The 196,666-nt window shown below is 40.0% G+C and carries 178 protein-coding genes, 6 tRNA genes, 3 pseudogenes and 1 riboswitch (1 of these 188 cut by a window edge); of the genes and pseudogenes, 105 read left to right on the top strand and 82 right to left on the bottom strand.

The window, feature by feature from the left end; all coding sequences use genetic code 11:
• The 12 genes from ACLBWE_RS10500 to ACLBWE_RS10445 form a co-directional block, all read left to right on the top strand.
• Nucleotides 1-94 (top strand): EF-Tu C-terminal domain-related protein (locus ACLBWE_RS10500; RefSeq protein ID WP_005240168.1); only part of this gene is annotated, 94 nt, incomplete at its 5' end.
• A 60-nt stretch (nucleotides 95-154) separates the two neighbouring features.
• A tRNA-Trp gene (locus ACLBWE_RS10495) sits at nucleotides 155-230 on the top strand.
• Nucleotides 231-305: 75 nt separating this feature from the next.
• A complete protein-coding gene (gene secE, locus ACLBWE_RS10490) occupies nucleotides 306-746 on the top strand; it encodes a preprotein translocase subunit SecE (RefSeq protein ID WP_004640737.1) in 441 nt (146 codons plus the stop codon).
• 7 nt (nucleotides 747-753) lie between these two features.
• Nucleotides 754-1,287 (top strand): transcription termination/antitermination protein NusG, encoded by a 534-nt coding sequence (gene nusG, locus ACLBWE_RS10485; RefSeq protein WP_003654499.1) that lies wholly within the window; start codon nucleotides 754-756, stop codon nucleotides 1,285-1,287.
• Between the two features lie 109 nt (nucleotides 1,288-1,396).
• Complete coding sequence (gene rplK / locus ACLBWE_RS10480) at nucleotides 1,397-1,825, top strand: 50S ribosomal protein L11 (RefSeq protein WP_003654500.1); 429 nt, start codon at nucleotides 1,397-1,399, stop codon at nucleotides 1,823-1,825.
• A gap of 3 nt (nucleotides 1,826-1,828) precedes the next feature.
• Entirely contained in the window at nucleotides 1,829-2,524 is a 696-nt protein-coding gene (gene rplA, locus ACLBWE_RS10475; protein ID WP_003654501.1) for a 50S ribosomal protein L1, read from the top strand.
• Between the two features lie 315 nt (nucleotides 2,525-2,839).
• The gene (rplJ, locus tag ACLBWE_RS10470) at nucleotides 2,840-3,346 is read left to right on the top strand and encodes a 50S ribosomal protein L10 (protein ID WP_005037259.1); all 507 of its coding nucleotides are present in this window, start codon (nucleotides 2,840-2,842) and stop codon (nucleotides 3,344-3,346) included.
• Between the two features lie 48 nt (nucleotides 3,347-3,394).
• Complete coding sequence (rplL, locus tag ACLBWE_RS10465; protein ID WP_005037257.1) at nucleotides 3,395-3,760, top strand: 50S ribosomal protein L7/L12; 366 nt, start codon at nucleotides 3,395-3,397, stop codon at nucleotides 3,758-3,760.
• Between the two features lie 305 nt (nucleotides 3,761-4,065).
• Nucleotides 4,066-8,154 carry a DNA-directed RNA polymerase subunit beta gene (rpoB, locus tag ACLBWE_RS10460; RefSeq protein WP_005037255.1) on the top strand — a complete coding sequence of 1,363 codons (4,089 nt, stop codon included), beginning with the start codon at nucleotides 4,066-4,068 and terminating at the stop codon, nucleotides 8,152-8,154.
• Nucleotides 8,155-8,240: 86 nt separating this feature from the next.
• Nucleotides 8,241-12,434: a DNA-directed RNA polymerase subunit beta' gene (rpoC, locus tag ACLBWE_RS10455; RefSeq protein WP_003654505.1), complete on the top strand. Its 4,194-nt coding sequence runs from the start codon at nucleotides 8,241-8,243 to the stop codon at nucleotides 12,432-12,434.
• 170 nt (nucleotides 12,435-12,604) lie between these two features.
• Entirely contained in the window at nucleotides 12,605-12,970 is a 366-nt protein-coding gene (locus ACLBWE_RS10450) for a DNA transfer protein p32 (RefSeq protein ID WP_424612147.1), read from the top strand.
• Nucleotides 12,971-13,187: 217 nt separating this feature from the next.
• A complete protein-coding gene (locus tag ACLBWE_RS10445) occupies nucleotides 13,188-13,544 on the top strand; it encodes a DNA transfer protein p32 (RefSeq protein ID WP_447602706.1) in 357 nt (118 codons plus the stop codon).
• 44 nt (nucleotides 13,545-13,588) lie between these two features.
• On the opposite strand, the gene ACLBWE_RS10440 is transcribed toward ACLBWE_RS10445, so the two are convergent.
• Nucleotides 13,589-14,074, bottom strand: coding sequence for a DUF4442 domain-containing protein (locus ACLBWE_RS10440; RefSeq protein WP_005045166.1), 486 nt, complete (start codon nucleotides 14,072-14,074; stop codon nucleotides 13,589-13,591).
• Nucleotides 14,075-14,191: 117 nt separating this feature from the next.
• Between ACLBWE_RS10440 and ACLBWE_RS10435 the strand changes: the two genes are divergently transcribed.
• The 5 genes from ACLBWE_RS10435 (at nucleotide 14,192) to htpG (ending at nucleotide 20,073) form a co-directional block, all read left to right on the top strand.
• Entirely contained in the window at nucleotides 14,192-15,070 is an 879-nt protein-coding gene (locus tag ACLBWE_RS10435) for an alpha/beta fold hydrolase (protein WP_447602704.1), read from the top strand.
• 101 nt (nucleotides 15,071-15,171) lie between these two features.
• Nucleotides 15,172-16,596, top strand: a complete 1,425-nt coding sequence (locus ACLBWE_RS10430) for a Na+/H+ antiporter family protein (protein ID WP_080026186.1) — start codon at nucleotides 15,172-15,174, stop codon at nucleotides 16,594-16,596.
• Between the two features lie 329 nt (nucleotides 16,597-16,925).
• Nucleotides 16,926-17,510 carry an OmpW/AlkL family protein gene (locus tag ACLBWE_RS10425; RefSeq protein WP_026056156.1) on the top strand — a complete coding sequence of 195 codons (585 nt, stop codon included), beginning with the start codon at nucleotides 16,926-16,928 and terminating at the stop codon, nucleotides 17,508-17,510.
• Nucleotides 17,511-17,697: 187 nt separating this feature from the next.
• Nucleotides 17,698-18,051: a lysozyme inhibitor LprI family protein gene (locus tag ACLBWE_RS10420; RefSeq protein WP_003654518.1), complete on the top strand. Its 354-nt coding sequence runs from the start codon at nucleotides 17,698-17,700 to the stop codon at nucleotides 18,049-18,051.
• A 102-nt stretch (nucleotides 18,052-18,153) separates the two neighbouring features.
• Nucleotides 18,154-20,073 carry a molecular chaperone HtpG gene (gene htpG / locus ACLBWE_RS10415; RefSeq protein ID WP_447602700.1) on the top strand — a complete coding sequence of 640 codons (1,920 nt, stop codon included), beginning with the start codon at nucleotides 18,154-18,156 and terminating at the stop codon, nucleotides 20,071-20,073.
• Nucleotides 20,074-20,156: 83 nt separating this feature from the next.
• On the opposite strand, the gene ACLBWE_RS10410 is transcribed toward htpG, so the two are convergent.
• From ACLBWE_RS10410 to ACLBWE_RS10400, 3 genes are all read right to left on the bottom strand, one after another.
• Nucleotides 20,157-21,059 (bottom strand): selenocysteine synthase, encoded by a 903-nt coding sequence (locus tag ACLBWE_RS10410; RefSeq protein WP_447602698.1) that lies wholly within the window; start codon nucleotides 21,057-21,059, stop codon nucleotides 20,157-20,159.
• Nucleotides 21,060-21,183: 124 nt separating this feature from the next.
• Nucleotides 21,184-22,326, bottom strand: coding sequence for a hypothetical protein (locus ACLBWE_RS10405; RefSeq protein ID WP_424612151.1), 1,143 nt, complete (start codon nucleotides 22,324-22,326; stop codon nucleotides 21,184-21,186).
• Nucleotides 22,327-22,685: 359 nt separating this feature from the next.
• Nucleotides 22,686-23,387, bottom strand: a complete 702-nt coding sequence (locus ACLBWE_RS10400) for a DsbA family oxidoreductase (RefSeq protein WP_003654526.1) — start codon at nucleotides 23,385-23,387, stop codon at nucleotides 22,686-22,688.
• A gap of 178 nt (nucleotides 23,388-23,565) precedes the next feature.
• On the opposite strand from ACLBWE_RS10400, the gene ACLBWE_RS10395 reads away from it, so the two are divergent.
• On the top strand, nucleotides 23,566-24,324 hold the full coding sequence (locus tag ACLBWE_RS10395; RefSeq protein ID WP_016139466.1) for a hypothetical protein: 759 nt from the start codon (nucleotides 23,566-23,568) through the stop codon (nucleotides 24,322-24,324).
• Nucleotides 24,325-24,345: 21 nt separating this feature from the next.
• Here the strand turns inward: ACLBWE_RS10395 and ACLBWE_RS10390 are convergent, their stop codons facing one another.
• The gene (locus tag ACLBWE_RS10390; RefSeq protein WP_447602695.1) at nucleotides 24,346-24,711 is read right to left on the bottom strand and encodes a MerR family transcriptional regulator; all 366 of its coding nucleotides are present in this window, start codon (nucleotides 24,709-24,711) and stop codon (nucleotides 24,346-24,348) included.
• Nucleotides 24,712-24,782: 71 nt separating this feature from the next.
• On the opposite strand from ACLBWE_RS10390, the gene ACLBWE_RS10385 reads away from it, so the two are divergent.
• Together ACLBWE_RS10385 and ACLBWE_RS10380 are read left to right on the top strand one after the other, a co-directional pair.
• Nucleotides 24,783-25,430 carry an RBBP9/YdeN family alpha/beta hydrolase gene (locus tag ACLBWE_RS10385; protein ID WP_447602693.1) on the top strand — a complete coding sequence of 216 codons (648 nt, stop codon included), beginning with the start codon at nucleotides 24,783-24,785 and terminating at the stop codon, nucleotides 25,428-25,430.
• 248 nt (nucleotides 25,431-25,678) lie between these two features.
• Nucleotides 25,679-26,170 (top strand): hypothetical protein, encoded by a 492-nt coding sequence (locus tag ACLBWE_RS10380; protein WP_447602691.1) that lies wholly within the window; start codon nucleotides 25,679-25,681, stop codon nucleotides 26,168-26,170.
• 43 nt (nucleotides 26,171-26,213) lie between these two features.
• On the opposite strand, the gene fadA is transcribed toward ACLBWE_RS10380, so the two are convergent.
• The 3 genes from fadA to ACLBWE_RS10365 form a co-directional block, all read right to left on the bottom strand.
• Nucleotides 26,214-27,386, bottom strand: coding sequence for an acetyl-CoA C-acyltransferase FadA (gene fadA / locus ACLBWE_RS10375; protein ID WP_004640802.1), 1,173 nt, complete (start codon nucleotides 27,384-27,386; stop codon nucleotides 26,214-26,216).
• A 12-nt stretch (nucleotides 27,387-27,398) separates the two neighbouring features.
• Entirely contained in the window at nucleotides 27,399-29,552 is a 2,154-nt protein-coding gene (gene fadB / locus ACLBWE_RS10370; RefSeq protein WP_447602688.1) for a fatty acid oxidation complex subunit alpha FadB, read from the bottom strand.
• A gap of 150 nt (nucleotides 29,553-29,702) precedes the next feature.
• A complete protein-coding gene (locus ACLBWE_RS10365; RefSeq protein ID WP_100222434.1) occupies nucleotides 29,703-29,819 on the bottom strand; it encodes a hypothetical protein in 117 nt (38 codons plus the stop codon).
• Nucleotides 29,820-30,123: 304 nt separating this feature from the next.
• On the opposite strand from ACLBWE_RS10365, the gene lpxO reads away from it, so the two are divergent.
• The 8 genes from lpxO (at nucleotide 30,124) to ACLBWE_RS10325 (ending at nucleotide 38,332) form a co-directional block, all read left to right on the top strand.
• Nucleotides 30,124-31,038 carry a lipid A hydroxylase LpxO gene (gene lpxO / locus ACLBWE_RS10360; protein ID WP_447602686.1) on the top strand — a complete coding sequence of 305 codons (915 nt, stop codon included), beginning with the start codon at nucleotides 30,124-30,126 and terminating at the stop codon, nucleotides 31,036-31,038.
• A 591-nt stretch (nucleotides 31,039-31,629) separates the two neighbouring features.
• Entirely contained in the window at nucleotides 31,630-32,469 is an 840-nt protein-coding gene (locus ACLBWE_RS10355) for a hypothetical protein (protein ID WP_447602683.1), read from the top strand.
• Between the two features lie 189 nt (nucleotides 32,470-32,658).
• Nucleotides 32,659-33,189 carry a CHAP domain-containing protein gene (locus tag ACLBWE_RS10350; protein WP_198496562.1) on the top strand — a complete coding sequence of 177 codons (531 nt, stop codon included), beginning with the start codon at nucleotides 32,659-32,661 and terminating at the stop codon, nucleotides 33,187-33,189.
• A gap of 133 nt (nucleotides 33,190-33,322) precedes the next feature.
• Entirely contained in the window at nucleotides 33,323-35,122 is a 1,800-nt protein-coding gene (gene uvrC, locus ACLBWE_RS10345) for an excinuclease ABC subunit UvrC (RefSeq protein WP_427960983.1), read from the top strand.
• A gap of 120 nt (nucleotides 35,123-35,242) precedes the next feature.
• Nucleotides 35,243-36,037, top strand: coding sequence for a thioesterase family protein (locus ACLBWE_RS10340; RefSeq protein WP_447602681.1), 795 nt, complete (start codon nucleotides 35,243-35,245; stop codon nucleotides 36,035-36,037).
• A 118-nt stretch (nucleotides 36,038-36,155) separates the two neighbouring features.
• Nucleotides 36,156-36,743, top strand: coding sequence for a CDP-diacylglycerol--glycerol-3-phosphate 3-phosphatidyltransferase (pgsA, locus tag ACLBWE_RS10335; RefSeq protein ID WP_004640822.1), 588 nt, complete (start codon nucleotides 36,156-36,158; stop codon nucleotides 36,741-36,743).
• Between the two features lie 126 nt (nucleotides 36,744-36,869).
• Nucleotides 36,870-37,724: a methylated-DNA--[protein]-cysteine S-methyltransferase gene (locus tag ACLBWE_RS10330; RefSeq protein WP_447602679.1), complete on the top strand. Its 855-nt coding sequence runs from the start codon at nucleotides 36,870-36,872 to the stop codon at nucleotides 37,722-37,724.
• Nucleotides 37,721-38,332 (top strand): alpha-ketoglutarate-dependent dioxygenase AlkB family protein, encoded by a 612-nt coding sequence (locus ACLBWE_RS10325; protein ID WP_003654553.1) that lies wholly within the window; start codon nucleotides 37,721-37,723, stop codon nucleotides 38,330-38,332. Before ACLBWE_RS10330 ends, ACLBWE_RS10325 begins: the two co-directional genes overlap by 4 nt.
• A gap of 194 nt (nucleotides 38,333-38,526) precedes the next feature.
• On the opposite strand, the gene ACLBWE_RS10320 is transcribed toward ACLBWE_RS10325, so the two are convergent.
• Nucleotides 38,527-39,300 carry an IclR family transcriptional regulator gene (locus tag ACLBWE_RS10320; protein ID WP_003654555.1) on the bottom strand — a complete coding sequence of 258 codons (774 nt, stop codon included), beginning with the start codon at nucleotides 39,298-39,300 and terminating at the stop codon, nucleotides 38,527-38,529.
• A gap of 367 nt (nucleotides 39,301-39,667) precedes the next feature.
• On the opposite strand from ACLBWE_RS10320, the pseudogene ACLBWE_RS10315 reads away from it, so the two are divergent.
• From ACLBWE_RS10315 to ACLBWE_RS10300, 4 genes and pseudogenes are all read left to right on the top strand, one after another.
• Nucleotides 39,668-39,799: pseudogene (locus ACLBWE_RS10315) on the top strand (hypothetical protein).
• On the top strand, nucleotides 39,790-41,889 hold the full coding sequence (locus tag ACLBWE_RS10310) for an FUSC family protein (protein WP_447602676.1): 2,100 nt from the start codon (nucleotides 39,790-39,792) through the stop codon (nucleotides 41,887-41,889). Before ACLBWE_RS10315 ends, ACLBWE_RS10310 begins: the two are co-directional and overlap by 10 nt.
• Nucleotides 41,882-42,088 (top strand): DUF1656 domain-containing protein, encoded by a 207-nt coding sequence (locus ACLBWE_RS10305; RefSeq protein ID WP_004640831.1) that lies wholly within the window; start codon nucleotides 41,882-41,884, stop codon nucleotides 42,086-42,088. The genes ACLBWE_RS10310 and ACLBWE_RS10305 overlap by 8 nt, the downstream gene beginning before the upstream one ends.
• A 39-nt stretch (nucleotides 42,089-42,127) precedes the next feature.
• A complete protein-coding gene (locus ACLBWE_RS10300; RefSeq protein WP_003654559.1) occupies nucleotides 42,128-43,129 on the top strand; it encodes an HlyD family secretion protein in 1,002 nt (333 codons plus the stop codon).
• A 41-nt stretch (nucleotides 43,130-43,170) separates the two neighbouring features.
• On the opposite strand, the gene ruvX is transcribed toward ACLBWE_RS10300, so the two are convergent.
• The 3 genes from ruvX to recN all read right to left on the bottom strand — a co-directional run bounded on the left by ruvX (nucleotide 43,171) and on the right by recN (nucleotide 45,958).
• Nucleotides 43,171-43,611, bottom strand: coding sequence for a Holliday junction resolvase RuvX (gene ruvX / locus ACLBWE_RS10295; RefSeq protein ID WP_002115066.1), 441 nt, complete (start codon nucleotides 43,609-43,611; stop codon nucleotides 43,171-43,173).
• On the bottom strand, nucleotides 43,611-44,165 hold the full coding sequence (locus ACLBWE_RS10290; protein WP_003654562.1) for a YqgE/AlgH family protein: 555 nt from the start codon (nucleotides 44,163-44,165) through the stop codon (nucleotides 43,611-43,613). The genes ruvX and ACLBWE_RS10290 overlap by 1 nt, the downstream gene beginning before the upstream one ends.
• A gap of 125 nt (nucleotides 44,166-44,290) precedes the next feature.
• A complete protein-coding gene (recN, locus tag ACLBWE_RS10285) occupies nucleotides 44,291-45,958 on the bottom strand; it encodes a DNA repair protein RecN (protein WP_003654563.1) in 1,668 nt (555 codons plus the stop codon).
• A 114-nt stretch (nucleotides 45,959-46,072) separates the two neighbouring features.
• On the opposite strand from recN, the gene ACLBWE_RS10280 reads away from it, so the two are divergent.
• The 4 genes from ACLBWE_RS10280 (at nucleotide 46,073) to ACLBWE_RS10265 (ending at nucleotide 49,588) form a co-directional block, all read left to right on the top strand.
• Nucleotides 46,073-47,383, top strand: a complete 1,311-nt coding sequence (locus tag ACLBWE_RS10280) for a tetratricopeptide repeat protein (protein ID WP_447602672.1) — start codon at nucleotides 46,073-46,075, stop codon at nucleotides 47,381-47,383.
• Nucleotides 47,384-47,459: 76 nt separating this feature from the next.
• The gene (gene ppnP, locus ACLBWE_RS10275; protein ID WP_003654567.1) at nucleotides 47,460-47,786 is read left to right on the top strand and encodes a pyrimidine/purine nucleoside phosphorylase; all 327 of its coding nucleotides are present in this window, start codon (nucleotides 47,460-47,462) and stop codon (nucleotides 47,784-47,786) included.
• A 102-nt stretch (nucleotides 47,787-47,888) separates the two neighbouring features.
• A complete protein-coding gene (gene rlmB, locus ACLBWE_RS10270; RefSeq protein WP_005037200.1) occupies nucleotides 47,889-48,638 on the top strand; it encodes a 23S rRNA (guanosine(2251)-2'-O)-methyltransferase RlmB in 750 nt (249 codons plus the stop codon).
• Between the two features lie 35 nt (nucleotides 48,639-48,673).
• Nucleotides 48,674-49,588 (top strand): DMT family transporter, encoded by a 915-nt coding sequence (locus ACLBWE_RS10265; RefSeq protein WP_056483131.1) that lies wholly within the window; start codon nucleotides 48,674-48,676, stop codon nucleotides 49,586-49,588.
• On the opposite strand, the gene coaE is transcribed toward ACLBWE_RS10265, so the two are convergent.
• Genes coaE through pilB form a run of 4 tightly spaced genes read right to left on the bottom strand, consistent with a single transcriptional unit; the run spans nucleotide 49,585 to nucleotide 54,008 of the window.
• Nucleotides 49,585-50,181, bottom strand: coding sequence for a dephospho-CoA kinase (coaE, locus tag ACLBWE_RS10260; protein WP_198496438.1), 597 nt, complete (start codon nucleotides 50,179-50,181; stop codon nucleotides 49,585-49,587). The genes ACLBWE_RS10265 and coaE overlap by 4 nt on opposite strands.
• A gap of 1 nt (nucleotide 50,182) precedes the next feature.
• Complete coding sequence (locus ACLBWE_RS10255; RefSeq protein WP_447602668.1) at nucleotides 50,183-51,043, bottom strand: prepilin peptidase; 861 nt, start codon at nucleotides 51,041-51,043, stop codon at nucleotides 50,183-50,185.
• Entirely contained in the window at nucleotides 51,043-52,269 is a 1,227-nt protein-coding gene (locus tag ACLBWE_RS10250; RefSeq protein WP_447602666.1) for a type II secretion system F family protein, read from the bottom strand. Before ACLBWE_RS10250 ends, ACLBWE_RS10255 begins: the two co-directional genes overlap by 1 nt.
• A gap of 26 nt (nucleotides 52,270-52,295) precedes the next feature.
• Nucleotides 52,296-54,008, bottom strand: a complete 1,713-nt coding sequence (gene pilB, locus ACLBWE_RS10245) for a type IV-A pilus assembly ATPase PilB (protein WP_447602664.1) — start codon at nucleotides 54,006-54,008, stop codon at nucleotides 52,296-52,298.
• A gap of 291 nt (nucleotides 54,009-54,299) precedes the next feature.
• Here pilB and tpiA point away from each other — a divergent pair, with 291 nt between their 5' ends.
• The 9 genes from tpiA (at nucleotide 54,300) to ACLBWE_RS10200 (ending at nucleotide 61,233) form a co-directional block, all read left to right on the top strand.
• Complete coding sequence (gene tpiA, locus ACLBWE_RS10240) at nucleotides 54,300-55,094, top strand: triose-phosphate isomerase (protein ID WP_447602662.1); 795 nt, start codon at nucleotides 54,300-54,302, stop codon at nucleotides 55,092-55,094.
• Nucleotides 55,095-55,106: 12 nt separating this feature from the next.
• Nucleotides 55,107-55,436, top strand: a complete 330-nt coding sequence (gene secG, locus ACLBWE_RS10235; RefSeq protein ID WP_447602660.1) for a preprotein translocase subunit SecG — start codon at nucleotides 55,107-55,109, stop codon at nucleotides 55,434-55,436.
• A 56-nt stretch (nucleotides 55,437-55,492) separates the two neighbouring features.
• Nucleotides 55,493-55,577 (top strand) — tRNA-Leu (locus ACLBWE_RS10230).
• A 40-nt stretch (nucleotides 55,578-55,617) separates the two neighbouring features.
• Nucleotides 55,618-55,694: transfer RNA gene (locus tag ACLBWE_RS10225), tRNA-Met, on the top strand.
• 89 nt (nucleotides 55,695-55,783) lie between these two features.
• Nucleotides 55,784-55,860: transfer RNA gene (locus ACLBWE_RS10220), tRNA-Met, on the top strand.
• 215 nt (nucleotides 55,861-56,075) lie between these two features.
• Entirely contained in the window at nucleotides 56,076-56,600 is a 525-nt protein-coding gene (rimP, locus tag ACLBWE_RS10215) for a ribosome maturation factor RimP (RefSeq protein ID WP_003654583.1), read from the top strand.
• 37 nt (nucleotides 56,601-56,637) lie between these two features.
• Nucleotides 56,638-58,122 (top strand): transcription termination factor NusA, encoded by a 1,485-nt coding sequence (gene nusA, locus ACLBWE_RS10210; RefSeq protein ID WP_003654584.1) that lies wholly within the window; start codon nucleotides 56,638-56,640, stop codon nucleotides 58,120-58,122.
• 10 nt (nucleotides 58,123-58,132) lie between these two features.
• Nucleotides 58,133-60,832, top strand: coding sequence for a translation initiation factor IF-2 (infB, locus tag ACLBWE_RS10205; protein ID WP_424612278.1), 2,700 nt, complete (start codon nucleotides 58,133-58,135; stop codon nucleotides 60,830-60,832).
• Nucleotides 60,832-61,233, top strand: a complete 402-nt coding sequence (locus ACLBWE_RS10200; protein ID WP_003654587.1) for a ribosome-binding factor A — start codon at nucleotides 60,832-60,834, stop codon at nucleotides 61,231-61,233. Before infB ends, ACLBWE_RS10200 begins: the two co-directional genes overlap by 1 nt.
• Before the next feature lie 61 nt (nucleotides 61,234-61,294).
• On the opposite strand, the gene ACLBWE_RS10195 is transcribed toward ACLBWE_RS10200, so the two are convergent.
• The 15 genes from ACLBWE_RS10195 to ACLBWE_RS10125 form a co-directional block, all read right to left on the bottom strand.
• On the bottom strand, nucleotides 61,295-61,699 hold the full coding sequence (locus ACLBWE_RS10195; protein WP_017391372.1) for a Na+/H+ antiporter subunit G: 405 nt from the start codon (nucleotides 61,697-61,699) through the stop codon (nucleotides 61,295-61,297).
• A gap of 12 nt (nucleotides 61,700-61,711) precedes the next feature.
• Nucleotides 61,712-61,987 carry a monovalent cation/H+ antiporter subunit F gene (locus ACLBWE_RS10190; protein WP_005037177.1) on the bottom strand — a complete coding sequence of 92 codons (276 nt, stop codon included), beginning with the start codon at nucleotides 61,985-61,987 and terminating at the stop codon, nucleotides 61,712-61,714.
• Nucleotides 61,984-62,511 carry a Na+/H+ antiporter subunit E gene (locus ACLBWE_RS10185; RefSeq protein ID WP_307012019.1) on the bottom strand — a complete coding sequence of 176 codons (528 nt, stop codon included), beginning with the start codon at nucleotides 62,509-62,511 and terminating at the stop codon, nucleotides 61,984-61,986. Before ACLBWE_RS10185 ends, ACLBWE_RS10190 begins: the two co-directional genes overlap by 4 nt.
• A gap of 2 nt (nucleotides 62,512-62,513) precedes the next feature.
• The gene (locus ACLBWE_RS10180; protein WP_447602655.1) at nucleotides 62,514-64,325 is read right to left on the bottom strand and encodes a monovalent cation/H+ antiporter subunit D; all 1,812 of its coding nucleotides are present in this window, start codon (nucleotides 64,323-64,325) and stop codon (nucleotides 62,514-62,516) included.
• Nucleotides 64,325-64,693 (bottom strand): Na+/H+ antiporter subunit C, encoded by a 369-nt coding sequence (locus ACLBWE_RS10175; protein ID WP_005037171.1) that lies wholly within the window; start codon nucleotides 64,691-64,693, stop codon nucleotides 64,325-64,327. The genes ACLBWE_RS10180 and ACLBWE_RS10175 overlap by 1 nt, the downstream gene beginning before the upstream one ends.
• The gene (locus ACLBWE_RS10170; protein ID WP_447602652.1) at nucleotides 64,690-67,542 is read right to left on the bottom strand and encodes a monovalent cation/H+ antiporter subunit A; all 2,853 of its coding nucleotides are present in this window, start codon (nucleotides 67,540-67,542) and stop codon (nucleotides 64,690-64,692) included. The genes ACLBWE_RS10175 and ACLBWE_RS10170 overlap by 4 nt, the downstream gene beginning before the upstream one ends.
• Nucleotides 67,543-67,855: 313 nt before the next feature.
• The gene (locus ACLBWE_RS10165) at nucleotides 67,856-69,247 is read right to left on the bottom strand and encodes an AAA family ATPase (RefSeq protein WP_447602650.1); all 1,392 of its coding nucleotides are present in this window, start codon (nucleotides 69,245-69,247) and stop codon (nucleotides 67,856-67,858) included.
• 23 nt (nucleotides 69,248-69,270) lie between these two features.
• Nucleotides 69,271-70,773, bottom strand: coding sequence for a UvrD-helicase domain-containing protein (locus ACLBWE_RS10160; protein WP_004640865.1), 1,503 nt, complete (start codon nucleotides 70,771-70,773; stop codon nucleotides 69,271-69,273).
• Nucleotides 70,774-70,782: 9 nt separating this feature from the next.
• The gene (gene hisIE, locus ACLBWE_RS10155) at nucleotides 70,783-71,556 is read right to left on the bottom strand and encodes a bifunctional phosphoribosyl-AMP cyclohydrolase/phosphoribosyl-ATP diphosphatase HisIE (protein WP_005037164.1); all 774 of its coding nucleotides are present in this window, start codon (nucleotides 71,554-71,556) and stop codon (nucleotides 70,783-70,785) included.
• A 162-nt stretch (nucleotides 71,557-71,718) separates the two neighbouring features.
• The gene (locus ACLBWE_RS10150; RefSeq protein WP_005037163.1) at nucleotides 71,719-72,117 is read right to left on the bottom strand and encodes a VOC family protein; all 399 of its coding nucleotides are present in this window, start codon (nucleotides 72,115-72,117) and stop codon (nucleotides 71,719-71,721) included.
• 26 nt (nucleotides 72,118-72,143) lie between these two features.
• On the bottom strand, nucleotides 72,144-73,457 hold the full coding sequence (locus ACLBWE_RS10145) for an FAD-dependent oxidoreductase (protein WP_447602647.1): 1,314 nt from the start codon (nucleotides 73,455-73,457) through the stop codon (nucleotides 72,144-72,146).
• Nucleotides 73,458-73,582: 125 nt separating this feature from the next.
• Complete coding sequence (locus ACLBWE_RS10140; protein WP_447602645.1) at nucleotides 73,583-75,202, bottom strand: ABC1 kinase family protein; 1,620 nt, start codon at nucleotides 75,200-75,202, stop codon at nucleotides 73,583-73,585.
• 12 nt (nucleotides 75,203-75,214) lie between these two features.
• The gene (locus ACLBWE_RS10135) at nucleotides 75,215-75,883 is read right to left on the bottom strand and encodes a ubiquinone biosynthesis accessory factor UbiJ (protein ID WP_198496449.1); all 669 of its coding nucleotides are present in this window, start codon (nucleotides 75,881-75,883) and stop codon (nucleotides 75,215-75,217) included.
• An 11-nt stretch (nucleotides 75,884-75,894) separates the two neighbouring features.
• The gene (gene ubiE, locus ACLBWE_RS10130; RefSeq protein WP_004640878.1) at nucleotides 75,895-76,842 is read right to left on the bottom strand and encodes a bifunctional demethylmenaquinone methyltransferase/2-methoxy-6-polyprenyl-1,4-benzoquinol methylase UbiE; all 948 of its coding nucleotides are present in this window, start codon (nucleotides 76,840-76,842) and stop codon (nucleotides 75,895-75,897) included.
• 147 nt (nucleotides 76,843-76,989) lie between these two features.
• Entirely contained in the window at nucleotides 76,990-77,697 is a 708-nt protein-coding gene (locus tag ACLBWE_RS10125; protein ID WP_005045076.1) for an FFLEELY motif protein, read from the bottom strand.
• 209 nt (nucleotides 77,698-77,906) lie between these two features.
• Between ACLBWE_RS10125 and pap the strand changes: the two genes are divergently transcribed.
• Nucleotides 77,907-79,325 (top strand): polyphosphate:AMP phosphotransferase, encoded by a 1,419-nt coding sequence (gene pap, locus ACLBWE_RS10120; protein ID WP_347019000.1) that lies wholly within the window; start codon nucleotides 77,907-77,909, stop codon nucleotides 79,323-79,325.
• A 22-nt stretch (nucleotides 79,326-79,347) separates the two neighbouring features.
• On the opposite strand, the gene ACLBWE_RS10115 is transcribed toward pap, so the two are convergent.
• Nucleotides 79,348-79,854 (bottom strand): hypothetical protein, encoded by a 507-nt coding sequence (locus tag ACLBWE_RS10115; RefSeq protein WP_447602641.1) that lies wholly within the window; start codon nucleotides 79,852-79,854, stop codon nucleotides 79,348-79,350.
• A gap of 167 nt (nucleotides 79,855-80,021) precedes the next feature.
• Here ACLBWE_RS10115 and ACLBWE_RS10110 point away from each other — a divergent pair, with 167 nt between their 5' ends.
• The 3 genes from ACLBWE_RS10110 to recD all read left to right on the top strand — a co-directional run bounded on the left by ACLBWE_RS10110 (nucleotide 80,022) and on the right by recD (nucleotide 89,219).
• Nucleotides 80,022-83,657 carry an exodeoxyribonuclease V subunit gamma gene (locus ACLBWE_RS10110; protein WP_447602639.1) on the top strand — a complete coding sequence of 1,212 codons (3,636 nt, stop codon included), beginning with the start codon at nucleotides 80,022-80,024 and terminating at the stop codon, nucleotides 83,655-83,657.
• A 3-nt stretch (nucleotides 83,658-83,660) separates the two neighbouring features.
• The gene (locus ACLBWE_RS10105) at nucleotides 83,661-87,359 is read left to right on the top strand and encodes a UvrD-helicase domain-containing protein (RefSeq protein WP_447602637.1); all 3,699 of its coding nucleotides are present in this window, start codon (nucleotides 83,661-83,663) and stop codon (nucleotides 87,357-87,359) included.
• A 108-nt stretch (nucleotides 87,360-87,467) separates the two neighbouring features.
• A complete protein-coding gene (gene recD, locus ACLBWE_RS10100; RefSeq protein ID WP_447602635.1) occupies nucleotides 87,468-89,219 on the top strand; it encodes an exodeoxyribonuclease V subunit alpha in 1,752 nt (583 codons plus the stop codon).
• A 702-nt stretch (nucleotides 89,220-89,921) separates the two neighbouring features.
• On the opposite strand, the gene ACLBWE_RS10095 is transcribed toward recD, so the two are convergent.
• On the bottom strand, nucleotides 89,922-91,220 hold the full coding sequence (locus ACLBWE_RS10095) for a serine hydrolase domain-containing protein (RefSeq protein ID WP_447602633.1): 1,299 nt from the start codon (nucleotides 91,218-91,220) through the stop codon (nucleotides 89,922-89,924).
• 211 nt (nucleotides 91,221-91,431) lie between these two features.
• Here ACLBWE_RS10095 and rpsO point away from each other — a divergent pair, with 211 nt between their 5' ends.
• The 3 genes from rpsO to ACLBWE_RS10080 all read left to right on the top strand — a co-directional run bounded on the left by rpsO (nucleotide 91,432) and on the right by ACLBWE_RS10080 (nucleotide 95,350).
• Nucleotides 91,432-91,701, top strand: a complete 270-nt coding sequence (gene rpsO / locus ACLBWE_RS10090) for a 30S ribosomal protein S15 (RefSeq protein ID WP_002114951.1) — start codon at nucleotides 91,432-91,434, stop codon at nucleotides 91,699-91,701.
• A 265-nt stretch (nucleotides 91,702-91,966) separates the two neighbouring features.
• Nucleotides 91,967-94,054, top strand: a complete 2,088-nt coding sequence (gene pnp / locus ACLBWE_RS10085) for a polyribonucleotide nucleotidyltransferase (protein ID WP_336166121.1) — start codon at nucleotides 91,967-91,969, stop codon at nucleotides 94,052-94,054.
• 84 nt (nucleotides 94,055-94,138) lie between these two features.
• Complete coding sequence (locus ACLBWE_RS10080) at nucleotides 94,139-95,350, top strand: magnesium transporter CorA family protein (protein ID WP_198496454.1); 1,212 nt, start codon at nucleotides 94,139-94,141, stop codon at nucleotides 95,348-95,350.
• Between the two features lie 228 nt (nucleotides 95,351-95,578).
• Here the strand turns inward: ACLBWE_RS10080 and ACLBWE_RS10075 are convergent, their stop codons facing one another.
• From ACLBWE_RS10075 to ACLBWE_RS10050, 6 genes are all read right to left on the bottom strand, one after another.
• Nucleotides 95,579-95,908, bottom strand: coding sequence for a chaperone modulator CbpM (locus ACLBWE_RS10075; protein ID WP_045436891.1), 330 nt, complete (start codon nucleotides 95,906-95,908; stop codon nucleotides 95,579-95,581).
• 11 nt (nucleotides 95,909-95,919) lie between these two features.
• The gene (locus ACLBWE_RS10070; protein WP_348949752.1) at nucleotides 95,920-96,876 is read right to left on the bottom strand and encodes a DnaJ C-terminal domain-containing protein; all 957 of its coding nucleotides are present in this window, start codon (nucleotides 96,874-96,876) and stop codon (nucleotides 95,920-95,922) included.
• A gap of 146 nt (nucleotides 96,877-97,022) precedes the next feature.
• Entirely contained in the window at nucleotides 97,023-97,634 is a 612-nt protein-coding gene (locus tag ACLBWE_RS10065; protein WP_045436893.1) for a LysE family translocator, read from the bottom strand.
• A 138-nt stretch (nucleotides 97,635-97,772) separates the two neighbouring features.
• Entirely contained in the window at nucleotides 97,773-98,648 is an 876-nt protein-coding gene (gene hslO / locus ACLBWE_RS10060) for an Hsp33 family molecular chaperone HslO (RefSeq protein ID WP_004640903.1), read from the bottom strand.
• A 164-nt stretch (nucleotides 98,649-98,812) separates the two neighbouring features.
• On the bottom strand, nucleotides 98,813-100,657 hold the full coding sequence (locus ACLBWE_RS10055; RefSeq protein ID WP_447602629.1) for a monovalent cation:proton antiporter-2 (CPA2) family protein: 1,845 nt from the start codon (nucleotides 100,655-100,657) through the stop codon (nucleotides 98,813-98,815).
• A 76-nt stretch (nucleotides 100,658-100,733) separates the two neighbouring features.
• Nucleotides 100,734-102,962 (bottom strand): primosomal protein N', encoded by a 2,229-nt coding sequence (locus tag ACLBWE_RS10050; protein ID WP_017391354.1) that lies wholly within the window; start codon nucleotides 102,960-102,962, stop codon nucleotides 100,734-100,736.
• A 148-nt stretch (nucleotides 102,963-103,110) separates the two neighbouring features.
• Here ACLBWE_RS10050 and gspF point away from each other — a divergent pair, with 148 nt between their 5' ends.
• The 3 genes from gspF (at nucleotide 103,111) to ACLBWE_RS10035 (ending at nucleotide 105,537) form a co-directional block, all read left to right on the top strand.
• On the top strand, nucleotides 103,111-104,316 hold the full coding sequence (gspF, locus tag ACLBWE_RS10045; RefSeq protein WP_005045048.1) for a type II secretion system inner membrane protein GspF: 1,206 nt from the start codon (nucleotides 103,111-103,113) through the stop codon (nucleotides 104,314-104,316).
• A gap of 23 nt (nucleotides 104,317-104,339) precedes the next feature.
• Complete coding sequence (gene gspG / locus ACLBWE_RS10040) at nucleotides 104,340-104,924, top strand: type II secretion system major pseudopilin GspG (RefSeq protein ID WP_198496564.1); 585 nt, start codon at nucleotides 104,340-104,342, stop codon at nucleotides 104,922-104,924.
• 268 nt (nucleotides 104,925-105,192) lie between these two features.
• A complete protein-coding gene (locus ACLBWE_RS10035; RefSeq protein ID WP_003654643.1) occupies nucleotides 105,193-105,537 on the top strand; it encodes a hypothetical protein in 345 nt (114 codons plus the stop codon).
• Between the two features lie 66 nt (nucleotides 105,538-105,603).
• On the opposite strand, the gene ACLBWE_RS10030 is transcribed toward ACLBWE_RS10035, so the two are convergent.
• Nucleotides 105,604-105,867, bottom strand: a complete 264-nt coding sequence (locus ACLBWE_RS10030; RefSeq protein WP_198496457.1) for a DUF2798 domain-containing protein — start codon at nucleotides 105,865-105,867, stop codon at nucleotides 105,604-105,606.
• Between the two features lie 242 nt (nucleotides 105,868-106,109).
• Here ACLBWE_RS10030 and ACLBWE_RS10025 point away from each other — a divergent pair, with 242 nt between their 5' ends.
• Nucleotides 106,110-106,448, top strand: coding sequence for a tRNA-binding protein (locus ACLBWE_RS10025; protein ID WP_198496458.1), 339 nt, complete (start codon nucleotides 106,110-106,112; stop codon nucleotides 106,446-106,448).
• A gap of 1 nt (nucleotide 106,449) precedes the next feature.
• Here ACLBWE_RS10025 and lnt read toward each other — a convergent pair whose 3' ends face one another.
• Together lnt and ACLBWE_RS10015 are read right to left on the bottom strand one after the other, a co-directional pair.
• Entirely contained in the window at nucleotides 106,450-108,009 is a 1,560-nt protein-coding gene (lnt, locus tag ACLBWE_RS10020) for an apolipoprotein N-acyltransferase (protein ID WP_348949739.1), read from the bottom strand.
• Nucleotides 108,006-108,845 (bottom strand): HlyC/CorC family transporter, encoded by an 840-nt coding sequence (locus ACLBWE_RS10015; protein WP_004794939.1) that lies wholly within the window; start codon nucleotides 108,843-108,845, stop codon nucleotides 108,006-108,008. Before ACLBWE_RS10015 ends, lnt begins: the two co-directional genes overlap by 4 nt.
• Nucleotides 108,846-109,030: 185 nt before the next feature.
• On the opposite strand from ACLBWE_RS10015, the gene tusA reads away from it, so the two are divergent.
• Nucleotides 109,031-109,288 (top strand): sulfurtransferase TusA, encoded by a 258-nt coding sequence (gene tusA, locus ACLBWE_RS10010; protein WP_005037115.1) that lies wholly within the window; start codon nucleotides 109,031-109,033, stop codon nucleotides 109,286-109,288.
• A gap of 132 nt (nucleotides 109,289-109,420) precedes the next feature.
• On the top strand, nucleotides 109,421-109,801 hold the full coding sequence (locus ACLBWE_RS10005) for a hypothetical protein (RefSeq protein ID WP_005037112.1): 381 nt from the start codon (nucleotides 109,421-109,423) through the stop codon (nucleotides 109,799-109,801).
• A 157-nt stretch (nucleotides 109,802-109,958) separates the two neighbouring features.
• On the opposite strand, the gene ACLBWE_RS10000 is transcribed toward ACLBWE_RS10005, so the two are convergent.
• Nucleotides 109,959-111,671, bottom strand: a complete 1,713-nt coding sequence (locus tag ACLBWE_RS10000) for a 4Fe-4S dicluster domain-containing protein (RefSeq protein WP_447602624.1) — start codon at nucleotides 111,669-111,671, stop codon at nucleotides 109,959-109,961.
• 186 nt (nucleotides 111,672-111,857) lie between these two features.
• Here ACLBWE_RS10000 and ACLBWE_RS09995 point away from each other — a divergent pair, with 186 nt between their 5' ends.
• From ACLBWE_RS09995 to ACLBWE_RS09975, 5 genes are all read left to right on the top strand, one after another.
• The gene (locus tag ACLBWE_RS09995) at nucleotides 111,858-112,469 is read left to right on the top strand and encodes a DUF1285 domain-containing protein (RefSeq protein WP_132070979.1); all 612 of its coding nucleotides are present in this window, start codon (nucleotides 111,858-111,860) and stop codon (nucleotides 112,467-112,469) included.
• 46 nt (nucleotides 112,470-112,515) lie between these two features.
• Nucleotides 112,516-113,382 (top strand): glutamate racemase, encoded by an 867-nt coding sequence (gene murI / locus ACLBWE_RS09990; RefSeq protein WP_231762020.1) that lies wholly within the window; start codon nucleotides 112,516-112,518, stop codon nucleotides 113,380-113,382.
• Between the two features lie 116 nt (nucleotides 113,383-113,498).
• A complete protein-coding gene (locus tag ACLBWE_RS09985) occupies nucleotides 113,499-114,503 on the top strand; it encodes a DUF4062 domain-containing protein (protein ID WP_447602621.1) in 1,005 nt (334 codons plus the stop codon).
• A 73-nt stretch (nucleotides 114,504-114,576) separates the two neighbouring features.
• On the top strand, nucleotides 114,577-115,593 hold the full coding sequence (hemH, locus tag ACLBWE_RS09980) for a ferrochelatase (protein ID WP_447602619.1): 1,017 nt from the start codon (nucleotides 114,577-114,579) through the stop codon (nucleotides 115,591-115,593).
• A 23-nt stretch (nucleotides 115,594-115,616) separates the two neighbouring features.
• Nucleotides 115,617-116,261 carry an MBL fold metallo-hydrolase gene (locus ACLBWE_RS09975; RefSeq protein ID WP_005045031.1) on the top strand — a complete coding sequence of 215 codons (645 nt, stop codon included), beginning with the start codon at nucleotides 115,617-115,619 and terminating at the stop codon, nucleotides 116,259-116,261.
• Here ACLBWE_RS09975 and ACLBWE_RS09970 read toward each other — a convergent pair.
• Complete coding sequence (locus ACLBWE_RS09970; RefSeq protein WP_042894610.1) at nucleotides 116,258-116,452, bottom strand: DNA gyrase inhibitor YacG; 195 nt, start codon at nucleotides 116,450-116,452, stop codon at nucleotides 116,258-116,260. The two genes, ACLBWE_RS09975 and ACLBWE_RS09970, sit on opposite strands and share 4 nt — an antisense overlap.
• 87 nt (nucleotides 116,453-116,539) lie before the next feature.
• On the opposite strand from ACLBWE_RS09970, the gene ACLBWE_RS09965 reads away from it, so the two are divergent.
• From ACLBWE_RS09965 to ACLBWE_RS09945, 5 genes and pseudogenes are all read left to right on the top strand, one after another.
• Entirely contained in the window at nucleotides 116,540-117,178 is a 639-nt protein-coding gene (locus tag ACLBWE_RS09965) for an SAM-dependent methyltransferase (protein ID WP_080595440.1), read from the top strand.
• On the top strand, nucleotides 117,168-118,373 hold the full coding sequence (locus tag ACLBWE_RS09960) for a TIGR03862 family flavoprotein (RefSeq protein ID WP_447602616.1): 1,206 nt from the start codon (nucleotides 117,168-117,170) through the stop codon (nucleotides 118,371-118,373). The genes ACLBWE_RS09965 and ACLBWE_RS09960 overlap by 11 nt, the downstream gene beginning before the upstream one ends.
• A 78-nt stretch (nucleotides 118,374-118,451) precedes the next feature.
• On the top strand, nucleotides 118,452-118,862 hold the full coding sequence (locus ACLBWE_RS09955; protein WP_198496466.1) for a GFA family protein: 411 nt from the start codon (nucleotides 118,452-118,454) through the stop codon (nucleotides 118,860-118,862).
• A 45-nt stretch (nucleotides 118,863-118,907) separates the two neighbouring features.
• A riboswitch (Fluoride riboswitch) is annotated at nucleotides 118,908-118,974 on the top strand.
• A 123-nt stretch (nucleotides 118,975-119,097) separates the two neighbouring features.
• Nucleotides 119,098-119,478, top strand: a complete 381-nt coding sequence (gene crcB / locus ACLBWE_RS09950) for a fluoride efflux transporter CrcB (protein WP_003654670.1) — start codon at nucleotides 119,098-119,100, stop codon at nucleotides 119,476-119,478.
• A 217-nt stretch (nucleotides 119,479-119,695) separates the two neighbouring features.
• Nucleotides 119,696-119,791, top strand: a pseudogene (locus ACLBWE_RS09945) (hypothetical protein); the annotation flags it as partial.
• A gap of 158 nt (nucleotides 119,792-119,949) precedes the next feature.
• On the opposite strand, the gene ACLBWE_RS09940 reads toward ACLBWE_RS09945, so the two are convergent.
• The 3 genes from ACLBWE_RS09940 to ACLBWE_RS09930 all read right to left on the bottom strand — a co-directional run bounded on the left by ACLBWE_RS09940 (nucleotide 119,950) and on the right by ACLBWE_RS09930 (nucleotide 122,187).
• A complete protein-coding gene (locus ACLBWE_RS09940) occupies nucleotides 119,950-120,282 on the bottom strand; it encodes a HopJ type III effector protein (RefSeq protein ID WP_004640939.1) in 333 nt (110 codons plus the stop codon).
• Between the two features lie 252 nt (nucleotides 120,283-120,534).
• Nucleotides 120,535-120,789 carry a type B 50S ribosomal protein L31 gene (locus ACLBWE_RS09935; protein WP_447602613.1) on the bottom strand — a complete coding sequence of 85 codons (255 nt, stop codon included), beginning with the start codon at nucleotides 120,787-120,789 and terminating at the stop codon, nucleotides 120,535-120,537.
• A 99-nt stretch (nucleotides 120,790-120,888) separates the two neighbouring features.
• Entirely contained in the window at nucleotides 120,889-122,187 is a 1,299-nt protein-coding gene (locus ACLBWE_RS09930; RefSeq protein WP_199990011.1) for an ABC1 kinase family protein, read from the bottom strand.
• A gap of 256 nt (nucleotides 122,188-122,443) precedes the next feature.
• On the opposite strand from ACLBWE_RS09930, the gene ACLBWE_RS09925 reads away from it, so the two are divergent.
• A complete protein-coding gene (locus tag ACLBWE_RS09925; protein ID WP_447602611.1) occupies nucleotides 122,444-123,691 on the top strand; it encodes an SfnB family sulfur acquisition oxidoreductase in 1,248 nt (415 codons plus the stop codon).
• Between the two features lie 32 nt (nucleotides 123,692-123,723).
• A complete protein-coding gene (locus ACLBWE_RS09920; protein ID WP_447602609.1) occupies nucleotides 123,724-124,974 on the top strand; it encodes an acyl-CoA dehydrogenase family protein in 1,251 nt (416 codons plus the stop codon).
• Between the two features lie 34 nt (nucleotides 124,975-125,008).
• Here the strand turns inward: ACLBWE_RS09920 and abeM are convergent, their stop codons facing one another.
• The gene (gene abeM / locus ACLBWE_RS09915) at nucleotides 125,009-126,355 is read right to left on the bottom strand and encodes a multidrug efflux MATE transporter AbeM (RefSeq protein WP_003654676.1); all 1,347 of its coding nucleotides are present in this window, start codon (nucleotides 126,353-126,355) and stop codon (nucleotides 125,009-125,011) included.
• Nucleotides 126,356-126,387: 32 nt separating this feature from the next.
• Entirely contained in the window at nucleotides 126,388-126,849 is a 462-nt protein-coding gene (locus tag ACLBWE_RS09910; protein ID WP_198079080.1) for a DMT family transporter, read from the bottom strand.
• A gap of 116 nt (nucleotides 126,850-126,965) precedes the next feature.
• On the opposite strand from ACLBWE_RS09910, the gene hemW reads away from it, so the two are divergent.
• Entirely contained in the window at nucleotides 126,966-128,120 is a 1,155-nt protein-coding gene (gene hemW / locus ACLBWE_RS09905; protein WP_447602606.1) for a radical SAM family heme chaperone HemW, read from the top strand.
• Between the two features lie 45 nt (nucleotides 128,121-128,165).
• Here hemW and ACLBWE_RS09900 read toward each other — a convergent pair whose 3' ends face one another.
• On the bottom strand, nucleotides 128,166-128,921 hold the full coding sequence (locus tag ACLBWE_RS09900) for an SDR family oxidoreductase (RefSeq protein WP_447602604.1): 756 nt from the start codon (nucleotides 128,919-128,921) through the stop codon (nucleotides 128,166-128,168).
• A gap of 112 nt (nucleotides 128,922-129,033) precedes the next feature.
• Here ACLBWE_RS09900 and ACLBWE_RS09895 point away from each other — a divergent pair, with 112 nt between their 5' ends.
• Nucleotides 129,034-129,930: a LysR substrate-binding domain-containing protein gene (locus ACLBWE_RS09895; RefSeq protein WP_447602602.1), complete on the top strand. Its 897-nt coding sequence runs from the start codon at nucleotides 129,034-129,036 to the stop codon at nucleotides 129,928-129,930.
• A 63-nt stretch (nucleotides 129,931-129,993) separates the two neighbouring features.
• Here the strand turns inward: ACLBWE_RS09895 and ACLBWE_RS09890 are convergent.
• The 4 genes from ACLBWE_RS09890 to ACLBWE_RS09875 form a co-directional block, all read right to left on the bottom strand.
• Nucleotides 129,994-130,069: transfer RNA gene (locus tag ACLBWE_RS09890), tRNA-Lys, on the bottom strand.
• A gap of 22 nt (nucleotides 130,070-130,091) precedes the next feature.
• Nucleotides 130,092-130,167, bottom strand: a tRNA-Lys gene (locus ACLBWE_RS09885).
• Between the two features lie 184 nt (nucleotides 130,168-130,351).
• Complete coding sequence (locus ACLBWE_RS09880) at nucleotides 130,352-132,193, bottom strand: long-chain-acyl-CoA synthetase (protein ID WP_045126230.1); 1,842 nt, start codon at nucleotides 132,191-132,193, stop codon at nucleotides 130,352-130,354.
• 191 nt (nucleotides 132,194-132,384) lie between these two features.
• On the bottom strand, nucleotides 132,385-135,729 hold the full coding sequence (locus tag ACLBWE_RS09875; protein ID WP_447602600.1) for an Rne/Rng family ribonuclease: 3,345 nt from the start codon (nucleotides 135,727-135,729) through the stop codon (nucleotides 132,385-132,387).
• A 721-nt stretch (nucleotides 135,730-136,450) separates the two neighbouring features.
• Here ACLBWE_RS09875 and ACLBWE_RS09870 point away from each other — a divergent pair.
• From ACLBWE_RS09870 to ACLBWE_RS09855, 4 genes are all read left to right on the top strand, one after another.
• Nucleotides 136,451-137,383 (top strand): RluA family pseudouridine synthase, encoded by a 933-nt coding sequence (locus ACLBWE_RS09870; protein WP_003654686.1) that lies wholly within the window; start codon nucleotides 136,451-136,453, stop codon nucleotides 137,381-137,383.
• Nucleotides 137,380-138,054 (top strand): HAD-IA family hydrolase, encoded by a 675-nt coding sequence (locus ACLBWE_RS09865; RefSeq protein ID WP_017391338.1) that lies wholly within the window; start codon nucleotides 137,380-137,382, stop codon nucleotides 138,052-138,054. Before ACLBWE_RS09870 ends, ACLBWE_RS09865 begins: the two co-directional genes overlap by 4 nt.
• Nucleotides 138,055-138,126: 72 nt before the next feature.
• Nucleotides 138,127-138,819: a helix-turn-helix transcriptional regulator gene (locus ACLBWE_RS09860; protein WP_447602597.1), complete on the top strand. Its 693-nt coding sequence runs from the start codon at nucleotides 138,127-138,129 to the stop codon at nucleotides 138,817-138,819.
• A gap of 49 nt (nucleotides 138,820-138,868) precedes the next feature.
• Nucleotides 138,869-139,474, top strand: coding sequence for a glutathione S-transferase family protein (locus ACLBWE_RS09855; protein WP_447602595.1), 606 nt, complete (start codon nucleotides 138,869-138,871; stop codon nucleotides 139,472-139,474).
• 58 nt (nucleotides 139,475-139,532) lie between these two features.
• Here ACLBWE_RS09855 and ACLBWE_RS09850 read toward each other — a convergent pair whose 3' ends face one another.
• Together ACLBWE_RS09850 and hcaR are read right to left on the bottom strand one after the other, a co-directional pair.
• Nucleotides 139,533-140,210, bottom strand: a complete 678-nt coding sequence (locus tag ACLBWE_RS09850) for a DUF1345 domain-containing protein (protein WP_003654691.1) — start codon at nucleotides 140,208-140,210, stop codon at nucleotides 139,533-139,535.
• 267 nt (nucleotides 140,211-140,477) lie between these two features.
• Nucleotides 140,478-141,383, bottom strand: coding sequence for a DNA-binding transcriptional regulator HcaR (hcaR, locus tag ACLBWE_RS09845; protein ID WP_045434867.1), 906 nt, complete (start codon nucleotides 141,381-141,383; stop codon nucleotides 140,478-140,480).
• Between the two features lie 656 nt (nucleotides 141,384-142,039).
• Here hcaR and ACLBWE_RS09840 point away from each other — a divergent pair.
• On the top strand, nucleotides 142,040-143,092 hold the full coding sequence (locus tag ACLBWE_RS09840) for an MBL fold metallo-hydrolase (RefSeq protein WP_045434868.1): 1,053 nt from the start codon (nucleotides 142,040-142,042) through the stop codon (nucleotides 143,090-143,092).
• A gap of 73 nt (nucleotides 143,093-143,165) precedes the next feature.
• Here ACLBWE_RS09840 and katG read toward each other — a convergent pair whose 3' ends face one another.
• The 3 genes from katG to ACLBWE_RS09825 all read right to left on the bottom strand — a co-directional run bounded on the left by katG (nucleotide 143,166) and on the right by ACLBWE_RS09825 (nucleotide 148,716).
• Entirely contained in the window at nucleotides 143,166-145,322 is a 2,157-nt protein-coding gene (katG, locus tag ACLBWE_RS09835; RefSeq protein WP_447602592.1) for a catalase/peroxidase HPI, read from the bottom strand.
• Between the two features lie 529 nt (nucleotides 145,323-145,851).
• Entirely contained in the window at nucleotides 145,852-148,146 is a 2,295-nt protein-coding gene (gene ptsP, locus ACLBWE_RS09830; RefSeq protein WP_004640970.1) for a phosphoenolpyruvate--protein phosphotransferase, read from the bottom strand.
• Nucleotides 148,147-148,230: 84 nt separating this feature from the next.
• A complete protein-coding gene (locus tag ACLBWE_RS09825) occupies nucleotides 148,231-148,716 on the bottom strand; it encodes an RNA pyrophosphohydrolase (protein WP_003654696.1) in 486 nt (161 codons plus the stop codon).
• Nucleotides 148,717-148,898: 182 nt separating this feature from the next.
• Between ACLBWE_RS09825 and ACLBWE_RS09820 the strand changes: the two genes are divergently transcribed.
• The 4 genes from ACLBWE_RS09820 to ACLBWE_RS09805 all read left to right on the top strand — a co-directional run bounded on the left by ACLBWE_RS09820 (nucleotide 148,899) and on the right by ACLBWE_RS09805 (nucleotide 152,365).
• Complete coding sequence (locus ACLBWE_RS09820) at nucleotides 148,899-149,549, top strand: HAD family hydrolase (RefSeq protein WP_017391334.1); 651 nt, start codon at nucleotides 148,899-148,901, stop codon at nucleotides 149,547-149,549.
• A gap of 198 nt (nucleotides 149,550-149,747) precedes the next feature.
• The gene (locus ACLBWE_RS09815; protein ID WP_447602589.1) at nucleotides 149,748-151,187 is read left to right on the top strand and encodes a DUF2252 domain-containing protein; all 1,440 of its coding nucleotides are present in this window, start codon (nucleotides 149,748-149,750) and stop codon (nucleotides 151,185-151,187) included.
• A gap of 54 nt (nucleotides 151,188-151,241) precedes the next feature.
• Complete coding sequence (locus ACLBWE_RS09810) at nucleotides 151,242-151,985, top strand: sporulation protein (protein WP_447602587.1); 744 nt, start codon at nucleotides 151,242-151,244, stop codon at nucleotides 151,983-151,985.
• Nucleotides 151,986-152,113: 128 nt separating this feature from the next.
• On the top strand, nucleotides 152,114-152,365 hold the full coding sequence (locus tag ACLBWE_RS09805) for a hypothetical protein (protein ID WP_005037049.1): 252 nt from the start codon (nucleotides 152,114-152,116) through the stop codon (nucleotides 152,363-152,365).
• A gap of 8 nt (nucleotides 152,366-152,373) precedes the next feature.
• Here the strand turns inward: ACLBWE_RS09805 and ACLBWE_RS09800 are convergent, their stop codons facing one another.
• Both ACLBWE_RS09800 and ACLBWE_RS09795 read right to left on the bottom strand, forming a co-directional pair.
• On the bottom strand, nucleotides 152,374-153,234 hold the full coding sequence (locus ACLBWE_RS09800; RefSeq protein WP_004640979.1) for a LysR family transcriptional regulator: 861 nt from the start codon (nucleotides 153,232-153,234) through the stop codon (nucleotides 152,374-152,376).
• Nucleotides 153,235-153,349: 115 nt separating this feature from the next.
• Nucleotides 153,350-153,604, bottom strand: a complete 255-nt coding sequence (locus tag ACLBWE_RS09795) for a DUF2061 domain-containing protein (protein ID WP_003654707.1) — start codon at nucleotides 153,602-153,604, stop codon at nucleotides 153,350-153,352.
• Nucleotides 153,605-153,841: 237 nt separating this feature from the next.
• On the opposite strand from ACLBWE_RS09795, the gene leuC reads away from it, so the two are divergent.
• The 4 genes from leuC to leuB all read left to right on the top strand — a co-directional run bounded on the left by leuC (nucleotide 153,842) and on the right by leuB (nucleotide 157,742).
• Nucleotides 153,842-155,260, top strand: a complete 1,419-nt coding sequence (gene leuC, locus ACLBWE_RS09790; protein ID WP_447602584.1) for a 3-isopropylmalate dehydratase large subunit — start codon at nucleotides 153,842-153,844, stop codon at nucleotides 155,258-155,260.
• 18 nt (nucleotides 155,261-155,278) lie between these two features.
• A complete protein-coding gene (leuD, locus tag ACLBWE_RS09785; RefSeq protein ID WP_447602582.1) occupies nucleotides 155,279-155,926 on the top strand; it encodes a 3-isopropylmalate dehydratase small subunit in 648 nt (215 codons plus the stop codon).
• Nucleotides 155,927-156,038: 112 nt separating this feature from the next.
• Nucleotides 156,039-156,629, top strand: a complete 591-nt coding sequence (locus ACLBWE_RS09780) for a hypothetical protein (protein ID WP_003654712.1) — start codon at nucleotides 156,039-156,041, stop codon at nucleotides 156,627-156,629.
• Between the two features lie 33 nt (nucleotides 156,630-156,662).
• On the top strand, nucleotides 156,663-157,742 hold the full coding sequence (leuB, locus tag ACLBWE_RS09775) for a 3-isopropylmalate dehydrogenase (protein WP_447602579.1): 1,080 nt from the start codon (nucleotides 156,663-156,665) through the stop codon (nucleotides 157,740-157,742).
• 53 nt (nucleotides 157,743-157,795) lie between these two features.
• Here the strand turns inward: leuB and ACLBWE_RS09770 are convergent, their stop codons facing one another.
• Nucleotides 157,796-158,203 carry a hypothetical protein gene (locus ACLBWE_RS09770; protein WP_045434880.1) on the bottom strand — a complete coding sequence of 136 codons (408 nt, stop codon included), beginning with the start codon at nucleotides 158,201-158,203 and terminating at the stop codon, nucleotides 157,796-157,798.
• 173 nt (nucleotides 158,204-158,376) lie between these two features.
• Here ACLBWE_RS09770 and ACLBWE_RS09765 point away from each other — a divergent pair, with 173 nt between their 5' ends.
• The gene (locus ACLBWE_RS09765) at nucleotides 158,377-158,748 is read left to right on the top strand and encodes a lysozyme inhibitor LprI family protein (protein ID WP_447602577.1); all 372 of its coding nucleotides are present in this window, start codon (nucleotides 158,377-158,379) and stop codon (nucleotides 158,746-158,748) included.
• A gap of 51 nt (nucleotides 158,749-158,799) precedes the next feature.
• Here ACLBWE_RS09765 and infA read toward each other — a convergent pair whose 3' ends face one another.
• A complete protein-coding gene (gene infA, locus ACLBWE_RS09760; protein WP_001284370.1) occupies nucleotides 158,800-159,021 on the bottom strand; it encodes a translation initiation factor IF-1 in 222 nt (73 codons plus the stop codon).
• Nucleotides 159,022-159,283: 262 nt separating this feature from the next.
• On the opposite strand from infA, the gene ACLBWE_RS09755 reads away from it, so the two are divergent.
• Nucleotides 159,284-160,294: an AraC family transcriptional regulator gene (locus ACLBWE_RS09755; RefSeq protein WP_151743532.1), complete on the top strand. Its 1,011-nt coding sequence runs from the start codon at nucleotides 159,284-159,286 to the stop codon at nucleotides 160,292-160,294.
• Between the two features lie 293 nt (nucleotides 160,295-160,587).
• Here ACLBWE_RS09755 and truA read toward each other — a convergent pair whose 3' ends face one another.
• From truA to asd, 5 genes are all read right to left on the bottom strand, one after another.
• The gene (gene truA / locus ACLBWE_RS09750) at nucleotides 160,588-161,385 is read right to left on the bottom strand and encodes a tRNA pseudouridine(38-40) synthase TruA (protein ID WP_447602574.1); all 798 of its coding nucleotides are present in this window, start codon (nucleotides 161,383-161,385) and stop codon (nucleotides 160,588-160,590) included.
• A gap of 14 nt (nucleotides 161,386-161,399) precedes the next feature.
• Nucleotides 161,400-162,371: an asparaginase gene (locus tag ACLBWE_RS09745; RefSeq protein ID WP_447602572.1), complete on the bottom strand. Its 972-nt coding sequence runs from the start codon at nucleotides 162,369-162,371 to the stop codon at nucleotides 161,400-161,402.
• Between the two features lie 55 nt (nucleotides 162,372-162,426).
• Nucleotides 162,427-163,680: a hypothetical protein gene (locus ACLBWE_RS09740; RefSeq protein ID WP_447602570.1), complete on the bottom strand. Its 1,254-nt coding sequence runs from the start codon at nucleotides 163,678-163,680 to the stop codon at nucleotides 162,427-162,429.
• A 59-nt stretch (nucleotides 163,681-163,739) separates the two neighbouring features.
• The gene (locus ACLBWE_RS09735) at nucleotides 163,740-165,092 is read right to left on the bottom strand and encodes a type IV pilus assembly protein FimV (RefSeq protein WP_198496483.1); all 1,353 of its coding nucleotides are present in this window, start codon (nucleotides 165,090-165,092) and stop codon (nucleotides 163,740-163,742) included.
• A gap of 148 nt (nucleotides 165,093-165,240) precedes the next feature.
• The gene (asd, locus tag ACLBWE_RS09730) at nucleotides 165,241-166,359 is read right to left on the bottom strand and encodes an aspartate-semialdehyde dehydrogenase (RefSeq protein WP_003654731.1); all 1,119 of its coding nucleotides are present in this window, start codon (nucleotides 166,357-166,359) and stop codon (nucleotides 165,241-165,243) included.
• 187 nt (nucleotides 166,360-166,546) lie between these two features.
• On the opposite strand from asd, the gene ACLBWE_RS09725 reads away from it, so the two are divergent.
• The gene (locus tag ACLBWE_RS09725; RefSeq protein WP_447602567.1) at nucleotides 166,547-167,656 is read left to right on the top strand and encodes an endonuclease/exonuclease/phosphatase family protein; all 1,110 of its coding nucleotides are present in this window, start codon (nucleotides 166,547-166,549) and stop codon (nucleotides 167,654-167,656) included.
• Between the two features lie 698 nt (nucleotides 167,657-168,354).
• Nucleotides 168,355-169,641, top strand: a complete 1,287-nt coding sequence (gene gltP, locus ACLBWE_RS09720) for a glutamate/aspartate:proton symporter GltP (protein WP_132070931.1) — start codon at nucleotides 168,355-168,357, stop codon at nucleotides 169,639-169,641.
• A gap of 54 nt (nucleotides 169,642-169,695) precedes the next feature.
• Here gltP and ACLBWE_RS09715 read toward each other — a convergent pair whose 3' ends face one another.
• From ACLBWE_RS09715 to ACLBWE_RS09700, 4 genes are all read right to left on the bottom strand, one after another.
• Nucleotides 169,696-170,796 (bottom strand): glycosyltransferase family 4 protein, encoded by a 1,101-nt coding sequence (locus tag ACLBWE_RS09715; RefSeq protein WP_447602564.1) that lies wholly within the window; start codon nucleotides 170,794-170,796, stop codon nucleotides 169,696-169,698.
• Between the two features lie 270 nt (nucleotides 170,797-171,066).
• On the bottom strand, nucleotides 171,067-172,002 hold the full coding sequence (locus ACLBWE_RS09710) for an LpxL/LpxP family acyltransferase (protein ID WP_447602562.1): 936 nt from the start codon (nucleotides 172,000-172,002) through the stop codon (nucleotides 171,067-171,069).
• A 116-nt stretch (nucleotides 172,003-172,118) separates the two neighbouring features.
• A complete protein-coding gene (locus ACLBWE_RS09705; protein WP_003654740.1) occupies nucleotides 172,119-172,751 on the bottom strand; it encodes a LysE family translocator in 633 nt (210 codons plus the stop codon).
• A gap of 232 nt (nucleotides 172,752-172,983) precedes the next feature.
• Entirely contained in the window at nucleotides 172,984-174,894 is a 1,911-nt protein-coding gene (locus ACLBWE_RS09700; protein ID WP_127493218.1) for an ATP-binding cassette domain-containing protein, read from the bottom strand.
• A gap of 32 nt (nucleotides 174,895-174,926) precedes the next feature.
• Between ACLBWE_RS09700 and ACLBWE_RS09695 the strand changes: the two genes are divergently transcribed.
• Complete coding sequence (locus tag ACLBWE_RS09695) at nucleotides 174,927-175,172, top strand: SlyX family protein (protein WP_003654743.1); 246 nt, start codon at nucleotides 174,927-174,929, stop codon at nucleotides 175,170-175,172.
• Between the two features lie 55 nt (nucleotides 175,173-175,227).
• On the opposite strand, the gene ACLBWE_RS09690 is transcribed toward ACLBWE_RS09695, so the two are convergent.
• Nucleotides 175,228-176,238 carry a zinc-binding alcohol dehydrogenase family protein gene (locus ACLBWE_RS09690; protein WP_348949672.1) on the bottom strand — a complete coding sequence of 337 codons (1,011 nt, stop codon included), beginning with the start codon at nucleotides 176,236-176,238 and terminating at the stop codon, nucleotides 175,228-175,230.
• Nucleotides 176,239-176,337: 99 nt separating this feature from the next.
• Here ACLBWE_RS09690 and ACLBWE_RS09685 point away from each other — a divergent pair, with 99 nt between their 5' ends.
• The 10 genes from ACLBWE_RS09685 (at nucleotide 176,338) to ACLBWE_RS09640 (ending at nucleotide 185,294) form a co-directional block, all read left to right on the top strand.
• The gene (locus tag ACLBWE_RS09685; RefSeq protein ID WP_003654748.1) at nucleotides 176,338-176,715 is read left to right on the top strand and encodes a winged helix-turn-helix transcriptional regulator; all 378 of its coding nucleotides are present in this window, start codon (nucleotides 176,338-176,340) and stop codon (nucleotides 176,713-176,715) included.
• A 148-nt stretch (nucleotides 176,716-176,863) separates the two neighbouring features.
• Nucleotides 176,864-177,313 (top strand): hypothetical protein, encoded by a 450-nt coding sequence (locus tag ACLBWE_RS09680; RefSeq protein ID WP_003654749.1) that lies wholly within the window; start codon nucleotides 176,864-176,866, stop codon nucleotides 177,311-177,313.
• Between the two features lie 35 nt (nucleotides 177,314-177,348).
• Entirely contained in the window at nucleotides 177,349-179,985 is a 2,637-nt protein-coding gene (gene topA, locus ACLBWE_RS09675; RefSeq protein WP_447602557.1) for a type I DNA topoisomerase, read from the top strand.
• Between the two features lie 88 nt (nucleotides 179,986-180,073).
• Entirely contained in the window at nucleotides 180,074-180,832 is a 759-nt protein-coding gene (locus tag ACLBWE_RS09670) for a hypothetical protein (RefSeq protein WP_447602555.1), read from the top strand.
• Nucleotides 180,833-180,967: 135 nt separating this feature from the next.
• Entirely contained in the window at nucleotides 180,968-181,540 is a 573-nt protein-coding gene (locus ACLBWE_RS09665; RefSeq protein WP_447602725.1) for an HdeD family acid-resistance protein, read from the top strand.
• Between the two features lie 114 nt (nucleotides 181,541-181,654).
• Complete coding sequence (locus tag ACLBWE_RS09660) at nucleotides 181,655-183,634, top strand: ATP-dependent helicase (RefSeq protein ID WP_447602553.1); 1,980 nt, start codon at nucleotides 181,655-181,657, stop codon at nucleotides 183,632-183,634.
• A 72-nt stretch (nucleotides 183,635-183,706) separates the two neighbouring features.
• Entirely contained in the window at nucleotides 183,707-183,946 is a 240-nt protein-coding gene (locus tag ACLBWE_RS09655; protein WP_003654760.1) for an RNA recognition motif domain-containing protein, read from the top strand.
• Nucleotides 183,947-183,955: 9 nt separating this feature from the next.
• Entirely contained in the window at nucleotides 183,956-184,318 is a 363-nt protein-coding gene (locus tag ACLBWE_RS09650; RefSeq protein ID WP_447602551.1) for an ASCH domain-containing protein, read from the top strand.
• Nucleotides 184,319-184,399: 81 nt separating this feature from the next.
• Entirely contained in the window at nucleotides 184,400-184,903 is a 504-nt protein-coding gene (locus tag ACLBWE_RS09645) for a DUF6586 family protein (protein ID WP_003654765.1), read from the top strand.
• 112 nt (nucleotides 184,904-185,015) lie between these two features.
• Nucleotides 185,016-185,294: a hypothetical protein gene (locus tag ACLBWE_RS09640; RefSeq protein WP_003654767.1), complete on the top strand. Its 279-nt coding sequence runs from the start codon at nucleotides 185,016-185,018 to the stop codon at nucleotides 185,292-185,294.
• Nucleotides 185,295-185,330: 36 nt separating this feature from the next.
• Here the strand turns inward: ACLBWE_RS09640 and ACLBWE_RS09635 are convergent, their stop codons facing one another.
• From ACLBWE_RS09635 to ACLBWE_RS09620, 4 genes are all read right to left on the bottom strand, one after another.
• On the bottom strand, nucleotides 185,331-187,040 hold the full coding sequence (locus ACLBWE_RS09635) for a cation:proton antiporter (protein WP_017391315.1): 1,710 nt from the start codon (nucleotides 187,038-187,040) through the stop codon (nucleotides 185,331-185,333).
• 150 nt (nucleotides 187,041-187,190) lie between these two features.
• Complete coding sequence (rpmG, locus tag ACLBWE_RS09630) at nucleotides 187,191-187,346, bottom strand: 50S ribosomal protein L33 (protein ID WP_003654787.1); 156 nt, start codon at nucleotides 187,344-187,346, stop codon at nucleotides 187,191-187,193.
• A 12-nt stretch (nucleotides 187,347-187,358) separates the two neighbouring features.
• On the bottom strand, nucleotides 187,359-187,595 hold the full coding sequence (gene rpmB / locus ACLBWE_RS09625) for a 50S ribosomal protein L28 (RefSeq protein WP_000048256.1): 237 nt from the start codon (nucleotides 187,593-187,595) through the stop codon (nucleotides 187,359-187,361).
• Between the two features lie 167 nt (nucleotides 187,596-187,762).
• A complete protein-coding gene (locus tag ACLBWE_RS09620) occupies nucleotides 187,763-189,211 on the bottom strand; it encodes a coniferyl aldehyde dehydrogenase (protein ID WP_017391314.1) in 1,449 nt (482 codons plus the stop codon).
• Between the two features lie 112 nt (nucleotides 189,212-189,323).
• On the opposite strand from ACLBWE_RS09620, the gene ACLBWE_RS09615 reads away from it, so the two are divergent.
• The 5 genes from ACLBWE_RS09615 to ACLBWE_RS09595 all read left to right on the top strand — a co-directional run bounded on the left by ACLBWE_RS09615 (nucleotide 189,324) and on the right by ACLBWE_RS09595 (nucleotide 193,154).
• Nucleotides 189,324-190,016 carry a TetR/AcrR family transcriptional regulator gene (locus tag ACLBWE_RS09615; protein WP_003654791.1) on the top strand — a complete coding sequence of 231 codons (693 nt, stop codon included), beginning with the start codon at nucleotides 189,324-189,326 and terminating at the stop codon, nucleotides 190,014-190,016.
• A 75-nt stretch (nucleotides 190,017-190,091) separates the two neighbouring features.
• Nucleotides 190,092-190,955, top strand: a complete 864-nt coding sequence (gene purU, locus ACLBWE_RS09610) for a formyltetrahydrofolate deformylase (protein ID WP_016139339.1) — start codon at nucleotides 190,092-190,094, stop codon at nucleotides 190,953-190,955.
• Between the two features lie 381 nt (nucleotides 190,956-191,336).
• Nucleotides 191,337-192,086 carry an energy transducer TonB gene (locus tag ACLBWE_RS09605; protein ID WP_447602546.1) on the top strand — a complete coding sequence of 250 codons (750 nt, stop codon included), beginning with the start codon at nucleotides 191,337-191,339 and terminating at the stop codon, nucleotides 192,084-192,086.
• A 43-nt stretch (nucleotides 192,087-192,129) separates the two neighbouring features.
• Nucleotides 192,130-192,750: a MotA/TolQ/ExbB proton channel family protein gene (locus tag ACLBWE_RS09600; protein WP_003654797.1), complete on the top strand. Its 621-nt coding sequence runs from the start codon at nucleotides 192,130-192,132 to the stop codon at nucleotides 192,748-192,750.
• Nucleotides 192,750-193,154, top strand: a complete 405-nt coding sequence (locus ACLBWE_RS09595) for an ExbD/TolR family protein (protein WP_003654800.1) — start codon at nucleotides 192,750-192,752, stop codon at nucleotides 193,152-193,154. The genes ACLBWE_RS09600 and ACLBWE_RS09595 overlap by 1 nt, the downstream gene beginning before the upstream one ends.
• 57 nt (nucleotides 193,155-193,211) lie before the next feature.
• Here ACLBWE_RS09595 and msrA read toward each other — a convergent pair whose 3' ends face one another.
• The 5 genes and pseudogenes from msrA to ACLBWE_RS09570 all read right to left on the bottom strand — a co-directional run.
• Nucleotides 193,212-193,736: a peptide-methionine (S)-S-oxide reductase MsrA gene (msrA, locus tag ACLBWE_RS09590; RefSeq protein WP_003654802.1), complete on the bottom strand. Its 525-nt coding sequence runs from the start codon at nucleotides 193,734-193,736 to the stop codon at nucleotides 193,212-193,214.
• A 95-nt stretch (nucleotides 193,737-193,831) separates the two neighbouring features.
• Complete coding sequence (locus ACLBWE_RS09585; protein WP_199990043.1) at nucleotides 193,832-194,887, bottom strand: DUF4105 domain-containing protein; 1,056 nt, start codon at nucleotides 194,885-194,887, stop codon at nucleotides 193,832-193,834.
• Between the two features lie 14 nt (nucleotides 194,888-194,901).
• Nucleotides 194,902-195,411, bottom strand: a complete 510-nt coding sequence (locus ACLBWE_RS09580; RefSeq protein WP_003654807.1) for a dihydrofolate reductase — start codon at nucleotides 195,409-195,411, stop codon at nucleotides 194,902-194,904.
• Between the two features lie 44 nt (nucleotides 195,412-195,455).
• Entirely contained in the window at nucleotides 195,456-196,298 is an 843-nt protein-coding gene (gene thyA / locus ACLBWE_RS09575; RefSeq protein WP_348949654.1) for a thymidylate synthase, read from the bottom strand.
• A gap of 160 nt (nucleotides 196,299-196,458) precedes the next feature.
• Nucleotides 196,459-196,666: pseudogene (locus tag ACLBWE_RS09570) on the bottom strand (hypothetical protein); its annotated part runs 162 nt beyond the window's last position; the annotation flags it as partial.

Here is a 196,666-nt window from a genome sequence, read left to right as displayed (position 1 = left end):
CCACCCAATCGCAATGGACCCAGGTCTACGTTTTGCGATCCGTGAAGGTGGTCGTACTGTAGGTGCTGGTGTTGTTGCGAAAGTAACTGCATAAGCATAATATAGTGACGGATTACGTCTCAGGTTGAGGGCTTTGGCTCTCAACTTGCATTATAGGTCAGTAGTTCAATTGGTAGAGCGTCGGTCTCCAAAACCGAATGTTGGGGGTTCGAGTCCCTCCTGGCCTGCCATATTTTCAAATAAAAAGCTTGATGCTGGCTTAGTTGTTCATATAATAAGTCGCGAGTTCTACGACGAGTACAAAAATGTCGAATGATAAATCGCGTGACGCATTGAGCGACGCGCCAATTCCTCAAAGAAATAATTCTGCTGAAGTTGTTCGTTCTGGTTCGCCTCTAGATATTGTTCTATGGGTGATTGCGATTGCATTATTGGTTTTAGCTGTTATGGCGAATCAGTATTTACCAGCGCATTGGGCACCTGCAAACAATATTTGGGTGCGCGTTGGGGCAATTTTTGCTTGTATCGTTGTGGCTTTAGGTTTATTATACGCCACCCATCAAGGTAAAGGCTTCGTTCGTTTGCTAAAAGATGCACGAGTCGAATTGCGTCGAGTAACTTGGCCAACAAAACAAGAAACAGTCACTACATCGTGGCAGGTTCTATTGGTTGTAGTTGTTGCATCATTGGTTTTGTGGTGCTTTGACTATGGTTTGGGTTGGTTAATTAAGTTGATTATCGGGTAAAAGAGCTATGAAACGTTGGTACATTATTCATGCCTACTCTGGCTATGAAAAACAAGTGTTACGTTCACTTACAGAACGAATCCAGCGTAGCGCTGTTGCTGATAGCTTTGGTGATGTCCTTGTTCCTACCGAAGAAGTGGTAGAAATGAAGGATGGTAAGAAACGTAAATCTGAGCGCAAATTCTTTCCTGGCTATGTGTTAGTCGAAATGGAAATGAATGATGATACTTGGCATATCGTTAAAGAGTGTCCAAAGGTTCTAGGTTTTATCGGTGGTACACCTGAAAAACCAGCACCAATCACTCAGCGTGAAGCGGATGCGATTCTTGCGCGTGTACGTAATACAGGTGAAGCACCACGTCCTAAGACGATGTTTGAGCCAGGCGAAGAATTACTTGTTATTGACGGTCCATTCACAGACTTTAAAGGTGTTGTGGAAGAAGTTCAATACGAGAAGTCACGTTTAACGTTGACGATTAACGTATTTAATCGACCAACTCAGGTTGAACTCGAGTTTCGCCAAGTCGAAAAAACGATTTAATCTTAATTGGTTGAAAAACGCCCGATTTTATCGGGCATTGTTGTTGTAATAAAAGTGTAGCGTAAACATTGGGGAGCCTAGCGGCGTTTGTACCCAGAGGTATTTTAAAATGGCTAAGAAGATTGACGGCTATATCAAGCTGCAAGTTCCAGCTGGTAAAGCAAATCCATCTCCACCAATTGGTCCTGCATTAGGTCAACGTGGTGTAAACATCATGGCATTCTGTAAAGAATTCAATGCTGCTACACAAAAAGTTGAACAAGGTCTTCCAATTCCTGTAGTGATTACTGTGTACAACGACAAGTCGTTCACATTCATCATGAAAACTCCACCAGCTTCTATTCTTCTTAAGAAAGCTGCTGGTATCCAAAAAGGTTCACCTGTACCAAACAAAACTAAAGTTGGTAAGTTGACTCGTGCTCAGTTAGAAGAAATTGCGACTACTAAAGAACCAGATTTGACTGGTGCTGATTTAGACGCACGTGTACGTACCATTGCTGGTTCTGCACGTTCTATGGGCTTGGAAGTGGAGCTATAAGACATGGCAAAGTTAACTAAACGTCAAAAAGCCATTGCTGCTGCTGTTGAAGCAAACAAAGTTTACACTTTGGAAGAAGCGGTTCAAGTTCTTAACAGCTTACCTGCTGCGAAGTTCAAAGAATCTTTAGATGTAGCTGTAAACCTTGGTGTAGACCCGCGTAAATCTGATCAGGTTGTTCGTGGTGCGACTACATTACCTGCTGGTACTGGTAAAACTGTACGTGTAGCGGTATTTGCTCAAGGCGCGCAAGCAGAAGCTGCTAAAGAAGCTGGTGCAGACATCGTAGGTTTTGATGACCTTGCTGAAAGCATCCAAGGTGGAAACCTTAACTTTGATGTTGTAATCGCTGCTCCTGACGCTATGCGTGTTGTTGGTAAGCTCGGTACAATCCTTGGTCCACGTGGTTTAATGCCAAACCCTAAAGTTGGTACTGTAACTCCTGATGTAGCGAATGCTGTTAAAAACGCTAAATCTGGTCAGGCTCGTTACCGTGTAGACAAAGCGGGTATTATCCATGCTGCGATCGGTCAGTTAGGCTTTGATGCTGCTGCTATCCGTCAAAACGTTGAAACCTTAGTTGCTGACTTGAAAAAGTTAAAACCTGCAACTTCTAAAGGTGTATACATCAAAAAGATCACTTTGAGCTCAACTATGGGTCCTGGTCTTACTGTTGATGTAAGCAACGTTTCTAACTAAGTTTAAAACTTAGTCAAGAATTTTAAAGTCCTGATTGAGGGCAGAGTATAAAAAATCATAGATTTTTTATACTCATTCAAAGTAATGCTTTGTTTCCTCACTCATCAGGCGGACTTTGAATTGATAAATGTAAATTTATCAGCGTCAAAGACCACAGGCGAAGAGACTTCTTTTGAATATCTTCTTAATAGCCCAGCCTGCGTAGACGCGGTGGTGTGATTTATTCCTCCTCCGCGTGTAAGTCAAATCTTTGTTGACTTGCGAATTGGGAGTGTACTTTTTTGAGTACATAAATCACCGTTAGGAGGTTTTACAATGGCTCTTCTTATTGAAAGCAAAAAACAGATCGTTGCTGAAGTGGCTCAAACTGCTTCTACAGCGTTCGCTGCCGTTGTTGCTGACTATCAAGGTTTAACTGTTGAGCAATTAACTGCTCTTCGTGTTGAAGCTCGTAAACTAGGTGTTGCTACACGTGTTGTACGTAATACTTTGGCTAAACGTGCTCTTCAAGATACGCAATTTGCAATCTTGAATGACAACCTTGTTGGCCCAACAATCTTAGCATTCTCAACTTCTGAAGACGATATGGGTGCAGCTGCACGCTTGTTTGAAGAATTTGCTAAAACTAACAAAGCATTTGAATTAAAAGCTGCTGCATTTGACGGCAAACTTTATCAAGGTGCTGAAGTTAGCGTTATCGCAAACCTTCCAAACCAAGAAAAAGCGCTTACTATGCTCGCATCTGTTCTTCAAGCTCCTATTTCGAAATTGGGTCGCTTACTTACAGCGCTTCAAGAGAAAAACGAGTCAGAAGCTGCTTAAGCTTAAATCTACTTCCACACCATTCAATACCCATTTGGAGTTAATCTCATGGCTTTAACAAACGAAGAAATCCTAAACGCAGTTGCTGAAAAAACTGTTCTTGAACTTGTTGAACTTATTTCTGCTTTTGAAGAAAAATTCAACGTATCTGCTGCTGCTGTAGCTGTAGCTGCTGCTCCTGCTGCTGCTGCTGCTGAAGAACAATCTGAATTCAACGTTGAGTTGACTTCTTTTGGTGCTAACAAAGTAGCTGTAATTAAAGCAGTTCGTGAAGCAACTGGCCTTGGTCTTAAAGAAGCTAAAGACCTAGTTGAAGGTGCTCCTCAAGTTCTTAAAGAAGGCGTTTCTAAAGAAGAAGGCGAAGAACTTAAGAAGAAACTTGAAGAAGCTGGTGCTACAGTTACACTTAAGTAATTGTAAAAGGAGTCGGTTTTTAAATCGGCTCCATAAAATGGCTGATGGCTCTTGGGTCATCAGCCTTTTTGCGTTACAATAATCGGCTCGATTTTTGTTTGTTCTGTACAATAATTGTCGTGTTTTAGAATAATCAGAGTAATTTCAAATGTTTACCAATATTTTTCTTTTTAAAAAATATTGTTAAGCGTTTTAATACCACTAAAAATTGCAGCATTTGTAAACAGTGGTGGCCATATCGGCCTGTGTAATTCCTTCTGAGCCCGTTCTGCAGGCGGGCTTGGTTTACTTTCCGAGGACTCCAGATGGCATACTCATATACCGAAAAGAAACGGATCCGTAAGAATTTTGGTAAATTGCCCCAAGTAATGGAAGCACCGTACTTACTTTCGATCCAGGTCGATTCGTATAGAACGTTCTTGCAAGGTGGCAAATCTCCAAAAAACCGCGAAGATATCGGTCTCCAAGCCGCATTTCGTTCAGTTTTCCCTATAGAAAGTTATTCTGGCAATGCTGCTTTAGAATTTGTTGAGTATAGCCTTGGTAAGCCTGAGTTTGATGTGCGTGAATGTATTTTACGTGGTTCGACTTATGCGGCACCAATGCGCGTAAAAATTCGTTTGATTATTAAAGATCGCGAAACTAAATCTATTAAAGACGTACGTGAGCAAGAAGTCTACATGGGTGAAATGCCACTCATGACAGATAATGGTACCTTTGTGATCAATGGTACTGAGCGTGTAATCGTATCTCAATTACACCGTTCACCTGGTGTATTCTTTGATCATGATAAAGGCAAAACACATTCAAGTGGTAAAGTACTTTATTCTGCACGTATTATTCCTTACCGTGGTTCATGGTTAGATTTCGAATTTGATGCAAAAGATTTAGTTTATGTACGTATTGACCGTCGTCGTAAATTATTAGCAACTGTTGTGTTGCGTGCATTGGGTTATAACAATGAACAAATTTTGAATTTGTTCTATGAAAAAGTGCCTGTATATCTTGATATGGGTAGCTATCAAATTGACCTCGTTCCAGATCGTCTGCGTGGCGAAATGGCGCAATTTGATATTGCAGACAATGATGGCAAAATCATTGTTGAGCAAGGTAAACGTATTAATGCACGTCACGTACGTCAAATGGAAGCTTCTGGTTTAGCTAAGCTATCAGTTCCTGATGAGTACTTGTATGAGCGTATCACTGCCGAAGATATTACTTTACGTAATGGTGATGTGATTCCTGCAAACACATTGTTAAGCCATGAAGTTATGGTGAAACTGGCAGAAGGCGGTGTTAAACAGTTCAATATCTTGTTTACGAACGATATTGACCGTGGTTCATTTGTTGCTGACTCATTACGTGCTGACACAACTTCTGGTCGTGAAGAAGCATTAGTTGAAATCTATAAAGTAATGCGTCCAGGCGAGCCACCAACAAAAGAAGCTGCTGAAAACTTATTTAATAACTTATTCTTCTCTTCTGAACGTTATGACTTATCTCCAGTAGGTCGTATGAAATTCAACCGTCGTTTGGGTCGCCCATACGAAGTTGGTACTGACCAGAAGTCACGTGAAGTAGAAGGTATTTTATCGCACGAAGATATCATCGATGTATTACGTACATTAGTTGAGATCCGTAACGGTAAAGGTGAAGTCGATGATATCGATCACTTAGGTAACCGTCGTGTACGTTCTGTTGGTGAAATGACTGAAAACCAATTCCGTGTTGGTTTGGTTCGTGTTGAACGTGCTGTTAAAGAGCGTTTAAGCCAAGCAGAAACAGATAATTTATCTCCGCAAGATCTCATTAACGCAAAACCAGTTGCAGCTGCAATCAAAGAATTCTTTGGTTCAAGCCAATTGTCTCAGTTTATGGATCAAAACAACCCGTTATCTGAGATTACACATAAACGTCGTGTTTCAGCGCTTGGGCCTGGTGGTTTAACACGTGAACGTGCGGGCTTTGAAGTACGTGACGTACATCAAACTCACTATGGTCGTGTATGTCCAATTGAAACGCCGGAAGGTCCAAACATTGGTTTGATCAACTCGCTTTCTGTTTATGCAAAAGCGAATGATTTTGGTTTCTTGGAAACACCTTACCGTAAAGTGGTAGATGGCCGAGTAACTGATGCTGTTGAATACCTTTCTGCTATTGAAGAAGTAGGTACTGTTATTGCACAGGCCGATTCTGCTATAGATAAAGATGGTAACTTAACAGAAGATTTTGTTTCTGTTCGTCACCAAGGTGACTTTGTACGTATGCCACCTGAAAAAGTGACGCATATGGATGTATCTGCACAGCAGGTTGTATCTGTAGCTGCATCACTTATTCCATTCCTTGAACACGATGACGCGAACCGTGCATTGATGGGTTCAAACATGCAACGTCAGGCGGTTCCTACTCTACGTGCGGATAAACCGCTTGTAGGTACAGGTATGGAAGCGAACGTTGCACGTGACTCAGGCGTATGTGTGATCGCAAACCGTGGTGGTGCGATTGAATATGTAGATGCTTCTCGTATCGTTATTCGTGTAAACGAAGATGAAATGATTGCAGGTGAGGCTGGTGTAGATATTTACAACCTCATTAAATATACACGTTCTAACCAAAACACTTGTATCAACCAAAATATTATCGTGAATTTAGGCGACAAAGTTGCTCGCGGTGACATTCTGGCAGACGGTCCGTCAACAGATATGGGTGAGCTTGCGCTTGGTCAAAACATGCGTGTAGCGTTCATGACGTGGAATGGTTACAACTACGAAGACTCGATCTTATTATCTGAGCGTGTACTTCAAGAAGACCGTTTAACTTCTATTCATATTCAAGAATTATCATGTGTAGCGCGTGATACTAAGTTAGGTGCAGAAGAAATTACTGCCGATATTCCTAACGTAGGTGAAGCTGCACTTTCTAAACTTGATGAATCGGGTATCGTTTATATCGGTGCGGAAGTTACTGCTGGTGACATCCTTGTTGGTAAAGTAACGCCTAAAGGTGAAACTCAGTTAACTCCTGAAGAAAAATTGCTTCGTGCAATCTTTGGTGAGAAAGCAGCTGACGTTAAAGACTCATCTTTACGTGTTCCATCTGGTACTAAAGGTACAGTTATCGATGTTCAAGTCTTCACTCGTGATGGCTTAGAGAAAGATGACCGTGCGATGGCAATTGAAAAAGCACAGCTTGACGCTTACCGTAAAGACTTGAAAGAAGAATACAAGATCTTTGAAGAAGCAGCTCGTGAGCGTGTAATTCGTTTGCTTAATGGCCAAGAGTCTAACGGTGGTGGTTCGACTAAACGTGGCGACAAACTCGTTGAAGATATGTTGTCTGGTTTAGAGCTTGTTGACTTACTTGAAATCCAACCTACAGACGAAGCAATTGCTGAACGTTTATCTCAAATTCAAGTGTTCTTGAAAGAGAAGAGCGCAGAAATTGATGAGAAGTTTGCAGAGAAGAAACGTAAGCTTTCGACTGGTGATGAGTTAACAACTGGCGTTCTGAAAGTTGTTAAGGTTTACCTCGCAGTTAAACGTCGTATTCAGCCTGGTGATAAAATGGCTGGTCGTCACGGTAACAAAGGTGTTGTTTCTAACATTTTACCTGTTGAAGACATGCCACACGATGCTAACGGTGTGCCGGTAGATATCGTATTGAACCCATTGGGTGTACCATCTCGTATGAACGTGGGTCAGATTCTTGAGACTCACTTGGGTATGGCAGCTAAAGGACTTGGTGATAAAATCGAAAAAATGTTGAAAGAACAGCGCACAGTTTTAGAACTTCGCGAATTCTTAGACAAGATTTATAACAAAGTCGGTGGCGAGCAAGAAGATCTTGATAGCTTAACTGATGCTGAAGTCTTAGCACTTTCAGGCAACTTACGTGCTGGTGTGCCTTTAGCTACTCCTGTATTTGATGGTGCTGAAGAAAGTCAAATTAAAGACTTACTTGAATTAGCTGATATTTCGCGTACTGGTCAAACAGTATTGTTTGATGGTCGTACGGGTGAACAGTTTGATCGTCCTGTAACTGTAGGTTACATGTACATGCTCAAATTGAACCACTTGGTTGATGACAAAATGCATGCGCGTTCAACTGGTTCTTACTCACTTGTTACACAGCAACCGCTTGGTGGTAAAGCACAGTTCGGTGGTCAGCGTTTCGGTGAGATGGAGGTCTGGGCACTCGAAGCTTACGGCGCAGCATATACACTTCAAGAGATGTTAACTGTTAAGTCGGATGACGTTGAAGGTCGTACACGCATCTATAAGAATATTGTAGATGGTAACCATTATATGGATCCGGGTATGCCTGAATCGTTCAACGTATTGACCAAAGAGATCCGTTCTTTAGGTATCAACATTGAACTGAAAAATGGTGACTAAGTCGTAAGACTCACGATTTTTTAGGAAAAAACAATATTTGTGACCCAGTCGGGTAAGCGTTGCTTCCCGACACACGGAGAAAAAAATTGAAAGACTTGCTCGATATCATGCGTAAGAAAACGGACTCAGATGGTCATGCACCAATTGAGTTTGACCGTATCCGTATTGGTCTTGCGTCACCAGAAATGATTAAGTCATGGTCTCATGGTGAAGTTAAAAAACCTGAGACAATTAACTACCGTACTTTCAAACCAGAACGTGACGGTTTGTTCTGTGCCAAAATTTTTGGTCCAGTAAAAGATTACGAATGCTTGTGTGGTAAATACAAGCGTATGAAATACAAAGGCGTCATTTGTGAAAAATGTGGCGTTGAAGTAACTACAGCGAAAGTTCGTCGTGAACGTATGGGTCACATTGAACTTGCTTCTCCAGTTGCACATATCTGGTTCTTAAAATCGTTACCATCTCGTATCGGTTTATTACTTGATATGACGCTTCGTGATATCGAACGTGTATTGTATTTCGAATCATACGTTGTAACTGACCCAGGTATGACTCCGTTTGAAAAGTATCAACTTTTAACAGACGAAGAATACTTCAATGCACTTGAAGAGCACGGTGATGAATTCACTGCGAAAATGGGTGCAGAAGCGATTCAGGACTTATTAAAAGATATCGATCTTGAAGCTGAAATCGCACGTTTACGTGAAGAAATTCCTCAAACAACTTCTGAAACGAAGTTGAAAAAAGCGTCTAAACGCTTGAAATTGATGGAAGCATTCAACGATTCAAACAATAAGCCAGAATGGATGGTGATGAATGTACTTCCGGTACTTCCACCTGATTTACGTCCATTAGTTCCACTTGAAGGTGGTCGTTTCGCGACTTCTGACTTGAACGATTTATATCGTCGTGTCATTAACCGTAACAACCGTTTGAAGCGCCTTCTTGATCTTGCAGCACCAGACATTATCGTACGTAACGAAAAACGTATGTTACAAGAGTCTGTAGATGCATTGCTTGATAACGGTCGTCGTGGTCGTGCAATTACTGGTTCTAACAAACGTCCATTAAAATCTTTGGCTGATATGATCAAAGGTAAACAAGGTCGTTTCCGTCAGAACTTACTTGGTAAGCGTGTTGACTATTCTGGTCGTTCGGTAATTACTGTAGGTCCTACTTTACGCCTTCACCAATGTGGTCTTCCGAAGAAAATGGCACTTGAATTATTCAAGCCATTCATTTTCGCGAAACTACAAGCTTCAGGTCAGGCAACAACCATTAAAGCTGCGAAGAAAATGGTTGAGCGTGAGACCCCAGAAGTTTGGGACGTTCTTGCTTCTGTAATTCGTCAACATCCAGTAATGTTGAACCGTGCGCCAACACTTCACCGTTTAGGTCTTCAAGCATTTGAACCTATTCTTATTGAAGGTAAGGCAATCCGTCTTCACCCACTCGTTTGTGCTGCGTTTAACGCCGACTTCGACGGTGACCAAATGGCGGTACACGTTCCATTGACACTTGAAGCACAGTTAGAAGCTCGTGCATTGATGATGTCAACAAACAACATCTTGTCACCAGCAAATGGTGAGCCGATCATCGTCCCTTCTCAGGACGTTGTCTTGGGTCTTTATTACATCACACGTGATGCGATAAATGCTAAAGGCGAAGGCATGGTGTTTGCTGATACTCACGAAGTAAACCGTGCACTTGCAACTGGTCAGGTTGCGATTCATGCTCGTGTTAAAGTACGTGTGCATCAAACTGTTATCAATGAAGATGGTGAACGTGAACACGGAACTATTATTGTTGAGACAACACCAGGTCGCTGTTTGCTTTGGGAAGTTGTTCCACAAGGCTTAAGCTTTGACATGATCAATCTTGAGATGACTAAAAAGAATATCTCAAAGTTAATCAACTCTTGTTACCGTAAACTTGGTTTGAAAGATACAGTTATCTTTGCTGACCAATTAATGTACTTGGGCTTCCGTCAAGCGACTCGTTCAGGTGTATCTGTAGGTATGGAAGATATGTTAATTCCACCTACTAAGCACACAATTATTGATAAAGCAGAAACAGAAGTTCGTGAAATCGAACAACAGTTCGAACAAGGTTTCGTAACTGCTGGTGAGCGTTATAACAAAGTTGTCGATATCTGGGCGCGTACAAACGACCAAGTTGCTAAAGCAATGATGGATAACTTGTCTTATACCGTTGTGAAAAACAAACAAGGTGAAGACGAGAAGCAAAAATCATTCAACAGCATCTATATGATGTCTGACTCTGGTGCCCGTGGTAGTGCGGCACAGATTCGTCAGCTTGCTGGTATGCGTGGCTTGATGGCAAAACCAGACGGTTCGATTATCGAAACGCCGATTAAAGCGAACTTCCGTGAAGGTTTGACAGTACTTCAGTACTTCATTTCAACACACGGTGCGCGTAAAGGTTTGGCCGATACAGCATTAAAAACTGCGAACTCTGGTTACTTGACACGTCGTCTTGTAGACGTAGCACAAGATTTGGTAATTACTGAGCCTGACTGTGGTACAGCGGGTGGTTTAGTGATGACTCCATTCATTCAAGGTGGCGATGTTATCGAGCCATTACGTGACCGTGTATTAGGTCGTGTAACTGCTGAAGATGTACGTCGTGCGTCTGATGATGAAGTTGTATTACCTCGCGGTACGTTAATTGACGAAAAAATCGCAGCTCATCTTGAAGAAGCGGGTGTGGATGAAGTCAAAGTACGTTCAGTAATTGCTTGTGAATCTGCTTTTGGTGTATGTGCTAGATGTTATGGCCGTGACCTTGCACGTGGTCACTTGGTTAACCCAGGTGAATCAGTAGGTGTAATGGCAGCACAGTCTATTGGTGAACCAGGTACACAGTTAACGATGCGTACGTTCCACGTTGGTGGTGCTGCGAGCCGAACTTCTGCTGCAAACAGTGTTCAAGTACGTAACAAAGGTACTGTACGTTTCCATAACGTGAAAACTGTACAACATGCAAAAGGTCACTTGGTTTCAGTTTCTCGTTCAGGTGAAATTGGTATTGCCGATGATTTAGGTCGTGAACGCGAGCGCTATAAACTTCCTTACGGTGCAAGCATCTTGTTGAAAGATGGTGAATCTGTAGAAGCTGGCGGTATTGTGGCGACTTGGGATCCGCATACGCATCCACTTGTTACAGAAGTTGCTGGTAAAGCACGTTTCAGCCAAATCGCTGATGGTGTAACTGCAACATCAAAAACTGATGATGCAACTGGTATGACTACCGTTGAAATCTTGCCTGTAACAGCTCGTCCTGCTTCTGGTAAAGATTTACGTCCTGCAATCGTGTTGGATACAACAGATGGCGGCGAACAGTTCTACTTCTTGCCACAAAACACAATCGTAACTGTTCGCGATGGCGAAACGATTGGTGTGGGTGATGTTATTGGTCGTGTACCACAAGAAACATCACGTACTCGTGATATTACCGGTGGTCTTCCGCGTGTAGCTGACTTGTTCGAAGCACGTAAGCCGAAAGAACATGCAATTCTTGCTGAAGTTTCAGGTGTTGTAAGCTTCGGTAAAGAGACTAAGGGTAAAAACCGTCTGGTAATTAGCCCTGATGATGGTTCTGAGATCTACGAAGAGTTGATTCCAAAATGGCGTCAAATCAACGTGTTCGAAGGCGAGCATGTGAACCGTGGTGAAACTGTTTCTGATGGTCCACAAAACCCGCATGACATCTTACGTTTGAAAGGTGAAGTTGCTTTAACTAACTACATCGTGAACGAAGTTCAAGACGTATACCGTCTCCAAGGTGTAAAAATCAACGACAAACATATTGAAGTTATCGTACGTCAAATGTTGCGTAAAGTTGATATCACCGATGGTGGCGATACAAGCTTCATCAAAGGCGAGCAAGTGGATTACATCCGCATGGTACAAGAGAACCAAGCTGTCTTGGCTCAGAACAAGTTCCCTGCGAAGTTCGAACGTCTATTGATGGGTATCACTAAAGCATCGCTTTCTACTGACTCGTTCATCTCTGCTGCATCGTTCCAGGAAACAACTCGTGTGTTAACTGAAGCGGCTGTAACAGGTAAAGAAGATGATTTACGTGGCTTGAAAGAAAACGTTGTAGTAGGTCGCTTGATTCCAGCTGGTACTGGTCTTGCATACCACCTAGAACGTCGTCGTCAAGAAGCAGAAGCTGCTGAACATGAGCTTCACAATGACTTCAGCGAAGTAGACCAAGCATTCAGCCAAGCATTAAACTCAGAACAATTCTAAGTTTAGACTGGCATTAAAAAAGGCACCTAAGGGTGCCTTTTTTATTTATAACAATTAAAAGTGGTAATTACAAAAACATATTGAAGAGCCATTATTTCATTACTTAAGCGGGATAAACCCTCCACAAAAACATATTAGGCTACATGCTTATGAAGACTGGAGTAAATCTAATGAAAAAAATGATGATGATTGTTAGTGCTGGCCTGATGTCAACAACTTTGCTTGTTGGTTGTCAAAATGCAAGCCCAGAAAGTAAACGTATTGGTTCAGCTGCGATTGGTGGTGGTGCAGGCGGGGCTGTAGGAAAACATGTGGGCGGTAATATTGGTGCCGGTTTAGGAGCGGCACTTGGTGCAGGTGTTGCAGCTAATGCAAAAGGGTCCAACAGTAAAACAGTACGTAATAGTGCAATTGGTGCCGGTGTGGGTGCCGTGTTAGGTGGTGCAATCATTGGCGGTGACGCTGGTGCTGCTACAGGTGGAGCACTTGGTGGTAGTGCAGGTGCAGCTTATGAAGAGAAGAAAGGGAAGTACTAAAAGTACCCTTAATAATGTTTAAACCTTAGAAGTCTTTATCTTATTAGAGACTTCTTTTTTATGACTTTTTTATAATTAAAATTTCAATGAATAGGTGTAAAAGGAAGAGCTTTACAAAATATCAATCGATTAGGACAGACGAATAACACAATCTGATCAAATTCCTCATAAAAGAGGATTATGCTTTTTATTAGAACAGATAATAGTGAGTATGGTCATGAAAAAAACAATTGGATTACTTTCTGCTGTGATGCTGTCTACGCTTATGTTTACGGGTTGCCAAAATATGAGTCCATCTGACCAGCGTATTGGTGCAGCAGCAGCAGGTGGTGCATTAGGTGGTGGCTTAGGTAACCATGTAGGTGGTGGTGTTGGTGCAGGTTTGGGTGCAGCAGTAGGTGCTGGTGTTGGTTCAAATACCCAAGGCGGTAGTAAGCAAACCACGACTAAGAGCGCGATCGGAGCGGGTATTGGGTCTGTGGTAGGTAAAGCAATATTGGGTGGTGACTCTGGTGCTGCAATTGGCGGTGCGATTGGTGGTGGTGCTGGTGCAGCGATCGAAGAGAAAAAATAAAAATTTAGCAAATTAATAAAATAAGCGCTTTTTCAGCGCTTATTTTATTGTTGAAAGGGTTTTGCTTTTTTACGTCTGATATAAAGCGTTTTTTGAACTTCAGCAATTCTTACTCCAGTTTCATCAAAAATGTTTAAATGATAGGTTCTTAAAACAGGTTCGAAGTTGTCGGCAAGTTCACGAATTTGCTCAATTTCAGCCAAGTCGACTCGAATATCCGCATGCACAGTGCTTCGACCAGGGGAAAGAAAATTAATCTCAGCAGCTTTATCCCAAACAATATATTTTGATCCGAGATGATGCAGCAGAATCATCATATAAAATGGATCAACCATTGAATAAATACTGCCCCCGAAATGCGTTCCAACCAAATTTTGGTTTTTCCAAGTCAGAGGCATTTTTACTCGTACATGACAAAGTTCTAAATTCATGATTTCAATATAAATCCCTGCTCCCCGATAAGGAGGGTAGTGATTAAATAGAAATTTTGAAATCGTAGGATTGTTCTGAAGTCTTCTTAAAATAGCCATAATAGTCAATTTTTTTTATTGAAACAGTATTCATACTAGATAAGTATCATCTTTTTTATATTGATGGCAATGCTCTATCCGACTAACGACATGATCGATTGAAAAACAAGATAGGAAATGATTATGCAGCCAAAAGTTCATACAGTAACAACAAGTGACCAACAAACGCTTTGTGCCAAGACATGGGGCGACGAAAAAAATACACCGTTGGTTTTAGTACATGGTTATCCTGACAATCAAGAAGTATGGGAATCAATCATTGAACATTTAATCAATGACTTCTACATTGTCACCTATGATGTACGTGGGGCGGGTTTGTCATCTATACCAAAACGTATTCGTGATTACCGTTTAGAGCGTTTATCTCTAGACTTACAAGAAGTCGTTGATGAATTATTACCCAATCGTCAATTTCATATGGCTGCACACGATTGGGGTTCGATCCAATCTTGGGAGTCGGCAACAGAGCCTAAATTTAAAGGGCGTTTATTGTCATATACAACAATTTCTGGACCATGTCTTGACCATGCAGCCTTGTTCTTACGTGATAAATTTAAATCTTCACCAGGTCAAATCTTAAAAATATTAACCAAATCTTGGTATATCGGTGCATTCCATCTTCCGTTGCTAGCACCAACAGTGTGGTCTCTTTTTAGCCCTGAAAAATGGGGGAAAGTTCTGACTCAGTTGGAGAGGAAAAGTAATTTACCTTTAAATAATAATATTAATGCTGATGGTAAATATGGCATTAATTTATATCGTGCCAATTTTATTCCTCGTTTAACTGGCCCACGTCAACGTTATGCGCAATGTCCAGTTAAAGCAGTTATTTTAAAATATGATACTTTTGTGAGCCCTGAATATATCACTGAGGCTATGCCAAAGTGGGTAGAAAAATTTGAATATGTAGAGTTTGAAGCAAATCACTGGGCAATTCTGAGTGAGCCTGCAAAAATTGCAGATCATATTCGTCAGTTTATTAAGGCTCAAGCTTAATGATTGAGTGACTGCATAAAACAGTTAATTCGGCGATATTTTCGGCTTCATAGATCTGAATCTGATAGAATATCGCCTTTTGTTTTGCTCTGAATTTATTCATGAATGCTGTCGTTATTGCGATTGCAGTGATGTTTTTATTATCACTGGCGCGCGTTTCTGTCGTACTGACTTTAGTGGTTTCTGCCATTGTAGGCGGCCTCGTAGCAGGTTTAAGCCTTTCTCAAACCGTTGATGCCTTTAACGCTGGTCTTGGTGATGGTGCTGAAGTCGCACTTGCCTATGCAGTGCTAGGAGCATTCGCTCTAGCACTTTCAAAATCTGGTTTACCTGATTTACTTGCTCATAAACTTATTGGTTTGTTGGGAATGGAAGCGGGAAAAAGCCGTCAAACTAAAGTGAAATATCTACTATTAGGTATTTTACTTATTTCAGCTATTTTCTCTCAGAACCTTATCCCGGTTCATATTGCCTTTATTCCAGTACTCGTTCCGCCATTATTACGGGTAATGAACCATTTAAAGTTAGACCGTCGCGCAGCAGCCTGTGTGCTTACTTTAGGTTTAGTCGGAACTTATATTTTCCTTCCAGTTGGGTTTGGTGCAATTTTCCTTGAACAAATTTTGATGGGAAATATCAACAAGGTCGGTGCGGCGTACGGCTTACATGTAGAGCGTGGCATGATGTCAATTGGCATGGCTATTCCAGTTTTAGGAATGGTTTTAGGTACTTTGGTTGCTGTATTTATTAGCTACCGTAAACCAAGGATTTATGCCGATCGTGCTATTACGCCAACCGCAACGATTGATTTAGATAAGCCTCTTCGTGCAACTACTCAAGTCGAAACAGCTGACTTAAAAGCAGATGCTGAAGAGTTAAAGCATGAGGCAGAGCAAGCGCCAGTGATTGCAAAGAAAACCATTTTTATGGCATTGCTTGCAATCGGTCTGACACTCGCTGCACAGCTCTATTCCGGTTCAATGATTTTGGGTGGTTTAGTCGGTTTTGCTGTTTTATCTACTGCTGGAATTTTTAAGTGGCAAGATGCAGATGATGTCTTTGTACAAGGCATGCGGATGATGGCCCTAGTGGGTTTCATTATGATTTCCGCTGCGGGCTTTGCATCGGTAATGACCCATACGGGAGATATTAATCAGCTAGTGAACGGTGTAGTCGATATTATCGGAGATAATCGTGCACTCGCAGCTTTCTTAATGCTTTGTATTGGTTTATTTGTCACAATTGGTATTGGTTCATCTTTCTCAAGTGTACCTGTACTTGCTGTCATTTATGTACCTTTATGCGTACAGTTTGGATTTTCACCATTAGCGACTATTGCTCTTATTGGGACAGCCGCAGCATTAGGTGATGCAGGTTCACCAGCTTCTGATTCAACCTTAGGACCAACAGCTGGTTTAGGTGTAGATGGGCAACATGATCATATTTGGGATACGGTTGTACCTACATTTATTCATTTTAATATTCCGCTATTAATTTTTGGCTGGATTGCTGCAATGGTTTTATAAGTTTTTTATAAAATATTGAATGATTAACCTTCTTAATGATGATCTTTAGATTTAAATTAAGAAGGTTTTTTATTGAATAAATAAAAGATGTATTTAAAATAAATTATATTAAAATACTCAGAATTAAAAAGTATATTAAAATGGTTGGTAATATAAAATAATCTTGATTAATAAGGTTGGCTTTAAAACCAATTAAAATGGTTGGTTAATATATAATTTTATTTAAAACAGTTATTTAAAAATAAATAATAAAATAATTTTATAATGAGTATTGCATGATTTTAAAATAAATGTTTATTATAAATATAAATAAGTTTGGAGATATTAAAGTGTTCAAAAAAGCTTTGGTTGTTGTATTAATGGGGATGTCTTCTTTTACTTTTGCTGGTAACTGGCAAGTGAAATTTGGTGGTAGTGTTATTGCTCCTTCGGAAGATACGACACTTGCTGAAAACACTGTAGTTAAAGCAGATCATGAATATGCATTTACACCATCGGTAGAATACTTTTTTAGTCAATCTCCATTTTCGGCAGAGTTATTATTAGCAGCACCTGTTAACCATGATGTATTGTTAAATGGAAATAAGGTAGCGAGTCTTAAACAGTTACCACCAACGATTACTGCTAAATATCATTTTAAAAATTCGACTCGTTTTACGCCATATATTGGTGTTGGTGCAACAGCATTTATTGCTTGGGATGAAGATGGCATTGTAAAAGATGTGAAAGAAGATTTTGGTGTGGCAGGACAAGTTGGTTTTAACTTCCAACCTGCGGATGCTAAAAACTGGGGAGTATTTGTAGATGTTCGTTATGCTGATTTAAGCCCAGAAGTTACTTTAAATGATGGGACTAAGTTTGATCTAGATATTAATCCGTTTGTTTACACTTTAGGTTATAGCTATAAATTTTAAGCATAATAATAAATAGAATAATATAATAATAAACCTAGACTCAGGCACCTCACATATATTTTATGTGAGGTTTTTTTATGAGTTTTACTTGCACTAAAAAAAGCATAAAACAGACAGTTTTCTACACATCTTATGCATATTTTTTTCTAAACTAATTTTTATTCATTACAAATATGGAAATAAAATCATGAACAAAAAATTAGCGATGTGTTTGGCTCTTTTTAGTGGTATTGCTTTTACACAGAGTTTGCAAGCCGCAAGTTTCTCGTGTGATGCTGCAAAAACTAAAACGGAAAAGAGTATTTGTAAAAATCGTTCCTTAAATGATGCAGATGTAAAAATGGCAACAACTTATCAAATTGTTCTGCATGCTTTACCAATGGGCGGGCGGGACAACCAAAAAGATGCTCAGCAGCAATGGCTGAAAAAAAGAAATGCTTGTGCTGCTGGTGTAAGTTGTATTGCTAAAGCTTATCAACAACGTCAAAAGCAGTTAGACACAATATTGCAAGATAGAGTGCTAAGCCATGGTCCATTTTAATTAGAGTAAAAATTTTTAATATCCAGGATTGAAAAATTCTAGAAGTACTCCATTCATAAAGCATTCGAGAACAAACAGACTTCAAAATTTAAGGAGTGATTTATGAGTGAACAAGCATCACAAAATTATAGTTTCCAAGCGGAAGTTGCACAGCTTTTACATTTAGTGACGCATTCTCTCTATTCTAACCCTGAGATTTTCTTACGCGAGCTTATCTCTAATGCATCAGATGCATGTGATAAGTTGCGCTTTGAAGGAATTAATCATCCTGAATATTATGAAAATGATCCAGATTTACATGTACGAGTCATTTTAAATAAAGAAGATAAAACTTTAACGATTTCTGATAACGGTATTGGCCTAAACCAGCAAGAAGCGATTGATAACTTGGGTACCATTGCAAAATCGGGTACTAAAGATTTCATGTCAAAATTGACTGGTGATCAAAAAGCAGATGCTCAGTTGATTGGTCAATTTGGTGTTGGTTTTTACTCAGGTTTTATTGTTGCCGATAAAATTACAGTGGAATCACGCCGTGCAGGTCTAGATGCATCTGAAGGGGTGCGTTGGATTAGTGGTGGTACAGGTGAGTTTGAAGTTCAGCAAATTGATAAGGCTTCACGTGGTACAGACATTATTCTTCACTTACGTGATGACGCGCTTGATTATTTAGAATCTTATAAAGTTAAGCACATCGTTAATAAATACTCTGACCACATTAGCTTGCCAATCGAAATGCAAAAAGAAGTTTGGCAAGAGGAAGAGGCGGCTGAAGGCGAAGAGTCTAAAGGCGGTCAAATGGTCAAAACTGGCGAGTGGGAAGCAATTAACTCAGCCAGTGCTTTATGGACACGTAACAAGAGCGAAGTGACTGAAGAGCAATATGTTGAGTTCTATAAAAACTTAACACATGACTTTGAAGCACCACTGGCTTGGGCGCATAACCGTGTTGAAGGTAGTACCGAATATACACAGTTACTTTATATTCCAAGTAAAGCGCCACATGACATTTTTACTCGCGAAGCAAAAGCGGGCATTAAGCTCTATGTAAAACGCGTGTTCATTATGGATGATGCAGATAATTTAATTCCAAATTATCTACGTTTTGTTCAAGGTGTGGTGGATAGTGCCGACTTACCGCTTAATGTAAGCCGTGAGTTGTTACAAGAAAGTCGTGATGTAAAAACGATTCGTGAAGGTAATGCACGCCGCGTATTAACAGTACTTGATGGCTTGGCTAAATCGGAAGATGAAAAAGACCAAGAAAAATTCAAGACGTTCTACAGTGAGTTTGGCTCAGTCATTAAAGAAGGCTTGGGCGAAGACTTTGGTAACCGCGAACGTATTTTAAAATTATTACGTTATGCGACTTCAACAAATGATGAAGTGACGACTTCTTTTGCTGACTATAAGGCACGTATGAAAGAGGGCCAAAAAGCCATCTATTATGTGACTGCTGACAGTTTAGCGGCGGCGAAAAACTCGCCACAGCTTGAGTTATTCAAGAAAAAAGGCATTGAAGTCTTATTAATGGCAGAGCGTGTTGACGAATGGGCAATGAACTTTGTTCAAGAGTTTGAAGGTACGCCATTAAAGAATGTCTCTAAAGGTGCAGTTGATTTAGGTGATTTGCAAGATGCTGAAGAGAAAAAGGCACTTGAGCAAGCAGCTGAACAGTTCAAACCTGTTGTTGATAAGCTAAGTGATTCATTGAAAGCGAAAACCAAAGAAGTACGCGTAACTACGCGTCTGGTCGACTCTCCTGCGTGTTTAGTAACAAGCGAAGGTGAGTTATCACCTCAACTCATCCGTATGTTAAAACAAGCGGGGCAAGAGGTTCCTGAAATTAAGCCAATTTTAGAAATTAACCCTGAACATCCATTAGTGAAAAAACTTGAAGGTTCAGAACATTTTGATGATTTGGCAAATGTGATTTTCGATCAGGCTGTTATTGCTGAAGGTGGTTTACCAGAAGATCCGGCAGCTTATGTAAAACGTATTAATAGCTTATTGCTGAAATAATTCAGTATAAAAAAAAGCCTCTGAACCTTCAGGGGCTTTTTTGTGGATAAAGAAAGAGTTATCCACAATTTGGTAATTTTTGACTAAAAATTAGCTTCTAGATTCATTTGAACGCTGAGTTGATGTCTCGAATCATCATCAATATGGTTAAAAAAGTTAAGGTCATTTTGCATAAAAAGCCAATTTCGCCATACAGGCTGGCGCCACGAAATATAAGGTCCCCAGCTATTTAGTCGCATATCATTTTTGGTATATACGCCACCACTATAAACACCGTAAGTCAGACTATTATCTTTTACAAACTCAAATTGTTGAAAAGTCCAATTTCCCCAGTTGTAATCTTCATTTTCACTCTTGTTTACATTAAATTTATTAGAAAATAATGTGTTATCTTGCATTTTCTGCGTTAGGTTGAGAGTGGTTTCAGTGTAGTGCCGGCTGGTCGAACCGTAACGAAATACCTGCTCTGTATCCAAACTAATGTTATGTCTTAAGTTCCATTTTTTCTTTGCCAAAAATTGTACATAGACATCACTTTCTGAGTTTGAACCTAGATCAAGATTATTTTCAAAAGGCATCCAGGTTGAAATGGTGGCCCAGCTTGCACTGAGTGGATTAGTTAGTTCAGTTTGATTTGATGAAGCTTTCTTCTTTTTCTTACCCAAGGCCTTATAAGGCTGTTCAGGCTGGGTTGCGCGCTTCCATAACGTATCATTCCCAAATACAGCCATAAGTTCTTGAATTAAGGCTACATCGGGTAAAGCATTATTTGTCTCTATTTCACAAGGAGAGAGTGCAAATGGCAGAGACAGTCTGTTTGTTTTGCTGAGTTGGTTGGACGAGTAGGAATGTCGTCTTGAACGTTGGTGCTTTATAGAACTGTAAAAAAATTGAGTATGCGGAAGTAAAGCCAATACGCCCAGACTATAAATACAAACTAAGACAGTTGATCTGTAGTGAAATGAAAAAGAAGAGAATTGATTCATCGTTCAGAATAAAAAAGAATCAAAAATTAGAATAATATGTTAAGAGGCTAATCTTAAATTTTTATTTAAAAGTGTTTTATTATTCATCACCTTGAATGAAGTTTCCAAGGTGATGTTTACAGGCTTAAAAAAGTGCTTCTAGACGTAAGAATGTGCTGACGAAATGGTTGCGATCTTCACGATGGTCATTAAAGTAATTTACATCTCCTTGAACAAAGAACCATTCACGTAAAACGGGTTGGCGCCATGAAACAAAAGGCCCCCAACTATTTAAACGTAAGTCATTGTCGTTGTAATAACCACTGGTATAAATACCATAGTTAAAACGGTTGTTTGCAAAGAAACTATGCTCGCGGAAAGTCCGGTTTTCCCAAGCTAGATCATCATCTTGATCATCGGCATAGGTCAGGCTGAACTGATTCGATAAAATTGGCTGATTTGGTCTGGCATGTGTAAGTTCAAGATTGGTACGTAAGTAGTTTTCGCTGTCTATACCATAACGATAAATTTGCTCTGCATAAAATTTAAAATCATTACGTAATTGCCAATCTCTCGATGCTTTTAAACGAACGTAAATATCATCTCCAGAACGAATACCTAAGTCTGCATCTGTTTCAAAAGGCAATTTTTTCGAGAAATCTGACCAACGTAAAGCAATAGAACTGTTGTCATCTCGAGTTTGCTTACCGTCTAGTTTCTTATTTGAACCTTGATTTGGGTTCTGGTTAATATTGGCTGGACTGTTATTAAATTCGTTATCTAAAGAGTCATCACCAAACACGACGCTTAGACGTTTTTCTAGAGTAGGTAGCTTAATCCTACCTCTTATTCTGGGCTTAATTTCAAAGTTATCGTATTCATTCCAATAGTTATCGACCATTACGCGAATAGTTGCTGTCGCCGGTTTCTGTGGATCGACTTCACCAAACCAGTTATCAATTTTTTCAGAAGTACGATCGGCCCAATTACGAATGTTCTTTTGTTTACGGTCAACCCATGTTTGATCTTCTGTTTGTTCGGTAGGTGGAACAATAGGTTGATTAGACTGCTCTGGAAAAATGGTGGGGGTCGCATCTACCCAGCGCGGAATTTGATCTAGAAGATTTTCATCCGTTGTGGCTTCTGTTTGTACTCCAGAGCTTGAACCTTCGACCATTTGAGTTGAAGAAGTATGAGTTGCCTCTGCATGAGTTATGCACACCGAACCGAACCCAAGCGTTAAAAGTGCAAAAAGCTGCCGATAAGGAATTACGTGAAATGTTTTCATATCTATCTTTATGTTTTGTTGTTGTTTCCACTTTTGTTGATTTTTCTAATAAAATCAAGAGGGCGACACAAAAGTTAAGTAAATTTAACTTTTCTTACATATTTGAAATAAATTAAAAAGTTTAAGCTAGTAGCGATTATTTTTACATAAAAAAATCCCCCAGTTAAGGGGGATGATAGATCAAGGAAACTTCAAATTCCGATCATTAAACACATAAAAAACAGAACATTACAGCGCGAATATTCTAAGCGGCAATGATAAACTGATTTTAAACAATTGGATAGTTCTTTTTTTAGAACGCTCTATTGCTAAAATGGTGATAAAACATACGATTTAATCACACTTTTAATTGTGCTGATTTATTTCTGTGGAATATCACATGATTCATCATTACAAACAGCCGCATCATCCTGTTCAACTTCTTCAGCATTTGCTTTGAGCTGTGCTTGCTCTAAAACATTTAAAAAGACTTCACGTGGTTGAGCACCTGCGAGCGCAATTCTTTGGTCAAATACAAAAAATGGCACGCCAGTAACATTTAACTGTTCTTTCGCAATTTTTTCATCATGACGAACAAAGTCAGATAGTTCATTTGTATCTAATACAAATTCAACTTCGGCATTATCAAGGCCAATACGAGAAGCGATTTCTTCAACAACCTCACGCTCACCAATTGCTAAACCTTCGGTCATATAAGCATGGAAAAAAGCTTCTTTTGCTTGGTTGCCTAAGCCTTTGCTTTGCGCAAGGTGAATAATACGGTGTGCATTGAAACTATTGCCAGAGTTAGCCTTTTGCCATTGGAAATCAATACCTTCAGAGGCAGCCATGGCCGCAATATTGCGCTCCATTTCTTCCATCTCTTCATAGGTACGGCCATATTTCTTAGCCAAACGTTCTGTATTTGATGTGTCATGCTTTGCTGGCGCATCAGGATCTAATTCAAAACTATGCCAGTGAATTTCAAGCTCAATACCTGCCTCTGCAGCTACATGTTCAAGGCGTTTTTTGCCGATATAACAGAAAGGACAAACTACATCAGACCAGACATCAACACGCATGGGAGAATCTCATAAATTTTAATTACCCATCATAATAGGGATGATGCACAAGGATTTAAAGCTTTGAATAGCGAATAGAGTGTTGCGTATTGTGAAATAAATGGCATATAAAGAAGATATAAGCTCTATTTCATAACTATAAAGAGCAAAACTATAAGAAGGGAAATAGGAGGTGTGTATGCGCCGAGTTTTGATTGCAATTGCAAGTCTGGTTGTTATCACGAGTATTATTTTTTTCACCTATCAACATATCAAACAGCAACAGGCCAAAGACAGTAGCCAAATGTTTGATGTGGTCATGACTGAAAAAATGAACCAGCTTTATGACCAAGCACAAGACTGGTCTAAACCCATCCAACTCGATATTCACGATAAACGTTTAGCAGGTCACTATAAGCAAATTTCAGAATTTCTCTTAAGTTATTGGATTCAAAATATAAATGCACGTAATGAATATTTAAGAGAATTAAAAGCAGCCAAATGGGATACTTTTTTAAATGTTGATCGTTTAGATCTTGATAAAAAACAGAAGTATGTGGAAACAGAAAAAATGTTAGCCGATGTTCGTACGGCTTCAGATAAATATCAAACTCAATATGAAAAAATTCATAAAACTTTCTTAGCAAAAGTTCAGGAATTATCTGTGGATGCAGAGATGAGACAACTGCTGGAAATGAAATTGGGGTCTCAACAAAAGGCGGATCAAGATCACGCAATTTTTATGATTGAACTGCAAATTTTAGATAAAGCAGAAGAAATGTTTAAACTTCTAAAAAACTATCCATGGCAAAAGAAAGACCAGATGATTCTTTTTCATGAAAATGCTCAGGTCAAAAAATTTAACCAGCTTTACCAAGATGTTTTAAAGCTGAATGCAAAAGTTGAAAAAATTAAGAAAAGGAACGTAGCTGCATTAGAGGGAGATTTAAAAGAATAAATTGAACGTGAGCATCAAAATTTATGGATTGGTGCTCTCAGCTTTCCCTTTACTTAAAAAAGATTGTAATAAACTTTGAGAAGTTTGTAGTTTGATTAACTGCTGGGACACGTGCATGAGCTCAGTTTGCAGCTTTTCTTGAACTACTGAACATAGCGTAAATACGCGTTCATCTAAATCAAAACAAGGTAACAAAGCCTGAATGTCTTTTAGATTCATTCCCGCATCATTTAATATTTTAATTTTCTTAATATTTTCAATATCTTTTTGCGTATAATTTCGATAGTTATTACTCGCCCGATGAGGCTGTATAAGCCCTAAACTCTCATAATAACGCAGCATACGAGGGCTTACTTTTGTGAGTTCGGCAACTTTGGCAAGGTTCATAAAATAGGGTTGACCTTAACAGTGGTGTCATAGTTTAGCATGTTTATATCTTTCAAAATGGTACTTGTTCCATGATTAGAAAACTCATTTTATTGGTGTTATTCGGCTTCATGTCATTTGTTGCAAATGCCAAAATAATTGAACTTCGGGAGAACAACATGCGTCAAATATTTGTACTTCATGGTTATTCAGCCTCTATAGATGATCACTGGTTTTTAGATCTAAAACATCAAATAGAAGATGAACATACAACCGTTACTTTAATTCCATTTCCAGATTCTGAACATCCAGATGTGGAAGCATGGCAGAAGGTTTTAGACCAACATATCCCTGTTGTAAATGAAAATACCTATTTTGTTGCACACAGTTTAGGGGTTATTACGTTACTGCACTTTTTGCAAAGACATGATTACCAAAAGATTGGTGGAATGATTTTAGTATCTGGATTTTCTGGACCTATTTCAGATTTTTCTCCACTCGATGCTTATATAACAAAAAGCAAAGTCGATACGAGTTACTTTCATGACATAAAGAAAAAGCTTGTGTATTTGTCTGATAATGATGATTTGGTTCCACCAAAACTTACGATTCAATTGGCTAAAGAAATTGATGCGCCGTACATTACAGTACCAAATGGCGGTCATTTTTTAGGGCGGGAAGGTTATACAACATTTCCGCAAGTCGTGAATTCTTTAAAAGAGATGTTAGAGAGCAAATAAAATTTATAAGATAAATCGCACTCTATAATCTGAACACTTTTGTCTCAGTTATAGAGTGTATTTATATAATTGGACTCTTCTAATAAATAAAAGAACCTTACTATTACATTAAAAAATTTAATTATATTTACCGTTTATCTGAGCATTACTGAATCAAATTCGACTTTGTTGTAGCCTATTTATAGATACTTTTAATTTAATCATCATCTTTTTAATTTGAATAGGGTGACTGATTTTTGGAGCAAGTTATGAACTTTCTAAAACAATCAGCTTTGATCGCTGCATTTGCTTTTATGGGGTTGCCGACTGTTCAAGCTGAAGAGGTCGCTACGTTACCTACAATTCGCGTTATGGCTGAATCTGAGCTACGTGAAGAAGTGGGGTTTGTACCTTTTCAAGAAGATAAAAAAGTGCGTCAGGCTCTGCAACACCGTGAGTATAAAACTCATAATGATATACAGAATGCTTTGGTCCCTGAAGGCATGACTACGGTAGATTATCAGCCAGTTATGGCACAACCAGATTTATCTCAACTTTCTCCATTTTTACAACAATACATTTTAGCGGTAGCCGGTGGAATACAGTCTTCTGATCCAACCAACGGTATTTTTGAAATGTTAAGACCTTTGAACATTAATCGAAGTAATGTTGATGCTTATCGTGATGGAACGATGAAAGTGAATATTACTGACCTCATAAATTTACAACAGCAAATTCAAGATGGTTTAAAAGGCCGATAAAAAATCCCCGCATTGAGCGGGGATTTTTTTATCTTGGTGTTAATTAAACACGTTCGATAATCGTTGCAATACCCTGACCAAGGCCGATACACATGGTCGCAAGACCGATTTGAGTATCTTGTTGTTCCATTACGTTTAACAACGTAGTGGTGATACGTGCACCAGAACAGCCTAGTGGGTGACCCAAAGCAATCGCACCACCATTTAAGTTAATGATGTCTTGCTTGTCATAAACGCCTAGGCCTTTCATTACTGATAAGCCTTGAGCAGCAAATGCTTCGTTTAACTCGATAGTTTGAATATCAGCCATCGTTAAACCAGCACGTTTAAGCGCTTTTTGAGTTGCTGGAACTGGACCGTAACCCATGATTGCAGCGTCGCAACCTGCAACTGCCATAGAGCGAATTACAGCGCGTGGTTTTAAACCTAACGCTTGTGCGCGCTCAGCAGACATAAGTAACATTGCAGAAGCACCATCAGATAAAGCTGAAGATGTAGCTGCAGTTACCGTACCGCCTTTAGGATCGAATACAGGACGTAATGCTTTGAACGATTCAAGGTTTGCATCTGGACGAATCACTTCATCGATGTCACAAAGGATTTTAAAACCATTTGCGTCGTGACCTTCAACACCAACGATTTCGTTTTTGAAACGACCTTCTTGTGTTGCAGCCCAAGCACGGCGATGAGATTCAACACCAAATGCATCTTGCTCTTCACGGCTAATGCCATTCATACGACCTAACATTTCAGCTGTTAAGCCCATCATGTTAGATGCTTTAGCGTAGTGTTTAGATGCTTCTGGGTTAAGGTCGATGCCATGCATCATACCTACGTGACCCATGTGCTCTACACCACCAATAATGAAAATATCACCTTGGTTGGTTGCGATCTGTGCAGCAGCCGTATGAAGTGCTTGCATAGATGAACCACAAAGACGGTTAACAGTTTGACCTGCCACAGTTTTTGGTAGGTCAGCCAATAAGCCGATGTTACGTCCAATGTTCATACCTTGCTCTAGAGTCTGGTTTACACAGCCCCAGATCAGGTCTTCAACTTCATTGGTATCAAACTGGTTACGAGCAACGAGTGCACGAACTAATTCAGCAGATAAGCTGTCAGCACGTACATTGCGGAACATACCGTTTTTGGTTTTACCCATTGCAGAACGTACGCCATCAACGATGACAACGTCACGTGGATTCAAAGTAGCCATTCACGTTGCTCCTTAACCGTAGAATTTTTTGTTGTTAGCAGCCATGTCACGCAACATTTGTGGCGCTTCATAAGCCTTACCTAAGTGTGCATATTTGTTGCAAAGCGCAACGTATTCAGCAACACCTGTTTGGTCGATATAACGACATGGACCACCACGGAATGGAGGGAAACCTACACCCATAATCATTGCCATATCAGCTTCAGCTGCAGTTGCAACGATGTTGTCTTCTAAGCAACGAACTGTTTCGTTACAGAAAGCAAGCATCATGCGGTCAATGATTTCTTGGTTATCAAACTCGCGTTTTTCACCAGTGACGAAAGGAGCAATGATTTCATACGCTGTTGGATCAACAGTTTTTGCTTTCTTGCCTTTCTTGTCGAGTTCGTATTTGTAGAAACCAACGTCATTCTTTTGACCAAGACGTTTAGCTTCGTACATTGCTTGGATTGAACCTTTGTAGTCTGGCTTCATACGGTCTGGGAAACCTTCAGCCATGACTTCTGCACCATGAACACCCGTGTCGATACCTACAACGTCGATGAGGTAAGCAGGACCCATTGGCCAGCCAAACTTAGACATCACATTGTCAACTTGCTGGAAGTCTGCGCCGTCTTTTACAAGAAGGTCAAATGCACCAAAGTAAGGGAACAATACACGGTTAACCAAGAACCCAGGGCAGTCGTTTACAACGATTGGTGTTTTACCCATTTTTTGAGCAAGAACAACAGTAGTTGCAATCGCTTCTTCAGAAGTCTTTTCACCACGAATTACTTCTACAAGCGGCATCATGTGAACTGGGTTGAAGAAGTGCATACCTACAAAGTTTTCAGGACGTTGTAAAGCTTTCGCTAAACGCGTAATTGAAATTGTAGACGTGTTAGACGCAATAATCGTATTTTCACGAACATGCTTTTCAGTGTCAGCAAGAACGATTTCTTTAACTTTTGGATTTTCTGTAACCGCTTCGATCACGATGTCGACTTCTTTAAACTCATCGTAGCTTAAAGTAGGACGGATACGTGCAAGCGTTTCACCCATTTGCACAGGTTTCATTTTCTTACGTTCAACTTGTTTAGTTAACAAGCTGTTCGCTTCTGACATACCTAGTGCAAGTTGTGGGTTACCAATATCTTTCATGATAATTGGTGTGCCTTTGCTTGCCGCTTGGTAAGCAATACCACCACCCATGATACCAGCACCAAGTACAGCTGCTTGGTTTACAGGGTGAGCACCTTTTTCATGTTTCTTAGCAGTTTTCTTAACAACTTGGTCATTGAGGAATAAACCAATCAATGCACCAGCTTGTGGAGTAATCGCTGCTTTAGCAAAACCTTCAGCTTCAGCTTTTAATGCTTCGTCACGCGCAAGGCTTGCACCCGCTTGTAATGAATCAAGTAATAGTTTTGGAGCAGGGTATTGAGCCGGATTCGCTTTAGCAAGTACTGCACCTTTTGCTGTGTTGAACGCCATCATTTGCTCAAGTGGGTTCAATTTCACAGCATCAAGTTTTTCTTGACGTTTTGCTTTCCAGTTCAAACGACCAGAAATCGCTTGTTTAACTAAATCAGTTGCAGCTTCAAGTAATTTATCAGCAGCTACAACCGCATCTACAGCACCGTCTTTTAATGCAGCAGCTGGTTTTTTCGGAGCAGCCATCGCCATCCATTCAACAGCGTTGTCGATACCGATAACACGGCTTAAACGTACGCTACCGCCAAAACCTGGGTAAATACCAAGTTTAATTTCTGGTAAGCCCACTTGTGCAGCTTCTGACATCACTCGATAGTCACACACTAAACACATTTCAAAACCGCCACCTAACGCCATACCGTTAATAGCAACAACTTTTGGAATGTCTAAATCTTCAAAGCTATTGAAGATTTCGTGAACAGGCATAAGCCAGTCAACAATCGCTTTTTCACCTTGAGCGAAATTTTCACCAAACTCGGTAATGTCTGCCCCAACAATAAATGTTGATTTGCCAGAGGTAACAACTAAGCCTTTAATATCATTATTTGCTTTTACCGCAGCAATAGCAGCTTGGAAATCTTCAATTGTTGCACGGTTAAATTTATTGACCGACTCACCTTGTAAGTCAAAGCGGAATTCTGCAATTCCGTCCGAAAGCATTTGGACGGTAATGGCATTGCCAGCGTGGATCATGCCTGATCTCCTTGGTTTTGGAGGACTTCTAAATTGATGTTATGAAGCGTGTGCACAGCTTGGGTACACATTTATGCTTCGCTAATCTTACGATAACTATATCTAAAAAAAACCTGACAAGTTGTATCAAGCCGTGACGCAAGGGTCATCTTATTTTTTATTTAATTCATCTCTAGTAAATGCATAAAAGAAATCATAAAGATAGGTGTAAACCAAAGTCATTTGTTTTAATTTAATTTTTTCTTTATAACGCATTGGAATTATCAAATTTTTATATAAAAACGATTAAGTTTTAAAGCTTAACTTTTTGTCAAAAAAGTCAATTGTTCAAGTCATAGCCTATAAAAGAAAATAGGAATATGCATAAATTTTAAGTTCTTAAAGTTATGGAAAAATAACGTATATTTATTTTTTTTATTTAAAGTATGATCTCTATCATTTGGCTTAATTTTTTTACATTGGCTTTTTATAAGTCAATTTTGTTAAAATTTGCGCCAATTAAATAAACCTCCGGTTTCTATTGCCTTAAATATAAGGTGAAGTTGCCCCAATCTTTTAAAAGAGTAGCAATATGATTAAGTGGATCATATTAGCGATTTTTGTGATATCAGCATTCTATATCCAACATCGCGGCAAAGTGCGTCACTCGTTTTATCGTCAATTTTTTGACCATTCAACCTTGCTCGCACCGATTAACTTTTTAATGTATATCTTTTCAAAGGTGCCGAATCAGCCTTATATCGACACTCAGCATTTTAAAGATTTAAAAGTGTTGGATGAAAATTGGGAAATGATCCGTGATGAAGCGAAAGCTTTATATGATCAAGGTGGGATTAAAGCATCGAGTACTTATAACGACTTAGGTTTTAACTCGTTCTTTAAAACAGGCTGGAAACGTTTTTATTTAAAATGGTACGAATCAAGTCATCCATCTGCTGCTGAGCTCTGCCCAAAGACCACAGCTCTTCTTAAAACATTGCCGACGATTAAAGCCGCAATGTTTACTGAGCTTGCACCTGATAGCCGTTTGGTAAGACACCGTGACCCATATGCAGGTTCATTGCGTTATCACTTGGGTTTAATTACACCAAATGATGACCTTTGTTTTATTGATGTCGATGGCGAAAGATACTCTTGGCGTGATGGTCAAAGTGTCGTGTTTGATGAAACGTATATTCATTATGCTGAAAATAAGACCGATCAAAACCGTATCATTTTCTTTGCAGATGTTGAACGTCCAATGAAAGTGAAATGGATGGAACGTTTCAACCATTGGTTCGGTCGTAGTGTGATGACCGCGGCAAGCTCACCGAATGAAACAGGTGACCAAACAGGCGGTTTAAATAAAGCTTTTGGTTATGTTTACCAAATTCGTATTAAAGCTAAAGCTTTAAAAGCTAAAAATCGTAAGTTGTATTACTTCTTAAAATGGTTCTTGATGCTTGGGATTTTCTTCCTGATTTTTGTTCGACCATATGTATTTTAATTAAAGCGCCTGAAAGGGCGTTTTTTATTTAGGAAGATAAATTTTTTATGGGGGATTTTATTTTTTATCCAACCTCTCTCTTGTGTTAAATGGAATGCCTCCTTTGTATAGAAAGATACTGCTGAGTATGAATATGACTGGAGGCATAATCATAAGAATGTTTAAATTTTGATTTTGTCTGCTTGTGATATATTTAATATTTCCACGCTCGTTCAATGGGGGTGAGTGCGTCGAGGTTGGTTGATTCTTTCCCATGTTATGATAGGATATTTTTAATTTTGATGAGTAATGTGCGGATAGAATAAATATAATAAACAATATGATACCAATATTGTATGAGTTCTTCTTCATAATTTTATTATCCATCATAGTTTCATTTTCTGCTATTCAAAAGCATTGTTAATTAGTCGATAATAACAGTGAGTCATCTTCTCTAATTATATAGTTTTGGTTGGTTTCATATTAAGTTTTATAGAATTATTCTTAATAAAACTATAGTACCTCTCATCTGAATTATTTAATTTTTACATTGCCAAAAAGAGCAAATTATTGATAATAAAGATTAGATTATATTAATAATTTAGGAACATAATGAAAAAGTTAATACTTTCATGTTTATGTATATTAAGCCTTTCGGCATGTAATGATGAGACAGAGGAACAAGGTGAGAGACTTGTTAGTTTTTCTGCGAGTCAGATCGCTGGAAATCCAATGATTGAGAAGAAAAATTATAAGATTCAGGATAATAAGATTTATATAAGCTATCCTGATAATCATCCATTAGGTTATGAACTTAGTCGGCATTATTTTACTGATCAGGGAGTGACCTTAGATCCGATTAAAACAACTGATGGCACATGGTATTTGTTAGGTTCTCAAGTCCAGTTTTCTGATACAGCTTTAAACTATCAGCCAGCCAACTTAGTGAAAGGTGATAATTTATTTTTAAATCAAGATTTAGTTAAAATTGATATTTCAGGTCAACCAGTGACTAAATATTTAGGCCAGTGGATTTATGAATCATTGCCACTTAGTCAGCAGGGCTTTTTTGAAGCTTATTACAAGGCATTATTATTAGAAGAAGATTCAGTGAAATTTCCGAAAGGTTCCACCTGTTGGATGATTAATAAAACCTACAGCAATAAAGATTATATTGGGTTCTCTAGTGACGGTACTGCGCCTTTGTATGTAGATTCAAATCGTACTGCACCTGCAATGGGAACATGGCAAGGCATTAATTGGTCGCGCGATGAGTTATTATTAGCAATGAAATTTACAATAAACGATACCGAATATTCTGGGCAATACCATCATAAGTCTGGTGTTGACGAATATGTCCCACCTTATGCAGGTAAATATTGTGACTTTGTCACTGAAAATGCCGCGGATGCTATGCTTAAGGCTTGGAAAGGTGAATCTTTAACCCAATAATGATAGATAAATAAGTATTTTTATTACGCCCGGAAGGGCGTTTTTTTTATGCTGTACAGTACTTAATGGATTTTGTGACTCATTTCACAGTGCTGGCAATTTGTTACAACTATTAAAAACCAAAGAGCAATTTTGATTCTACAATGGCGCGGTTTTTTCGAAGACTGGTTAGCGGAAGTAGGTTTTAAAATGGCTCATGCTCATCACGCAGTTCATGCACATGTTCATCATATCGAAGAGAGAAAAGAAGAAAGCTCTCAAGATGATTTAAAAATGAAAGTGATGTTAAGACAAGCAGCTCCGACGTCTGAAAAACATAAAAAATCTGATGCTAAAAGACAGCCATCTGAAGATCAAAATATTAATTTGCACAAGTTCTCAAGTAAGCTTGAAAGTATATCTGCCAACCATAGCAAAGAAAAATGTGCCAAAAATATTCGTATTGCTTTACAAGCGGCAGGAGCAGATGTGTCTAAGCACCCAGTAGCTGCCTCTGATTGGGGGCATACGCTTGAGAAGAACGGCTATAAAAAAATTAAACCTGCTTTTAACCGTCCTCAAGAAGGTGATATCTATATTATTGAGCGGACAAGTGGCCACACATATGGTCATATTGCGGGTTATACGGGTAATGGCTGGTTCTCGGATTTTCGCCAAAAAACTTATGCTGTATATAAAGAGAAAGACGTGAAATATAGCTACTATCGTCTCGATTCTTAAGCGAGTACGACATAGTCTGTCGGGTCATAGCCAAATCTCTTTTCAAATTTGGCTTCTGACACGGTAAAGCACTTGAAAAGTAGTGGTTAAAACATCACATTAGGTATTCAGTATTAAGCCATGTCTGCCGATAGTGAATCAAAACGCTCGTCCCCACATTGAAAAAATTTTAGCCAACATGACCCAACTTCCAGGTGTTTATAAAATGCTAGGGAAAGAGGGCGAATTGTTATATGTCGGCAAAGCAAAAAACCTAAAAAATCGGGTGTCGAGTTACTTTGTTAAAACGATTGAGCATCCTAAAACTCAAGCTTTAGTTGCACGAATTTATAATATTGAAACTTTGGTGACTCGTTCAGAAACTGAAGCATTACTTTTAGAACAAAACCTAATTAAACAACATCGTCCGCCTTATAACATTATGCTGCGGGACGATAAGTCATATGTCTATATTTTTGTTTCGTCAGATAAGCCCTATCCTCGACTTGCGAGCGGTCGTGGCAAAGGGAAGCATCAAATTGGTAAGTTCTTTGGACCTTATCCAAGCGCCTATAGCGCTCGCGATACCTTAATTGTTTTGCAAAAACTTTTTAATGTGCGTCAGTGTGAAAATAGCTACTTCTCACAGCGCAAGCGCCCATGTTTGCAATATCAGATCAAGCGTTGCTCTGCACCTTGTGTAGGTCTGATTTCACCCGAAGATTATAAAGAAGACGTTAATAACAGTATTCGCTTTTTGCAAGGCGACACCAAAGAGTTAAATCAAGAGCTCATTGCCAAAATGGAGCAAGCCGCGGCTGAACTTGAATTTGAAAAAGCTGTTTTTTACCGCGACCGATTGTCTTTGCTTCGTGAAGTACAAGCACAACAGGCTGTTTTTAAGGTTAAGGGTGAAGCGGATATTCTGGCAATTGCATATCAGGCTGGCGTGACTTGCGTGCAAATTATGTATGTACGCAATGGGCGAATGTTGGGTGGTAAAAGTTATTTCCCAGACATGCTTGGCGATGATCTTGGTCAAATGCTCAGTGACTTTATGGCTAACTTTTACTTTCAGGTTGCAGATGAAGTTCCAAATGAACTCATTGTGAATATTGCTTTACCTGACCATAAAGAGTTAGAAGAAGCATTGGCACAGCAGTTTGGTAAGAAGGTCCAAATTAAGAGTAGTGTGCGAGAAACTCGTGCGGAGTGGCTAGAGCTTGCTGAAATGAACGTTCAACATGCCATTAAGGGACAGCTGAGTAATCATTTAGAACTCAATGAACGTTTTCATCAGTTAGAACAAGTGATTGGAAGACCAGTCGATCGTATTGAATGCTTTGATATTAGTCACACCATGGGTGAAGCCCCAATTGCATCATGTGTGGTGTTTGACCAAGGTGGTGCTCGTAAGCGTGATTACCGCCAATTTGCCATTCAAGATATTACTGGTGGCGATGATTATGCTGCCATGCGCCAAGCTTTAACACGACGTTATAAAAAAGCCATATTGCCTGATCTGTTGTTGATTGATGGCGGTAAAGGTCAACTTCACATGGCGATGGATGTCATGCAAGAGCTTGGGCTCGATGCTTTTATGGTGGGGGTCTCTAAAGGTGAAGGTCGTAAACCCGGGCTTGAAACCCTACATTTTACTGATGGCACGAAAATTCAATTACCAGAAGACAATAAAGCATTGCACTTGATTCAACAGGTGCGTGATGAAGCCCATCGCTTCGCAATTACTAAACACCGAGCTAAACGTGATAAACGTCGTAGTACATCAGTTTTAGAAGCAATTCCGGGGTTGGGACCGAAACGCCGTCGAGATTTATTGACTCATTTTGGTGGGATCCAAGGTGTTTTGAAAGCTTCAGAAAAAGAGCTCACACTTGTGCCTGGTTTTGGTGAGATGATGGCCAGAACAATTTATAAAATTCTGCACGAATAAGCATAGGCTTAAAGGTCGAGTGACAAAATAATTCGCCAATTACTCAATGATTGACCATTCACATTCCAATCAAAATGATGAAAGATATTTCCTAATAACACTTTCGTTTTAGGGAAAGGAATGTCATTGCTGCGAATATTTGAAGAAATAAAAGAAAAGGAATGGATTGAAATACCTGAAGGATGGTTACAAGGCCGCACGGTTTTCGGTGGTTTTGTTGCAGGGTTATTGATGCAAAAAGCATGTTCAAATATTCACGACCCAAATAAAAGATTATTAAGTTGTAGTATTACTTTTGTTGGCCCTGTACAGCAGGGACCTGCCCAATTGACTATTGAAATTTTAAGGGAAGGAAAGTCGGTCACTACGCTTGAAACCCGGTTATGGCAAGATGGCGCGGTACAAACTATTTTGGTCGCAAGCTTTGGTGTGCCTCGCGCTTCGAATATTGAAGTACGCCAAGGACCTATGGTTCCAGTTTATGCACCACCAGAAGACTTAAAACCTCTTCCTTTTGCTAGACAAATGCCAGAATGCTATCAACATTTTGATGTATGCTGGGCAGAAGGTCATCATCCTGTTACAGGAAGTCAGTATGCTGACTTTGGAGGATGGTCAAGGTTCTCCCCAGAGAAGCATGAAAATCGTCAAATGACTTTGCCAGATTTAATTGTTCTGATGGATATTTGGCCACCTGGTGTATTACCGATGTTTAAACAAGTTGCTCCTGCAAGTTCTTTAACTTGGCACATCACCTATGTGCATCCAATCCAGCATCAACTATATGACTGGTTTAAATATAAAGTGGTAACTGAATATGCTGGTGAAGGTTATTCCACAGAATATGCGCATTTATGGGATCAAAATGATCATTTAATTGCAATTTTACGGCAAACTGTTACGGTATTTACCTAAGCAGTCTACTTCCTCGATTCATATATTTCGTATAAAGTGGCTGTTACAGATAGATACAATATTGAAGAAAGTATTTTTGTCTGTTACAAGATGCTTGAAGACTAAATTGGCGGTGTTTATGACCACAGGGCGAATCCTGAATATCCCAAATATCCTAACTTTGGCGCGTATCGCGCTTATTCCTGTATTTTTGGTGATTGCGTATTGGCCGCCTGCAATGGGTATTGGTGAGCAAGAAGGAAGTATGAGTCGTCATATTATCTTGACTGCAATTTTTGTGTTTGCTGCTATTACCGATTGGTTTGATGGCTATTTGGCACGAACTTTAAACCAGACTTCAGCATTTGGCCGTTTTTTAGATCCAGTTGCAGATAAGCTTATGGTGGCAGCAGCACTGATTGTTTTGGTGCAGTGGAATCCCACCATATCAATGGCTTTTGCTGCAATTGTCATTATTTCAAGAGAGATTACAGTTTCTGCTTTGCGTGAGTGGATGGCAGAACTTGGCGCAAGAACGAGTGTGGCTGTATCGACAGTAGGCAAATATAAAACAGCTTTTCAGATGATTGCCATCAGTGTGTTTTTACTTAATTGGCAGCCTTTAGAAATGCTGGCATATGCCTTGTTATATACCGCTGTGATTCTTACTTTATGGTCAATGTTTATTTACCTAAGAGCCGCTTGGCCTTATTTAAAGCAACCTTAATTTCAGATTGAATGATTAAGCCTTTCTATAACGAAAGGCTTTTTTATTTTCGGATAGTGCAAGAATCGGGTCGTCACCGAGCTTTAGGTACTTTAATGTAAGATATAAGTGCTAAGGAGGTGACACATGCAAATGCTTTCTTCTCGGCAATTTGCTGTAATTGCCACTGTAATTGAATATTTATATGAACATCTGGACCAGCAACCTAGTCTGGACGATGTTGCGAGTCATATGAATTTAAGTTCAGGTTATATTCAACGCCAGTTTCAAGAATGGGTGGGTATTAGCCCGAAAAAATTCGTTCAATATATGAGTTTGCAGCAGGCTAAATACTATCTGATGCAGCAACGCAGCTTATTAGACACTGCTTTAAACACGGGTTTGTCTGGTACTGGTCGTTTACATGATCTGTTTATTCAGCTTGAAGGTATGACGCCTGGTGAATATAAACTGCAAGGTGAAGGGGTTACACTTAATTATTCGATTGAGGCAAGCCCATTTGGTGAGTTGTTGGTTATAAGCAGCGAAAAGGGAATATGTTCTGTTCGCTTTATCAATACTCGTGAGAATATCGAAGAAATAATTAAACAGCAGTTCCCTAAAGCTCAATTAAAAAATCAATCGCCGATTTGGCATCAACAAGTTGCAGAGTGGTTCGAACACGATTTTTCAGAACACTTGCAGCACAAGCTTCCGCTTAACTTGGCTGGAACTCCATTTCAGCTACAAGTATGGGAAGCGTTACTGACCATTCCAGAAGGTCAATTGCGGACCTATCAAGATATTGCAGAGCAGATTGGAAAGCCTAAAGCTGTTAGAGCTGTTGCCACAGCAATTGGGCAAAACCCGATTGCATATTTGATTCCTTGTCATCGGGTGATTCGTGCAACGGGCATGGTCGGAGAATATCATTGGCAAAAGGGGCGTAAATTGGCATTGTTAGCTTGGGAGATGTCAAAGAAACATGGAGAGACCGCATGACCTTGGATTTATTTGCTCCAGAGCCTTGTGAAAATTTATTACCCTATGATGGTGAAGTTCAGGACTATGGTTGTATTTTAAGCCCAGAAGAAGCCGAACAATATTTTCACTATCTTTACCAACATCTCGCGTGGAAACATGACGAGGCTAAGTTGTATGGCAAGCACTTTATCACCCCCCGAAAAGTGGCATGGTATGGAGATAATTATTATCAATATAAATATTCGGGTGTCATTCGTGATTCTTTGCCTTGGGATCGAGCGCTTGCCAAACTCAAACAATTGGTAGAACAGCGACTTTCAGAAAAATTTAACTCGTGCTTGGCAAACCTTTATGAAGATGGAACACAAGGTATGGCTTGGCATAGTGATTCGGATGTTTCTTTAGCGAAAACCACAACGATTGCATCTTTAAGTTTTGGAGCTACCCGTAAATTTTCTTTTAGACACATTCAAAGTAAAGAAAAAGTTGAATTGTGGCTACAACCCGGCCAACTCATCGTGATGCGTGGCGAAACGCAACAACATTGGCAACATCGTTTAAATCGCTCAACAAAAATTTTACAGCCGCGTATTAATCTTACTTTCAGGCAGTTTCAGTTTTCATGACTTTCATCAAAAATTGGACAAGAAAAAAGCCCATGATGGCAACATGAGCTTATTCCTCTGAGGGGGATGCTTCTATTGATGAGCTGCTGATGAAAAGAATCATCAATAAGAGCTAAAATCATAATATGAGAATATTGCGATCTATTCAATGCATTAAAATGTAAGAAAAGGTTAAATTATCATAAAGGCGGGTTTTAAATTTCACCTTTTTCAGATAACTCCATAAAACGTTGTTCAATAAGTGCTGCATTTTCTTGCAAAATTTCGGTGAGCTTTTCAACATTTAAAAAATCAAAACGATTTTTAGAAGCAACTAAAGTTAAAGCTAAAGGTACCTCTTTGTTCGAAAAACGAACTGGAACGGCAAGGCCAGAAACATTGGGGTCAATCTCACCTTGTGAGAAATAGAACCCTTGTTTTTTAATTTTACGCATACGCTGAATAAAGCTTGGTTCATCTTCAGCAAAACCTGATTGTTTTAATTCTTGCTGGTAACGATGATAGTAGTCTTGCATCCGTTGTTTACTTAAATGCGAAACCATCGTTTTTGGAGATGACCCAACATAAATAGGTCTTGGGCAGCCTCGGCCATATGAGAGTAATTCGGTGTCTTTGAATATTTCATGATGAATGTCAATGCAATAGTCATCATTTAAATAGGTGAGCAAGCAGCACAGTTCGGTACGCTCCACAATGTTTCGCATAAATGGTGTGCTGATTTGAACTAACGGATCAGTGGTTCGGGAAATATAGTCAAGAACTGCAATTTTTGAGCCTAAGGTATAATCGCCAGACGTTCCATTAATGCGTTTTAATAGATCGGTAGACACCAGTTCTTTCAGATAACGGTAACTGGTTGGTTTAGACAAGCCAAGTTCTTCGCAAATAATATCGACATTAATTATTGGACGCGAAACTGAAAATAGGTCCAATACGGTTAAAATTTTGCCAAAACTTGAAATTGCCATAGCGTCTTGTTCGTATCCTTTAACAAAGAGTCATGTTTGAGTTCTTATAACAGAAAAAAAGAAAATTTGTCTCAATTCTAAAATAAATGCCTGATTTGAGTATTTTACTCTGACAAAGAGAAAACTTCTCTTGGCTTATACATCATATATGATTATCAAAAAATATATCAAATTATCAAATAGAGATATTTTAGTTGACTAAATCGCTTTATTTTGAAAAAATTGCCAAACAAAATATCTAATCGAGAAATTGGTCGATTCTAGGCGAATTTCTTGATACCTCTTCTTTCCAAAGTTTGGCAGTTTAAATAACGTCCAAATTGAAATCATCTGGGCCAATCAGGCAGGATGTGGAAAAATCATTGTATTGAAGGATGCTCCTCATCTCATTTGCTTTTAGGCAAATGGCACAGTTTTGTTGTCTCTAGAAAGGCAATTTAACATTGAAGGGCATGCTCATCAGTTCAAATCTGTATTTGAGATGAGTTCATGTTATTAAAGCAAATACTGGCGTTTCGCCCGAGTAGGCTTGATCTGATCTTTGCAATAAAAACATTTATTGCCGGAATGTTGGCGTTATTTGTTTCATTTGAATTAGATCTGATTAACCCGATGTGGTCGATTGGTACGGTCCTGATTATTGCCAATCCTTATTCAGGAATGGTGTCCTCTAAGTGCGTCTACCGTGTGGTAGGGACGATTGGTGGGGCTGTGATTGCCTTAACGCTAACGCCACATCTAATTAATACACCTTGGTTATTTACCGTGGTGTTGTCGTTGTGGGTGGGTTTTGCACTTTATGTGTCTTTACTTGACCGGACTCCACGCAGTTATGCTTTTATGCTGGCGGGTTATTCGACAGCCATGATTGTCTTCAATGCGATTACCTATATTGATCAATACAATATTTTTGATATTGCTTTAGCTCGGGTCATAGAGATTTCGATTGGGGTGATTTCAAGCGCTGTGGTTTCTGCCACTATTCTTCCAATGCACATTGGTTCTGCGATTAAGCAACGCGTTATCAAAACGCTTAAAGATACAGAAAATCTGTTTGCCAATTTATTAACTGCTGACCCGCAGCAGAACAATACTCAACTTTTAGCGACCATTACTCGCGACACCACAGATATTCATGCTTTGGCAGTACATTTGAGTTATGAGAAGGGTGAGTTGCATGGCATGACCAAACCCTTGCAGGAAATGCTTCATCAAATTTCAATGGTGGTCGCTAATCTAGTCGCTTTATCTGAGCGTATTAAGCAGCTTCAAGAACTTCGATTCATCGAGACTCATGCAGAAAAACTGCAACAGCTTTCGGCTCATGTTGTACAGTTTTTAGAGCAAAAAGATCTAATTATTGATGAAAATATTTTGCAGTTACCTGATGAGTTTGAAAGTGATTTTGCAAGTTTGATGGAATCGGCTTCTACACATCAGCAAGTTTTGGTCGCAGCTATGAAAATGGATGTGCGCCATTTCATTAGTAATGTTTTAGCGGTTAAAGTCTTGTGGCAGCGAATTCAGCAAGGTAATAAAGAAATTCCTGACAACATTACGCCAATGACCACCAAATATCCGAGTTTACACCGTGACCATGGTGTGGCTATCCGAGGTGGCATTAGTGCAGTCCTTATTACATTTATTGTGACTGGGGTCTGGATTGTTTCGGGGTGGAAAGCTGGATTTATGATGGCGCAAATGGGCGCAGTAACTGCCTGTATTTTAACGGCCTTAGATAATCCCGTTCCGGTTTTGCGTATTTTTATCTGGGGCAGTATCGCTTCAGCAGTTTTAGTGTTCGTTTATGCATTTGGTATCTTTCCTCATGTCACCACATTTTGGGAACTTGGACTGGTTTTATTACCTATGTTCCTGTTTGCAGTTTCTATGATGGCTAACCAGATGCTTATGCCAGTGGGTATGGTTTTGGGTATTAATACCATGATGGGCCTAAACCTGCACAATGCTTATAGCATGGATGCAGTGTCTTATCTTGATGGTTCTTTTGCCATGATCTTGGGTGTCTTAGTGTCTTTAGTTGTCATTGACGTTGTTCGTGCAATGTCGCCAGACACGAGTGCCAGCCGTATTTTGGCCTTGCATTATCGTGCAATGAGACAGGCGATTTATTTACCATATGGTCTTGATTTTAAAGTTCACTTACGCAGCATGCTAGACCGAATTGGGATTCTAAACAGCAAAATGGTGCAATCTGGCGAGATTAAAACTTCAATTCATCAAGCACTGATTGAGTCGAGCAGTATTGTCGATTTAAGTAGATTACAAGAACTGGCGAATCAGTTCCCTCAAAATTCAGAACTGGCTCATCACATCGGAAATCTGCAACAGAATCTGGATGAACTGTTTAGAGCTAAAGAAAATGATGCAGACAATACTGTGGCTTTAGTGGAAAAAATCCATCGAGCTTTATTTGAACTAAAACAGCTTGCTTCAAATGTTGACGATATGACTATGCGACAAAGATTACTCATTTCACTTAACAATATTGCTTATAGCATGTGTCATGTTTCATCAGATCAAATGAATGAAAACAGTACCTTTAGAGGAGCCACAGCAAATGGGTGAGTTTAATGTTTATGGCATTTACGTGCCTTCTTTGCTCGTTCAAGCCCTCTTGGCATATATATGTTTCCGTGGATTAAGTGTTTTAACCAACAAGTGGATTGCACAAGGCTGGATTGCATTACCTAGTATTTTTAATTTGTGTTTTTACCTTTTATTGCTCTTGGTGATACATCAAATTTTTGTTGGGGTGGGTGCATAGAGATGATTGCGAAATTAAAGATTGAGTTAGGTGAGTGAAATGAATCAGGTGGATTTGAAAAAAGTCATCCGTCCAGTAATTTTGATTGTCGCATTAATGGTTGCGGTCTATACCATTGTGCATTTGTGGAACTACTACAATGCAGCGCCGTGGACACGAGATGGTCGAGTTCGTGGTGACGTCATCCAAGTATCTTCGGATGTAGCGGGTCTTGTCACAGAAGTTTTGGTTCAAGATAACCAGAGTGTGAAGAAGGGTCAGGTGCTCTTTAAAATTGATGTGTCTCGTCGAGCTTTAGATGTAGAGCAAGCAAAATCTGATTTAGCAAAAGCGAAAGCAGCATTTGCTCAATCACAAGCAGGCTTAGCTCAAGCAAAAGCAAATCTGATTAAATCAGATACCAATATTCGTTTAGCTGAAAAAAATGCGAGCCGCTATTCAAACTTAATGGATGGGGCGATTTCAAAACAAGAACAAGATCAGGTTTTTGCAACACGTGATCAATCCCATGCAGAGCATGAGCAACTACAAGCAGCAATTGAGCAAGCAGAAGCAACTGTTAAGCAACAGCAGGCTTTGATTGAGGCAGCAACGAGCAGTTTACATTTGGCTGAGCTTAATATGCATCGTGCTGCGGTAATTGCTCCCGCTGATGGTACTTTATCTAACTTTGATATGAGCCCGGGTAACTATGTTCAAGTAGGCCAAGCGGTTGCTGCATTACTTGATCGTAAACAGCTGTATGTCGTGGGTTATTTTGAAGAGACCAAATTAAATCGTATTCATGTCGGTGATCAGGCCACTGTACAGTTAATGGGTGATAACCAAAAAATTAAAGGCCATGTACAAGGTATTGCATCGGGAATTGAAGATCGTGAGCGTTCAAGTAGCTCTAAGCTTCTTGCCAATGTAAACCCAACCTTTAGCTGGGTTCGTTTAGCACAGCGTGTACCCGTGAAGATCGTGTTAGATGAAACACCGAAAAATCAGCTTGCTTTTGTCTCGGGACGAACTGCTACCGTACATATTGTTGAGAAGTAAAAAAAGAAGGAAGGCTTTAGCCTTCCTTCTTTTTTAAAATTTTAGGGTGTTAAACCGACTGGATTTCGATACCAACTCTGAATGAGTAGTGCAGCTGCAAAACTATCTGCTGATAGCTTTTTTGCTCGACCTTGTTCTTGGTAAAAACCTAACTCTTCTCTCGCTTCACGTGTCGTTAAACGCTCATCTACCATCAACGTTTCAATATTGGTTTGATGACGTAAACGTCTTGCAAATTTGCGAGCACGTGTAGAAAGTTCTGACTCGCTATCGTCCATATTTAGGGGAAGGCCAACCAAAAATAAATCAGGTTGCCATTCTTTCACGATTTTTAAGAGCTGATCCCAGTTCGGGATACCATCTTTCATGACAAATAGGGGGAGAGGGTTGGCACTTTCAATCGAAGACTGGCCAATCGCCATTCCCATTTTTTGAGTGCCAAAGTCAAAAGCCATAATCGATTTTGATTGTGTTTCGGTCATTAAGCGTGTCCGATTTCAGATGCTAGCCACGCACGATCTACACCAATTTTTTTATAAGCTGCATCCCAACGATCGTCATAAGGCAGGTTAAAAATCAGATCCATATCAGCATCACAAATGAGCCAGTCACCACGCGTAATTTCGTCTTCTAACTGATTTTTGCTCCAGCTCGCATAGCCTAATGCAATTTGGTATCGACCGACACCTTCGTTATGAGCAATCGCATCAAGAATATCTTTACTGGTCGTAATACAAACATTTTCACCTACAGCAATAGATGAATGCCATGTTGGTTGCCCCGTATGGAGAACAAATCCAGCTTCAGGACGTAAAGGACCACCTTGTAAAACCGCATGTGGATTTACATTGTCAGCTTCAATGTCGAGATCATTGAGTAATTCTTTAATTTGAATACCAGAAGGACGATTAATAATAATGCCTTGAGCACCTTCTTCATCATGACGAGCAAGATAAATTACAGTGTTTGCGAAAAAGTCATCTGCCATTTCTGGCGGGGCAATCAGACAACGGTGAGTCAGGTATTGTTTGGTCACCTAAGCGGTTCTCCCTCAAAAAATGTCACTAGAGGGCCTCTCGACCCTTTTATCTATATAGGTTCTTTTTATCAACATACAAGAGTTAATCGGATTTCGCCAATCTTTTTCTCTCATTTTCTTTATTAATTTGAAGAAGCCTGAAATTTAAGTTGGCGTAATTGTTTTGCGTGCTGCAAGGTTGTTTCATTAATTTCAACACCACCTGACATGCGAGCTAATTCAAAAATGATTTGATTTTCATCAAGTTCTACAATTGTACTGCTGGCTGGGTCAGTTTGTTGTTTTTTCACTAATAAATGCTGATCAGATTGTGCAGCAACTTGTGCTTGGTGAGTAATACATAAAAGCTGGACATGTTGCGCTAAGTCGGCAAGTAAACGTCCCACAACTTCTGCGGTGCCGCCACTAATCCCGACATCAATTTCATCAAACACCAAAACTTCGGATTCGGTTTTCTCAGCATTCATGACTTGCATCACGAGTGCAATACGAGAAAGCTCACCACCAGATGCCACTCGTGCCAGTGGTTGTGGAGGAATACCTTTATTGGCAGTAAATAAAAGTTGAATAAAGCTTAAACCCTCTGCCCCAGGTTGTTCTAATGGTTCGAACTTAAACTCGAAGTGTGCTTCTGGTAACGCTAAAGGTTTCACTTGTTCAGTTAATTGTTTAGCAAGCGGAGCGGCAGCTTCACGACGAATATTGTCTAAATGCTGGGCTTTTTCTAAAAACTCCTCATGCGATTTTTCAACTTGCTCTGCCAGTGTTTCTGGGTCTTCAAGTTGATGCAATTGCTCAAGCTCACGTTGCCAAGCTTCATATTCTTCTTTAAGGGTTTCCGGTTGAGTCCGGTATTTGCGTGCCAGACGATGAAAAACCTCAAGTTTAGAGTTGAGTTCTTCCATTCGCTCTGGATCAAAACTCTGACGATCAATAAATTGGCGCAAGTTTGCCGTTGCATCATCTATTTCACTTTGAGCATTCAGTAAAGAATTATAAATCTCAGAAAGTTGATCGCTGCGTCCCGCGTGAGATTCTAGTCGGCGAATAATTGAAGACATTTCTTGAGTAATATTTTGCTCAGCTTCATCTAAAACATTTAAGCTGTAGCTACAGTCTTGCATGATATGTTCATGATGACTAAGACGATCAAATTCTTGCTCAATTTCTTTGTAATCGGTTTGGACAACCTCTTCAAGTTCTTCAATTTGATGCTCTAAAGTACCAATACGCTGCAAACGTGTTGCTTGTGCATCTAAGGCAGCTTGGTGTAAACGAATCGTGCGTTGCCACATACTATAGGCTTCACGTACATCATTCGCTTCAACATAAAAATTGTTATAACGATCTAGCCAATGCTTTGGATAAGGCGGTTCAAGAAGCTGCTGCTGGCTGTGTTGGCTATAGAGTTGAACGAGCAAACGGCCCAATTCTTTGAGTTCAGATAAACTGCTAGGGCGGCCATTGACCCATGCTTTACTACGTCCAGTTGCAAAAATAACGCGACGTAAATGAATTTCCCCAGAATCATCATCTAGCTCGTGTTCTTGTAGCCATTTTTCTTCAGGGCTATTATTTTGATAGGTAAAAACGGCGGTGATATCCGCTTTGTCTGAACCATAACGGACATAATTCGTATCGGTACGTTCCCCTAGACAGGCAGAAAGTGCATCCAGTAATAATGATTTTCCGGCACCTGTTTCGCCTGTTAGAACATTAAATCCTTGTTCTATATCAATAGCTAAATGATCAGCTAATGCAAAATTAATTAAAGTTAAATGTGTGAGCATAAACGCATCCAACGCGCCAAATTATGGGTTAAAGATAGAGAAGTTTTGAATTTGCTACAAGTGATCTATTATTCTAACTGAAATTATAGAACAGCAAGATTGCGGATATTTACAATGAAAAAAACATTAAGCTTACCGAAACCACCGATAGGGATGATTAACCGTCATAAAAAAAACAATCCTGCGGAAATGAATAAAATTTTAAATCAACATTTTAATGCATTTAAACAGGCTGCCGCACAAGGAGATTATGCCAAAGCTTATCAACATGTTAAACAAGCTGTTAATTTAGTTCCCAAGCATCCAGGAGCATTATCCGATTTGGCATATACTGAGCTACGCTTACGCCGTTATAACGATGCCTATCAACACTATTTGCAAGCTATTCAGGCAAGTGGGTCTAACGTAAATACAAATTTATACGATGGATTAACAGAAGTTTGTCATCATTTAAATAAAAAAGAAGAAACAATAAAATTTGGACACTTGGCCATTACAACTAAAAAAGAATTGGCTAAGAACGAACCTGTTTTGCCTATTCCGAGTCATGCGCCCCCAGAGTTTAGTTCAAACCCTCAAGAAAATATTATTGCTTTCTCTCTATTTGGAGCAAACCCGCGTTATTGTGAAACTTCTATTTTAAATACTCAGCTTGCCAAACAAATTTATCCAGAGTGGACGTGTCGATTTTATGTAGATGATACTGTGCCAGTGCTGGTACAACAGCGCTTAAAAGAAAAGGGCGCGCAAGTCATCCAAGTTACAGATTCTCAAAAACAACTATCAGGGTTGTTTTGGCGTTTTTTGGTGATGGATGATCCAACAATTAAGCGTTTTCTTATACGTGATGCCGACTCGATTGTGTCATACCGTGAAAAGGCGGCTGTAGATGTGTGGCTCAAGAGTGATAAATGGTGTCATTTAATGCGAGACAACTATTCTCATACTGAGCTAATTCTGGCTGGAATGTGGGGCGGATGTACGGGGATTTTTCATAATATTGAAGCACATATCAGAGATTATGTTGCCACCGGACGTTATCTGGATAATCGGGTGATGGATCAGCATTATTTGCGTTATTGTATTTGGCCGACTTTAAAACAGAGTGTGCTTATACACGATAGCCAGCAATTCGATTCAGATGCTATCGATTTTCCAGCTTATGATCTGGCGTTAATGCAAAATGACAGTGAAAATTTTCATGTAGGAATGAATGACGGTTCACCGGTGGTTGCTACAGCAGTTGCCCATCCAACTGCACAAAGAGTGTGTTGGGTACTCCTAGATGAAAATCAGGTTGAAGTTTGCAGATACGATGCAATTGTGTCGAATAGTCGAAATATTGAGATTAATTTACCTCATGCTTTTGCCAAAAAAATTCAGGCCGAGCTGTGGAAATTACAAGTCTATCCGTATGAAAACTGATTGATTAGTTATTTAGGCACAATTAAACTACATTCATCATAATTTATATAAATATGGCATTATCTGGAGAATGTGCATGAGTACAAACCAATTTGATCATGTAACGGTCATCAAAAAATCAAACGTTTATTTTGGTGGAGCATGTATCAGCCATACCGTGCAATTTGAAGATGGAACGAAAAAAACACTAGGTGTTATTTTGCCGACTGAGCAAGCCTTAACTTTTGAAACGCATGTCCCTGAGCGTATGGAAATTATTTCAGGTGAATGTCGCGTAACAATTGCGGACAGTAATGAAAGTGAATTGTTCCGTGCAGGCCAATCATTTTACGTGCCTGGAAATAGCGTTTTCAAAATCGAAACTGATGAAGTCCTCGATTACGTGTGCCATTTAGAAGGCTAAGAAATTCCTGTTCAAATCGGGTACACTATGCCCAAAGAAATCCTGTGAAGTTGGCTTTGCAGGATTTTTATTTTTTTGCTCAAACGTTGTTAGAGGTCATGCATGGCAAAACAGGAATATTATTATGGCGTTCATTCAGTGGAGTCATTGCTAGAACTTGAGCCGGAGCGTGTGCTAACCCTGTTTACTTTAAAAGGACGGGATGATCAGCGTTTGCAAAAGATTTTGCAATTGGCAGAGCCTTTTGGAATTAGTGTACAAAAAGCAAGCCGCGATAGTCTTGAAAAACTTGCAGGTCTACCATTTCATCAAGGCGTAGTTGCAGCAGTGCGTCCGCATCCTGTCTTAAATGAGCAAGATCTTGATCAAATCTTAAGTGAAACTCCAGATGCCTTGTTATTGGCATTAGATCAAGTGACAGACCCACATAACTTAGGGGCTTGTATTCGTACCGCCGCTGCGATGGGTGTGCAAGCAGTCATCGTGCCTCGTGATCGTGCGGCAAGTTTAACGCCAACTGCTCGTAAAGTTGCAGCGGGTGGAGCTGAGAAAGTTAAATTCATTCAAGTCACAAATTTAGCTCGTACATTGGCTCATCTTAAAGAAACAACGCACGTGCGTGTGATTGGCACCATGCTTGATGAAAGTGCGTTGCCACTTCAAAAATGCGATTTTTCTGGCCCAGTTGTGATTGTAATGGGAGCCGAAGATACCGGTTTGCGTCCTATTACACAGGCGCAGTGTGATCATAAAGTTTATATTCCGATGTCAGGAAATCTACAAAGTCTAAATGTCAGTGTAGCGACTGGTATGGCTCTTTATGAGGCTTGCCGCCAGCGTTCTGAGGTATAATTTAGCTGCCTTTCTAGTTTTTAAGTCATCTTGATATGTCTCCCCGTAAGCAAGGTTATTTCTTTGTATTGGTGACCATGTGCATTTGGGGCGGGTTTACGCTTTTTGCCCGTTTAAATGCACAATGGCACATCAGTGCTTGGGATATTGCCGCACTGCGCTTCGCTATAGCCTTTCTAATTTTAATGCCTATTTTGATCTATAAAAAAGATCTCGCTTTTTTATGGAGTAAGCATGCGGTTATTTTGGCTTTGATTGGCGGGGTCATTTATTGTCTTACCGTCTATACCGCTTTTCTCTATGCTCCCGCCGCTCATGCTGCAATTTTCTTAAATGGCTGTATCCCAATTTGTACTGCGTTCGCAGCATATATTTTATTTAGACAACCATTTGATAAACATACATGGGCTAGTTTGGCAATCATGATCGCTGCTTTAGGTCTCATGAGTGTTTTGATGCTGCAAGGTAATGCTTCTGCTTTTGGAATAGGTGATCTACTCCTTTTTATTAGTGCGATTTGGTGGGGTATTTTCACTGTGTTACTTAAACAGTGGAAACTGTCTGCATGGCACTCAATGGCAAGTGTTGCGATTTGGTCTGCAATTATTTATTTGCCCATCTATGTTTTATTTTTGCCTAAGCATTTCATGGAAGTCAGTCCTGTTCATTTAGCCATACAAGGCATTTTCCATGGTGTATTTGTCGTTATTATTGCAACTTTGACTTATGTGGCAGCGATTCAGCGTTTAGGTGCTTTTAAAACTGGAAGCATTGTCACTTTGGCGCCTTTTATTGCAGCCATATTGGCCGTACCTCTGTTAGGGGAGGCGTTAAGCCCATCGATTGTTGTGGGCTTGGTCGGAATGGGAATCGGTGCTTTACAACCTTGGCGATGGTTCCGACCAGATAGCTTGGCACAAAAAATTAAACAGCAAAATGAGCCAGATTAGTCTGTACGTTTCAAATAACTTTGATGTAAAGGCTCTAATTGTTGATGTAAATGTTCGAGTAATCCGTCATTAAACACAATGTCATTGGCAAGTTCGCGTTTTCGTTCACGTGGCATTTGCGCCGCAATAATTTTCTGGATTTGTTCTTGGTTTTGTCCATCGCGTTGACTTGCACGCTGAATTTGAGTTTGTTCACTCGCATCAACTAATAACGTGTGATTAACCAATTCATGCTGGTTGGTTTCAAAGAGCAATGGTGAAACTAAAATCACATAAGCGCTACGTGGATTTTGTAGTTGTTGAATAATAGATTGGCGGATTGCAGGATGAGTAATTTGCTCAAGTGTATGGCGCGCTTGTGGGTTTTGAAAAATATACTCGCGTAGGGCACGACGATCTAGGCTTCCATCAGGTTGAAGTACCCAGTCTCCAAAAGTTTGTTGAATTTTTTGAAGGGCAGGTTGGCCTTTTTCAACCACTTCGCGAGCAATGATGTCGGCGTCGACAACTTGTATTCCTTGGGATTCAAACCATTGTGTTGCAGCAGATTTCCCGCTACCAATACCACCTGTGACTCCCAGAATAAAAGCCATCTTAACCTCCCAAATAGATTTTCATAATCTTGTCACCCCATAAAAAGGCAACCCAACCCGCAATGGCAATATACGGCCCAAAGGCAAAGGGCTGATTGTCATTGCGTAATTTTAGTAAAATGATGCCAATAATTGCACCTAGTAAAGATGACAATAGCACAATTAATGGCAGCATCAATGGCCCCATCCATGCACCTAATGCCGCAAGCAACTTAAAGTCGCCGTAGCCCATGCCTTCTTTGCCAGTAATTACTTTAAATAGGTAATACACAATCCATAGGCATAAAAAACCAATTAAGTAACCCCAAATAGCTGAAGTGGGTGTGGTGTAGATGCTAAAGGTATTAATACCTAAACCCAGTGCGGCCAAAGGTAAGGTAAAACGGTCGGGTAGCAGCTGAGTATCAAAGTCTATAAATGTTAAAGCAATTAAAACCCAAGTCAGAACTAGTCCAAAAAACATTTGTATGGTTGGGCCAAACACCATGACCACAACCAGTGAACATGCCATTGTTAATAGTTCGATGGCTGGGTAGCGCATGCTAATTGCATGCTCACAATGCCCACATTTACCTTTTAAAACCAACCAACTTATGACAGGAATATTTTGATACCAGCGAATGGGCTGGTGACATTGGGGGCATGATGAAGCGGGCTTACTTAATGTTAGCTTTTCATGGTCAATAATGGGATGTTCAGGATTGAGTAACATTTGACATTCTTGCTGCCAATCTAGTTCCATCATTTTGGGGGTGCGATAAATCACCACATTCAAAAAGCTACCAATACACAGGCTCAATAGTGCAACTGCAATATAAAGTGCAGTTAAGTTTTGAATAAAATAAGCAATAATTTCTTGCATTACACGACTGAACCCATTTGGAAAATTGGAAGATACATAGCAATAACCAGACCGCCTACAAGTACCCCTAAAATTGCCATAATTAAAGGTTCCATCATTGAAGTTAAGCCATCAACGGCATTATCAACTTCATTTTCATAGTAGGTGGCAACTTTATCGAGCATGCTGTCTAGTGCACCAGATTCTTCACCAATTGCGACCATTTGTATAGCCATAGATGGAAAACGATTTGAAACGCGCATCGCAAATTGGAGTTGTTGACCTGTTGCAACATCTTCACGAATTTTCATTACAGCTTGTTCATAAATAACATTATTGGTTGCACCTGCTGTTGATTCAAGCGCATCAATGAGCGGAACACCTGCTGCAAAAGTGGTTGCTAAAGTACGGCTGTAGCGGGCAATAATCGCCTTGTAAACAAGATCACCAAAGATAGGTAACTTAAGCGTGAGTTTGTCTAAACCATCACGGAATTTTTTACTGCGCTTTTTAGCTTCCAGAAATGCGGTAATGATTGCCCCAATCACAAAAATCAGAATGAACCAGTATTCCTGCATCCATTTCGACATATTTACGACCATTTGTGTAAAAGCAGGAAGATCTGCGCCAAAGGAAGAAAACAGATCTTGGAAGACGGGGACTACCTTAACCATCAAAATAATGGTAACAAGCACAGCAACCACAATAACCGTTGCTGGATATTTCATAGCTTTCTTAATTTTCTGCTTAAGCAATTCACTTTTTTCTTTGTAAATTGCCACGCGGTCCAGCATGGTTTCAAGCGCACCAGACTGTTCGCCAGACTCTACAAGAGAGCAAAACAGTTTGTCGAAGTGCTGAGGATACTTTCTTAAAGCTGAGGCAAAAGTACCGCCACCTTCAACTTCGCCTTTAATACCGAGCACCACCTCGCGCATCGCTGGGTTTTCTAGACCTTCTGCCACAATTTCAAAGCCTTGTACCAGTGGGACACCAGCTTTCATCATGGTTGCAAGTTGTCGCGTGAAAATCGTTATATCGAGCGTTGATACTTTTTTCTTAAATAAACCTTCAAGAATATTTTTACGCTTTTCCCGAATATTACGGACAGTTACCCCTTGTTTGCGTAGGGTGACTTTAGCTAAAGCCATATTTTTAGCTGGAAGTTCCCCCTTAATTTTTACGCCTTTACGGTCAACCCCTTCATAAGCAAAAGTCGGCATCAATTGTGCCTTTTTGACAGTCATGACATTATCCTTATTTTAAATTGTCTTTATTCACTGGTCACGCGGTTGACTTCTTGTAAAGAAGTAACACCTTGCATGACTTTCTTTAAACCTGAGCGACGTAGATTATTAAACCCCAGTTTTTCAGAAGCAGCAGCGATTTCTAAAGCATTGCCGTCTTCCATAATAATCTTGGAAATCTCAGGTGTGACTTTCATTACTTCATAAATACCTACTCGACCTTTGTAACCCTCACGACATTCAGGACAACCGACTGGTTGAAAAACTTGAAAATCGGGATGTATTAGATCTTGTTCGGTAAAACCCATTTCTAATAGGCTTTGTTTAGGAATGTCACTAGGCACCTTACATTGAGGGCATAATCGACGTGCCAAACGTTGAGCAATGACCAAATTGACCGATGTCGCAATATTGAAAGATGGAACTCCCATGTTGCGTAGACGAGTAAGTGTTTCAGGGGCACTGTTGGTATGTAGTGTGGACATTACCATGTGGCCCGTCTGAGCAGCCTTAATCGCGATTTCAGCTGTTTCTAAATCACGAATCTCACCGACCATAATAATGTCAGGATCCTGACGTAAAAATGATTTAAGCGCGGCCGAAAAACTAAGACCAACCTTAGGGTTTACGTTAACCTGATTAATACCTTCAAGGTTAATTTCGACTGGATCTTCGGCAGTAGAAATATTGGAACTTTCAGTGTTTAAAATGTTGAGGCCCGTATATAAGGATACTGTTTTACCAGAACCTGTAGGACCAGTAATTAAAAGCATACCTTGTGGCTTATCTAATGCTTCCATAAAGAGTGCTTTTTGCTCTTCTTCATATCCTAGAGCATCAATTCCCAGCATGGCACTAGATGGATCGAGAATACGTAGAACTAGCTTTTCACCAAATAAGGTCGGAAGAGAGTTCACACGAAAATCAATTGCTTTAGATTTCGATAGCTTGAGTTTGATACGACCATCTTGAGGAACACGCTTTTCAGAAATGTCCATTTGAGACATAACTTTCAAGCGTGAAGCCAAACGGTTAGCTAGTTGCAAAGGTGGGTTTGCAATCTGACGCAAAACGCCATCGACCCGATAACGGACCCGATACGATTTCTCATAGGGTTCGAAATGCAAGTCTGAAGCCCCCATACGAATCGCATCTATTAATAACTTGTTAACATATTTAACAATAGGTGCTTCATCGCCTTGCGGAGTATCCTCATCCTCTTCTGGAGCGGTTGAGGTATCAAGATCTACATCAAGATCAAACTCTTCATCACTAAACTCGAAACTGCTTTCTTCAGTAAATTGCTGCGCCAGAATTTTCTCAAGTTTATGATGCTCGACAATAACCTGCTCAACCATAAGCTTGCTGTTGAAGCGAATAGCATCAATCGCTTCAATATTATTGGGGTTACTGGTAGCAACATATAAAATCTGTCCTCTTTGTACGAGAGGCAAGACCCGATGTTTTAAAATCAGTTTCTGGTCGACCAAATCTTTAGGAATCTGGCTGGTATCGTAAACATCCAGATCAAAATATGGTTCAGCAAATTCAATAGAAATTGTTTCAGCTAATAAAGAAGGGGAGAGATGAACCTCTTCAATCAGGTACGCAACCGTATCCCGTTTAGCTCTTTTTGCTGCATCTAATGCTGTTTGCATGGTCGCTGCCGACACATGTTTTTCTTCGACTAATCGCCGAAAAAACCCCGAAAATTTTGGAGATGTATGTATGACTGACATCTGCCTACCTGTGCTCATATGTTTATAATTGGTATATAAAAAATTATACTTTTGTTATCTAAAATTACTACCTGAGAAAATGATGCTCTCGTCTTGATCCGATTGTTAAAGCTTGAACCAGTCGAAGTTTTTATTCATTAATTTTTAAAAGCTAAGGCTTTAGGCTTAATAAACATTTATTACTGTTTTCAAATAGTAGAAAAGATATGAGCAATCCTGTTAAAGAAAAGTATCTGAAATTTGTGGAAATGCGTGTAGAATGTGCTGCATTTTTGATGAAAGGTGAGCCGTATGTCGGGTTCGACGATTACGCCTTGGGTAGTTGGCAACTGGAAAATGAACCCAATGCGTGCCAATGCCAAACAGCTTATAGAAGAATTTAAACAACTATTGCAACAAAACCAAATTGCAGATGAAAGCTGCCATGTCGGGGTTGCTCCAGTTTCTATTGCACTTGCAATGGTACAAACACAATTGCAAGATGCTGCAAGAACAGTATATACAGTTGCACAAGATGTATCGCGTGTAGCAGGTACAGGCGCCTATACTGGTGAAGTCAGTGCAGAATTATTAAAAGATAGCCAAATTAATTTTGTATTGGTGGGTCATTCCGAACGCCGTGATTTATTAGGTGATAACGTTGAAATTTTGAAGGCAAAACTCCAAAATTCTTTAAATGCGGGCTTAACTGTCATTTATTGTGTGGGGGAAAGTCTCGAACAGCGTGAACAAGATTTGGCAGAGCAGGTTGTATTGCAACAAATCTGTGATATAGCTCCTATAGTGACCGCAGAGCAATGGCAAAAGCAAATTGTAATTGCTTATGAGCCAATCTGGGCAATTGGTACAGGTAAAACTGCTTCACCACAAGATGCACAGGCAATGCATGCTAAAATCCGTGAAGGTTTAAGTCAGATTACTTCTGCGGGTCCAGACATTGCGATTTTATATGGCGGTAGTGTAAAAGCTGAAAATGCAGTTGAATTGGCAGCATGTCCAGATATTAATGGCGCGTTGGTTGGAGGTGCTTCGTTAAATGCAGCATCTTTTTATCAAATCGTAGAAGCCTTTGCACAAAGTAAATAACGAGGATAGGGTATGCACTCTTTTGTACTGATCGTACATATTATTTTAGCGGTACTGATGATTGGCTTGATTCTAGTGCAACACGGTAAAGGTGCGGATGCTGGTGCTTCTTTCGGCGGTGGCGGAGCAGCAACTGTATTTGGCGCATCGGGTTCAGCTAACTTCCTTACTCGACTTACTGCTGTGTTAACAGCATTGTTTTTTGTGACTAGTTTAACCCTAGCTGTTTTTGCGAAAAAGCAAACTAGTGAGGCTTATAGTCTAAAAACTGTACAAACTACTGCGCCAACACCAAGCACATTGCCTGAAACTTCGCCAACTGCACCAAAAACGAGTCAATAATTCGAAATAGGGCTTTCCTTTTGTGGTGGGAAGCACTAGAATGCGTCCCACAAGCTGCGGTGGTGGTGGAATTGGTAGACACGCTACCTTGAGGTGGTAGTGCCTTCGGGCGTGGGGGTTCAAGTCCCCCCTTCCGCACCAGCTTTTAACCAGAAAGTTGATGCGTGTGGTTTGTTTTTGTTGCGGGATGGAGCAGTCTGGTAGCTCGTCGGGCTCATAACCCGAAGGTCGTTGGTTCAAATCCAGCTCCCGCTACCAATTTGATTAAGGTGCAACTTAATCAGGCAAATATCTAGTAAGTTTACATTGACTTTATTTGATATTTGTATATAATTTTTGCACGTTGTTGCGGGATGGAGCAGTCTGGTAGCTCGTCGGGCTCATAACCCGAAGGTCGTTGGTTCAAATCCAGCTCCCGCTACCAAGTTTCTTAAAAGAGGCTCACAAACAAGTGGGCCTTTTTGCACAGTGGACTATTGTTTTCTGTGCAAGACAGGGGCGATTAACGCCCTTTTTTATTGGTTATCGTATCGCTATCGTGTAGTTTCGACATCAATTGGTCAAATAGTCATGCTTCACTATAGTAGGTCTGTGTCGGTTAAAACAACCGATTGAATCGCACGAGAATGACGAGAGTAAATGAAATTATCAAATAAATCCCAAGCATTGCATGACTTAATTGTTCCTGCAGTACAAGCATGTGGTGTCGACCTTTGGGGAATCGAGTTTCTCCCACAAGGCAAACGTTCATTATTGCGTATTTATATCGACAAAGCGGTAAGTGAAGATGCTGAGCCTGTACTTGATGAAGATGGCGAAGTAGAACAAGGCCGTGGTATTGGTGTACAAGATTGTGTGCGTGTAACACAACAAGTCGGCGCAATGCTGGATGTTCATGATCCAATTTCAGGTGAGTATTCATTAGAAGTTTCTTCACCGGGCTGGGATCGTCCATTTTTTCAACTAGAACAGTTACAAGGCTACATTGGACAACAAATTGCTTTGCGTTTGATTGCAGCAGTAGAAAACCGTCGTAAATTTCAAGCAAAACTTATCGCAGTAGACCTTGAAAATGAAGAAATTCAGGTTGAAGTTGATGGGCAGCACGTGCTTGAGATCGACAGCAACAATATCGATAAAGCAAACTTGATCTATCAAGATTAAATTTATTTAAATTTTATAAGAAATCGGTAGGTGACTTATGGGCCGCGAAATTCTTACCGTTGTTGAAACGGTTAGTAATGAAAAAGGTGTTAGTCGTGAAGCGATCTTCGAGGCTTTAGAACAAGCTCTAGTTGCCGCAACGAAGAAAAGATTTTACGAAGGTACGCATGCTGAAGAAGCTCAGCTTCGTGTAGAAATTGATCGTAAAACTGGTGATTACAGTACGTTCCGTCAATGGACTGTTGTGGCAGATGAAGATCATGAAATGCCAGCTTGCCAAGATGCGATTTCTGACCTTGACCCATCTAAATGGTCAATTGGTGATGTACGTGAACTCGAAGTAGAATCTATTGAGTTTGGTCGTATCGCTGCACAAATTGCAAAACAAGTTATTGTACAAAAAATTCGTGAAGCTGAGCGTGCTTTAGTTGCTGATGCATACGAGTCTAAAGTTGGTGAGTTGATTTACGGTGAAGTGAAAAAACAAACCAAAGATGGCTTTATTATCGATTTAGGCGACAACGCAGAAGCTTATCTTGCGCGCGAAGAAATGATTCCTAAAGAAATTCTTCGTCCAAAACAACGTATGAACGCTATTTTATACAATGTGAACCGTGAAGGTCGTGGCGCTCAGTTGTTGTTATCACGCGCTAAGCCTGAAATGTTAATTGCTTTAATGAAAAAAGAAATTCCTGAGATTTCTGAAGAAATTATTGAAATTAAAGCAGCGGCACGTCAACCAGGCGTTCGTGCTAAAATTGCAGTAAAAACAAATGACCATCGTATTGACCCTGTCGGTGCATGTATTGGTATGCGTGGTACGCGTATTCAAGCAGTACAACAAGAGCTAAACGGTGAACGTATTGATGTAGTGGTCTGGTCTGATGATCCAGCTCAGTACATTGCAAGTGCATTAGAACCAGCTGATGTTTCAGGCATCGTGCTTGATGAAGATGCAAGAAGTGCCGATATTATTTTTGCAACCAGCGATCAATTGGCTCGTGCGATTGGCTCACAAGGCCAGAACGTTCGCTTAGCTTCTGATTTAACTGGCTACAAACTCGACATGATGCTTGAAGAAGAGTATCGTGCTCGTCAGCAAAATGAAGCTCAGCAATATCTTGACATGTTTGTATCACGTCTCGATATTGAAGAAGATTTAGCAATGGCATTGGTGGAAATGGGCTTTACCTCTTTAGAAGAGATTGCTTATGTTCCAGCTGAAACTTTTGACGAAATTGAGCTTGATGCTGAATTGGTTGAGTTATTGCAAAGTCGTGCAAAAGAAGCAGCACTTACTGATGCTTTGAAACAGCAAGAAAATATTCAAGAACCGAGCGCAGACCTTCTAACTATGGAAGGCATGACTTCTGAGATCGCTTACTCGCTTGCCGCGCGCGGTATTATTACTGTCGACGATTTGGCAGATCAGGCTACTGATGATATCTCTGATATTGAAGGTCTTGATCATGAAAAAGCAGGTCAATTGATCATGAAAGCTCGCGAATCATGGTTTAACTAGGAGATGAAATATGACGGACAAGTCGATTAAAGAGTTAGCTCTCAGTGTAGAACGTCCTGTTGAGAAGCTCCTAGAACAGGCTCGTGAAGCAGGTTTGCCTCAACGTACAGCAGACGATATTATTACCACTGAACAACAGGATACTTTAGTCAATCATTTGAAAAAAGTGCATGGTCAGGAAAGTGGTAACACAGGAAAAATTGCGTTGAAACGTAAAACAACCAGTACCGCTAAAGTTGCAAGTACTTCAGGTAAAGCAAAAACAATTAACGTAGAAGTACGTAAAAAACAGGTTTTTGCTAAACCAAACCCTGAACAAATTGCAGCTGAAGCTAAAGCACGTGCAGAAGCTGAAGCTAAAACACGTGTAGAACAGCAAACGCGTGACACTGCACAGCAAAACGCGCGTCTTCAAACAGAGCAAAAAGCAAAAGCAACTTTAGATGCTATGCGTGCTGCTCATCAACAAGATAGCGCTGCACAAACAGCTCCTAAAGCTGCTGTAGTCGTGAAAAGACGTGGTGGTGGTACAGTAAAACCTGCACCAAAACCAGCAGAAACATTAGAGCAAAAGAAAGCGCGTGAAGCACAAACAGCTCAGTTAAAAGCGACTGAAGAAGCTGCGCGTCGTAAAGCGGCTGAAGAAGCTCAGCAACGTACACTTGAACAAATGCGCAAAATGGCGTCTAAGTATTCAAATGACGAAGCTACTACTACAATTCGTGTGATTGATGATTCTCCACTTGCTTCAGGTCTAGTTGGCCAGGCTTATGAAGATTCATTTAAGCAAGAAGACCGTGAAATTAAACGCGGTGGCGCAACCACTAACCCACGTGCGGGTAAAAAAGGTGGTCGTCGTGGTCAAGAAGAGCAAAGCTTTGTTAACCATAACAAACGCGGTTTAAAATCAAGTCAGGCAAATAAGCATGGATTTGAAAAACCAGTTAAAAAGCAAGTTTATGATGTAGAAATTGGTTCAAGCATTGTTGTTGCCGATCTTGCTCAAAAAATGGCGATTAAAGTACGTGAAGTTATCAAATCACTTATGAAAATGGGTGAGTTGGTTAATCAAGAACAAGCTATTGATCAAGATATAGCAGCACTTGTTGTTGAAGAAATGGGCCATAACCCTGTTTTAGTTTCTGATACACAAGCGGAAGATAACTTGCTTGAAGCGGCTGAAGAAGCACGTGGTGAGCAAACAACTCGTCCGCCAGTTGTTACCATTATGGGTCACGTTGACCATGGTAAAACATCATTGCTTGACCGTATCCGTCGTTCGAAAGTGGCGGCAGGTGAAGCAGGTGGTATTACCCAGCATATTGGTGCATATCACGTTGAAACAGACAAAGGAATTATTACATTCCTTGATACACCGGGACATGCTGCATTTACTTCAATGCGTGCACGTGGTGCTAAAGCAACGGATATCGTTGTATTGGTTGTTGCAGCAGATGACGGTGTAATGCCACAAACTGCAGAAGCAATTGACCATGCGCGTGCAGCAGGTACTCCAATTATTGTTGCAATCAACAAAATGGATAAAGAATCTGCTGATGTAGACCGTGTTTTAAATGAATTAACAACGAAACAAATCGTTCCAGAAGAATGGGGTGGTGATGTTCCGATTGCTAAGGTTTCTGCACACAGTGGACAAGGTATTGATGAACTCCTTGATTTAATTCTTATTCAATCAGAATTGATGGAATTAAAAGCATCTGCTGAAGGTGCTGCTCAAGGTGTTGTTATTGAAGCGCGTGTTGATAAAGGCCGTGGTGCAGTAACTTCTATTCTTGTTCAAAACGGTACATTAAACATTGGTGACCTTGTTCTTGCAGGTTCATCATATGGTCGTGTCCGTGCAATGTCTGATGAAAATGGTAAGCCTATTAAATCAGCAGGACCATCTATTCCAGTAGAAATTCTGGGTCTTCCAGATGCTCCAATGGCAGGTGATGAAGTTCTTGTTGTAAATGACGAGAAGAAAGCACGTGAAGTTGCTGATGCTCGTGCTGACCGTGAACGTCAAAAACGTATTGATCGTCAAAGCGCAATGCGTCTTGAAAATATCATGTCGTCAATGGGCAAAAAAGATGTTCCTACAGTGAACGTTGTTTTAAGAACTGACGTACGTGGTACTTTAGAAGCATTGAATGCAGCTTTACATGAATTATCTACTGATGAAGTAAAAGTTCGTGTAATTAGTTCGGGTGTTGGTGCGATTACTGAGTCTGATGTGATTCTTGCTGAATCTTCAGAAGCTGTATTGTTGGGCTTTAACGTTCGTGCTGATACGACTGCTCGTCAGAGAAGTGACCAAGACGGTATCGATATTCGTTACTACAGCATCATCTATGAATTGATTGATGATGTGAAAGATGCCATGAGTGGTAAACTTGCTCCTGAACATCGTGAAACTATTTTGGGTGTTGCTGAAGTACGTGAAGTATTCCACTCAAGTAAGTTTGGTGCAGCAGCAGGCTGTATGGTACTTGAAGGTGTATTGCATCGTAATAAACCGATTCGCGTATTACGTGATGACGTGGTTGTGTTCCAAGGTGAGCTTGAATCTCTTCGTCGCTATAAAGAAGTGGTTGAAGATGTTCGTGCCGGTATGGAATGTGGTCTTGCGGTGAAAGGTTATAAAGACATCAAAGTAAAAGATAAGATTGAAGTCTATGATGTTCAATTGATTAAACGGAGTCTTTAATGGCGGGTAGCCAACGCTTAAAGCGCATGGCGGATTCAGTGCAACGTGAGTTGTCTGAGCTGATCCGTCAGGAGCTTAAAGATCCTCGCTTAGGTGGTCTAGTGACCATCTCTGCGGTGAAAGTCAGTGCAGACATGGGTTATGCTGAAGTTTATGTCACTGTAATGGGACGTGAGCTTGGTGATGAGCAAAGTGAAGCAGCAAATAAAGAAACTTTAGATGTATTAAATAAAGCTTCTGGTTTCTTGCGTCATGAATTGAGTCGTCGTATCAAGACACGTATTACGCCAAGATTGCGTTTCCATTATGACAAGACTAATGCCTATGGTAACTATATGTTTGGTCTGATCGAGAAAGCGGTAAATGATTTACCGAAACGCGAGTCAGATGACGAACAGTAATATAACTTAAAAATAAAAAAGCCACCTTCGGGTGGCTTTTTTTATTGGTTGTCTTTTTTCCCTATTCTTTAGGAGGGTCCATAGGAGGTTTATTTTGTGAGAAACGCTGTCCAATTTTATAACGATCCCAAGGCAAAGGGCGTTCAATTGCTTCAGGAACTTCTCCACTAAGCGAGCGCAAACGTAAATGTAGCGCAGCTTGAGCAATTAAATTTGCCGAAACCGGTGCGGTAATAAAAGCTAAAAGTGTGATCAGTAGCTCGGCAAAACCAAAGCGGCCTTGAAAAGCAAAAAAGATCATGGAAGCAATCAAGAAGCTGCCTAATCCTAACGTACTCGATTTTGTGGGTGCATGTAAGCGCATGAATAAGTCAGGTAAGCGGACCATACCAATTGAGCCGACTAACATAAAGAAAGCGCCAAAAATCAGAAAGACCGAAACAATAATTTCCATTACAAACTGCATTTTGATCTCTCCTTAATCGACAACATGACCGGTTGTGAAGTAACGTGCTAAGGCTGCTGTAGATACGAAACCTAGCATAGCAACCAGTAGCGCTCCTTCAAATAAAGAGGTCGTCATCCAGTAAATGCCTAGCACAACAATGAGGCAAGTTGCATTTAAGAAAAGAGTATCGAGTGCTAAAAGTCGATCTACAATTGATGGACCGATTACCATTCGGAAAAGACAAAGTAGCATAGAGATTGTAATGGCAATTAAGCTAATACCTAGAGCATAGGGTAGGATTGTCATACACTTGCCTCCGTTTCACTTTTTACATCAAAAATTTCCATAAGTGGAATTTCATAGCGTTGTTTGATGTCTTGAATGTCAGATTCGGTATCATCCGTGCTCAAGGCGTGAACCAAAATATCTCCACGTTCCTGATCAATACCAGCAGAGACAGTACCCGGCGTTGTCGTAATGATCATTGCCAGTAATGTATTGACCTGCTCATGTTCTGTTTCTAGTGGCACACGATACCATTTAGGGTGTAAATTTTTGGTAGGTCCTAAAACGAGCTTTGCTACTCGAAAGTTAGAAATGACAATATCCCAAAGAACTACAAAGCATAATTTAACAGCAGGTTTCCAGTGAATATGCGGTGTGCGAGTAATGAACGGTTTGACTAAACGAGGAATAATCAAGCCTAAAAGCACAGCCATTAAAATATCACTGGCATCCAGACTATGTGACAGCATCAGCCAAAATAAAATGATAAGAACGGAAACAAATGGATGTGGAAACCAGCGTTCAAGCAAATGAGATAACTGCATTGTTATGGCTCCATAGGTTTCAATTGACTTTCATCAACAATGGTAGGCGTTTGTAGTTTGTCCTGTTGCTGAATTTGTCGATGTTTATATTCTGAAATATGTTCACCATTGAAGGTATCTTTCGAAATAATATCAGGAATGAGGTAAGCATTATGATCTTCAACTTCACCCCCATATTTAGTTTCTGGTAGGTAAGCGGGATCAAATGGTTGCACGCTGATAAATTCACCATTTTGATCTACTTTAAGAATAGTACGTTGGTAAAGCGCATGGTCTTGGATCTGCTGGGCAGTACTTAATGTGTAATGCTGAATAGGTGCAGCAAATATGACATAAGCCATTAAGCCAGCAAGTAACACATAGATGACTTTATCATTACGTGGTGGTGCTCGTTCTGGTAAGGCCTGATAAAGAATATAAGCAGGATGAATTGGATCTTGTTCAGGAGGTGTTGCTCGCCAGAACAAGATAAAACCAACACGTGTTAGAGCAATAATACTTAATAGGCTAACAACAAGTACCACACCAATGATCCAACCTTGGTAGCTGGTTTCAACTGTCGCTTGTAAAATGAATACTTTTCCAAGGAAACCACTAAAAGGTGGTAAACCCGCGAGCATCATGGCAATCAAGAAATAAGTCAGCATAGCCGCTTTTTCTTGTTTGATTCTTGGAGCAACTTTTAAGTGATCTTTAAAATCTCCACGTTGTGAGGTTATCCATCCACAAAATAGATAAAAAGCTGCTCCAATCAGCGTACTGTGCACTAAGTAATATAATGCGCCAGACCATGCTTGTGTATTCGACATGGCAATTGCCGTGAGCAAGGTGCCAATTGAAGAAAGCACCATAAACCCGACAAAGCGACGTAATCGATCTGCTCCAATTGCTCCAATCACACCATAGAGTGATGTAATTAAACCAATCGGAAGTAACCAGCTTTTTAAGATTTCTTGGCTAAGCGCATCGTCAAATACAGTTCCATTCACACGCAAAATCGAATATATACCGACCTTGGTCATAATGGTGAAAATTGCAGCTACAGGCGTACTTGCAATAGCATAAGTTTTTGGTAGCCAAAAACCTACAGGAAGCATGGCTGCTTTAATGCCAAACACTACAAATAAAAGTAAGGCACCTGCTACGGCTAATTTATGTTGATCTGCTTCGAGTGTGGGGATAAGACGTGAAACATCCACCATGTTGAGGCTACCCACACTACCATAAATCATACCAAGGCCAATTAAGAATAGGGCAGAGGCTAATAGATTGATAATGACGTAGTGAACACCCAGCTGAAAGCGTGGCTTGCCTTGTCCATGTAAAAGCAAAACATACGAAGCCATCAACAAGATTTCAAAAAAGACGAAAAGGTTAAATAAATCGCCTGTTAAAAATGCTCCGCAGATACCCATTAACAAGAAATGCACCATGGCATGGAAATAGCGACCACGGGTATCCCAATTGTCGATTGCATACCATAAAACTGGGACGACTAGTGCATAGGTCAGTACCAGCATAAAAGCAGAAAGGCGATCTAATACGAGTACAATGCCAAATGGTGCTGACCATTCACTCAGTTGGTAAATGGTAATCTGGCCCGTGCTTGCAAAGCTCAAATATACAATTGCAGTAATTAATCCAGCAATTGCCGAAACAAGACTAATGCCACGACGCCATGGTTGTCGCCAGTCATCTTTTAAAGCACCGGCTCCAGGGTTGCCGAGCAGTAATAAAATAAAAGCAGTAAATGCCGGGATGAGAATGCTAAAAATAGGCGCATGTTCTTGCCAGAAAGATAAAAAATCAAACATTACGGCTCATCCTCGCGTGGGTCGTATGTTGGAGAGATGTCTTCTTTAGCATCAACATGATCACTACCTGACTCATAACGGCTACGCAGCGCCAGTTGTACAATAAAAGCGGTGGTTGCAAAACCGATCACAATGGCTGTTAACACCAGCGCTTGAGGAAGTGGATCGGTTATTTTTGTTGTTTCAGTTAAAATTGCTTGTGAGCTGATTTGTAATCGGCCCATAGCGAATAAAAATAGGTTTACAGCATAGCCAATTACAGCTAATCCAAGCACGACAGGGAAAGTACGAGCACGTAAAATCAGATAAATACCTGTGGCAACAAGTAAACCAATAGCAGAAGCCAATAAGAATTCTAAACTGATCATGATGATTCCTCCCGATGTGGTACTACAGGACCAGACATACTTGAGTGGCGAGAGTCTCCCAATACAGAGATGAGCAACATCGTTGCACCAACAACGGTGATATAAACACCTAAGTCAAAACTTGCAGCTGAAGCCAAATGTAGTTTTCCTAAAATTGGTAATTCAACATACACGTGCGCGCTGGTGAGGAATGGGCGTAACCAGAACCATGCAGCTACACCAGTAAGCCCAGCAATTGTTAAACCTGAACCAATCCAGACTTCGTAAAGACGCCCTGATTTTGCTTTGAGTAATTGTTCGGTTTGGTCTTGACCTAGCGCAATATATTGGATGATTAACGCCATTGAGGTGATTAGACCTGCAATGAAGCCACCACCTGGATAGTTATGCCCGCGCATAAAGATATAAACACTCACCACAAGCGCTAATGGTAATACCCAAGAGGCTGTAATACGGAACATGAGCGGAGATGGATTAAAACGGTAGGTGAGACCTTGGGTCATGGTTGTACCATGTACACGCATGCCATCCATGAGGCAGAGTGAACCAATAGCCGCAATTCCTAGTACCGTAATTTCACCAAAGGTATCGAAACCACGGAAGTCAACTAAAATGACATTTACAATATTTGAACCACCACCGAGTGGTAAAGATTGTTGGGCAAAGAACCATGAAATCGAATTATGATCACGAGTTAAAATCAGCCACGTAATCCAGCCTATCCCTAAGCCTCCAATAATGGCTAAAGCGGCATCTCTTAAACGTCTTGAGCGAAGAGACTCATAAGGCGTTAGCTGTGGAAGTAAAGATAAACTCATTAATAAAAGAACAGTGGTTACAACATCCACAGTAATTTGAGTCAATGCCAAATCAGGAGCTGACATGGTGACAAACACCATCGTTACAACCAGACCAATTGCACCACTAATGAGGACTGCTTTAATACGTTCATGGTGGAACCATAGCATCATCCAGCAACCCGAGAATAAGGTCAGCCAGAGAACGATGGCAATCCATGGGGCATGAGTGAGTTCACGTGTGCCTGTAGTAAGCCCTTGATTAAGTAGCGGCATGGTTACCATGATGATGCTAAAAGCAATGATCAAGAACAAGTAACTTTGCAATGAGCCATTTTCAGTTTTTTGTTTGATTTTTCGGCTGGTGAGCAACAGATGTTTTAAAAATAAATCAAATAAAATACGGCCTTGTAATCTGCCAAGACGTGGGTCAAGGTCAATTTTACGAATCATGCCATCTTTTGCCAAAGCAAAATAGAAGAGTGAGCCGCCCACTAAAGCAATAATACTCATAATGAGAGGAGCATTGAATCCGTGCCAGATTGCAAGATGAGTTCCTGCAAATTCTGGTTGCATCAAGCTTGCTCTCGTTACGCTATTGACCAGTGGTTCTACCAATAAAGAAGGTAAAACTCCAACCAAGATACATAGCACAGCAAGAAGAATGGCTGGCGAACGCATACCGATAGGTGGTTCATGTGCATCTTTATTTGGAACTTGTTTACCAATTGGACCGTCAAAAAACACGCCATGCACTAAGCGAATTGAATAACTTACTGCAAAGATACCAGCCAGAGTTGCAATAATGCTGGCAAAGATAACCGTTGAACCTGAAAGATTCGCCAATAGCTCGGTAAAGAACATCTCTTTAGAAATAAAGCCATTGGTGAGTGGTACCCCTGCCATAGAGGCAGCGGTGATCATGGTTAATGTGGCCGTGAAAGGAAGTAATTGCCAAATACCACTGAGTTTTCGAAGATCACGTGTACCAGTTTCATGGTCAATAATCCCCGCAAGCATAAACAGAGCTGCTTTAAATGTCGCATGGTTAATAATATGAAAAATGGCAGCAGCAACTGCTAAAGGTGAACCGATACCTAGTAAACAGACAATAAGACCTAAATGGCTAATTGTTGAATAGGCGAGCAAACCTTTTAAGTCTTCTTTGAAAATGGCAAAACATGCGGCCATACAAAGTGTAAATAGGCCGACAAATGTCACGATATTGTGATAGATCGCAGCGCCTACAAAAATTGGCAGTAAGCGGGCAAGCAGAAAGATCCCAGCTTTTACCATGGTTGCAGAGTGCAGGTATGCAGACACCGGAGTGGGCGCAGCCATTGCGTTGGGTAACCAAAAATGAAATGGAAACTGAGCACTCTTCGTAAATGCACCAAGCAAAATAAGCAATAACATTGGAATAAATAGGGAATGGGCTTGAATGGCATCTTTCATGCCCATGATGTCATTAATTTCATAGGTTCCAGTGATTTGTCCTAATAGAACAAATCCACCCAATAACGCCAAACCGCCCATCCCTGTAATGGTGAGTGCCATTCGAGAGCCGCGTTGAGCAGCTTCATAATGACTCCAGTAACCCACTAATAAAAAAGATGAAATACTGGTGAGCTCCCAAAAGACTAATAAAATAATAAGATTATTAGAGAGCGAAATACCCAGCATTGCTGCCATAAACAGCATGAGTAAAGCATATAGTTTGCTTAAAGAATTTTTAGGGCCAAGATAGTAGTAGGCGTATATATAAATGAGTGTACCGATACCGGTAATAAGTAGAGAAAATAGTAAACCAAGAGCATCGAGTCTGAAGCTTAGATTAATTCCTAATTGAGGTAACCAATCCCAGCTCTGTTGAATGCTTGCACCACCAAGCACAGTTTTTGCTTGAGCCAGTAATAAACCAAAACTGGTTAAACTGACTCCGATTGCCCCTAAAGCCGTTACTCCACGCGAGAACCGTTGAAGCAATGAAACAAGGGTGGTGCCTAATATTAACGGTAATAAGATAATTATCGGTAGCACACTCGTATCCATATGTGATTTAGGCCGAGACCTAAAAGTGAAATTTTAATTTCAGAACAGATAGGAATTCAAAGAGATTTCCAAGGCTTGTATTCTGAAAGCCCAACCAAATTAGAAAATAAAGCGAGAAACAAGTTGTATTGCGCAACTTGAAGAATAAAAACGCAAAATGAAATTTATTGTACACTAAAAAAGCAGTAAAAATCTGATGTTATTACATGTAGTAACAACATCTAGGGATTTTAGAGCCTAAAAATCCTGCTTAAACTCTATATTGTGTGAAGCCGAATTTCATTATAAAAATAGAGTAAATGGGTCATAAAATTTAAACAGAAGGGCTTTCTTCTGGTGTGTCTCCAGCATGAATCATGCGTAATAATTCATTTTTTTGTTGCTCACTTAGATTTTGGATTTGCTGAAATAAAACACCAATTTGTGCTGGAGATGGTGTTGGATCAATTAAGCTAAGAGGTTGTGCCTCTATAGACTGCGTTAATGGTTCGCTTCTTTGCAGTAATGTATAGATGTTTTCAAGCTGTTGCTTGGTTGTATTTAAATCAAGATGGCTAACTTTACCATTTTCTAATTTTAAACATTGATAGTTGGAAGCATGTTCAAGTAATTCCTCACGACTTCCTGTTGCAATAATTTGTAAGCGTGGGAATGCCTGATGAAGCCGATTCAAGATTTCTGTGCAATGTGTCGAGTCGAGCTGTGCATCAATCTGATCTATTAATAAAACCCCGTCACCTTCGAGGCAAGGGTTTAGACTTAATGGATTGAGTAAACAGAGTCTGCGGGCTACATCGCCTACCAACGCAATCCAAGTTTTTGTGGTGTTGGAAAGCTGCTGAAACGGTAGGGTTTGACCTTCATAGTCAACCATGAGCTGGAGCCGAGGTTGATATTGCAAATATAGGTCTTTAAGTTCAGGCAAAACAATATTTAATGCATTTTTCAGTGCATAAAGATTCGGGGAGGTGAGCTGTTTAGGCTGCCCTGATAACTCTTTTTGAAGCTCATTTAATAGTTCTGTTTGATCTTGCTGAGCTGATTGTTTGGAAATAATACGTTGTACGAGATGTGCAGCTTGGGCATTTTCTATATCGCTAATTTCACGTAACCATTCAAAAAAACGAGTAAACGTTGTAAATGGTAGCGGGCTAATGTCATAGGCTGAAATGGATTGGGTAATGCCGGGTAAATTTTTATTCAGCAGATTAATATCATTTACAAATCGCTCGGCTGGGTAGTAAGCGACTAAGGGCAATCCTTGTAGTGGATCTTTTTTTGTGACTTGCTGATAAAGGGCCATAGTTTGATCAAGTTGCTGCGTTTCAACTTGGCTTATTCCAATGCCACTTGAATTTAGAGTTTTAAAAAGTTTCCAGCTACATAGTGAAGAATCCACCTGTTGAGCAGAGGTACTTTCAGGTAAATGGCCAATTTCTGCTGGAACTTGAATAGTCACTTCGATTCTTGATTGTAGGCGCGACTGAGTAATGTCTTGATCAGGCATGACAATACCAGGGCTACGTAAATCTTTAAGACGGGCAGGGAACCAAGTTAAAGCATGGTAAGTATGTTTGAGTAACATACTTTTACCAGTTGCTTGTTCACCTAAAATTAAGGTAATAGGCTGTTTTTCATATTGAAACTGTATTTTAAGATCGTGAAATAAAGCAATATGTTTAAATTGGATCGATTCAAGTTTCATAGGCTCACCTAAGTATGAGCGCTTCAACCAACCGATTGACGAAGACTTAAAGGCGCCCTTAGTTTTAATTGTTGTATCAGATCATAAAGATGATGGATATTTAGACTTACTTTAGCACGAGTACAAGCAACGTAAAGTAATCTTAACTCCTCATCTGTAATCTTGTGTTCTAAGCCATTAATTTTAAATTGATAGTCATCTTCAATATGAACACGGTTCCATTCTAACCCTTTAGCTTTGTGGGCTGTAGAGATGACATAATCAGCTTGCTCAATGGGTGTAATCTTTGCAAGTGCTTTCTTTAATGGGTCAGTCCCGTGATCATCAACCAATTTAACCAAAGGTTTAATGTCACTACCTTCATTGGTTTCACAGTATTCATGAACATCATGCCATGAATTGAACCATGCTAACTCAGGAACATCGGTGACACGTTTGCCTTGTTTCAAGAGGCTTGCAGCATCTACAAAACGGTTTAGTTTTTGATGGTCTGCTTGCAAACTTACCTTATCGCCATGAACTAAACCTGCCAACAAAAGTTCCATTGCACGGGCATTAGTGCGGCATAAAATTGCGTCACGCATTTTAGTGTGAGGTTTATTAACTACACTTGATTTTTGGTTCGGATTGCCAAGTAGAGGAACAGTCTCATTTAAGCCGCCCAGCAACGCATTGGCAACGTCAGCAATCGTTTCACCAAAACGAAAAGACGTGGTTAGACGAGATTCAGGTAATGGTAATTGCTGCATAGCATTAATCGCACCACGCCATGCATAAATTTGTTGATGAGCATCACCAACATAAATGACCTGCGTATTTTTTTGTCGAAGCAAAATACCCAGCATTAAAGGGTCGGCATCTTGTGCTTCATCAAATAACACATAATCACTAGGAATGTTCGGTTCAGATAATGCCCAAAGTTTAAGGTAAATATCATGGCCAATTCCGGCTTGATGATTCGGGTCAATCGACTCTAGCCAACGACGTTCCACAGCAGGATAAAGATGCTTTTGTAATTCGATAATATCATCTGGATGTAACCAATTCGGTGCTTGAATATGGCGAGGTGCAGGGTATTGAGAACTCGTTGAACAGAAGTAACCCACCGCATTTGCGACAAGACTTGCTAGTCGGCTTGGCATCAAGACATATTTCTCGTAACGCCCACCCATCATTCGTCGTAAAGTAATCGGCTCTAGTCGATATTCTTTAGCAATAAAACTTGGACTTAAGCGCGGTAGACGTAATTTGTCAGTTACACCACGGGGCACACTACGAAAGGCAAGTGAGTGAAAAGTACGGCAGTCGACATTACGATGAAATTTGTTTTGGGCTTCACCAGCAATCGCTTTGTTAAATGCCAAATACATACCGCGCCGCTCAGGCATGGCATCGCTAATCATTTGTAAAGTAGTAGTTTTACCTGTACCAGCATAGGCAATCACTTTAAATGATTGCCCAAGACGGGCGTTGTCTATGGCAATCGCTTGCTCATAGGTAGCTTTAGGTTTTTCAATATTCGACACTGAGTGATTTTATACCTTGTTGCGGTTAGCTTTTTCAACTAAACCAGATAAACCCTGACGACGAGCTAATTCGTCAATAATAAGTTGTGGATTAAGATCAAAATAACCCAACATGACGATAGTATGGAACCACAAATCGGCTGTTTCATAAACGAGATCGTTTAAGTGAGCTTCTGAATCTTGAACTGCAAAATCTTTAGCAGCAATAATGGTTTCTACACTTTCTTCGCCGACTTTTTCTAAAATTTTATTGATGCCTTTTTTATAGAGGCTGGCAACATAAGAGGTATCTGCTTCAGCTTGCTTACGCTCTTGCATCAATTGACCTAAATGAGCAAGTACATCAACTTGTTCAGTGGTATGGGCATGATCGTGAGCTTCTGTTTTAGCATTTTCACCGTAAATTGCAGTAGGGTCTTTTAACTGTGCATCGACAATTTCCCAACCTTGTGGGGTAAGTTTACGGTAGAAACAAGACTCACGACCTGTATGACATGCAATACCGCCGTGCTGTTCAATTTGTAACACAATGACATCGGCATCGCAGTCCAGACGAATTTCATAAACTGTTTGGAAATGGCCTGATTCTTCACCCTTGTGCCAGAGTTTTTGGCGAGAGCGAGAGAAGTAAACAGCCTGATTTTTTTCCGCTGTTAGAGCGAGTGCCTCACGGTTCATCCACGCCACCATCAAAATGCGTCCGGTTTGATGATGTTGAGCAATGGCAGGGATAAGACCTTGTTCGTTAAATTTTACTTCATCGAGCCATTGCGTGTTATTCATGAGGAATCACCAAAGAAATATGAACTATAAATTGATTTAAGTCAGATGCTAAAAAATAGCTTGTATAGTGTACGGCATGAACGTCACTTTGCGGAAAAATTCTTTACGCTTTTTCTCTGTGTCAGGCTAACAAACAGCTTGCTCTCATTACTTGTCAGTACGTTATTTAGATATTTCTGAAGTGAGAATATTGGAAATCTCAATCAAATTTTGATCTGGATCACGTATATAAACTGAGAGAATAGGGTGCATTGCACCAGTACGTTCAACGGGGCCTTCTTCAATTTGAATATTTAACTGATTAAGGTGTCCAACCACTTCTGAAATGGGAGTATCTGAAATAAAACACAGGTCGGCAGATCCAGGAGTCGGTTGTAATGCCTTAGGTTCAAATTCTTTGCCTAGTTGATGCAAATTAATTTTTTGATGCCCAAACTTTAAGGCTTTTCTATCACCTTTAAACGTAATGACCTCAAACCCTAATACTGTTTGATAGAAATTACAGGTGTTTTCAATATCTGCAACGGTTAAAACGAGATGATCAAGGTGGCTGATTTTCATATATAACTCGCTATTCTTTTGTGAGATTAATAGTCGGGAAGAGATTCACTTTTTGAATTAAGTACATTTTCTTTTTCGCAATATTGAGCAATTTTCTGATAATCAAGTTGTTGAAATGGACCTGTTTTTAAGCCAGAAACTGTGATTGCCATTTCTTTTCGAAAATAAGGGATCTGATACATCCAAGGGAAAACGAGATCTCTTAAACCTCCCGCCCACCAATGGTCAGATTGATAAAGTGGTGTTAATAAGCGACTGAGGAATTGATAAAACTGGGTGGAAGAGCGGCGATGTTGATGATAGTGCTGCCAGAGGAGTGACCAGTCAATATTTTGGTTCTTTTGGGCAAGTTGCAATGATTGAGAAAAAGCCCAAGCATCCAGTAAAGCCATATTTGCGCCTTGTCCCAGTTGAGGGCTCATAGCATGAGCAGCATCACCAATAACACCAATTCGGCCTTGCCCAAATTGAGTCATCACGACATCACGGTATTGGGCAGATAGCCATTTAGGTTGAATTTGATTGTTGTACAAAATTTGTTTTAACCATTCTGCTACATCAGGCCAGCGCTCTGAAACTTGGTTTAACCAAGCCTGTTTTGACTGCTCGTCTTTCAAAAATGTAGGTAATTGTGCAGTAGGTAGGCTCCAAAATACACTCGCAAGTCGTTGCTCGGGTGCAGAAGGGATTGCCCCTGTAGGTAAAATCCCCATCATGATTTTGGAGCGATCATAAAATTGATGCAGAATTTGGGGATTCAGTGCTAAACATTCAGGCACGATACTCCAAGCAGCACCCCATGGATAAGCTTGATCGACCTTTACCCATGCTTTTGGTCGCAATTGACTACGAGCGCCATTGGCAATTAAGACCGCATCAAAGCAATCATCAAACTTTTGGTTGTGATTAAAGCCAAAGACCCGAATTTCATTAGGGTGTTCTTCAAGTCTTTCAATTGTGTGGCTCATACGCCAAGTAATGTGACTTGAATATTGAGAAAGTTTTTGAGTAAGAACGTGACATAAAGTAGAACGGTGAATACCTAAACCATAAAGATTTGTTGACGCTTCATGATAGTGACTATTTACTAAAAGGCGTTTATCAGGAAGTTGCCCTTCTAAACCTGTGACTTTTGCACCTAGTGTTAAGGCTTCATCAAGTACACCAAGATGCTCAAATACGGCTAACCCTGCAGGTTGTAGTAAAAGACCTGCACCTACCGGAGATAATTCATCAACTTGTTCAAAAATAGTCACATTATTGCCTTCGCGGGCGAGCAAAATGGCAGTTGCTAAACCTGCTGTACCAGCACCGATAATGGCAAAATGAGGTGTTTTCATTGTTTATTCTTTTGAAGTATTTATAGGTTCAATTTAACAATGAACTTATCACTGATCTAGAAAAATTTTTTAAAATTAAATTATTGTCATAGAAAAATCCCTTGCGATTGCAAGGGATTTAGAATTTATTTCAATATACGCCAAAGCGCTAATAAGCTACTCAGCACAATCAAAATAACCGAAACGAACCACGGACTAATAATCGCGATGGTTAGTAAAATCAGCATAGTACTGCCGAACATCCAACTGCGGCGTTGTTGATGTTCCATTTGCAAACGAAGTTGTTGAATCTCACGTAACTGACGGTCTTGCCAAGCAGACTGATTTTTTAAACCATTTAAACTATCAACAATTAAGCTTGGGAAATCTTGAGCACCTAAAAGCAGGTCAGGTAGTTGCTGCCCTAACTCTTTTATATTTTTGACTGGGTTCATGTTGGCTTTGACCCATTCAGTCAAAATTGGTTTTGCCAATTTCCAGATGTCGAGCTGCGGATAAAGATCGGTCCCTAGGCCTTCAACATGCACTAAAGTCTTTAGCAACAACATGAGTTGCGGTGGAATCTCTAAATGGAAGCGACGGGCAATATCCATCACTTGAATTAAGATGCCAGCAAAATCAAGTTGATCCATTGGTTTAGACACCATTGGACCAACGGTGCGACGCATTTCACGCGATAGCGCATCTTGGTCTGTACCCGGTGGAATCCAGCCAGCTTGGTGCACAATTTGAATGAGCTGCATAAAGTTGCTGTTCATTACAGCAAGCAACATGCGGGCAATCGTCATCTGGTCATGCTTAGATAACTCACCCATAATCGCACAGTCCAACGCAATAAAGCGTGGATTGCTTGGGTTAATTGTTTCTACAAAGACATTGCCGGGGTGCATATCGGCATGGAAAAAGTTATCGCGGAATACTTGCGTGAAGAAAATGGTTAATCCTTTTTCTGCAAGTTGTGCGCGGTCCATGCCTAGACGGTCAAAAGTCGCCGTATCTGAAATAGGAACACCTGTAATCCGCTCTGCCACCATGACATCTTTGGTGTCCATGTAGACTTCAGGCACATACATCATGGTTGAGCCAGTAAAATAATGGCGCATACGACGGGTGTTATCTGCCTCAATACTCAAGTCCAGCTCATTCAAAATGATCTGGCGATAGTCTTGAATAATTTCGCTTAAATGCAACGCACGCGCAGCTTCAAGGCGGCTTTCTAGCGTATTGCCTAACCATGCCAAAATCTCAAAGTCTTGCAAAATTTGGTTGCGAATGTCTGGGCGAGTCACCTTAATAACGACTTCACGACCATCGTGCAAAGCAGCAGTATGAACTTGTGCAATTGACGCAGCAGCTAATGGCTGGTCATCAAAGCGAGCAAACAAGGTATTTACGTCAGCTTTTAACGAATCTTGAATACGTTGTTTGGCAACATTGCTATCAAAAGGTTTTACCTGATCTTGAAGTAAGACCAATTGAGCGAGTATTTCAGGTGGAATCAAATCACGTCGGGTTGACAGTAATTGCCCAAGCTTAATTGCAAGCGGCCCCATCTCTTCCAAAGCTTCTTTGAGCTTTAAAGGATTTTTACGTTCACGACTAGACCATGCGGCTGGGTGCATTTTAATAACACTTAATGCACGTTGAGCTTTAACTGGTAATTCATCCGCAGGGAACAACGTATCGAGTCTATAGTGCGCTGCAATACGCCAAAGTTCGAGTAAACGTGAAACGTGCGGAATCATATACAGTCTTACCTAGTCTTGAGAGGGTTGTAGTTGTGCGTTGAGTTGCTGCAATCTTGCTTCTAGACGGTCAATGTCTTGATTAAGCTTGCGCGTTGCTTGGCTTAAATCGTCCATTTCCCAGCGAGGGGCAAATAGACCGCTATCTTCTTTTAAGGCATCTTCAGCAAAAAACAGATGACTTTGAAGAGAGCGTTTTAAATGTTTTGGTGCAAGCTGAATCTTGCCAATTTCGTGGGCAAGTTGAGGACCAACCCATCTTGATAAGTGCGCAGCTAAATCTGGTTCAGCTTGTTGCATGATTTTTTGAATATCCTGTAACAGGTGATAATCACCTTGCAATGGGATATTGCCAATCTGATCTGGATCGCTGACCAATAGTTTGATCAGCTCAATGACATCTTTAACATGCAAAGTTGCTGTAGCTTCAGAAATTTTGAATTGCTCATCAAAAGGGCGTTGTTCAAAAATAGAAGGCTTTTCACTATGCCCTGTTGCAGTAGGTTCAAGACGTACTTTTTCTTGGTCAAAGAAGACATCGACAGAAAGTTGCGGACTGTCGATTACGACACGCAACATTTTGCCCTGTAACTGATTAAGCTGAATGCGTGTAACCGCATCCAGATCGATCAGATGATGAATGATACGTTCGACTGCACCGAGTGCCAGAATCGACCACATATCGTTAACCCTTACAGTTTGAAGCCACGGTGAACGGCAACGATACCAGCAGTAAGGTTGTGATAGTCACAGTTCTGGAAGCCAGCATTTTCCATCATACCTTTTAAGGTGCGTTGGTCTGGATGCATACGAATTGATTCAGCCAAATACTTATAACTTTCTGAATCATTGGCAACTAATTTACCCATAATCGGTAAAGCAGTGAATGAGTAGAGGTCATAAAGTTTTGAGAATGGCTCAAATACAGGCTTAGAAAACTCAAGAATAAGTAAACGACCACCTGGCTTTAACACACGGAACATAGAAGCAAGTGCTGCATCTTTATCTGTCACGTTACGTAAGCCAAAACTAATGGTGAGTAGATCAAAGCTATTATCTGCAAAAGGCTCTAAAGTTTCTGCATTGGCAAGTACGAAGTCGACATTGGTACAGCCTGCATCAATCAAACGGTCACGGCCTACGTTGAGCATTGACTCATTGATATCTGAAAGAACGACATGGCCTTGAGGACCAACTTCGCGGCTGAATACTTTCGCTAAATCGCCTGTACCGCCAGCAATGTCCAACACATGTTGACCACGGCGTACCCCTGACATGTTAATTGCAAAGCGTTTCCAAAGGCGGTGAATACCAAATGACATCAAGTCATTCATCAAGTCATATTTGCTTGCAACCGAATGGAAAACTTCTGCAACTTTTTGAGCTTTATCTTCAGTTTTAACAGTCGAGAAACCAAAGTGTGTGGTTTCTCCCACGTTGCCAGTATTGCCAGCACCACGTGGTAAATTGTATTTCGGTACAGAACCGTTAACTGGTGTATCAGTTAAGGTTTGTTGTAAAGTTTGTTGTTGCCCTTGAGGGGTACCTTGCGGTAAAGGTGAGCTTAGGAATGGGCTAACTTTGTCTGAACTTTGTGCCTGCTCAGTTGGAGATGTTGGCTTTTGGTTTTCGTTAGACATATTGTCTCTCCTAGACTCAAACTCAAGTGAAACGGAATAAGTTCTGCATGATGACAGATTTTGTCTATTTTTACAGGCATCATCATGCAAATATAATGAATAAAATCTCAACTTCGTAAGGTTGATTTTTTCTCTGTGCCGACCTTATCACACTCTAAACGGATTCGGATGCCCTGAATGTACATTTTCAATAATCTGGCGTTCTTTTTCCGTAAAAGTCTTGATAAACGTCTCGGCTGATTTTAACGGTTTCATCGCAGTAAAACCATCTTGGATAAAATCATACATCAACTCGAAGTGATATTTTTGGGCAATGCCTTTACACATTTTAAAAGCCGTAAACATCATAAATGAGCGCATGTATTTATCGAGTGCTGTACCTAAATCATCAAGAAGAGCAAGTTGCTGATAACGAGCTTCTGCCTGATCAAGCTTGGTTAAGGTTAAGCGCATGATTTCATCGGTTAATACCGTGTCAGCCGGATAATCCTCAAGAAGCTGTATCGCCACTTGTTCATCAAGCTGAGTGGCAAGCACAGCTAAACTTACCGATTTAGTTCCAGTTTTAATCGCATTCTCAGGCAATACTTTTTCGGCTTTATGTGCATATTTCAATAGACGTTCAATTTGTGCTGCAAGGGCATCAAACTCTGGACCACCATATAAACGATTTAAAAAATACTCTGCCATCAGTTTATGTTCAGGCAAGTTGAAAAATTCATGATGTGTATCTTTCATCCGCTCTTTTAGCCATGTTTGTACATCTTGCAAACGTTGGGCAAGCACCGGATTGTCATGATAATTAAATGTTTTATATTGTTGTAAAAGTTCATCAAAAGCAGCGAGTTTAGACATGTAAGACTCTAATATTGGGCTATTTACAAAAAATCATAAGAGGCATTGTAACCTTGTACTATGGCGAGAAGATGTAAAAAAAATGATTCATGCGTCAATTTTTATCGGGGATTTTGTCGCAATGACATAATTTGTATAGCAATTCATCATTTAACCGCATAAGTTAAAGATCATCGAAATTAAACAATAAATGATTAGAGCTGTGGACTATGAGTGAACAACAACCAAAATTTGAAGTTCGAGATGAAGAACAGCTTTCGGTCGATTTGATTGAAGCACAATATGCTCTAAAAGAAAGTCGAGGGAAGCCGAATGCTAAAAGTACACTCATTTTAATGAGTGGTATTGAACTGGCTGGGAAAGGGGAAGCGGTTAAGCAGCTTCGTGAGTGGTTAGACCCTAGATATTTACGAGTAAAAGCAGATGCACCACGTGTGCTGACAGATACAGAAGCATTTTGGCAATCTTATTCGGAGTTTATCCCTACCGAAGGTCAAATTGTGGTCATGTTTGGCAATTGGTATAGCGATTTGCTTGTTACGGCAACTCATGTGTCTGAACCTTTAGATGAGGCGCGATTTGATGCTTACGTTGAAAGTATGCGAGCATTCGAACAAGATTTGAAAAATAATTATGTCGATGTCGTTAAAGTCTGGTTCGACCTTTCATGGAAATCACTGCAAAAACGTTTAGACAAAATTGATCCGTCAGAGCAGCACTGGCATAAGCTCCACGGCCTAGACTGGCGTAATAAAAAACAATATGACACTTTGCAAAAGTTACGCCGTCGTTTTACCGACGATTGGTACATTATTGATGGCGAAGATGAAACACAACGCGATCAGTTTTTTGCTCAATACCTTTTGCAACACATGCGTCAACTTCCTGACCATGAAACTGAAGTTAAAGGAAAATGGCAACAAGCTAAAATTCCAGAGAGTTTATTAAAACCTTCTAATGAGCCACTTGAAAAAGCTGAATATAAAAAAGAGCTCGATAAACTCAGCAAAAAAATTGCTGATGCAATGCGTTTCGATAAACGCAATGTCGTGATTGCTTTTGAGGGGATGGATGCCGCTGGTAAAGGTGGTGCAATTAAGCGAATTGTTAAAAACCTAGATCCGCGTGAATATGATATTCACTGTATTGGAGCACCTGAACGGTACGAGGCACGTCATCCTTATTTATGGCGTTTCTGGAACCGTATTAATGAGGCTGAAAAAATCACGATCTTTGATCGGACGTGGTATGGGCGGGTACTCGTTGAACGTGTCGAAGGTTTTGCTTCGCCTTTAGAGTGGCAGCGTGCTTATGACGAAATTAATCGTTTTGAAAAAGATTTATTTGATAGTCAAACAATTGTGGTAAAGATTTGGCTAGCGATTAGTAAAGATGAACAAGAGCAGCGTTTTAAAGCCAGAGAAGAGACACCCCATAAACGCTTTAAAATTACAGCAGAGGATTGGCGTAATCGTGATAAGTGGGACGATTATTTAAAAGCGGCAGCAGATATGTTTGAGCGAACCAGTACTGAATACGCACCTTGGTATATTGTTGCAACTGATGATAAATATACTGCACGTCTAGAAGTATTAAAGGCAGTTTTAAAACAGCTGAGAGCAGATTAAGCTCTCAGCCATAAGGTATCTACTAACTTACAATAGTGGTACGGCTTTTTTGCTGAATACGTTTTGCAAGATTGTAACTGTCATTCAGGTGAGTTTCTGCTATTTTTTTCATCATGAAATAGCCTAAACTTGCTGCTACAATTTGTCCGCCTAGCGGTATAAATTTAGTCACCTGTTTCGTTACGATTTTGCCCAAAAAACCATTAAATGTTTTTTTAACAGTAGTACGTGCCACTACAAAACCTGAAAATTCAAAACCGCGTTTACGTAATTCATCCCAATGAATAGTTTTAGTTTTTGGGTCGTAAACACTCACGTGCTCATGTGCTAAGCCAAAACGGGAATTGATATCTGGAATAAGGTACGACAAAATTCCCAAATCTATCACCACGTCTAAAAACGGAATGGGTACAATTGCCGCTCCTGCTGAGACGTAAGCTCTTTTTTTGATGAGGTGATGACACTCATCGCGAATTTGTTCCAGATTTAGGCTAGGATCAATATAGTCAGGAATGTTATCAATTTTCATAATGTCTACCTGTGTAAGTTTCTTGATGGCGTCATTCAAACCAAGCGTAAGTGACACCTAAAGTTAAATTATGCTGTTTAAACCAACGTGACATAGTCAGATTCAGTTGTATAGTAATGAATGTTTATGATTTTGTGCATAAATTATGCAAGCAGGATATGAAATAAATGGGGATTCATGTTATTCAAAGCCAACGTATTGATGTGTTGTTACAAGGTGTATTAGCGTCTACATCGCAAACTTCAACGCATCCTTTACAGGTTTTGAAAACACAGCATTTTGTTGTTCCAAGTCCTGCGGTTGAGCAGTGGCTGATACAGAAACTTGCAGAACAGCAAGGCATGAGTGCCAATTACCAGTTTCATCAACGGGTACGAGGTTTCCAGTGGTATGCCTACCAGCAAGTTTTAACTGCCCATAAAGAACAGGTCCGTAAAGCGAACATCCCACGTTTAATTTTTAAATGGCGGGTTCATCAGGCTTTGTATGAATTTATACAACCTGATGCAATTAGCATAGATACCTCACATCCTCTCCATTCTATTGTTCAGCGCATTTATGACAGCGCAGATCGACTCGAACAAGGCATAGATAAACAATTTAAAAAACAAAAAATGCTGTATTGGGTCGCTGAGCAGGTTGCCGATCTATTTAGTAACTACATGATTTATCGTGGACAGTGTCAGCGTGGTTGTGAAAATAGTTGTACGTGTCCAGAGAACTGGTTGGCTGCTTGGGGGCAAGGGCGAGCGCTCGATATTGAAAAATATATTGTGCAAAAAGACGAAGAGGTTACTGCTTTTGCATTGCATCAAACTCAAGAGCTAGAACGTTGGCAGCGGTGGCTGTGGCAGCAACATTTTCATGATGACTTTTTGCAGATGCAGCAAATTGATGCGTTGTTTTGGCAAGAGATCGAACATTCAGATCGCAGTAAATGGGCTATTTCAAGATTACCTCATCAGGTGGTGATCTTTACATTATTGGATTTACCGCCAAGCCAGTTACAGTTCTTGCGCCGTTTAGGGCAATATATTGATGTGCTAATTTTGCACTATAACCCTTCGCAAGAATATTGGGCAGATAGCGTCGATCCACTGTGGAAACAGCGTTATGACTTAGGAGTGAAAGAGCGCTTTATTGCGAAAAACCCTAAGGCAACGGATGCTGAAATTAGCGATTTCTTTAATAAATTTACACTCAACTTTAATGCTGAAGCACGTGAGTCCAGACATCCACTTTTAACAAGATTGGGTAAACAAGCCCGCGACCACTTTTCGCTATTATCAAATTTATCTACGGGTGAAGAGGGTAAATGGGTTGATGCTTTTGTGGATGATTTCCCTGAAAGTTTACTCGGTAAAGTTCAGTCCGATATTTTGCATTTGGTGGAACCCCAAGCTAAGCAATATGAGCTTGCCCCAGACGATGACTCTATTCAGATTCACGTTTGCCATTCTACTTTACGTCAGCTTGAAGTACTAAAAGAGCAATTGATTGGTTGGTTGGCCAAAGCACATGAGCAGCTGCGTCGCCCAAATGATATTTTAGTTTTAGTTCCTAATTTGACCGACATAGAGCCTTTAATTCGGAGTGTATTTCCTGCAACTGCCACTGAGCAGGGTGTGCATTTGCCAGTGAAAATTGCAGGAGTTGCATCACTTGATGCATTAAATGCTTGGCGTGCCGTGATTGGGCGTATTCAGCTGATGCAAGGGCGTTTTAGCTTTGATGATTTTGCTGACTGGTTAAGCTTGCATGCGACTCAGCAACGATACGAACTTGAATATGTTCAGGTTGAGCGAATTTTAAATTTACTTGCCGATGCAGGGTTTAAACGAGGACTTGATGCAGAGCATCTCAAGCGCAGTTTGTGTGAGGGTGATGACGATTATCGATATAGTTTTAAATTTACTTTAGAGCGATTGGCTCTTGGCATTGCTGTGCCTGTACATGAAACATTTAATCAGGTGCTAAGTTATGCAAAAGTTCAACCAGGTGATTTTGAGTTGATTGGTACACTCATCCAGATTTATCAAGATTTGAATGAGCGCCGTGATTGGTTAACCCTACATGAACAGGGGCAAGTTTATACGGTTGAATATTGGCTCCAAGTACTGGGTAAAGATATTGTCGAATTTGAGCAGGTGGGTGTTGCTGCTTTAAAAGCTGTTCGGGAAATTGTCAAAAAACAAGAGCGAATGTTGACGCTCGCAAGTTATTACGCCGAGACAGAAACAGGAACTTTGCGCAAAATTACGTTGCCCCTACCTTATATTATTGAAGAAATTCAACGGACCTTAGAAAGCCAAAGTGCACAAGCGGAACCGACTGGGCAGATTACCTTTGCCCAAATTGGACATATTCGGCCGCTCCCTTATCGCTTAATGGTCATGTTAAATCTTGATGCAGGGCAATTCCCAAACCGTGATACACACGTTCCATTTGATTTAATGGATGCATTGCGTCAGCAGTTAGGAGACCGCTCTCGTCTTGAAGATGATCAGGGTGCTTTTTTAGATGCATTATTATTAGCCCAAGAAAATTTATGGTTGTTTTATAACGGGTTTGATGTGAACGATGGAGAGGTGAGAGAACCTTCCAGTATTCTTCAAGAGTTCCGTGAACACCTTGCCTTGATTGTAAAAGCCGAAGACGATGTACCTGAAAATGTAGTTGTTGAAGGGATTGAGATTCCACCACAATTAAAGCAGCTTTATCACCTCCATCATTTACAGCCTTTTGATCCGAAAGGTTTTACTGTAGAAAAAAGCGGTGTTCGTTACCAAGATCATTGGTTTAAGGTCGCTTCACAAATTCAGAAAGTCTCAGGAAATCGTCAACCTTGGGCGAATACCACCTATCCGCTGCAAGCGCCTGACATGTTGGTTTTAGATAGCCAGCAATGGATACAGGATGTGACGTTCCCCGCACGACTATATTTGAAAACCTTGGGTGTCGAAAACTTAGGAAGTGTTGGACTGCTCGACCAAAATGAACCTTTGTTACTAGATGGTTTAGGGCGTTATGCAATTCGACATTTTTTACAGCAATCAGATCAACAAGCACAACCTGAGGTATTACTTGATCAATTGCCTGTAGGTAAAGTCAAATACAGCGCATGGCAACAAGGTGTTTTTGAACAAGAATGCTTACTTGAACGCCTCCATCAATACGCGCCAGAAGTCACACAAACGACCCAGCGAGTTTGGCGAATTGCCAAACAGCTTCATATGAATATTACTGTTCCAAAGTCTGAAACTCGGGATTGGGTCAGTATGGAACCTTCAAGCGCCCGAGCAAAAAGACGCGCGAAAGTCTGGTTGGAACACTTACTTTGGTTAGCCTATTTGAATGAGGGAAGTGCAGGAGCTGAAAAACGCCGTATTGTGGTTTTTAGCGATCAAACCGTGATTTGTAGTGGAGTGAGTTCTGAACAGGCTCGGCAATATTTACAACCATGGTTTAAAATCTGGCGTTACGCACAACAACAACCACTAGTTTTGCCAGCAGCCTTATTATTAAAACCGCTAGAAAAAGCCAAAGCATATCAGTGGGAAACGGCAGATCAGGTAGGAAAAGCAAAACTGGATGAGAAGAGCTATGCTGAGCTGTTAAAATACTGGAATGAAACAGGGTCATTTACCACAATGGATATGACTCAAAATGAAGCTTGCAAGTTGCATAAAGACTGGAGCTTTATTTTACAAGAACAAGATGCACAAGCTTTGCTTCAACATGCTTGTGATGAATTTGCGTATGATCTGTACCATCCAGTTTTTCAATTTCAACATTCGGAGTAAGACATGAACTCAAGAGTACAGGTGTCTTATCAACCTATTATTGATATTGATTTTAGTGGATTACACTTAATTGAAGCTTCAGCAGGTACAGGGAAAACCTATACCTTATCGAGCTTGATGGTCCGTATTTTTCTTGAAAAGTACTTGCCTCGACAAGTTATTGCGACCACGTTTACCCGTGCTGCCGCTGCCGAGTTAAAAAGCCGTATTCGTGCCCGCTTGGTTGAAACGTATCGTTATTTAGATGCTAAACGCAGTTTTACAGAACATGAATTAATTACGCAGGCCGAGCAAGAGCCTGATTTGTTACTCCAACATATTTTAAAAAGCTTTGCGACGCGTATTGCCTATGCATGTGAGCGTTTAAAATTAGTTATAGATCAGTTAGACGAGCTATTTGTCGGGACACTCGATAGCTTTAGCCAAAAACTATTGCGTGAGTTTGCTTTTGAGAGTGGCAAAATTGAACGTGCTCAAATTACCGATGATGCCAAAACCTACAGCCGACAACTCATTCATGATGTACTACGTGAGTGGATACAGTCTCAGCCTCAAACCGTGATTGATGCTTTGTATCTAGCAGGTGAACTTAAGAGCGTCGATAGTTTTGTCAAACTTGTCGAAGACTCACTTAATTTTAGTTCTGCTCATTTTAAACTTCCCGAAAAACCTACGATTCAGTTTGAACAACTTGCTCAGCTCAAACAGTTGGCGACAGAAATTAACTTAAGCCTTTTAGAGCACTATTACCAGCTCGATGGCGAACACTATAAGCATGTGAGCGGTACGGTATTTCGAAACGGTGCTTTTAATAAACTATTTAGTGAATGTTTACCGCAGCTTCTGCAAGTTCTAACGCAAAGCGACAGTATTTTAGTTTTTGATGGGTCGCTATCAGCACACCGTGAGCTTGTTTTTAAGTTTTTAGGTCAAATTGCTGATCAGAAAGTTTTTAAAAAATGTCCGACCGAAATTTCAGATGGTTTCTATCAGCATCCCTGCATTCAGCAGATTCAGCAACTCTTTGGTGTACTGAAAAACTATGCTGAGCAGTTCGACCAGCTTCATATTTATTTAAAAGCCTATTTATGTGTCGAAGTTAAAAAACGACTACCACAGGTTTTACAAAATAAAGGCGAAACGACCTTTTCTCAGCAAATCCGTACACTGTCTGACGCTTTAAAGGGTGAGCAGGGGCAACGTTTTGCAGTATTTGTTCAGGCGCGTTATCCCTTAATTTTGGTCGATGAATTTCAGGACACTAACCAAGATCAAGACGACATGCTCGCCAGTATCTGGCGTCATCCGCAGCGTTATCAAAAAGGCTGCATGATTATGGTGGGTGACCGAAAACAGGCAATTTACGGTTTCCGTGGTGGGGATATGCTCACCTTCCTAAATGCCTATAAAGATATTCAAGCCAAACATGGGTGCGAATATAAGTTAATTCATAACCACCGTTCGGTAGCCGATCTGGTTGAAGTCGTCGATGCGTTATTTCAGCGGCAAATCGATTTTGGTGAACAGGTTCAATATGACCCAATTTGGGCAGGCACTCGACCTCATCCTGCGCTGATTGAGCACAACAATCATAATCCTCATCCTTTGCGCTGGTTGATGCTCAAAGACAAAGAAACAGAGGCTCAGCAAGTTGCATGGAAGATTCGGGATTTACTCAACCGTTCTCATGAGGGTCATTTATATTTTCAAAAAGACTCTCAGACTCAAACCTTAAACGAAGATGATATTGCGGTATTGTCTCGTAATCATGATGGGCTTGATAAAGTTCAATATGAGCTAGAGCGTTTAGGCATTCGGGTTAATCGTCCATCGAAACGAAGTGTTTTTGATTGCACGATTGCTCAAGACGTCGGTGCTTTATTGACAGCAATACTTCATCCTTATGATGAGGCTAAAGTGAAACGCGCTTTAATTAGCCGCCTGTTTGCCATGGACTTGAAGCAACTAATACAACTTGAGCAGACAGCAGAAGGCTTAAGTCAGTTCATGACTGGTTTTGATAGCATTAGAGAGCTGTGGTCTAGTCAGGGCTTTTTAGTTGCATGGCAACAATGTTTAAGCCAGTTTGATATCTGGCAAAATTTGGTCGCTGCTCAAAGCAAAGATAATGAACGGGTTGTGGTGAACTTGCGCCATTTGACTGAAATTTTGAGTCAGCACAGCGAGAAATATTCAGGCGCGCAAAACCTTTATCATTGGTATCTCAAACAGTTGCGTTCTCCTCTTGATCGTGATTGGGAGTTAGAACGTAAATTGTCGAGTGAAGCTGGCGTTCAGCTCATGACAATTCACCAGTCAAAAGGACTGGAGTTTAAGATTGTTTTTTTGTTGGGGGCAGATAAGCCGTTTCGAGAAAATAATAAAACTCTGAATTTTTCGACCCAAGATGTAGTCCAACCAGACTCAAGTCAGACCTTGACTCAACGTGTAGTTGCGATTGCTGATAAGACTTATTTGAATGAAGTTGAACTTAAGCAGCACGAAGAAAGAGCGCTCGCTGAACAGAATCGCCTTTGGTATGTGGCTCTAACGCGAGCAAGCCACCGCGTCTATGCACTTTTACAAGATGCTGACGGTAAATCGGTTTCAGGCTTAGCTTTCTGGAAAAATAGGAATGAGCCTTTTCAGCACCATTGCTGCACAGATGAAATGGTTTTGGAGCAGATGCCTCAAGCAATTCATTTAGCTAAGCAAACCAGTATTATTGAACTACAAGCACAACGCTTTCCTGAGCAGCGTTTTTATTCGAGAGGTAAAACTAGTTTCAGTTACTTGGCGCAGCATTTAAAACATAAGGTTGGCACAGATTTATTGGCGAGTCAGAGCAATGATGTTGTATTTGCAGAAGATGAGCTGGACTTGGTCAACACTGTTGAAACAATCAGTGCTCAGCCGATTGACTGGATAAAGAATAATTTTCCGCGAGGAACGCTTGCTGGTAATTTCCTGCATGAAATTTTTGAGCATATCGATTTTCAATGTTCAGATGACTGGGTCATAGAAATACGTCGTCGTTTTAAAAATGACTATAGTAGTCTCTGGCTAGATTTACTCAGTAAATATAAAGAGAGCTTTCCAGAGGAAGAAGACACCGAGAATCTGCTTTATCAGTCAGTTGCACAGTGGTTGCAAGATGTTTTACGAACGCCACTTTATCAGGGCTTCCGATTGAACCAACTTCAACCAGAGCAGCATTTGTCGGAGTTTCCTTTTTATTTGGCATTGTCAGATCGGGTTTTAGCCATGACTCGTGTTCAGCAGCTCTTTGCTGAATATGGCCTAAATATGCCGGAGCTACTTGAAGCGCGTTCGGCCCGTTATCTCAATGGTTCTATCGATTTAGTTTATTTTGATGGACAGCGCTATCACATTGCCGATTATAAAAGTAATTATTTAGGAGAAGATCTTGCAGATTATCGTAGCGATAACATTGCACAAAGCATGTCTTTGGCAAGTTACTGGCTACAGGCAGGTCTATACTTGGTGGCATTACATCGCTATTTGCAAGTCAAAATGCAGGATTACCAAATTGAGCAACATTTAGGTGGGGCGACTTATCTTTATTTGCGTGGCATGAATGGTGAAGCAGAGCAGGGGTATTATTACTGGCAACCTAGTATTGAGTTTATTCTGCGTCTTGATGCCATTTTGGGGTATTTTGCTGAGGATAAAATCGCATGAAAAATGCTGATAAGTTAGGTAATTTTAAGATTAACAAATACTTGACATGTGGATAAGCCTGTCTATAACCATGTGGACAAGCGTGTGGAAAACTAGGTGGATAAGTGTGTGGACAATCTAAATAGCCCTGAACAAGCCGATTTAAGCTGGTTAACAACGTGGAGTAACTTCTTAAATCAGGCTCCATTTACTGAGCAATCACAAGTGCCAGATACCGCTTCTTATTTACAGCAGCTTATTGAAGCTAGCTTGCAAGGTGATAGCTGTATCGATGTCAGTCCAGAGCAAATTGCAGCACTTGGTCAACTTGCTATATCAGCCGATCAAGCGACTTCAAAAGTTGCACCATGCGTCTACGATGAGCAGGGGTTGGCATTATACCGATATTGGCACCTAGAGCAACGCCTTGCAGAACAAATTTGTCGATTAAAGCAACAATTAATTCAGCCTGTATCTTGTGATGACTATATAAGCCTACTCACAGACCCTCATCAGCAGGCAGCTTTACAAATGGTTGCTCGGCAGAGCCTGAGTATTATTACGGGTGGGCCGGGTACAGGTAAGACCTATACACTTGCACGTATTATTGCTGTGCTTAGCCAAGCAATTCCGCATATTCGTGTGGCGATGGCTGCTCCAACGGGTAAAGCAGCACAGCGCATGCAAGAAGCGCTACAAAACTCATTTAATGACCCTAAATTGCTTGAGTCCGGATTAATGAGTGAAGAGCTCAGAAATCAGGGTACCCAAACGATTCATCGATTATTAGGGATGGGGCATAGTCAAACACCACGGTTTAATCAAAAACAACCGCTTCCTTACGATGTGATTGTGGTGGATGAGGCCTCCATGCTGGATTTAAATCTAGCCACTCTTCTATTTGAGGCTGTGCCAGAGTCTTGTCGAATTATTTTATTAGGAGATGCAAATCAGCTCGCTTCCGTTGATGTAGGTGCAGTACTTGCTGACTTGCAACAAATACAGGCACTAGCCGACAACAGAGTACAATTACAAACCAGTCGTCGTTTTGCTGAAGGGGCGTTGATTGGGCAAGTTGCTAAATTTATTCAGGCACAAACCTATCAACAAAATCATGAAGTGGTTTTGCAAAAGTTTGAGATTGATATTGTTGAGGTTTCTGAATTAAAGCCTATAGTTTTACAAAATGACATGCCAGATGTGGTTCAGCTTGAGTATTTACCAGAAGGGAATCACACAGAAGTCGAAATTTATTATCAGAAACTCATGTTAGGTTTCCAAGGCTATGTAAAGAGCCTAAAAAATTATTTAAAAGAAGAACGCTCGATTGAACAGGTTCAAAACGTAGTAAGAGCATTTGATGACTACCGTATTTTAACGGCGGTCCGTCATGGCCCATTTGGCTTACAACAATTAAATCAGTACGCGCAGCGCTGGCTACAACAACAGTTATCAATAGTTACAGTGGGTGGTTGGTATGTAGGTCGTCCGGTAATGATGACTTATAACGACTATCAACTTGGTATTTCAAATGGAGATATTGGCCTGTGTTTTGAGCATAGAACTCAGCCTCAGCAGTTTGAAGTATATTTTCCAAGTTTAAATAAATGGGTGGCGGCAAACCGGTTACCTAAAAGTATCCAAAGTGCATTCGCTTTAACAATTCATAAGTCGCAAGGGTCTGAATTTACACATACTGCTGTGGTTCTTGATCAGGCTGCAAAGAACTTATTAAGCCAAGAGCTCATTTACACTGCGATTACACGAGCTAAAAAAGTAGTGAGTCTTTTGGTTCATCCAGAAGCTTTAGTTCAGGCATTTACAGTTCGTACTACACGAAAAAGTGGTTTAGTTCAGAAAGTTAATCGGTTAGTTCGTTAAGACAAACTTAATATTTTTACCCTTGTAAGAAAAAGCTTACATAGATTCGAGATATTTGCTGCTAGAGTACACTCCACGTTTTTGAGATTATAAACACACAACGAGCTTGGCACGGAATGTCGGGCAAAATCGCACAATAATAATAGCTTAAGTCGAGAGACTGCGAACTTACAATGACGTAGGTGTATAAAGAGGAAACTTACAGCCGCTAAGCCTTGTAGTTTTGGGAGAGACTACAGGGCTTTTTTATATTCACGTTTTAATTTACTTCTAAAAAATTATCAAAAAAGATCTGTTTTAGACCTCTATTTAGTATGTTTTCTTTTAAAAAAATATATCAATAATATCAATATATTTATCTGTAATATGATTTTTAAACAGCCATTTTTCCTGTGAATTGTTAAGTTATATGTTATACAGAACTGTACGTTAAATGTTAAAAATGGTTATTTACTAAATATTATACAGACCTGTACGTTTTTACTTACATGATGATAAGAAAAATACTACTTTTCTTCATAATTGGATGTGTCACAATACATCACATAAGGAAATAGAAACAAAGACACTGGAAGTGAGTTAAAACAACAAGAAGGATGTGACTAGCATCTCACCAACGATAATAAAAACAGAAATAACACGATAAACAAAAACTACAGCGCAAAAAACCCAAGCAGAAATGCTTGGGTTTTTTATTTGCTTTTACACTAAGTTAGTTTCGTGTGAGTCGCTACCAAACAAAGATCGGCGCTGATCTCTAGGGATGCGGGGACATTGTGTTGAAATCTGATAAAGCACGTTGGCTAAAGCAGGAAGGTGCGTTCCCACGACAGATTTGCCCGTTGTTAACAGAGACACACTAATATCTCTTTCAGGGTCGGCCCAACATAAAATATTAGAGAACCCTAAATGACCAAAAGCTTGTCCCGTCATTGGACCAAAAAGACCTACAGGGTTACTACCTAACATTGGTCCTAAGGCATAGCGCATTGGAATTAATAAAGTACGATCAATGTTAACGCCCGTAGTCGGCAGTGTTGCCCTGAAAATCGTTTTCTCACTGAAGATTTGCTGACCGCCATAGCTTCCTCCACTTAAAAGCATTTCAAAGAAACGTCCAGCTTGTTCTGCGCTGGTATAGATGTTTCCGGCTGGGCAAATTGTGTCCATAAAACGGTTATCGTTAGTGACATCAACTGCAAGTTGCAACCCTCCACCTAATACATGGTTCAGGTAGTGGTCGGTACCAAGGCGGGGGTGTAGGCCTGTTGCACAATTTAAAGCAACCTCTGAGCGGTACTCTGGTTTTAAACCATAGTTGAAATAAGGCATTCCCATCGGTTTTTCGATAGTTTGATGCACAAATTCACGTAAATCTTGCCCAGTCACCCGCTCAATCACTTCTCCTAAAATATAACCCGCCGTAACAGCATGATAGGCAAGGTGGTTACCAGCAGGAGACACAGGTTTGGCAGCATATAAACGTTTTAAAATTTGATCTTTATCAAAGAGTAATTCTGGGGTGACATCGCCGTCTATATAGGGAATGCCGCCACGATGTGCTAATAAATGAAAGATAGTCGCACGGCGTTTACCATTTACGCCATATTCCGGAATATAGTAGCTCACAGGATCAAGCAAATTGATTTCGCCTTTTTCATCTAATAGATGAATTAACATGGCGGTGATCATCTTTGATGCTGAAAACAGGCAAACAGGTGTATCTGGAGTCGCAATCAAAGCATTCTCTTGTAGTCCTGCTGGAGAGTTCCCCTGAGCATATCCAATGCTTCTGTTCAGTAGAACTTTACCTTGTCGACGTAGACAAAAAGTAATGAGTGGATAATTTCCAGTTTTATATAATGCTTCTACACTGTTCCAGATTTTTTGAATCTGGCGTTCAGTCATTCCACCCTGTTCAGCAGCAACCTCATCTTTACGACGAATAATTTGCTCAATATTGTCCGGTACTGGACAAGTGTTGGTTGAAAAAATTTTCACACGTTCCTCGCGCTTATTTCTTTTTATTCAAGGGTAGTGTGCAGAGTTAATATGCTCATGTCAGTGTCTAAAATGACAAGTTACTGAAAACTATTTTGCAATCCACCTATAGATACCTTAAAATAGGCGACTTGCTGTAGTGATGCACGGCAGTCAGTTGCCTCAACTGATTCATATCGTTTACTTTTTTTAAGCATCTCGGAGAAATCGAATGGCTTTAACTAATGCAGACCGCGCAGAGATCATTGCTAAATTTGCTCGCGCTGAAAATGACACTGGTTCACCAGAAGTACAAGTAGCTTTATTGACTGCTCAAATCAATGATTTACAAGGTCACTTTAAAGCTCACAAACACGACCATCATAGCCGTCGTGGTTTGATTCGTATGGTTAACCAACGTCGTAAATTGCTTGACTATTTAAATGGTAAAGACCACGGTCGTTACACTGCTTTGATCGGTGCTTTAGGTTTACGTCGTTAATTCGATTTTCACTTTGTTTTCGCTATTTCGCATGTCGCAATGCTTTATCGCTGAAAAGAGAGTTTCACTTAATTTTAGATTAAGTGATTTTTAGAAGGGGCGCTTGTGCGCTCCTTCTTTGCGTTTAACTTTTAACATTATTTAAAATTTTTGGCCTAGTGTGATGGCTTCTAAGCTTTGTCATTTATCTACCAATCGGTGTAGTCTGAATGCCAAACCTTAGGGGTCTCACTAGAATAAAATTAGGAAAATACAATACATGTCAATGTTTAATATCGTTCGTAAAGAATTCCAATATGGTCAACACACTGTTGTTTTAGAAACAGGTCGTGTTGCACGTCAAGCAAATACAGTTTTAGTTACAATGGGCGGCGTAACTGTTTTAGTTGCAGTAGTTGCTCAACCTAAAGCAAAAGCGGGTCAGGACTTCTTCCCGTTAACAGTTAACTATCAAGAAAAACAATATGCTGCGGGTCGTATCCCAGGTGGTTATGGTAAACGTGAAGGTCGTCAGTCTGAAGCTGAAACTTTAATTTCACGTCTTATTGACCGTCCAATTCGTCCATTGTTCCCAGAAGGTTTCTATAACGAAATCCAAGTGACAGCGACTGTTGTTTCTTCTGATAAGACTATGGATGCTGACATTGCTGCAATGATCGGTGCTTCAGCTGCAATGTCAATTGCAGCTGTTCCATTCCGTGGTCCAATTGCAGGCGCACGTGTTGGTTTAATCAACGGCGAATACATTCTTAACCCAACCCACGAACAATTGAAAGAAAGTGATCTTGATCTTGTGGTTGCGGGTACTGAATCTGCGGTACTAATGGTTGAATCTGAAGCGAAAGAACTTTCAGAAGACCAAATGTTAGGTGCTGTACTTTTCGGTCATGACGAAATGCAAATTGCTGTTCAAGCAATTAAAGAATTTGCTGCTGCTGCTGGTGCAGTTGAATCAACTTGGGTTGCTCCAAGCAAAAACGAAGCTCTTCTTGAGCAATTAAAAGCAGCTTTCGAAGCTAAAATTTCTGAAGCATATACGATTGCGGTTAAACAAGATCGTTATGCAGCACTTGATGCACTTTATGCAGAAGCTGTAGCTCAGTTCGTTCCTGAAAATGACGAAACTGGTATTGCTGACGAAGTAAACGAATTATTTGAAGACCTTAAATACCGTACAGTACGTGACAACATCTTGTCAGGTAAACCACGTATTGATGGCCGTGATACTAAAACTGTTCGTGGTATCGACGTTCAAGTTGGTGTATTAGACCGTGCTCACGGTTCTGCATTATTTACACGTGGTGAAACTCAAGCGTTGGTAACAACAACTTTGGGTAATACTCGTGATGCACTAATGGTTGATACATTGTCAGGTACGAAAACTGACAATTTCATGTTGCACTACAACTTCCCTGCATACTCTGTAGGTGAAACTGGTCGTGAATCTGGTCCTAAACGTCGTGAAATTGGTCATGGCCGTTTAGCACGTCGTGGTGTTCAAGCAGTTCTTCCTGCTGCTGACCGCTTCCCGTATGTTATTCGTATTGTATCTGACATTACTGAATCTAACGGTTCATCTTCAATGGCTTCTGTATGTGGTGCGTCATTATCTCTTATGGATGCGGGTGTTCCACTTAAAGCACCAGTTGCTGGTATCGCAATGGGCTTAGTAAAAGAAGGTGAGCGTTTTGCAGTACTTTCTGACATCTTGGGTGATGAAGATCACTTAGGCGACATGGACTTTAAAGTAGCAGGTTCTGAAAACGGTATTACTGCACTTCAAATGGACATCAAGATTGAAGGTATTACTGAAGAAATTATGGAAGTTGCATTAAACCAAGCATTTGCTGGTCGTATGCACATCCTTAACGAAATGAATAAAGTCATTTCACGTGCTCGTCCTGAAATCAGCGCTCATGCACCGACATTTGAAGTCATTAACATCAATCCAGACAAGATCCGTGATGTTATTGGTAAAGGCGGTGCAACGATTCGTGCCATTACTGAAGAAACTAAAGCTGCAATTGATATTGAAGACAATGGTACAGTTCGTGTATTTGGTGAAACTAAAGCTGCTGCTCGTGCTGCGATTGCAAAAATTCAAGCACTTACTGCTGAAGTTGAACCAGGTAAAATCTATGACGGTAAAGTAATCCGTATTGTAGAATTCGGCGCGTTTGTAAACATCATGCCGGGTACTGATGGTCTTCTTCACATTTCGCAAATTTCAAATGAACGTATTGCGAACGTAACTGATGTTCTTAAAGAAGGTCAGGAAGTGAAAGTACAAGTTGCTGATGTTGATAATCGTGGTCGTATTAAATTGACTATGAAAGACATTGAACAAGCATAATTGTTCTAGTGACATGAAAAAGTCCGCTTGATGCGGACTTTTTTTATGGCATGATGCAAGTAATACAAAACAGATCATCGTGGTATGCAGGTTTATTACTTTTATCGCCATCAAGCTGAGGGCTATGTCTTTTTAAGCCGCGAGCAGCATAGTGAACATGTTCTAGAGTTTTTCTGGATTGATAGTCTCAGAACGGATGTCGTCAATCATAATGAAGAATGGCAACAAGAGATTCAAAAGCTTTCAGGCGTAGTTATTAATGAGTTTCATATGCGGGATATCTCGAATATTGAACATCCTTGCGCCTTTGACACGCTTGAAGAATATGACTTACTGATTTTTAAAAAGCTAGTTACGCCTGATGATGAAATTAAACATGCTGAATCCCAAGACAGTGTTTTTGGTTTGGCGACTACACCAATTAGCTTTATTTTGACGCCAGATGTGCTGATTAGTGTGCGTGAGCCGGGAAACAAGTCTATTGAAAATTATATTCAACGTCTTGATAACATTTTATGTAGAACTTTAGAAGAGCAAAATAAAACCCGTAAATTACCAAATTCACCGATCGATTTATCGTTACGGTTGTTAAACAGCATGATTGATGGCTATCTTGATATCCGCTCGCCATTGACGAGAAGAGTCGAGCATTGGCAACAGCAATTGCTTCAGGGTAATCGTCGTTTTAAACAATGGCATCAACTATTCCATGAAAATATGGCATTTCAGCAAGTGGAAAATCTATGCGAGGAGCAAATTGAAAGCTTGCAAGAGTTTAGAGATGAAATCGTAGAAAATTACCACCATGTGATTGGCAAGCATATCCATAATTCACAAGATATTTTACTGGTACGTTTAAATGATTTAATGAGTCATGTTGAACGTATTCAAAAACATACTTTGCGATTGCGTAGCGCAATTCAGTCCGCAATTGATCTGCATTTTTCAGCCATTGCGAACCAGACCAATGAAAACATGCGGATTCTTGCAATTATCACCGCCGTTTTTGCACCTCTTACCCTTTTAACGGGTATTTATGGAATGAATTTTGAGTTTATTCCTGGTCTTAAATCGCCAGTTGGTTTCTGGATTATGCTCGGGGTCATGCTGCTTAGTACTATTTTTCTGTTGTACTATTTTTATCGACAGCATTTGGTGGGGCGAGGTGAACGAAGCGTCATTGATTTATTGGCCCAACAGCATCGTCAAGATCGGATGAATTTATTTTGGTTTTTGGAATATGAACCGATTAAGCAGACTTTGAAGGAAGTGGAGAAGATTACTCGGTTAAAGTAATAGTGATTTTCAAAAATGAGTAAAGTTGATTTGTTAGTATTGCCTCAAATATAGGGATTAATTAGATATTTTTATATCGGCGTATCCTTACTTTTGACTGGGCAAAAGTAACAAAACCCCTTTATTGGACTGACGGTACATCCATGTTCCCGCAGTCCAAAAGGCGGCATCCATGCCGCCATCACGTTAGTTCATACCTATTTGAAAGGTTATTTAGAAAAAAGAATATCAATGAAAATGCTTCAACTGTTTTCTAAGTTGTTGTACTTCATCAATCAAATCTAGCATCACTGCAACTGCCGCCAAACTTGCGTCAAAGTCACGTTGTAGACGATAAGCTTTACGAGCACGAGAGACATCTTCGCCCATAAACTGATGGGTTTCAGGTGCGGTATTGACCGATAAAATATCATATTCAATTAGCTGAATAATCCAGTCGGGACTTTGACCACAAGCTTGAGCGAATTGTTGTAGATCAAATGTGGATTGTTCATCAACGACCTCAGCACTAAAGGTATGGCCGTCATATACAATTTCTCGATAATGAATGGTTGTCATAATCTTGCTCCCTAATGAGATGAACGAGGTTCGAATGAAGCAAAGGCTTCAGCCAGTTGCTGATAGGCTTGTTTTTCTTTTTCAGAATGTGCAGGTGGAAATACAATATTTAAGATTAAGTATAGATGCCCTGGTGTTTTATTAGGTATCCCTTTGTCTTTTAAACGTAGCTGTTGTCCTTGTTTTGCATTGTGAGGTAAATTGACATGCAAAGATCCAGCTGGTGTTTTTACTTCAATACCTTGACCTAACGCTGCTTCCCACGGAGCGACATCTACAGTCAAATATACATCACTGCCTTCGACATGAACGCGGTCTGTATCTTTATACTGGATTTCAATATAGAGATCGCCGTTAGCACCGCCATTGATACCACTTTGTCCTTGTCCACTTAATCGGATTTGCTGACCTTCTTTCATACCTTTTGGTATTTTGACTTGAAGGGTTTTACGTTGAACTTCAGGTTCGCCATACGCATTCACAGTCGGAATTTGCAGGGTAATTTGTTGCGTTGATCCATGATAGGCAATATCAAGATCGACCTCTATGCTGGCATGTTGATCTTCACCGCGATAACTACGCTGTTGTCTCTGATGTTGCTGTTGACCACCACCAAATCCTGTACCAAAGCGACCAAATAAATCTTCAAAACCGCTAAAGTCTGCTTGCTCACCACCTGTAAAGCCTTGGCGATAAAACTGTGCTCCATCAAAACCACCTTGCGCAGCACCCTGACCAAAGTTATTAAAACCTTGTGGATGATCTAATGACTGGTCATATTCAGCTTTTTTTTCTGCATTGCTTAACGTGTCGTAGGCAACATTAATTGCCTGCATCTTTTCTTCGGCATCTTTTTCTTTGCTGATGTCAGGATGATATTTACGAGCTAATTTTCGATAAGCTTTCTTAATTTCATCAGCAGAGGCTTTGCGTGTAACCCCTAATTCTTCATAATAATTTTTAGCCATAATGTTTTATCAGGATGGTGTGGTTTATTTCATTATGAAACGATTTTTAGAGTTTTCAATAAGCTAGATTGTATAAGAGTTGTTCTATTACAAAATAAGATTGAGAGAAAGAGGTATAGATAAATTAAGACTATACCTCTCATTAGTTAGATAAAAGTTTGGTACAAGCCGTAAATAGCAATCAATAGAAGTAATAGGCCGCAAAGCCCTAATATTTTTGGATATAAATGGCTATTAGAAAGACGGCGGAAAAATACATAAACAAGAGATAAAGTTAAGAAGTCTAAAACAATCCATGTCAGGGTGAGTATGGTTAAACTTAGGTTGAGCTGTGGTGTAATAGAAACAAATTGCGGAAAGAAAGCCGAGAAAAAAATAATATCTTTCGGGTTGGATATTCCGACAAAAAAGCCCTTTTTGAAGCCACCATTTTGTGCCGAAACTGTTTGTATCGCTTCTGGATGAGGTGCCTGAATGACTTCTTTAAGAATAGTGAAACCTAAATATCCAATATATAGACAGCCTAAGATACGGATAATATTGAGATAACTATCGTTAACACTCAGTACTCCCTTTAAAACGAGTACTGAAATAAAAATTAAAATAAGTGAGGCTAAATTGGTCCCAAAAATCGTTTCAAGTGCTTTTCTATATCCACCTTTAAGTCCAGCGCTTGCAACTAAAATCATGACAGGGCCGGGGGTAGCAATCATAATAATGACGCTAAAAATAAATAGAAAATAATCAAAATAATTCATGGAATATAAGAATCTTACTTATTGGGCTATAAAGTAATCTTATATTATCTTATTTAAAATAAGATATTGAAAACGATCATCAAAAAAATAAGGATAAATAAAAAGGCGGTATATCCGCCTTTTTATAAAGTTTAACTACTAACTCAAATGCTCACCAAATAATGCTAAAGCTTCTTCAGCGGTAAAGGTATATTGCGTGTTACAGAACTGACAGTCCATACGAATAGGGTTCTGTTCTTCTAACGTTTCATGAACAGCATCTACACCAATTTGAATCAGCGCATTTGCACAGCGCTCTTTTGAACATGTACAGCCGAATTTGAGTGCTTCAATTTCTGGTAAACGAACCTCTTCTTCGTTATATAAACGATATAAGATCTCGGTTGCATCTAAATTGGTGAGCTCTTCAGCTTTTAATGTTTCGGTCAACATGGTCAAGCGTGGCCATAAATCTTCATCAACCAACTTTTGCTCTTCGTCATCATGACGTGGTAAAAGCTGAATGAGTAAACCACCAGAGCGCTTAGCAGTACTCGCTAGCACAATTCGAGTTGGAATTTGTGCAGATAAGTCGTAATACTGCATGAGGCAACCCGCTAAATTTGCCTGATCAAGAGGTACAATGCCTTGGTAACGCTCGCCAAATTCCGGTTCAATATTGATAAATAAAACTGGGTTAACTAAAGCGCCGAGAACTGTGCTGCTGTCTGTTGCTTCAATGAAGCGTGGATCGGTTTCATAATCGGCTAAAGCACGAACTTCACCTAAATGATTACATTCAGCCATTGCCCATTTAAAGGTGCCGCTAGCCTGGATTTGCAAGCTGATACGGCCTTTGATTTTTAGTGTACTTGCAAGTAATGCAGTCGCACTCAACATTTCACCTAGCAGAATTTTAACGGCAGGCATATAGTCACGTTGAGCTAAGATAGTTTGTAGTGCTTCTTCTAGATGAACGACTTCCCCACGAACAGGAAAGTTCTCTATATAAAAGCGTTGGCGTAAATCAGACATAATATTCTCCAGGGCCCTAAGCAGATTATAACAATTTCTTTTTAATCAAGCTTAGGGAATGCAGCGAAGCCGCAAGTAGGACAAAGGACAGCTTGGTGTCCATTGTCCAATTATTTAGGCAATGTGAATAAGTCCTTAATATAGCCATTCTTCGAAATCTCAAGTTATTCTAGATGATCTCGTGTAATGTCGATGCGATTTGGCTGTAAATGACGCTTTAAATTCACATCGTGTTTTGACGTGGCTTGTTGTTGAGCATCACTTTCAAATAGATGTTCAAGTTCGGCTAAAGCATTACGATGTGTTTCAAAGATCTTCTGTTCATCAGTATAAATACTTTGCTGTTGTATGAGCAATTTCTCATCATAATCCCGAAAGATTTCGATATTGTTATAGGCTTGCTCATCAGAGATACCGAGTTCTCGCAAGGCACGATAAGCCATACCTAATGAAGATAAATACGTTTCACGCCAAATGTATTCAACTCCTAAATCTCTTAAAAGATGTACATGGTGGCGGTCACGAGCACGAGCCAATAACTTTAAGTTTGGATAATTTAATCTGAGATGACGTGCCACATTCATAGAATCTTCGACATCATCAATCGCTAAAATAAATACTTTGGCTTTTTCAATACCCGCAGAACGCAGTAAATCTGGTTGGGTCACATCACCATAATAAAGTGATCCGCCATATCGTCTGACAAAGTCGACTTGATGAAGATTGTTATCAATTGCGGTAAACCCTAGATGTTGCAGGCGGGCAATACGCGCAATAATTTGTCCAAACCGACCAAAACCAGCAATGATAATCGGGTTTGCTTGCTGAGGAATTTCATCATACTCAGGCGGGCGTTCTTTATTAAAAAGTGGAATGACCTTGTATGCCATCACCCAGTAAATCACTGGTGTGAGTACCATCGACAAAGTCACAATAAGCGTCACAGGTTCTAATAAAGCTTGAGTTAAAATCTTTTCACTTTTAGCTAAGCTTAAAATGACGAAAGCAAATTCACCGCCTTGAGCTAAACAAGTTCCTAATAGTAGGCTGTTATTCCAACTGTATTTTTTATAGCGTGCAATGGCGGTCAATATCAGCGTTTTGATGACCAGTAAGCCAATTGCTCCACCAATAATAAGCCACGGCATTTCAATGAGTAGTGACAGTTGAGTAGTCATACCCACGGTCATAAAGAATAGGCCAAGCAGTAGACCTTTAAACGGTGCAATACTGGCTTCAACTTCGTGACGAAATTCGGAATCTGCTAATAATACGCCTGTGAGGAAAGCACCTAATGTCGTGCTAATTCCTAATGTATCCATCAGCAAGACAACAGCAAGAATAATAAATAATCCTACCGCCGTAATGAGTTCAGTTGCTCCACTTTTGGCAACAAAACGGAAAAATGGACGCATCACATAACGACTAAATAGAAATAGACCAGTGAATGTTGCGATGATAGCCGCAAAATAAGCGATCCCATGATGGGTTGACTCTGTTCCTGCGAGTAATGGAATAATTGCAAGTAACGGAATCGCAGCTATATCTTGAAATAATAAAATTGAAAAAGACTGCTGACCATAGGTCGTGTTGAGTTGCTGTTTTTCAGTCAAAAGCTGTAATACAAACGCTGTAGAAGACAGTGCCAGCGCAAAACCAATCACAAAGCTGACAGCAAGTTGCTGTTGAAATAGGAAGAGTACGATCAGCATAAGAACGCCACCGCTAATAAGAACTTGCAGACTTCCCATTACAAAAATAGAGTCACGCATTTCCCACAAACGCTGTGGCCTTAATTCTAAGCCAATCAGGAACATCAATAAAATGACACCGAATTCGGCAAGTTCCATAATTGCTTCAGGGTCATGAGCAATATTTAAAACACTAGGACCCAGAAGTATTCCTGTAAATAAATAACCTAAAACTGTTGCAATCCCTAGGCGTTTGCCAAGAGGGACTAAAATCAGAGAAGCTCCAAGAAAGATAGTTGCTTGCAGTAGGAATGACATCCATTGCCTCGAATGTATTAGTCTCTTTTAAGTGTAAAACGAAAAAGACGTCTTCACACCATGATATTCAAATCATCTAATTAAATTCTTGTGGATCAACATCAATTGATAGCCTGAGTTGATGCTGCCTTGGTGCATGGACTAATTGAGACCACCACTGTCTTAAGTAAAAATGTAGACGAGCGCGGTCGGCAGATAAAATCACCATGTGTGCACGATACCGCCCAGCTTTACGCTCCATCGGTGCTGGAATAGGTCCCCAAATATCAACAATCTCACCTGCAACTTGGCGAAGTTGCTCAGCAGCTTCATTTAAAAAATGCAAGGTATAGTCTCGATCTTTCGACTCTGCACGTATGAGTACTGCATAGCGATAAGGCGGTAGCAAAGCAACTTTACGTTCAGCCAATGTTTGTTTGGCAACCGCGCGATAGTCTTTTTCGATGAGTGTGGTTAGGAGTGGGTGATCTGGCCTTAATGTTTGCAAATAAACATGGCCTTTATGCTCACCACGGCCTGCACGGCCAGCCACTTGAACAATCAATTGCGCAGTACGTTCTGGTGCACGGATATCTACGCTGAGTAACCCTGCATCAATATCTAAAATGGCAACCAAAGTCACATGTGGGAAATGGTGACCTTTTGCCAACATTTGCGTACCGAGCAAAATTGTTGGCTTGTTTTGATGAATGCGATCATAGATTTTTTGCCAGCTTCCGACACGACTGGTACTGTCACGATCAACCCGAATCACGTCATGCTCTGGAAATAATTCTTGTAAATGTTCTTCGACCTTAGCTGTTCCTGCGCCTAGTGTTTTTAAGCTCTTTTGCTGACACTCAGGACAATGATCTGGTAAGCGATGAATGGTTCCACAGTGGTGGCAATGTAAATAAGAATAAGGCTGGGTATGCAAAGTAAAATGTGCATCACAATGTGGACAATTGGCTTGCCATCCACAGCTCTCACAGACCAGTACAGGTGCATAACCACGACGGTTTAAAAAGATTAAAACCTGTTCTTTTCTCGCTAAAGTATGTTTGATTTGTTCAATAAGAGGCTGGCTAATTCCATGCTGTTTTTTGACAATTTTAAGATCGATCAAATGCATTTTGGGCAAAAGTGCATGTCCAGCACGTTTGTTGAGTTGCAGTGAAGTTAACTTGCCAGTTTCGACCAAATAATAACTATCAATACTTGGTGTTGCCGAACCTAAAATCACTGGGCAGCTTTGTAAGTGTCCTCGGTATAGTGCGACATCACGTGCATGGTAACGGAAGCCTTCTTGCTGTTTATAAGACAGGTCATGTTCTTCATCTAAAATGATTAAGCCCAAACGTGGCAGCGGTGTATAGATCGCTGAGCGTGTCCCTAAAATAATAGATGCTTTTCCGGTCTGTGCCTGCTGCCATGCTTGTAACCGTTTGGAATCGTTAAGGCCAGAGTGCAATAAAGCAATATCACAATTAAAACGAGACTTAAAACGAGAAATGGTTTGAGGAGTTAAACCAATTTCAGGCACCAAAACCAGTACTTGTTTACCTTGCTTTAGCACCTCGTGCATGATGTGTAAATAAACTTCAGTTTTACCGCTACCCGTTAAGCCATCTAGCAAAAATGCTTGGTATTGATGCTGTGCTTTAATAACCTGTTGAGTTGCTTGCTTTTGGTCTTCATTTAGCGTGAGCGGCATTTGTGCCAATTGAACAGGTGTAGGGCTAAAGTCGTGTGGTTCAAGCGTACATTCAACCAAACCTTTCTTTTCTAGCGCTTTAAGTGTTGCAGTTTCTACGCCACTTAAATTGAGAATGTTCTCTGTTGTTCCAGAGGGATGTAACTTTAAAATCTGATAAGCATCTTGTTGCTTCACTGAGCGTTTAAGCAGTGCCTCAACATTGTCGCATGGAGTAATTTTCCAGAGATGGAACAAAACGTCCATCGGTTTGCCCTGACGCAGTATAGCCGGAAGGGCGGTTTGCATGACCTCGCCAACTGGAAATTGGTAATATTGTGCAGACCATGTCAATAAACTTAAAACTTGTTCATCTAAAATAGGTTGTTCATCTAAAAGTTCAGAAATGGCTTTAAGCTGAAATTTGCCTGTAAATGGCTCATGTGGATTCACTTTTTCAGTGATGATACCAATCAGGTTTTGTCGCCCAAATGAAATAGCGACGCGTGAGCCTACTTGAGCCCGTTCATATTGTGCTTCGGTGAGTGTATAGTCAAAAGTGTCGTACAGATGCACAGGTACGGCAACACGCACACGATAAACAACTGAATCAGGCTTTGGCGTTATGGTCATAGAGGCTCATTTCGTCAATTTTAAAAAACGGCATAGCGTCGTGAAGAGGACTTGGGTATTCTACACAGGCTATAGAATGAATATGAATGATTGCGTAGCATAGATGCAACAGCAGCGACTATTATTTTTGGAAAATTAGAACATTACCATGCCTGCATATCAATTTACTGCCATTGATGCTTCAGGGAAGCAGCAAAAAGGAGTGCTTGAGGGAGACTCAGCACGCCAGATTCGCCAACAATTACGCGATAAAGCATGGACACCAATTAGCGTTGACCCTGTTGAACAAAAAGATAAACATCAGAGTCAGGGGTTATTTCAAAAAAAGTTCAGTGCCTATGATTTGGCACTCATGACCAGACAACTTTCTGTTTTGGTTGCAGCCGCAATTCCTTTAGAAGAAGCTTTACGTGCGGTGAGCAAGCAAAGTGAAAAAGCGCATGTGCAAAATCTTTTATCGTCTGTTCGTTCGCGAGTCATGGAAGGACACTCATTGGCTCAAGGTATGCAGCAATCTGGACGTTTTCCAGATCTCTATATTGCAACAGTTGCTGCTGGTGAGCGTTCGGGGCATTTAGATCTGATTTTAGATCAGCTCTCGGATTACACCGAAAACCGTTTTGCCATGCAAAAGAAAGTTCAGGGCGCCATGATTTATCCGATCATTTTAATGCTGATGTCATTTGCTATTGTCATGGGTTTAATGACTTTTGTTGTGCCAGAAATTGTTAAAACCTTTGATCAGAACAAAGATGCACTGCCGTGGATTACGGTCGCTTTAATGAAAGCGAGCGATTTTATTCGCCATGCGTGGGTGTTTATTATTATTTTTGCAGTTGTGGGAATTGTCGCATTTGTACGGTTTCTAAAAACAACAGCTGGGCATTATGCTTTTGATCGATTAACACTCAAATTGCCATTATTCGGTAAACTGTCACGTGGTATTAATTCTGCACGATTTGCCAGTACCTTATCTATTTTGACCCGTTCAGGCGTGCCGTTGGTCGATGCCTTAAAAATTGGTGCAGCCGTCACCAATAACTGGGTCATACGCGATTCAATTGCCCATGCGGCTGAGCGTGTTACAGAAGGTGGTAACTTGGGTACGCAGCTTGAGCGCAGTGGTTATTTCCCACCAATGATGGTACAAATGATTCGAAGTGGTGAGGCATCAGGTGAGCTCGACCGGATGTTAGAACGAGCATCGACCATGCAAGACCGTGAGGTTACAACATTTATTTCAACCTTACTGGCATTACTTGAACCGCTTATGCTGGTTTTAATGGCAAGCATTGTACTGGTTATTGTAATCGCGGTTATGCTGCCAATCGTAAATATGAACAATATGATTTAATAACTTTGATATTAGAGATAATGATGAAAGTAAAAAATATTCAAAGCGAAACAGCGATGGAACAACACAGTGAATCTGCGGTTTCAAATCAGTTTGAGCCAACGTGCCATTCCGAGCATAGCTCTTTATTAAATGACTGCTCCTCAAGCGTAGCTTTCGGACTTGCGGCACGTTCGAACGGTGTTCGAATGAAACGTGCCTCAGGCTTTACCCTCATTGAAGTTATGGTTGTGATTGTAATTTTAGGCGTGTTAGCAGCGCTAATCGTACCAAATGTCATGGGGCGTAGTGAAAAAGCAAAAATTGATACCACTCAAATTACATTAAAAGGTGTAGCTGGTGCTTTAGATCAGTACAAGCTCGATAACGGTCATTTCCCAACAATGCAAGAAGGTGGACTAGATGCTTTAGTGAATCAGCCTGCTACAGCAAAAAATTGGATGCCGGGTGGATATGTTAAAGGTGGTTATCCTAAAGATAGTTGGAAAAATGATGTTCAATATGTAATTCCAGGTGCAGATAGCCGAGCTTTTGATTTGTACTCGTTTGGTGCAGACGGCAAAGAGGGCGGTGAAGGTAATGATGCAGATATTTATTACCAACCTTAATTGAAAATATAATGGAGATTATCAATTCGTTTAAAAAGATAAACTGATAAATACGAATTGATAATCTTTCTTAATCACGAAAATATAGTAAGTTTTTGAAAAATATAAAATAAAGTTAATAGTTATATTTGAGACTTATAATAAGAATTATTCCCATATTTAATAGTTACAAGAAAGTTAAAATGTAGAGAAAAATAAGCTATATATTTAAATAAAAGCTTTGCATAATAAATAAAAAGCACTTTATTACATTAAAAGGAGAGATTAAATGAAAGCATTTCTCATAGTAGATGAACTGACTCAGTTTCATTGGGTAATGCTGAAGTCTGTCCTATTGATTTTGGGTTTATTGCCGATTGCCGAAGTTTTTTTAAAGCTATGGCTTAATACCGAAGGAAGTAGCCAAATTATGATTGGTTTCTTTGCATTAAGTATTGTGAGTGCATGGTTAATGGTGAGCTTCTTTACTGCATTAAAAGCGAGTGTCTGGCAAGCTAAACAAATATCCACTAAATATGAGCAATTGCTTTTTAAAGCCTATCGTTATGTACCAATGGTCTTTTTATCGAGTTTAGTTGCTTATTTATCTTTGCAATTATCGATCGCTTTTTAATAATATTTTAAAACCAAATTTTTAGATAAAACGTAGACTGAATATCTACGTTTTATTTTTTTTAATTTAAGCAGGCTGTTGTACTAGCATTGCTGTAATTTTACGCACAACAGGCAATATAAAAAGTAGCGTTGGGAAAGCAATTAACCAAGAAATAGCCCATGCAGACATCCATACATAAATGGAAAATTCTTCTAATCCCAAACTTCGTAATGTACTAATCATCGAAACCACAAACGTCATAATGATCGATAGAAGAAAGGGTAAAACGATAGATGTATAGCGATTTGGAAGTTTTTTAAAACTAAACAAAGATTTTGAGTTTTGCATTTTGACTCCGTAAACCAACAAACGCCAGTGCCATTCAAAAATATAAAAATATTTTGAACAAATAGCTCCAAGCATTGTTGGAGGTATGTTGGCACGTTGATTGACGTAAACGTTTACGGCTTTTTGATGAGCAGATTTAATTTAGCACGAATTTTGAAAACTGGAAATAAAAAGAGGGTGTTTCTTTATTTGTACATATTATATGCTTCAAATCAGATGTTTAAGAACATGAGAAAAAGTAAATGGAACAAATCGAGTGGAATGATTTTTTTAAAGTAGAGCTTCGCGTGGGTAAAATTATTCAAGCTGAAGTTTTCGAAAAGGCACGTAACCCTGCTTATATTTTGCATGTAGATTTTGGTGAAGAGTTAGGGGTACGTAAATCGAGTGCGCAGATTACTAAACTCTATCAGCCACAAGATTTAGTTGGTAAGTTGGTGGTTGCTGTAGTGAATTTCCCTAAAAAACAAATTGGTCCTATTCAGTCAGAATGTTTGGTGACAGGTTTTCATAATGCAGATGGTGACGTTGCACTTTGTATCCCAGAGTTTGAAGTGCCTCTGGGTACAAAGTTATTGTAAGTTAGCGGCGGGATTTAAAAGAAACGTCAACTTTACGTGGACGATAAACCCAACCTAAAATCAGCAGTAATACTGCAAATCCTAAAATTGGATAATCACCTAAACGGTTATAAAGCGTTTGACCTTGCATGGCTGGTAAATCACCTCTCAAGACAAACTCTTTATCGATCGGTGCTTGTTCAGTGATATGACCATTTTGATCAATAAAGGCAGTTACACCCGTATTGGTTGCACGGATAAACCAGCGGCCATTTTCTTTAGCTCGCATTTGTACCATTTGTAAATGTTGCAATGGTCCAGCAGTGCCAGTAAACCAAGCGTCATTAGATACAGTCACTAAAAAGTCGCTGTCTTCTGCATTACGTCGGGTGAGGTTTGGATAAGCCACTTCATAACAAATCGCAGCGGCAAGCGCGTGCCCCTTAATCATAAGTGGTTTTTGGTCCCTCTCGCCACGTGTAAAACCACTCATGCTAATATCATTTTGCATGGCTGGTAATACCCAAGAGAGTAGACCTGAAAGAGGGATGTATTCACCAAAAGGCACAAGACGCTGCTTTTTATATAGACCACTGGCATCGCTTCCAGAAGCCATAATACTGTTGTAATACAGTGGACTACCGACTTCATGTGATTTGGTAACATCCCAGTAAGGAATTCCAGTTACCCATGCAGTGTGGTTCTTTTTAGCTTGTGCATCCATTGCATCCAAAAACGGTTCGATATCGGTTTGGAAGAGTGGAATTGAAGATTCAGGCCATACAATTAAGTCACGGCCCCATTCAGATTGAGTCAAACCAGCATAAATTTCTAATGTTCTAACTTGATATTCTGTTAGCCATTTTAAATCTTGTGGAATGTTACCTTGAATGAGAGAAACACTAAGCGGCTTAGCAGCTTTAGGTTTTACAAACTGTATATATGATGCTCCCCACGCGCCCAAAACTAACAGAGCAGAAGGGATAACCCAGAAAATACGCTTACGCAGAACTTCAACTAAAGCACAGGCTAATACAATGACGACAAAGGAAATTGCATAAATACCGAATAGAGGTGCATAACCATCAAGTAAACGTTCGGTAAACGCGTAACCTACAAACAGCCATGGAAAACCTGTAAATACCCAAGTTTTTGCCCACTCGAAAACAATCCAGAGTGGTGCGAAAGTCAGTGGTGTTTCGGGGAAGAAACGTCGGTAAACCCAAGTTTGAAATGCGGTAAACAGACCCATCACAAGGGCCATAATGGCAATCATACAAACGCTTAGAAACGCATTGGTATCGCCATATACATGGATGGACGTGTAGAGCCAGAAAGCTCCCACAAACCATAAACCAAAGCCATAACTCCAGCCAATAGCAAAAGCTTGTTTGGCTGAGCGTTTATGTAATGATGCATAGAGTAGGGCAGGAGATAATATTGCCAACCACCACCAATAATAAGGTGCCAGTGAAAAACTGAATACGGCACCTGAAAATAAAGCAATGAGTAAAGGAAAAATTAAAGGAAGCTGTTTTTGTTGTTGCGAAGAATCTAACAGCTTTTCAAAGTATGCTCTCATTGACGTACAGCTCGAATCAGATGAATAGTGCGGGCATCTGCTTCAACGATTGTAAATAACCAATTTCCAAGCTCAACAGTTTGACCTTGTAAATCACTTACCAGACCAATCTCTTGAAGCAATAAACCGCCGACAGTTTCTACTTCATCGTCAGAAAAATCAGCATCTAAAACAGTATTGAAATGTTCAATTGGTGTAAGTGCTTGCACCATCCATGCATTTGCTACCGTATGGTCATTGTCAGGAACAATGTACTGAGCATCTTCATCAGCAGTGTCATGTTCGTCTTCGATTTCGCCAACGATTTCTTCAAGAATATCTTCAAGCGTAACAAGACCAGCCGTTGAACCATATTCATCAATCACAATCGCAATGTGAGTCTGAGTATGTTTCAACATGCGTAGTACCTGATCGGAACGCGCACTTTCTGGAACAAATAAGGGCTGACGCATAAGAACTCGAATATCGACTTTGGTATTCGGTTCAGTCAGAAATGGCAACAAATCTTTTGCGAGCAAAATTCCGACAACATTATCAGGCTGATCAGAAGAGAAGACTGGAAAGCGTGAGTGAGCAGACTCGACCAGTACATCAAGAATATCAAGTAACTGATCATCTTCTTGCAAACTGATCATTGCTGTTCGTGGTGTCATGACTTCACGAATTTTTGTAGCAGGAAGGTCAAGAACACCTTCAAGCATGGCAACAGTATCTGGTTCTAAAAAGCGGCGTGAATTTTGGACTAATTTTAATAATTCATCACGGGTTTCTGGTGCTGTACCTAACCATTTACGTAAGCCTCGCATTCCCCACGATGGACTTGGTTCCTCTTGCATGATCTTTCCTAAAGACTCAATCTATCAAATGAATACTTTGAATCATACCGAAGAAAAGATGCATATGCATCTATAAAACCAGCTAAAAGACAAAACGTATATTGTTATGTAAAAGCCAGTTACAGTTAACAGGTCAGTAATTTGTTTATGCTAAAATGTGAAAATTCTATTTGTTCGAGTTTGTTATGTCGGAACAATCCATTTCACCTACTGTCCAAATTAATACACGTGGTTTACGTTGTCCTGAACCTGTCATGATGTTGCATCAAGCCATCCGCAAATCTAAATCTGGTGATGTGGTTGAAGTCTTCGCAACAGACAACTCGACCTCGTGGGATATTCCTAAATTTTGTATGCATTTAGGCCATGAGTTGTTGTTGCAAGAAGAGCGCTTAGATGAAAATGGTCATAAAGAATTTCATTACTTAGTGAAGAAAGGGTAATAGAATAATAAGGCTTCTAATAAAAACTATTAGAAGCCATTAATAATTCAAATTTAATTTGAAATGATAATTTTTTACAAATAAGAATCATTATATAATCTATAAAATGATGTATATCAATGACGCATAAAAATGAATGAATATTTTGTGAAACGAAGCTTATTTATTTTTCTTTGGTTTTTCTGCATTGCTGGTTTATTACATATAGAGACTTCTTGGTTATCTGAAACTGTTGCTACCATTATTTTAGTTACTGTTGTTATTTTTGGCTCAATTCTATTAGGTTATAGAAATACACATTTTGCTCCCGAACCAAAAATAAAGATGAGTCTGATTTTGCATACAAGTTTTATGGGGCTTATGTTAGTTATTGATTTATTGTTTGGTAAATCGGATTGGTACTTCGATTTAGCTCGAAACTTTGGTTTTCTTGGCCTATTTTTATTAGGCACATTTATTTTTTATAAAAAGAATCTTAATTTAAACGTAGCAAAAATACCGCCTTTTCAATAAGCGAATTCCAATAAGAAGCCCCGAATAATCGGGGCTTTTTTGTATTACATGTTCGGATAGTTTGGACCACCACCACCTGAGGCAGGAAGAACAAAGCAGCGCTTTGTCCTGCCGCAAGTGCAAAAGCTATGCTTTTGCAGCGAAGGTAACTGTTCTATTACATGTTTGGATAGTTTGGACCACCACCACCTTCTGGCGTTACCCATGTGATGTTTTGAGATGGGTCTTTAATATCACAGGTCTTACAGTGAACACAGTTCGCTGCGTTAATCTGGAAGCGTTTAGAACCATCATTATCTTCCATGATTTCGTAAACACCAGCTGGGCAGTAGCGCTGTGCAGGCTCATCCCATTTCGGTAAGTTCACATTCACTGGAATTGAAGGATCAGTCAGCTTCAAGTGAGCTGGCTGGTTTTCTTCATGAACCGTGTTTGAAATAAACACAGAAGATAAGCGGTCAAAAGTCAACTTGCCATCCGGTTTTGGATAGTTTGGCTTGAAGCTGGTTGCATCAACGGTTTTCAATGCAGCAAAGTCTTGCTTCAAGTCATGCAAAGTAAATGGCACTTTAAAGACATTCTGGTCGATAAAGTTAAATGCACCACCAATCCACTGACCAAACTTGTGCATTGCTGGACCAAAGTTACGAGAGTTGTAAAGCTCTTCTTTTAACCAGCTGTTGTTAAATTTGTCAGTGTATGATGTTAATTCTTTAGTGAATAAATCTTCGCCTTCAGTAACACGTGCGATGGCAAGATCTCCGCCTTTTTCTACACCAGCAGCAATGGCTTCAAATACAGCTTCACCACATAACATGCCTGATTTCATGGCAGTGTGTGAACCTTTGATTTTTGCAAAGTTTAAGAAACCTGCATCATCACCAATCAAGCAACCGCCCGGGAAAGTCAATTTAGGCAGTGAGTTAAAACCGCCTTTCACTACGGCACGTGCGCCGTAAGAAATACGCTTACCACCTTCTAAATACTGTTTAATCAGTGGATGAGTTTTCCAGCGCTGCATTTCCATAAATGGATACATGTGTGGATTTTCATAAGACAAGTCCACAATCATACCCAAAGTTACTTGGTTGTTTTCAGCGTGGTATAACCACCAGCCACCAGAAGAAGCTGTTTCAGCCAATGGCCAACCTGCACCGTGCATGACTAAGCCCGGTTTATGTTTTGCAGGGTCGATTTCCCAAAGCTCTTTAATCCCGATACCGTAGTGCTGTGGATCAACATTTTTATCAAGGTTGTATTTCGCAATTAGGCGTTTGCCTAAATGACCACGGCAACCTTCAGCAAAGAGGGTGTATTTAGCGTGAAGTTCATAGCCTGGTGTAAAGTTATGCGTTGGTTCGCCATCTTTACCAATACCCATGTCACCCGTTTGAATACCTTTTACAGTACCGTCTTCGTGGTAAAGCACTTCAGATGCAGCAAAGCCAGGGAAGATAGATACTTCTAATTCTTCAGCTTTTTGGCCTAACCAGCGAACCACGTTACCTAGAGAGATAACATAGTTGCCATCGTTATGCATGGTTTTAGGAACCATCCAGTGAGGCACTTCTTTAGATGTGGTGTCTGATAACAAGAAGAAAGTCTTGTCTTCAGTTACAGGTACGATTAAAGGCGCACCTTCTTCCTTCCAGTTCGGGAAAAGTTCGTTGATGGCACGTGGCTCAAGCACAGCACCAGACAAGATATGCGCACCTACTTCAGAGCCTTTTTCAACTACACAAACAGAAAGATCGGGTAAGTTATTTTCAATCGCTAATTGACGGATCTTAATCGCAGCAGATAGACCTGCAGGTCCTGCACCTACGATGACAACGTCAAACTCCATCGATTCACGTTCGATGTGTTCCATGTAGGACTCCTCAATACTTAAAGGTGGCAACCGTCATATTCAGAAATTCGGTGCTGCCGTGAGTGTTTTAATCCATAGGCGCAAATATGCTATTGTGCCTTTTATCGTTTTGGCTAGTATAGTTTTAAACCATGATCTAGCCAATTGGCTGAGTCGTCATATTTTTTCGTCAGCAAGGCATAAACTATGGTAAATCAAAATAATTCCCCATCGGATATGGGAAAAATACCGTTATCTGATGATAAAAACTTAATGAACATTGCACAATACTTAAAAGGTGTACAGCAAAGTCACAAAAGGTCAATTCCACCTTTAGAGCAGTGGCATCCAAAGCATTGCGGCAAAATGGATTTGACGGTTAAAGCCAATGGAGAATGGTGGCACGAAGGTCAATTGATTAAGCGCCAAGCCCTATTAGATCTATTTACCAAAGTCCTATGGAAAGAAGAGGGTAAATTCTACCTGAAAACCCCCGTAGAACAAATTGAAATTGAGGTCGAAGATGAACCTTTATTAGTCAATCAGGTAGATCAGGTTGAAATTTCAGGTGATCAGTTTTTACAACTGACTACGACGAATCAAGATGTGATTTTGGTCGATGCTGAACATCCAATTTTTATGCGTGAATATGACGGGGAATTGCGTCCTTATGTGCATGTGCGTTTTGGAATTAATGCCCTTATTCAACGTCAGTCTTTTTATCATTTAGTGAACTATGGAACACTCATCGAAAATGATAATGGTGAAACCATTTTAGAGTTAAAAAGTGGTAATTTGCTCTTGCAATTAGGCACTTGAGGTTTAAGCTTTAGGAAGTGAAAATTTCCGACACTTCAGTACAGCCATGACAGCCATACAACCTCTATTTACCGATCTAGAACCTATGCCTAACGCATCTGCTGATGCTCCAATTGGTATTTTTGATTCGGGAATTGGAGGAATGTCTGTTGCAGCAGAAATAGCTAGATATTTGCCAAACGAACGTATTGTGTATTATGCCGATACTGCCTACGTTCCTTATGGTCCACGTTCTGATGAAGAAATTAGAGAGCTCACGGCGCGTGCTGTTGACTGGTTATACCGTCAGGGTTGCAAAATTGCAGTTGTAGCATGCAATACCGCCTCAGCATTTAGTCTTGACCATTTACGCGAGCATTATGGTGAACACTTTCCAATTGTTGGGTTAGTTCCAGCATTAAAACCTGCCGTATTGCAAACACGCTCTAAAGTGGTTGCTGTATTGGCGACACCTGCTACTTTTCGAGGACAACTCATTAAAGATGTTGTTGAAAAGTTTGCTGTTCCAGCAGGTGTTAAAGTGATGACTTTAACCAATCTCGAACTTGTTCCTTGTGTGGAAGCAGGGCAGCAAATGGGGGAGGCATGTTTAAACGCATTAAAAGAGGTTTTACAGCCTGCCGCTGAGCAAGGTGCAGACTATTTAGTGCTCGGTTGTACTCATTATCCTTTCTTAAATGAAGCAATTCATCATCTTTTTGATAACCAATTCACACTGGTTGATTCCGGATTAGCAGTAGCCCGACAAACAGCCCGTATTTTAATAAAAAATGCGTTATTATGTGACCAAATAGGTCAGAATGTTGCACGTATTGAATGTTATGTCAGCGGAAATAATGCTGAGGCACTGCAACCTGTTTTACAACATATGATTCCACAAGAGTTAACTTGGACACTGCATAATCTGAACTAGTTTTTTTGCATCGTTTAGAAAGTAGTGTTTTTTAGATTTATTATTTTATTTGGGGCGGTTCATGATCTTGGCTGATTTTAAGTCACATACAGATCATGGGGCGAAAGGGTATTGTTATGCTCGATACACGCTATCAGATTTTTATTTCAACGTCTGGCCGCGATATGCAGCCAGAGCGAATGGTTTTGTCTCAAACCTTGGTGGGGATGGGTTTCTTTGCTTGGGGATTAGAGCATCGAACACCTTTAACCACTACACTTGCACGTCGACAGATTGATGAATGTGATTATCTAATCTTACTTCTAGGAAGTCAGTATGGAGAACAAGCGATTTCTGGTGTGAGTTATCTGTCTTTAGAATATGAATATGCGTTAAGTCAGGCGAAACCGATTATTGTTTTCATGCATGAACAGCCAGAAAACCGTGAAATAGATTTACAAGAAACACATCCACAACTTAAAGATAAATTTCTCGCATTTAGAAAAAAATTATTACACGAAGCAGAGCATATTTTTTACTTTAAAACTCCACGTGAACTGGAGTTGGCTGTTCGTTTAAATATCCCTTTAATGATTGAGCAGTATAGGGGAAAAGGCTGGGTTCCTGCACATCAAGCTCAGCAGTTAGAAGACGAAATTAAGCTATTAAAAAGTAAAATTTTACAGTTAGAACAGCGAGTAACCGAGCCATCTACACAGTTAAATGAAGTTGCACCGCAAGATATTTTTGCATTTGAATATCAGATTCGAGCATTTCAGGATGGCAACTTTAAAGAGCTTAAACGACAGCGGCAAATGACTTGGTCTCAGTTGTTAAGCGTGCTGGCAAAGCGCTTTGAAACAGCGATGCCAGAAGAGAATTTTGCAGCTTGTCTGAATGAATATTTAAATCAGGCTGGCTTAGAAGATGCTCGTCAGGAATTACCTCGTGCGCATGCGGTTGCCTGTGCGCAGATTAATCATAAGGCACTGTTCCGAATTAAAAATCAAATGCAATCACAAGGCTGGATTGTTCCAACGCAAACTGAACAATCATATGGCCTATGGAAACTAACCACTAAAGCTCAAAAGATATTGCTGAGCTATAAATGGAATCATCGGGGTGTTCGATTAAAAGCTTAGAGCGATTCAATTTATATATGACAATGAAAACTGTTACATTAGTGTCATAAGATGAACTGAAAGGCATTTACACATGTCGTTTGAACAAAAACCGAAAGTTACTGTCATTTTAGCGAATTTAGGCACACCAGATGAGGCGACTGTGCCTGCGGTGCGCCGTTTTTTAAAACAGTTTTTATCTGATTCACGCGTGATTGAAATACCGAAACTGATCTGGTGGATAATTTTAAATCTGTTTGTTTTGCCTTTTCGCCCGAAAAGAGTGGCGCATGCCTATGCCTCGGTATGGTCCGCAGATTCGCCAATGCGTGAAATTGTGTTTGAGCAAACTCAACGTGTGCAGGCTTATTTAGAGCGTGAAAATAAACAGTTTGATTTAACTGTTTTACCTGCAATGACTTATGGAAATCCGGGGATTGATGCAGTTTTAGAAAAACTAGCAACTAATCCGCAAGAACATGTCATTTTATTGCCTTTGTTTCCTCAGTATTCCGCGACATCTACAGCGCCGTTATACGACGCGTTTGCCAATTGGATTCCTAAACAGCGGAATTTGCCGGGGCTGACGATTATTAAAGACTATTATCAGCATCCAATGTTTATTCAGGCATTGGCAGAGAGTGTTTTAGCCTACCAAGAGCAGCATGGCAAACCTGAAAAACTATTGATGTCATTTCATGGTATTCCACAACCTTATGCAGACAAAGGCGATCCTTATGCAGACCGTTGTCGCATCACAGCAAAGTTAGTCGCTGAAGCTTTACATTTAAAAGATGATGAATGGGCAATTAGCTTCCAGTCGCGTTTTGGAAAACAAGAATGGGTGAAACCTTATACCGACCAGCTTTTACAAGATTGGGCGAAGCAAGGTGTTAAGTCTGTTCAGGTGTTAAGTCCAGCTTTTTCTGCCGATTGTCTAGAAACGCTTGAAGAGTTAGCGATTCAAAATGCTGAACTATTTCAACAAGCAGGCGGTGGAAGCTATGCTTATATTCCGGCTTTAAATAGCGATCAGGCTCATATTGATTTGCTTGCAGGTTTAGTTCAGGCTAATCTTGATGCCCTTACTTATACCTTAGCCCACCGTTAATTGTGTTTTAGCCAGAGGTTTTTATGCTGCAAGTCAAAATTGTTCCCGTTACTGCATTTGCTCAAAATTGTTCCCTCGTTTGGGACAGTGAAACGAAAGAAGCAGTTTTGATTGATGCTGGTGGTGACGCTGCTGTTTTGAAAAAAGAAGTAGAAGCCTTAGGTTTAAAAGTGAAGGCCCTGTGGCTGACTCATGGGCATTTAGATCATGCAGGAGCGGTGGGGGAGCTTGCTAAAGAATGGAGCGTTCCAGTTATTGGTCCACATAAAGAAGATCAGTTCTGGTTAGACATGATTCAGGAAGTTTCAGCACGTTATGGCTTCCCAATTCCGCAGCCTGTTAAAGTCGATCAATGGCTTGAAGGTGGCGAAGTGCTAAAACTGGGTGAAGATGAGTTTGAAGTGCGCTTTGCACCGGGGCACACACCAGGACATGTAGTTTTCTATAATAAAAACCATGGCTTACTTTGGACGGGTGATGTTCTGTTTAAAGGTTCGATTGGACGAACAGACTTCCCGCGTGGCAATCATGATCAGTTAATTGAATCGATTAAACGTGAATGTTTTAGTTTGCCAGATGATACTCAGTTTATTTCTGGACATGGCCCGATGAGTACCATTGGCTATGAAAAACAATTTAACCCATTTGTCGCTGGTAAAGCAGGTTAATCCTCATAATCATCTTCATTTTGACTACCCTTGTCTTGCTGAGGAGCATCTTGGGTAGGCAATTTATATTCATCGTTTGCCCAAGCGCCTAAATCAATTAATTTACAGCGTTCTGAGCAAAACGGACGAAACTCATTACCTTCCCAAACACTTGGTCCACCACAACGTGGGCAGGGAAATGTACGTGGCATATAGCGATATCCTCAAAGTGAAGAGAAATAGATTAGGCAAAAGTCAGGTGAGTTGTTAGACTTATGCCGATTTTTATTTAGTTTGATGTGATTATGCCGATTCGTCAATTTCAAGCACAACGTATGCAAGCGCCTCGTGATTTTACCCCAATTGAAAATACACCGATTTGTGTTGAAATTGGTGCTGGCAAGGGTAAACATGCTTTGCTCTTTAGCGGGCAACAGCCGCAGCATACGTTATATGCAATTGAACGAACCCGAGAAAAATTCTTGGCAATGCAAAAACAGCATGGCTTGGAACCAAGAGATAATTTGGTACCTGTACATGCAGATGCTTTACCTTGGGTTGTACACGCTCTACACCCTGCTCAAGTTGAACATTTCTTTATACTCTATCCAAATCCAGAACCACATAATCCGGCACAGCGCTGGTTGAATATGCCATTTTTTGAGTTCTTAATCTCACGCCTGCAAACAGGTGGAACCATTACATTGGCAAGTAATATTCCTGAGTATATTGAAGAAGCAGAACAGCAGTTAATTCATGTGTGGAAGCTGCCTTATCAAAAAGAAAAAATTGCCCAAACCTCTGCACGTACTCATTTTGAAATTAAGTATTTAGAGCGTGGCGAGCTTTGTCAGCAACTCATTATGACCAAGCCTGAAGGCTACAGTACACGTTTTGATGATTTTGCGCCTCTGCAAGGGCAAACACATGGCGAATAAGCGGGTTGCTATTATTGGGGCAGGCCCAGCAGGTCTTATGGCTGCTGAAGTATTAAGCCAATATGCTTATGATATTGATGTGTATGAACAAAAGCCTTCAGCTGCGCGTAAGTTTCTTATGGCAGGTAAAACAGGGTTAAATATCTCACACGCTGAACCACTAGTACAATTTATTGAGCGTTACGACCGTCCAGAATGGCTAAAACCTTGGATTGAAAAGTGGGATGCCGTCTGGATTCAAGACTGGATGAAAAGTCTTGGAATTGAGTCTTATGTGGGCAGCTCTGGTCGTATTTTTCCTGTCGAAATGAAAGCTGCACCTCTATTACGTGCTTGGTTAAAACGTTTGGCGGAACAGCAGGTTAAATTCTTTTATCGTCATCGTTGTATTGATTTGCAAGGTACAACAGTGACTTTGCAAAATCAGACTAATCAAAACACTGAAACTTTTACCCAGCAATATGATGCTGTGGTATTAGCATGTGGGGCTGTGTCGTGGTCACAATTAGGTAGTGATGGTGCATGGCAGCAATGGATTCACCAATCTAATATTGAGCCTTTCCAGCCAAGCAATGCAGGAGTGTTGCATGTTTGGTCTACTTTTATGGAAAGTTGTTTTGGTGAACCCTTAAAACGCGTCCATGCATGGGTCGATCCTAGCCAAATTACACATGGTGATATTGTGATTACTCACTATGGTTTAGAAAGTGGGGTTATTTATAAACTCGGACGTGCCTTACGAGAACAGCAAAAACAAGGGAAAAGCTTAAATCTATTTTTAGATTTATTGCCTGATGTAGAGTTGTCACAGTTAATTAAAAAATTGCAGGCTGGCAAAAAACAATCGCTCACCAATATCTGGCGTAAAGCAGGCTTAGACACAGCCAAGATTAACTTAATCAGAGAAGTGGTTGATAAAGCGCTATGGAACCAACCAGATGCCATGGCTCAGCAAATCAAAGCGCTTCAAATCAAGTTAGAGGGCTTTAGACCCATTGAAGAAGCGATTAGTTGTGCGGGAGGCATTAAGCAAGAAGCACTGTCCGAAAGTTTAAATCTCAAAGAAGTATCAGGGGTGTTTTGCTGCGGTGAAATGCTAGATTGGGATGCACCTACAGGTGGTTATTTGCTTACAGCATGCTTTGCCACAGGGCGAGCCGCGGGAGAGGGTGTGCATTCATTCTTGGAGCGATAAGTGCTTCATTTGGCGCTATGTTTGATAGGTGAAAAGTGTTATTTTTGAGCGATCAATAATAATAGGAGTTGCGATCACATGTCTCAAGCATCACCAGTCTATCAGGGAAGTTGTTTATGCCAAGGTATTCGCTATGAAATTAAAGGCGATATCGGAGATATTATTCAGTGTCACTGCCAACGATGCCGAAAAGCCAATGGAACAGCATTTGCCACGAATGCTCCTATTAAAAGTGCAGATTTTAAAATTACCCAAGGCGAAGAATTAGTCAAAAAATTTGCTGTGGAAGGTGTGTATCGTTGGTTCTGTAGTGAATGTGGTTCACCTTTGATTAGCTCGCGTGATGGACAGCCTGAACTCTATCGTTTAAGAATTGGTACTCTGGATACACTATTAGATCAAAAACCGACATTACATCTTTTTGCTGCTTCAAAAGCAGAGTGGGATTGTATTCTGGATGATTTGCCGCAGTATGCTGAACGTCCATGATTTAAAAAAGTATATTTCAATCAACTTTTAGATGGACTAATATAATCAAAATAGGGAGATGGCATTCTTCCCTTGAAAAACCGCCGTATTGGCTAATGATGCCTACGTTACCCTCATGTATTTATATCGCTGGGTACGTAGGTTATTGCGTACTTTGCTTATTTTGGAGTACGCCATGTCACATTTACCTTCATGCTTTTTTACTCTTTTAGCGTCTATCTAAAGGGGTGGTCCTATGTATTACTCTCTACTTTCAATTGCTCTAGGTTCCGTTCTAGGGGCGTGGTTACGTTGGTTTTTAGGCTTAAAACTCAATCCGATCTATCCTCAAATTCCACTAGGTACCGTCACTGTTAATTTAGTGGGTGGGTTTATTATTGGTTTTGCGATTGCTTACTTTGCTCATAGTGACTTAAGTCCGAATTATAAACTTTTTGTGATTACTGGTTTCTGTGGTGCTTTAACCACCTTTTCAACATTCTCGATTGAGATCGTCACTTTGTTGCAAAGTGGTAAATTGGGAATGGCGATGTTGGGGATTTCCATTCATTTAATTGGTTCGTTAATTTTTACGTGTTTGGGGTTAGCGACTTATTATTGGGTAGCAGGCAACTGATTATTCAGATGTTTAAGGAGCGAGATACTGCACGGCCTCCGTTTTACGATGTTCTCCAGCACTATTTGTATAGGCATACCTTACTTTTGAAAGATCAAAAGTAAGCAAAAATCTTTTGTTTCGCTGATGCTACATCCTTATAGCACAGCGAAACAGCGGCATCCTTGCCGCTTGTCACGATAGTAAATGACTAATTATTATTTAAATTATAAAAAGAAAATTATCTGATTTATTCTTTGATTTGATACGCGTTAAAGTCATCAACAGCCTGACTGAAATCAGAGATATATTGTTTTTGCAAAATATTGGATAAGTGCAAACAGATAACAGGTTCTGTTGATGAAAATGGTTTTGCCTACTTTTCCCAAAAGAAAAGTAGGTCGAGCCGAAGGCTAATCTAGGTATAAAATCTAACTGAAAAAACTCTGTTGTGACAATCCTATGATTTGAGGGATTACCTAATAAAGCTTATTATTTTTCAGCTAAAGCCTGACCTTCAAACTTCACACCATCCCAACCATTTTGCATAAATTGACGGATATTTTGGTGATCAGTTCCCTCTGGTGTAGCCAATACAGATGCATAGTGTTCTGCAAATAAACTTAAAGTTTGTGCTTGGTCTAAATCTTGTAATTTGGCAAAAGAGAAAACTTTTGCACTGCCTTGATTTTCAGTAGCAGCGTTATGCTGTGCGCCATTTTGAAAAGCTGTTGGAGTATGTTGGTAGCGTGCTTCAATATGAGCTAAAACGTCTGAAAATTTTGCTGTGCCTGCTTGTAATTGGGCAAGTAACTCTTGTGCCATTATCTTAAACTTCCTATCAAATGAGGGTTTAAGCATAGCATCGAATAGAAGCTTTGAAAGCTTGGAGAATACAAAAAATTGATGAGTTGTGGAAAAAAATAAGGATAGTTTTTAAATAAGTTGTGGATAAGTTCTCTTTTATACACAACATAAAAAGATCGAAAAAACGGACATAAAAAAAGAAGCCTAAGTGGAGGAGATAGTCTTAGGCTTCCAATGATTTAAGTGTATTGATCAAACCTTAACGTAAGATTAACTCTTACGATTAAAGCGAGCGAAACGTTTATTAAAGCTTGCAACACGGCCTTCGTTACTTGCTTGACGTACTTCACCTGTGTAGAAAGGGTGTGATGCACTTGAAATATCAAGGGTGACATAAGGATAGACTTGACTTTGATATTCTTTAGTTTGTTTCGTCTGGAGAGTACTGCCAATTAAGAAGTACACATCTGCATTGGTATCATGAAATAACACTTGTTGATAAGCAGGATGAATATCTTTACGCATGAGAGATTGTCCTAAATTATTTTTGATTAAAGAAATGTTATAACATAACAATTAAAAAGTCAATGTACCCCCTAAAGGTCACACTGACTTAAAATTTAATTAGCTAGATGGCGGGACCAGTTCTTCAAATAAATCACTGAGATTGTCATGTACTTTTAAGTGAATCAGGTTCCAGTAGTGTCCTGAAATGGTTCTATTGACCATTAGCGTATCTGGTGAAGGTTTAAAGACATCCCAATACTTCAAAGATTTTTTCACAAGTAACATTCCATCATGATGTGATGAGTTCTCGGCAAAATCATAAGTGGTATTAAGCGGGCGTAATAACACTTCAATCCACAGCTTATACAGATCACTTGGGAACTTGCCTTTTTCAGCAAGGGAGTGTAGTTCGAGTAGCTCTGTTTCAATCAGATCAATATTTTCATGGCGAGCTGCATTCACTAAACGCTTGAAGTGCTGAACGATTTCATTTGAAAGTGTTTTAACACTGCCATAGTCATAAATAATTACACTGCCGTCTTGGCGGAAAGCGAAATTTCCAGGGTGAGGGTCACAGTGAAAACGTTTTAAAAAGAACATTTCCTGACCTAAAGCACGTATTAGGCGGTTTCCAATTGTATTTCGAATTTCGAGCGGCCAAGAACTTGCAGTTTCAATGCTGTCACCTTGTTCGAGGCTTAGGGTCAAAATACGTCTTGAAGAGTAATTTTTATAAACAGTTGGAATGATAATTTTGTCATCTAACTGACTATGGAATGTTTTAAAGACCTCAAGATTTTGAGCTTCAATTTCATAATTGAGCTCTGCTGAAAGGCTATCCTGAATTTCTGCAAAAAGCTGATCCTGCAACTTTTTATCAATTTTAAGTACGCCCATTAAGCGTAGGGCTAAACGTACTTGTTTTAAGTCACTTTCACAGGCTTCATCAACACCTGGATATTGCACTTTAACCACGACTTGTTCGCCACTAGGCAGAGTAGCTTTGTGAACTTGCCCAATCGACGCAGCAGCAAAAGGTTCACTATCAAAAGATTTAAAAGCCACATTAAGCGGTTTTCCAAGCTCTCGTTCAATTTGCTGTTGAATCGCGGCAAAAGGCATGGCTGGGGCTTGGCGTTGTAACTTTGAAATTGCTTTAGCGACTTCGGGTGGGAAGATATCTTTATATTGCGAAGCAATTTGCCCGACTTTCATGACGGCACCTTTCATTTCTCCTAAGGTGTCGGCAATTTGCAAACCAATATCCTGAAATAATTTGGTTTTTGAAGCCAGCTTTTGCTCTTCATCTGCGGTCAAGTTTCGAATCGAGTTAGAAACGGTTTTCGTTGCAATGCTCGCGGTCATTCCTGCAAGTTTCATAAAACGTTTGCCTGGTGAACTTGCATTCTTTGCCATATCTTCGATACCTCATTGACTACAACATAATATTGCTTAGTTTTGATCATAGGTGACAAAGCTTAAAAAGCCTATACGAAATTGTTTATCTCATGTAAGAAAATTTTCGAAAAACAAAATGTTATTTTTATAGTAAAAAATATGAAAAGCTTGTGAAAATCCATTTCATAAACAAAGCTTTAATATCTATAAAGTCTCTATTTTTTTAGTGCTAATGTGAATGACAGGTTAAATAAATATAGAGATAACAAAAGCGATGACAAGTTTAAATTCGGCCCATGGACGATCTCAAGCGGTTCCTTTATCTGTATTTGAGCAGTCAAAAGATGCGCATATTATTCGCTCCGATGAAGAGGCAATTGAGATTGCAAAACAACTTGCCCAAGAGTTTGCACAAGAGGCATCAGAGCGAGACAGAGAGCGCCGTTTACCCTTAAATGAAATTCAACAGTTCTCACAAAGTGGATTATGGGCCATTACAGTTCCCAAGCAGTTTGGCGGTGCACAAGTCAAATATCGAACCTTGGCTGAGGTCATAAAAACCATTGCGAGTGTTGACCCATCTCTTGCGCAGCTTCCTCAAAATCATTTGGCTTTTATTGAACATTTACGTCTTGATGCAGGCCCAGAACAACAACAGTTCTTCTTTAATTTAGTGTTGAGAGGCATTCGTTTTGGAAATGCCTTTTCGGAAAAACATAGTAAAACGGTTGCAGACCTCACTACAACATTGAGAAAGACTGAGCACGGTTATGAAATTAATGGCAAGAAATTCTTTGCAACTGGTGCCTTACTGGCACATTGGATTCCGATTGTTGCTGTAAATGAACAGGGGCAGCCTTATGCAGCACTAGTCCCTCGGGAAACGTCAGGGGTGAATATTATTAATGACTGGTCTGGTTTTGGGCAACGAACCACAGCTAGTGGCACTGTTGAACTTAATCAGGTTCCTGTACGTGAAGAATACTTAGTTCCGATTTATCAGGCTTTCGAGCGACCAACACCAGCGGGAGCAATTTCACAGTTTATTCAAGCTGCTGTCGATGCAGGTATTGCACGTGGTGCAATTGAAGAAACAATTCACTATGTCAAAAATCATAGCCGCGCATGGGTCGACTCAGGTTTGGAAAAAGCCAGTGATGATCCTTACACGATTGCAAACATTGGCGATTTAAAAATAAAACTGCGTGCAGCAGAAGCCGTATTGGATTTGGCAGGAGATGCGATTGATCAAGCAATTGCCGACACGACTGAAGAACATGTAAACCAAGCCACCTTACTGGTTGCCGAAGCAAAAGTACTCACCACAGAAGTTGCAATTTTAGCTGCCAATAAGCTTTTTGAATTGTCGGGAACGCGTTCCACTTTATCTGAGCTTAATCTGGATCGCCATTGGCGTAATGCACGTACCCATACCTTGCATGATCCGGTGCGCTGGAAATATCACATTGTCGGTAATTATTACCTCAATGGCGTCCATCCGCCCCGTCATGCATGGAGTTAAATTGAAGAAAAAATAAGATTAGGAGAATAAAGATGACGATTACCCAAATTGAATTGGAAGAACTGTCCGTAGGCGCTGATTATGAAAAGATAGCAAGCAGATTTCGTCCAGTTTTTGAAAAAATTGCACAAGGCGCAATTCAACGAGAAAAAGAACGAATCTTACCTTTTGAACCGATTCAGTGGTTAAAAGAACTCAAATTAGGTGCGGTACGTGTACCTGTTAAGTATGGTGGAGATGGGGTGTCATTACCGCAACTTTTCCAGCTTCTAGCAGAATTGGCGCAAGCAGACTCGAATATTGTGCAAGCGTTGCGTGGGCACTTCGCTTTTGTTGAAGACCGTTTAGTTGCTCATAAAGAGCATTCGCAGGAAGTCTGGTTTCAGCGTTTTGTACAAGGTGATTTGGTCGGGAACGCATGGACCGAAGTTGGAAATGTACAAATTGGTGATGTCGTTACACGAGTAACCAAAGATGCTTCGGGTAACTTGGTGGTGAATGGTGAAAAGTATTATTCAACTGGAAGTATCTTTGCAGACTGGATAGACCTATTTGCTTATGATGAAGTGAATGACCGCCATGTAATTGCTGCTATTTATCGCCATGAAACAGGGGTAAGTGTGATTGATGATTGGGATGGCTTTGGTCAAAAGACAACGGGTAGTGGCACCTTAAAAGTACATCAGGTTCATTTGCCAGCTTCACACCTCATTCCATTTGACCAACGTTTTAAATATCAGACCGCTTTTTATCAGGTTGTACACCTTGCAACCTTAACTGGGATTGCACAGGCAGCTGTAGAAACTTTTAGCCAAGAAATTCGTGAGCGAAAACGTATTTTTAGTCATGGTAATGGTGATCTGGTTCGTCACGATCCACAAGTTTTACAAGTGGTGGGTAAAGCCTCTGCTCAAGCCTACGCAAGTCAGGCAATTACCTTAAAAACGGCGGAGGCATTACAAAAGGCTTATGAAAGTCACTTTAGTGAGTTAGAGGTGAAAGAACATCAGTTTAATGTAGATGCTGAGCTTGAGTCCGCACAAGGGCAGGTGGTGATTTCTAACTTGGTACTGGATTTAACCAGCCAGTTATTTAATGCTTTAGGCGCATCGGCAAGTAGTCAGGTCAAACAACTCGACCGTTTCTGGCGTAATGCGCGAACAGTGTCTTCACATAATCCACTTATCTATAAAGAAAAAGTGATTGGTGATTGGGAAGTGAACCGTACTGATTTGCCTTTTGTCTGGCAAATTGGAGCAAGCCCACGGGCAAAGTCAGCGTAGTGAAAAAGAGCCGATATTTTATCGGCTCTTTTTATTAGGTTTGGCTTAAGCGTTTGGTATTGATGTACAACCGCGAAAGTAATAAGACACAGGCAATGCTTAAACCAATAATTAAGCCTAGCCACACACCAGCTACTCCCCAATGGGTATAGCGAGCTAAATAAAGACCGATTGGAAAAGCAATCACCCAATATGCCATGAGCGTAATCCACATTGGTGCTTGAGTATCCTGCATACCTCTTAAACAGCCTGCGGCACTTACTTGTAACGCATCCATCAACTGATATGCCATTGCAAACCAGAGTAAATACATCGCAACAGGAGCTACGGTTAAGTCTTGAGTATAAATCGAGATAATTTGTTCACGGCCTAGAGCAATAAAAGTCATGGTTAATATGGCAAAAAATATTGCTGTGCTCAGACCAATCTTTTGTACCTGATACATTGCAGCCCAGTTCTTTTCACCATAATACGTTCCCACACGAATGGTCAGGGCAATCGCAAGTGAAAGCGGAATCATAAACAGCACAGAGGTAACGGAAATTGCGACTTGGTGTGCAGCAATAAACACTTCACCAAGTGGGCTAAGGACCAATGCACCTGTACTAAAAATACTAATCTCAAAGAACACAGCTAAACCGATTGGTAGACCAAGCTGTAAAATTCTTTTAACCCAAGCCATATTAATTTTATCAAATCGGCCAAAAATAGACGTGTTTCGATAAGCCGAGGCTTTATAAATATAGCCAGCTAAAGTAATCAGCATTAGCCACTGTAAAATGGATGTTGCAAAACCACAGCCTGCGCTACCTAATGCAGGTATTGGTCCTAATCCATGCATAAAAATCATGTTAAGAGGGATCAATACAACTAAAGCTAACATGCTAATAGCTGTGACAGGGCGTGGATGGCCTAATGCTTCTGAATAGCCACGTAGCGCTGCGTACATGGTCACAGCTGGCATACCCAAACCAATTGCATGCAAGAATAGACTTGCTTTAGGCCGTAAGCTCTCTGGTACACCGAACACATGCAAGAAAAACGGCATAAGCTGCAAAATGAGCATTGCCAGTACACCTAAAATGACGGCAACCCACAATGACTGACGAACAACGACAGGGATCTGCTCTGTATTTCTTGCGCCTTTTGCTTCGGCTACCAAGGGTGTAGTTGCAATCATAATGCCGCTGAATAGGAGCATGATTGGAACCCATAAACCGACCCCTACAGCAATTGCTGCTAAATCGGTTGCAGATAAATGCCCAGCCATAATAGTGTCAATTAACCCAAAGCCTGCTTGAGCAAACTGGGTAATTAAAATCGGTAGCATTAAGTGGAAGAGTTGTTTTAATTCAGACCGAAAAGATGTGACATTCGACACAAAAGGTACTCTTTATAAATATAAAAATGAAGCTAACGCTGCAAAGTGAGTAGCACACCGACAAAGATGATGACTCCACCAAGAAACCGTTGCCATGTAACAGGTGTCTTTTCTGTGCCCAACCAACCAAAATGATCAAGTAACATAGAAATAACTATTTGCCCAAAAATGACTAAACCTGAAAAGGTTAAAAAACCAAGTTTAGGTGCAGTATAAATGCTCATGCTAATTGCATAAACCCCAAGAAATCCTCCAGTCCATAGAATCCACGGAATATTTGATATTTCACTTAAAGTTGGCTTTTCAGCACTTTGAAAGAAAACCATGATTGCTAAAACAATAGTTCCTACAAGAAAGGATAAGAGGGCTGCTTGTAAGGGCGTGTGTAATTGTTCTCTCAATTGTGCATTGATGGCGGTTTGAAAAGCCATGGCAATGCCGACACCCAGAGCTAAGGGCAAAAATAGGAAAAATTGGCTAGAAAATTTCATCATTTTTATCAGTATTTAAGTATCTTTAAAAACAGTCTAAAGCAATTAAGGTATGTTTTCATAAGCCCATTGATGCAGTCATGTTAAAATAGAAATATTGTGTAAATTGGACCTGTTCCTTGGCTGTATTAAACCCTGCTTCTATTCCTTTATCTTTGTATATCCACATGCCTTGGTGTGTGCGTAAATGTCCATATTGTGACTTTAACTCGCATGCCGTACCCGACGGTGCACTTTCTTCAGAACTCGAGCAAACCTATTTAAAAGCGTTGGTAGCCGACTTTGAAACTCAACTTGAGATGGCACAGGGGCGTTCGATTCACAGTGTATTTATTGGTGGTGGGACACCTTCATTGATTTCGGCACAGGGTTATGTGTGGTTATTTGCAGAGCTTAAGTCATTGCTTAAGTTTGAAGATGGCTGTGAAATTACCTTAGAGGCAAATCCGGGAACGGTAGAGCATGACCCGTTTGCAGGATATTTAGAGGCAGGCATTAACCGGTTGTCTATTGGAGTCCAGAGCTTTGATACCAATCATTTGCAAAAGCTTGGACGTATTCATTCTGCAAATAATGCAATTGAAGCGATTCAACAAGCAAAACAGGCTGGCTTTAAGCGAGTGAATGTAGACTTAATGCATGGTTTACCTGAGCAAACGCTAGAACAGGCGCTTTACGATCTACAGTTAGCTGTAGAAAGTGGTGCAACACATATTAGTTGGTATCAACTCACCATTGAACCTAATACCGTTTTCTTTCGTACCCAACCTGTTCTACCGCAGGATGAAATGCTAGAAGACATTCAAGAGCAGGGTGAGGCATATCTTAAGGCAAATGGTTTTATAAATTATGAAGTTTCGGCATGGCGTAAAGAGTTGCCTTCAACACACAACTTAAATTATTGGGAATTTGGCGATTATCTTGCGATTGGTGCAGGCGCACATGGCAAAGTTACACAACCAGATGGGGTGTACCGTTTCCAAAAGACGCGTTTGCCAAAAGACTATCTAGCCAAGGTTCCAGCTGAACATTTGCAAATGAAAAAGATTGAGGCAGAAGAGCTACCATTTGAGTTTATGATGAATGCTTTGCGTTTAAATGATGGTGTCAAAGCTGAGTTATATGAACAGCGTACAGGCTTAAGCTTGGAAAGTTTAAATGATGTACTCACTTCATTGCGAGCTAGAAAGCTACTGGTAGATGATGTTTCTCATTTGGCTTGTACAGAGCAGGGACATATTTTTTTGAACTCAGTGCTAGAAGAATTTTTATAATTAAGCAAAGCAAAAGCCGCATTAACAAATGCGGCTTTTTTGATTTTAGCGAGTGGTATAACCACCGTTTGCAAAAATAGTTTGACCGGTAATCCACCAACCATCGGTCACCAGAAAGCGAACTAAAGGTTCGATATCTTCAATTTTGGTGAGCCCACCTAAAGCTGAAGCCGATTTATGATAAGCCACTGCCTCGGCAGATTCCTGTCCATAAAAGAAAGGTGTATCCATAGGTCCAGGTGCAACAGCAGTAACAGAAATCTGACGGTCTCCAAATTCTTTTGATGCAGCGCGGGTGTAATGCTCAACAGGGGCTTTTAAGCCTTCATAGGTTGAGTACAGCCCAGTGTAAGCTGCAAGAAGAGAAGTAACGATTGAACAGATTTTTCCGCCGTCATTTAAATGCCGACCAGCCGACTGAATAAAGAAATAGGCAATTTTGGAGTTTATATCGCTCATGCTATCAAACTCTTGTTCTGTGGTTTCCAAGAATGATTTTTTCAAAACCTTTCCAACTGTATTAATAGCAATATCAATTCCACCAAAATGCTGTTTAGTGTCGATAAAGAGTCTTTCTATATTATCAATATGCGTTAAGTCTGCTTGAATTAAAACAGCCTCTACACCTAAAGCTATTACATCTGCGAGCGTCTGCTCTGCATCTGCCTGAGTTTCAGCGCTATTGTAGTGAATTGCGATTTTTGCACCTTGTTCTGCAAATTTACGGCTAATGAGTCCACCTAAGTTTTTTGCACCGCCTGTAATCAGTACAACTTTATCTTTAAGAGTATGAGTTGCCATGATGATTGTTCCTATGATGACTTGTTCTAATGTGTTTTTAGTCTAGATTGGCGGTAATTTTTGATCAATTATGCTAGTTTGGTTTAACTATTCAGAAAATACGAACAATTAAATGGATCGGTTGCAGCAATTTTTTATTTTTACAGAAGTCGCTAAACGACAAAGCTTTAGCGAAGTAGCAAATCAGCTTGATTTACCTCGTTCGACAGTGACGAGTGCGATTCAACAGTTGGAAACTCACTATGGTGTTCGGCTATTTCATCGCACCACGCGCAAAGTAAGCCTCACTCAAGATGGGCAAAGAATATTGCCAGAATGCCAAAATCTATTATTTGATTATGAACAGCTCGAACAACTCATACAGACGCAAAAGCAGCATTACCGTGGCATATTAAAAGTTTCAATGCCCAGCCGAATCGTGCATCAAGTGATTATTCCTGAACTTCCCAATTTTTATAGCAACTATCCGGATATCCATTTACAACTGAATAGCTCTGATGACATCACTGACTTGATCGAGAAAGGGATTGATTGCGTTGTTCGGGTGGGGCAGCTAGATAATAGTAGTTTGATCGCGAAGTTTATTGGCAACTTGATTATGGTGAACTGTGCAAGTCCCCATTATTTGGAACAGTACGGCGTTCCTGAACAATTAGAAGATCTATCTCAACACAAACTCATTAACTACGCAGGAGCCGTAGGGGAAAAACAAGGCGTATTTTTATATCAAGATGGAACTGTGATGGTCGATAGTGCTTTAAGTGTAAATAATACAGAAGCCTATGTTGCAGCGGCTTATGCTGGCTTGGGGATTATTCAACTTCCATACTATGATGTTCAGGACAAAATTGAGCAAGGAACCCTGATTGAAGTGCTAAGTGCACACACTGCTCAATCTTTGCCTCTCAATATTTTGTATCCGAACCGAAGTTATATTCCTAAACGTTTAGAAATCTTTATGAACTGGGTTAAAGACGTCTTATATAAGAAATGCATCGTCATCTTTTAGTCATGAAATTAAAATAAGATAACAATAAAAAAAGCCTCTCGCAGTGAGAGGCTTTTTAGAATTTGGTGGGTCGTCCGCGATTCGAACGCGGGACCAACGGATTAAAAGTCCGCTGCTCTACCAGCTGAGCTAACGACCCAAATAGGTTCAAAACAGATAAGTGGTGGGTCGTCCGCGATTCGAACGCGGGACCAACGGATTAAAAGTCCGCTGCTCTACCAGCTGAGCTAACGACCCTGAACAAACATTCAAACACTGTTTGAATGTGAAGTGCAAGATAACTAAAAGTTTTCTAACACCACCTTTGTTTTGATGTCGCGTATTTTAGCAAGTTATTCAACTAACACAAGAGGTAAATCAAAAACATTTGCATGATTGCCTATAAAAAGCACGATTTCCTCTTGTTTAGCTAAAAAATGAACTAAAAACGGTATTTATATGCCTGAATGTTGTCAAAAATTTCAGTTGTGACATCACAATAACTGCTCGCACCAGGTAATAAAGCGAGTAAACGTTCAGAAGTTTTGCCTGGATTAAACGAATCTTCCTTCAATTTATTCTTTTGATATTTAAAAGTACCTGTTGTTTCAACTTTAGCTTGCACACGTAAAAATACGGGTACTGCGTAAGCCGGTAGGCATTTTTTAAATATCGTTACCATTTCTGTTAAATCAGACTCATTTAACTCGGCACCATCAGCAAGTGTGATTGCTGCCATACCAGCACGACCATTGGTATTTGGAATTTCTACACCATAGACCACTGCTTCAGCGATCTTGTCGTATTCACAAACCATGTTCTCAACTTCAGTCGTAGATACATTTTCGCCTTTCCAGCGGAAAGTATCCCCTAAACGGTCAACAAACTGGGCATGACGGAAACCAATATTACGAACAAGGTCACCTGTGTTGAAATATGAATCACCTTTTTTAAAGACATCTTTCATAATCACAGATTTATTCTTTTCTGGGTCTGTATAGCCGTCAAAAGGCGAGCGACTGGTAATTTTACCAACGAGCAAACCGATTTCACCTGCTTTAACTTTTTTACACCAACCATTTTTATCGCGTACAGGTTCGTTTTTCTCTTTATCAAACTCAATAATGGCGTATGGCGTAGGGGAGAAGCCTACTGTGTTGTCAAAGTTAAAAATATTACTAAACCCGACATTGCCTTCACTTGATGCATAAAGCTCAAGAACTTCTTGGACACCAAAACGTTGTTTGAACTTATCCCAGATATTTGGACGCATACCATTACCGATCATTTTGGTTACGCGATGGGCACGGTCAATTTCTGTAGTAGGAGCATCCATTAAGTAGCGGCAAAGCTCTCCTACATATCCAATTGCAGAGGCATTAAATTTCTGAACATCTTTCCAGAACGCACTGGTTGAATATTTACGTCGAATTGCAAGGGTAGAACTTCCCGCAATCACCCCACACCAGCAAACTACGACACCCGTTGCATGGTAAAGCGGTAAGGTTACATACATCACATCATCTGGACCAAGGTTTAAAATGTGACCATAAGTACCATATGCGAGCGTCCAACGACTGTGCTTGAAAATAACAGCCTTTGGTAAGCCTGTAGTACCCGAGGTATAGATATAAAACAGGCCATCATTCCCATGAACAGACTGGGTAGTCGAAGGGTTAAATTTTGGAAATTGATCAATTTCTATTGCAAGATTGGCATAACCTTGAGGCGCTGTTCCTGCATCTTGACGTGTAGCCTGATCTGCAAACCAATGGAAACGGTCTTTAGGAACATTCAGGTCCTGACGAATTTCGTCAATTACCGCTCGAACTTCTTCACCTGCAATGACGGCAATTGGTTTGACAAGATTGATACTATGAGCGAGGACTTTACCGACTTGAGAGGTATTAACAAGCGCAATAGTTACCCCAATTTTAGCTAAGCCTACAATCGTGGCAATAAGTTCAGAACGGTTCTCAACCATTACGGCAATCACGTCACCTTTACGTGCGCCGAGAGAGAGATAGTAATGAGAAATCTGGTTAGCCCATTCGTTTAAAGCTTCATATGAGTAACTTTGATCTTCAAATAATAATGCAATACCTTGCGGATTTCGCTTAACAGCTTTTTCAAAAGCTACACCTAATCCCGTTGGTGTATTTGCTGTTCTTAAGTAAGCCTGTTTAAGACCATTCAGGATATGGGGTACTTTGGGAATGAAGCTAGGAAGTCTTGTTGCAACATCACCAAGCGTAATGATATCGGTCTGTGTTGTCTGGCTCATATCAATCCTATTTATTTTTCGATCAATCCAAAAAAGGTTGCGTTGGCAAAAGTACAGTATTTTTCATGGTTCACCATGCTTTTAAAACTTTTCTTCTAGTGCAATCAACCTAATTGGTTAAAAATAACAAAAAAAACCTAGTCATCGAAATGACTAGGTTTGTTTAAATTAGCTGCAATTGAGCAAATGATTTACTCAGCTACAGGATTTGCTTTCTTTGGTGGACGACCACGAGGACGACGAGGAGGGCGATTTGGTTTGTCCAGATCTGCCTTAGAATCTTCTGATTCAGCCTCTGCATTAGCTTCTACGGGTGCTACAGCTTGTTCAGTGGCTGCTTTGGCTTTTGCTCTTGGTTGTTTCACAGCCGGAGCTTCAACCACAGTTGTCGCTGGTGCTTCTTCTGTGCTTGTTTCGCTTTGCGCTACTTCAGTCACCTGATCAAGCTCAAGCGGTTGTTGTTTTGACTCAACAGGTGCTTGCGTTTCAGCAACAGGAGCAACAACAGTTTCTTCAACAACCGGAGCTACAGGAGCAGCTTCTTCTGGTGCAGAGTGTTGTTGTTTAACTTGCTCAAAAGCTTGTTCAGCAGCAAGTTTTGCTAAACGACGACGCTCACGTGGATCATTAGCAACACGTGGTGTCGACTCTTTTTGTGGCGTCAATGCAAGTACAGGCGCAGGCTCTGCTTCTTGTGATGGTTTGTTGCTTGGAAGCTCTGCATCACGAGTAACAGGCTTCTTGTCTTCAGCATCAGACGCGACTTCTGTTACTAGAGTACTTGCGTACTGTTCTGCAAATTTTAGCAATGCACGATTAAACGTTGGAACTAAACCAAATTGTTCAATCAATACTGTGCAGTCTTCACCATAGACATGACGAATCAAGCTACCAATTGTGTATTGCGCCAAAGTTGGAATTTGCGATGGGGCAATAGACGGTACCGCAGCTTTAGCACGTTTTGCGTTGCGTTGTTCACGGCGACGCATGCGAGGATCATTACTCGCACGTTGAATTTGCGGTTGATTTTTGTTGTGTGCTGGAGGAGGAGTAATTTCTTCTGCTTCAGCAGTTACTGCCTCTTCTACAACAGCAACAGGTGCTGGAGCCGACTCTTGAACGACTTCAACAACAGGTGCTGTTTCAGTACGTTTAACAGGCTGCTCAGGCGTTAAAGCGATAATTTCGCTTTGTGCCTGATCAACATTGATCACTAAGGCTGTATTCATGACTTCATGCTTTGGAGCATCAATCAAATCAACCTTAATTTGTTTCTCATCAACAACTACTGGTGCCGGCGCATTTTGATTTTCATTTAATACGCTTGGATCGCGGTGGCGATTTGGACGGTTCGGACGTTGTTGATTATTACGGTCACGACGCGGCACGGCATTTTCAGTTTGTTGTCCATCATTTTGATGTTGTGGATGTGGCTGATCAGGGTGCGGACGTTTTTGTTGACGTTTTAACTCACGTTGTTCTTGACGTGATAACTGTACAACTTCTTCATGAACCTGTTGTGGTTGTTGCTGCTGTTGTTGTGGCTCTTGAGTATGGTGATGTTGCTCACGTTGCTCTTTGTGCTTACGTTTTTTGTTGTTTGGACGTTGTTGTACTTTCTCGTCTTTTTCAACATTCTCACGAACTTCCTGTTTAGCAGGAGATTGCGAAATATAAGCATTGTTAGATGGCGCCGAAACAACTTCAGCAACTGCTGGTACTACGACTTGTCCAAACTGGCCACGGCTTACAGCGCCAGTATTCACCATTTGTTCAATTGACGCAGCAGCGTTCTGTGCCGAACGAGATTGGTCAACAGTTTTAGCTTGTTTTTGAACAAAAAGGTTCTCTAACCATGCACAAGGGCTCGCTGCTTTTTGAGTGCTTGGTTGAGCAGCAGAAGGTTGAGCTGGTTGATTTACTTTCTTTTGACCAGCTGTGTTGTTTGCAGCAGGAGCTGCATGAGTATGGCCATGATCTGCTTCTTCTAAATGCCATTCAGAAGATTCATAACCTAACTCTTTCTCGCTTGAACGAGTTGCTTCAGTACGCTCATAGCTAGATGGTGCAAATCCATCTGGATTGTACTGAATTTCATAATGAGGTGTTTCTAAGTGTGGGTGAGGTAAAATAGTCACACGAACACTAGAAGTTTGTTCTAAATAAACAAGGCTATGGCGTTTTTCATTGAGTAAGAAAGCTGCAATTTCAACAGGAACTTCTACTTGTACTTCACCATGACGTTCACGAAGTGCAATTTCTTCTACTTTACGCATAATTGAAAGCGAAAGTGAACGTAAGTCACGGACCATACCTGTGCCATGACAACGTGGGCAAACATATCCAGTTGCTTCTTCAAGTGATGGACGTAAGCGTTGACGGCTCATTTCCATTAAGCCAAAACGAGATAATTGGCCAAACTGGATGCGCGCACGGTCGCTTTGTGTTGCTTCACGAAGTTTTGCTTCAACCATGCGTTGGTTGCGTTCTTTAGTCATGTCAATAAAGTCGATCACAACTAAACCGCCAATGTCACGAAGACGAAGTTGGCGAGCAATTTCTTCTGCTGCTTCTAGGTTTGTATTAAGCGCAGTTTCTTCAACGTCATGTCCACGAGTCGATTTCGCAGAGTTAATGTCGATTGAAACTAAAGCTTCGGTCTGGTCAATTACGATTGAACCACCAGAAGGAAGTTTTACTTCACGCTCGTAAGCAGTTTGAATTTGGCTTTCAATACCAAAATGAGCAAACAATGGCTCGTTTAAAGTATAAGTTTTAAGTTTGTCTAATTGACGAGGCATTACTGCTTTAACAAAGTTATAAGCTTCGTTATAGGCTTGTTCGCTATCAATTAAAATTTCTGCAACGTCATCACGTAAGTAATCGCGGATAGCACGAGTTACTACACCAGCTTCTTGGTGAACAAGCATTGGAGACGGACCAGAGCTTGCTGTGCCTTGGATTTGTGCCCAAAGGTCAAGCAAATGCTGTAAATCTAACTGTAATTCTTCTTGAGTACGGCCAATACCTGCGGTACGCACAATAACACTCATGCCGCGAGGTAAATTTAAAGAAGCTAAAATTTCTTTTAATTCTTCACGTACAGAACCTGAAATTTGACGGCTAATACCACCGCCTTTCGGGTTGTTTGGCATAAGAACCAAATAACGTCCTGCAAGTGAAATGAATGTAGAAAGGGCAGCGCCTTTGTTACCACGTTCTTCTTTTTCAACCTGAACAAGTAATTCAGTACCTTCAGTGATGAGTTCACGAATGTTTGAAGTTTGTCGCGGGTCTGCTTGGAAATAGCTGTTCGCAATTTCACGCATAGACAAGAAGCCTTGACGACCTGCGCCATATTCAACAAACACAGCTTCTAAAGAAGGTTCTACGCGGGTTACATGGCCTTTATAGATATTGGATTTTTTCTGTTCTCGGGTACGATTTTCTAAATCAAAATCGTAAAGACGATTACCAGTGATAAGTGCAACGCGGACTTCTTCTGCGTGAGTTGCATTAATCAACATACGTTTCATGGGTGTGACACCTAATAGTGACCCACACAAACATATCGCACAAACTTAAAGGTTCTGAACGAACATCGAACATGACGGATCATTTCCCAGATCTCAAAATATTTGTGGTCTGAGTCATCTGTTACCGGCTACATTTAGCCTGAACTTCGATTCTCGTCTGTGATGTAGGCAATACTGCTTCAACCTTTAAATCGGACTTCCTTAGTGCTTCACTGGCGGGTGAGCGGTACATTGGTTAATGACTTTCACTGTCATTGAGCGCGAAGTGACTTCTTTTTAGAAGTTTGATACGGAATGTTCATCGTATCGGTGCTTTCGGCAGTTCCAATGCATCAACGCTTTAGCCTGAAGGCAACATTAAGGAGCGATTTGTCTGATGTGTATCAGTTTACGTTCCATAACCAACTAGAGTTGGTAACATATTTTTTTGAACAAACTGAATTAAACGCAACAGTTTGTCATTTTGCCGATATAATAAGCCTTCGGCGTCGGCATAATTCTTTAGGACCTATCCGAGCTGATGGTGAAAGCATCATTTTGATTGAGGTTTCAATCAGGGAAATTCCCTATTAGATGTTCACTTACGGCGGTATCCGTGCGCTGACTATATCAAACCTTGCAGCATCTGCCTATGGGCTAAGCTTAGATTTCTTGTGAAAAAACTAAGCTAAACGGTCATTTATTAATCAAATTTAGCAAAATTTCAGGTTTAAATATTAGTATGAATTCTACACAGCAATGGCAAAGTGTCACTTGGTTTGAGGTGGATGAACATCAAGCAGGACAGCGAATTGATAATTTCCTGTTCTCGCGTTTAAAAGGTGTACCTAAAAGTCGTATTTATCGTTTGATTCGTGAAAGTCAGGTTCGAGTAAATAAAAAACGTGTTAAAGCTGAGACTAAACTTGAGATTGGTGATCAGATTCGTGTTGCTCCAATTCGTTATGAACAAAAAGATGAAACAACCGCTCCTGTCAGTGACAATGTAGCACAAAGCTTGTTAAGCCGTATCGTCTATGAAGATGAAGGTCTATTAGTTGTTAATAAGCCGTCAGGTATTGCTGTCCATGGTGGCAGTGGTATGGCATATGGTTTGATTGAGGCATTACGTGCAGCGACTGGCAAAAAATATTTAGAACTTATTCATCGTATTGACCGTGATACTTCAGGTCTGGTCATGATTAGTAAAAAACGTAGCACTTTAAAACTACTACAAGATATGTTGCGTGAGCACAAAATTCGTAAAACCTATGCTGCGATTGTTAAAGGTCAAGTGAGCCTAGATAAACAACTGATTGATGCGCCTTTATTGCGATATGAGTTGGCAAATGGTGAGCGTCGTGTACGTGTGACTAAAGATGGTAAACCAAGTAAAACCGAATGGGTTGTAGCAGAGCGCTTTAAAAATGCAACATTAATTCATGCATCACCTTTGTCAGGTCGTACTCATCAGATCCGTGTGCATGGTTTAAGTATTGGGCATCCGTTGATTGGTGATGATAAATATGGACACACTACTGCGTACACTGGGCCTGAAGCACGTCGTCTATGCTTACATGCGATGCGTTTAGATATTCCGGGTTATCCACCGATTGAAGCACCGTTACCAGAAGATATGACCCAGTTATTAAAGGCTTTGAGAGTGGCAAAATGAGTCTAAAAACCGAATTAGTTATTTTTGACTGGGATGGGACTTTATATAACTCTGTTGGGCAAATCGTTGCGAGCTTGCAACATGCCGCAGAGCAGCATGAATTGTCTTTAACCGATGAAGCAGCAAAAAGTATTATTGGTTTAGGCTTGCCTGAAGTCATGCAAACCTTATTCCCAGAAGCACCTGAGTTGCATGATTCAATTTTAAAAGCGTATGGCGATCACTATATTGCGAATTCTACAAATGATGCATGGTTCGATGGTGTTGCTGAGCTCTTACATGACTTAAAAGCTCAAGGTTTAAAACTTGCGGTCGCAACAGGTAAAAACCGTCGTGGGTTAGATCGTGTAATCGCAAAAACACAGAGTACTCATCTTTTTGATGTGACTCGAGCAGCCAATGAAACTCGATCAAAACCAGATCCACTTATGTTGCAAGAAATATTAACAGTCACTGGGGTGAGTGTTGAGCGTGCTGTAATGATTGGTGATAGTAGCTACGATCTTGAGATGGCCCAGCGTTTAAACATGCCACGAATTGGTGTTGGTTATGGAGTTCATTCGATTGAAGTGCTGCAACAATTCCAGCCTTTAACGATTGCCAAGGATGTTCAGGAACTTCATAGCTTTTTAAAAGGTTATGCTCAGTTACCTACAATAGATGTGGCTTAATTTAGAATAATACAAAAAGGGGGAATTGATTCCCCCTGAACTAAAGTTAAATAAAACAATAAGAAGAGAGATATGAGCCGTTCTATTCGCCTATTAAATCTTTTGCAACAACTCCGTGAAGCCCGTTATCCAATCACTGCACAAGTTCTCGCTGAACGTATGGGAATTAGTGTCCGAAGTGTCTATCGCGATATCGATAGCTTACGTGAGCAGGGTGTAGCAATTGAGGCATCGGCAGGTATCGGTTTTCAGCTTAAAGAAGATATTGTATTACCACCAATGACGCTCAATGAAAATGAAGTAGAAGCTATTTTTCTGGCATTGTATTGGTTAAAGAGTGTGCCAGATCAATCGTTACAATCGGCATCTACATCTGTATTAGCTAAATTGAATTCTGTTTTGCCCGAGCATCGACAATATTTATTACAGCAAACGACTTTAAGAGCGTTTAATACATGGCTGCCTGTAGATGAAAATCGAGTCGAACAGGTGCGTTTAGCCATTCGGCAGCAAGTCAAAATTTCGCTGCATTATCATGATGAGCAGCAACGAAGTAGTGTTCGAACCTTGTGGCCTTTTGCCTTGGGATATTTTAATGACAAAATTTTATTGGCTGCATGGTGTGAACTCAGGCAGGATTTTCGACATTTTCGACTCGATCGTATTCAACAACTGAGTTTAAGCCAAGAATTATACCCATCATTTAAGCAACAACTATTTCAGCAGTGGTGGGCACAAGAATCGCAGACTACTGACAAAAACTGACAAAGAGGTTTTGTAGACTAGGACCCACGATAAACAAGGAGCCATAAAAATGAGCCTTAAACTTTATACTAACAAAGAGTCGCGTGGTGTTGTGGTCGACTGGCTTTTAGTCGAATTAGGTGTTGAATGTGAACGCATTGAAGTTGCATATAAGACAGAAATGAAAACACCGGAATATCTAAAAATTAACCCTTTTGGAAAAGTGCCAGTATTGGTGGACGGTGATGTGGTGATTTATGAGCTAGGCGCAATCTGTGCTTATCTGGCCGATAAATTTTTCGACAAGGGGCTGGCTCCGGCATTAGATGATCCTAAACGTGGTTTGTACTATCGCTGGTTATTTGTGATGGCAGGTCCATGGGAAGCTGCAGGTGTTGATAAAGCCCTTGGAATAGAGGTATCTCCTGAGCAAAAAATGTTTGTTGGCTATGGTGATTATAACGATGCTTACCAAGCTTTAGTGCAAGGCTTGAGTGAAGCAAATCCGTATGTATGTGGTGAACAATTTACCGCGGCAGATGTAAGTGTTGGAGCAATGCTCTTATGGCAATTAAAAATGGGGGCGATTGAATCCCATCCGGTCATTACGCGTTATGTTGAGACCATCAAACAACGCGAAGGCTTAAAGCAAAGCAGTATGGGTACATTGGTGTAAACTTATACCATTAAGAGTCACCCATTTGGGTGACTTTTTTATTTTCGAAATAAAAGTTTTAGTTGGTAAGAAAGCCAGCAGCAACGTTAATACAAATCGCTAAAATTGTGGTGTTAAAACCAAATGACAACACGGCGTGAAATAGGTTTAAAAGCCGCATATGTTTGGTGGTAATTGAAACATCGGCAGTTTGGGCAGAGGTACCAATAATATAACTAAAGTATAAAAAGTCGGGATAAGTTGGATGTTCTGTTCCAGGGAAATCTAAACCGCCATTTTCTTCATTTCTAGACAAAGCCATATAGAAATCATGTGCGTAATGTAGGGCAAAAACGCTATGCATAAATAGCCATGCAGAAACAATTGTTAATAAAGCTAAAGCTACATGCCCTAGCTTTGCAGAACTCTCAGAAGGAAGCTGTGAGAGTTGGATTAAAATAGCGACTAAACACATGGCTAAGGCCAATAAAACAATCAGCATGATGACCCATTTGCTTTCATCTTGTTTTTTTGCTTGCTGTTGCATTTTTGAATGATCGCAACTTTTCATAAGTTGCAAAATATATAATAGATATACGCTAACAGAAGCATTCCAGCTGACTAATAAAATAGTTGACCATTTCCATGAAGTTAACCATGTCAAAATACTTGCTGTGATAAGTCCCATAAATAAAGCAATAAAGAAGTGAGGGCGGTTTAGTACACTACGTCCAAGATGTTGAAATACTGCAACCATTTTTCCTAATCTCCTTTTACCACATGGTAAATATATTATTTTTTATTAAATGGTGAAAATAATATCTAGTTTTATATAGATTTTATTCCAAGATTTTCAATTATATTTAAGAGGTATCTACTTTTGCTGAGTAGGTAAAATAGAACAAAACCATGGGCTAAAATGTTTATAAAAAGTATAAAATAAATAAAAATAATATTTACTTATACTTTTTATAAAGGTGTTCTTATTAATCATCTACTTAAAAATAAAATATAGCTTTTCTGATTAAGTGTGAGTTAAGTTTTTATCTAGATGAAATACTTTCGTGAGTTGATCAATGAACTTTTGGACGCCTAAAGACTGTGAGTTTTTACGGTAATTTACGAATAAATCCAGTGTTGGTAACTCGATATCAAGCGGGCGGACTACCGTATTTTTAATTCCTAAAGGTGCCACGTAGGCAGGTAAGATAGTACAACCTAGTCCAGAACCAAGAGAGTTAATATTAAACAACATGCTATCCGCTTTTTGAACAATATTGAGGTTAATATTGTGAGTTTTGGCAAAGTCTAGAATAGTGTTATGTAATGTTTGTGACTGCTCGGCAGCAGGAATAATAAAATCAACGCCTTGTAAGGCATGGACAGGAATTCGATCATATTGAGTAAGTGGATGATTTTTAGGAAGTAAAAAAATCAAGGGTTCAGTCAAAACAAATTGGCTTTGGATATCATCACTATCTGTATTTTCTCGGGTAAAGGTAATGTCCAACTCACCCTTTTTTAAGGCTTTAAGCTGTTCAGTATTGTTTAGGTTAGATAGTTCAATGATGAGATCGGGGTGTTGTAATCGCAGATTGGGAAGAACGTAAGGGAAAATTTTCATTTCTGCAATGGGGACAAAACCGATACGCAACAGTTGCTGTTTAGCCTTAGAAACCTGTCTTGCCAGAGCAACTGCTTTTTCAGCTTGAGCAAGGGTTAGGCGAGCATGTTCTAAAAATACTACGCCTTCTTCGGTTAACTCAACTTTACGTTTAGTACGATTTAAAAGTCGTACACCAACATCTTCTTCTAAATCTTTAATCTGTTGGCTAAGGGAGGGTTGTGCGGTAAAAAGTTTAAGAGCGGCTTTACTAAAATTTAATTCTTCAGCAACGGTAATGAAATATCGGAGGTGGCGTAGTTCCATAAGACTAATCCAAAAAATGTCTTACTATGATTTATGTGAAGTATAAAGCATAAAGGGATATAGCGTGAAGATACTTTAGGTATTTATAAAATAAATGGAATTTAAATTTTCATTAAGTATTTAATATGGGAAGCTGGATTTTAATAATTCATAAAATATATTAATTATTAGAAATTAAATACATTATTTTACTTAATCAAAGAAATATTTAAATGTTTTAAATATTAATATGAGTAATTCTCATATTATGCAAAAATGAAGAGGAATAAATTAATATTATAAAATATGAATTCTTTCAGAATGAATCAGCTTTAATTGTTACTAAATATTTTGTTCTATAAGTTGTCAAAACATTTTAAATTAGAAAAGTAAGGCCTACCAAGGCAAAACAGGGCAATTCTCTGACAACTTCACGTGACTTATGATTGTTATGTTATACAAGTGCTCTTAATAAGAATGGTAATTATCGACGCATAAACCCAACACATCTATGCATTTTTTATGGCAAGCTAATTCAACTTATGTTGGTTGTGACCACAATAAAAGGGATATTTATATGATAAATAAGTGTAAGTGCCATAGCTTAATTTGTTTTAATTGTTAAGATAGAAACCTGAACACATCCATTCTGCCGATGCTAAAGCATAGAAAAGCCCATGAAAGACAAGCCGACATTAACATATCAATTGCCGACTCAGTCCTGTTGGACGCATACATGGATAAAACCTCCTTTTTATCATCCCGAGTCAGGGCGTGAATCAGATACACGTTTTTATAACCAACAACCTAAATTACCAGCTAGAGGCTCAAAAGAGCTATTACGTTGGTTAGCCACTCGTGAGTCTTATACATGGAATGTTGATATTCAAAATGAATATGAAACCCGTATAAATACAGCCGTGGCTTTACCTCAAAATCGACCCCATGCAGATTTGGATGATTGGCAAGTTTGGTTTGTTGGGCATGCTACAGTTTTAATTCAGATCGGACCTTATAACTTTATTACTGACCCAGTATGGTGTGATTACGCAAGCCCTTTACATGGGCGTGGACCACGCCGTGTATGCCCTGCAGGTTTTGCGTTAGAGCAATTACCGACTATTCATGGTGTTTTACTCAGCCATAATCACTATGATCATATGGACTTGGCTACACTCGATTGGTTGCATAAAAAATTTGCAATGCCGATTTACACGGGATTGGGGAATGGTTTTTATCTACCAAAAGAATTTCATGTGATTGAGATGGATTGGTGGCAAGAAATTCCTTATCACGAATTAAGAATAATCTATACACCTGCACAGCATGGATCGGGCCGCGGTCTACGTGACCAGAATAAAGCACTCTGGGGAGGCTTTTCGGTTGTTGCTAAAACAGGTCATTGTTTCTTTGCAGGGGACACTGGTTATGCAGGGCATTTCAAACAAATACATGCACGTTATGGGGCGCCACGTGTTGCTTTGCTTCCAATAGGTGCTTATGAGCCACGTGCCTTGATGAGCTATGTCCACATGAATCCACAAGATGCACTACATGCACACTTTGATTTACAGGCCCATCGTTCTGTTGCGATTCATTATCGGACTTTCCAGTTGACTGATGAAGGCCGTGAAGATCCGGAACATGCTTTAGGACAAGCGATTAAAGCTTCATCGAAGCTTGCCAATCCTTTTTACTGCATTCGTGAAGGGCATAAGTTGACTGTGTAACCTCTAGATCACTTTATATTTAAATAATAAAAGCCAGTTCAAATTGAACTGGCTTTTATTATTTTGACTTAAATTAAGCTAAGTCAAAACGGTCAAGATTCATGACTTTAGTCCATGCAGCTACAAAGTCTTGAACAAATTTTTCTTTACCATCTGCTTGAGCATAAACTTCTGCTAAGGCACGCAAGATTGAATTTGAACCGAAGACTAAATCATTACGTGTTGCAGTAAATTTTACTGCGCCTGTTTTACGATCTTTGCCTTCAAATACTTCGTTTGATGAATCAACAGGTGCCCATACCGTAGACATGTCGAGTAAGTTCGTAAAGAAGTCCGTGCTGAGTACACCAACTTGATGAGTGAATACGCCGTGTTGCGAACCATCCCAGTTGGTACCCAGTACACGTAAACCACCAACCAATGCAGTTAACTCTGGTGCAGTCAAAGTTAGTTGCTGTGCTTTATCAATTAATAATGCTTCAGTTGCTGTATTAACTCCCTCTTTTTTCCAATTTCTAAAACCATCAGCAAGGCCGAGAAGTAATTGGAAAGATTCAACATCAGTTTGAGTTTGTAGTGCATCAACACGACCAGGGGCAAATGGAATGCTAATATTGAAACCTGCCGCCTGAGCAGCTTGCTCTACACCAACGTTACCTGCGAGAACAATTAAATCAGCTAATGACAATTGAGTTGATGCTTTGATTTCTTCAATTTTAGTTAAAGTCTCAACCGCTTTTTGGTTTACTTCCCAATCACGTTGTGGCGATAAAGCAATGCGTGCGCCGTTTACACCACCGCGTTTGTCTCCACCACGGAAAGTTGAGGCTGAAGCCCAACCAAGAGAAACCAACTCGCCAGCAGATAGTCCCAGCGCAACAATTTTCGCCTTAGCATCAGCAATGCTAGCAGAAGATGGTATAGCGCTGGCAGTCGGTAATGGATCTTGCCAAATTAAGTCCTCAGCAGGAATTTCTGGACCTAAATAACGTGCTTTGGGACCCATATCGCGGTGAGTTAATTTAAACCATGCACGGGCAAAAGCATTGGCGAAAGCTTGTGGGTCGTTATGAAAGCGACGAGAGATCTTTTCAAACTCAGGATCAAAACGTAAGGTCAAATCTGTAGTGAGCATTGTTGGCTTACGTTTAATTGATGGGTCGAATGGATCTGGGATGATCGCTTCAGCATCTGCTGCTACCCATTGAATTGCACCAGCAGGTGAACGTTCTTGTACCCACTCGTATTTGAATAGGTTTTCAAAGAAGTAATTGCTCCATTGTGTTGGAGTTTGCGACCAAATAACTTCTAAGCCAGAAGTGATCGCGTCTTTACCAACACCTGTGCCAAAGCTATTTGACCAGCCAAAGCCCATTTGTTCAATTGGTGCTCCTTCAGGATCAGCCTGAACATGGTCAGCAGAGCCAGCACCGTGAGTTTTACCTAAGGTATGACCGCCAGCAATCAATGCAACAATTTCTTCATCATCCATTGCCATGTTGCCGAAAGTCGCACGAATAAATGGTGCAGCTGATTTAGGGTCACCACTGGCTTGTGGACCTTCAGGGTTCACATAAATTAGACCCATTTCTGTTGCAGCTAGATTGCTGCCTTCCAATGCTTCAGAGTTTCGATGAGCTAACCATTCTTTTTCATCGCCCCAGTTTACATCGTTGTCTGGTTCCCAAACATCTTCACGGCCCGCACCAAAACCAAAGGTACGGAAGCCAGAAGATTCAAGCGCAATGTTTCCAGCAAGAATAAATAAATCTGCCCACGATATTTTTTGACCGTATTTTTGTTTAACTGGCCATAGCAAGCGGCGTGCTTTATCTAAGCTCGCATTGTCAGGCCAACTATTTAATGGTGCAAAACGTTGTTGGCCGCGACCAGCGCCACCACGGCCATCGCCCATACGATATGTACCAGCGGCATGCCATGCTAAACGAATAAATAAGCCTGTATAATTTCCCCAATCGGCTGGCCACCAATCTTGGGAATCGGTTAACACATTTTTGATATCAGCTTTGAGTGCGTAGTAGTCAATTTTTTTAAATTCTTCGCGGTAATTAAAATCTTTACCAAGTGGATTAGAACGTTCTGAATGTTGGTTGAGCAAGTCAACGCGTAATTGTTTTGGCCACCAATGTAAACTAGGCGTACCACCACCGACCGTTGCTTCCGGTTTTGAGTTATGACCTGAAAAAGGACATTTTGATTCGTCTGACATGGCTATATTCTCTCTGGATAATAATTATTGAGCTCTTGATAAAGTAATAGGGCTCATTTTCCTGGACTTCTGGGTTAAAAACTCATGTTTATCAAATAAAGAAATGAGTGAACAAATGGTGAGAGAAACCGTTTAAAAATTCTTTTCACTGAGATGTTAGCTCATTATTTTTTATTTAATAATGCATCAGATTCCTTTAATTGTTATTCCTCCAATTTACTGTATGAAGGTGAAAAAACAAGAGGAAAAATAAGCTGAAGGCTGTAAATAATGATGCATAGAATTACCTCTTCAATTGTTGGAACAACGTAAGATCTTTTAATAACGCTCTTTAAACATACTAGAAGTAGAAGTCTTATTTTTCAAATGGATTAAACTGGCAGTGTTGATTTGAAAAACCGATTGTTTTTTTGTTTAATTTAAAAAGTAGGGTAGAACTGAGAGTGAAAAGAAATTTTTATATTCAGTGATCGTAGAAGCTATCTAAAATAAATAAAGGAGAGCATTGCTCTCCTTTATTGTTTATATATTAAACATTTACGATTCGATTTGATTTGACCATATCTGCTAAACCGTGAGTTTTAAAGTAGTACTCAAGCCAGCTTTTCACAATGAGTGGATTATTCATTTTCATGACATCATCAAGTAGTTTTTGTGCATCTGTCATAGGTACATGACAAATTGCTTTTCGTACTCGCAAAATGTTACTCGAACTCATTGAAAGGGTATTAAAGCCCATCGCCATGAGCAAAATTGCCGATAATGGATCACCTGCCATTTCACCACAAATACTAATAGGTTTTTTGTATTCATGACATTCTTTAACTAAGCGAGTTAAAGCACGTAGAACGGATGGGTGGAAGTGCGAGTAAACGTTTGCCACATGTGGATTATTACGGTCAACTGCAAGTAAATATTGAGTTAAGTCATTTGAACCGACCGAGAAGAAATCGACAAGTTCAGCAAACTCATCAATTTGTAGTAGTACGCTGGGTACCTCAACCATAATTCCAATTTTTGGCTTGGTAATTTTAACTTGCTCTTCTTCTTGCACCGCCATCCAGTCACGCTCAAGTAAATAAAGTACTTCTTCGACTTCACTTACTGTAGTCACCATTGGCAATAAAATATGCAAATTATTTAAACCAATACTTGCTTTGAGCATTGCGCGAATTTGTGACGAAAAAATCTCGGGATGATCGAGCGTGAAACGAATACCACGCCATCCTAATGCCGAGTTTTCTTCTTCAATACTGAAATAAGGGAGGTCTTTATCGGCACCAATATCCAGAGTTCGCATCACCACAGGTTTGTTGGCAAAGTGACTCAATTGTTGACGATAGATTGCTCGCTGTTCTTCTTCACCCGGGAAACGTTCCCGTAACATGAATGGAATTTCACTTCGGTATAGACCCACACCTTGAGCACCGCGTTGCACACCGCGAACCACATCAATCATAAGGCCTGTATTCACATAAAGTGGAACAGATACACCATCTGGAGTAATCGCTTCTCTTGTCTCGTATTGTTTGAGATCTTTTGCGATTTGCTCATCTTCTTTTTGAATTTCTTTATATCGTTGGCGTAAACGACGTGGAGGATTTACAAAAATACGGCCTTGATAGGCATCCACAATCATTTCTGCATCATCGAGCGTGTTAACTGGCAGTTCAGTTACACCAACCACAGTTGGAATTCCTAGTGCTCGAGCCACAATCACCATATGTGAATTTGCTGCACCTTCTGAGGTAACAATGGCAGCAATATTATCAACTGGTAGTTCAACTAGTGCCGCAGTACTAATTTCTTCACCAATTAAAATACTGTCTGGACTGAGCTCACGGTGACTAGAATCTTCTTCTTGCAACGAGGCTAAAATACGACGGCCTAAATCTTTAAGATCAGAAACTCGCTCACGAAGATAGTCATCTTCCATTTGTGCAAATAGGGCAGTGTGCTTTTCAATGACACGGCGCACAGCACCTTGTGCCCAATGCCCGTCACGAATGAGTTCTTTAATTTCTGCTGGCAGTGCATTTTCATCTAGCATTCTTAAGAAAACACTAAATAAAGCGCGTTCTTCTGCCATTAATGAATCATGCATTTTTTCATCTAAAGAACGAATCTCTGAACGAACTGATGAAATGGCTTGATCTAAAAGGCGAAGTTCATGACTAATATCTTCTGCTTCACGGTCAGGTACTGAACCCAAATCGGCAGGTGGATATAAAATAATAGCGCGACCTAAAGCAACTCCGCCTGCACCTGAAGCGCCTTGAAAGGTTTTATAGGCAGGACCATTACTTGGTTTACGAAATACGTCAATATTTCCAACCGCGTGAGCATGGGCAATAACACCAGAAAGCTGGGCACACAAAGTAACTAAAAATGACTCGGCTGCTTCACTAAAATCTTGAGGAAGTTTGTTTTGTACAACCAAAACACCCATAACCTTACGGCGATACATGACAGGTACGCCGAGGAATGAGTTGTAAATTTCTTCACCTGTTTCAGGTAAATACATGAAACGCTCATGTTTCGGTGCATTGTCAAGGTTAACTATTTCTTCACGTTGCCCGACCAGACCGACCAAGCCTTCACCGAGTTGCAGTGAAACATGGCCCACAGATTCTGGATTTAAGCCTTTAGAGGCCATCAATACATAGCGCTGATTGCGTTCATCGAGTAAATAAATAGAGCAAACATCCACTTTCATGGCCTCAGCAACCTGATTGACCATGGTGTCTAATGATTCATGCAAACTGACGGACGCATTAACTTCTTGGACAATGCGCCGTAGAGTGTCGAGTTGCATGTTTGACATGGATGTATACTCCAGTATTTTTTAGACTATGAATGTATTTATAACAGCACTTTCAATAAAAATCATTTGCTAGATAAATGATTTTTAGGGTAATTGTTGCATCGGCAACTGTGTACACAACTCCACCATGGCTTTGCGATAAACATCACGCTTGAAGTTCACCACTTGTCCAAGAGGATACCAATAGCTAACCCACTGCCATTCATCGAATTCGGGTGGGTCAGAGAGGTCTAACTGAATATTTCTTGCATGCGCAGTCAATTTCAGTAAAAACCATTTTTGTTTCTGTCCGATACATACGGGGTCAGAGTCTGACCGAATGTACCTATGTGGCAAACGATAACGCAGCCATCCTTTGGTTTGCGCAATAATCTGGACATGTTCGGGCAATAAGCCGATTTCTTCTCTCAGTTCTCGAAAAAGTGCCTGTTCAGGGGTTTCTCCAAACTGAATGCCTCCTTGTGGAAATTGCCAAGCATTGTGACCAATGCGCTTTGCCCATAAAACCTGTCCATCATCGTTTGCCAAAATGATCCCGACATTCGGTCGGAAACCTTCTGAATCGATCATTTGGCTACCTAAATATTGTCTATATCGTTGACTTTAATCGCGGGGACAAACACTTTTTTATGTCCAGCTCGAAAAGATCAAAGTAAAATGTTTAAATTGCTACGATCTTAACGAATTTCTATCGACTAGCGGAGATAGATTTACATTTTTTTTCTTAAATTTCAGTTTAAACGAGAATTTTCATGAAACTGGCGTTGTTTGATTTAGACCATACCTTGTTAAATACGGATTCAGACCACTCATGGGGTGAATTTTTAGTCAATGAAGGTTTGGTTGATCCGGTTCATCATCGTCAGATGAATGATAAATTTTATGAAGATTACAAAGCAGGGCAACTTGACCCCTATGCTTATAATGAATTTGTCTTTGGATTTTTAACAAAGCACGACAATAACTACTTAACTGAGCTTCACCAATTGTTCATGCAAAAAGTTATCCGTCCACAAATGCGTCCAAAAGGTTTTGATGCAATCAAAAAGCATCAGGACCTTGGACATACAATTGTTGGGATTACGGCAACAAGTGATTTTATTACTGCGCCAATTTTCCGTGAATTTGGCATTACCGAAATTTTGGCAACGAATGCTGAAGTTGCAGATGGGAAATATACAGGTAAAGTTGCGGGTTTGGCATGTTATCAAAAAGGTAAACTTGCACGTCTCGACGACTGGTTGGCTGGACGCAGTGTATCTGAATCTTGGGCATATTCAGACTCAATCAACGATCGCTTTTTGCTTGAATATGCGACCCATGCGATTGCTGTAAATCCTGATGATCGCCTTGAAAAGCTGGCCCAAGAAAATCGCTGGGAAATTCAAGACTGGTCGATTTAAGATTGTGGAGTTGGAAGAGTAGCTTGCAAAGCTTTGAGGTCTTCCAACTCTTAATTAATTATATTTAAAAATCATTTTTTGAATGTTTTTTATCGATCTTGTTCCAAAAGTAGACATGAGTATGTCTAATAAAAAATAAATTTTATCTTGGTAAAGGTTTAAGAATATAAAAAATTCTAATTTAAAAATGAGGGAATAATGCCAAAAACGCCACAAATTAAATTACCAAAACAACTTTGGAATGATGAAAGTATTGATTTAACACGTCATAGCTATCAGGGGAAATTACTTAATAAAAGCGAAGGCTTCAAATTAGGTAAGGCTCAACGTAAAAAAGTTCCGAGAGAACAGCTGTCAGAGCTTTCTGAGCGACCAAAAGGTATAACTGCTTTAACAATCTATGATTGGAGTAACCAAGGTCGTTTAGAACAGCTCAAACCGATTCGTGCAAAACGAATGAGCATTTCACCTTTTACATTTTATCGTGGTATGCCTTCTTTGATGCTATTTGATCAAGCTTGGGAGCAGGTAAATTCAGGTTTATTTCAACAGATTTGTGGCGATTGTCATTTAAGTAATTTTGGTGGGTTTGCTAGCCCAGAGCGTAATCTATTGTTTGGAATCAATGATTTTGATGAGACTTTGGTTGCCCCATTTGAATGGGATTTAAAGCGTTTAGCAACCAGTTTTGTGATTGCGGCTCGTGATATTGATCTTGCAGATAAAGTGGGTTTAAAAGCAATTAAAACGATGTTGAATAGTTATCGTCAGCACTTATTAGAAAATACGAAACTTTCGCCTCTACAAGTTTGGTATGAAAAAGTTGATGCCAGTACTTTATTAGAAAACACTGAATGCCGAAAACTGAGAAAGAAACGCGCGAAGCATCTTGATTCAGCACAAAAGAGAAATGCATATTCTGTTTTACCGAAGCTTACACAGCAAGATCAAGATACAGGATTTCGCCATTTTGTGGATGATGCGCCGTTATTATGGCATCCAAAGGCAGATGAACCGTTCAGTAAAGATGTTGATGCTTTCTTTCAGCAATATCGTGATTCTTTGAAATATGATCGCCAAGTACTTTTTGATCGTTATCAACGGGCTGATGTGGCTTTGAAAGTGGTTGGTGTCGGAAGTGTGGGTACGCGATCCGCGATTGCATTATTTCAGGATGCAGATCGGGAACCGTTAATTTTACAAATGAAAGAAGCGAATCCATCGATTCTTAGTCCGTTATTTGTAGAAAAAGTAAAACATGAAGGCGAGCGCGTGATACATGGCCAGCAACTTATGCAAGCTGCCAGTGACATCTTCCTTGGATTCTCTTCAACCCCCAATCAGCATTTTCATGTACGTCAGTTACGTGATATGAAAATCTCGGTTGATCTTAGTGATATGGATGATGAGTATTTCAATGAGTATGCTGAAAGTTGTGGTTTGGCTTTAGCTCATGCCCATGCTAAGTCTGGAAATGCTGATGTACTTATGGGATATCTTGGGGAGGGCAGTACGATCGTAGAAGTATTGCAAAGGTATGCAGAGGAGTATGCAGAGCGCAATCTAAATGACTATCAGCAATTTATGAATGAAGTTGCAGAGGGCAAGATTCAGCTTGCTGGAGATGATGCGCTTTAAGAATAAGTATGCTGCTACAGATGACATAAAATAATTCGAAAGGTTAGAGAAAAAATGTTTAATAAAATTATGTCTGGTTTGGGTCTTCAAGGCGTAACGGTAGAAACCGTTTTACACAATCCAAACTTGCAAGCAGGCGAGACACTGCATGGGGAAATTAACTTCAAGGGGGGATCATCTGATAAAGAGATTAATGGTCTTTATTTGAAGTTGATGACAATGGCAGAAGTTGAATCTGGTGACCATGAGTTTAATCAACCTTTAGTCTTACAAGAGTGGTTAGTGAATTCTCGATTTTTATTGCCAGCACATCAAGCTCACTCTTTCCCTTTCAGTATTCAATTACCCTTTGAGACACCGATTACCGAAGTCGCTTGTCGAAGAAATGGTACACGTGTTTGGATTCAAACTCATATGGATGTTGATTGGGGATTAGATGCAACTGATCGTGATTATCTAAAAGTGCTGCCAACTCCCGCTATGCAAATGTTTTTACAGGCCATGCAGCGATGTAGCTTTATTTTATCAACAGTGGATGTAGAAAAAGGTCAACTTACTGCACGAAATTTTAGATCAACAATTGGTTGTTACCAAGAACTTGAATTTGTCTCTTCACATATGTTTAGTGGGTTTAATGAGGTTGAAGTTTCTTTCGTGGCTGAACCTAATCAAACTCACGTTATGCTTGAAGTTGACCGTCATTTTCGATCAGATCAACTCTTAACGATGACTATTCCACATCATATGCTTGATGAAAACCAAATTGTGCAACAAATTCGAAGCCTATTGCAGCTTTGATAAATTAAATTATGCGCATCAAATGAGAGTTTTTTATCAACTTGAAAAGAGCCTTATATTTAAATCGCTTTTGCTGTATTGAGAGTAAGGGCGATTTAAATCGGTCCTGATGATGTGTGGAGGATATGATGGATAATCAGAATGAGACCGAAGAAAAGAAGACCCGTAAAGGTAATCTTCTTGAAGAGTTTGGTGGGCAACTGATTGACGGTTTCATCACACTCATTGGTGAGCTCTTCATTTACATTATTTTTTTATTATTTTCAGGTACTTTACTCGGTATTATCTTTGCCGCTATTTTCTTTGGTTGGGGCGTATTATTTTTACTATTACCTTTTGCTGTTCTGGTTTATATCCTTTTTAAAAAATATAGTCGCTAATCATTCAACTACTCTTGCATCATTTTAATCAGTTCCTGCATAGCTCTGGATTGAGTGCGCGCAGGATGCCATACCATGCCTAATTGGCGATTCATTTTTACATCTAAATCAAGCTGCTGCATATCCTGATTCAACAGAGTTTTTGGTAAAACTGACCAACCTAAACCAATAGATACCAGCATACGAATAGACTCAAGCGGGTTGTTGCTCATGGTGATTTTTGGTTTAAGCCCTTGTTTTTCAAACTCGGCTAAAGTGATTTGAGCAGTGTAAGTTTGTGCAGCAGGTAACAAGCTCGGATATTCAATTAAATCTTGTAAGGTCAGATTCTTTTTTTGTGCCAATGGATGAAAAGGGGCAGCAACAAAAACTAAAGGATCATTCCAGATGGTAATGTAGTTAAGGCGCTCATCACCTGAAGGGGGAAGTGTTAAAAATGCTAACTCTAAATCACCGGCAAGCACTTTTTCATGCGCTTGCTCTGAGTCAACAAAATGCACATCTAAAGTGACTTGCGGAAATTGCTGAACAAAGTGTTTAAGGGGCGCGGGTAAATGATGCAAACCAATGTGGTGACTGGTTCCAATTTTTAAACGACCTTGTACCTGATTTTGCTCATGGCTTAGGGTGTGATGGATGTCTCCAAGCTCATTTAGCCAGTTTTTAACTTTGGGTAATAATGAATGCGCAGCATGAGTTGCTTGAACGCCTCGGCCTGCGGACTCAAATAGTTTGACACCAAAATATTCTTCTAAGCTGTGAATCCGTTTGGTTACAGCAGGTTGAGTAATAAATAATTGATCTGCTGCCACAGAGATAGACCCTGTTTCCATAACTTTTACAAAAGCTTCAAAGGCTGCAAGATTCATAATACAACTCAACTTGGAATAGAAAAATCGAGGGGCTAAAGTTGCCAAGCCAAAATCGTATCATGCTTGCAGCAAAACGAGTTAGAAAGTTATGAATTACCGCACTAATCTTAGCCTAAGCCGTTGTCTCTTTCTCAGCTAAGGCTGAAATGCGGCGGTCTTTAGCTGCCCATACTTTTTCATGAAAGAAAAAAGCAAATGCTTGTACGGTTGGCTCAAGCATACTTAAGGTTAAAGCCATCCATATATTACCTGTTACAAAGTATGCAACTATCATCGCTACGCTAATATGCATAATGTAATAGCTGAAGGTTTTCTTTAAGGTACGTTGATTATTTACAACGAATTTTTGAATATTAGCCATGATCATTCTCTTTAGCCACTTTAGATATTTTTAGTATAGAGATGAGAGTATAAGATTAAAAATTGATTATGCAAATGATAATCATTAACAAAAACGATTTATTAAATTTGATGTGTATAGAAGGGATTATGATTAATTCCAAAAAGTTTTCTAATTTATAAAAATGATAAATTAGATTTATGTGAAACTCTGGCTATAATCGAAGAAAGATTAGAATTACCCAGTCCAATGGAGCAAGACGACATGGCAGGCAAAACTTTATATGACAAATTGTGGGATGACCACGTTGTTTCACAGCGTGATGATGGCTCATGTTTACTTTATATTGACCGTCATTTATTGCATGAAGTGACTAGTCCACAAGCATTTGAAGGTTTGCAACTTGCGGGTCGTCAACCATGGCGTTTAAGTGCAAACGTTGCTACACCAGACCATAACGTTCCAACATCTAAAAAGGAACGTGAGCAAGGCATCGCGGGTATTGAAGATGATACGTCTCGTATTCAGGTTCAAACCTTAGATGACAATTGTAAAGCCTTTAATATTGTTGAATTTAATATTAATGATATCCGTCAGGGTATTGTGCATGTCGTTGGACCTGAACAGGGCTTAACTTTACCGGGCATGACCGTAGTGTGTGGTGATTCACATACAGCAACACACGGTGCTTTTGGTTGTTTAGCACATGGTATTGGAACTTCTGAAGTTGAACATGTGTTAGCAACACAATGTTTGATTCAGAAAAAATCTAAAAATATGTTAATCCGTGTAGATGGCATGTTAGGCAAAGGTGTGACACCAAAAGATGTGGTGTTGGCAATTATTGCTAAAATTGGTACCGCAGGTGGTACAGGTTACGCGATTGAATTTGGTGGTCAGGTGTTCCGTGATATGTCGATTGAAGGACGTATGACGGTATGTAACATGGCGATTGAAGCAGGTGCTCGTGTCGGCATGGTTGCTGTTGATGACAAAACCGTTGAATACGTGAAAGGCCGTAGCTATGCACCAAAAGGCGAGCAATGGGAACAAGCAGTTGCTTACTGGGACACTTTGCATTCAGAGGAAGATGCTGCCTTTGATGCTGTAGTTGAATTAAATGGCGCAGAGATTGAACCACAAGTGTCTTGGGGAACTTCACCTGAGATGGTTATTCCGGTAACTGAAGCTGTTCCAACATTAGAACAAGCTAAAGATGACGTTCAACGTAATGACTGGACGCGTGCTTATCAATATATGGGCTTAAATGCAGGTCAGGCATTAGCTGATATTCAACTTGACCGTGTCTTTATTGGTTCTTGTACTAACTCTCGTATTGAAGATATCCGTGCTGCGGCTGAAGTGGTTAAAGGCCGTAAAGTGGCATCTAGCATTAAGCAAGCCATGATTGTTCCGGGGTCAGGTTTAGTTAAACAACAGGCAGAGAAAGAAGGCTTAGATAAAATCTTCTTGGAAGCTGGTTTTGAATGGCGTGAACCAGGTTGTTCAATGTGTTTAGCAATGAATGCAGATAAATTACAGCCAGGCGAACACTGTGCATCGACGTCTAACCGTAACTTTGAAGGTCGTCAAGGCAATGGTGGTCGCACTCACTTGGTGAGCCCAGCAATGGCGGCAGCGGCTGCAATCGCAGGTCACTTTGTTGATGTTCGTTCATTTTAATTCGGTCTGGAGCAAACCATGAAAGCTTATACAGTTGAACAAGGTATCGTTGCACCATTAGATCGTGCCAATGTTGATACAGATTTAATTATTCCAAAACAGTTTTTGAAATCAATCAAACGTACTGGTTTTGGCGATAACTTATTTGATGAACTTCGTTATTTAGATGAAGGCTATCCGGGACAAGATAGTTCAGTACGTCCAAAAAATCCGGATTTCGTTTTGAATCAACCACGTTATCAAGGAGCAAATGTTTTAATTGCTCGTACTAACTTCGGTTGTGGTTCAAGTCGTGAGCATGCACCTTGGGCATTAAATGAATACGGTTTTCGTACTGTTATTGCGCCAAGCTTTGCTGATATTTTCTTTAATAACTGTTTCAAAAATGGCATGTTACCTGTCATTTTGTCAGAAGAAATTGTTGATCAGTTATTTAAAGAATGTGCTGCCAATGAAGGATATCAATTAACAATTGATTTAGCTGCTCAAGAAGTGCGTACCCCAACAGGTGAAGCTTTTAAATTTGAAGTTGACCCATTTCGCAAGCATTGCTTGTTAAATGGCTTGGATGATATTGGTTTAACGCTTCAAAATGCGGATGCAATTCGCGCTTATGAAGAAAAAACTAAACAGGTTCGTCCTTGGGTATTCCAAGAGTTAAATTAACCTTTTGGTACATTTTAAACATAGCCATGGCGTAGTGTTCAAACTCTTGCTAACATGCTAAAGCATAAAAACACCTTAAAATTATGCACTAGATGAGGATTGGGCTTGAACAATGAAGAGGAACGTTACTCATAGCTTTTTGTTGAGCCTGTGCGCAATAACACTCAGTGCTTGTCAGAGCACGTACAATGTAGTGGATACTGTCCGTATTAAGCAGGCTGAACAAGAAAATTTGGGGCAGAATGCAGCAATATATTGTTCGGGTGCGAAGAGTTGTGAATTTGAACGACTAAACGATATTACTGTAGTGGATGCGCAAACACGACGAATTAGTAATCAGGCAATTCATCAAGGAATTGTACGGTTGCACGGTTCAGTGCTCGGCCAAACCAACAGTTTATATTTATCTGTGCCTGCGAAACAATATGAAGTGGTGATCCGTTTCTATCCGATTTCTCCAGATCGGGCGGAAACAATCCATGTGATTCACCAGTTTAATGCCAACCATCGCTATACATTTAAAATGTACCGAGACAAAACTAACCGTTCGGGTAGTTTGCTGAATGTTTCTGTACCAGATCCATTATGTGTCGACTTAGAGCAAGATGAGCGTGTTATTCGCCGTTTTTGTCGACCATTTGATGTAACAACAGGGCTAGGCGAGTTCCTTGAACAGAAAAAACTAACACCGCGGTCGTCATAACACTGCTTGTTTTTTGGAAAATGGAAAAAGTTCATGTCTAAACAGATTTTAATTTTAGCTGGTGATGGTATTGGTCCCGAAATTGTTGGGGCAGCAGAAAAAGTATTAAATACAGTAAATGAAAAATTTAATTTATCGTTGACTTGGGAACATGGCCTATTGGGTGGTGCGGCAATTGATGCACATGGCGAACCGTATCCAGCTGTAACGAGTGAACAGGCAAAAAAAGCTGATGCAATTTTACTGGGTGCAGTAGGCGGACCAAAATGGGATGCGATTGAGCGTTCTATCCGTCCTGAACGTGGTCTTTTAAAAATTCGTAGTGAACTCAACTTGTTTGCTAACTTGCGTCCAGCCATTCTTTATCCGCAATTGGCAGATGCTTCTAGCTTAAAACCTGAAATTGTTGCTGGTTTAGATATTCTGATTGTTCGTGAGCTTACTGGCGGTATCTATTTCGGTCAGCCACGTGGTATTCGTGAACTCGAAAACGGCGAAAAACAAGGCTATAACACTGACGTTTATTCTGAAAGTGAAATTAAGCGCATTGCAAAAGTTGCTTTTGAACTTGCAGGTTTGCGTGGTGGTAAAGTCTGTTCAGTCGATAAAGCGAACGTTTTAGAAGTAACAGAACTTTGGAAGCAAACAGTTACTGATTTGCAGCAAGCGAGTTATTCAAACATTCAGCTTTCACATATGTATGTAGATAATGCTGCAATGCAGCTTGTACGTGCACCAAAACAGTTTGACGTGATCGTAACCGGTAACTTGTTTGGCGATATTTTATCTGATGAAGCGGCAATGCTTACAGGCTCAATTGGCATGTTGCCATCAGCTTCTTTAGATGAAAATGGCAAAGGTATGTATGAGCCTTGCCATGGTTCTGCACCTGACATTGCGGGTCAAAATGTTGCCAATCCATTAGCAACTATTCTTTCTGTTGCAATGATGCTTCGTTATACATTCCGTGAAGAAGCTGCTGCAAAAGCAATTGAAGATGCTGTAGGGCAAGTACTTGATCAAGGCTTACGTACAGCAGATATTATGTCTGAAGGTATGAAAAAAGTGGGGACAGCCGAGATGGGTGAGGCAGTTGTAGCTGCTCTTGCTTAAAAGCTTCTTATAAAAAAACGCAGCTCAACGCTGCGTTTTTTTATGCCTATGTTTTAGCAGGCTTTACCTTCATATTGAATAGACTCGGCAATATCATTTTTAAGCTGGAAAATAACTTTGCAGTTGAAATTCACATCGTAAGAATTGCCACCCAGATTACCTGACTGTATAGCGACAGAATTACCTCTCATATCGACATTAGTCACCATCGGGATTGGGATGTTTAATGGACGTAAAATCGTATAGATGAGTTGATTGGGTGTTTTCTGTGGAGCATTAGCGACTTGAAAACCAAGACTACGTAGATTGATATCTTGTCGAATGGTCGCAGAAGATTTACCTAGAAAGCTCTTTAAATACTCTTGTAAATCTATAGATTGGCGTGGATGGCTAGTGCAACCGTTCACATTCATTATGATCAAACAAAGTAGGCCAATTTTACATCGGGTATCTATATTCATTTTTATCTCAATAAAAAATTATATTTATTATTAAAGAACAATAGGTTGGATTTGAATACTTGTAAAGTAAAAAAGGAAGATTATGATAAATGAAAGGTGAACCTACCTTTAGACTTATCCTTACATTCAAACCGTTCTAATAATAATTTTGTAGAAAACGAAGGGAAAATACGATGAGAAAAATTGCTTTTGCATTTTTATGTAGTTTAGGAATGACTGTCGTCTATGCAGATAACTGTGATAGTGCCCGCAATACTTATGATGATATTTACTGTACAAATAAAATCTATGCGAGTGCTGATGTAGATCTGAATAAGAATTATCAAGCATTGCGAGTAAAGTTAAATAGCGCGCAAAAAAATATTCTTAAGAAATCTCAGCTTGCATGGATACGTCAACGTGATGCTGAGTGTACAGATTCAAATAGAAATAGTGTAGACGTGCAATGCCGTTTACAGACAACGCAGGAAAGAAACCATTGGCTGCAAGAAAGATTGCGTGAATGCCAAACGGTGGGATGTAAAACCAGTCGCTTAAGTGAATAAACAACGCAATAAAAAAGCCACATCATGAAGTGGCTTTTTTGCATTCACTAATTAGCGAGCACGGTACGTGATACGACCTTTAGTGAGGTCATATGGAGTCATTTCGACTTTTACACTGTCGCCAGTAAGAATACGAATATAGTGTTTACGCATTTTACCAGAAATGTGTGCAATAACTTCGTGACCGTTTTCAAGACGTACACGGAACATCGTATTAGGAAGCGTTTCGGTGACAACGCCTTCGAACTCAATGAGTTCCTCTTTATTGGCCATAGCCTACCTGATGATCAAATTGGAAAGGCGCAAATTATAGTCAATTTATTTAAAAAAAACAAGATAGACATACTTCTACTCAAGCATCTGGTTAAAGTATGACTAATAAAAAAGATGTAATTTTTTTCACAAAAGAAGTTTAATTCTGTTGTCAGTTTGGTCAATCAACGCTAATCTAAAATCATAGTTATTAGGGACTGTTAATTGCGTAAAAGTCAACGGCCCTAAATATCAATGAAGTATCTACATGGAAGGGCACTGCGTGGGTCAGCTAACAGATGCATCAGTTGTATTACGCTTTGGCTATCAAGCGATTCGTCGTGCGGGATTGCCAACAGAAGAAATATTAACCAAAGCGGGAGTTGCTTTAAATCAGGTTGATACGAATGCACGTACACCGTTAAGTGCACAGTATGCCTTTTGGACTGCCGCTCAGGAAGTCAGTAAAGATCCAGATATCGGACTGCATTTGGGTGAACATTTGCCTTTATATCGTGGTCAGGTCATTGAACATCTATTTATTAGTAGTGAAACTTTTGGTGAGGGCCTAAAGCGGGCTTTGGCTTATCAGCGACTCATTAGTGATGCCTTTGATGCAAAACTAGTGATTGAAGAAGGGCGCTGTTATTTAACCAATGGCGAGCAGATCGGTGCTGATAATCTTGTTAATCGGCATTTCTCTGAATGTGCAATTTCGGGAATACTTAGATTTTTTAAATTTATTACCGAAGGGCAATTTCATCCGATCTTTATCGATTTTAACTTCAGCGAAGGAGCAGCTGAGGATGAATATTTCCGCGTATATGGCTGTCCGGTTAGTTTAGGTCAAAAAGAAACACGTTTATATTTTGATCCCGCTATTCTAGATTTTCAGCTTTGGCAAGCAGAGCCTGAGTTATTGCAATTGCATGAGCAGCTTGCGATTGAAAAACTACAAGAATTAGCGCGTTATGATCTAGTGGGTGAAGTTCGTAGAGCAATTGGTTCAACGCTGGAAAGTGGAGAAACAACCTTGGAAACAGTTGCTGCTCAGTTGAATATTACCCCACGTCGCTTACGCACTCAGCTAAGTGAGGCGAATACCAGTTTTCAGCAAATACTTTCTGACTATCGTTGCCGTTTAGCTAAAAAACTTTTGGCAAATACCAACGAGAGTGTTGAGCGTATTGTGTATTTAACTGGCTTTTCTGAACCGAGTACTTTCTATCGCGCATTTAAGCGTTGGACGAATGAGACACCGGTTGAATACCGGAAACGTAAACAGCATCGTTAATTTATTCTATGTCATGACGGAGTCGTGCCATTGAGGCTTTAATAACTGGATTGGCCTTCAGCTAGAGTTACTTTTCTTTCGGGATGAAGAGCGTAAGCTCTGCAAGAGCAAAAGCTTGTGACATGGTAAAGAGTAATCATTCTTACCGTGTCACAAGGTGAAAAATTTATCGAACTACGCACTTCGTTTGTCTTGCACTGTGGTTAAAGTGCACTTTAACCTTGTTCAGGTTGCGTATGACTTTGTCAAGTATCTTATTTAATACTTAATTTGGATACTGAGTTTTAAATGTTTTAATCTGGTAAATTAAGCCAATGTGGCCCAAGTGGCGGCTGAGGCAAATCAAACTGCTCAGGATAATTACACTGTATAAAATAAAGACCATCTGGTGGCGCAGTGACTCCTGCCGCTTTACGATCTTGTGCAGCAAACATTGCATCGATATGATCAATTTCATACATACCTTGACCAATTTCGAGTAAACATCCAACAATATTACGCACCATATGGTGTAAAAAACCATCTGCCTGAATATCTAAAACCAAATAGCGTCCATGTTCAAATAAACGGCAATGTTTTACATGTCGAACAGGCTGATTTGATTGGCACGCTGCCGCACGGAAGCTTTCAAAGTTATGAGTACCTTCAAATTTACTTGCTGCTTCAATCATCTTTTTCACATTTAACTGTTGGTAAATGTGAGTAACCTGTTTATGCAATAGTGCAGGGCGATGAGGCGTGTTATATATAATATAGCGGTAACGTCGAGCAGTCGCTTTAAAACGGGCATGAAAACTTTCATCCATCAGTTTAATCCACTGAATGGAAATATCTTTAGGTAGTTGGCTGTTTGCCCCTCTTAACCACCCTGTTTCTGGGCGAATTGCATGCGTATCGAAGTGTGCCACCATATTTGTCGCATGTACTCCTGCATCGGTACGACCAGCACCATGAAGTGCTATAGGCTCATTTGCGACTTTGCTAAGCACACGTTCAATGGTTTCTTGTACGCTGGCAACGCCTGGCTGTTGTGTTTGCCAACCTCGATATTGAACTCCGCTAAATTCAATACCGACTGCATAACGTTGCATGGCTTTACCTCTATTTAATGCAAATTTTCGTTCCAATGGCTGAGCCACTGTTCTGGGGTTGAGTATTTTAAATAGATTTGAAGTGCTTTTGCATAGAGATCTGCATGACTATGTGCATCACTAATGACAATTTTTGCAGTTTTCGTCCACTCACTAATTGCATAGCGTTGATCAATACCACCAAAGGTCACCTGAGTCGTAAGAATCGGAACACAGCCATTTGTATAGAGCTCATCTAATGTTGCTAGTAACTCTTGATTAACAGCTATGTTTCCAGTACCAAAACCTTGCAATACTAAAAATTGAGGTGGGGCTGGCAGTAAATTTCGTAATTGTTGAACGAGCTGAGTGGTTGCAATAGGTTGCATCATCCAATTCAAGATTTGAAAAGATGCTGCACGCTCGATTTGCGTATCTTGCAGAATTAACCCGTTTTGCTGAGGTGTAAATTCAGACTCAGCTTTAAGACCGGAAAAAGCGTCAAGTTCAGTCGTATGTGTCTTTAACACAGTTTGGGCATGAAATACTTGATGATGAAAAGCAAGGTAAGTACCCACAGGTAAGCTAATCGCCTGCTCTAATGCAAGATATAGATTATCAATTGCATCGGTAAACTCACGGGTATCATTTCCTTGAATATTCAGGAGAGGATATTGACTGCCAGTAATAACTATATGGCAGCTCTGGCCTAGAAAACGAGCTAGAGTCGCTGCAGCATAACTGAGAGTATCTGTACCATGAATAACGACGAAGTGCTGATAGCCTTCAAGTTGTAGTTGTTGTATGCGTTGAATAAGACGTAGCCAGTCGGGCGCTGTACAAGCACTGCTATCTACAATATTTGGGGCAGCAAAACAGTCGACCATTAAGTGAGGTGGTATAACTTTTTCAAGTTGAGGTAAGAATTGGTCATATGGCATAGGCGCTAAAGGTTCACCTACACAGCCAAAAGTACCACCCATATAAAATAAGGCTATTTTTTTCATCTTTTTCAGGCACAAAAGCAGTCATCTTTGACTGCTTATGGTAAAACGATCAGCCTTAAGAAGCTATGCGATTTAGTAGATTTTTCGCGCGTTGTTGTTGCTCTGTGTTGAATTTTTGCTCATTATTTGCCAACAAGGCGTGCGCTGCTGGGTAAGCACCTAAACTGATATATTGCTCTGCAAGTTTTAAGTCGAGTTCATTTTCATCTAACTGTTTTAATTCTGGAAAAGCCTGAACAAGTGGGTCGTTGTTTTCAGGGCTAAGTTCTGATTCATTTAAATTCGGTTGATTATCTTCAGACTCTATAGGATTTAAAGAAAACTCAAGGGTTTCAACTGATAATGGCTGAGTTTGAATATTTTCTTCTAAGACGATTTCTTGAGAGTTATTGCTTTGTGAATCAGACTCTTTGTCTATTGAAAAATTACTAAAATCAAGATCAATGTCTGGTGTAGAGGTTGTATCAACTTTGATTGTTTCAACAGTCAATTCAGAGGTAGTCTCAAGATACTTTTCTGCTTTATTTGGGATAGACTCTAAATCAAATGAAAACTCTAAAGTATTTAAGTCATTTGTTTCACTGGTTGTTTCAGTGCTAATTTTATCTTCAGGTTTAGCAGAATCGACTTCTGTTGTTTTTTGCTCAAATGAGAAATTAAATTCCAGAGGTTCAACTTCAACAGCAGGTTCTTGCTTTACAGGTGTATAGTCTTTCTGCAAGTCATCAAAAGAAGCTTCAGAAGAACTTGTTGTTAACTGGTCAAACTGAGCTGTTGTGTCTGGTGTATTTTTTGGCTCTTCGTGTGTTTGAGCTTGAGGGAAATCGATAGCATCAGGTTGTCTTGATGACTCATATTCTTTTTGTCTAGTTTCGGCTTGAGTCACGATTTCATGCAATGCCAGACTTCGAATATGACTAATCAGTTGTGTTATGGCAAATTCATCTTTCTGTGCAATATGAACTTCAAGCAATAATAAATAAAGCTCATGTTGAGTATTATCTTTTTTTAGCGCCTGATTTACTTGAGCTTCAGCGGCTGAATATTGCTTTTCTTGAATGAGCTGTTTGATTTTTTGACGTACAGCTTCTGGAAGAGGGCTGCTTTGTGGAATAGGTGGAAGAGTTTCTTCTACCACATTTACTTTACTTTTTTCACGCGAGTTTTTACTCGATTTAGAATTTGCTTTTTTATTGGTTTTTTTATTTACCGTTTTAGGGGAGGTGGCCTCTTGCTTCTGGCTATTCTCGCGTTTTTTAAAAATAACAGCGACCACGAGCAATATGATGAACGGAATCACATATAACATTACTTTCCCCTTAAAAAATAAATATTTGCAATATAAAGCGAGCTAACTCTGGTTTTAACTTAATGTTTTTGCTTGTGAGTGTTTTGCTGTGCTTGTAACTGCTGTTGTAACTCTGCCAAACGCGCATTCAAAAGTTGAATACGTTGGTCTTTTAACCGTAAAGTTTGATTTAATTTGGTTACATTCCTTTGTAATGTAACGTTTTTTTCTCTTTTTGTCATAACTTTTACTGCTAACTCAGTATTGTTTTGACTTTGTTGTGTGCTCTTTTTAGCACTTCCATGTGTAGAATTTTGGCTGTTTTCAGCCACGATACTCATTTCTGCTTGTTGCAAACGGTATTTAGCTTTGCCAGAAGGTGATTTTGCAGTATGCGTTATTTCTGTTTTTGATTTATTTTGCTGAGTTTTAGAGACAGGAGTATGGGCGAGTTTTAGAGCGATTCCCTGACGTAAACGGTTTACATCACCTTGAATAAAAGCATGCTGGTTTTGTTTTTGGATATCGTGCATGACTTTCGCAACTGGCTGTTTGGTTTTCGCTGCAATACGATTAGCAATGCTCCATAGAGACTCATTGTGTTGTACTACATATTTACCTGAAGTTACTGGTCCTCTAGATGGACTTATGGTTTGTTTCTTTGCAGCATTTTGACTGAGATTTTTGGATGGAACAGATTTCTTTTGTACTGCTAACTTTTTAACTGGTGTTTTTGGCGAATTATTTGCATCTGACTTCTTAATAGCAGATGTAATTTGATTTTTTGTTGCTGCCTGATCAGGAATAGTGCTTGTTACAACTTGTTGAGCCGAAGAGTTTTCGCTAAGTGGCGCAGATGAATTTGTATTTATCGTTGGGACAGTCCCAGACTTGATATTCAGGTTTTGTTCACTATTCGAGTTAGTGGTAGCTAGGGCAGGAGCAGATGAAGTATATCGGGTACTTTCCGGCAGATTTAAAGCAATATCTTTTTCATTCACAATAAGCTGAGGCGATAAAGTACTTTCGTTATTTTCGGTCTTTTTTATAGCAGAAGGCTTAATTACAGTTTTGATATGCTGTAAACGAGTTGCAGAACCTTCACTGATTTTTACAACAATATTGAGCTCGGGATCAATAACAGGACGGGATGAGGTAATGACAATAACCCCAGAGCCTTGACCATTTTGTCGTGTATAAAAATTAAGATTTCCCGGAGGTTGATGAGTCACACCCAAAGCACTTAAATCTTCGGGGGTTGCTAAACTGACTTGCAAAGTAGAATTGGGATCAGCTTGCTGGAAGTTCATTTCTGCATATAACAAATCGCCGGGTGCGGACTGAATTTGTATAGGGTCTAATGTAATCGCATAAATAGATGGCGAAGACATAATGGTGAAAATGGCAATTTTTAATTTGTTATAAACAGTCATCTCAATCCATGACCTAATAAGTCGTAAAGTCGTTCAAAATTATACAATAATGAAATGTAAATAAATTGTAAATTTTTCACAAACCAGTTACGAAAAAGCCGATCTAATGTGATCGGCTTTTTGTTTTGACTGAATAATTCAGACCAAATTATGAGCTTTTGTATTCTACTAAGATACGTAACATACGACGTAAAGGTTCAGCAGCACCCCAAAGTAACTGATCGCCTACTGTGAATGCGCCTAAATATTCTTTACCCATGTTAAGTTTGCGCAAACGGCCAACAGGTACAGTTAAGGTACCAGTTACAGCAACAGGTGTAAGGTCAGTCATAGACGCTTCACGAGTGTTTGGTACAACTTTCGCCCATTGGTTTGAAGTACGAATCATATCTTCGATTTCATCAAGTGGGACATCTTTTTTCAACTTGATCGTCAATGCTTGAGAATGACAACGCATCGCGCCAATACGGACACAGTGACCATCGATAGGAACAATTTGTGAGTTACCCAAGATCTTGTTGGTTTCAACTTGACCTTTCCATTCTTCTTTTGACTGACCGCTTTCAAGTTGCTTATCAATGTAAGGAATCAACGATCCAGCTAATGGCACGCCAAAGTTAGCAGATGGGAAACCTTCGCCACGTTGTAACTCGGCAACTTGACGGTCAATATCCAAAATTGCAGATTTAGGATCATCTAGCAACGTTTTGGTATTGTTATATAAGTAGCCCATACCAGTAATTAGCTCACGCATGTTTTGTGCGCCAGCGCCTGATGCTGCTTGATAAGTCATAGCAGTCATCCACTCCACCAAATTGTTTTGGAAAAGTGAACCTAAACCCATCAACATAAGCGATACAGTACAGTTACCGCCTACGAAAGTTTTGGTGCCGTTAGCCAAACCATCTTTGATAACGTTAAGGTTTACTGGGTCAAGAACGATGATTGCGTCATCTGACATACGTAAAGTTGAGGCTGCATCAATCCAGTAGCCATTCCAGCCAGTTGCTTTTAACTGTGGGAAAACTTCAGACGTATAGTCACCACCTTGACAGGTAATAATGACATCCATTTGCTTCAGACTATTAATGTCTGTAGCTTCCATAAGTGCTGGGGCAGTCTTACCACCAAATGAAGGAGCTTCACCACCTGCATTACTGGTAGAGAAATAAAATGGCTCAATATGAGCAAAATCATTCTCTTCAACCATACGTTGCATAAGGACGGAACCGACCATCCCGCGCCAACCGACCAGACCTACTTTCATGTCATTTTGCCTCGGTGCGTTAAAATTGTTAGGGGGAGTTGAGTGTATCAAAAGTGTCCACAACTGCAAGCGTTACAGAAACAAAACACCATGTTTATTGAGTAGAATATCTTGTTTATGTTACATAAAAAATTGATAAAGATGACAAAAACTTTAAAAACCAAATCATCTTAAAAGAGAAAATTCAATGATTTATATCGAAGTTCTAACTGGTCTAGTGATTTGGTTAAGTTTCTGGTCACTTATTCCTCGTGATGAGTGGTGGTTTCGGGGCGCCGATTTCCCGCGTTTGCAGATTCTATTTGTTGGATTATTAGCCTTTGTCGGGATGTTGTTTTGGCCGACCGAATGGAATCTATGGCGTGAAATATTGCTTGCTGTGCTCATCGCTGCCATAGCGTATCAGCTTAAAATGGTTTTGCCTTATACCTTGCTCTGGAAAAAACAGGTTAAACAGGTGAGATCATCTCAGTTAGACCCGCAAAAGCAAATTTCATTAATTGTATCGAATGTTCTAACCCCTAATGATAAGTATCATTTACTTCTTGAGCAGATCACTCAATTAAAACCAGATTTGTTGCTTACACTGGAAAGTGATAAGACGTGGGAAAATGCTTTAAAAGAAATTGAAGAAGATTATCCTTATCGCGTTCCAGTGCCTTTAGATAATTTATACGGAATGCATTTATATAGCCGTTTACCTTTATCAAATACGGAAGTGAAATTTATTTTAAGTGATGAAACTCCTTCTATTCATACCACGGTGACTTTACGATCTGGTATGCCAGTTCAACTCTATTGTTTGCATCCTAAGCCACCGAGTCCAACCGAGGCGAAAGATTCGACTTTACGTGATGCAGAGCTTTTAATTGTTGGAGATCAGATTAAAGACTTAGATGAAAGCTGTATTGTGATGGGGGATTTAAACGACGTAGCATGGTCACGTACTACACGTTTATTTCAACGTATTAGCGGGCTACTTGATCCACGGGTTGGGCGACATTTCATTAATACCTTCCATGCAGATTATCCATTGTTGCGTTGGTCTTTAGATCATATTTTTCATAGTACCGATTTTGGTCTGGTTAAAATGCAGCGTTTGCCACATATTGGATCGGATCATTTTCCTGTATATGTCGTTTTGCAGACTGGTCGGGTGTTTGAACAAGTTCAAGAGGAATTGGAGCAAACTCAAAACGATGATGAAGAGGCCCAAAGTGCCATACAGGAAGGTATTGCAAAGGCTGAAAAAGAAGAAAAAATTGTGAGTGATAAAATTGCGCAGCCTTATAAATAAAAAGAATATAAAAATTAATGTAAGCAATATCGTACAAAGATTTGAGTCTAGGGCGAATAGGCAGGGGATTATAAAAACCTTATTCTACATTCATCGGCACACGGAAACGGGAATGGACGATCCCACGTAAGGATACACAAAGCTGATATGGAATAGCATCATGGATTAGATGTTGGAACGGAAACGATAAAAATAACGATTAACCTGAAAGCACAACCTCATTTACCCGAGTTTTGCAGGACGCAGAACTCGGGTTAATATTATATATATACCTTATTTAATTCATTGCAAATAAAAGAAATATTGTTAAGTTAATCTTAATTTAAAAAGCTATTTAACTATAGGTAATAGTTCATAAGTTCTTTATATATCTGAGCAATTTTCAATGAAAATAGATACAAATTTTTTTTTTGATAAGTTTTTGTTTTTATAGATTATTGATGAATAAATATAGGCTTTGATCTATTTAGATATAAATTGGGGTTGTTTAATTGGCAAATCTCAATAGAATGTGCCGATCGTTGACATGTTGGATCGTCAACAGGCATTGTTGTTTATTTCGCCGGATCGGCGAGTTGTGATTTGTTTGTGCATTTAAATTTCTGTTTGGAAATTATTGTACATATTGAGGTTTCACTCTTAGTTAGTGGTCTTCTCCCTCTCATATTTGATACTTTGCGGTGCATAAGGATTGTCTTATGAAGAATTTTAAATTTAGCCTTGCTTGGCAAATTTTAATTGCTTTAGTCCTAGGGATAGTTGTAGGGGCTGTTTTACATAACCAGCCTGAAATCAAAGATAGTATTGTGAATAATGTTCTTACACCAATGGGTAAGATCTTTATTAGCCTGATCAAAATGATTGTTATTCCAATCGTTTTCTCTACCTTAATTTTAGGTATTGCAGGTGTTGGCAGTACGAAAAGTTTAGGGCGTCTTGGTTTTAAAACCATTCTCTATTTTGAAATTATTACCACGATTGCCATTTTAGTTGGTTTGGTTGCGGCAAATATCTTCCATCCTGGTTCAGGCATTGATATGTCTCAACTGGTTCAAACCGATATTTCTCAATATAAGAGTACAGCTCAAGAAGTTGGTTCTCAATCGCATGGTTTGGTACAGACAGTTTTGTCAATGATTCCAACCAATATTATTAACTCGATGGCACATGGCGAAATGTTGCCAGTGATTTTCTTCGCCGTGTTATTTGGTATTGGTTTATCTTCATTGCCAGAGAAGACCAAAGATCCATTGTTAAGCGTATTTCATGCTGTGTCAGAAACAATGTTCCGTGTGACACACATCATTATGAAATATGCACCATTTGGTGTGTTTGGTTTGATCGCTGTAACTGTTGCGAACTTCGGTTTCGCATCATTAATTCCATTAGCTAAATTAGTGGTATTAGTTTACGTAGCTATCTTATTCTTTGCTTTTGTGGTTTTAGGAATCACTGCAAAAATATTCGGTATCAATATCCTTATTCTAATGAAAATATTGAAAGATGAACTGATCTTAGCTTACTCAACAGCGAGCTCGGAAACTGTTCTACCGCGTATTATGCAAAAAATGGAAGACTACGGTGCACCAAAAGCAATTTCTAGTTTTGTAATTCCAACGGGTTATTCATTTAACCTTGACGGTTCAACACTTTACCAAAGTATTGCAGCTATCTTTATTGCGCAGCTTTATGGTATTGACATGTCAATTGGTCAACAAGTTCTTTTAGTTGTAACTTTAATGATTACTTCTAAAGGTATTGCTGGTGTTCCTGGTGTATCATTCGTGGTGTTATTAGCTACGTTACATACAGTTGGTATTCCACTTGAAGGCTTAGCATTTATTGCTGGTGTTGACCGTATCATGGATATGGCGCGTACCGCATTGAACGTTGTAGGTAATGCGCTTGCAGTACTTGTGATTAGTAAATGGGAAAAACAATACGACAGCGAGAAAGCAGCAGCTTATGAGGCAACTTATAAATAATCTGCCTTGTTATTGTAGTAAAAACCCGCGTTGATCGCGGGTTTTTTTATGAGGTTATTTCAGTACAGATTCATATAGGGCCAGTGTCTGATCACACATGTCTTTCAAGCTAAACATGGTAACAGGGGCAACGACTTGAGGCTGTTCAATATGCTTTTCCACAGTTTCCACTAAAACCTTTTCATTTCCTACTTCAACAAGACCTTGTGGATACACATTAGATAAAATCTCGGCAACACCTCCACGGTTCCAGCCAATGACTGGCGTACCTACTGAGAGCGCTTCTAAGGCTGTTCTGCCAAATGTTTCTGCCTGATTGGATAGAGAGAGCACAATATCGCTAAAAGCGAGCCATTCACGTATATCTGAGCGATGCCCTACGAAGGTAATTTTATCTGCGAGTCCTTTACTTTGAATGGTGCTTTGCAGCTCACTTAAATAGGCTTGTTTTTTTGTGTCAGCACCACCAACAACAACCGCATGTAGTTGTGGATATTGCGACTGAAGCTGTTGCATCAGTTCAATTAAACTCTCATGGCCCTTTAAACGCGTAATACGGCCAGGCAAGCAAAGTAAAAACTTATTTTCGAGCTCAGGAAAGTCATTAAAAACTTGATTAAACCATTGCGCTGGAGGGTGATAGTTATGCGGAAAAGCGGTTGGGTCAATTCCACGATAAATCCGAACAATATCTTGGGGAGGGCAATTTTTATAATGGTCAGTAATGTATTTAACCACGCTGTCAGAAACAGCAATGACTTTCTCGGCTTGAGTCATAATTGCGCTATAACGATTGACTGAGTAGAAGCCATGTACCGTGCTAATGAGATGCGGGCGTTTATGTGTAGGTATTTTTCTTAAAGCAAAATGAGTTAACCATGCTGGTACACGAGAGCGTACATGAACAATGTCGGGTTGATGCTGTTCAATAAGCTGGCGTAAAGGCCGGATCTGCCACAAGCTTGAAAGTGACTTTTTATGAATCGGTAGCGTTAAGTGTTTAGAACCCTCAGCTTCGAGCTGTGAGACTAAACGCCCGCCGTTGGATACGACTAATGACTGATGTCCTTGTGCAACAAGCGCACGTGCGATTTCAAGTGTGCCGCGTTCTACGCCACCGCTGTTGAGTTCTGGGAGAAGTTGCATCACTTTCATTATTTTTTGCCTTATAAGTTCCTAGAAGATGGATGATTCATAGATACATCGTCATCTCAAACAATAAATCTATATCTGGAATTCACAATCGTGATAGCGACATGGATGTCGCCGTTTCGCTGTGTTACAAGGAAGTAACATCAGCGGAACAAAGGATTTTTGCTTACTTTTTATCCCTAAAAAGTAAGGTCTGCCTATTCGAAACTATTTGAATATCACTTTAAATCGAGGCTGTGCCTACTACTAATTTAAGATCATTACAGCTTTATCTTAATAGATTTCTTCATATCCTTCAGGACGTGTCTTAAATCTGCGGTGGAACCACATATATTGAGTCGGTGCGATTCGAAGTTGTTTTTCGATAATTTTATTGACTCGTGTTGCATCATCAACTTCATCTTCACTTGGCATATTGTCGACCGCAGGTTCAATCAGAACATGATATTTGGGGTTCTTAATATCTCCATGGCGATAGAAATATAAAGGCACGGCGACTGCTTTTGAGATTTTCAATAAGCGGCGGTGTGCAGTGACTGTGGCAGCAGGTACACCAAAGAAAGGTGCCATAACACCTTGTTTGAGTCCAAAGTCTTGATCTGGGCTATACCAAATTGCATCGCCATCTTTAAGATGACGAATTAAACCACGCATATCATCATGATCGATTTGTGCTTTATAGATGGTGCCACGGCAACGATAAATAAGCATATCGAGTAATGGATTATTTTGAGGGCGATAGACAACATCAGGTTCAAAATATTGAGCACAAAGATAGCCGCCTGCATCAAGAAGCGTGCTATGAGTCCCAAGTAATAAAACACCTTTGCCTTGAGCTTGAGCATTGGTAATGTGCTCTAAACCTTCAATAGTGACTCGGTTTTTAAACCAGCGCGGGTTGTACCACGCATTTAAGGTTTCAAACACGCCAAGCATCATATCGACAAAAACTTGTTGAGCTTGCTGTTGAACTTTATCGGCAGACCATTCAGGAAAGCAGACTTCTAAATTACGAATAGTTGTTTTACGGCGTGATTTTAGATATTTCCAAGCCAGATGAGCTACGCTATGCGCCAGACGCCATTGTATGGCCCATGGTAAAATAGCCAAAAGCATTAAAAAAACAATAGAAATCCAAACACCCCAATATTTAGGCAGTAAAAAGGACCATTGAAATTCACCGGGCGTATAGGGCTGCTTTTGGCTCATAACGATATAAAGATTTCAAAAAATTAAAACTGGCAAAAGTGTATCACGAACTGAATTTATCGTCGTAATACACTGTTCAATTGAGTGTTAAGAGATTTTGAAATAAGAAGGCTGGGTTATCGGCGATTTTCTAAAAGAATTTTAACAGCAAGTCCTGCTAATACAGTTCCCATGAGCCAGCGTTGTATATTTGCCCAAAGAGGCTTTTCTTGTAGAAAAAGTGCAATGCTACCTGCGGAAAGTACAATAAGAGCATTTACTGAAACGCTTACAAAAATTTGAATCGTACCAAGTTGAATTGATTGCCATAAAATACTGCCTTGTTGTGGGTGAATAAACTGTGGCAGTAAAGATAAATACATAATGGCAATTTTAGGATTAAGCAAGTTTGTGGCAAAACCCATTAAAAAAAGTTTAGCTGGGGAATCTACTGATAAATCTTTTACATTAAAAATAGGGGAGGCATTTGGGCGTAGTGCTTTCCATGCAAGCCAGAGTAAATAAATTGCACCCGCAATACGAATAGTGTCATAGGCGTAGGGAACAGCAACAATTAACGCCGTAATACCAAAAGATGCGCAAAGCATATAAAAGATAAAACCTGCAGCTACCCCGCCTAAAGAGATAAATCCTGCTGTTTTCCCTTGGCAAATTGAGCGGGAAATCAGGTAAATCATATTGGGGCCAGGAGTGAGTACCATCGCCAAACAAATTAGTCCAAATGCCAAAATTTGAGAAAGCTCCAGCATGCGAAATCACTCCAATATTATTATGCATATACATATAACATAATTATTTTTATAAGTCTTATATTCAAGCACAAGGCTATTTTAAAATACTAAAAATAGCGAAGATATAATCCATTATAGGAATGTGATATAGAAGCTTTGATTTTAAAAAAGCTTATATTCTTAATATAAAAAAAGAGCCCCCTTAATTTAAGGAGGCTCTTTTACGTTCTTTTTTGCAAAGTAAAGCTGATTAGTTTCCTTTACTCATTTGTTCAAGCACGTCCCAACGTTCCAATTTTTCAAGTAATAACTCGTCAATTTCTGTAAGACGTTGGCTTGCTTTTGTTGCTGCATCAGCATCTTTAATAAACCATGAACCATCTGCAAGTTTCTCAGAAAGTTCTGCTTGCTCCTTTTCTAGGTTTTCAATTTCAGCGGGTAATTGTTCAAGTTCACGCTGATCTTTATAACTCAGTTTGACCTTTTTAACGGTACTTTGGGCGGCAGCTTTGTCTGCTTCAGCTTTTGCCTGAGCTTTTTTAACGTCAGATTTCTGATCTACTACTTTGTCATCTGGACGTTGTTGCAAATAGTCTTGGTAGCCACCGATGTACTCAGCAATATTGCCTTTACCATCAAATACCCATGTAGATGTTACTACGTTATCCATAAATGCACGGTCATGGCTAATGAGAAGCAACGTACCTTTATAATCAGATAACATTTCTTCAAGTAGCTCAAGAGTCACCATATCCAAGTCATTGGTTGGTTCATCCATTACAATTAGATTGGATGGTTTGAGTAGTAATTTAGCCAGTAAGATACGATTTCGTTCACCACCAGAAAGTGCTTTTACTGGAGTACGGGCACGTTCAGGTGAAAATAAGAAGTCTTGTAAATAGCTGTAGATGTGACGACGGTTGCCATTTACATCAACGAAGTCAGAGCCTTCTGAAACGTTTGCCATGACTGTTTTTTCAAGGTCTAAGGCATTACGCAACTGGTCAAAATAGGCAACTTCTAACTGTGTACCTGTTTTAACTGAACCGCCATGTTCGAGTTCACCTAAAATGGCTTTAATCAATGTCGTTTTACCAACGCCGTTATCACCTACTAAGCCAATACGATCACCACGCATAACAAGGGTAGAGAAATCTTTGATCAGTAAATTGTCATCGTAAGCTACGCTTAAATGTTCGATATCAAATACTAATTTACCCGAGCGATTTGCATCTTGAGTTGCCATACTCACTTTGCCTTGTTGTGAGCGACGTGCTTTAGATTCTTCTCGTAAATCTTTTAAAGCGCGAACACGGCCTTCATTACGCGTACGACGTGCCTTAATACCTTGGCGAATCCAAGCTTCTTCTTCAGCTAATTTTTTATCAAATAAAGCATTCTGTTTTTCTTCTGCTTCCATTTGCTGAGCTTTGAGCTCTAAATAGCGTGAATAATTGCCCTCATAACCTCGTAGAATGCCTCGATCGAGTTCCACAATTCGAGTTGCAATACTATCTACAAAAGAACGGTCATGCGAAATAAACAGAAGCGTTAAATTATTTTGATCGAGTAAAAACTTTTCTAACCATTCAATACTTTCAACATCTAAATGGTTCGTTGGTTCGTCTAGAAGTAATACGTCCGGTTGAGTTAATAAAGCGCGTGCAAGTAAGACACGGCGTTTACGTCCACCAGAAAGGTCTGCTAAGTCTGCATTTGGATCAAGTCCCATTTTGCTTAGAAGAGCATTTACTTTATTTTCGAGTGCCCAACCGTCTAGTTGGTCTAGCTTATGCTGAAGGTTACCCATACGGTCACAGGCTTCCATATCTCCTAGCATACAAGCGTCAGTCGCTTCATGATACGCTCTGAGTACTTCTGAAGCTTCTCCTGCACCATCTGCCACAATGTCAGCTACTTTGCCAGAGTCCATTGGAACGTCTTGGGCTAACATTGAAACAGTTAGACCATTTTGAATGGAAACTTCACCAGAATCTGGTAATAGGCTTCCCTCGATCAGTTTAAGTAAAGTAGACTTACCTTCACCATTACGACCAATTAAACAGACTCGTTCGCCACGTTCTAGATTAAAGTTCGCGCCATCGAGCAAGGCAGGTCCGCCAAAAGCAAGTTGGACATCCCTTAGGGTAATATAGGCCATAATGTTTTCCAGAATCTCAAATGAGGATTTAAATGACTAAACCACCATATCATGATGATCAAGCGTCATTGTCCGCACCCATTGAAGATTTGCAAGTGCGAATTACATTTTTGGATGATTTAGTTGAAGAATTAAATCAACAACTCGCTATTCAGACCCAAGAAATAGCTGATTTAAAAAAACAAATGCAATTTCTTTATCAACGTATGGAATCATCGGATTTATCAGAAGGTATTGCCGCTTTTGACCCATTAACCAATAAACCTCCTCACTATTAATAAAATGGCAAGTTCAATACTTGCCATTTTATTAGGGGATATTTATTAATTTTGCTTAAAAACCATGTAATACGATTTTCCCTTTTGTTGTACCACTTTCAATTTGTTGGTGAGCCAGTTTTAGGTTTTGAGCATTAATTGGGCTTAAAACTTGCGAAAGAGTCGTCTTGATTTTACCTGCGTCAACAAGTTCGGAAACCTCATTGAGTAACTCACTTTGTTTAACCATGTCTTGGGTTTGATACATAGAACGAGTGAACATAAATTCCCAGTGCACTGATACAGACTTAGATTTAAAAGGTTTAATATCTAACTGTGCCGGATCATCAATTAAGCCAAAATGACCTTGTGGTGCAATCAACTCTACGATATCTGATAAATGTCGATCTGTTTGAGTGGTCGAAAACACATATAAAGGTGCATTTAAACCTAATTGCTTGATTTGTGCTGTTAAAGGTTGACTATGATCTAGTACATAATCAGCACCGAGTTGTTTAATCCATTCTTTAGTTTCTGCTCGTGAAGCGGTAGAAATAATCGTTAGGTTAGTCAGTTGCTTGAGTAGTTGAATTGTGATTGAACCAACACCGCCAGCCCCACCAATCACTAATATGGATGTATTTTCTGGGGCAGCTTTTGGGACCTGTAACCGATCAAATAACATTTCCCACGCCGTGATTGCGGTTAAAGGAAGGGCCGCTGCTTCTCTTGGTTCTAAGGTCTTTGGTTTATGGCCCACAATACGTTCATCAACCAACTGCAATTCACTATTACTGCCTTGGCGATTGAGTGCACCTGCATACCAGACTTCATCTCCGATTTTAAATTGTGAAACTTGATCTCCAATTGCTTCAACGACACCTACCGCATCCCAACCAAGAGTTTTCCATTGATTATTCTCTGCATTCACATTGTTGCGAATTTTAGTATCTACCGGATTCACAGAAATTGCCTGAACACTAACAAGTAGATCATGGCCCTCTGCAACAGGTGTCTCTAGTTCGACGTCAACGAGTGCCTCTGGCGATGTAATGGGACCTGCTTTTTGGTATGCCACAGCTTTCATAATAATAATTCCTCTTGTTGGGAGTTTGATCATAACGTAAGCTTAAATTTGGTGACTACAGACAAATAACGCTCATAGTGTCAAAAAGGATACTGTAAAATGGCAAAAGCACGGCATTCAAGTTTTGATTGTTCTCCTGGTTGTTCAGTTGAGGCAGCCATTAGTTTGATTGACGGAAAGTGGAAATGCGTCATTCTTTGGCATTTATTTAATGAAGGCACTTTAAGGTTTAATGAAATCCGAAAGCGTGTTCCAAGCATTACTCAAAGAATGCTGACAAATCAGTTACGTGAGTTAGAACAAGACGGAATTATCCATCGGGAAGTTTATCCTCAAGTTCCGCCTAAGGTTGAGTACTCTCTAACTGATTTAGGGCGGAGTCTAGAGCAAATTTTGTTTGCTTTAAAACTATGGGGAGATGCCCATCTTGATCAATTCGGTAAATTGACATTGGTTGCGAGCGATCAGAACCCTTAAACATATTTAAATAATCTCACGGCAATTTGCACCTTGAAATACCGATATTTTGGGCCTTGCGATCTTATCGGGCATTATTTTTATGATGTAACTTGCGTTTTCTGGTCAGCTTATGCAACTCTAATAAAAGAGATTAATAGGTTTTGCTATGGACAATATGGGAATTTGGGTTACCGTTATCATTGTTCTTTTCGTACTAGGCTCCATTTTTGGTTTAAGAGTGAGCCCACGTGAAAAGGCACTTGGTATTATGCGAGATAAAGCCCGTAAAATAGGGTTGCATCCACGTGTAATTGTTGCACCTGAATGGACACATGTCCCAATGGCTACTGAAAAACGTGCCAGCATGGTTGCTTATTATAGTGTATTGATTCCTGATGCCCGTTTATCTTTAATGCGTGCTCGCGTTATAGACGGCAAGTTAAAAGTAATTCAGGGTGATGAGAAATTTAATGATTCTCCCATTGCATTAAAAGGGATTTATGCTATTGATATGCAGGCAAACTGTGTAGGGCTTTATTGGGATGAGGAATCAGACCTAAGAGCGACACAATTAGATGAGATGAAGGCTTATCTGTTGGCCTTGGCTAAAGCCTGATTTTTAAATTTATTGGTATAGGAATAACATTTTATATGGCGAATACCTCGCGCTCTGCATCTCAAAGCACAGCATCTACTGCACCTGCTGCACCTAAACGTGCCTTAGTGATTGTGGAGTCGCCTGCCAAAGCGAAAACCATCAATAAATATTTGGGTTCGCAATTCATTGTAAAGTCTTCTGTAGGTCACGTACGTGACTTGCCAACAGGCGGCAGTAAATCAACAGAGAAAAAGCCGGCTGCCCGGACTAAACTCACCGAAGCCGAAAAAGAACAAAAAGCTAGTCAGGCTTTAGTTAATCGTATGGGGGTTGATCCTGAACATGGTTGGGAAGCTCATTACGAAGTTCTGCCTGGTAAAGAAAATGTTGTTGCTGAACTCAAAAAACTCGCCAAAGATGCCGATGCAATCTATCTCGCAACGGACTTGGATAGAGAAGGGGAAGCCATTGCTTGGCACCTAAGAGAAGTTATCGGTGGTGATGACAGTCGTTATCACCGCGTGGTGTTCAACGAAATTACCAAAAATGCCATTCAAGAAGCATTTAAACAGCCAACACGTCTAGATCTAAATCGTGTAAATGCTCAGCAAGCACGCCGTTTCTTAGACCGTGTAGTGGGCTTTATGGTTTCGCCATTACTTTGGGAAAAAATTGCCCGTGGTTTATCTGCCGGACGTGTGCAGTCAGTAGCAGTGAAACTGGTTGTAGAGCGTGAGCGTGAAATCCGTGCTTTTATTCCAGAAGAATATTGGCAAGTTTTTGCAGATACTCAGTCCAAAAAAGATGATATTCGTCTTGAAGCATTTAGACAGGCTGGTAAAACCCTTAAACTGAAAAATAAAGCTGAAACTGATGCTTTATTAGATGTTTTAAAAGGTGCTGAATATAAAGTTGCACAGCGTGAAGATAAACCGACTAAGGTCAATCCAAGTGCACCTTATATCACCTCAACGTTACAGCAAGCTGCAAGTACGCGTTTAGGCTTTTCTGTAAAGAAAACCATGATGCTGGCGCAGCGCTTGTATGAGGCAGGTTTTATTACCTATATGCGTACTGACTCAACTTTCTTGAGTGATGATGCAGTAAGCATGGTACGTGCACATATTGAAAGCCAATATGGTGAAAAATATATACCTGCAAAGCCAAACCGCTATGGTAACAAAGCGGGTGCTCAAGAAGCCCATGAAGCGATTCGTCCGTCAAATGTTGCGCTTACTGGCGATCAACTTGCGGGTGTAGAACGTGATGCTCAACGTCTATATGATTTGATCTGGCGTCAATTTGTTGCGTGTCAAATGACTCCAGCAGAATATTTATCTTCTACTTTGATTGTTGAAGCAGCGAATGTTGAGTTAAAGGCGAAAGGCCGTACGCTTGTATTTGAAGGCTTCACTAAAGTACGTGGAGCGAATAAGTCAGATGACGATATTATTTTACCTGCAATTAAAGTAGGCGAAATTTTAAAATTAGAAAAGTTAGATCCAAGTCAGCACTTTACTAAACCACCTGCACGTTTTACTGAAGCATCTTTAGTTAAAGAGCTTGAAAAACGTAGTATTGGCCGTCCTTCGACCTATGCAGCTATTATTTCTACCATTCAGGAACGTGGTTACGTTAAGTTAGAAAACCGTCGTCTTTTCGCCGAAAAAATGGGTGAAATTGTGACGGATCGTCTGGATGAAAGTTTTAATAATTTGATGAACTATGCCTTTACGGCAGATCTTGAAGGTCAGCTTGATAAAGTTGCAACAGGCGAGCGTAACTGGAAAGAGTTACTAGACACTTTCTATGGCGACTTTAAAAAACGTTTAACTAATGCTCAAGGTGAGCAGGGAATGCGCCGTAACCAACCGGTTGAAGTACCTGCAGTACATTGCCCTGAATGCTCACGTCCAATGCAGATTCGTACGGGTACAACTGGTGTATTCTTAGGATGTTCTGGCTATAACTTGCCACCTAAAGAACGTTGTAAAGGTACACTGAACTTAACACCTGTTGAGTCGTTAGCTGCTCTATCTGATGATGATGGTGCTGAAACAGCAGACTTGATGTCAAAGCATCGCTGTGAGAAATGTGGCACAGCCATGGACAGCTATGTGATTGATGGTGGTCGTAAACTGCACGTATGTGGTAACAACCCGGACTGTGATGGTTTTGAGCTTGAAGAAGGTGAGTTCAAGATCAAGGGTTATGATGGCCCAACGATCCCATGTGACAAATGTGATGGTGAAATGCAGCTTAAGACGGGTCGTTTTGGTCCATATTTCGCTTGTACCAGCTGTGACAATACACGTAAAGTCTTGAAGAGTGGTCAACCTGCACCTCCACGTGTAGAACCGATCAAGATGGAACACCTACGTTCAGTGAAACATGATGACTTCTTTGTGTTACGTGATGGCGCAGCAGGTTTATTCTTGGCAGCGAGTAAATTCCCGAAAATTCGTGAAACACGCGCACCAAAAGTAGCAGAGTTACGTAGTGTTGCAGCTCAACTTGATCCGAAATATCAATTTATTTTGCAAGCACCAGATGTAGACCCAGAAGGTAATCCAGCAGTTGTGAAATTCAGTCGTAAGAATCAATCACAATATGTAGGCTCGGAAACACCAGAGGGTAAACAAACCAAATGGAGCCTGATTTATCAAGATGGTAAATGGGTTGAGGGTTAAACAAGCCCACTATAAAAAATGCTAGCTCAGCTAGCATTTTTTATATCTAAAACAATAAAAGAAAATTTTAATTTTATGGGGAATAAGAATGTGGAAAAACATTCGGGTCTTATGCTTATTAATTATTTTATTGATTGTTGCTGTTCAGGCATGGCGAGATCAAAATCAAGACTGGAATCACACAGTTGTAGTCGTTCTACATCCAGTGAATGCTGATGGTTTACAGACAACACAGACTTATACTGATCAATTGAAAAATGAAGATTTTTGGGCAATTAAAAACTATCTAGATGAATGGTCACAGCATTATCATGGGCAAACAGGAAACTTTGTAATTCGTTTAGGACAACAGTTACAGCAACGACCACCAGAGGTTCCTGAAAATGCCAATATCTTGCATGTTATGTGGTGGAGCCTAAAGTTTCGTTTTTATGCATGGCGCCAACAACAACCTGAAGATAGTGGAGCCTCACTCAAACTTTACTTAAATTATTATGATCCAAATTATCAGAAAGTCTTGATCCATTCGACTGCTTTAGAAAAAGGTCGCATTGGTAGTGTTAATTTATTTGCGACCAAAACACAAGCTTTACAAAATCAAGTCGTCATCGTTCATGAGCTTTTGCATGGCTTTGGAGCACAGGATAAATATGATTTAAAAACAGGACAGCCGATTTATCCTCTAGGTTATGCTCAACCAGAAAAAATTCCTCTTTATCCGCAAACTCAAGCTGAAATTATGGGAGGTCGCACTGCCTTATCTGAGCAGAGTAGTAAAATGCCCAATAATTTACAAGAAACGATCATAGGTTTACCTACTGCCCGAGAAATTGGCTGGGTGAAATAAAACTGTGGATAAATACTGCTTTATCCACATCAATTGTTAAAAAACGATGCAGATTTTATACAGACAAAAAGTGTGAAGTACATCACTATTGTTAGGTAGATGAAATTCTAATACCTGATAATAAGAGTAGCCATGATGAAAACTGTAGGTAATGATTTGGTACGTAATCAGTTACATGCTGACCGTAAATGGTATTTGATATTAGGCTTTGTGCTTATTGGTTTTGGTCTGATTTTATTTAGTTCATTGCCATTTGCGACTTTTTCGGTCGTTTTTTTATTTGGAATACTTATGATGGTCGGCGGTGTCTTGCATCTTGTCGCAGCTATGAGTGTTTTTAAAGGTGCAAGCCGATGGCTATGGGCACTGTTTGGTGTGCTTTATCTCATGGCTGGCTATTACGCTTTTTCTACTCCAGTCACTACAGCTGTGGTTTTGACAAGCCTATTATCTATAGCGCTTATCATTGCTGGTGCTATACGTACTATAAATGCAATTTTACTTAAGCCTATTACAGGATGGGGCTGGACCTTGTTTTCAGGACTGCTCACCTTATTTACAGGTATTCTAATTTTGGTTTCTAAAGATTCACCTTTTTGGGTGCTGGGAATGTTCCTTGCTGTTGATATCTTATTTCAGGGAATTAACTTCCTTGGTTTAGCTTCAGCCATCAAATATCTTCCATCTAGTTCAAAAACAGTATCTTAAAAAATAATATCGACTCAAAGAGCACTTTAAGTGCTCTTTTTGTTTTTAGGACGGGCAGACCCATCTTTGCTGGGCTCTGTTAAACTATGCCTTGGTGTGTTAGCGATATGTGTTATGAGTCTTGCAAAATTAATTAATGAACTAAATGCTCAGCAAAAAAAAGCAGCAACAACGTCTGCGCAGAACTGTTTAGTTTTGGCGGGTGCTGGTTGTGGCAAGACTAAAACGATTGTTGCTCGTGCTGCCTATTTAATTGATCAAGGCTTACCAGCGAACCAAATTCAGATTTTAACTTTTACTCGACGTGCTGCGAGTGAGATTGTTGCAAGAGTAGAGCAACATGTGGGAGCACAGGCAAAGGGTCTGAGAGCTTCAACTTTTCATACTTTTTGTATGTATTTACTGCGCCGTAATCCACAAGCTTTTGGGTTAAATCAATTTAGTATTATTGATCGTGATGATCAGTTGCTCATGTTTCGCTTATTAAGAGGCAAAGACAAAGATAACGTCTTACCTAAAGCCGCAGAGCTATGCGATTTATATTCTTATGCCCGAAATACTCAAACAAAACTTTCTGAAGCATTAATCAAACAGCTTCCAGAAGCCTATGAGCATAAGACTCAAATTGCAGATTTGATGAAAACCTATGAGCAACGTAAAAGAGAACGTAATTTTTTAGATTATGACGATATTTTGTCAATTGTAGCTGTCCATTTGCAAAATTCTGAAGCACTCACCAACTGGGTTGCAGGTTTTTGTCAGGCACTGCTGGTTGATGAAATGCAAGATACCAATCCTTTGCAGTGGGCTTTATTACAACCATTGATTGGCAAAGTGAAGCTGTTTTGTGTTGGAGATGATGCCCAGTCGATTTATGGTTTTCGCGGTGCAGACTTTGAAAATATCCATTCTTTTAAAGAGCGGATACCTGACGCAGTCATTCATACACTGGATTTAAATTACCGTTCGACCCAAGAAATCTTGGATTTATCAAACTGGTTGCTGGCACATAGCCCAATTGATTATCAAAAACAGCTGCAAGCACATCGTGGGCAAGGGCAAAAACCTCAGCTACACCTATTTGGTAATGAGTATGAAGAAGCAAACTGGATTGCACAGGACTTAATAACGCGACATCAGCAAGGTGCAAGCTGGCACGACCATATGATTTTAGTGCGTTCTGGCTATAGTGCACGATATCTGGAAGGGGCTTTTATTGCTGCTGAATTACCTTACCGTTTTATTGGTGGGGTAAAACTTCTTGAGTCTGCTCATGTGAAAGACGTACTTAGCCTGCTACGTATTGTGAGCAATCCTCACGATGATTTGGCGTGGATGCGTTTTTTAACCTTGTGGGATGGTATTGGTGATGTTGGTGCAAGTAAGCTCGCTCAAGATCTGATGGGAATTGCTGATGTTGAGGAGCGCTGCAATCGTCTAGAACGTCATGGCAAAGTTCCTTTACAGGCTATTTTAATTTTAAAGCAGTTAGATGTATTGCAGCAGCATGTTGAAGCAAGTATTGGCTTAGCACTCGATGCTTTAGGTGAACAACTCGAGCAAAATTATAAAACTAAAGATTGGTCACGCCGGTTAAAAGATTTTGATTTGGTCAAACAACTTGCACGTAAACATGCATCTTTAGGGGAGTTCCTTGAAGAATATGTGCTTGAACCTATTTCAGTTTCTGAAATTGAAAAAGCAGCTGATCAGGATTTAGTGACTTTAATTACAATTCATTCAGCTAAAGGTGCTGAACAGAAAGTCTGTTATGTACCTCATGTATCACCAAATCAATATCCTTATGCAAGAGCGCAAGGCGATTTTGATGATGTCGAAGAAGAGCGCCGCGTATTGTATGTTGCATTAACACGTGCAGAAAATGAATTAATTTTGACTAAGCAAAACCTCAATACATGGTCAGAAGACAATTATGACGAACAAGGTCGTAAAATCGAAAGTTATTTCCTAAATGATCTTCCTGCACATTTGGTTCAGGCAAAGATTCATAGGCAAGTACCTCAGCCATTTACTAAAAAGCAATGGAACCGTTCACCTGCAGTAAATTTAGGTTTTGGTATCGATCTGGATTAAACTACTGTATAAGACACTGTGATTACTTAAATATATTGGCTGCTCCCTTTTATTGCCAATTAAGGTTAGAAAATGAAGATATTAGTTCGTAATTTAGATCGTGCTGTGAGTGAAACTGAAATTTTAGAGTTATTCAAAGCATTTGGTAAAGTTGAAACGTGTGTTCTTGTTACTGATAAAGACACAGGTAAATCGAAAGGTTTTGGTTTTGTTGAAATGCCTAACCCACGTGAAGCAATTAAGGCAATTAAAGGCTTAAACCTGCTTAAAGTTAAAGGCAATGGAATTCGCGTTAAAGCAGCTGAAGAATAAGTCTTCAGTGTGAAAAGACAGTTTTTAGCTCTTTCGATTGTCGCGCCAAATGGTACTCGTATCGCTGAAGGTATAAAAACACTTGAAGTGCGTTCATGGGTACCTACAAAACTGCCAATCAAAGATCTATTAATTGTCGAGAACCAAAATTTTTTGGTTAAAGATACTGATGAAGAACAGGGAGTTGCTGTCGCTTTGGTTGATATCGACTCTATTCATGCTTGGCGAAATGATGAAATTGAGCCCGCATGTGCAACTGCTTGGGACGAGGGATATTTTGCTTGGGTTTTAAGTAATGTTCGTCCTATAAAGCAGCCTTTAAAAACTTTAGCTAAACGTAAAATTTATCAAGTTGAGCTGGATTTACCATAAATAACGTTGATTTTATTAATGGAGTCGTTAAGCTAAAGATTAGCTGTTGCAATAGCGATTTTAGAACAGGAAAGTTTAGTTATGTCACGTGTTGCTCGTTATCATGCCGATCGTACCAATCAGAAGCTCTATTTTGCGCGCTTAGCGTGTCAACAGGCTGAACAGACCGATCATGTGCAGCAGATACAAGCTCACCGTGAAGCAGCTGTATTCCACCTACATGGTGCAATGTTAGCTTTCTTGCAAGAATTGGTACGTTATTATCGTTTAAATGATTTACAACCTACCTTAAAATCTATTGAGGAACATATGGCGGCAAAAGGGCAGGTTTCTCCTGAAGTCTCTGTTTTGCAGCAATTGGCAAAAGATGGTTTCGTTGCTGAGTTAAAGCGAGCTTATCGTATGTGCCAATATGCGCCGGAACCAAAAGAGCCGACCCCTGAAGAAGAGACATCGTCTAACCTGATTATCAAAGTAACTCAAGGTCCTCAATCTTGGTTGCCTGATGTCAAAATTTTGCGTGAATGGCATCGAGAATTAACCCATTTAATTGATGGTTTTCGTAATGAAATGGTCGAGTTCTAAAATTAAACTGTCCTAGTGCTTGAAATTTGGTGTGGATGTGCCTATATAAATAAGACAAGAGATGCAAAGTGCAAGGGTGCTTTGCCACCATGTTGAAACATGGAGGAAGTATATGTCTATACAGCAATTGAAAGAGTTATTTGGAAATCAAGAAGCAGTGTTGGAATTAGTCCAACTCGAAGGTGGTGAACTTGCCTTGCGTAATGCCGGTTCTGAGAATGAACCCTTGGTCAAAATTCAATTTAGCGATGAAGTAAAAGCAATCTTAGGTGAACAAACACCTGTGGTTGCCCAACATATGATTCAGGCTGCATTGTTTGGACTGCTTGAGAAGCAGGTAAATGAGTGGCAGGCTGAGGTAGTAGATGAACAGCCTAAATTCTTGAGCTAATAAAAAGCGTACTCTTGAGTACGCTTTTTATATCAGTTAATGAATAGTTGACTGATGGGCAAGCTCGATCTGATTTACTATATGATGGCTCATATTCTTTGCCATTTCCTCTTTAGCATAGAATACTTCACCAATATTCTCATCTCGAATGATAGCCGCTTCTTCTTTACTTTCTGCGCAAATTAACACCTGAATTTGAGGGTTTAATTGCTTAGCAATCGCCACAATACGGTGAATATCTAGAATATCCATAGGTGAAATCACCAAGAGCCGTGCATGCATGATATGTGCTTGAATTAAAACACTTGGCTCAGTTGCAACACCACTGACTGCTGCAATATTCGAATGACGTAGCTTTTCTACGATTTCACGATTTTCTTCTGCAATAACGACCTTAATATTCTCGTTAATTAAATTTTCAGTGATACGTCGTCCCACACCGCCGTACCCCACAATGACGACTTGATCGCGTAAGTAAGCTTGATCAACTTCATCAGGTAACATTGCTAATGGGTCACCACTACGTTCAAGAAGACGAGCTAAGTGAGAGCGCTCACGAATCCAGCGTTGTACTGGTTCAATTGCAGAGAATATAAAAGAGTTCAGCGTAATTGAAAATAAAGCACCAGCTAGAATTAGGTTTTGTGCTTCTAAAGTTAATAAACCTAATGAGACACCGAGAGTTGCTAAAATAAATGAGAACTCACCAATTTGGGCCAAACTCGCGCCAACTGTAAGGGCTGTATTAAGTGGATAGCGAAAGAATAAAACCAAAGCCATTGCAGCAAGTGTTTTACCTACCATAATAATGGCGATAACGGCCAAAATATGGAGTGGACGTTCAACCAGAATATGTGGATCAAACAGCATGCCCACAGAAACGAAAAACAGAATTGAGAAAATTTCACGTAGTGGAAGCGTTTCTTCTTCTGCGCGGTGGCTAAAGTCTGATTCTTTAACAACCATACCCGCAAAGAAAGCCCCTAATGCCATTGAAACCCCAAAAATGGCATAAGATCCGTAGGCAATTGAAACAGCGGCTGCAACAACGGTCAGAGTAAATAACTCTCTTGAACCTAAACGAGCAACAAACTGCATAATAATAGGAACAACGCGTTTACCTACAATCAGCATAAAGGCAATAAAGCCAACTACTTTTAATAAAGTAAGCCCAAGGGTTAACCAGATATTACCATCTGCACCTTCTGGTGCTTTCCCGCCCAGTAAAACTGCTGTAGCTGGAAGGAGTACTAAAACAAGTACCATCACCAAATCTTCGACTAACAGCCAGCCCACAGCAATTTTACCGTTGACTGAATCTAAAAGACCCCGATCTCCTAGAGCTTTTAATAATACAACAGTACTCGCACACGACAGACTTAAGCCAAAAACGAGTGCAGAACCAAAGCTCCATCCCCATAGCATGGATACGCCAACTCCTAATAGAGTGGCGACCGCAATTTGTAAAATCGCGCCTGGCACAGCAATACGTCGAACCAGCAGCAAGTCATTTAATGAAAAGTGCATCCCTACACCAAACATCAGAAACATTACCCCGAGTTCTGCAAGCTGGTTAGCAAGATGCATATCTGCTTCTATGCCAGGTGTATTTGGGCTAATAATAATTCCGGCAATTAAATAGCCGATAAGAGGGGGAAGTCGTAATCGGGCTGCAAGATAACCAAAGAAGAGGGCAACACCGAAACCAACAGCAAGTAAAACAATTAAATCTACGTCATGCGGCACTAAAAACTCCTTTTACGTGAGTTAGGCTAAAGACAAGCATAAAAAATGCCAAGGCGAAATATGTGGAAAGTTTAACAAAAAAAAGCCAGGTATAAAAAAAATGCAAAAAAAAACGACCTCATTGTGAAGTCGTTTTTTTCGAGGCTAAAATTATTTGATTTTAGCTTCTTTGAAAATCACGTGTTGACGGATTTTTGGATCAAATTTTTTGATTTCCATTTTTTCCGGCATAGTACGTTTGTTTTTAGTCGTGGTATAGAAATAACCTGTACCAGCTGTAGAAACGAGACGAATCTTATCACGCATTGTTCAGACTCCTTAGATCTTTTGACCTTGAGCACGAAGGTCTGCAACAACCTTTTCGATACCCAATTTGTCAATAATACGCATACCTTTAGTGGTTAAACGAAGACGTACAAAACGTTTTTCGCTTTCTAACCAGAAACGGTGGTGGTGCAGGTTCGGCTCGAACCGGCGCTTGGTTTTGTTGTTGGCGTGTGAGACGTTGTTACCAACGACTGGACGCTTGCCGGTAACTTGGCAAACCTTAGACATGGTGTAACTCCATTGATTCAGCCAACAGCAAATCTGTGGCCAGTCATACTAAATGTAAACGGATGAATTCATTCAAGGGGCGTTTTATACCAAAAATACGATTAAAAGACAAGCGGAATTGGTAAAAACGAGGCATGATTTAGTATAACAGATCATGCCTTGATCAGTTAGCGCAACAAGGTTTTCGAAATGAAACGATGAATGGGCTTATTGAAGGGTGGAAGAATGTATTTAAGACTATAAAGTTTTGGATTTGACATCACCGAACGTTCATGAGAAAGGCTAAAAAAGCCCTCTGGTCCGTGATATTTACCCATACCTGATGCCCCAATCCCTCCAAAGGGTAAATCATCCTGAGCCACATGGGTAATGACCATGTTGATTCCGAAATGTCCTGAGTGGGTGTGCTGTGCAACATAATCAGCACGCGCCTGATCATAGTCGAAATAATACATGGCTAAAGGACGTGGACGACTATTAATAAATTCGATGACTTCTTCTATTTGGTCATATTCTAAAATTGGTAGAACGGGACCAAAAATTTCATTTTGCATAATGTCCATTGCAGTCGTTACGCCTGTAACTAAAGTCGGTGCAATTTTACGGACATCATCTAAAATTTCATTTTGTGGATTAATTTCAACAATACGAGCACCTTGATCGCGGGCATTTTCAAGGTAGCCCTGAATACGGTTGTATTGCTTGTCATTAATAATAGATGTGTAATCTTGATTATTGCGGAAGTGTGGATACATACCAGCCACAATCAATTTAAAGTTTTCTATGAACTCAGCAGTTTTTCCACGTGGCAAGAAAATATGGTCAGGTGCAACACAAGTTTGTCCTGCATTCCATAATTTACCTACAGCAATACGTTGAGCCACATCTTTCATATCCATAGATGCATGTACAAGTGCAGGAGATTTTCCGCCTAACTCAAGAATCACTGGAACTAGGTTTTGAGCTGCGGCTGCCATCACTGTTTTACCAACAGAAGTTGAGCCTGTGAAAATCATTTTGTCAAAAGGCAAATGACTAAAAGCATCTGAAATAACGCCACCACCATTCACCACAGCAACTAATTCTTGTGGAAAGGCTTCTGCTAATACACTTTCAAGGACTCGCCCAAAATTTGGAGAGGCGCTAGAAATCTTGATCATGGCATGGTTGCCCGCTGCCAACGCACAGATTAATGGTCCAACTGAAAGCAGCAATGGGTAGTTCCATGGTGTAATAATACCAATTACACCCATAGGTTGATATTGTACCCAACCTTTTGCTGGTTGATGTAATACACTGATATGGCGTTTTGAAGGTTTCATCCACGCTGTCAGATGTTTGCTGTAATATTTGATTTGTTCCAAACTGGTGAGTAACTCACCAATTTTTGTTTCCATAACTGCACGATTGCCATAATCAAGGTTAATTGCGTCGGCAATCTGATCTTGATATTTTACCAAGACTCTTTTAAGACGAGCTAAACGATCAATACGCTCTTTAGCAGTGGGTACCGGATGACGTAAATAAGCAAGCTTTTGATGTTCAAGCAAGTCATGTAAATGCTTAACATCATAAGGAAGCTGAGTCTCTGGATTTGTTTTTGTTTGACTGTTCATCGGTACTTACCAAATACATTGATATGTTTATTTTTTAGAGTAAATACTCTAAATAGTCAAGTCAGTTTATGTGTTCAAGTCTTAACCATTTGAATTATTAAAGGTTATTAAAATGTCTCAACCTAAAGCTCTGAAGACAAAAGACCGGATTTTACAAATCAGTTTGCAGCTTTTTAACGAGCGAGGTGAACGGTCGGTTACAACCAATCATATTGCTGCGGAGTTAGGTATCAGTCCCGGAAACTTGTATTATCATTTCCGGAATAAGCATGAAATCATTAAGGAATTAATGTATCAATATCAGGCCGAGACTTTGGAAGTACTTTCTTTACCTGACGATAGACCATTAACGACTAATGATAAAATCAACTATTTTCAAGTGCTAAGTGGCCAGTTATGGAGTTACCGTTTTATTCATCGCGATGTTTATCATTTAGTTGAAAGTAACGAAGACTTTAAAAAGATTTATCCACGTTTTGCAGGGCAAGTCATGCAACAGGGGCAAAGGATTTATCAAGCCTTTGTAGATGCAGGTCTTATGAAAATGACGGCATCGGAAATTGAAGCACTCATTATTAACCTCTGGATTGTATTAACAAACTGGACAAACTTTTTATATATGTCTGGTCATATTAGTGACAATAACCATTTAGAAGAAAAATGGGTTTGGCAAGCATTACGCCAAATGGTTTTCCTTGAAGGGCCTTATCTTATGGGTGAAAGCCGAGCAACTTATGAGCAGTTGCTTGAATCTCTTGGCCCTTCAGATCTATTTGCTAGCTTATCGTCCTTAAAAGACGAATAGTTGTGCTTGTTTATTTAGGGCGCTAGAATACTCGGCCTATTAAAAAATTTATCTCAATTAAGTGATATTAACCAAATGAATATGACCACTGCCAATACAGCCCGTTTACTGATTACTTGTGAAGACAAGCCAGGGATCGTACAAGCGGTATCGAGCTTTTTGTATCATCAAGGTGCAAACATTACCGCGCTTGATCAGTATGCGACGGAAGCTCAGGGCGGACGTTATTTCATGCGTGTTGAATTTGAACTTGATCATTTACAGTCGCGTAAAGATGCTTTAATTCAGACTTTTGCTGCGAACGTTGCGGAGCGTTATAGCATGCAATGGCGTCTTGCTTTCGTAGGCGATGTTAAAAAAGTTGGTATTTTAGTTTCTAAAGTTGACCATGCATTGCTTGAGTTGTTATGGCGTCATGCACGCGGTTCGTTACCTTGTGAAATTACTCATGTCATTTCAAATCATGAAGATTTACGTGAATCTGTCGAAAACTTCGGTATTCCATTTTCTGTAATTAAAGTCACTAAAGACAATAAAGCTGAAGCTTATGCGCAAATTGATGAAATGATGCAAGGCAATGATTTATTAGTTCTTGCACGTTACATGCAGATTTTAAGCGAAGATTTTGTTGCGAAATGGGAAATGAAAATCATCAATATTCACCATTCTTTCTTGCCAGCTTTTGTGGGCGCTAACCCGTATAAGCAAGCTTATGAAAAAGGTGTGAAGTTGATTGGTGCGACAGCTCACTATGTGACTGCTGACCTTGATCAAGGCCCAATTATTGAACAAGACGTTGAACGTGTGAGCCATAATTATAATGTTGAGCAATTACGTGAGTTAGGTGAAGATGTAGAGCGTAATGTATTGGCTCGTGCAGTGAAGTGGCATTTAGAAGATCGTATTATTGTTGATGGTAATAAGACTGTTGTTTTTTAAATAATGCTTATTATAAAAAAGCACGCTTCTTGCGTGTTTTTTTATATTTAAAATTAATTTGAAATGATATAACATATCAACAATAAGTAGGTTTATTGTAGGATTAGATCTGTTCGTGGTGCAAATAGCTAAACTATTTTAAGTTTGACTAAACAAATTGTGAACAGGAGGTATCTATTGATGTAACTATGAGAAAACTAAAGCAAAGATACTCAGCAGGCACAAAGCTATGACACAGAGTAAATGTTTTTCTCAAAAAATAGTTGCAAATGAAAACACTTCTCATTTATTATTGTGGCACTTTATTGTTCTATCCGATGTTTGAAATCGTTTCTATAAATAGAAATCTGAAATCATCATCCATTAGGTAATTAGATTCTTATGAGTCAATCTTCCGCAGCCTTAAACGCTCCCAATCTGATGAAAAAGAAAGTCATCACAGCACTAATTGCAGTTGCAATTGGTCATATCGGGGTCTTATGGGCAGTTAGCCATATTAAGCCTGCTGAATTAAAGCCAATCGATAAAAAACCTTTACAGGTACGTTTCGTAAAAATTCAAGATCAGCCAAAACCACTACCTCCTAAACCAAAGGAACCGCCAAAAAAACCGGAACCTAAAAAAGAGGTAAAAGAAGTTAAAGTTGTTGAAAAACCTGTGACACCACCGAAAAAAGTGGAAAAGATTCAACAGGTGAAAAAGGCTGAAACACCAAAACAAACAGTAAAGACAGAACCTAAAGTTGAAACCAAAGTGGTGACAACGACTGTTTCTGAAAAAGTCGTTGAAAAACCAAAGCCAGTGGTACAAGAAGCGCTTAAAGCTCAACCCGCTCCAGATCCATCACCAAAACGAGTTTCGATTGGTGGTTCGGGTGTACAGTGGAGTCGTTCACCACGATTAACAGTTTCTTCAAAAGATTTACAAGGCGAAGCACGCTCTATCATGGTACTGATTGAAGCCGATGAAAAAGGCAAGATTATTAATGTGCGAGTGACCAGAAGTAGTGGTATTTCAAGTCTAGATGACAAAGTTGTCCGTGCTGTTCGCGGTGCGAAATTTAAACCTTATATGGAAAACGGGGTTGCTTACCCAATTAAAGCAGAGCAACCTTTTGATTTAACCCCTTAAATGAATTTGAGTCCCAACGGCTAACCTTAATCAGGAGTTCAATATGAACTTTTCAATCTATTGGCAACATGCAGATGCAGTGAGTAAAACCCTGTATTTCATCTTATTGGCAATGTCGATTGCTACTTGGACAGTTTTCATCTTACGTTTGATGGGGACTCGCCAATTAAAGCAACAAGCTTATACTCAACTTTCTCAGGCTATTACTTCGCTAAAAGCAAAGTTACAACCATTAAGTTTTGAGCAGCGTAAAGCGGTTGCAGAGCAGGCTCTACTTCGTCAAATTTCTGCTGAAAAAGTCAATGCTGAGAAAGGTATTTCTGTTTTAGGAACAATTGCTTCAATTGCACCATTCGTTGGTTTGTTTGGTACGGTATGGGGTATTTTCCATGCACTTGTTGCAGTAGGTAAAAGTGGACAAGCAGGTTTGGCTCAAGTGGCTACACCAGTAGGTGAAGCGCTTATTATGACGGGCCTTGGTCTTGCAGTTGCGATTCCTGCGGTATTGGCTTATAACATCTGTGTACGTGCTAACCGTGGTCTTGCTCATGACTTACAAGATCAAGCGCACAGCTTATTAATTGACACGATGTTGCAGCAAGATTCAACTGTAAAGTCTGATGTTAAAACTGCACAGCAAAGTTATGTTGGAGGTCAAGCTTAATGGCTTTTCAATTGGGTGAAGACCACGATAGTGGCATAAATGAGATGAACCTCATTCCGCTAATCGACATTATGTTGGTGTTAATGATCATCTTTTTGGTCACAGCAACAGTTGCCAACCCATCGATTCCATTAACGCTTCCTAAAACAACTGCTGAAATTATTGATCCACCACCAAAAGCAATTACGATTAGTATTAATGCAAATGGTGAAGTGGCTTGGGATACTCAAGTAATTAGCCTTGATGAGCTTCAAAAACGTTTCCAAGAAGCGGGTCAAGGTGATGTTAAACCAACAGTTCAGCTTCGTGCTGATAAAGAGTCGAAGTACGATACTGTTGCACAGGTAATGTCTCGCGCAAGTGAAGCCGGACTGAGCGATATTGCCTTTGTCAGTGAAAACTAAAATTTAGTTTACCTAATAAAAAAGCAACCAAATCGGTTGCTTTTTTATTGCTCTAATTTATTGATCTTTCATAAGATGCTGGAATTTACTATATAGCTTGAGCAACTTAGGTGGAATCGCAAAGTTGCAATAACCTTGTGAAGGATTCTTTGCATAGTAGTTCTGGTGATATTCTTCGGCTGGATAGAACGTCGGGACAGGAGACAACTCAGTCACAATATCAAGATCATCATCTTTTAGAGTTTGAATCGTATGTTCTGCTGCCTGCTTTTGCTCTTCATTATAATAGTAAATAACAGAGCGATATTGCGTGCCGATATCATTACCTTGGCGATTTAAAGTCGTTGGATCATGAGTCGCGAAGAATACATCGAGTAACTGGGAGTATGTTACTTGCTCTTCATCAAAATCAACCAAGATCACCTCAGCATGCTGAGTATCTCCTTGGCAGACTTGCTCATAAGTTGGATGAGTTGTATGCCCACCCGCATAACCACTAGTTACTTTTTCTACACCACGAATTTGTAAAAAAACGGCTTCGACGCACCAAAAGCAGCCGCCGCCAAATAAGGCCTGTTGCATTGTTTTTTCCTCTATTTCCTGCCTATTACAATAGGGGTTATGTATTTAAAATACAAAGTAAAGCATGTATAAAAAAGTAAAGAAAAGTGCATTACTTATTTCGGTTTTGGTAAACCTTGTCGAACGATTTGAGAGAAATGTTCGCTACTCTGATCTGAAAGCTGTTCAAAATTTTCAGTACGTGGGTTGATGTGTGCAATTTGATACCACTGTTTTAAACTGATAGTTTGATTAAGTGCTTTAAGATCATATAAATAATTAGGTAAGTAACCTGAAGCGATTAGGCGGTAATCTTTAGGAAGTTGATAGGGATTAATCGCTTGAACCATATCAAAAATTAATGTGGTGCAGTTACTGGTGAGAGTGTTGTACCACTTTGGTTCTGCACGAAGTTCATCGGATTTCTTTAGATATTCTAAAAATAAAGCCTTTTGCTCGCGACGTGGCATGTTGATAGGGAAATTATAAACTTGCTCTTTGCGGATGTTACTGCGTGTGTACACAATATCTTTTTCATCAGAAGCAATTAAGCTAAGTTCATATTTTCTAAAAAAACCACCGATTGCCGAAAACTCTTCAGTTTTTTCTTTGCGAATCTCGATTGAAAATACTAAGGGTTGTTGATTCTTAAATTCAAAGCTGACCAATGTATGGGCAATTTGTGGTCCCATCCAGTAAGAGGCAATGATGTTTATGCCATTCAACTGGTTAAGATCAAAAGTTCGAGTTTCCCACCGAACATCATAGGTTCCATCGGGATGCCAGTTGAAGTTACGAACATTATGCAGGGTAATCACATCGCCATGCTTTTCGTAGCTCAGCATATTGGCAACTTCAGGGTTCCAGTCGCGGTCTTGGCGTGCAGTAATCGAAAAATACCAAACGAGAGAGCAGGCAAATGCCAAAAGATAAATCAGGATGTCTGTACGGCGGCTAATAATATGGCCTTCCACATATAAGCCAGCCATACTGAGTGCAAAAGCAATCCAGATGCCAATGAGTATGCGGCTGCCTAACCAGCCAAAAGGTTGTTGAACCCAGAGCGCTACACATACCCAAATGCTAGAGAACACAATAAACAGCGTGAATAGACTATGCAAAAGCCCCAAAAGTAGGGCAGTAATAAATTCACGTGTTCCGATATTGTGCATAGGCATCCATAGAATTATTTTTTATAAGTAGCAAACTCGAATGAAGTTCCTGATTTTTCATCAACTTGCTGTTCACTCGCAGTTTTATGAAATTCACTCGGTATTGTTGGATAATGTGCATCACCTTGCACATCTAAGTCAACATGAGTGAGTTCAAGACGGTCTGCAATCGACAAAGTCTGCTTGAATATCTCACCGCCACCAATAATGAACAGTGCCTGCTTTTCAGTATTTTTTACATCTTCTAATGCTGCGTTTAAAGCATCTTCAATTGAATAAGCAACTTTGACACCGTCAAATTGCCAGTTAATGTCACGGGTAATGACCCAGTTCACACGGTTTGGTAGAGCGCGGCCCATAGACTCAAGGGTTTTACGCCCCATCACGACCACGCCACCTTGTGTTATTTCTTTAAAGTGTTTTAAGTCGGCAGAAATATGCCATGGCAACGCATTGCCTTTACCAATACAGTGGTTTTTGTCCATTGCTACAACGTGAACAACTTCTACATTTTGCCATGCCATAATCTTATTCTCTAAACCGTAACCTAATGAAATTTGAGTCGTCGTTATACTGCAACTGGTGCTTTAATTGCAGGATGCGACTCATAACCTACAATTTCAACATCTTCAAATTTGAAATCAAATAAGTCTTTTACTTCTGGATTCAGTTTCAATTGGCATAGGGGTAAAGGTTCACGTGTCAATTGAAGTTGTGCTTGCTCAAAATGATTGACATAAAGATGTGTATCACCACCAGTCCATACAAAATCACCGACTCCTAAACCGCATACTTGAGCAATCATATGAGTGAGTAGAGCATAACTGGCGATGTTAAAAGGTACGCCTAAAAACACGTCTGCACTACGTTGATAAAGTTGGCATGACAGCTTGTTATCTTGTACGAAAAATTGAAAAAGCGTGTGGCAAGGTGGTAAGGCTACTTGTCCAGCTTCGTTTGGATTCCAGCCGGAAATAATTAAACGGCGTGAATTCGGATTGGTTTTGATTTCATTAATTAACCATTTAATTTGGTCAAAACCATCTTGGTTATAAGTACCATCGGCATTTTTGGTTGAGCCGAAATTACGCCATTGATGACCATATACCGGTCCAAGTTCATGTTCTGGGCGGCCAAAACGGGCAGTTTGTTCTGCTGTAGCCCATTCATCCCAAATCGATACTTTATTGTCTTTTAGATATTGGACGTTGGTGTCGCCTTTTAAAAACCAAAGTAACTCAATCACAATAGAACGGAAGTGAACTTTTTTTGTGGTGAGTAAAGGAAAACCTTTAGAGAGATCAAAACGCATTTGATGACCAAATACAGAACGGGTTCCTGTGCCTGTACGGTCGCCTTTGTCACCGCCATTATCAAGGATATGTTGTAGAAGGTCTAAATATGCACGCATAACACTCTCGAGTTCGGATTAATTCCATAAAATAAAGGGGGAGATAGCTCAACGATAAATAATTACGCAATAGAGCTGCTTCATCATGAACCACTGAAGATGATACCCGTTGTAGCTCAAGATGAAAATCTAAAAATGGTTCTATAGCATTTCAATGAATGTAATTAGTCAAATCGCTTGGCACGATTTTGATAAATCGAAACAAGAAAAAAGCCAACCAGTACAAAGCCTAAAGCTTGTATCACAAGAATCCATTTGTCCTGAGCAGGAAGTAGATACATCAAAATAACAACGATAAAAATAGGATAGATGCTGCTTAAAATTCTAAAGCTCGATTTATATGATGTGTTATTTGAAATTTTGCTATT

Source organism: Acinetobacter sp. M5A5_2a (assembly GCF_053345265.1).
This window is presented reverse-complemented; position numbering and strand designations above follow the sequence as displayed.

Excerpts from the sequence above, each read along its gene's own strand:
- secE (WP_004640737.1), top strand. The coding sequence starts at position 306 with ATGTCGAATGATAAATCGCGTGACGCATTGAGCGACGCGCCAATTCCT.
- nusG (WP_003654499.1), top strand. The coding sequence starts at position 754 with ATGAAACGTTGGTACATTATTCATGCCTACTCTGGCTATGAAAAACAA.
- rplK (WP_003654500.1), top strand. The coding sequence starts at position 1,397 with ATGGCTAAGAAGATTGACGGCTATATCAAGCTGCAAGTTCCAGCTGGT.
- rplA (WP_003654501.1), top strand. The coding sequence starts at position 1,829 with ATGGCAAAGTTAACTAAACGTCAAAAAGCCATTGCTGCTGCTGTTGAA.
- rplJ (WP_005037259.1), top strand. The coding sequence starts at position 2,840 with ATGGCTCTTCTTATTGAAAGCAAAAAACAGATCGTTGCTGAAGTGGCT.
- rplL (WP_005037257.1), top strand. The coding sequence starts at position 3,395 with ATGGCTTTAACAAACGAAGAAATCCTAAACGCAGTTGCTGAAAAAACT.
- rpoB (WP_005037255.1), top strand. The coding sequence starts at position 4,066 with ATGGCATACTCATATACCGAAAAGAAACGGATCCGTAAGAATTTTGGT.
- ACLBWE_RS10450 (WP_424612147.1), top strand. The coding sequence starts at position 12,605 with ATGAAAAAAATGATGATGATTGTTAGTGCTGGCCTGATGTCAACAACT.
- ACLBWE_RS10445 (WP_447602706.1), top strand. The coding sequence starts at position 13,188 with ATGAAAAAAACAATTGGATTACTTTCTGCTGTGATGCTGTCTACGCTT.
- ACLBWE_RS10440 (WP_005045166.1), bottom strand. The coding sequence starts at position 14,074 with ATGGCTATTTTAAGAAGACTTCAGAACAATCCTACGATTTCAAAATTT.
- ACLBWE_RS10435 (WP_447602704.1), top strand. The coding sequence starts at position 14,192 with ATGATTATGCAGCCAAAAGTTCATACAGTAACAACAAGTGACCAACAA.
- ACLBWE_RS10430 (WP_080026186.1), top strand. The coding sequence starts at position 15,172 with ATGAATGCTGTCGTTATTGCGATTGCAGTGATGTTTTTATTATCACTG.
- ACLBWE_RS10420 (WP_003654518.1), top strand. The coding sequence starts at position 17,698 with ATGAACAAAAAATTAGCGATGTGTTTGGCTCTTTTTAGTGGTATTGCT.
- htpG (WP_447602700.1), top strand. The coding sequence starts at position 18,154 with ATGAGTGAACAAGCATCACAAAATTATAGTTTCCAAGCGGAAGTTGCA.
- ACLBWE_RS10410 (WP_447602698.1), bottom strand. The coding sequence starts at position 21,059 with ATGAATCAATTCTCTTCTTTTTCATTTCACTACAGATCAACTGTCTTA.
- ACLBWE_RS10405 (WP_424612151.1), bottom strand. The coding sequence starts at position 22,326 with ATGAAAACATTTCACGTAATTCCTTATCGGCAGCTTTTTGCACTTTTA.
- ACLBWE_RS10400 (WP_003654526.1), bottom strand. The coding sequence starts at position 23,387 with ATGCGTGTTGATGTCTGGTCTGATGTAGTTTGTCCTTTCTGTTATATC.
- ACLBWE_RS10395 (WP_016139466.1), top strand. The coding sequence starts at position 23,566 with ATGCGCCGAGTTTTGATTGCAATTGCAAGTCTGGTTGTTATCACGAGT.
- ACLBWE_RS10390 (WP_447602695.1), bottom strand. The coding sequence starts at position 24,711 with ATGAACCTTGCCAAAGTTGCCGAACTCACAAAAGTAAGCCCTCGTATG.
- ACLBWE_RS10385 (WP_447602693.1), top strand. The coding sequence starts at position 24,783 with ATGATTAGAAAACTCATTTTATTGGTGTTATTCGGCTTCATGTCATTT.
- ACLBWE_RS10380 (WP_447602691.1), top strand. The coding sequence starts at position 25,679 with ATGAACTTTCTAAAACAATCAGCTTTGATCGCTGCATTTGCTTTTATG.
- fadA (WP_004640802.1), bottom strand. The coding sequence starts at position 27,386 with ATGGCTACTTTGAATCCACGTGACGTTGTCATCGTTGATGGCGTACGT.
- fadB (WP_447602688.1), bottom strand. The coding sequence starts at position 29,552 with ATGATCCACGCTGGCAATGCCATTACCGTCCAAATGCTTTCGGACGGA.
- lpxO (WP_447602686.1), top strand. The coding sequence starts at position 30,124 with ATGATTAAGTGGATCATATTAGCGATTTTTGTGATATCAGCATTCTAT.
- ACLBWE_RS10355 (WP_447602683.1), top strand. The coding sequence starts at position 31,630 with ATGAAAAAGTTAATACTTTCATGTTTATGTATATTAAGCCTTTCGGCA.
- ACLBWE_RS10350 (WP_198496562.1), top strand. The coding sequence starts at position 32,659 with ATGGCTCATGCTCATCACGCAGTTCATGCACATGTTCATCATATCGAA.
- ACLBWE_RS10340 (WP_447602681.1), top strand. The coding sequence starts at position 35,243 with ATGTCATTGCTGCGAATATTTGAAGAAATAAAAGAAAAGGAATGGATT.
- pgsA (WP_004640822.1), top strand. The coding sequence starts at position 36,156 with ATGACCACAGGGCGAATCCTGAATATCCCAAATATCCTAACTTTGGCG.
- ACLBWE_RS10330 (WP_447602679.1), top strand. The coding sequence starts at position 36,870 with ATGCAAATGCTTTCTTCTCGGCAATTTGCTGTAATTGCCACTGTAATT.
- ACLBWE_RS10325 (WP_003654553.1), top strand. The coding sequence starts at position 37,721 with ATGACCTTGGATTTATTTGCTCCAGAGCCTTGTGAAAATTTATTACCC.
- ACLBWE_RS10320 (WP_003654555.1), bottom strand. The coding sequence starts at position 39,300 with ATGGCAATTTCAAGTTTTGGCAAAATTTTAACCGTATTGGACCTATTT.
- ACLBWE_RS10310 (WP_447602676.1), top strand. The coding sequence starts at position 39,790 with ATGTTATTAAAGCAAATACTGGCGTTTCGCCCGAGTAGGCTTGATCTG.
- ACLBWE_RS10305 (WP_004640831.1), top strand. The coding sequence starts at position 41,882 with ATGGGTGAGTTTAATGTTTATGGCATTTACGTGCCTTCTTTGCTCGTT.
- ACLBWE_RS10300 (WP_003654559.1), top strand. The coding sequence starts at position 42,128 with ATGAATCAGGTGGATTTGAAAAAAGTCATCCGTCCAGTAATTTTGATT.
- ruvX (WP_002115066.1), bottom strand. The coding sequence starts at position 43,611 with ATGACCGAAACACAATCAAAATCGATTATGGCTTTTGACTTTGGCACT.
- recN (WP_003654563.1), bottom strand. The coding sequence starts at position 45,958 with ATGCTCACACATTTAACTTTAATTAATTTTGCATTAGCTGATCATTTA.
- ACLBWE_RS10280 (WP_447602672.1), top strand. The coding sequence starts at position 46,073 with ATGAAAAAAACATTAAGCTTACCGAAACCACCGATAGGGATGATTAAC.
- ppnP (WP_003654567.1), top strand. The coding sequence starts at position 47,460 with ATGAGTACAAACCAATTTGATCATGTAACGGTCATCAAAAAATCAAAC.
- rlmB (WP_005037200.1), top strand. The coding sequence starts at position 47,889 with ATGGCAAAACAGGAATATTATTATGGCGTTCATTCAGTGGAGTCATTG.
- ACLBWE_RS10265 (WP_056483131.1), top strand. The coding sequence starts at position 48,674 with ATGTCTCCCCGTAAGCAAGGTTATTTCTTTGTATTGGTGACCATGTGC.
- coaE (WP_198496438.1), bottom strand. The coding sequence starts at position 50,181 with ATGGCTTTTATTCTGGGAGTCACAGGTGGTATTGGTAGCGGGAAATCT.
- ACLBWE_RS10255 (WP_447602668.1), bottom strand. The coding sequence starts at position 51,043 with ATGCAAGAAATTATTGCTTATTTTATTCAAAACTTAACTGCACTTTAT.
- ACLBWE_RS10250 (WP_447602666.1), bottom strand. The coding sequence starts at position 52,269 with ATGACTGTCAAAAAGGCACAATTGATGCCGACTTTTGCTTATGAAGGG.
- pilB (WP_447602664.1), bottom strand. The coding sequence starts at position 54,008 with ATGTCAGTCATACATACATCTCCAAAATTTTCGGGGTTTTTTCGGCGA.
- tpiA (WP_447602662.1), top strand. The coding sequence starts at position 54,300 with ATGTCGGGTTCGACGATTACGCCTTGGGTAGTTGGCAACTGGAAAATG.
- secG (WP_447602660.1), top strand. The coding sequence starts at position 55,107 with ATGCACTCTTTTGTACTGATCGTACATATTATTTTAGCGGTACTGATG.
- rimP (WP_003654583.1), top strand. The coding sequence starts at position 56,076 with ATGAAATTATCAAATAAATCCCAAGCATTGCATGACTTAATTGTTCCT.
- nusA (WP_003654584.1), top strand. The coding sequence starts at position 56,638 with ATGGGCCGCGAAATTCTTACCGTTGTTGAAACGGTTAGTAATGAAAAA.
- infB (WP_424612278.1), top strand. The coding sequence starts at position 58,133 with ATGACGGACAAGTCGATTAAAGAGTTAGCTCTCAGTGTAGAACGTCCT.
- ACLBWE_RS10200 (WP_003654587.1), top strand. The coding sequence starts at position 60,832 with ATGGCGGGTAGCCAACGCTTAAAGCGCATGGCGGATTCAGTGCAACGT.
- ACLBWE_RS10195 (WP_017391372.1), bottom strand. The coding sequence starts at position 61,699 with ATGCAGTTTGTAATGGAAATTATTGTTTCGGTCTTTCTGATTTTTGGC.
- ACLBWE_RS10190 (WP_005037177.1), bottom strand. The coding sequence starts at position 61,987 with ATGACAATCCTACCCTATGCTCTAGGTATTAGCTTAATTGCCATTACA.
- ACLBWE_RS10185 (WP_307012019.1), bottom strand. The coding sequence starts at position 62,511 with ATGCAGTTATCTCATTTGCTTGAACGCTGGTTTCCACATCCATTTGTT.
- ACLBWE_RS10180 (WP_447602655.1), bottom strand. The coding sequence starts at position 64,325 with ATGTTTGATTTTTTATCTTTCTGGCAAGAACATGCGCCTATTTTTAGC.
- ACLBWE_RS10175 (WP_005037171.1), bottom strand. The coding sequence starts at position 64,693 with ATGATCAGTTTAGAATTCTTATTGGCTTCTGCTATTGGTTTACTTGTT.
- ACLBWE_RS10170 (WP_447602652.1), bottom strand. The coding sequence starts at position 67,542 with ATGGATACGAGTGTGCTACCGATAATTATCTTATTACCGTTAATATTA.
- ACLBWE_RS10165 (WP_447602650.1), bottom strand. The coding sequence starts at position 69,247 with ATGAAACTTGAATCGATCCAATTTAAACATATTGCTTTATTTCACGAT.
- hisIE (WP_005037164.1), bottom strand. The coding sequence starts at position 71,556 with ATGAATAACACGCAATGGCTCGATGAAGTAAAATTTAACGAACAAGGT.
- ACLBWE_RS10150 (WP_005037163.1), bottom strand. The coding sequence starts at position 72,117 with ATGAAAATCAGCCACCTTGATCATCTCGTTTTAACCGTTGCAGATATT.
- ACLBWE_RS10145 (WP_447602647.1), bottom strand. The coding sequence starts at position 73,457 with ATGAAAACACCTCATTTTGCCATTATCGGTGCTGGTACAGCAGGTTTA.
- ACLBWE_RS10140 (WP_447602645.1), bottom strand. The coding sequence starts at position 75,202 with ATGATTCCGCACGTTTCACGTTTACTCGAACTTTGGCGTATTGCAGCG.
- ACLBWE_RS10135 (WP_198496449.1), bottom strand. The coding sequence starts at position 75,883 with ATGTGGTCGATTCTGGCACTCGGTGCAGTCGAACGTATCATTCATCAT.
- ubiE (WP_004640878.1), bottom strand. The coding sequence starts at position 76,842 with ATGTCTAACGAAAACCAAAAGCCAACATCTCCAACTGAGCAGGCACAA.
- ACLBWE_RS10125 (WP_005045076.1), bottom strand. The coding sequence starts at position 77,697 with ATGTCTAAACTCGCTGCTTTTGATGAACTTTTACAACAATATAAAACA.
- pap (WP_347019000.1), top strand. The coding sequence starts at position 77,907 with ATGAGTGAACAACAACCAAAATTTGAAGTTCGAGATGAAGAACAGCTT.
- ACLBWE_RS10115 (WP_447602641.1), bottom strand. The coding sequence starts at position 79,854 with ATGAAAATTGATAACATTCCTGACTATATTGATCCTAGCCTAAATCTG.
- ACLBWE_RS10110 (WP_447602639.1), top strand. The coding sequence starts at position 80,022 with ATGGGGATTCATGTTATTCAAAGCCAACGTATTGATGTGTTGTTACAA.
- ACLBWE_RS10105 (WP_447602637.1), top strand. The coding sequence starts at position 83,661 with ATGAACTCAAGAGTACAGGTGTCTTATCAACCTATTATTGATATTGAT.
- rpsO (WP_002114951.1), top strand. The coding sequence starts at position 91,432 with ATGGCTTTAACTAATGCAGACCGCGCAGAGATCATTGCTAAATTTGCT.
- pnp (WP_336166121.1), top strand. The coding sequence starts at position 91,967 with ATGTTTAATATCGTTCGTAAAGAATTCCAATATGGTCAACACACTGTT.
- ACLBWE_RS10080 (WP_198496454.1), top strand. The coding sequence starts at position 94,139 with ATGCAGGTTTATTACTTTTATCGCCATCAAGCTGAGGGCTATGTCTTT.
- ACLBWE_RS10075 (WP_045436891.1), bottom strand. The coding sequence starts at position 95,908 with ATGACAACCATTCATTATCGAGAAATTGTATATGACGGCCATACCTTT.
- ACLBWE_RS10070 (WP_348949752.1), bottom strand. The coding sequence starts at position 96,876 with ATGGCTAAAAATTATTATGAAGAATTAGGGGTTACACGCAAAGCCTCT.
- ACLBWE_RS10065 (WP_045436893.1), bottom strand. The coding sequence starts at position 97,634 with ATGAATTATTTTGATTATTTTCTATTTATTTTTAGCGTCATTATTATG.
- hslO (WP_004640903.1), bottom strand. The coding sequence starts at position 98,648 with ATGTCTGATTTACGCCAACGCTTTTATATAGAGAACTTTCCTGTTCGT.
- ACLBWE_RS10055 (WP_447602629.1), bottom strand. The coding sequence starts at position 100,657 with ATGTCATTCCTACTGCAAGCAACTATCTTTCTTGGAGCTTCTCTGATT.
- ACLBWE_RS10050 (WP_017391354.1), bottom strand. The coding sequence starts at position 102,962 with ATGACCATAACGCCAAAGCCTGATTCAGTTGTTTATCGTGTGCGTGTT.
- gspF (WP_005045048.1), top strand. The coding sequence starts at position 103,111 with ATGCCTGCATATCAATTTACTGCCATTGATGCTTCAGGGAAGCAGCAA.
- gspG (WP_198496564.1), top strand. The coding sequence starts at position 104,340 with ATGAAAGTAAAAAATATTCAAAGCGAAACAGCGATGGAACAACACAGT.
- ACLBWE_RS10035 (WP_003654643.1), top strand. The coding sequence starts at position 105,193 with ATGAAAGCATTTCTCATAGTAGATGAACTGACTCAGTTTCATTGGGTA.
- ACLBWE_RS10030 (WP_198496457.1), bottom strand. The coding sequence starts at position 105,867 with ATGCAAAACTCAAAATCTTTGTTTAGTTTTAAAAAACTTCCAAATCGC.
- ACLBWE_RS10025 (WP_198496458.1), top strand. The coding sequence starts at position 106,110 with ATGGAACAAATCGAGTGGAATGATTTTTTTAAAGTAGAGCTTCGCGTG.
- lnt (WP_348949739.1), bottom strand. The coding sequence starts at position 108,009 with ATGAGAGCATACTTTGAAAAGCTGTTAGATTCTTCGCAACAACAAAAA.
- ACLBWE_RS10015 (WP_004794939.1), bottom strand. The coding sequence starts at position 108,845 with ATGCAAGAGGAACCAAGTCCATCGTGGGGAATGCGAGGCTTACGTAAA.
- tusA (WP_005037115.1), top strand. The coding sequence starts at position 109,031 with ATGTCGGAACAATCCATTTCACCTACTGTCCAAATTAATACACGTGGT.
- ACLBWE_RS10005 (WP_005037112.1), top strand. The coding sequence starts at position 109,421 with ATGAATGAATATTTTGTGAAACGAAGCTTATTTATTTTTCTTTGGTTT.
- ACLBWE_RS10000 (WP_447602624.1), bottom strand. The coding sequence starts at position 111,671 with ATGGAACACATCGAACGTGAATCGATGGAGTTTGACGTTGTCATCGTA.
- ACLBWE_RS09995 (WP_132070979.1), top strand. The coding sequence starts at position 111,858 with ATGGTAAATCAAAATAATTCCCCATCGGATATGGGAAAAATACCGTTA.
- murI (WP_231762020.1), top strand. The coding sequence starts at position 112,516 with ATGACAGCCATACAACCTCTATTTACCGATCTAGAACCTATGCCTAAC.
- ACLBWE_RS09985 (WP_447602621.1), top strand. The coding sequence starts at position 113,499 with ATGCTCGATACACGCTATCAGATTTTTATTTCAACGTCTGGCCGCGAT.
- hemH (WP_447602619.1), top strand. The coding sequence starts at position 114,577 with ATGTCGTTTGAACAAAAACCGAAAGTTACTGTCATTTTAGCGAATTTA.
- ACLBWE_RS09975 (WP_005045031.1), top strand. The coding sequence starts at position 115,617 with ATGCTGCAAGTCAAAATTGTTCCCGTTACTGCATTTGCTCAAAATTGT.
- ACLBWE_RS09970 (WP_042894610.1), bottom strand. The coding sequence starts at position 116,452 with ATGCCACGTACATTTCCCTGCCCACGTTGTGGTGGACCAAGTGTTTGG.
- ACLBWE_RS09960 (WP_447602616.1), top strand. The coding sequence starts at position 117,168 with ATGGCGAATAAGCGGGTTGCTATTATTGGGGCAGGCCCAGCAGGTCTT.
- ACLBWE_RS09955 (WP_198496466.1), top strand. The coding sequence starts at position 118,452 with ATGTCTCAAGCATCACCAGTCTATCAGGGAAGTTGTTTATGCCAAGGT.
- crcB (WP_003654670.1), top strand. The coding sequence starts at position 119,098 with ATGTATTACTCTCTACTTTCAATTGCTCTAGGTTCCGTTCTAGGGGCG.
- ACLBWE_RS09940 (WP_004640939.1), bottom strand. The coding sequence starts at position 120,282 with ATGGCACAAGAGTTACTTGCCCAATTACAAGCAGGCACAGCAAAATTT.
- ACLBWE_RS09935 (WP_447602613.1), bottom strand. The coding sequence starts at position 120,789 with ATGCGTAAAGATATTCATCCTGCTTATCAACAAGTGTTATTTCATGAT.
- ACLBWE_RS09930 (WP_199990011.1), bottom strand. The coding sequence starts at position 122,187 with ATGGCAAAGAATGCAAGTTCACCAGGCAAACGTTTTATGAAACTTGCA.
- ACLBWE_RS09925 (WP_447602611.1), top strand. The coding sequence starts at position 122,444 with ATGACAAGTTTAAATTCGGCCCATGGACGATCTCAAGCGGTTCCTTTA.
- ACLBWE_RS09920 (WP_447602609.1), top strand. The coding sequence starts at position 123,724 with ATGACGATTACCCAAATTGAATTGGAAGAACTGTCCGTAGGCGCTGAT.
- ACLBWE_RS09910 (WP_198079080.1), bottom strand. The coding sequence starts at position 126,849 with ATGATGAAATTTTCTAGCCAATTTTTCCTATTTTTGCCCTTAGCTCTG.
- ACLBWE_RS09900 (WP_447602604.1), bottom strand. The coding sequence starts at position 128,921 with ATGGCAACTCATACTCTTAAAGATAAAGTTGTACTGATTACAGGCGGT.
- ACLBWE_RS09895 (WP_447602602.1), top strand. The coding sequence starts at position 129,034 with ATGGATCGGTTGCAGCAATTTTTTATTTTTACAGAAGTCGCTAAACGA.
- ACLBWE_RS09880 (WP_045126230.1), bottom strand. The coding sequence starts at position 132,193 with ATGAGCCAGACAACACAGACCGATATCATTACGCTTGGTGATGTTGCA.
- ACLBWE_RS09875 (WP_447602600.1), bottom strand. The coding sequence starts at position 135,729 with ATGAAACGTATGTTGATTAATGCAACTCACGCAGAAGAAGTCCGCGTT.
- ACLBWE_RS09870 (WP_003654686.1), top strand. The coding sequence starts at position 136,451 with ATGAATTCTACACAGCAATGGCAAAGTGTCACTTGGTTTGAGGTGGAT.
- ACLBWE_RS09865 (WP_017391338.1), top strand. The coding sequence starts at position 137,380 with ATGAGTCTAAAAACCGAATTAGTTATTTTTGACTGGGATGGGACTTTA.
- ACLBWE_RS09860 (WP_447602597.1), top strand. The coding sequence starts at position 138,127 with ATGAGCCGTTCTATTCGCCTATTAAATCTTTTGCAACAACTCCGTGAA.
- ACLBWE_RS09855 (WP_447602595.1), top strand. The coding sequence starts at position 138,869 with ATGAGCCTTAAACTTTATACTAACAAAGAGTCGCGTGGTGTTGTGGTC.
- ACLBWE_RS09850 (WP_003654691.1), bottom strand. The coding sequence starts at position 140,210 with ATGGTTGCAGTATTTCAACATCTTGGACGTAGTGTACTAAACCGCCCT.
- hcaR (WP_045434867.1), bottom strand. The coding sequence starts at position 141,383 with ATGGAACTACGCCACCTCCGATATTTCATTACCGTTGCTGAAGAATTA.
- ACLBWE_RS09840 (WP_045434868.1), top strand. The coding sequence starts at position 142,040 with ATGAAAGACAAGCCGACATTAACATATCAATTGCCGACTCAGTCCTGT.
- katG (WP_447602592.1), bottom strand. The coding sequence starts at position 145,322 with ATGTCAGACGAATCAAAATGTCCTTTTTCAGGTCATAACTCAAAACCG.
- ptsP (WP_004640970.1), bottom strand. The coding sequence starts at position 148,146 with ATGTCAAACATGCAACTCGACACTCTACGGCGCATTGTCCAAGAAGTT.
- ACLBWE_RS09825 (WP_003654696.1), bottom strand. The coding sequence starts at position 148,716 with ATGATCGATTCAGAAGGTTTCCGACCGAATGTCGGGATCATTTTGGCA.
- ACLBWE_RS09820 (WP_017391334.1), top strand. The coding sequence starts at position 148,899 with ATGAAACTGGCGTTGTTTGATTTAGACCATACCTTGTTAAATACGGAT.
- ACLBWE_RS09815 (WP_447602589.1), top strand. The coding sequence starts at position 149,748 with ATGCCAAAAACGCCACAAATTAAATTACCAAAACAACTTTGGAATGAT.
- ACLBWE_RS09810 (WP_447602587.1), top strand. The coding sequence starts at position 151,242 with ATGTTTAATAAAATTATGTCTGGTTTGGGTCTTCAAGGCGTAACGGTA.
- ACLBWE_RS09805 (WP_005037049.1), top strand. The coding sequence starts at position 152,114 with ATGGATAATCAGAATGAGACCGAAGAAAAGAAGACCCGTAAAGGTAAT.
- ACLBWE_RS09800 (WP_004640979.1), bottom strand. The coding sequence starts at position 153,234 with ATGAATCTTGCAGCCTTTGAAGCTTTTGTAAAAGTTATGGAAACAGGG.
- ACLBWE_RS09795 (WP_003654707.1), bottom strand. The coding sequence starts at position 153,604 with ATGATCATGGCTAATATTCAAAAATTCGTTGTAAATAATCAACGTACC.
- leuC (WP_447602584.1), top strand. The coding sequence starts at position 153,842 with ATGGCAGGCAAAACTTTATATGACAAATTGTGGGATGACCACGTTGTT.
- leuD (WP_447602582.1), top strand. The coding sequence starts at position 155,279 with ATGAAAGCTTATACAGTTGAACAAGGTATCGTTGCACCATTAGATCGT.
- ACLBWE_RS09780 (WP_003654712.1), top strand. The coding sequence starts at position 156,039 with ATGAAGAGGAACGTTACTCATAGCTTTTTGTTGAGCCTGTGCGCAATA.
- leuB (WP_447602579.1), top strand. The coding sequence starts at position 156,663 with ATGTCTAAACAGATTTTAATTTTAGCTGGTGATGGTATTGGTCCCGAA.
- ACLBWE_RS09770 (WP_045434880.1), bottom strand. The coding sequence starts at position 158,203 with ATGAATATAGATACCCGATGTAAAATTGGCCTACTTTGTTTGATCATA.
- ACLBWE_RS09765 (WP_447602577.1), top strand. The coding sequence starts at position 158,377 with ATGAGAAAAATTGCTTTTGCATTTTTATGTAGTTTAGGAATGACTGTC.
- infA (WP_001284370.1), bottom strand. The coding sequence starts at position 159,021 with ATGGCCAATAAAGAGGAACTCATTGAGTTCGAAGGCGTTGTCACCGAA.
- truA (WP_447602574.1), bottom strand. The coding sequence starts at position 161,385 with ATGCAACGTTATGCAGTCGGTATTGAATTTAGCGGAGTTCAATATCGA.
- ACLBWE_RS09745 (WP_447602572.1), bottom strand. The coding sequence starts at position 162,371 with ATGAAAAAAATAGCCTTATTTTATATGGGTGGTACTTTTGGCTGTGTA.
- ACLBWE_RS09740 (WP_447602570.1), bottom strand. The coding sequence starts at position 163,680 with ATGTTATATGTGATTCCGTTCATCATATTGCTCGTGGTCGCTGTTATT.
- ACLBWE_RS09735 (WP_198496483.1), bottom strand. The coding sequence starts at position 165,092 with ATGACTGTTTATAACAAATTAAAAATTGCCATTTTCACCATTATGTCT.
- asd (WP_003654731.1), bottom strand. The coding sequence starts at position 166,359 with ATGAAAGTAGGTCTGGTCGGTTGGCGCGGGATGGTCGGTTCCGTCCTT.
- ACLBWE_RS09725 (WP_447602567.1), top strand. The coding sequence starts at position 166,547 with ATGATTTATATCGAAGTTCTAACTGGTCTAGTGATTTGGTTAAGTTTC.
- gltP (WP_132070931.1), top strand. The coding sequence starts at position 168,355 with ATGAAGAATTTTAAATTTAGCCTTGCTTGGCAAATTTTAATTGCTTTA.
- ACLBWE_RS09715 (WP_447602564.1), bottom strand. The coding sequence starts at position 170,796 with ATGAAAGTGATGCAACTTCTCCCAGAACTCAACAGCGGTGGCGTAGAA.
- ACLBWE_RS09710 (WP_447602562.1), bottom strand. The coding sequence starts at position 172,002 with ATGAGCCAAAAGCAGCCCTATACGCCCGGTGAATTTCAATGGTCCTTT.
- ACLBWE_RS09705 (WP_003654740.1), bottom strand. The coding sequence starts at position 172,751 with ATGCTGGAGCTTTCTCAAATTTTGGCATTTGGACTAATTTGTTTGGCG.
- ACLBWE_RS09700 (WP_127493218.1), bottom strand. The coding sequence starts at position 174,894 with ATGGCCTATATTACCCTAAGGGATGTCCAACTTGCTTTTGGCGGACCT.
- ACLBWE_RS09695 (WP_003654743.1), top strand. The coding sequence starts at position 174,927 with ATGACTAAACCACCATATCATGATGATCAAGCGTCATTGTCCGCACCC.
- ACLBWE_RS09690 (WP_348949672.1), bottom strand. The coding sequence starts at position 176,238 with ATGAAAGCTGTGGCATACCAAAAAGCAGGTCCCATTACATCGCCAGAG.
- ACLBWE_RS09685 (WP_003654748.1), top strand. The coding sequence starts at position 176,338 with ATGGCAAAAGCACGGCATTCAAGTTTTGATTGTTCTCCTGGTTGTTCA.
- ACLBWE_RS09680 (WP_003654749.1), top strand. The coding sequence starts at position 176,864 with ATGGACAATATGGGAATTTGGGTTACCGTTATCATTGTTCTTTTCGTA.
- topA (WP_447602557.1), top strand. The coding sequence starts at position 177,349 with ATGGCGAATACCTCGCGCTCTGCATCTCAAAGCACAGCATCTACTGCA.
- ACLBWE_RS09670 (WP_447602555.1), top strand. The coding sequence starts at position 180,074 with ATGTGGAAAAACATTCGGGTCTTATGCTTATTAATTATTTTATTGATT.
- ACLBWE_RS09665 (WP_447602725.1), top strand. The coding sequence starts at position 180,968 with ATGAAAACTGTAGGTAATGATTTGGTACGTAATCAGTTACATGCTGAC.
- ACLBWE_RS09660 (WP_447602553.1), top strand. The coding sequence starts at position 181,655 with ATGAGTCTTGCAAAATTAATTAATGAACTAAATGCTCAGCAAAAAAAA.
- ACLBWE_RS09655 (WP_003654760.1), top strand. The coding sequence starts at position 183,707 with ATGAAGATATTAGTTCGTAATTTAGATCGTGCTGTGAGTGAAACTGAA.
- ACLBWE_RS09645 (WP_003654765.1), top strand. The coding sequence starts at position 184,400 with ATGTCACGTGTTGCTCGTTATCATGCCGATCGTACCAATCAGAAGCTC.
- ACLBWE_RS09640 (WP_003654767.1), top strand. The coding sequence starts at position 185,016 with ATGTCTATACAGCAATTGAAAGAGTTATTTGGAAATCAAGAAGCAGTG.
- rpmG (WP_003654787.1), bottom strand. The coding sequence starts at position 187,346 with ATGCGTGATAAGATTCGTCTCGTTTCTACAGCTGGTACAGGTTATTTC.
- rpmB (WP_000048256.1), bottom strand. The coding sequence starts at position 187,595 with ATGTCTAAGGTTTGCCAAGTTACCGGCAAGCGTCCAGTCGTTGGTAAC.
- ACLBWE_RS09620 (WP_017391314.1), bottom strand. The coding sequence starts at position 189,211 with ATGAACAGTCAAACAAAAACAAATCCAGAGACTCAGCTTCCTTATGAT.
- ACLBWE_RS09615 (WP_003654791.1), top strand. The coding sequence starts at position 189,324 with ATGTCTCAACCTAAAGCTCTGAAGACAAAAGACCGGATTTTACAAATC.
- purU (WP_016139339.1), top strand. The coding sequence starts at position 190,092 with ATGAATATGACCACTGCCAATACAGCCCGTTTACTGATTACTTGTGAA.
- ACLBWE_RS09605 (WP_447602546.1), top strand. The coding sequence starts at position 191,337 with ATGAGTCAATCTTCCGCAGCCTTAAACGCTCCCAATCTGATGAAAAAG.
- ACLBWE_RS09600 (WP_003654797.1), top strand. The coding sequence starts at position 192,130 with ATGAACTTTTCAATCTATTGGCAACATGCAGATGCAGTGAGTAAAACC.
- ACLBWE_RS09595 (WP_003654800.1), top strand. The coding sequence starts at position 192,750 with ATGGCTTTTCAATTGGGTGAAGACCACGATAGTGGCATAAATGAGATG.
- msrA (WP_003654802.1), bottom strand. The coding sequence starts at position 193,736 with ATGCAACAGGCCTTATTTGGCGGCGGCTGCTTTTGGTGCGTCGAAGCC.
- ACLBWE_RS09585 (WP_199990043.1), bottom strand. The coding sequence starts at position 194,887 with ATGCACAATATCGGAACACGTGAATTTATTACTGCCCTACTTTTGGGG.
- ACLBWE_RS09580 (WP_003654807.1), bottom strand. The coding sequence starts at position 195,411 with ATGGCATGGCAAAATGTAGAAGTTGTTCACGTTGTAGCAATGGACAAA.
- thyA (WP_348949654.1), bottom strand. The coding sequence starts at position 196,298 with ATGCGTGCATATTTAGACCTTCTACAACATATCCTTGATAATGGCGGT.